Raw genomic sequence first — 230686 nt, 5'->3', positions numbered from 1 at the left:
GAAGTAGCTTGGGCGCAAACGGCTTTTTGCATCTGGACCAAACATTGCAACAGCAAGGCGATCAAGAACACCCTTTAAATCAGCCATGCTCAAATGTTTATCTACTGCCAAAGCTTCGCACTGGTGGAAGACTGGAGTATGCGTTGCATCAAGCTCATCCGTGCGGAATACTCGGCCTGGGGACGCAATATACAGAGGTACTCCTCGCTCAATTAACGCACGAACCTGATCGGAAGAAGTTTGCGTACGCAAAACCATGTTAGATCCAACAAATCCTGCAGCATCCTTTGCCTGATTACCTTGCACATAAAAAGTATCTTGCATTTGACGAGCAGGATGATCTGGACCAAAATTCAACGCGTCAAAATCGAACCACTCTGTTTCTACCTCTGGTCCTGCAGAAATCTGCCAACCCATAGACACAAAGAAGTCTTCAAAGTCTTCAATAATACGCGCAATCGGATGGCGAGCGCCAAGCGGCTTACGATTTATTGGCAAGGTCATATCGACTGTTTCTTTTTGAAGCATATTAGCTTCTTCAATAGCCTTAATACGCTCTTGGGCTGCTGCAAATTCACGACCAAAATCAGCGCGTAAAGCCGACATTATCTTGCCAGCTTCTTTCTTTTCTTCTACTTGAAGACTTCCAATAGACTTGCTGGCAAGGGTCATTGCAGACTGAGCTCCTGCATACTTAGTTTTTGCCGCTTTCAACTCTTCCATTGTTTTAGCGGCTTGAACACAAGCTATACCCTCTTTTACTACCTTTGTAATTGCCTTCGAGTCGAACGGCTTACTACTTGCCACAGCACCCTTCCTATCCGTGTTATGTGTACTTTTGTGAAGCATTCAAAAAACGTCTCAAATCTACATTTTTCGCTCATGACTAGACATAGCCAAGCCCATTAGCATTACTGCAGCGCTGGTTGCCAAGTTCATTGATTCTGCTTTTCCGTAAATAGGTATTACCGATATTTCGTCTACTCTATTTAATATTTCTTCTGGCAATCCTCTGGCTTCGTTTCCAAATAATATTGCATTAGATCCTTCGTTATATCCTTTATTTAAATCATCACTTAGTGGTTTTAGAAGATTTGCAAAAGACTTTGGTTTTTTATTTTCCGTTCCATAAATATCAGCTGCAATAACCCTTATTTTTAATGACTTTGTCCAATCAAACCAATCATCCTCACTCATTGTCACTACTGGCAAATGGAATAATGAGCCTGCAGTAGAACGAACAAGCTTTGAATTAAAACGATTCACGCAATCGTCAACAAAAACAACGGCACTACAACCAGCTACATCTGCAACGCGAATAATCGCACCAGCGTTGCCAGGGTCTCTTACCTGCCAGCAGGCTGCAATCAATATAGGATCATAAGCAAAACCAGACTTATATTTGCTTTCTACCCCAATACTATTAAATTCTTTTATAAATTCTTTATCTAAAATAGTAGAATCACAAACGGCAACAATCCCTTGACAATCCGTACTGATCTTATGCATAACTTCTGCTGTTGCAGGGTGCACATAGCACTGATTTTTTAAGGATTCGTCAACAATTTTGCTTATCGTTTCTAAAGATCCATTTTGCAAAATGCCATTTTTAAGATTTTTAAAAGAATTGACATCAATGTAGTCACTATTAACAGCATCTTGCAAAACGTAAATGTCTAAAATCGATTTATGCGCGTACCTTACCGCTTCCCTAACACTTTGCGGACCTTCTACTAAAAAGCGCCCATCCACTCGCGATTTTGCACGACTTATTGCACAAATACGCTTAACGCGATCGCTATGCGCGTTGTCTATTAACTCTTTTAACGGCATAATATCACTCTACTTTACATATAGTTACAACACGCGTAAATGTTGCAATACAAAACTACTCAACGAAACTACTCATGATGTTCCGACGAACTTTGAGTGGTATATCCTTCAGGTTCTAGTTGGAATGTGGTGTGCGAAACAGAAACTGGAAAATGCTCACGCAAACAATCTTGAAGCTGGCTTAAAATATCAGCACACTGATCCATTGTTAAATCGCGCTCTACAACAACATGTGCCATAAAAATAGGCATTCCTGTAGAAACAGTACTTGCATGCAAATCGTGAACAGCAAGAACATGAGGAACGTGTTCAAGATGATCGCGAACTTTTTCTATATCCAATCCTTCTGGCGTTTGCTCAAGCAAAACTTTTACAGCATTTTTAAGCAAATGTAACGCTCTAGGAATCATCAAAATTGCAATAATCCCGCCAGCTAAAGCATCAAATCCATTCCAACTAGTACTCATCATTACTACAGCAGACACTACAACAGCAACAGATCCCAAAGCATCGTTCATTACTTCTAAAAAGGCTGCTCGCATATTCATGTTGTCTTTAGATTGAGAAACAAGAATTACAAGAGAAGCAAGATTTGCAAGCAAACCAAGAATACCAAAGAAAAGAAGCTGATTTACATCATGTATTCCATTATGATTTACACCAAAAAGACGCATACAAGATTCCACAATCGCATAAATGCCAACAAAAAGTAGAACAAGAGCACCAGCAGCAGCAGTAATTACCTCTAGCCTAGCCCAACCCCAAGTGCGCTTTGCATTAGGTCTTTTGCGCATCAAAATCGCAGTAACCGTAGATGCAGCTAAAACAGAAATATCTGTTAACATATGTCCTGCGTCAATTAACAAAGAAAGTGAATTTGTTAAAACAGATCCAATTACTTCTGCCAAGAATACAATAGACGTTAAAGCCAAAGTGATAGTTAGCTTATGCTGATGCGCATGACTTGCTTTAATAGCATCTTGCAAAGAAGCGGCATTAGTTCCAGAAGTACTTAAATCATTCTTCTCTAAGATTTCACTGGAAGAGTTTGACAAATGATGATTATTCACACAAATCTCCTATGTTCATACAAATAAGTATCTCGATATCGTTTCTCAATATCATTCCCAATATGCCTTATACGCAATGAACCCCAGCCTAAGCTAGGGTTCACGCATAAACATCTAAAGATTAATTATCTAAAAACTTATTCTATTATTACTATTCGTCAATTAACGCGCCGAGATGATGGGAAGTTGATTCGGCAATCAAATCATCTTTAAAATCGCCATTATCAGCAGCATTAATTATCTTCATTGAGACATCAACCACATCTGGCTGCAAAGCATTAACCCAATGAATACGCGAATCTCTTCCAAACCAACCCATTTGTTTTCTAGCAAGACGTTTAGTTTTCTGAGCAATATCAGCAAAAGCATCATCTTCGCTGCATAAGCCATCTAAATAGTCCATTATTTGCTTGTATCCCAAAGCTCTACTCGCAGTAACACCAAGCCTTGAGCGAATCTCTTTAACTTCGTTTACAAAACCCTGCTCGCGCATCATTTTTGTGCGAAGCTCCACTCGCGCATCCAAATCTTCTCTGTTTAAGTCCAATCCTATTTGCACACAATCAATCAAATACTTGTATTTTGGCAGAGTAGCAGAATACGGCTTTCCTGTTAACTCAATAACTTCTAGAGCGCGAATTGTTCTGCGCGAATTTCTTGGATCCATATTTTTAGCCGCCACAGGGTCCAGTTTTTGTAACTCTTCAAAAAGAGCCATTGCTCCTTGCGACTTTTCACGATCTTCCAAAGCTTTGCGAATATTAGGATCTGTACCTGGAAAAGTTATATCATCTACAGCCGCACGTGCATATAGACCAGAGCCTCCAACAAGAATTGGGCGAATACCTTTTTCTTGCAAATCGCGTATGCATTGCCTAGCAAGCGTTTGAAATTTTGCAACGCTCATGGATTCTTCTGGATCAATAATATCTATTAAATGATGCTTAATCTCGCTTTGCTCTTCTTTAGTGGCTTTTGCTGTACCAATATCCATATAACGGTACATTTGATATGCGTCTGCGTTTATAATCTCCGCTTTTACACCACGTTCAGCAAATTTCTTTGCAATTGCAATACCAAGACTCGTTTTGCCAGATGCTGTTGGACCTACAATCGAAATCACTTTCGGCGGTTTGCACACAATGCGCTCCTAATAATCATATTAAACGAACTAAAATCAACCTTAAAGAAGAATCTTTTCTACAAATTTACACAATCAAACATACATAAAAGTCAATAAAAGTAGTAGGAGATTTTGCTTCGACACCAAAGCAGTAGTTGATTACCACACTGTATTACAATCCCCATTGAGGACGACACGCGCTATTGTTGATGTGTTTTATTTTATATGGTACCGTTTTCGCTAACTTAAAACCGAATGATTTTTATTGTTTACACGTGTTCGTGCATTTTACAACTAAAATTATTCGTTCAACGTGATTTATAAAAGGATTCTATTTGGTTTTACGTTAATCATTTTGTTGTCTTTTCTGCACCGATGGAGAATAGATATGATTACTATTTCTCATGTAGCATATGCGATTTTAAAACGTTATGGGAAAATGAATATTAATCGCTTACAATTACTTTCTTACTATTGCCAAGCTTATAACCTAGCATCCACTAATTCTCCTTTGTTCTATAACAATTTTCAGGCTTGGCGCAACGGTCCAGTATGCCTAGATTTATTTAAGATGCACAGAATTAATGATGTTTTTATAGAATGTAAAGATATTGTTCTAGGACCTTATGAACTTAAAAATCATCTTACTTATTCTAATTTACTCACTATCTATAACGTTTGCGACGCTTTAATTGATTTTAGTATTGAAGAACTAGAAAATCGCGCCCGCAGTGAGATGCCATGGATTGATGCACGCAGAGGGATATTACCAAATAAGGCTAATGAAGTAGAAATATCTAAGAAAATTATTCATGATTATTACGTAAAACATCCAGTAATTAATACGAATTCACGAACAACACGAAGCAAAGAATTTAGAAAAGATGATGAAGAACTACAAAAAGACATACAAGATATAATTTCTGAACAAATTGAAAAATTTAATCAATATAATCAAGATGAAAAAGTTAGAAGAATAAGACGGGCTGAAAAAATTTTAAGAGAAAAATTAAGCATATTGAATGGGCTTAAAAATAATAAAATTTATTTTGATGAAAACATTGTTCGTATTACAGCACGACATTTTGTTGACTACATAAACAATGATATTAATGATAAAAATAAAAATAAATAAGTGGTATAGGTCAAAACATACGGCGCAAATAAGTATGCATAGGAAAATCAAAAAGCTCTAGATCTTATACCTAGAGCTTTTGCTCTGATTATTTCCGTCTGTTGTATGTGCTATATCACATATCGTACATACTTGTGTGCAAGCGGTAAACAACGCCCACTGTTCTATGCTAAAGGCGTTGAAAACATTGGGATTTGCTACAAAAAACGCCACTGTTTGAGCAGTGGCGTTATTGCGTTTGTGGAGCCGCGGGGAATTGAACCCCGGTCCGGAAACCGTACCCTCGGTCTTCTACGTGCGTAGCCTGCTGGCCATTCGGCAGTTTTTCTGCCCCCATGTTATCGCAGACAATTCATGGCGAGCATATCTACAGTAAAAGTCCCTGAACTACCCTGCAGCTCGGCAATTCAAGCAAGTCTTCTAATGACGTTTAGCACCACTCCGAAGACGTGAGTGGGTAAACGGAGCAGCTGCTCACTGGTTAATCCTGGCGCGAAGCTCAGGCAGCAAGAGCGAACTCAGTGCGATTAGATTTAGCACTTATTCTTTTGCGAAAGGACGTTTACGAGTGGACTTTCGCATTCTCGGCACGCTTCCCCGCGGCGAACAGATCACCGTCGAAACCGATCGACCCCTTTTGATTTATCAAACTATCAATTAGATACTGGCATAAAGCCAGAATAATCATTATAAATAAACGTTTTAACAGAGTCAACCTGTTTTAGAATATTGATTTATTTCAGAATCACTTAAAGCTCAACTAAAGCTCACCTAAAGATTTATTCCAGAATCACTTACCTTTAGTCTCACCTGTTTTAACACCATCACTATTGCCTTTGGCAAGCTTCTTCGATTTTTCAACAAATCTTCTATTAACAACAAACGTACAAATTGACGCAACAAACACGCAAATAAATATTGTAACGTTTCTAGCTCTAGCATTTCCAAGACTTTTTACAGCATTAACATGAAGAGCAACAGCAGATTCCGCATCAACAGTGGTCTTTACTTTTCCGCCACTAACGCTCACAGTTTTAGTACAATCTTTAGACTCATAAACATTGCAATATTCACCATCTGGCAAGTCAGTCTTATAACTCACTTTTTGCGGCTCTTCCGTATTATTAATCGCAAGAAAACCCTTGTTTCCTCGGCTAAATGCAACGTTATTATCGTCATCATCTTGCCAATTAGTAACCTTAGTGCCCCTAACGGCGTTGTAGAACCCAATCATTCCGCGAATCGAAGTTAGCCTTTGCGTGCATTGCCACTTAGGATCCTTTGCACAACTCACATCAGGAATTGAAGTTTGCGTAGCTCCAGGTGCTCCCTCATCTCGTTTTGTAAACTCATAACCAGAAAACACATTTGGAGTTCCATATGGATACGCCAACATAAACGCGTTTGCAAGCTCGTATTTTTTACCGTCTTTATACGTCAAAACTCTGCTTGCATTATCTCGCTCAGTATCCCAATTTGTAACGAAAATCGCAGCTTTTTTGCTTGGAATTAACTTATCTGTGATATGTTTAAGATTCTCAATAGACCCATAAAAATAGTTTCTAAGCCTATAAGAGTACTCAAATTCATTCACTTCACCAGTTTGCAAATATTGGTCTGGCTGAATTCTAGGGTCTTGCTCAGAAAACCCTATTGTTTCTTGCATCCACCAAATCTTATCTGGCGTTGTTCCAGCAGCCTCTGCAGCTGCATCTTTTATGCCCTTTACATCTTGCGGAGACATGTGTTTTGCAGCATCAACTCTAAACCCATCAACTCCAAGCTTTAGCATATGCGCAAAGTACTCTCCCAAAGTTTTTTGCACATGAGGATTAGAAGTGTCCAAATCCAATAGTCCAACAAGTCGATGCGTCCAAACGATTTCTGCTTTTCGATACGTGTTGATATTTTCTGTTGACTTATGAAAATCGTCTTTTGTATATCCAGCATCTGGGAACGATTGATTTGCAGCATCATACTTGCTTCCACCAACGCCAACAGTGTCTTTGTTTGCAAAACCAGTTGTGTGGTTTATTACCGCATCTGCAATAATTCCAATACCTGAAGCTTTGCACGTTGTAATCATCTTTTTAAACTCGTCTTCTGTGCCAAGTTTTGAATTTAGCTTATAGCTTACAGGTTGATAGCTTGTCCACCATTGGTCACCTTTAATATGATCTTGCGGAGGTGATACTTGTACGTACTTTACGCCTTCTGGGCCGTACGTTTTTTTGCATTCCTTAGCTATACTTCTCCAATTTTGTTGGAACGCTGTTACGATTACACCTTTTTGTGTAGTTTTTTGAGATGATTTTGCACCCTCATCTGCAATCGCTGGGCTGCTTGCGACTACTGCTCCCGCCAAAATCATAGCGACGCAAGATGTTATAGCCGCAACTCTTGCCAACACAAACTTTAACTTTACAAGCGCCTTTTTATTGAAGCTCGTAAATACTTCTATGCCGTGGATCATCATTGTTCCTTCCTGCAAGAATTGCGGCTTTGCTTTGTTCTTACTTTATTCTTTTTAGAGCTAGATTCTACCTCACTATATTAGAACCATCTATTCCCACTCGATTGTGGCAGGCGGCTTAGATGTAACGTCTAACACAACGCGATTAATCTGGCGACATTCGTTTGTGATTCGAGTAGAAATCTTTGCCAATACATCGTAAGGAACTCGCGACCAATCAGCAGTCATAGCATCCTCAGAACTTACTGGTCGAAGCACGATTGGAGATCCATATGTGCGCTCGTCTCCTTGAACTCCAACAGAGTGAACATCTGCCAAAAGAACAACTGGGCATTGCCAAATATCGCGATCTAATCCAGCTGCCGAAAGCTCTTCGCGCGCAATCGCATCTGCTTCTCTAAGAACAGCTAAACGCTCGCGAGTAATCTCGCCAACAATGCGAATTCCCAATCCTGGGCCTGGGAACGGCTGGCGCCACACAATAGCGTCTGGAAGCCCAAGCTCCGTACCAATTGCGCGAACTTCATCCTTAAACAAAGTGCGTAAAGGCTCAATAAGCTTAAACTTTAAGTCCTTTGGCAAGCCGCCAACATTGTGATGCGACTTAATGTTTGCAGCACCGTCTCCGCCACCAGATTCCACAACATCTGGGTAAAGTGTGCCTTGTACAAGGAACTTAACTTCTGCTCCAGATTTTCCAGCTTCTTCAATAACTTGACGTTGCGCTTTTTCAAATGTGCGAATAAACTTTTCGCCAATAATCTTGCGCTTGCGCTCTGGCTCGCTCACGCCTTTAAGCGCATCTAAAAAGTCATCTTCTGCATCCACTGCAATAAGCTTGATTCCAGTGGCCTCAACAAAATCGTGCTTCACTTGCTCAACTTCGCCTTTACGGAGAAGGCCATGGTCTACAAAAACGCAAGTGAGCTGATCTCCGATTGCTTTATGTACCAGTGCTGCTGCAACTGCGGAATCGACTCCTCCAGAAAGTCCGCAAATAACTTGTGCATCTCCAACTTCAGCGCGAATCTTTGCAACCTGATCTTCTATAATATTCGAAGGATTCCAATCATTTTCCAATCCTGCGCACTCGTGCAAAAATGTGGAAATCAGCTTTTGACCTAAAGGCGTATGCTTGACTTCTGGATGCCATTGCACTCCGTAAAGCTTGCGACTTTTATCTTGCATAGCTGCAACTGGAGCACCTTGAGTGTGAGCAAGCACCTCAAATCCTTCTGGCACGCTCTTAACTGCCACTCCGTGACTCATCCAAGTATTTTGATCTAATGGAGAATTAGCAAGCAATCCTTCTGCTTCATCAATAGTTGCATGCGTTTTTCCATACTCACCCAATGCGGCTTTGTCTACGACTCCGCCAAGCTCATGAGCCATAACTTGGAATCCGTAGCAAATTCCGAGCACTGGAACTCCTGCTTCAAAAATCTTTGTGTCAATTTTTGGCGCTCCTGGTTCATAAACGGAAGCAGGCCCGCCAGAGAGAATTATGGCTTTTGGATCTTTTGCCAGCATTTCTTCTACAGGCATAGAGTGTGGAACAAGCTCCGAATAAACGTTTGCTTCCCTCACTCTTCTAGCGATTAGCTGGGCATATTGGGCACCGAAGTCAACTACAAGTACCGGACCTTTTGCCATGATTCTCCTTATTTACACGCTTCTTATATATTCCTTATTTATCACTTTATTTTTTGCAAATGTTTTAAAGGTGATATTTAAGGCTGATTCATTTTATACTAATGGCGCTTTGCGACGTTGCAGCGCTTCGAAACGCCGTGACTTATCTAGTTTTAAAACCAATCAAGCTTTATATAACAATAAAGTGAACATAAAACATAACATAAATGATAATTTTAAGAAGATTTTTGCGAACACTTTAACACATTTTTTCAACAAAATCGCACGTAGTGAGTAATCAAACGCACAAAAGTCAAAAGCTGTTACTATACTGAGAATGATGGAAAAAGAGGCTAATACATTCGTTTTTCAGCCTCTATAACCAAATGGTAATGATTAAAATTGCACTGAAAAGTGCTTGAGTACAGGAGTACACATGACGAGTCCTGTTATTGGCACCCCTTGGAAGAAGCTAAATGCTCCAGTTTCTGAGGCGGCCATCGAAGGCGTAGACAAGTATTGGCGCGTAGCAAACTATCTCGCAATCGGTCAGATTTATCTTCGCAGCAACCCTCTAATGAAGGAGCCATTTACTCGCGAAGATGTTAAGCATCGTCTGGTAGGTCACTGGGGCACTACTCCAGGCCTTAACTTCCTTATTGGACACATCAACCGCTTTATCGCTGATCACCAGCAGAATACTGTAATCATCATGGGTCCAGGCCACGGCGGCCCAGCTGGTACTGCTCAGTCCTACCTCGACGGCACATACACTGAATATTATCCAAAGATCACTAAGGACGAAGCTGGCTTACAGAAGTTCTTCCGTCAGTTCTCTTACCCAGGCGGTATTCCTTCTCACTTCGCTCCTGAAACACCAGGTTCCATCCACGAAGGTGGTGAGCTTGGTTATGCACTTTCTCACGCTTACGGCGCTGTTATGAACAACCCAAGCTTGTTCGTTCCAGCAATCGTCGGCGATGGCGAAGCTGAAACTGGTCCTTTGGCCACTGGTTGGCAGTCCAACAAGCTTGTGAACCCACGTACCGACGGTATCGTGCTTCCAATCTTGCACTTGAACGGTTATAAGATTGCTAACCCAACTATTCTTTCCCGTATTTCTGACGAAGAGCTTCATGAGTTCTTCCACGGCATGGGTTACGAACCATACGAGTTCGTTGCTGGCTTCGACGATGAGGATCATCTTTCCATCCACCGTCGCTTCGCTGACATGTTCGAAACCATCTTCGATGAGATTTGCGATATTAAGGCTGAAGCTCAGACTAACGATGTAACTCGTCCTTACTACCCAATGATCATCTTCCGCACTCCAAAGGGTTGGACCTGCCCGAAGTTCATCGACGGCAAGAAGACCGAAGGCTCTTGGCGTGCACACCAGGTGCCACTGGCATCTGCTCGCGATACCGAAGCTCACTTCGAGGTTTTGAAGAACTGGATGAAGTCCTACAAGCCTGAAGAGCTCTTCGACGAAAAGGGTGCTGTTAAGGAAGACGTTCTTTCCTTCATGCCAAAGGGCGAACTCCGTATTGGTGAAAATCCAAACGCCAACGGTGGTCGTATTCGTGAAGATTTGAAGCTTCCAAAGCTTGAGGATTACGAAGTCAAGGAAGTTAAGGAATTCGGTCACGGCTGGGGTCAGCTCGAAGCTACCCGTCGTCTTGGCGTTTACACTCGCGACATCATCAAGAACAACCCAGATTCCTTCCGTATCTTTGGCCCAGATGAGACCGCTTCCAACCGTTTGCAGGCTGCTTACGAAGTAACCAACAAGCAGTGGGATGCTGGCTACCTTTCTGGCTTAGTCGATGAGCACATGGCTGTTACCGGCCAGGTCACCGAACAGCTTTCCGAGCATCAGATGGAAGGCTTCCTCGAGGGCTACTTGCTCACTGGTCGTCACGGCATCTGGAGCTCTTATGAGTCCTTCGTACATGTCATCGATTCCATGTTGAACCAGCACGCAAAGTGGCTTGAGGCTACCGTTCGTGAGATCCCATGGCGTAAGCCAATCTCCTCTGTGAACTTGTTGGTATCCTCTCACGTATGGCGTCAGGATCACAACGGCTTCTCGCACCAGGATCCAGGCGTAACCTCCGTGCTCTTGAACAAGACCTTCAACAACGATCACGTAATCGGCATTTACTTCCCAGTAGATTCCAACATGTTGCTTGCTGTTGCTGAAAAGGCTTACAAGTCCACCAACATGATTAACGCTATCTTCGCTGGTAAGCAGCCAGCTGCTACTTGGTTGACTCTCGACGAAGCTCGCGAAGAGCTCGAGAAGGGTGCTGCTGAGTGGAAGTGGGCTTCCAACGCTAAGAACAATGACGAAGTTCAGGTTGTTCTCGCTGGTGTTGGTGATGTTCCACAGCAGGAATTGATGGCAGCTGCCGACAAGTTGAACAAGCTTGGCGTTAAGTTCAAGGTTGTTAACGTTGTTGACTTGCTCAAGTTGCAGTCTGCTAAGGAAAACAACGAAGCTTTGACTGACGAAGAGTTCACTGATCTCTTCACTGCTGACAAGCCAGTCCTCTTCGCTTATCACTCCTACGCACATGACGTTCGCGGCTTGATTTACGATCGTCCAAACCACGACAACTTCAACGTTCATGGCTACAAGGAGCAGGGCTCCACCACCACGCCATACGATATGGTTCGCGTGAACGACATGGATCGTTACGAGCTTACTGCTGAAGCATTGCGCATGGTTGACGCTGCTAAGTATGCCGACGAAATCAAGAAGCTCGAGGACTTCCGCCTCGAAGCCTTCCAGTATGCAGTCGACAAGGGTCTTGATCACCCAGACTACACCGATTGGGTATGGCCAGGCGTTAAGACCGACAAGCCAGGCGCTGTCACCGCTACCGCTGCAACCGCTGGCGATAACGAGTAGTTTTAAGCTATCAATGCTAAAATTGCTTAGTTGATTTTTAGGGAGTCAATCGAAAGGTTGGCTCCCTAAAAAATTAATAAAAAATATGCAAAAAATTAAAAAATCAGCTTGTTGTTCCGCAAATAGCTCTAGAATAACTAGAGGATTCTTCGTTTGATATGTAAATTTTTCAACGTTGAAATACGAAGAATAGTAAAACGAAAATGCAATGCAAAATAGAATAAACACAGACGCATCAAAGGAGAAAAGTCGTGTCGTTAGTTAACGTAACTATTATCAGCGCAGATTGCGCACAAAGTCGCAATGTCGTAGCACTAGGAGTTACAAAAGCTCTTTCAAGTCATTATCCAACAACTGTTTTTAGACCATCCGCAAAGCATGATGACGCGTTTACAAGCGAATTAATAGCATCAAGCAATACAAAACCGACTCTAGAACAAGTGATCGCAGCATGCCCATGCGCAGTTCGTAAAAACAAAGATACACTAAGAGGAGACATTGTAGCTCACTTCAACGAGCTGATTAGCGTGACGAACGCTCAAGGATGCGTTATTGTAGCAAGCGATTCTACTTCTGTATTTGATCCAGATTTATTCCGATTTGATGCAAGTGTGGCAGCCGACTTAGCTTCTCCAGTGTTCCTAAGCATTTGCGCAGAAGGCAGAGATAGCAAGCAAATCTTGCAAACAATCGAAGCACAATGTGCAAGCGTTAGCAAAGAATACACAAAAGTATTAGGCGTATTTGTAACTGATTGCAAAGAAGACTTAGCAAAAGAAGTAAAAGAAAACTACGCTCAAAACAATAATGGCACTCCACTTTGGACTTTGCCTTCTATAAGCGAATCAGAATCAGAATCAGATAAATTCAACGATTATGTAGCAGATGAAGAGATTATTAGCGCTTTGAAACAGCCATTTAATGCACCTACTACCCCGTACGCCTTCCAATACAGCTTGCTTGGAAAAGCTAAAGCAAATAAGAAAACAATTGTGCTTCCAGAAGGAGAAGAAGACCGCATTCTAAAAGCAGCTGACTATTTGCTAGAACGAGACATTGTAAACATTATTATTGTTGGAGAACGCGAATCTATTCTTGCAAGAGGACAAGAGCTTGGATTAAAGTCTCTTAGCAAAGCAAGCTTCCAATCTATGAGCGACGAAGAGGTTCTTAGCAAAATGATTAGCAAGCTTTGCGAATTGCGCGCAAAGAAAGGCATGACCGAAGAGCAAGCTAGAGAACAGCTTAAAGACGCAAGCTACTTTGGCACAATGCTAGTAGTACTTGGATTAGCAGACGGACTTGTTTCTGGCTCTGTTAACTCAACAGCAAATACTGTGCGCCCTGCTCTTCAAGTTATTAAAACTAAGCCTGGATCTAAGCTTGTTTCTGGCGCATTCATTATGTGCTTTAAGGATCATGTAGCAGTATTTGCTGATTGTGCTATTAATCTGAACCCAGACGCTGAACAATTGGCTGACATTGCTCTTCAATCTGCACAAACCGCTAAAGCTTTCGGATTAGATCCTAAAGTTGGAATGCTATCTTATTCCACTCTTGGATCTGGAAAAGGCCCAGACGTTGATTTAGTTGAGGAAGCTACAAGGCTTGTAAAAGAAAAAGACCCAGATTTGAAAGTTGTTGGATCTATTCAATTTGACGCTGCATGGTCTGAAACTGTTGCTGCGTCCAAAGCTAAAGGAAATGATGTAGCAGGTCACGTAAATGTGTTTGTGTTCCCAGATTTATGCGCTGGAAACATTGGATATAAGGCTGTTCAGCGTTCTAGCGGCGCTTTAGCTGTTGGACCAATCCTACAAGGATTAAACAAGCCTGTTAACGACTTGTCTAGAGGAGCGTTGGTTCAAGATATTATTAACACTGTTGCTCTTACAGCATTGGAAGCACAATTCTAACAATAAATAACAAATTTAATAAATAGGTAAGTTCCTGCAGAGATTCTGACTAATAAAACCTACTCATTGTAGGAACTTACCTGTACACTTAAACGTGGCAATTTACTAGCCTTATCAACACTTTATGGAGGATTCCCTCATGGCAAAAACCGTTCTTGTTATCAATTCTGGTTCTAGTTCGATTAAATACCAGCTCGTCGATTTGGAAAGCGGCGAAGGTATTGCATCTGGTATTGTAGAAAAAATTGGCGAGCCAGTTGACGGACACTACAAGCACGTATTCAATGGCGAAAAGCATGAGTTTGACGAGCCAGTGCATGATCACGAGCAAGGCTTAAAGCGCGTACTCGGCTTCTTCGAGGAATATGGTCCAAATCTTTCCAAGTCTGGAATCGTAGCTGTTGGACACCGCGTTGTTCAGGGTGGCTTAACATTCCCTAAGCCTGCATTAGTAAACAAAAAGACCATTAATAAGGTGAAGGATTTGGCTGTTTTGGCTCCACTTCACAACGGTCCTGAGGCTGTTGGCGCTGAAGTCATGACTGAACTTTTGCCAGATGTTCCACAAATTATGGTGTTCGATTCTTCGTTCTTCCACGATTTGCCACAAGTTGCTGCAACTTACGCATTAAACAAAGATATTGCAAACCAGTACCGCATTCGTCGCTATGGCGCTCACGGCACTTCCCACGAATACATTGGCTCTGTAGTTCCAAGCGTTGTTGGAAAGCCTGCAGAAGGCTTAAAGCAGATTGTTTTGCACATTGGAAATGGCGCTTCTGCTTCCGCTCAGATTTCTGGCAAGCCAGTTGAAACTTCTATGGGCTTGACTCCTCTCGAAGGTTTAATGATGGGCGGCCGCACTGGAGATATTGACCCAGCCGTAGTGTTCCACCTTATTCGCAACGCTCACATGAACGTAGACGAGCTTGATACGCTCTTCAACAAGCGTTCTGGCATGATGGGTATGACTGGCCACGGCGATTTGCGAGACATTCACAATCTAATTGCAGAAGGCGACGAAGACGCTAAGCTTGCTCTCGGCGTGTACGTTCACCGCATTGTTGGCTATATTGGCAACTACACTGCTCAAATGGGCGGCGTGGACGTAATCACATTCACCGCTGGCGTTGGCGAAAACGACGAGATTGTTCGCGCTCTTGTGTGCGAAAAGCTTGCTCCATTCGGCGTTAAGCTCGATAAAGAGAAGAACTTGGTTCGTTCTAAGGAGCCACGCATTATTTCCACTCCAGATAGCTCTGTAATTATTGCTGTAATCCCAACTAACGAAGAGTTGGCAATCGCTCGAAAGTCTGCACAAATTGCAGAAGATGGAGTCGATTCTTACGGCAACAAGTTTGAACGCTAAATCGTAGTGTAAAACAACGTAACGTAAAAACGTAACACATAAATAATCCCGGGTTAAAAAAACTCGGGATTATTTGTTATTTAAGCATATTATTTAAGCTCACTATTTAGGCTCACTCTTTAAGCATGTTATTCCACATTGTTGGAAAATCAGGAAGCGTTTTGCGCGTAGTGGCAATATTTTTTACGCTTATATTAGATATACGAAGCCCTAACATTGCCGCAAAAGTTGCCATGCGATGATCCGCATAAGTCTCCATCACTTCCCCATGCATATTTTTGCTAGGAATAATACGAATTCCATCATCTAGCTCTTCTGCGCCTATTCCAACGCGATTTAGTTCCGTAACTATTGCACTCAAGCGGTTTGTTTCGTGGCCTCTTAGATGCGCAATACCGCGTAACTCGCTTACACTGTCTGCAAACGCAAGAATCGCAGCAATACTTGGCGCAACCTCGCCAGCAGCAGCCAAATCAAGCGACTTAATAGCACGAATTTTTCCGCTACCAGTTACGCACAATGTTGAAGAATCTGATCTAGAATGCTCAAAAACAATTTTTGCGCCCATTTGCTCAAGAATCCCAGGCAACAACCCCCCAGGCTGAGTTGTTTTAAGCGGCCAATTAGGGATTTTAACGCATCCGCCAGCAATCAACGCTGCTCCAATAAAAGGCGCCGCGTTAGAAAGATCTGGCTCTACAACAACTTCATGCGGCAAAGTCAAATCATGCTCTTTAACACGCCATACTCCACTTTCTGGCATATCTACCACTCCGCCAGCTTTGCGCACATCTTCCATTGTCATTTGAATATGCGGCATACTAGGCAATTTGCTTCCAATATGCTCGATTTGTAGCCCTCCTGGAACACGAGATGCAATTAGCAGAAGTGCAGATATAAATTGAGACGATGACGAAGAGTCGATACGAATAACGCGATTATTGCAAGAATTTTGCGCGTCATTTATACCATATGATTCAAGATTTTTAGGCGGAATAACGCTAAATGGTAAGAATCCGACTTTTCCGTGATATACGATTTTTGCGCCCAATTGTTCCAATCCATCTAGAACAGGCTTCATTGGACGAGCATATGCTTGCTCATCTCCATCAAATTTCACACAATTATTTGCAAACAGCGCTAAAGCCGTTACAAAACGCATAACCGTTCCAGCTAAGCCGCAATTAACAACCGCACAATCATCTACACTAAAAACGCCATTTTTGGGCGGAATAACGCAAATTGTTGTACCATCGCAGCTTAGCGAATCGCATTTAACTCCAAATACGCTTAGCGCGTTAATCATAAGTTCCGTATCTCTTGACCGCAACAATCCCTTTAGAACAACTGGTTTTTTACCAAGAGCTGCTAAAATCAAATAACGATTAGACAATGATTTGCTTCCAGGAATATTCACTGTTGCATTCAAAGGCATATTGCACGATGGAGCTTGCCAAACATCATCATGATTATAAGGATTCATTATTTCGCTCATATTATGAATACTATCTATAAATATGTACGCATTGTAATTTTCACAATGCTTTACATATGAATAAACGCATTATGCCAATATCCTGTTTGTATTGAAGCATATAAAGCAATAGCAGGAACAGCAATGCAAATTACATAAAATATCCAATCGTATGCTGTTAACTTCGATTTTCGTGCTGGAACACGTTTAATACTACTTCCAAAAGCCCTAGCTTCCATAGCTGTAGCAAGTTTCGTACCTCTGCGAATAGATAACACGAGCAAACCAAAAGATTGCGAAAGCATGCGCTGTAACGCTTTACCATCCGATATACCACGAGACCTGCGAGCTAAACCAAAAGCACGCCAATCATTTTGCAATAGACTAAACATTCTCAATCCAGCTAATGCTCCGTACACAAATCGTGGAGAAAAATGCAAAATCTGCACTAAGCCGTCTGCTAAATCAGTTGGATCTAATCCAATGGCTAATATAACGCCTGGAACTGCTACAGATGCAACACGAACAAACGTACAAATTGCCAAATACAATGATCCTTGGCTTATATGCATCCAGCCAAACTTAAATATATCATCTCCAGAACTTTGGCCATATAAAAGCACAGATATAAAGCTACCAGAAGCAGCAATCCAAACTGGCCAAGTATGGCGTAAAACATACCAAGGAGTTACTCCAGCAATTGCAAATAACAGTATATCTAAACCAAATGCAATAGAAGCAGAAACAATATCTAATGTAACGAACATAGGCAAGCAAAGTAATAACGCTCCAATAAAACGACTTATTGGATTAAGCTTACGAATAAACCAAGAAGGCGAAACTAGTCGTTCACTTTCTAAACGTTTAGAAGACGCTGTTACATCAATATGCGAAACTTTTAATAAACTTTCAAAGTCTTTAACTTTAATACTAGACGATTCTTCTGCACTACTAGTTTTATTCACTTCTACTCATTCCCTTCGCTATAGTTATGAGCGGACTCTACGATTTTTTCGTACTCAACTCTTATTACTCTTGCCTCTAAAGACTTTACAAGCTCATCATCGTGAGTAACCATAATCACCGCTGAGCCACTATCGCGGATTTGCGCAATAAGTTTTACCATTGCTGTCCAAGTTTTAAAATCTTGTCCAAAAGTAGGCTCATCCATAATAACAACACGCGGAGCAGCAGCTAAAAGCGTAGCTACAGAAAGTCTACGTTTTTCTCCTCCAGATAATGTGTAAGGATTAGCAAGAGCAAAACGCTTCAAATCCATACGTTCAAGCATGCTATCGGCAATATCGTAAGATTCCTTTTCGCTTTTTCCTTGCTTTTTAGGTCCTACAGCAACTTCATCTCTTACAGAAGATGTTATGAATTGATGTTCTGGCTCCTGAAACACCATGCCAACTCGCCCTAATAATTCTTGACTTTTCCAAGTAAAAAGATTATTTTTACGTCGTTTTGGCACATACTTTTCCATCATGCACACACTGCCAGCAATTGGTTTTAACAAGCCTGCAAGCGTTAACGCTAGCGTAGTTTTACCAGCACCATTAGGTCCCATTAAAGCCGTTACTTCACCAAAACGAAAAGCTACATTAACATGTTCCGCTAGTGGCAAAGTTCTTCCAAAAGAGCAATCATTAGTATAGAGCGCAACAGATTCTTCCGTATCTTTGATCTCGTCTTTGATCTCATCATCGCAATGTTTAGGAGCAAAAGATTTAACTGTTCTTCCTGGAACCCAAGCACCACCTTTTGCAAGCATATCGCCATATTTTTCAAAAACATCCTCAGGCTTACCGTCTGCAATAACGCATCCTACATTTGCATCATTATTATTTTCATTTTTTCCAATAACAATAACTCTATCAATCAAATCCAGCCACACATCAATATGATGTTCAACTACAATCATTGTAGAACCTGTTTTTTTAAGAATATTCGCTACAGCATCATGCACTTGCTGAACACCTTCAGGATCAAGATTAGCTGTAGGCTCATCCAACAGCAGCAATCCAGGATGCATTGCAAGCACTCCTGCTAAAGCAAGACGTTGCCTTTGGCCTCCAGATAAAGATTGTGTTGAGCGTCTAAGACCCTGACTTCCTTGAGTAATATTGTCTAAACCAACAGCTTTTAACGAAAGCTTTACGCGATTCCAAGTCTCTTCGCTATCAACTCCAAGATTCTCACTTCCAAAAGCTACATCGTCGCCTACTCTTTCAAGAATGATTTGTGAATCTGGATCTTGCATAACAAGTCCAACTTTTCCACGAGCATCCCTAGCATGAACACCACCGACTAGAAGGCTACCTTCTTCCATGCCTTCTGTTTCATCGCCTAAAACACCTGCTAAACCAGCCATAAATGTGCTTTTTCCAGCGCCAGAAGCACCTAAAAGCAACACATGTTCACCAGGCTTAATATCAATATTTACATTCCTCAACACAAAATCTTTGCGAGTAGCGTGTCTCCAACCCCAGTTTTTAGCAACTACGCTAGCTGGAGTCCATTCAGTTTTATTCACAAATTGCATACAAACAAACTTTCATTGCATAGCAAAATTTTCATTGCATAGCAAAATCTAAAATATAAAAATTGCATAACACAATTTCAAAAATATAAAGTAAAACAAATACAAAATATAAGCGTCATACGAGTAAACTACCGTGTTTTGTACTTTTTACACAAAACACGATAGTTTACAAGCTGCAATGAGTATTTAGATATAACTCACACTAATGCTTGAGGACGGCCTGATTCAAAACGATCAAGCACGCCCGTTGCAGCTAATGCCTTTTGAACAAACCACACTACAACGCCTGCAACAATAAAACCAGAAATAATAGAAGTAACTAGATTTGCAACAATATACTGAGTACTCCAGCCTTGACCGCCGCTAACCCAATTATAAATAAAGCAAGCTACGCCTGCTAACGATCCAGATATTGCAGTGGAAAGCAAATTCCATGTTTTATACATAAAGAAAATGAATGCAAGTTCAGCGCCAACACCTTGAATAATGCCGACGATTAACGATCCGCCAACACCCCATTGATTTCCTAACATAAGTTCCACAAAAGCAGCAAGAGTTTCAGCAAACAATGCAGCACCAGGCTTACGCACGATTATTGCAGCTAAAGGTCCAGCAAAAAGCCAAAAACCATTAGATAAACCTTCAGCACCAGGCAACAGGCTTGCAAAAAGATTAGTAGGAGCTGCGCACACAATATCCCAAGCCCAGAATAATACGCCAGATGCAACAGCGATAATAGCAGCTATGACGATATCAAGAATACGCCAGCGATTAGAATGTTCCATTGAAACATTAGTCATAATAAGTGCCTTTCTTCAATATTGAAAGATTTGGGCACGGGAAAAGAGCGACATCCGTTGCTAACATTACTTAGCACACGTTCAATCGGTCGAAGCTTTCGCTTCCTCTCAGCCAGAAACGGCTCCCGAGTCAAATATTTATAATCACAATGTAAGAATCCAACGCAAATAATGCATCAAAAACTCACCTTTACAAGAATACACATAGAGTACTTTTTTGTATAGTAAGTGTTGAAAATGCAAATACGCAATTTTATATAAGCACATTTATATAAGTACACAACTACGTACACAGTTTAATTAAAAATTACACAAAAACAAGTAAATACAAGCAAATACAAAAAAGTCGGGGTGACAGGATTCGAACCTGCGACATCCTGCTCCCAAAGCAGGCGCGCTACCAAACTGCGCTACACCCCGAGGCTTCCAAGCTGACTACCAGCTCCAAGCACAATCAACTACAATAGCGCACATCGCAGACAAACGCAAATTTGCAACACGCGCGATAGAATATAAATAGCATTGAAAATAGGCGATAGATTTTAGAGGTTAGCATGGGGCGTTTTCAGCGTGCAGAAGCGGCTGGATTAATAGCTTTTTTAGCTTGTGCAATATTCAGCATAGTCGTAATGTCTGTATACATGAAAACTATGCCAGCGATTTGGCAAGTTACGCAACGATTATTTACGGTAGCATCTGGAATAGTGGCTATTTGCAGCATGTGTACTTTTGTAGTCGGATATTTAAGAACACACAAAGAAATACTTAAAAAGAATTGGCTACAAATTGCAAAACATGCTTTTGAAATAATCGCATTATCTACGATTTATGGCGCAACAATGCTGCTTATGTCTTTCGCTCTGCTTTCTATAATCAATAGCATTATTGGAAGAAGCGCAGTAAACAGTTATCTTCCTGTACTTTGTTGTGCTTTAAGTGGAATTGTTGGATACGCAACTCTGGTTCAAGCGGAACTCTTAGAGGCGAAAACCGTTGCATCACTGCTACCACTATTTGTGATTTCTGGTGCAGCAACAGCTGGATTGACATCCGACGACCCGTATTGGTACAACAATAACTTCTCTCAACTAGGAGATAAAACAACATTTGCTGCAAGCATGTTTAATGCTACGCTGATTTTATCTGGAATATGCATTATTATTACAAGCTACTTTGCTATAACAGAGTTCGTTGCCACTCAGAAAGAAATTTTGCAACATAAAGACACTAATATTACAAAACACTTTAAAACTAGAACCACCATTATGGCTACATTACTAATTTTGGGGGGAATTGCGTTTATTGGCATAGGAACATTTAGATACACTCCTCACCCAGTTATACATGATTTATGTGCAAGAGGTGTTACTGGTCTTATTTGCACTATGCTTATTTGCCTTCCTTGGCTTGCTCCTAGACTTTCTAAAACATTCTACGTAGCTTCAGATTTAGCAGTAGTCCTTACCGCATGGGTTGGAAATCAATGGGTGCAGGGTCATAACACATTAACTAATGTAGAAGCATTATCTTGTTTACTCTTTTTAGGATGGATAATAGTATTTTCAAGACAGGTCGCTGCAATGCAAAGCGACCGTTTGCAAATTAAAATAAATGAACATTCTAAAAACAATATTCAATATGATATAGGTTAATCAATAAAAAAGTTGAGGCTTAGAATCTAGTTTTTAGAATCTAAGCCTCAATTAGTTTTATATATGAATATTTTTATGCTAGATTATTTTCTTCTTGATTTTCACTCATAAGCAGAAGGAAACTTCGCGATTGAGCAACAATATTGAATCCTGATTCATAATGCAATTGCGGTCCTTTTGGATTATGAGTGTCCACAACAAGAGTCCACTTTTCACCATAATTCTTATCTGGCAAAGTAAATGTTATAGGCTCATAATGCGCATTGAAAATAAGAAGGAAGTCATTATCTACCATTCTGCTTCCATACCAATCGGTTTCTGGAATATCTGAACCATTCAAATAAATCATTACCGAAAGAGCATGAGTATTACTCCATGCCTCCATATCCATAACAGAACCAGTATGATCAAACCATTCTACTTGTGGAATCTCTGAAACATCATCCCCTGGTTCTCGACCAGTAAAGAATCTACGCCTGTGAAGAACAGGATGATCTAGTCTTAAATGAATAAGCTTAGAAACAAAATCAAACATATCTTTTTGTGTGGAATTAAAATCCCAATTAATCCAAGAAATAGTATTATCTTGGCAATATGCGTTGTTGTTTCCATTTTGAGTACGCATAATCTCGTCACCAGCGCAAATCATAGGAATGCCCTGGCTCATCAACAAAGTTGAGAACAGGTTTCGCATTTGACGTTGACGAAGTTCGTTAACATCGTGAATATTAGTAGGACCTTCTACTCCACAATTCCACGAACGATTATCGTTAGCACCGTCGTTATTACCTTCTTTATTCGCTTCATTATGCTTTTCGTTATAGCTCACCAAATCGTTCATAGTAAAACCATCGTGAGCGGTAATAAAGTTTACAGAAGCTACAGGCTTACGTCCATTTTGCTCATATAAATCCGAGCTTCCCATAAGTCGGCTTGCAAATTCAGGCAAAGTCGAAGGCTGCGAGCGCCAAAAATCGCGTACGCAATCGCGGTAGCGACCATTCCACTCGGACCAACTTGGAGGGAATCCTCCAACTTGATATCCTCCTACGCCAATATCCCAAGGCTCTGCAATAAGTTTTACGCTAGAAATAATAGGGTCTTGCTCAATAATGTCGAAGAATGCAGAAAGCTTATCTACTTCTTGGAATTGACGAGCAAGCGTTGCCGCCAAGTCAAATCGGAATCCGTCTACGTGCATTTCAGTTACCCAATAGCGCAAGCTGTCTGTGATTAGTCGCAATGCTTTAGGAGAACGCATAAGAAGCGAATTTCCAGTACCAGTAGTATCGAAGTAATGTCTCTGATCGTTATCTACAAGACGATAGTATGCGCGATTGTCGATTCCGCGGAAGCTTAAGGTTGGACCTCTATCGTTTCCTTCAGCGGTATGATTATAAACAACGTCTAGAATAACTTCCATTCCTGCAGCATGGTACGCCTTAACCATTGCCTTGAATTCGTTAACTTGCTCGCCGCGTTGTCCAGAACTCGAGTACGAATTCTGAGGAGCAAAGAATCCAATGGTATTATATCCCCAATAATTGCTTAATCCCTTATTTTGCAAGAAAGAATCATTTACAAACTGGTGGATAGGCATAAGTTCAATAGCAGTAATACCAAGCTTTTTTAAGTAAGATATTACACTTGGATGAGCTAAACCTGCGTATGTTCCACGAATTTCTGGAGGAACATTACGATTTAAATTCGTCATTCCTCTAACATGAGCCTCGTAAATCACGCTATCGTGGTACGGAATCATTGGATGCTGGTCGTTACCCCAATCAAAATATGGGTTAATAACAGCTGCTTTCATAGTGTGATCTGCAGAATCCAAAGTGTTCATTGCGGCTAAATCATCTGGATTAGCAAACCAATACGAAAATAGGCTTTCGTCACCGTCAATATTGCCTTCTATTGCCTTTGCATAAGGGTCCAAAAGAAGTTTGTTTGGATTACACCATAATCCATGATTTGGATCATACGGTCCATGCACACGATAACCGTATCTCTGCCCTGGCTGTATTCCAGATATGTAAGTATGCCAAACGTAAGAATTCTGCTCAGTCATATCGATGCGAGTCTCATTATCTTGCTCATCGAACAAGCATAGCTCAACATGCTTTGCCACCTCAGAGAACAATGCGAAGTTCACGCCTGCACCGTCGTAGGTAGCACCAAGCGGATACATAGAACCTGGTCTAATTTGCATAATTCAAGTATTGCATATATTTATATAGTTTTCATTAATACTGTAGGCGATTCTTTATAAAAGATGAAAAAGATTTGAAAATAATCATAATTAACGCATAATAAAAAAAAAATATGAATTGTATTTATGTGCTAATTCCCCTTTAAAACCAACGCAACACGCCAAAAACATCCTTTAACCACATTGATTGAAAAATCTGGTAATTCGTTTTTAGTGTTGATGAAATAGCAATATGACATATAAGCAAAACGAATATTGCACGGATGGCGTGGGATTAAAAGAAGAAATTTTAAATCGCATAGCAGAAATTGAAGTAGAACTATGCGATTTTTCAATCCCTAATAAAACAATAGGAAATCTTGGAGAAGAATATGTATCTCTAAAACTAATTCTTAAAAATTGGATTCTATTAGACAGAAATTGGCATAGTCGTTTTGGAGAGCTTGATGTTGTGATGATGGATCCGTTTGGAAGAATTGTATTCATAGAAGTAAAAACGAGACGAAGCGTAAGATTTGGAACTCCACTAGAAGCGGTAACAAACGAAAAATGCTTAAAAACACATAAAGCTGGATTTAAGTGGTTAGACGAGCATAACTTTTTTAAACATAGAAAAATACGATTCGACGTTGTATCAATACTAATTTCAAAAGATAAAAATATTCAACTACATCACATTTTAGGAGCATTCTAATGGTTATTGGAAACGCATTATCTGTAGGATTACTGGGTTTGAAAGCCTTTACAATACAATTACAGGCATTCATATCTAGTGGATTGCCAGGATTCTCTATTATTGGTCTTCCTGACACCTCTTTAAGCGAGGCGAGAGAACGAGTTAAATCAGCATATACGTCTTTACGCTGCGAATGGCCAGAAACAAGGTTAACAGTGAATCTTTCACCTGCGTCTATGCCAAAAAGTGGAGCATCTTACGATCTTGCAATTGCAGCAAGCATACTTAGTGCTAGAGGAATTATTCCACTTAACGAGCTAGAAAATACGATTATTTTAGGAGAACTTAACTTAGATGGGTCAGTTCTACCAATTCAAGGCATGCTACCAATTTGTTTATATGCCAAGCAAAAAAATATTACAAAAATGATTATTCCCTACGAAAATCTTTCAGAAGCCAAGCTGATAAATGGAATTGAAGTAATTGGGATTAAACACATTTTAGATTTGGTAGACGAACTAAACGGGAAATTAGAAAACAAGGCTAGACCGATTGCCGAAAAGAACAGAGAACGAGCATTAAAAGCAATTAACCCTTATGATCATCTTCATATTAAAGAAATCGATAATACAAGACTCTATTCCAAATCAGCACTTAACGATAATACGACTTCAAACATGAATAATACGGATAATGTTGATCCAATAAAAAGCGCCAATCCGCTAGGAGAAATCGGTGATATGTCGGAAGTATTAGGGCAAGAACACACAAAGTGGGCATTGCAAGTAGCTGCAGCTGGCGGACACCACGTTATGATGATTGGACCTCCAGGATCTGGTAAAACTATGCTGGCATCTAGAATGCCAAGCATCATGTGCCCACTAAACGAACAAGAACAGCTTGAAGTGGCATCTATTAGGTCACTTTGCGGAACACTACCATACTATGGAATAACAGATGTTCCGCCTTTTGAGGCACCTCATCATACATCTTCTGCAGCATCTCTTATAGGAGGAGGCGCAGGTCTAGCCAAGCCTGGAATAATAACTCGTGCACATTGTGGAGTTTTGTTTATGGATGAAGCTCCAGAATTCTCACCAAGAGTTTTGCAAACTCTTAGAGAACCATTGGAATCTGGTCATATAGCTGTTTCAAGATCTAAAGGAACAACATTATATCCTGCTAAATTCCAACTTGTTATCGCAGCAAATCCATGCCCATGCGGATACGCCTATGGCAATGGCGAACGATGCACATGCAAAGAGAAGGAACGAATACGTTATTTTTCTAGACTTTCTGGACCAATTCTAGACAGGATTGATATTCAAATGGATGTTCCTCCTGTAGAAAAAATTATTACTTCAAAAGCGCAATCAGAACATGGATCTAGTCAAATGTCAGAAAAAATTCTAACTAGTGCAATGATGCGAGAAAACGTAAAAAACGCAAGGCTGGTTGCTCAAAATCGTTTTAGAAAACTCGGATGGAGTTGTAACGCTCAAGCGTCTGGAACATGGCTTAGAAAATACACATCTAAATACGCTATTGAGTTGATTAATAAATCACTTGAAAACCACAAGTTGAGTTTACGCGGAGCAGATCGAGCTTTAAGGCTTGCATGGACTTTAGCTGATCTTTATGGGCACACTTCTCCAGATTTAACTGACATGGCTCAGGCAATTAGTTTAAGGACCAGAATATGAACAATATTAGTAGCATAAATGGCAACAACAATACTTACAGAATAGATAACGATACTTTATCGCGCGCAATACTCACATTTTGTATTGATGGCGCAGATGCAATAATGTACACACTTGTAATAGGGTCAGTAAACACTGGCAGTATTGTGGAAGCACTTCACCTTATTTGCGAATCTATAAGTGAATCTATTGGTAAAACAAAAAACAAGCAGCTAGAATTAAATCTGCAAAATGGCTGCTGTCAAGATGATTTTTACATAGACGGATCTTTAGAAAACCAGACTAAATCGAATTTAGATGATTTAGAAAATAATGGAAAAATTCTTAACATTATAAAAAATCACTCAAAAGTTTCTGTTTTAGAAGAATATTTTCTGAAAGGTCTTAAAATATGGGGAAGCAATAATGCTGACAATAAAATTGCTATTAACAATTTTGATATATTACACAGATCCATTAAAAAATGGTGTTTAAGACTAAAACAATTGCCTTCTTGGGATTCAAATCAACTTAAAAGATGGTTTAGTTCTAACGGAACGCAATGGATTATTTCACCAAACAGTAAATATTGGCCAAAACAGCTACAAGATTTAGCAACCCAATGCCAAGTAGCTCCCCCATTGTGTTTGTGGGGAATTGGAGATCCCAACGCGCTTATTCAATGTAATCAGCCACTTGCGATTGTTGGCTCTAGAGGTTGCAATGACTACGGATACGAGCTTAGCTTTACATTCGCTAAATCGTGCGCTAAAAAGGGGCACACAGTTATTTCTGGCGGAGCTTATGGTATTGACGCTGCAGCTCATTGGGGAACCTTGGATGCTTTAGACTCTCATGTAGCAAATGTTAATCCTGTTGGCAAAACAATTGTTGTTTTTGCTGGAGGTTTGAACAAAATGGGACCTTCAAGCAATGCTCAACTTTTTGATGCGATTCTTTCTAGCGGCGGAGCATGTATTAGTGAACTATGTCCAGACACTACTCCTGTTGCACGTAGATTCTTACTCAGAAATCGCCTTATTGCGGCTATTGCTAGCAAGGTAATAGTATCTCAAGCACGATTACGATCTGGAGCTTTAAACACAGCAAACTGGGCGAATAGCTTAAATCGCGAGATTTATTCTGTTCCAGGAGATGTAACATCACCGAGTAATGCTGGATGCAATATGCTTATTCACGATGGAAAAGCTATGATGATATGTTCACAAAATGATATAGATAGTATCTATCCTAATTCCCACCATTATTTGCCACACTCTTTAAGCAATAACAATATTATTCCAGATACATGTAATGATTTTCAAAAAATTGTATTGAAAGCAATTCAAGAGTGTAAGAGCAAAAAAATATGCGCAAACATTGACAATATACATGCAATCATGCTTCATACAAACTCAAATAATGATTTTTCAATATCTAAGATTTCTGGAGAAATAGCAATTCTTGAATTAAATGGAATAGTCAAAAACCAAAATGGTGTTTTTAGTTTAAATAGGAAAAATCTTAAATAAAAAGCAGAAAATATGAGAAAATAAATGTTATGCAGTCAAACTTGAGTCAGCAAAAAGAAAATACTACTACAGTTAAAGAAAAAACTGTGCAAATACAAGTAGAGCAATCATCATACGATGTTGTGATTATCGGCGCAGGAGCAGCAGGACTTTCTTCAGCACTGGGATTAGTGAAATCTGAAGAATATAAAACGCTAAGATCTCAAGGAAAACAGCCTAAAATATTAGTGATTTGCAAGCTTCAAGCGTTAAGGTCTCATACAGGTTCTGCAGAAGGTGGAATCGCAGCATCATTAGGAAACATAGAAAAAGATTGCTGGCAATGGCACTATTACGACACCGTTCACGGTGGAGACTGGTTAAGCGATCAAGACGCAGCAAAAATGCTAGCAAAAGAAGCTAGAGATACAGTTATTGAACTAGAACACTTTGGAGTTGCCTTTTCTAGAACAGAAGATGGTCATATTAATCAAAGATTTTTTGGTGGGCATACTGCCGACTTCGGTCAGCAGCCAATTAGACGAGCTGCGTACGCTGCAGACAGAATTGGACACCAAATTCTATACAGCCTATGGCAAAAATGCATAGAGGAAAATATTAAAATCGAAGAAGATATTTATGTAACAGACCTTGCTATAAACCACAAATCTAATAGCGTAGAGGGCATAATCGCGCTAAACGAAAAAAGTGGAAAAGTAGAAAAAATATGTGCAAGAAATGTTCTTATAGCAACTGGTGGAGCTGGAAGACTATTTTCAACAACATCTAATTCCTGGGATTTAACTGGGGACGGAATGTCTTTAGCACTAAACGCAGGATTGCAACTAGAAGACATAGAGTTCATACAATTCCATCCGACTGGTCTAGCTCATACTGGAATATTGCTTTCGGAAGCAGCTCGAGGAGAAGGCGGAGTTCTTAGGAATTGCAAGAATGAAGCATTTATGAAAAACTACGACGACACGCATGCGGATTTAGCTCCAAGAGATGTAGTAAGCAGGTCGATTGTATCAGAAATAGATGCTTTAAGAGGCGTTGAAGATACTACTAGCAGCATTGATAGAAAAGATTGCGTATGGCTAGATATGACTCATATCGAAAAGCAACATATGCTGAGTGCTCTTCCACAGGTTGTAGAAACTATTGAAAAATATGCGCATTTAGATCCTTCAAAAGATCTTATACCTATTAGACCTACAGCGCATTACACGATGGGGGGAATACCCATATCGCTTAACGGGCAAGTTTATAAACTGGTTAATAATAAAAAACAGAGAATAATAGGATTATATGCCGCAGGAGAATGCGCATGCTCGGGAGTACATGGAGCCAATCGCCTTGGCGGAAACTCTCTTCTTGATGCATGCCTGTTCGGAAAACTATCTGGTAAGTCTATTGCAAAAGAATTAAAAGAACAAAGTCAGGAAAAAAGTCAGGAAAAACACGAAGAGCATATAGTAGATACATCAAAAAATGTGTACGATAGCACTCCTAATACTTTTGAAAATCTAGACAAATTATCAGAAAATCGTGTACAAGAGATAATCGGTCTTATTCAAAATACAAGCACATCTAGCAACACAACAAACCCATATAATCTACTAGAAAAACTAGGAAATATTATGGAAAATGCTGCAGCGGTTAGGTGTAGCGAAAATACCCTTAAAGATGCTTTGCAAAAAATCGATACGATTATTATTCCGCAAGCTAAAATTCTTGTTTTACATTCACAAAATCTTGTTTTTAATCAAGAGCTAATCACTATTTGGGAATTACAAAACATGATTACGCTTGCAAAATCGGTTCTGCAAGCATCACTTGCAAGACATGAATCTCGTGGAGCATTCACAAGATTGGACTATCCAAAACGTAATAACAATCAAAATCCACAACATTCTATAGTGGATTCAAGCGGCGAAGTGCAAAATATTCCAGTAATAATTGTCGATTTTGACCCAAACAAGCCTATTAATCATCAAAATAAGGATGAAATTAACAAAATTATGACAAAAATAGATTAATTTTCAACACGCCGAAGCAAAGAGTTAAAAAAGATGTTATAATTCTATCTGTTGTCTAAAACACCCGTCCGGGTGGCGGAATGGTAGACGCGCTAGCTTGAGGTGCTAGTGCCTATTTGTACAGGCGTGCGGGTTCAAGTCCCGCTCCGGACACGGAATGAAGTCTTGCTGAGAAATCAGCAAGACTTTTCTGTTTTTTTCATATTCATATCCGCTAATCGCGCTGATCAATCACTCTAATTAATCACATAATTCCAAGGGTCAAAAGCTCTACCAATCCAAGAAACATCCAACGATTCACCAAAATTCTTGTATATAGAATCATGAACATCTTGCACAGCATACTTAAACCACAACGACTCAATGGCACTATGAGGAGTGTTTATAAGCATGGGCTTAATAATATTAGAATTTTCTAATTTTGCTTCATACACAGCCTGCTCGTACGCGTCCGTTGCAGGATGATGCCTTAAATCACTTGTTACATACACATCTGCTCCGCAAGCGCGAACTTCATCAAATAAAGAATCACCTGAACCTGGAAGAACAGCTATTTTGCTAACCATAGCATTAATATCTCCACACACTTGAATGCCTAGATTAGTAGTAGGCAAAGCGTTAAAAACGCGCATAGCAAACTCTTTAAGCGTGATTTTTTGCTCAAGCACTCCAACTCTGCCAAGACCAAGAGAAAGGTCATTATTACTTGCTGGAACAAGAGGATGCAAATCTTTAAGACCAAAAGCATTAGCTGCAGCATCCGCCACTCCCCTAAAAGCCGCGTCCGCATTAGTGTGACCGACCCACAAGCCACAATGATTTTCAATAAGTGTCTGAACTATTTTTCCTCGAACAGAAAAACCAGAAACTTCATGAACTGACCTAAAGAATAAAGGATGATGAGAAACAATCAAATTAGCACCCATTTTGCATGATTCTTCAACAGCTTCTAAAGTTGGATCAGATAAACAAACTATCTTATTCACATTATCCATAGGATTTCCAACAATTAGTCCAGGATTATCCCAAGATTCAGCAAGATTTAGAGGATACAAGTCTTCTAAAACCCTAACAACATCAACTAAAGTTGCCATATTCTACACCTTTACAATAAACCTACAGCGGGCTTTACAATAATTCTCACAGATAAAATCAGTGAGCAGCAAGCTGCCAGTCAGCTCCCAATCCAGTAGACACGTTAAGCGGAACGTCTAACTCAACAGTATGTTCCATAGCGCCTTTAACAATATTTTCTACGATATCTGCTTCGCCATGTGCTATTTCGAGAACAAGTTCATCGTGTATTTGCAAAATCACACGACTTTTTACTTTAGCTTCTCGCAAATCCTTATCTACTTGAATCATTGCAAGCTTCATAATATCTGCAGCACTTCCTTGAATAGGAGCATTTAAAGCTGCTCGCTCTGCAGCTTCACGAGATGCTCTATTCGTGGAATTTAGCTTAGGAAAATACCTTCTACGACCAAACATCGTTTGAGTATATCCAAGCTTTCTAGCTTTATCTACTAAAGACTCCAAATAGTCATGCACGCCACCAAAGGTATCGAAATACTTTTCTTTAAGAACTTCTGCAGCAGCAGGACTAATAGAAAGCTGTTTTGCTAAACCATAAGTACTAAGCCCATATGCCAATCCGTAACTCATTGCTTTAACATGCGATCTCTGATCTGGGCTAACTTGTTCAACTGGAATCTTATAAACCAAGCTTGCTACAAACTTATGAAAATCAACACCAGACTTAAAAGCTTTAATAAGTGTTTCATCTGCAGAAGCATGAGCCATAATTCTAAGCTCTACTTGAGAATAATCACAACTCATAAGCTGATCGTATTGATTTCCTGGAATAAAAGCAGCTCTAATTTCCCTACCGACCACATTCCTATTCGGTATATTTTGCAAATTTGGGTCCGAAGAACTTAAACGCCCAGTAGCTGCAATAGTTTGTTCAAAAGTGGTATGAATCCTGCCATCTTCATATCTTGCAGAATCAATAAGACTCTGTACAATCTGCTTTAACTTGTTTGTCTCACGATGTTTTAGCAAAGCCCCTAAGAATTGACTAGCTTTTTCATCCGGATCAATTTTTGCATATAATTCTTGCAATGCTTCTGCATTAGTAGTATAAGATCCACTTTTCGTTCTTCTTGTAGGCTTTAAACCCATATCCTCAAATAGCAATTGTTGAAGCTGCTTAGGACTTTGCAAATTTATCGGCTTGTTTGCTACGTCCAAAGCCATTTTTTGTGCAAATTGAGCTTCTGCCGCAAAATTATCTCTCATAGATACGAGCCTGTTCATATCTACAGCAGCACCTGCATCTTCCATGCCTCTTAAGACCCTAGAAACAGGCATTTCGACATCGACCATTAATCCTGTTTGTTTACGTTCATCTAGTTTTATAGCATATTGCTTTGCCAACAATCTTATTGTTATAGCAGTTTCCAAAATACGCTTTTCTTGATTTTTACGCTTATCCTCTTCTTGATTTAACTCTTCAGGATTATCACTATCTTCTAAAACAAAATCAAGCTCTCCTTGTGCAGGCTCTTCATTAGATTTTTCATTTTCTACATGAATATTTAGAACATGTTCCGCCATATCTTCAATATTTTCATTGCGAAAATCTGGTTCTATCAAATAAGATGCTAAACGAGTGTCAAGTAATGGATTAAAAGAGTAATTATTATCTACAATTTTCAGCGATTTAAGAAGAGCTATATGTTTTTTGTAGTCATGCAAAACAATTGAAGATTCATACATTTTTATGAAATCTTTTAGCTTGTGGCAGATTTCATTACAATCTTCGCTAGAATCCCCATTAAGAACATCAGAATATACAATTGCAGCATTATTTTGCGATAGCATTACTAGCACATCTGCATAAATACCAAACTGACTGCTATTATTTGGTTTTTGCAATGCATATATAATTAGTTCTTTGTGATCTTTAATAGTTTTTGCACACTCTAAATCATTTCTTATAAGATTTAAAGAAGGTTTTTCTTGAGACTCAAGTAATTCAAACAAATCTACGGTTGCTTTAGATTTATATTCCGTATTCTCTTTAACTAATTCTGACGATCCATTTGACTCACTTTTCTCAATACATGGTGAAACGAGATTAATCCAATTATCTAAATCAGATTCTGAATAAATTTTATGAATATTTATTTTATCTACTATAGTTTTGAAATCCTCTAAATCATCTGAATTATCAGACTCTGTAGAACTAACATCACTGCCAGCATGAGTGCTTCCAGCAGAAATCATCATCTTAATGTTCTCTTCTAAAAGCTCTTTGCTTCCACGCGTAAATTCTTTTAAAATCTTCCTTCTACTGCGAGTACCAAATTCGAGTCTTTCAAACAATTCGCCAACTGACGCGGCATCAACATTTCCAAATTCAAGATCATTAATACCAACACCAAGATCTAAATCTTTAACAAGAGTATTTACTTTCTTATTCAGACGAATCTGATCTATGCTTTCTCGCAAAGACTCACCTTTTTTGCCAGTCACCTGATCCGCGTGTTCTATAATGCCTTCTAATCCACCGAATTGATTAATCCACTTTGCTGCATAACCATCGCCTACGCCAGGAACACCTGGAATATTATCGGAAGTTTCTCCTCTAAGCGCTGCTAAATCTGAATATTGCTTAGGCGTAACATTATATTTTTCAATAATCGCATCAGTATCCATTTGTTTTAAATCTTTAAAATGCCTGCCTGGATACAAAACATTTATATATTCATCAATAAGTTGGAACGCATCACGATCTCCAGAAAGAACAAGAGTCTTATATTTAGCTTTAGCGCCCATTGTGGCTAAGGTTGCAATAATATCGTCGCCTTCATAACCCTGTTTTGTAATATATTTAACACCTAATGCATTGAGCAATTCTTGTATAACAGGAAGTTGAGCTAGAAGCTCTTCTGGTGCAGCTTCTCGAGTTCCTTTATATTGCGGCAAAAGTTTATTCCTAAAAGTTCCGCCTTTAACATCAAAAGCAACAGCAAGCTTATCTGGTTTTTCTTTTTCAATAACCTGAGAAAGCATTGTTGAAAAACCCCATATTGCATTGGTTGCAAAACCAGATTTTGTTGAAAAATTATCCGCAGATATTGCGTAAAAAGCACGAAACGCAAGTGAGTGGCCATCTACCACCAACAACGTTCCATTTTCATCCTCATTATTCAAAGAATCCTCGTTTGCAACGATGCTGGCATTCACTTAACTACCCACCTGCGTTCTCGTAAAATAAATTTTTTATGAAATTATTTACCATAGCTGTCACAACCATTAATTGTAACAACTACAAAATATTGTTTTTAAATAATGCTTTGAAATACTGTTTACGCTTCTGCAGATGGTTTTTCTTCACCATACTTAGCAATAATAGCCAAAGCAAGACGCTTCTTTGGAATACGCTGATCCATAGAAGTTTTTTGAATCCAGCGGAAAGCACCCTGTTCCGAGAATCCAGCCTTGTCCATAAGCAAACCTTTTGCCCTGTCTACAAGCTTACGCTCTTCAAGAGTATCTTCAGCCTTCCTAAGCTTCTCTTCTGCTTTACGAAGCTGATCTTGCGCATCCTGTAGCTTATTTTCAGTACGCTCAACACTATCTAATAAATCGTTAATTTCACTAAACCTACCCATAGCTACTTCTAGAGCAGGTAAAAGTTTTGACTCCTCATACGGCTTTGTAACATAAGCCATAGCACCAGCGCCAGTAGCTCTCTTAACTAAATCAGATTGAGAAAAAGCAGTGAGCATAACAACTGGAGCAATATTCTCGTCACAAATAGTGGCAGCCGCTTGAATACCATCTACTACTGGCATCTTAACGTCCATGCAAACAACATCTGGATGGAATTGACGAGTAAGATTAACCGCTTCTTCTCCATTAGCTGCTTGTCCTACAACCTTGTAGCCATTATCTTCCAACATTGCTACAAGATCCATACGGTTCACTGCCTCGTCTTCTGCAACTACAACAGTTTTTTCAGCATTTTCTTTTTTGCTTTCACTGTTATCATCGTCTTTTTTAGGAGTAGACAACTCAGCCGCATCTCGCAACTCATCATCGGTAAGCACAACTGGCGACTTCCCCATCTCTTCATCGCTGGTTACAGCAGACATTTTACAACCTCATTTCCTTACCCTAAAACACAAGGCAACAGCGCTATGTATTCCACCAACACACATTTTGCACACTCTAATACACGCCAGCTTTGCGGTCATTGCGTGAACCAGCATCATGCATATTCATTGCACAAACACTAAAAGCACACCGTGCGCGTTGCCATACGATTTTACTAGTACGCATGTATAAAATACATTATAAACCGCTTTTTAATGCGGTAAAGCTAGCATGCAAATATTGACAATACAAAAGTCAAAGCACCAAGCATTGCTAAAGATACGCATATTGGAAAAGCATTAGCATAATTCCCACATATAACCGCATATGCTAGCGAATACGCTTTTTTAATAAACATGTAGGTAAGCAATAATAACAAAATGCAGCAAACAATAAACACACCCTGATTAAACAAGAAGCAATTTATTCTGAAAGCATTTTTATTCAATCTGGCTACATTCCAAATTATTGTCATAAACTTAGCAAAAAATATATTAAGAAAAACATAAACACACTGCAGAAGTGTAAACATAATTACAACAGAAACGAATATAATTCGCCCTATATTCTCCCCAACAATTGACATTGCTGTAAATTTTGCGTGTTTTGTATCACTTTCTATATCCCTCAAATTGTTAATCATCATAAGACAAGCAGAGAACCCGCCTGGAATGATGGACAATAACACACAAAACACAATTTGTGGAACGCTTGCCGTTGTTATTGATTCTTTAGGAAAACCACTTCCAAAACTAAGAGCACACAATGTTCCTAGAAAAGCAACAGGTCCAAAGAACAAAAACGCACTAAATTCTCCCCAACCACGGTAACCGTAAGGATGCGATCCTCCCGCATAAAACCACGCTCCCATAAGACAAACTAGTCCAAGAAGAATAAATATCCAAATTCCACTTCTAACAGTAATGATTAACCCAAAAACACATGATACTAAGGCAGATATGCAAACAGCATACAAAACTGATTTTGGTTTAATACCAGCGTCTGCAAGTCTCCAAGACACATCACACAATGTTTTATCGCCTAAATCTCTATTAGATCTTTGATCATCTAATCCGCGCAAACCATCACAATAATCATTCGCATAGTTCACTGAAATCTGCATAAAAGCAGCAACACCTATACACAATAGTGATTGAATAACAAAATTTTCAATATTATAAGGTTTTACAAGTATTTGACCACTGAATAAATATCTTGCAAAAATCGAAATCGCCATAATAACTGGCACTATTCCGATTGGAAGAGTATAAAGTCTTGCACCTTTAAGCCAAACCTTTAAATTATTCATCAAAAATCGCCTAGATTCTAGAATTTTTTAACTTATTCTAGATTAGTTTAAACTATTTTAAATAATTTGTGGAGCTAATATAGACACAACTATAGGCAAAGCAATCATAATCGCAGATATTACAATAAGAACAAGCCCACGCCATCCAAAAGTGTACTTTTTATAAGATGACTTACGAGTGCGCAAATAGAATCCACGTTCTTCCGCAGCCAAAGCACAACTATCGGCTTTACGAACAGACAAAACCAAAAGAGGCACAATCAAAGGCATCATCAGCTTAATCTTTTTAAAAGGATTCTTAGTATCGAACTCAACTCCTCTTGCCATTTGAGCTTCCGTAATCTGAGACATTTCGTACGCAAAAATAGGAACAAAACGCACAGCTGTAGTAATAGTAAAAACATAACAGTAAGGAACATGTAGATATTGAACAACAGCATTAGCTAAATCGTTCAATTTTGTAATGCTAAGAACGCTAACAAGAGGCAAAGCAAAACAGAATAGTCTCAAAGATGCTCTTACAGCAACAGAAATTCCTCTTGATGTAAACCACAAGAACATATAATTTCCACCCTGAGCAATAATCGTTTGCAAAAAGAACATTACAACGCCGAGAATAAGCATTGCGCGCACAAGAGGAAACAGAGTTTTAAGAATCCCAGCCATAGCCATAGCAACAAGAATCAATACTGCAATAGTTACAAGAACGCTAAATTGTTGAGCTATAAAAGCAGACACAACAACGCTTATAGCTAATATAAGTTTTGCAATAGGATTTGCCTTGTGCAAGAAAGTTGAACCAGCATTATAAGTAAGAATCTTAGTTTGCATAAAAATCACCCATTTGTTTTACAAATTGCAACTCTTTTTAAGAGCATTAACCAACATATCTCTCTTATACAATCCTTTACACTTAGCAAAACCATTTTTAACTAAGCCCTGAGATACAGCGCACAAAAGAGGAGCACATAAAGCAGCTTCATCGCAAATACTCTTATTCTCAAACACATGGCTTATGCTTCCGTCTTCAAGAATATGTCCATCATTTACTACGATTAAACGCGTTGCAAAATCAAGAACCACTTCCATATCGTGGCAAACCATTATCACGCAACAACCATGGTCTCTAAGGTCTTCTACAACTTGCATGATTCTCAAGCATTCCATGTAATCCAGTCCGCAAGTAGGCTCATCTAACACAAGAATCTTAGGTTTAGTTACAACAGTTGCAGCCAAAGCAACCATCTGACGCTGACCTCTAGAAAGCATAAAAGGGCTAGCATTAGGATCTAAATTAAGCTTTTCAATCACTTGCATAGCATGATCATTAGCTTCTTTAACAGACTCACCTAAAAGAATACAACTAAACGCTACTTCTTCTAAAATAGTATCTTTACAAAGCTGACGATCTGGATTCTGGAAAAGAGTCGAAACATAGTGGGCAATTTGGCTTATTTTCATGTTGCTAGTATTTTTGCCATCAATAAAAATACTTCCACTATTTGGCTTAAGCAAACCGTTTATTATCTTAGTAACAGTTGTTTTTCCAGCACCATTTCTTCCAACAAGAGTTACAAGCTCCCCAGGATAAGCGTCAAAAGACACGTTTTCTAAAGCACTAACACCACTCGGATATGAAAAACTAACATTTTGCAAAGAAAGACATGGTGAAGAATTTTGTGCTAAGTTTTGCGATGCATTGGAAAAGTCGAAAGCAGCCGCACATTTATCTTCATCACATTCACTATGTGAATCATCATGTGAAACTAAAGAATTTCCACTATTAATCGTATTAACAATAGTATTTACTGTATCTTCTACAGACACAGGCAAATCGCTTTTAGAGCAAACACTCTCACGCTGTAAATCATTAACCAAATGTGTAGTGCGCGGATAATTTATTCCAATAGAATAAAGCAAATCCATATTTTTTAGCGCTTGTCCAACAGGCAAATCCAGTGATAAAGTGCCATTAGAAAGCACAACCAAACGCTTGCAATACTCGCTTAAAAGCGCCACTTTCTGCTCAATTACAACAACCGTTATTCCAAAATTCTTATTCAAATCTTTAAGAATCGAAAAAATCATTTTAGAAGAAACAGGGTCTAAAGCGCACGTAGGCTCATCTAACACCATAACTTTAGGTTTTAGCGCAAGAATAGCAGCAATCGCAACTTTCTGCTTTTGACCTCCAGAAAGAGTGTCTAAATCGCGGTTGCGCAAATCACTAATGCCAACAATTTGTAAAGCTTCATCGATTCGATTCGGTATTTCATTGTGTGCAACACCAAAGTTTTCTAGACCAAAAAGAATCTCATCTTCTACGTTTGCAGCCACCATTTGCGCATCAATATCTTGGATAACTGATCCAATTAAGCAGGCTATATTAGTTAAAGCAAGATTTTTAGTTTCTTGACCTGCAATCTTAACGATTCCAGAAAGTTCTCCAGAATAATGATGAGGAATAGCACCAGAGAAAATAGAGGCAAGAGTTGTTTTACCAGATCCAGATGGTCCAATAATTCCAACAAATTCGCCAGCTTCAATACTAAGGCTTATATTGTTCAAGGCAAAAGTGGAATCTTGTGCCTTTGCAGAGTCTAAAGAATCATCCTTATTATGATTCAAATATTTAAAAGATACTTCCCTAAGCTCAAGCAAAGACACAACAATTCCTAACTCTTAAAAACCCAACAATACTATGAACATTACTTATTGATTACTCTCTGACGATTATATGACTTACTGAATATCATCTAAAATAAATTCAAATACTTACTTGTGTAGAACGAGTCGAATTGGAGTGTAAAGAACTTCAACAACAACAGCATTAAACACAGCAGTTCCCAAAATGATTGGAAGCATAACAAGAATCGTCTTAGGAGAATGAAGAACAAAGAAAGATGCAGTAGATGCAAATATTAAACCAGAAACAACTGTGGTTATAAAAGTTGCTATAAGTGGGAAAATACTGAACTTTCTAGCAGCATCCTTAGGGAAAACGCGGACATAAGCCATAATCATCAAAGTCATAACAATTGCTGCTGGAATATCGCAAACATAATTAAGACCAGGAATAGATGCGTTAAATTGCATTAAAGTTGCAGCCAAAGCACCAATAATCGCACCCTGAATAACATTTGGACGAACCAACAAAATCGCAAGGCAGAATGATGCGATTAAGAAGTTTGGTTTAATATTTCCAATTGAAAGCGCTTTTGCAACTGTAAAGTCAAGAATGCATCCTGCTGCAAAAAGAACAGCCACCAACACTAAAGAAGTAATATCTAAAGCGTGCTTTTTAATACTTACAGCATTAAGCATATTACCTTCATGTTCGTTAATTTCCTGATTCATAATCTTCTCCTTTAAGTTGCGATAATCAAGTTTTAATTATCGACTTTTGTTATTTATATATGTTTTGATATTTATTTATATTGATTTAAATTAATTTGTTTAATTATTTTTCAATTCTGATTTACTTGTGTAGAACGAGTCGAATTGGAGTGTAAAGAACTTCAACAACAACAGCATTAAACACAGCAGTACCCAAAATGATTGGAAGCATAACAAGAACAGTGTTTGGAGAGTGAAGAATAAAGAAAGATGCGATTGTTGCAAAAATCATTCCAGAAATAACAGTTGCAATAAAGGAAGAAATTAATGGGAAAATACTGAACTTTCTAGCAGCATCCTTAGGAAAAGCCTTTAAATAACCCATCAACATCAAAGTCATAATAATTGCTGCTGGAATATCGCAAGCGTATTCAAGACCAGGAATTGAAGTGTTAAATTGAATTAAAGTCGCAGCCAAAGCACCAATAATCGCACCCTGAATAACATTTGGACGAACCAACAAAATCGCAAGGCAGAACGATGCAATTACAAACTCTGGCTGAATATTTCCAATCGAAAGCGCTTTTGCAACTGTAAAGTCAAGAATACATCCTGCTGCAAAAAGAACAGCCACCAACACCAAAGACGTAATATCTAAAGCATGCTTTTTAACATTTACACCTTTAAGTAAATCCGAAGCCTGATTAACACTAGATTCAGCAGAAGTAAATGAGGTTTCCTGCTTAGTTTCATTAATTTCCTGAGCCATGATTTTCTCCTTTTATGTAGATTTTTATGTTGATTGTTTTAAACAATTTTTTAATTGTTTTTTATGTTTATAGATTTGTTTTAGACGTAAAATTAATCCAAATAGATTTGGCTTTCTGGAGATATAAAAAAGACCTCCAGGTTTACCCTAGAGGTCTTTTACAAGCCTAAACAAGCAGCTTCTAAAGCTTTAGAGTAAACTACGCCAAAGAGAAGTCTGCCACCACCACATACGAGCAGCATCAAAAGTATCGCGAGCTTGAGCATTCATGTTACGCATGATAGCCGCCTCCTTAATACTTAGCTGCAAAGCTAAACGCTTAATGTGGTCAATCACAAATCCAAAATCGTAAATCGTAAAATTTACGATATCCGTTTGTGTTGTGTTTGATGCTAACACTATAAAAGTACAAATGCAAACAAAAATAAAAAATTAATGGAAAAATTTTATAAAATCCAAAACAATAATCTTCAATCATCCCCGAAATTTCAAGCGAAACAACGCAAAACGCGCGAAATAAAATATTACATAGCCAAACGTCATACACAAACGATATAGTCAAAGTCGGTTCGGGGTGCGTAAAAACGCTGAGATTACACCCGTTAAACCTGATCTAGGTAGTGCTAGCGAAGGGAAAATCATGGAAGAATTAAACGAATCAAATGCAAATATAGATACAAATATAGATACAAGTTTTAGCGTTCGCGCAAGAAGACGAATGTTTCTAAATGACGTTAGATCATGCATAGAAAGAGTGAGAGCAAAGAAGCCACTAACTCATTGCATAACAAACAATATTGTTCAAGAAATAACAGCAAATGTACTACTTTCCGCAGGAGCTACGCCAATAATGGTATGCGACCCAGATGAAGCAGCAGGCATTGCAAAAATAGCGTCAGGCGTTCTAGTAAATGTTGGAACATTCGAAGAGATAAAAGGCAAAGCCATACGCAAAGCAATAGAAACTTGCGAAGAAACACAAACTCCTTGGGTACTAGATCCAGTTGGAGTTGGAGTAGACGAATTAACCACTAGAACAAAATTTGTAAGAGAAATAGTAAAACGAAACCCAACAGTAATACGAGCGAACGCAAGCGAAATATTAGCTTTAGTTGGGCAAAACAGTCAGATGAAAGGCGTAGATGCGCAAGATCCAGTAAACTCCGCGCTAGAAGCAGCCAAAAAACTGGCAAAAGAATACGGATCTGTAATATCAATATCTGGAGAAAAAGACGCGGTATACGGTCACGGATGCCTAGTGCGAATAACTGGCGGACACAAGGCTATGACAAAAGTTGTAGGAACTGGGTGCGCTCTTGGATCATTAGTGGCGGCATATGTGGGTGCAAACCCAGAGCGCCCAGTGGCAGCAACAGTGGCTGCACACGTGCACGCTGCAGCAGCTGGAACGTTTGCAGCAAGACAAACAACTGCACCAGGAACATTCAAAACACTGTGGATCGACGCATTGCAAACATTAAGTGTAAACAACATGTTTGAACTAACAAACATTGAATTTAGCATAGAACCAACAGATTGGACGCTTTACCTAGTCACAGATCCACGAATGGGAAACCGTAGCGAAGAACAAGTTGCAGTAGAATCCATAGATGGCGGAGTGACAATAGTTCAATTGCGAGATAAATACTCCAACGATACTGAAATATCAGAAAAAGCCATAAAGTTACGCAAAACACTTATAAAAGCAAAACATGGAGATATACCGATTTTCATAGACGATCACGTTGACACCGCAGCAAAACTGGGATTCAACCTGCATATTGGTCAAAAAGACACGCCTTTCGTTACAGCACGTAAATCCATGCCAGCCGAATGGATGATTGGACTTTCTTGCGCAAGAGTAGACCTAATGGAAAAAGCATATAAAGAGTGCAAAGAGAACGATACTCCACTTCCTGATGTTATAGGAATCGGAGCTGCATTTGCCACAAATACTAAGGCGCATGATGTTCCTCCTCTTGGAATTGAAGGCGTAAATGAAGTAGCAAAAGTAGCACACAGCATGGGTGTAAAAACTCTAGCGATTGGTGGAATACACGAAAACACCGTTTTCCCAATCAAAGACCTAAGTATTGACGGAGTATGCACTGTATCTGCGCTCATGTGCGCTGAAGATCCTAAAAAAGTAGCAAGCGACCTTAAAAGCGTAATAACTCGCTAAAGTATGCATTAAAGTCACAAAAATTGGCTAATAGCGTATACTTTCAATCCCTAGCAACGTGTATACTTTCACAAGTTGCGGGCTTGTAGCTCAGTGGATAGAGCGTCTGCCTCCGGAGCAGAAGGTCGTGGGTTCGAATCCCATTAAGCCCACATTGTATGTTAGTATTAATTTCCTCCAAGAAGAGCAAAAGTACCGTAATATACAGCAGCGATTAAAGCGATAGCAGGAATAATTAAGCACCCAATCATAAACACATAATCGCGTTTATTCACATGGCTTATACGTGCATTAGATCTTGGGTTTTCTCCGCCAAATCCACGAGCTTCCATAGCCGTAGCCAAAGTTGTAGATCTTCGAATAGACAGCACCAAAAGAGCAAAAGCTTGAGGCATAAAAGCCTTAATCTTACTATCATCGCCAAGTCCGCGAGAACGCCTAGATGCACTGAGAGCAGCCCAATCATCTTGAAGGACACTAAACAATCGCATACCAGCTAATCCACCGTAAACAAACCTATCTGGCAATTTCATAACTTGACTAAAGGCATCAGCTAAATCAGTTGCATCAATGCCAATAACAGTAACAATAGCTGGAACACCGATAGCTAAAATTCTGATGAATGTTGCAATTGCAAGAGTTGTGGAATGATCACTTACATGAATAATTCCCCAATCAAACCATGTTGCTCCACCTGATTTACCATACAACCACACTGCTAATGCAGATCCAGGAGCACCAACCCATACAGGCCAAGAAAGTTTAATAACTCGCAAAGGGTTCATTTTAACAACCCAAAGAATCACAAACTCCAAAACCAGAGCTATTGTTGCAGAAAGCCAGTCGAGAGTAAACAAAAGCGGAACCGAAAGTAGGAAAGCTCCAAGCATCCTATACACAGGATTCAAAGATGCCAAGAATGGAGAATAACTTGATGCGCGAGCTGCCTCATCACGATGGTTCACATCGCTAACTTCTATTCGAGATATATTCGTTGCATCTGTTGACGAAGATAATGCTAAATATTCTTGTGAATTATCTACATTTTCAGACTCATAAGATTCGTTATTAGTGGAATCCACATTAGTTTTAAGTTCCACTAAACGCGCTCCAAGCGCATCTACTAACTCTCTATCATGAGTAACAACAATAACACTAACGCCATCTGCGCGAAGGCTTGCAATGAGTTTTATAATTTGTAACCAAGTTTTACGATCCTGTCCAAAAGTCGGTTCATCTAAAATTAAAACTCTTGGAGCTGCAGCCAAAGATGCAGCAACAGTAAGTCTACGCTTTTCACCTCCAGATAAAGTGTATGGGTTTGCGTTAGAATATCTAGATAGGCGGAATCTATCTAATAAAGACTCTGCTTTAGTTTTAGCGTATTCTTCACTCATTCCAGTTCTAATAGGACCCAGCATAACTTCTTCAAGAACAGTTCCACACGCAAACTGATGTTCTGGATTCTGGAAAACGTATGAAATTCTTTTAGCAAGATCAGTAGACTTCCATTTCATAGGATCGGTGCCACCAGCGCCTTCGCAAAGATCCTCACTAGCTACAACCTGACCTTCTAAAGCTGGAATTAATCCTGCCAAAGTTAGAGATAAAGTGGATTTTCCAGCACCGTTTGCTCCAACTAATGCTGTGATTTGTCCAGAATTAAATTTCAAATTTATATTTTTTGCTATTGGAGTACTCGTATGACTAATCGCAAGGTTTTCTGTTGATAGAACTACTCTTCCATCACCTTTTGCTGGATCGCAATCTGGTTCACATTCAACATAAATCCTACCAATTCTGCGATCTTGCGGATCTTTATACTTGTCAGGAAGCCAAATCCCAAGGTTTTCAAAATCAAGATCGCTTCTACTGAACACTTCGTCTGGAGTTCCATCTGCAACAATAACTGTTTGCGCAAACTCGTCTCGCGCAATATCATCATCGTGAACATAATTATTCTCTTCAGTATTGTTCACAGAATTATCAAGACCAAGAACCACTACTCTATCAATCAAATCAATCCAAGGCTGCGCATGATGTTCTACAAGAACCATTGTTGCATTGGTATCGTCTAAAACTTTACCAACAGCTTTTACAATCTGATTAACACCATCTGGATCTAGATTCGCAGTAGGCTCATCTAAAAGAAGCACACTTGGCTTCATAGCCAATGCTCCAGCCAATGCCAGACGCTGCATTTGACCACCACTTAAATGGGCGGTAGAACGGTGTAACTGTAATCCTTCTAAACCTACTTCTTCAAGACTTTTATTAACAAGATCCCATATTTCTTTACGAGGAACATTCATATTTTCAGGACCGAAGGCGACGTTATCCCCTAAACGCTGAAAAATAGCTTGAGCCTCTGGATCTTGTAACACTAATCCTACTCGCCCACGCGCTTTATGAACTGGTAAATCATCTACGAATACTGAGCCTTCGCTTACACCGCCATCTTCATCTTCTACTAAAACATTCTTCTTCGAATCAGGCTTTGAATTATTTGAGCTAGATTTAACAATATCACTACCAATCAGCCCAGCAGCACCTTCAAGAATTGTGGATTTGCCTATGCCCGATGCACCAAGCAACAAAACTCTTTGCCCTGCTTCAATTGTTAGGTTCAACCCGCGTACAGCAAAATGTTTGCGAGAAGCATGACGATAACCCCAATTATCAAAACGTAGCTGAGCATTGCAGCTAGCCGATGGAAGGAATGTTTCGGCATCCTGCGTATTAGTTTTGTTCAAAACTGGCGTTTCAAATGCATCGGGCATAGCAAAATCCTTTATGGCAATGATTTTTATTTAATTATTTTCTATCTATTTTTTAATTTTTTCTTTTAGAATCATTTAGATCTGCTACGGACTTTTTAACGACCTAAAAATCCTAAAATGTCTTTATTACAAACACGTTTTTGACTTATCCTAATAACAAAACGTCATATCAGTGATTTACATCGCTGATTGCATTGCAATAAGACATTTTCTTTCGACATAGATATGTGCCTTACTGTTCTTTCACTACGACTTATGCGTTGGCTTAAATCGTAGGTCACCATTAAGGCACGGGAAAAACAGATCTCCGTGCGCCAGCATTACCTGGATCCACGTTCAAGCGGTTTCTCTCAGCTTTACAAATTAATGCAAAGCACCCGTGTCGTGTGAAGATTTTACGTCATTGCGTAGACTCGTATACAAACGCTAAAATTTTATATAGCGATTGTATACGAGTTGTTAAGTTTACTTAGTTAGACGATCTAAAAGCAAAGCTTCAGTTACGATATTCGATTTCAAGCCAGAAAGAGAAATCGACTCGTTAGGACTATGCGCATTAGACTTTGGATCTTCAGGTCCAGTCACCAAAACCTGAGCTTTAGGGAAAATTCGTTGCAATTCTGGAATAAATGGAATCGAACCACCTTCGCCCTTGTTAATAGGATCCACGCCAAAAGCATCCTTCATAGAAGCTAAAGCGTCCTTAGTTGCTACAGCATCAGGATCCATAGCCCAACCCATACCATTGTCAACTGGCTCTACAGTAACTTGCGCACCGAATGGGGCGTTTGCGGCCAAAAAGTCGCTCAAAGCTTTTTGCGCTTCTTCTGGACGCTGGCAAGGCGCAGTTCTAAGCGAAAGTCGCAAACGCGTTTCGTGAGCAATCACATTAAAGCTTTCCTCTACTGGATGAGCATCCATACCAATAACAGTCAAGCTAGGCTTAGTCCACATACGAGCAGCAAGGGAACCAGTACCAGCAAGCTTGTAAGAATCCACTACTGAAGAATCTGCGCGAACTTGAGCCTCATCCAAATCACGTTGCAAACCGCCAACAGGCTCTTGCGATTCAATTCCAGGAACGGCCAAATCACCTTCCTTGTTATAAAGAGAAGCAATAAGCATTGAAGCAAGCGTGTATGCGTCTAAAATTGGTCCGCCAAACTGTCCAGAATGAACCTGATGTCCAAGAACTTTCACTTTAACGTCTACAGTAGTGTTTCCGCGCAAACTAGTCGTAAGACTTGGAACATCCGCAGACCAATTTCCAGAGTCGGCAACAATAATAACGTCTGATTCAAACTCATCTTTATGAGCTTCGATGAATGGAATGAAACTTGGAGAGCCCATTTCCTCTTCACCTTCAATAAATACCTTAATATTTACGCCTAAATCTTCGCTTAAAGCGCGCAAAGCACCGTAGTGAATTGCAATTCCGCCGCCATCATCAGCACTACCGCGGCCATACAAGCGACCATCTACTTCAGTTCCTTTGAAAGGATCAGTATTCCATTCGCTTGCATCTGGAACAGGCTGAACATCGTGATGAGCGTAAAGCAAAACAGTTGGAGCGCTAGGATCCACAATACGAGATCCAACTACTTCAAAAGCTCCAGGAGTACCATCCGGATTCTGAGACTGCTCAACGCGAGCATCTACACCCACTTCGCGCAAAACTTCAGCCACATACTCAGCCGAAGCACGCATATGATCTCCAGTAATGCCTTTAGCAGAAACAGCTCCTAAAGAGATCTTCTTATTTAATACGCTAATAACGTCTTCCCAAGCGTTTTGCACGCGCGAACGCACATCAGCAACCTCTAAACTAGCCATAAGTCCTCCAAAAAACAGTAGATTAGTAAAAACATTAGTTGAATTACTACTATCAGACTATTCATAACCAACGAAATTGCTCATAACGCGTCTAGTCTGTTGGGTAATCTGCAAACATGACATGGAATCCATTCGTAAAAAAATCTGCTGATAATGGTGCACAAAATGGCAATCAATCAGCGACTAATGAAAATAGTGAAAATAAAATAGAAGATAAGGCAAAGACTCGCACAAAAAACGCTCCAACGCCGAAGCAAAGCGAAGCTACAGCGCAGAATCTTAGACCGTTAGTTCCAACGGATAGAAAAGCAAGCGCAAAGGCTGCGCGAGCCAGATTGCGCGAAAAAGAAAATGCTCAATACGATGCGATGAAAAATGGAGACTTAGCTCATATGCCAAAGTCAGAGCAGCTTCCATGGAGAGTTTATATTAGAGATTATGTAGATGCGCGTTTCAATATTGGCGAATTTTTTGTGCCGTTTGCAATCGTTATTATGCTCTGCATATTCTTAACTCAAAACTTCTTATCCACTAAGTATATTGCTCTATATTTTGCTCTTGCGATTGTTCTTTACGCATATCTTTTTGCTGCAATTATTGACGTTATAATAATGTGGCGCAAGCTTCGTAAAGAGCTTGTTAAGCGATACGGCGAAGTTTCTGTTGGCAAAAGCTCTAGATCTGCTATGTATGCTTGCAGTCGAGCAATACAAATGCGCAGATGGAGACTCCCAAAGCCAAGTACACCAAAGCGCGGTAATTGGCCTAAATAAATCGCTAGTATACTAACAAAGCTATGATTTATAGCATAAGCGTGTTTAGGGTATGATTACTAAGCAATAAAGCAACAAAATACAAAGCAATAAAACGCTAATATTATGTATTAGGGGATAAACGCAAATGGCAAACGATAAACCAAAAGGCATTAAGAAGCCAGGCATGATTTCACAAATTATGCGTATCTACAAGTACACGCATACAGACGATAAGCAGCTTCCACTTTGGCTTGGCTTAGCTTTTGTAGCTCCTGTTGTGCTGTGCATTGTAGCTGGTGTTATTCTTAGATGGTCCATTTTGACTTGGATTATGATGGTAATAACAGCACTTATGCTGGGTCTTTTACTGTTTACTGTTGTTCTCACTAAACGCGCAGATAAGGTTGGCTATGCAAGACTAGAAGGAAAGCCTGGAGCTGCGGCTGGCATTGTATCTGCTATTAACAAAGGCGGATTTACTTTCCCTCAACAACCTGTGTGGGTTGATCCTCGCACAAAAGATGCTATTTGGAGAGGAACTGGTTTTAACGGAATCTTCCTTGTTGGCGAAGGTAACTATGAGCGTTTAAGCCAAGCTATGAATCGCCAAGAGCACGCGATTAAAAGTGTTACAGCAGGATCTAATATTCCTGTTTACCGCATTTGCGTCGGTAATGGTGAAAATCAAGTTAAACTTAGGGATCTAAGAAGTAAGGTTTTAAAAGCTAAAACTTTAATGCCTACAAATCACAAGTTTGCTTTGTTTAAGATGATTCACCCTAATCGTCGCTTCTTCCTCACTAAAACTGAGCTTGCAATTTTGAATGATCGTTTGCGTACGCTACAGGGCAAATCTGGGTTCGGTATTCCAAAAGGAATTGACCCAACTCATGCTCCTCGAGTAAGTCGCAGAGCTTTAAGAGGAAAATAAATCGTAGGTTTTATTTAAATAAAAGGCATAAAAATAAACCAGACGTTCCAATTGGTTCGTCTGGTTTTAATATATTTTAAGCGACTTTATATGACTTTACGCAATTATTATTCGCGCGTTATCTGCGACTCTACCCAATCCACAATGTAAGGAGCACACTCCTCCACTTGATCCATTGCAATCTCAAACTCTTTAGGACCTCCGTACCATGGGTCCGCCAAATCCAAAACAGCTTCGCGACCAACTTGTGGCTTTTCTAAAGACGGATCAAAAGACCTATACATGTGAACAAGACTACGCTTTTGTGGCGGAATAATCCTGAGCAAAGATTGCATATGCGAAGCAGTCATTGGAAGAAAAAGATTCGTCTCTTCTATTTCATCTCGCTCAATCCTATGCGCAAAATGGCTTAACGGCAAAGAATAACCCCTACTTTTAAGCTCTCTTTGCGCACGTCTATCAATCGGATTTCCGTATTCTTCGTCACTTACGCCACATGATTTTACAGCAACAACATCGCTTAATCCTCTAAGCTTAAACTCGTTACGCAAAACAATTTCTGCCATTGGCGATCTGCAAATATTCCCTGTACAAACCGTCATAACAACATACGGATGCTTAGCATCTACGTGAATTTTGTTTAAAGATTCCATACATATCCTTAATCTAGCTTATTTTTTAGCTTTAATTGGCTTATATACCATAAACTTGTATTTTGCGTCGAATTGTTTTGCACCAACTTTTATAGGCGATTCCTGCCAATCACCATCACGTGCAACTTTCCACAATCCATCATCTATAAGTTTCTGAATGTTAGGAGCAAACGTATCAGCTTCTACTCTAGTGTCAATTTGAGTTACATATGCAGCGTCAACAATTTGCGACTCAATCACTTCTCTAAAAATTGCTCCGCCACCAATAATCCAAACTGCGCTACCATCTTTAGGCAAATCTGAAGAATCTACATGCTCAATAGGATTATCTTCAATCCATTTTTTTGCGTAACATATTGCTTCTTCAATGCTTGTAAAACTTTTTGCACCATCTGAATTAAAATCTGGATTCCTAGAAACAACGATATTTTCTCGCCCAGGAAGAGGACGGAACTTTTCTGGCATAGAATCCCAAGTTCCCCTACCCATTATTACTGGGCAAGAAATTGTCATGGCTTTAAAATAGCGCAAATCTGGGGAAAGTCTCCATGGCATACCACCATTTACACCCATTGCGCCTACGCGGCCTTCCAAATCGTATGCTTGCCCCCAAATTAAACGCACAGGAATATCGTTTGCCATAAAACTCCTAGTCAAAAACTCAAACTAATAAGCAACTAATAAATAAGATCACACAGCTACAGGAGCTTTAATCGTAGGATGATGCTTATAATCAACAACCTTAAAATCACTATAGTCGTAGCTAAAAATTGAATCAGCTTTACGAATCTCAAGCTGCGGATACGGGTACGGCTCACGCGAAAGCTGCTCAAGCACTTGCTCTACGTGATTATCGTAAATATGGCAATCGCCACCTGTCCACACGAACTCTCCTGGTTCCAATCTTGCTTGCTGAGCCATCATCATTGTTAAAAGCGAGTAAGAAGCAATGTTGAATGGCACGCCAAGGAACATATCGCAAGAACGCTGGTAAAGCTGGCAAGAAAGCTTGCCGTCAGCAACATAGAACTGGAAAAGCGAGTGACAAGGCGGCAAAGCCATATTCTCTACTTCTGCAGGATTCCAAGCACTGACAATCATTCGACGAGAATCTGGATGATTTTTAATAAGCTCCATAACGTTTGCAATCTGGTCGATTGTTCGATTAGGATTTTCTTGCGTAGGCGCTGGCCAACTACGCCACTGAACGCCGTAAACAGGACCTAAATCGCCATTTTCATCTGCCCACTCATCCCAAATATGCACACCGTTTTCTTGCAACCAGCGCACATTACTAGAACCTTTAAGGAACCAAAGAAGCTCATATGCAAGTCCCTTAAAGAACACTGTTTTTGTGGTTATAAGCGGAAAACTCTTGCTTAAGTCAAATCGAATTTGTTGACCAAAAAGAGATATTGTTCCAGTACCAGTGCGATCCGATTTTAAAGTACCTTCCATAAGTATTTTTCTAACCAAATCCTCATAAGGTGTAGGAATATCGGAAGTAGGTTTCTGTGGTACGCGAGAGCGGATATCCGCAAGTTCTTCTTGAGTTAAAGCCATGAGATTATTTTATCATTAGCTAAATTCAACACCACCAAAAGTAAATATAAGAAATATAAGAACAAGAATCAAACTGAAATCAAAGCATGCTAGTTATAATAGGTTTGTCTTAAAAAATAAAAGTTAAAAACAAATAGACATAAGCACAAACATAATCACAATGTGTTAATGTATAAAAATGCAAAGGAGCAAAAATGACTAGAAGAATATGGGTTGAACGTTTAGAAGACGGGTCTTGGCAAGCACAAAGTGATGATGGTGCAACACTAAAATTTGGTAAAGGAGAAGGACAATTTTCACCTGTGGAACTAATGCAAATAGCTCTAGCTGGTTGCACAGCTTTAAGCAGCCAATACGCTGTTGAACATGCGCTCGGAGAAGGAAAAGGCGCTCGAGTTCTTGTAAATGGAACTTATGATCCAGAAGAAGGAACTTACTTAAGATTCCAAGAGGATGTAACAGTTGATGCTACAAGCGCAAAACCTGCTTTAAACGATGAAAATGCAAAAGAACTAAAAGAACGCATGGAAAGACATATCAACAAGGGTTGCACAGTTAAGCACACTCTTGAACGCGGTGCGCAAGTGCGTGTAACAGTAAATGTAAGACACTAAAAACGCTAAAAATCACAATTTGTGGCGCAATAACTTACACAATGCTACACTTTTAACGTTGTTAGAGCTATTTATGTAACTGGAGGAAACTTTGAAAATCGCGATTTTTACAGAAACATATCCACCATACATAAATGGCGTAGCAACACAATCCTACATGCTTAAAAAAATGTACGAGGAACTTGGACACGAGGTTCTTGTTGTTACGGTTGGATCTGAAAGACAGCGAAAAACTAAGCTTGTAGACGGAGTTGTATACGTTCCAGGAATACTTCTTAAAAAGCTATACAAGTATAGAGTTGCAATTCCGATTGGAAACATGCGCAAAAAATTCCCTATCAACTTTAAACCAGATGTTATTCATATACAAAATGAGTTTGGTATTGGTGAAATAGGTCTAGAAGTTGCTAAAAAAGAACATGTTCCTGTTATTTATACTCTTCATACAGAGTACGATAAGTTCCTGTTTTATATTGGTCTAAAGCATTTTACAGAGTTTTCTAGGAATATTTCAGCAAAATATTTTACGCGATTTTCTAAAAATGCAACAATTATCACTAGTATGTCCGCTAAGGCTCAAGCTTATATTGATCGTCAAAAAGTCGATAAAAAAGTTGTTGTTCTTAGCAATGCAGTTGAATATAAAAAGTTCTTGCCTACACCAGAGCGAATTGCTTTTAGAAAAGAATTCCGTAAAAAATACGGTATTGCTGATTCCACGAAACTCTTCGTTTTTGTTGGAAGAATCGGAGCAGAAAAGAATATCTCTGAGCTTATTGACAACTTTATGTATTGCGATTTTCCACGCGAATTAGCTAGACTCGTTGTTATTGGCGGAGGACCTGATTTAGAAGACTTGCGTAAGAAAGTAGCTAGCAAAGGATTTGAAGATAGAATCTACCTACTTGGCCCTATTGAACACACGCAGATCCCTAAGTATTTGCACGCTATGGACTACTACACTACCGCTTCCCTATCGGAAATGCATTCACTTTCTATGCTTGAAGCCATGGCATCTGGATTATTTGCTCTCGTAAAGCACGATATCCCTAATGAGAATCAGATTATTAGTGGCAAAAATGGTTATCAGTGGGATTCTAAAGAAGACTTTAAGCAAGTGTTTAGTCACGTTCTTAACATGAGTGAAGAAGAGCAAGCACAACTAAAAGCAAATGTTCTCGAATACTCAAAGAACAATGACTTTAAAAAGCAAGCTCAAGAGCTAATTAAAATTTATAAACTTGCTATTGAAATGAACAATAACGAACTTGCTAAAAAACGCGCTGCTCGCGAAAAAAGACGCGCACGATTTTTACTTAAAAACAAGTAAAAATCAAACTTAAACAAATAAAAAGCACATAGTACATGCCTGGGCTAGCTTTGCAACAAAATAGCGTCCAAAACACTGTTTTAGTGCTTTGGACGCTATTTTCTACTACAAGCTACTTCTCTACTACAAACTACTAGTGAAGCGGATCAATAGTTTGCTCGATTTCTTTAGCAGCTTCCACACCAGCTTTTGGAACATCAACTGTATGAACGCCACTTATAGAATCAATAGCACTAGTATCATTACTTACCTTAGACTGCTGTGCTACTTGAGCAGCGCTTAACTCCACATACTTACGTGGAACCACATACACCGGTCTAGAAGAATGCTGCAACAAACCTTGGCTAATAGAACCAAGAAGCAATCCTGTAAAACCACCACGTCCTCGTGAACCCACAACAACCAAATCATTGTTTAAGCTCGCTTGAGTCAAAGCGTTTACAGCAGAACCTGGAACTACAGAACGATGAATCTTTAGATTTGGCAAACGCTGCAAAATAGGCTTTACTCTCTCATCAAGATCTTCCATATAAGATCCCATAACAGCAGTGTCACCTTCTGCACCCTGAACGCTAGGAACAGCAGAAATCACATCTAATTGTGCATTCCAACTATCAGCCAAATCTGCAGCAATCTCAAGAGCTTTTAATCCCCACTTAGACTCGTCGGAGCCAACAGCAATCTTAGAAATCTTATTATTCAAGTGGATTCGCTGACCATCATCATCCGTATATGGAACAACAACGATTGGGCAATAAGCGTAGGCTGGAAGCGAAGAACTTGTTGTGCCAAGCAAACGCTCAGCCAATCCACCTTTACCTCGGTTACCAATAACAATAAGCTGATAGTTCCTAGAAAGCTCTACAAACACAGAAGAAGGATCGCCAGTAACGATTAACGTTGTTGCATCCACACCCTGTTCTAAAGCTACAGCTTTTGCTTTAGAAAGAATCTCCTGTGCATCTTGATGAGCAACATTATCATCGCCAATCGCAGTATAAGTCGCATCAAAAGATACAGCTGCATAACTAGGTAAAGAATATGCACAAACTATTTGAAGCTGTAATCCAGCATGCTTAGCATAATTAGATGCCCACCATACAGCCTTATAGCTCGCATGAGAACCATCAACACCTACAAGAACAGCTTTTTCTTGTGTAATAACACCTTGTGCCATCTAGATCCTCCTAGCATCGCGCGATTTTTTATTTTCTTAAATACTTTAAATACTAGAATAGCGCGTTTAAGGTAGTCGCGTCTATCGCGACACAACAAACCTAAGGATTAATGGCAAAATTAATTAAAAATAGCCTAAAAACGTATCAAAACTACTAACAAAACTAAAAGTGGTATCCATAAAATCATGAATACCACTCAAAATCAAATTGTCAGAAGATTCTACGAATAGAATAAGATCCCGAAAAAACGTATCTAATAGGATCATACTGAGTTCCAGCGTACTGAGAATTAATAACCATTCCATTGCCAACATAAATAGATGCATGAGCACCATTGGCAATTATGTCACCAGGCTGAGCCTGAGCTAAACTCGGAACAGCCGTACCTACAGTGGCCTGAGCTCCAGAAGTTCTAGGTAAAGAAATACCCATATTGGCAAAAACGTACTGCACAAAACCAGAGCAATCCCAGCCAGCAGGACTTGTACCACCAGAACGATAAGGCACTTTACCTAAAAACTGAGCCGCAAAATTAAGCATCGCCGAAACAGACTGATTATCTGGAGGAGCAACAAAGTACGTCATAGGTCCAACGCCATTACGCGCTCCAGAACGACTTGCAGCATCGTCGAAGCCATCAGCAGAATTATTCTGTGCCTGTTGTTGCTGGCGAGCCTGTTCAAGCGCAAGTTCAGCAGCACTTTTAGTCTGCGGAACATCCAAAGACTCAATACTGCCCCAATGAGAATTAGCATCAACATCGGTAGAAGTGGATTCTGTAAACAAATCACGCTTAACATCAGTAATCTTAGGGAAAGAACGTGTAGATGTAACTGCTGATTCTTCAGCAGAAGCGGAAGCACAAGCAAGCGGAATCATAGCAGCAACCAGCGCTGCAGATACAAAACCTGCAAATACAGAAGAAAAAATCTTATCTCGCTTAATCATCACTAGCGATGTTAGCATGTTAATACTACAAACTAAGACCACAAACAAAATTTGCACGCACTATTTACAGCACAACAATGCACGCCTACACGCATAACAGCCAGAATAGACTAGAAAACCGCAAAACGCAGTAACAGATATCAATATTAAAATGTCAAAATATTAAAATGCAAAATAATCTAGTAATGGATAAATTCAAAAGCTGAAGTTTCATTCGGATTTACAACCCTAGAGAAGGTCCTACCATGAAGCTCCGCACTAGACTCAGATGTTTCAATAGAACCATCAGGATTAATTTTTTCAACAACAGCAACATGACCATAAGTACGATTAACGCCAGCCTGACCGCGACCAAACACCATAATATCGCCAACGTGACGAGGCGTACGATCTACCCAATATCCAAGTTTTCGAGCAGTCAAAGCCCACATCCAGCCGTCTCCCATATTAGAACCAACAGGAAGACCAAGCTGATGCCTACGAATATAAACCCACCAAGTGCACTGGCTAAACTCATATGCATTCCCAGAATCACCAGAACTATGATTTGGATTAAATCCAGCAGGCAAAGAATTAACGTCTGAATCCATTAAAATAGCAACCTGCGGATTATTCGCAGAAGACTTAGACATTTCAGAAACTTTAAAATCTGAATTAGAACCTAAATCCCACTTAGACTCATGAGACGATCTAGTAGAGAAAGCGTTTAAATCAGCTTCGAGACCAGCAACAGCACTGTTGAACTTCAAATATTTATCAGCACGATCTAACTTTTCACGCTGACTAGAACGAGAAGCAGCTTGATCATTAGAATCATTGGAAAAACTAATCTCAGAAGCATATTGCTTTGAAGCAAAAGAACCAAAACCATTAGTCTTGCTCAAAGCCATAGACGTCAATGCAGCACCAACTATAGCTACTAAAGACGTAGAAACAATAATACAATTCTTACGTTCTCTAGATTCGCGAGCTAAACGAATCTCGCGACGAGTACGAGGAGCAGAAGACATTTGCAAACTCTGAGCCACAGATTCGCTCAAACCCACAACTGCACCATTATTCGCACAAACCGCTTCGGTAGAACGCTCAGAAGTAGCACTGGAAATATGAGAAGACGAAAAAAGCATAAAAGGCGAAACGAAACGCCCCTTTGCTTTCTTAGCACCATGTGCACCATGTCTCATAAAAAACCACTCCCGAATTGTTAAAGTATCACGTCAAAACGGCACCTACAAAGCTCAAGACTACAACGTGGTACGGATGTGATAAAAATAGTGTCGAAAAAGAAAATAGCAAAATTTAAACGTATATCATAAACGTATATCATCAAAAAAATATAACCAAAAATTGATATTAGACATCACTAGATGTATGGTTAATCATATGAAGCTAGCACCGATTATTAACCCAGATGCACGCAAAGAGGCACCAAAGCCATTGCGCGTAGACCTGTGCAAAGCATTTATGGCTGGAACAGTTTTATGGCTTATAGCATCAATAATCACTGTTGTGCTCGCAATCTTGCACTTTCTACTATGGTTTTTTGCTATAGTTTGCCTTAGCGGATTCGTAATAGGTATTTTGCTTTTAATCTGGGAACACTTTGACCGTTGGGATTATAGAAGACTAGGAAAGTAAAACGCTTAATACGATTAAGCGAACTATTTTGCATCCGATCTTGAAAGCGGAATCGCAAAATTAACCGTAGTACCTTGCCCTGGTCTACTCCACAATGTAATGCTACCGTGATGAGTAAGAGCCACGTGCTTAGCAATAGCAAGACCTAAACCAACACCATCCTGACTGCCGTCATTCTGGTTATCCGAACGATAAAAACGCTCGAAAATGCGAGGCTGATCACGCAACGCAATACCAGAGCCACAATCAACAACACGAATCACTGCAAACTGAGAGTCATCAGACTTTAACGCTGAAATCGCCACACTGCTATTTGCTGAAGAATAGATAATAGCATTCTCAACAAGTTTACGCACGGCAGCGCTGATTTGTGAAAAACTGCCTAGAACACTAAGCGAAGAATCAGACTTAACGCAAAGACGCACATTTCGGCTCAAAGCAAGATCTGAAACCTGATTCTGAACATCTTTTAACACGTTCAAGACGTTCACAGCACTCGCCTTAGACACATCTATAGGCTTCTGAGCACTCATAAGAAGCAGAAGATCTTCCAACATATGTTCCAAGCGTTTAGAAGACCTCTGAGCTTTTAAAGACACTTCCTTAACACGATTAAGAGCAACATTATTATCCTGCAAAAGTTCTATAAGACTAGAGATCATTCGAGTAGAGCTAATAAGTTGTTGAGAAACATTACTTATAAAATCATCTCTAGTCTGCTCAAAACGATGCGCAGCACTCGTATCATTTAAAATAACAACAACCTTGCCTGCTCCAACACTTCCAACAGTAACATTAAGCCAATTAGGTCTAGAAACTGTAGACGCATCAGACGATTTATCAGTTTTATTCGAGGAAAAGTCGCCAGCAACCGTAGCTGATTTTAATAACACAGCACTGTCACCATCAAAATTACCATTAAAATCAGAGTCTTTACCAATAGTTATATACCGCTCAGGAGTAAAAGTAACTAAATCAAAACTCTCAAAACCGCCAGACTCGCGCACACGATTTACAGAATCCAGAACTCGCGGTTGAACAATAGAATCATCAACAACAACACCAAGCGTATAACTATCAGAACTAGCTCGTAAAACATCATTATCAGCATCGATAACAATAGTCGCAGCAGACAGCATGGATAAAATCGCACACGCATCTGAACTTATATCATCTGAATTATTATCAACTGAATCTTCATCATCTTCATCATCACCAAAATTACGTTTACCTAAAATTTTTAAGATCTTCTTAAAGCTACTACGAAAAATCCTACGCAAACCACCTGCTATAGGATTTACAACAGAACTAAAAAACGGTCTAAAAATACTACGAAATATTGGGAAAAGAGAATCAACAACAAACATAACAACAACAATTGCAACACAAAGCGCAATCAAAGCAAACACTACAAATACAACCAATGGCGAAGATGTAGAATCCTGAAACATACTCTTAAAGAATACTACAATGCTCTCACATTTTAATATTCGACTAACATTCTACAAAAACACAACTAAGCATACGCTTATACGTGCTTTGAATAGTCTATACTTGATTAGGGTTTAGTTTAAAACAAAATAATTTTAAAACAAAAAACGTCAATACACGTTGGCAATATACAACTGCAATATAAGTCAACACAGGCACCAAAAAAGAAAGGACACACCATGCGAGTGATTTTCAACGAAGAAATGAAAGCAGTTGCATCAAACATCGAACGCATGGCTGAGCTTGTTGCAAAAGCAATGAACGATGCTGGAAATGCTTTATTAAATGCTGATTTAGAATCTGCACAAACAGTTATAGACAATGATGCTCAACTAGATTCACTAGAAGCTAGCGTTATAGATCAATGCTTAACATTGCTAGCTAGACAAAATCCTGTTGCAACAGACTTGCGAGAAGTAGTGGCAACCATGCGTTTGGCTGCGACTTTTGAACGCATGGGCGATTTAACAAGTCACGTTGCACAAATCACAAGACGCACATGGCCTGATTCCGCAATACCAAGCCAAGCAAAAGAAACAGTTGAGGCGATGGTTAGCTTCCTTCGTGTTCTTTCTGTGCAACTAACTGACATGCTTTCAAAGCGAGATGTTCAAGTAGCCGATGCAATTATTCACGGCGACGATAAGATGGATAAGCTACATGAAGACATTTTTGCTCTTGTAGAAGGCGAAAATTGGAACGGCACTAGAAAACAGTTGATTGACTTAGTGCTTCTAAGCAGATTCATGGAACGCATAGGCGATCATTCAGTTGCTGCAGCAAGACAAGTAGTATTTATTGTTTCAGGATTTGACCCAACTAAAAAACCAGAACCAGATAAAGACACAGTTGTGGCATAAAAATACAGTTTTTGAATAGAAATTCAAAACAAAAGTATGCTTGTAAAACAAAAGTAGGTCTGCAGATTTAGTTGCAGACCTACTTTTTTAATTTAAACTAATCAGAATCTCACTTCTGACCCTGAGCAGCCACAGCGGCAGCACCAGCAGCAGCAGCTTCTGGATCCAAATACTCACCACGAGGCTTGATTGGCTTAAAGTTCTCATCCAACTCGTAAAGCAGAGGAATAGCGGTTGGAATATTCACCTTGGAAATCTCTTCCTCGCTCAAGTTGTCAAGCATCTTAACGATTGCGCGCAAGCTGTTGCCGTGAGCAGCAATCATCACAGTCTTGCCAGACTTAAGCTCTGGAATAATATCGGACTCCCAGTAAGGAGTTACACGAGTCACAACGTTTGCCAAAGCTTCAGTTTCTGGAACCGGATCGCCTGCGTAACGAGGATCATTCGTCTGAGAATACTCATCGTTTGGATCAATCTCAGGAGGTGGAGTTGCGTAAGAACGACGCCAAATCATGAACTTCTCATCGCCATATTCCTGACGAATCTCAGACTTATTCTTACCTTGCAAAGCACCGTAATGACGCTCGTTCAAACGCCAGCTGCGACGAACTGGAATCCACAGGCGGTCGGCTGCATCAAGCGCGTAATTCGCGGTATTGATAGCGCGACGAAGCAAAGAAGTGAACACGATGTCTGGGAGAACGTTCTTCTCTTTAAGAAGCTCGCCACCATGCTTAGCTTCCTCGACACCCTGCTCAGTCAGCGGTACATCAACCCAACCAGTGAACTGATTGGTCTTATTCCATGCGCTCTGACCATGTCGGAGCAATACTAATTTATATGTCATAGTTACCCAGTCTATTCGTTTCGTAAGACTACTTGCATAAAAGTAAACAAACACGAAAAATTTAATAGAAAAGCCGATGAATGTTTAAACGACATCCAACGGCTTTACAATCTACTAAAATCTATCAATTAGCGAAGAGGCTTAACGAGTGGGAACGTAATCGTCTCGCGAATAGTTGCGCCCGTAAGCGCAATCAGCAAGCGATCAATACCCATTCCCATGCCGCCAGCAGGAGGCATACCGACGCCGAGAGCCTCAATAAAGTCCTCGTCAATATCCATTGCCTCAACATCGCCAGCCAAAGCATCCTTAGCTTGAGCAACAAAGCGCTCGCGCTGCACAACAGGATCGTTAAGCTCGGAGTAGCCGGTTGCAAGCTCAAAGCCACGCACATACAAATCCCACTTTTCAACCATTCCTGGCTTAGTACGGTGACCCTTAACAAGTGGGCTGGTTTCCACTGGGAAGTCGCGCACAAACGTTGGCTCATAAAGCTTATCCTCGTAGAAGTGCTCCCACAAGTGCTCAACCAACTTGCCGTGATTCTCCACTTCGTCGCGCTCAACGCCAAGCTTGTCTGCAATCGCACCCAAATGCTCAACAGAAGTTTCCGGCGTAATCTCCTCGCCCAAAGCCTCAGAAAGCGAGCCGTACATGGTAATCTGCTTCCACTCGCCGCCAAAATCGTACTCTTCGCCGTTAAGCAAAGTCACCTTAGTGGAGCCGAAAGCGTCGACAGCAGCCTTTTGAATCAGCTCTTTAGTAAGAGCTCCAATCGTATCGTAAGTGCCATAAGCTTGGTAAGCTTCGAGCATTGTAAACTCTGGAGCGTGAGTTGCGTCTACGCCTTCGTTTCTAAAATCACGGTTGATTTCAAACACGCGGTCAATGCCACCAACCAAGCAGCGCTTCAAGAAAAGCTCTGGCGCAATACGCAAATAAAGATCAATGTCGAAAGCATTCATGTGAGTTGTGAACGGACGAGCAGCAGCACCGCCGTGAACCGTTTGCAACATTGGTGTTTCGACTTCCAAGAAGTCGTGGCTGTCGAAAGTGCGGCGAAGAGAAGCCACGGCATGCGAACGCCTGCGAACCATATCGCGAATCTTCTCGTCCGCAATCATGCCAATATAAGGCTTGCGCGTACGAGTATCGTCGCTTAATTCCTTATGCAAAGCCGGAAGTGGCTGCAAAGCCTTAGCTGCAATTGCCCACTCAGTTGCGAATACGGAAAGCTCGCCAGTTTTAGAAGAAATAACGCGACCGCGAACATACAAATGGTCGCCCAAATCAACCATCTGCTTGAAGCTCTTAATAGATTCTTCGCCAATTTCCTTCTTGGAAACCATCGCCTGAATCGTAGTGCCGTCACCAGCAGCAAGCTTAACGAAGCACAAGCCACCAGCATTACGCAAGAAAAGCACGCGACCTGCAATACCAACCTCGGTATCAGTTTCTTCGCCAGCTTCAAGCTTGCCATCAAAATCAGCACGAACCTTTTCGATAGTATCCGTAACATTAAGATGCACTGGGTATGGCTGCACACCCTCCTTAAGCATCATCGCGCGCTTAGCAACACGCATCTGCACCTGCTCTGGGTGCGCAAGTGGACCAAACTCTTTATTGCTTGGATCAATTGCTTCGTCAAGAGTAGCACCATCATTTACGCGCTTAGCAATAGCCTCATCTTGAGCGAGCAGCATCTCAGCATGCTCAACGGTGTCAATTTCATTGGCGTTATCTGTTACGTCATTTTCTGCGGCGTTTTGTGCGGCAGACATTGCAGTATTCGTGTCAGTCATAAACGCCAATTGTAGCTACTAGGGAATACAGGTAAGCGAGTCGCAAATGCATTTTATTGTGTTACTAGATCGATTGCGCTAATCATTTTTGCAACAAATATACATTTTTATAGAAATATTTATATTTTTCTGTTTTCGAAAGAAAAATACATTTACAGTAAAACTTTTTATTATTTTATTAAGATATACAAAATTATTTACGAAAAGTTACATCATTTTGCAAATATTGCGGAGACCATGCAGCTGCAAAAGAATACAAGTGAATTTTTAATAAAATTTTAAAAGAATTTATTTGACAACGACACACACTGTTAATTTGTAGCAAGTTCACGCTATTATAACCACGTTGTCGGAGTGTTGCATGCGCAATTACAACATGTAGCTGCGTCATGTATTCATAAGATGGATTCACGATGTGCAATCTCTATTGAGTTCGCACAATCGACATCGGGCTGTAGCGCAGTTTGGTAGCGCGCTTCGTTCGGGACGAAGAGGCCGCGGGTTCAAATCCCACCAGCCCGACTTTTGATTTTTTGCACAATCGCGCATATTACAACACTCGTATAAACAAATAATTCGCTATGATTGAGTAGTGAGCAAAACGGAATTTAATCGCAAGAAGCAAGGTGGCTTAAATGTTAAGCGTTTCGCAATTTTATAAAGAATTAGACAATATGTTTGCAAGCCACACAAGCGCGCAAGAAATCGAAAAATACCTGCTAAATGCGCTCAACCAATCGCAAGCAAAAGCAAACCAAGAAGCAACAAACCACGCAGAAGCAAACGCTCAAGCATTGCAACTATCTGTGTTAAACGAGTTGATGGGATTTTATAGGTCTAGAGGAGAACACGCAAAAAACAAGCCAATAATTGATAATGCGCTAGATTTGTCAAAAAAGATGGATTTAGCAGGCAGCGAAGCTGGCACAACCACGCTTATAAACGCTGCTACTAGCCTACGAGCCGCGGGCAGCTATGAGCGCGCAGCAGAAATATATTCTCAAGCTATTAAAGAATCATCGAAAACACTAAAACCAAACGATAGAAAGCTCGCAGCTCTGCACAACAATCTTTCAATGCTTTACAGCGAAACAGGCAACACGAGCGAAGCAATTAATGAACTTAATATTGCGCTTGAAATATTGCAAAAATCGAGTGTCAATCCTTCAACAGACATAGATATAGCAGCAACTCACACCAATATTGCGCTTGCGATTTTGCAAGAGTGCTCGCAGCCTAACGCAAGCACTAACAGCAAATCTGCAACTCTTAACTCTGCTTTTGAACACGCACAAATGAGTTTAAAAATATACAAAAATGGAAATAACCAAAATCAACCGCATTATGCATCTGCTTTAGCTGGATATGCGCAAGTTCAATACGCACGAAAAGAGTATTCCGACGCTGTAAAAGCGTACAGTGAAGCTCTAGATTTAATAGCACAATGTTACGGAAAAGATAGCGAGTCATATGCTATAACGTTGGAGAATCTGCAGCAAGCACAGGATGCAGAAGAAAAATTTACGGCGAAAAGCGCGACGGATACGATTCAATACGATTCGGAAAAATCGCCAGCAACCGCCCAATTGCAGCCAGAGTCAAATAAAACCATAAAATCAATCAAAACTGTAAAAACAGAAGATAATCCAAAAATAAAAAACGGCATGCAACTTGCAAAATCATATTGGCAAACTTATGGAAAACCACTGCTTGAACTTGAACAATTTAAAGACTACAAAAACCGCATAGCTGCAGGATTAGTTGGTCACGGATCGGAATGCTACGGATTTGACGACGAGATTTCGCGCGATCACGATTTTGGCCCAGGATTCTGCATGTGGCTTACAGATGAAGACTATGCGAAAATTGGCGATAATTTGCAAGCAGCTTACGATTCTCTTCCGCAAGAATACGCTGGATTTGGCTCTCGCGAAGAAACTCCACGCGCTAAATCATGCGAAGGAAGCAAGCGAGTTGGAGTATTTAGCATAAGCGAATTTTTTGAAAACATAACGGGATTTTCTACTGCACCAAGTCAAAACGAGCCGCATTTATGGCTTTCGTTAAGCGAGCCAACGCTTGCTGCAGCTACGAACGGCCAAATTTTTGCAGACCCACTTGGAGAATTTAGCAAAGCGCGTCAAAGTTTTAAGCTTATGCCAGACGATGTGCGAATCTCGCTAATCTCTAGAAGGCTTGGCATGATGGCTCAAGCAGGTCAATACAATGTTCAACGAATGCTAGCGCGAAAAGACGGAGCTGCAGCGTGGCTTTCTATAAACGAGTTTGTGAGCGCAACCGCTTCAATCGTATTTTTGCTAAATAACCCAATAAGTGCAGGATATTTGCCATATTATAAGTGGCAATTTGCAGCTTTACGCAAGCTAAGCGCGCGAATGGCGTCTAGGCTTTCTGGCGTAGCAAATCAACTTGAATCGCTTATGCGACTAAGTAGTGCGGCGTGCTTTGGCGGAATCGGATTTGGCGAAGGCACAAAAGGCAGCAGCGAAGCTGAATCTAAAATAAACGAGATTATTCAAAACGTGTGCAACGAAGTAGTGAAAGAGCTTAAATATCAAGGTTTGAGCGATTGCAATGAAACGTTTTTAGAATGGCAACGCCCGTATGTTGAAGCGCATATTAATTCGCGCGCAACGTGCTTAAGGAGCTTATGATGTGCGATTCATTATCAAATCCAAAAACGCAAAATCCAAAAACGCAAAATCTTGCAGAAGAAATTACAAAACTAGAATGGCAGCAATTCCAGCTTACGCAAAACGAAGGCGGACGCGCGAATTGCCAGGAAGATTGGCAAACTTTCCGCATTATGCGCATGAGTCAATTTTTAACTTGGCCTCTGGATTTGCAAGAGTCTTATAAGAAAGATCTTGAGCGCGCTGACAGCAATGGCAGAAATTTGATAACAGAAAAATATGCACGAATGATGGAGTCTACTGCGCCAGAAATTTTTGAGCGCACAATTAAGCCTTATATTAAGCCGATTTTAGAACCCATAAAAAGTGCGCAGGAGCAGATTATTTTAACGCAAGTTAAATGGGCGGATGATTTTCGCGATCGATACACTCATTTAGGTCTTGCGATGCGCGTTCTAAAAACAAGCGAAGATACAGAAGAAAATACATCTTTTGAAACGTATTTACGAGGAGAATTAAGCACGTATTCCGCCGAAACTTTTGCTAAATATAAGGCTTTTATAGAAGATTTAACAGCGAAAAATCTAAATCTAACGCAAATGATTATTACAAATACTGTGCGCATGTATGGCTACGATTCACTCGAAGCAGCCGACAAATGTTGAGTCAACTATAGCGTGAATAGTTTTATTACAGTGTGAATAGTTTTGCAAATGCACACTCAATTCTTTGTGCAGTTTTTAAACTACGCAAATCAGATTCAACAAAAACAGTAGAAGATGCGCTCAAACCATTTTTGCTCAAAAAATCTCTATAAATCATAATATTCGGCTTGCGCAAATGATATTCATAAGATGCGCTAACGCCATTTATCTCGCCAAGTATTGGGCAAGTTGTGCGCGCGCAATCAACCCACTCTTGTGAAGCATTTCCCAGCGCCCAAACGCGCACACCTTTTGCAGTTAAATCGCGAGCAACAGCCGCAAAACGCGCTCGCTCCCCTAAAAATCCGTGTAAAAAATTCTCAAAATACAAGCGATAAAGCCAAGTTACGGCAGGACCATGATGCTCACTAAACGATTCAAGCGCACGCTCAATGCTCCATCCTGATTCACGCAAAGCCTCGTGAAACTCAAAACCCCATTCTGGCTCATAGCTAAACAGCACCTCGCCAATATAATCTGGGTAATACGATTCCAACGTGCGACGCGCATCCCAATCAACAAGAAGATGCAAGTCAAAAACAACATCTGTTATGCCGTTTTCAATAATTTTTTGCGCGCATAAATCGCAATAATCACAACTATTCTTGCAATCATTGCGATTAGGCGAAACATCTTCTGTGCAAATCATTACAAATCCTAAATTATTCAGTTGGCGAAATTCCTCCGGCATAGGACGACATTCCAGCACCAACACCAATTCCAGCACCAAAGCTAGCAGGCAAATTGTTCAAATTATAGCCAAGCGCCTCAAGCTGCGCGCGCCCATCTTCCGTAATATTTTCAACACTCCAACGCGGTTTCCAAGTCCAATCAATACGAAATTCATCAACTAATCCAACAAGCGCACTCGCGCATTCGTCTTCAATCAAATCTGTAAGAGGACAAGCAGGCGTTGTAAGCGTCATCGTAATAATCGCGCGTCCAAGCTCATCAATTTCAATCCCGTAAACTAAACCTAAATCCACTACGTCAATTCCAAGCTCTGGGTCTACAACATCATGCAAAGCATCCTGAATGTCTTCCTCAGTTACGCGACCGATGCTATTCACGTTGATCTGAGATTGAGCTTGATTTTCTGCCATAATATTCCTTATTTTTAGTGTTACACTGCGATTTTATAAAGCCACATAAGATTTTATAAAGCCTCAATAGCCTTTGCAATACCGTCTTTTAAGCCTTCCCATGCAAGCAACGCGCACTTGATTCGCATTGGATATTTAGAAACGCCTTGAAAAACCATTGCATCTTCCAACTCATCTTCGTCTTGCTCGTTTTCTAATCCCGCTCCCCTAGATTCCATAAGCTTGTGGAAAAGCGCAGCCAATCGCAAGGCATCCGCAACAGTTTTTCCCTCAACCAAATCAACCATAATCGAAAGACTCGCTTGCGAAATTGAGCAACCATGGCCATCCCACTTAATACTTTTAACAAACGCATTGCTTGAATTGTCAGCATTTTTAGCTAGTTCCACATGCATCGTAACCTCATCTCCACAAGTTGGGTTAAATTGATGAGATTTTCCTAATGCATAATCTTTATTAGCTTCTACAGCACAATTTTCATGATGATTTGTAATTGTTATATTAGAATCGTTTTTAAACTCATCGGTTGCTGGCGACTTATCCGAAGCCTCCTCAACTTTCTCTTCCTGCTCTTCTGCTTTAGAAAGACTTTCTGTGTTTGAAAAATGTGTTTTTCCGTGCGGATTTCTAGCAGCATCTAAAATCACTTCTTGATACATGCTTTCTAAGCCACTACCGTCGTCAACACTCATATCAAACATATGCTCTCCTTATTTGTTATTAAACAGTATTTTATTTGAATTCTATTTGAATTTTATTTGACAATACTATGCGCCAAAGTATGCGCGAACATGGGAAACAGCTTCCACAAGCGCGCGAGCTTCTTCGATTGTGTTATAAACTCCAACAGATGCACGATTTGAAGCATACAAGCCAAAATGACGATGAATCGGCTGAGCGCAATGATGTCCAACGCGAATCGCAATTCCTTGCGCATCCAGAAACTGTCCAACGTCATGCGGATGCACGCCTTCGACCTCAAAAGAAACCGTTGCAATACGGTTGCTTAAATCAAGCGGCCCAAGCACGCGAACGCCTGGAACATCCTGTAATTTCAACAATTCTGCAGCAAGTTCCTTCTCATGCTCTGCAACTCGGTTCATGCCCAACGCGCGCAGCCAATCCGCTGCAACTCCTGCAGCAACCATTTGTGCAACTGGCTGAGTTCCTGCCTCAAAACGATAAGGTGCATCCATGTATTGCGCCGGCTTGTTAAGCCACGCAAGCTCCACCATTGAACCGCCAAAATTGGCTGGTGGAAGACTGTTCAAAAGATTGCGGCGTCCATACAAGAACCCAACGCCCGTAGGACCATACATTTTATGCGCGCTAAATGCTGCAAAATCAACATCTAGCGCATGAAAATCAACTGGAATATGCGGAACAGACTGGCATGCGTCAAGAACAAAAATTGCACCAACCTCATGCGCACGCTTACAAATCGGCGAAACATCCGTGATTGCGCCAGTAACATTGCTAATATGCGTAACTGCAACTATTTTCGTGCGCTCGTCAACAATCGTGCTCAAATAATCCGCGTCCGCCCGCACTCGACCATCTTCACTTACATCAATCCATCGAAGCTCCGCGCCAGAGCGAATCGCAAGCTCTTGGAATGGCAATAAAACGGAATGATGGTCTGCGCGAGAAACAACAATATTATCTCCCTCATTAATCACAAAATGCTGGCGCAAAGTTAAGTTATCTTCCGCAAAACCAGTGCGATTTAATCTAGCGTTAATCGTAGCGTTTCCAATAGAAGTGGCAAGAAGATTCAGCGCTCCTGTAGCGCCAGGCGTAACAATAATCTCTTCGTTTCCTTCTTCACTACAAGCACCAACGAGTTTTGCAACTTTTGCACGCGCTTCTTCAAAGGCAACTGTCGAAAGCGCCGCCAGCTCGTGCGCCCCCCTATGCACGCCAGCATTAATAGTCTTATAGAATTCGCTCTCTGCATCGATTACAACCTGCGGCTTTTGAGAAGTAGCTGCAGAATCTAAGTAAATCAAGGGTTTTGAATGTACTTTGCGACTTAAAATTGGAAATTGAGATCTCAAATCTTCAAACTTGTGCATTAACACAGTATCTGTCTCAAGATTTTTATGATTAAACATTCAAAATCCCCTTTTAAGCAAATTTATACAACCTATACAATCAAATTTTATAAATCTTATTCATAATTTAAAAGTCGCTCCCCCAAAACAAAGATTGAAGGAACGACTTTCAAAATTTAAATTTTAATAATTAGCGTTTTATGAACGGCTAATATTAATTAGAATCCAAACTCTGCAGCAGCCTGACGAAGAGTTTCCGCAGAACGCTTCAAAGCAGCAAGCTCGCGATCTGAAACTGGAGTGTTCAAGCGAGAGTTTACGCCATTACGGTTCAACAAAGTTGGAACGGACATGCAGACGTCTGAGATTCCATGGAAATCGTCAAGAAGAGAAGATACTGGCAAAATGCGGTTAGTATCGCGAAGAACGGCTTCAACAATATCAACACCAGACATAGCGATAGCGTAGTTTGTAGCGCCCTTACCGTTAATAATCTTGTAAGCAGCGTTCTTAACTTCCTGATGAATCTCTTCACGCTTAGCTTCATCCAATGGCTCATGACCTGGAAGAGCATTCCATTCGCACATTGGAACGCCACCAATAGTTGCAGAAGCCCAAAGAGGAACTTCGGAATCGCCATGCTCGCCAGCAATATAAGCGTGAACATTCTTAACATTCACACCAGTTTGCTGAGCAATAAGGAAGCGCAAACGTGCAGAATCAAGGTTTGTACCAGATCCAAACATTTGATTAGCAGGAAGACCAGAAAGCTTCATAGAAACATGCGTAACAACATCCACAGGATTTGTAATAAGCATGTAGATAGCGTTTGGAGCGACCTTCACAACATTAGGAATAATCGACTTCATAATGTTGATGGTTGCACCTGCAAGCTCCAAGCGAGTCTGACCAGGCTTTTGACGAGCACCAGCAGTAATAACAACCATGTCTGCGTCACGGCAGATTTCAACGTCATCTGAGCCATCAATAGAAACAGCTGGATAGAAGCTAGAACCATGCTGCATATCGAGCACTTCCGCTTCAACACGTTCCTTAGCGATATCCTCAAGCACAATTTCACGAGCAACACCGCGCTGAGCTGCAGCAAACGCAAGCGTGGAACCTACTGCACCAGCACCAATAATCGCAAGCTTAGTTGGCTTAACCTGAGAACTCACCATTAGAAAAACCCCTTTTCCACAAACCGAGTCGACCCTTATAACTTATAAATAGAAAAATACAAGGGCTGCTCTCACATTAAGAGCTATATGTGTATAAACAGCTTTTACTTTAATCACACCACCGGAATTTTGTTTAAAGTGCAATTTGCATAAGTTTTGCAGCCAAAGAATCGCCAACAAAAGCATCTAATTCTACGCCAGAATCCTTATATTCCGCCGATTTTACAATGCCATTTTCCCTAACTCTAGATAGCAAAGATCCAGAATAATCGCTATAAGGCAATGTAACTTTAACATGAACATGTGGTGAAGGTAACAAATTTTCTATACGCGTTCTTAAACGGTCAATATTTGTTCCACTTGCAGCAGACACAATTAAAGAATCAGGATACAACGATTGCAAGCGTAAACGCATTGGTTCTTGCATAACATCCGACTTATTAAAAGCAATAATTTGCGCTATATCTTCCACACCGTCAATTTGAGCTAAAACCTCGTTAACTGCCTCAATTTGAGAAACAGGGTCTGGGTGAGAACCGTCAACTACGTGCAAAATTACATCTGCATTACCAACTTCTTCCAAAGTTGATTTAAACGCTTCTACTAGCTGAGTAGGCAGCCTTCTAACGAAGCCAACAGTGTCTACAAGTGTATAAGCGCGACCATCTTTAGTTAAAGATTTTCGAACAGCAGTATCCAAAGTTGCAAAAAGCGCGTTTTCTACAAGTTCTTTAGATCCTGTAAGTCTGTTTATAATCGAAGATTTTCCAGCATTTGTATACCCTACTACTGCAACAGTTGGAATATCTTGACGACGCCTAGATCCGCGCTTTGTCTCGCGAGTTGGTGCCATTAGTGCAATGTCGTGACGCAATTTTGAAATTCGATTCCTAATTGCGCGCCTATCCATTTCGATTTTTGTTTCTCCAGGGCCTCTAGAGCCTATTCCTGCATCTCCTGCAGCGCGACCACCAGCCTGCCTAGAAAGAGCAGCACCCCAACCTCTAAGTCGCGGAAGCATGTATTGAAGCTGAGCAAGCTCGACTTGTGCCTTTCCTTCCCTACTTGTTGCATGCTGAGCGAAAATGTCTAGAATAACAGCCGTTCTGTCTACAACCTTGACTTTAGTGGCATCTTCCAAAGCTCTTCTTTGGCTTGGTGGAAGATCGTCGTCTACCACAATCGTATCCGCATCATTTTGCGCCACAACCGCTGCAAGTTCACGCGCTTTTCCAGAACCAACATACGTTGCTGCATCTGGTCTGTATCTTTGCTGCAACATGCCGTCGCATACTACTGCACCAGCTGTTTTAGCAAGCGCCGCCAACTCTCTAAGAGACTCTTCTGCTTGGCTTAAAGTTCCGCGAGCGCTAGACCATACGCCTACTAAAACAACGCGTTCTAGTCTTAGTTTTCTGTATTCTACTTCGGTTACGTCTTGTAATTCTCCAAGACCCGCAACTCGTTTTAAGGCGTTTCTTGATTCGCGCTCTTGCCAAGCTTCATCGTTACTTTCTAGGCTTGATCCAGTGTTTGTGGAATCTAGTAGTACTTCGGAATGTCCTGAAAGAACGTCTTTATGCTCATTTTTATGCTCAGGCATATTATTATCACCACTCGCCAAATTGCTGTTTGCTAAAGTATCTACCAAAACTATGCCCTTTGCTATTTTGCTTTAACTACTAACGCTAAATCCCCTGTTAATACACGATTTACAACGTTTGTTTTATTATTGTGAATCTAGAAGACATAATTTTTAACGCAACACTAAAATGGCTATTAACACTTTTAATAAAACTAAAAAGACGAGCAGCATTAATGCTACTAAAACAAACAAAAATACTAAAGAAGCTAAAACTGGCGGCGAACAGTATTTTTCCGCTAATCCAAACTCTTTAGACTTAAGACGAACTTTGCATGTTGATTTGCGCGGTCACGAGGTTAGCGTGCAGGTTTCTAATGGAGTTTTTAGCTCCTCTAAGCTTGATTTAGGCACTGCAGTTCTACTTAAACACGCTCCACAGCCTCCAGAAAATGGGCGATTTTTCGACATCGGTTGCGGCTGGGGTGCTATTAGTTTGGCTTTAGGTTTTGAATCCCCTAATGCGCAAATTTATGCTGTAGATGTTAATGAACGTGCTCTAGATCTTACTGATATTAATGCCAAGAATGCTGGATTAAACAACATTCACACTTATCTTGTAGAAGATGCATTAAAAGAAGATGCGCTAAAAGACATTGATCTTATTTGGTCTAATCCTCCAATCCGCGTTGGAAAAGACGTTTTGCACAATATTTTGATCACCTGGCTTCCTCGCCTAAAAGTTGGTGGAGCTGCTTATTTAGTTGTTCAAAAAAATCTTGGCTCCGATTCCTTAATCACTTGGCTTTCTAAAACTCTTGGGGAAGATTTTAGCGTTGAAAAATACGCAAGCTCTAAGGGATACAGGATTATAGAAGTTTTAAGAAAATAAGATTTAGCAAAATTTAACAGGATTGAATATGAACTTTGACTATCCTAGTGAACTGCCGATTTGTGCTGCACACGACCAGATTATTGAAGCCATTAAAGAGTCGCAGGTTATAATCGTATCTGGTCAAACTGGTTCTGGCAAAACCACTCAAATCCCAAAAATGGCTTTGGAACTTGGCAGAGGTGGTCGCGGAAAGCAAATTGTTCACACACAACCTCGACGACTTGCTGCGCGCACAGTTGCCGAACGAATCGCAAGCGAAATGGGTGTTAAGCTTGGCGAAGAAATCGGCTATCAGGTACGTTTTAACGACGAAAGCTCATCTAAAACAAAGCTTCGGATAGTTACGGATGGTATTCTACTCGCTCAAATTCAACGCGATCCACTTCTTACGCGCTATGACACTATTATCATTGATGAAGCTCACGAGCGTAGCCTAAATATTGATTTTTTGCTTGGATATTTAACAACTCTTTTGCCAAAGCGCAAAGACTTAAAACTTATTATCACTTCTGCAACAATAGATTCTGCAAAATTTAAAGACCATTTTGAGCAAGCGCTGCACATTAAGGTGCCTGTTATAGAGGTTTCGGGTCGAACATACCCCGTGCGCGTACTTTACGAGCCGCTTGGAAGCGCGCCTTCACTTATGAGGCACGTTCCAGGTTTTGCCGATATTGCTATGGATGATGAAAGCGTTGCGCAAAGCCAAAGTCTTTCGGAAAGCGGCGATATTTGCGACGAAGACATTGCTTCTGCTGTAACTCGCGCATGCGCGCAACTTGTGATTCATTCAAACCACACTCAAGGCGCGCGCGATATTATGGTTTTTGCTTCTGGCGAGCGCGATATTCGAGAATTTGAAGCATCGTTGCGTTCTTATTTCGGTGCGCGTGCAAGCGACATGAATCGTAGTGACGCCATTGAGATTGTTCCACTTTTTGCACGTCTTTCTTCTAAAGACCAGCATCGCGTTTTTGAACACCACACGCATCAGCGCATTGTAATCGCCACTAATGTTGCAGAAACTTCTCTTACAGTGCCTTCGATTCGCTACGTTGTAGACCCTGGTTTTGCTAGAATTTCTAGATATTCTAAGTCTGCTAAAGTTCAGCGTCTTCCTATAGAACCTATTTCTCAAGCAAGTGCAGATCAGCGCTCTGGTCGTTGTGGGCGAATTGCAGATGGCATTGCTATTCGCTTGTATTCTAGGGAAGATTACGAAACTCGCCCGCGCTTTACCGACCCCGAGATTTTACGCACTTCACTCGGCGCTGTTGTTTTACACATGCTCTCTGTTGGTGTTGCTAAAACTGGCGAAGATATAACGAATTTTGGATTCATTGATCCTCCAGATATTAAGGCTGTAAGCGACGGCTTTAACGAGCTTAGTGAACTTGGTGCAATAAGCAGAAAATCAGGCTTCATCACTTTAACTCATATTGGACGCGAGCTTTCTAAACTACCGATTGACATTCGTTTAGGACGCATGATTATTGAAGCTGCGCGTAAAACCACTCCTAATACTCTTGCTGCTGTGCTGGTAATTGTGGCGTTTTTGAGTTTGCAAGATCCGCGCGAACGTCCGGAAGATAAACGCGATGAAGCAGATAGATTACACAATCGTTATGCAGACGAGTTAAGTGACTTTTTAACGGCATTGAATATTTGGGATCGCATATTCCAAGCGGATGGCGAAATAAGCAATAACGCGCTAAGGCGACTTTGCAAAGAGGAATTTTTCCACTTTTTACGCCTAAAACAGTGGAAAGATTTAGTTAATCAGCTTAAAGATTTATGCAAAGAACTTCATTATAATGTTGGCGAAGCATTACCACTTAAACGCGCACCTTTGCAAATCCGCCAATTACCAAATAATCAGCAAGCTGCTCACAGTCTTTGCTGCACTTGGGATTACCAAGGAATCCACGCTTCTATGCTTTCTGGCTTGCTTTCTATGATTGGCATGCAAGTTATTCGCGAGCCTAAGGCTTCGGATTTTGCAGGTCTTCGCGGAACAGCCAAAATTCGCGCTATTAAGCGCGCTCAAAAAATGGCAAAAAACGATTATCAGGGTGCTAGAAGCACAAGGTTTGCAATCTTTCCAGCTTCATCTGTTTCTAAAACAACTCCTTCTTGGATTATGTGTACGGAATTAGTTGAAACTTCTAGACTTTGGGCAAGGTATTGCGCGCAAATCGACCCTGCTTGGGCAGAGTCTTTAGCTAAGAATCTTACTCGCGTAACATATTCAGATGCTCATTGGAGCGCAAGCAAAGGTGCAGCAATCGCCCAATCGAAGGTGCTTTTGTACGGCTTGCCTATTGTGCAAAATCGCACTGTTCAATGGTCTAAAATCAACCCTTACGAATCTCGAATGTTAATGATTCGTCAAGGCTTAGTCGAAGGAAATGTTCAGCAGCGTTTTCCATTCAACGATTTTATCTCCTCAAATATTAACGTTTTGAACGATGCCGATAATCAAACAAATCGCACTAGGCAGGCAAGTGAAACTGTAAACGACGAGGATTTGTTTACTTTTTACGATAATAAACTTCCTCAAGAAGCTACTACTATTGCAGATTTAGCTAAATGGTGGAAAAATTACAGGCTCCAAGACCCGCATTTTCTTGATTTTAACCCAGATTGTGTTGAGCGCTTGCAATACACAAATGACACTGATTTGGCAGATTACCCAGATACTTGGCATACGATTGGAACAGACGGTCAGAAAATCAACTTGCGTTTAAGCTACATTTATGATCCGCATGATCCTTTAGATGGTGTAACTGTGCACGTTCCACTTCATGCGCTTTTGCGACTTAAACCTCAAGAGTTTACTTGGAATGTGCCAGGCTTATTAGACGAGCTTATTATTGGCATGATTAAGTCTCTTCCTAAGACTTTGCGAGTACAATTCGTTCCAGCTCCAGATACTGCTCGTAAAATCCGTGAGTGGATAGATGACAATTATGACTATCTTCCAGGAATAAACGAAAATCCACAAGAAGATTTTATTTGGCAAGATTTTAGCGAAGTCTTTACTAAAGCTGCGATTAGTGTTGTTGGAGCACAAATCCACCCAGAAGTTTTAAGCGATGAACAGTTGCAACGGCTATCTCCTTATTTGCGCATAACTTTTAGCGTTGAGCAAAAGAAAGCTAATCAAAATAAATCAAACAATTCACATAATCAGAACAACAGGCGTATTAAGCCTACTGTTTTAGGAACAGATAAATCGCTGATAAGTCTTCAGCATCGCTTTGCAAAATCAGCTCAAGAGTGTGCATTAAATGTTGTTAACAGCAAGGCGATTAAAGCTGCACAAGCTGGAAATGTTGTTGAGAGAGCAGATTTGTTACACAAGTCTGGTGCAACTAATCTTTCTAGATCTCAAATGGTTTGGCAGGGCGCGCTCAATATGCTTATTTTAGATGATAAACGTATTACATCTAGATGGCTCGGAAGTGAGGCTCTGATACTTGCTTCTGCACCTTATAAGTCTTCTAAAGATTTGGCCCAAGATTTGCAAATGGCAGCTATTAAGCGACTTATACCAGATACACAAAAAATTACTAACGATGTTGAGCTTAAGGAAGTTGTTGGAAATATTGCCGAAGTATACGAAGATACAGTTTATGGTATTGCGCACGATGTGATTGCTATTTTGAAGCGTTTTGCTAAAGTTAGCACTGCTGTTGGCGGCAAAGCCGACTTGCCGATGCTTAGCGTTCTTCAATCGATTAGAGAACACGCAGCCTCACTTGTTTTTCCTGGATTTATTGCAAAAGCAGATTCTAGCGCACTTAGTTCAATAGAACGCTACTTGCATGCTGATTTAATTAGACTTGATAAAGCTAAAACAAATAAGGATAGAGATGTACGATGGGCTTGGCAAGCAGATGAAGCTCATAAGCTTGTGCTAGAAGCTCAAAATAGAGCAGAAAGCTTGCCTGCTGGACCTAATAGAGATGAGGCTCAAGAAAAAGCTCAAAAACTAAAGTGGATGTGCGAAGAATTCTATGTTTCTCTTTGGGCACAAGAACTTGGAACAGCATACCCGATTAGTATTCAGCGTATGAAAAAACTATGTTAGCGTAAAAATGCGCGGCATAAGACTACAAAAAGTGGCCACTATCCACGCAGCCAAAGATGACTGCAAGATAGTGACCACTAATATATTGGGTAAAGATTAATTACTCTTTAACCATAACGCTACGAACTATGTAAACCACCAAACCTATGAAGGCTACAATAGCGCCCATCATAAGCAAGTTTGAGTATCCTGCAGCTAATCCTTGAATATTCGCAAAGGAGAATCCTTTGAACAGATTTCCAGCAAAGAATCCGCTGAAAATAGAAATACCAATAGAAGCTGTAACGTTCATAACCAAATCGTTCATACCGCAGCCACGACCAGACTCTTCAACAGGCAATGCGCTAAGAACAGTAGAAACGATTGGCGAATACATAAGTCCGCACCCAGCGTAGTAAACGCATGCGCACAGTGTTAATGTAAGGAACCCAGAATTGATGAATACAGCAGCACCAACCCATCCAAGAATCATAAGAACAGCAGCTGTAATAATACCAGCTTTACGTCCAATGAAACCGATGATTGTTCCAGAACAAGTGCCAAACACTGCTGCTACGACGAATGCCCATACAAGGTAAGAAGAAACCTGAGAAGTATCCATCTTGTATAAAGCACCGCCAATTACATTGTAAATTGGAGGCATGCAATAGTTAGTAAAGTAGAAGATGAATATCAAAACAATGCCCGAAAGCCAACGCTTATTCTTAAAGAATGCAGGAGTCACAAACGGGTTCTTTGCCTTCATAATGTATCCAGCGAACACAACAAACAGGACGATGGATCCAAGTAACAATCCCCAAACTTTGTAAGAGAAGAACAAAGTCAACAATGTCACAGCAATACCGAATATGGTAAAGCCGAGTTTATCAATCTTTCCACCAATACCATTCTTAGTCGGTAAGCATTTAACGAGTACTGGCAAGAACAGAATGGTTATCGCAGGAATAAGGAACAAATATTGCCAAGCAATAGAGCTAAGAGCACCAGCAGCAAATACGCCGATAGAAGCAGAAAGCTGATATGCGGCAGTAAAGAGTCCAAAGAAAATAACTTTCAAATCATTGCGCAAATACTTAGTTGCAATAACAAGGAAGGAAGAACCTGCTACCTGTTCACCAGCAGTTTGCATAATGCGAGCAATAATAACAGTCCACAAATTTGGAGTAAAGAAGAAGTTTGCAATAAAACCAAACAAGGAACCAACGAACAGTGTTACAAGACCGATTGTTATAAGTCTGCGAAGAGAAACAAAGTCACCTAGAGAACCGTATATAAAGCACACGATACCTAGAACAATAATTGGCAAGCTTGTAATAAGCGAAGCTTGATCAGGGGCACCAACAGCCTTGCCAATCTGGTCGAATACAAGATTAAATCCCTGCAAACATAATGTTCCAAGAATAAAGGTTATAAGCAACAAAATCAGCGAGTAAATCGCCACTTTGTCGCGGGTTTTTGGATCCTCGTATGGATCTACCGCAGTAGATTTTGCAATTTCAGTCATAATAATCCGATCAATAAATATTTTTAATTTTTACATTTACGCATAAAGCATGTTGTGCAACAAGAAGCGTAGAAGGTCGCAAAATGTTGCGCAACACAAACAATATGATCTCAGCCAGCGATTTTTGCCAAACCAGAAATACGCGTCATAAACTCGTTCAAGAATCGTGGAACGTCTACGCCAACAGCAACTTGCATTGTCTTAACAGGGTCATTCAAGCGCGTAACATCACCGATGGTACGACCGCGAGTTGGACCTTCCACATCAACCTGCATGTTAATTGGAAGCGTTGTAACAAGCGTTGGATCAACTGCAACAGCAACAGCCAAAGGATCATGCAAACCACATCCACCAAGGTGCGGAGCAGTGGTTTCATAAGCTTTGATGTAAAAATCAGTCATATCTGCAAGGAACTTGCCAGCCTTGGTGTTAAGATCACGCCATTGCTTTGTCTCCTTGTAAGTAAGCAAAGTCTGTAAGGTAACATCCAAACCAATCATTGTCACTGGAGCACCAGAACGGAATAGAATATCTGCAGCATCTGGATCTTGGGAAATATTCGCCTCAGTCCAAGCGTTTACGTTTCCATGAATGGTGAGCGCTCCACCCATCAAAACAATCTTTCCGATTTCGTCTTTGATTTCTGGAGCTTTCTTCAATGCAGCAGCAATATTGGTCATTGGACCGGTTGGAACATACACTAAGTCCTTGCCATATTTCTTTACGGAATCAATAATGAAATCAACAGCGGATTCATCTTCTGCTTTGCGAGGAGAATCTGGAATTTCAACATCGCCAATTCCATTGTCACCATGAATAAAAGCAGATATTGGAAGCACTTCAAACGAATCTTTTGTGCTTGCGTGTGAAAGACCTTTATAAACTTTTACTTCTGGATGCCCAAGTAAATCTGTGATTGCAAGCGCGTTACGAACACCTTGCTCCATTAAAACATTACCGTATGTGCCAGTTATGCCAATAAGCTCCATTTCGGGGCTTCCAAGAGCATAAGATATAGCGAGAGTATCGTCAACACCAGTATCAAGATCAAGAATCAGCTTCTTCACTTGAGTTACCTTCCTTCTTATATTTAGGCATGGCTTACAGTCGTTGTAAATCATGGGTGTAATTGAATATCTAACTTGATATTTAAGTATCACCAATTTAAAAATTTTATTATTATAATCTCGAAAAGCAATGGCATATTTAAATAGAAGCAAGAAGACATAATGTTGCTTTAATTGTTAATATTCACGAATTTTGTTATAAAATGTTATAATTTTCAACAAACGTTAATATATATAAACATATGTTTAGATTATAGCTGTGAGCTCAGCCATAAATTAAACATATGAATACAAAAAATTAAAACGCGTGTCAACAATCACAAATAATAACATTTGAAAAATATCCAAAAATATCCAAAAATTTAGATTTGACACGCGCGAAAGCAATACAAAAGAAAACTAAAGTCTAGGCAAATACTTCTGCAATTCAAAAGGAGTGACCTGACGACGATACTCTTCCCATTCCTGATGCTTATTACGCAAGAAATACTCAAAAGCATGCTCACCAAGTACGCTAGCCACAAAATCAGACTTCTCCATAATCTTCAAAGCCTCATCCAAAGACTCAGGAAGTGGCTGAATACCCATAGCCTGACGTTCAGCATCCGTAAGCTCCCAAACGTCATCGCTCGTAGGCTCACATAAAATCATCTGCTTTTCAATACCATCTAAACCAGCAGCCAACAAAACAGAGTATGCAAGATACGGATTCGCCACAGGATCCAAAGCACGAAACTCCATACGGCAAGAATTACCTTTGCCTGGCTTATATTGAGGCACACGCAAAAGCGCAGAACGGTTACTATGACCCCAGCAAACATAGCTAGGCGCTTCCGCTCCACCCCACAAGCGCTTATAAGAGTTCACATACTGATCGGTAACAGCGCAAATTTCCGCAGCATGATGCAAAATACCAGCCGCAAATTGGCGCGCAATAAGCGACATATTAAACTCTTGCCCAGCCTCGTAGAAAGCGTTGGAATCTCCTTCAAACAAGCTTAAATGCGTGTGCATACCAGAACCAGGCTGATCCGTTAAAGGCTTAGGCATAAAGCTCGCATACATTCCGCGCTCAAGAGAAATCTCCTTAACAACAGTGCGGAAAGTCATAATGTTATCTGCAGTAGTAAGAGCGTCTGCATATCTTAAGTCAATCTCGTTTTGACCAGGACCGCCTTCGTGGTGAGAATACTCAACAGAAATACCCATCTGTTCAAGCATGCTCACAGCACTACGACGAAAGTCCATTGCCGAACTTCTTGGAACATGGTCAAAATACCCACCTTCATCAATAGGAACAGGTGCTTTAGACCAATCGTCTTGCGTTTCAAATAAGTAAAACTCAATTTCTGGATGAACGTAAAAAGTAAAGCCTTTTTCTTTAGCTTTTACGAGCGCAGTCTTAAGAACATGACGAGGGTCTCCAAGAGACGGCTCCCCGTCTGGTGTTAAAACGTCACAAAACATGCGTGCCGTACCCTCTGGGCCGCCATGCCATGGCAAAAGTTGGAAAGTCGAAGGATCTGGCTTAACAATCATGTCGTCTTCTAAAACGCGAGTCATGCCTTCAATCGCAGACCCATCAAAGCCAATACCCTCTTCAAACGCAGCTTCAAGCTCTGCTGGAGCAATAGCAACCGATTTAAGAGTTCCAAGAACATCCGTGAACCATAGTCTAATAAAACGGACATCACGCTCTTCAACCGTACGCAAAGCGAACTCTTGTTGTCTATCCATATCTACAGTCCAATCAGTATTCAAGTCTTATATTTTTCAACATGTTTTTAGAGCAAAACGCAATGACTATATTATCTCTTATATTTAGTTTTTATTTAGAAATATAGCAATGAATTTACTTACTTTTAATTTAGCGTATTTGCAAGATTAGGCTCACATTTTTTTGCCATATTTATAAAAAATCTCTTTAGCTTGCTCATCACTTAAATCATCCGTATAAGTAACCTCAATCCCAGACTCTTTAAGATCTTCAACTGTCGCATAACAAATCATAAGATCTTCCACACATCTAGCAGACATGGTAAGAACCATGGGAGGAATAGCATCCTGTACTTCTTTTTTATATTCGTAGACTTTTGCATCAATTTTATTAGCTCGATTCACCATTAAAATCGCTGGAATACCGCGAAAATACTCTGTGAATCGTTTAACAGATTTTTCTGGATTATCCTCGTCTAAATCGCATAAAACGGCGACTCCACCGTTCTCGTCACTAAAACATTTAGCTCTAATACCAGCCATTTTACAAAAAGCAGCAAGAAGCTCCCCTGGTTCCATAACAGTTAGAAACAGAGCACACTTGGCTTTTTTACCCAGCAAACCTTCCAAATCTTCTTCAAAGTTTGCTTGCTCAATTTTGTTTACAACATCATCGACAGAATCATGTTTTTGTTCATCGCTAAATTCTTTTTCAAATCCAAGTAACGCATCTTCAAGCTCTTTATCAGTAAAAGATGTGCGAACTTCCTTCGACTCTTTGGAATTAGAAGAATTATTGGAATTTTTCCCATTATTCGCAAAGTTTTTGTCACTACTATCTTCACTCAAACCTTCATGATCTGCACACATTTTGTACCCCTAACTTATTAAACAGCTAGTTAACGCCACTTAAAAATACTTTAAGCATAATCTACGCGCTTGGCAAACAATTAGGACCAAACAATATTTTGATCTCTGCAAAAAGTGACGTATCTCGCTTAACTCTAAATCTATCTCCAAACGATAACACTTTTGCGCATCCTCTAGAATCAATCAAAGCAAGATTCATTTCGCAACATCCAGGATGCCTTGTAACAATATTTTCAAGCTCTTTTATACGTGACTTTTCTAATGCTTGCAAAGGAAGAACAATTGTAACAGGCTGAGCATCTTCCGCCTCTAAGCTTGGAACTTCAAACTCAGTTGCTCTTAAAGACACTGTTTCGTCTCGAACCTCTACCTGTCCCCTAATTCTCACAACTTGATCAATCGCAAGTTCTGCAGCAGATGACTCATAGACCTTACCAAAGAACATGCATTGTATTGAACTTTCCATGTCTTCAATAGTTACAATCGCCCAAGCATTACCTTTTTTAGATACTCGCCTGTCTACGCTAGTCACAAGGCCTGCAAGAGTTACCTGCTGATTTTCGCCCATAGTTTTAGCGCGATTTAAAAGCTGAGCAATCGACATTTCCCTAAGACCAGCCAACACAGCAGAAAGACCACTCAAAGGATGATCCGAAACGTAAAGCCCAAGCATTTCTCGCTCAAAGTTTAGCTTCGTTTTTTTATCCCATTCTTCAACATCTGGAATGTTGATTTGAGCATCTCCAAGATCACTATCGGAATCATCAAGATCAGCAAAAAGATCAAACTGACCACCTGCCTGTCTGCGCTTAATAGAAATAACAGAGTCAATTAGTGGTTCACAAATTTCAAAAATAGCTCTTCTACAAGGATTAATTGAATCGAAAGCACCAGATTTAATAAGAGATTCAACAAGTCTACGATTCAAAGCGGCAAAAGATACACGGTTTACAAAATCCTTAAAATCAATAAACTTTCCGCGCTCGCTTTCCCTTTCGCTAATAATATCGTTAACGGCTTTATCACCAACATTCCTAACAGCTCCAAGTCCAAAACGAACTACATCTCCAACTGCAGAATATTCAAGAACAGACTCGTTAATATCTGGCTGCAAAACACGAATACCCATGCGTCTAGCTTCACCCAAATAGAGCGCTGTCTTATCCTTATTCGTGCGCTCGTTTTGAAGCAATGCAGCCATAAACTCCACAGGATAATGCGTTTTCAAATACGCAGTCCAATAAGAAATCAAACCGTATGCGGCTGAATGAGCCTTGTTAAACGCGTAACCAGAAAAAGGAACCAGAACATCCCAAACAGCTTGTGCAGCTTCTTCTGAATAACCATGTTCTTTCATGCCTTTAAAGAACGGGATTTTTTCTTTAGCCAACACTTCTGGCTTCTTTTTACCCATTGCTCGACGCAAAACATCTGCTTTACCAAGGCTATATCCAGCTAAAATACGCGCAGCTGACTGCACCTGCTCCTGGTAAACAATCAAACCATATGTTTCGCCAAGAACATCTTTTAGCGGCTCAGCAACTTCAGGATGGATAGGTGTGATCTCTTGTAAACCATTCTTACGCTTGGCGTAGTTAGTGTGAGAATCCATATCCATAGGGCCTGGTCTATAAAGTGCAATCAAAGCCGATATATCGTTAAAGTTATCTGGCTTAAGTGTGCGCAGAAGGGCACGCATACCGTCGGAATCAAGCTGGAAGACTCCTAAAGTGTCTCCCCTAGCAAGAAGCTGATATGTTTCCTTATCGTCAAGCGGAATTTTAGTGTAATCAATAGGCTCTTTACCATTATGCTCAACATTTTTAAGCGTATCCCTAATAACTGTTAAGTTGGAAAGACCCAAAAAGTCCATTTTCACTAAGCCCAACGTTTCGCAAGTATGATACTCGAACGTTGTTGTTATTGTTCCATCAGTACGCTCCAAAAGAGGCGAAGTATCAGTAATCGGCTCCGAGCCCATGATTGTTGCGCAAGCATGAACACCAGTTTGGCGAATCAAACCTTCAATACCTTTTGCTTCTTCAGTAATTCGCTTCGTATCTGGATCAGTGTCATACATTTCACGAAACTCGCGCGCCTCCGCGTATCTCTTTGATTTTTCATCAAAAATATCGTGGAAACTCATATCTTTTCCGTTTTTTGGAGGAGGCAGAATTTTTGTAATTTTTTCTCCAACGGAAAACTCGTAGCCCATTATTCGAGCTGAATCCTTCAATGCTTGCTTTGTTTTAATCGTTCCATAAATCACGCATTGAGCTACTTTATCTCTTCCATATTTTTCACCGACGTATTCCAAAACTTTGGCTCTACCATCTGGGTCAAAGTCAACATCAATATCTGGTAAAGATACTCGCTCTGGGTTTAGGAATCGTTCAAAAATCAGACCATGCTTCATTGGGTCAAGCTCAGTAATTCCCATAGCATACGCAACCATTGCGCCTGCTGCAGAACCACGTCCAGGACCAACCATAACACCATGTGCTTTTGCCCAATTTATGTAGTCCGCAACAACTAGGAAGTATCCGCAGAACTGCATTTGACATATAACACCACACTCGTAGTCTGCTTGTTTTAAGACTTCCATAGGAACATTGTTGTTATATCTACGCTCTAATCCTTCTTCAACTTTTTTAAGGAATAGCGAAGTCTCATCCCAACCTTCAGGGCAATCAAATTGCGGCATAAAAGCGCCATCTTCACCATCGTCGAACATAACGTTACAACGACGGGCAATTTCTAGCGTATTGTCACAAGCCTCTGGAAACTCTTTAAACAATTCACGCATCTGCTCGGCAGATTTTAAATAGTATCCAGAGCCATCAAACTTAAAACGGTCTGGATCATCCAAGCGCGATCCTGAATTAATGCATAGCATTGCATCTTGCGCTTCGCGATCTTCTTCGTGCACGTAATGCAAATCGTTTGTAGCAAGAAGAGGCGCATTAAGACGCTTAGCAATCTCAAGCAAATCTTTAGTAACGCGCGTTTCGATAGAAAGCCCATGATTCATTAATTCTATAAAGAAATTATCGCGCCCAAAAATATCCTGAAACTCGCCTGCAGCGCGTAAAGCCTCATCAAATTGACCTAAACGAAGACGCGTTTGGATAATACCAGATGGGCATCCAGAAGACGCTATAACCCCTTTAGAATACCTTGATAACACATCTTTATCCATTCGAGGGTATCGCATTACGCGACCTTCTAAATTAGCTATAGAAGACGCTTTGAGTAGATTTGTTAAGCCTTCATCATTTTCAGCCCACATTGTCATGTGCGTAATCAAACCGCCGCCAGAAACATCGTCGCTTCTTTGCGCTTCAGTTCCCCAATGCACTCTGCTCTTGTCTTGTCTGGCTGTTTCAGGGGTCACATAAGCTTCGATTCCAATAATCGGCTTAATTCCAGCTTTTACAGCAGTACTCCACATTTCGTATGCACCATGCATATTTCCGTGATCTGTAATAGCCACAGCTGGCATACCTAATTCTTTTGCACGTGCAACTAGGTCTGGTATCTTCGAAGCACCATCCAAAAGCGAATAATGCGTGTGATTATGTAAGTGTACGAAGTTTGTTTCCAACCTAGCCATAGTGGCTATTCTATAGATGCAATATGACCTGTTTTACTAAATAACTCTACTTTTACAATTCTTGTATGGCGTGTAAAGCGTGTTGCAAATCTAACGGATACTTCGATTCAACTTTAATAAGTTCTCCCGTTCGAGGATGCTTAAATTTTAGACTCATTGCATGAAGCCACTGTCTAGAAAGCCCTAATTTTTCACTTAATTGAGGATTTGCGCCATACATAGGATCGCCCACTACCGGATGTCCTATTGACGAAAAATGCACACGAATTTGGTGTGTTCTGCCAGTTTCCAGATTGACTTTCACTAAAGTCGCTCCCTTAAAACGCTCTATAACATCCCAATGCGTAATTGCAGGCTTACCTGATTTAGTTATTGTAAAACGAAAATCTGAAACTTTTGCTCGCCCAATTGGTGCATCAATTGTAGCTTTATTTTGTTTAAGATTTCCTTGGACTAAAGCGTGATATATTTTCTTCACACTATGATTTGCGAACTGTTTTTTCATTTCTTCATACGCAAAATCTGTTTTGCAAACCAGCATTAATCCGCTTGTTCCAACGTCTAATCGGCTTACGATTCCTTTTCGTAATTCATCGCACACGGTTGTTTTTATTTCAACACCGCTTGCTTCTAGACATTCTGGCACTGTTGGACCATCCCAGCCTTTTGCTGAATGCGCTGCAACCCCAACAGGCTTATCTACTACAACAATATCTTCATCGTTATAAACTATTGGAATATCGCATATAGTGGATTTGCTAGTTGATTTTTCTTTTTGATCCTCAACTTCCTCTTGATTTATAACAATCACATCCCCATCTTGTAAAGTGGAGGATTTTTGTGATTTTCTATCTAAGATTTTTGCTTTGCCACTATCGATTAGCGATATTGCGTTTGCACGCGATACTCCCATAAGTTTCGACAAACATACGTCGAACCTGCATCCAGCAAATTGACTCGTAACTATAAAACGAATATCACTCATCAGCGCGCTCTATAAGAGGAATCCCAATCAAAATAAGGCATATAACTGCAATTCCTGCAAACATAAGCTCAATATCTGCAACATTCCCAACGGACCATCCGTAGTTTATAAAATCTACGACTTTTCCGTTCAAAAAGCCTTGAGCATATTGCGCTCTATCAATAAGATTTCCAAAAGCTCCAGCAAAAGCTAAAGCAAGCGCAATAGTCCAATATAAAGATTTTGTGTGCTTAACAACCGCAATCATAGCAGCGCATGCAACGCAAGCTAACACGCTAATAACCCAAGTAAAAGAAGAGCCTAAGCCAAAAGATGCTCCAGGATTCCTAACAAGAGTAAAAGAGAGCAAATGTGGAAGAATATCAATGCTTTTTCCTCCACTAAGCGCTGCTAATGCCCAAACTTTGGTTATGCGGTCTAAAACCACTCCAATAAAAGCAATCAGTGCAAAAACGGCTGCGCGATTACGCAGCCGTTCTACACGCATATCACAATGCGTCAATGTATTTTTCCAATCTAACTGGATTTAGTATAACTACTTTTGATCCTGTTGATCCTGATTTTCCATAGAACTGTAAGTGTTCTCATCGGAAACTTGAGCAACAAGCTGACCAAGGAAGTCAGTCAAGCGAGTACGATACTCAGTTTCAAACTGCTTGAGGCTTTGAATGTTTCCTTCAATAACCTTAGTCTGCTTTTCAAGATTCTCACGCACCTGGCGAGCGTAAGCATCTGCAGCAGTACGAGTAGTGGAATCATAATCCGCAGCTCTATGCTGAACTTCAGACTCATATTGATCAGCCTGATCGTGAGTTTGCTTAGAATAATCATCAGCAGCCTGACGAACCTTACCAGAATAAGCATCTGCCTCGTTGTGAGCGCGAGCAGCATAAGCGTCTGCATCGCTACGAGTACGAACAGAGTAATCATCCGCATCTCCACGAGTCTGCTTATTGTATTCATCAGCCTCGCTACGAGTACGATTAGAATAATCGTCTGCCTTAGTAACGATCTCGTTATATCGAGCTTGGCTTTCTTCTACTATCTGATTTGCCTTAGCCTTACCCTTATCTACATACTGATCGTGCAATTGCATTGCAAGAGTCAACATTGCTGTAGCGCGTTCTGGCTCAGAACCGCCCACTTCTGCACCAGCACCTGCAATCTTCTGCAAGCTACCTGTTTCCGTGCTTGGCTCCATCTTAGCAACCTGCTCACGAAGCTGCTCTTCACGTTTATGAGATTCTTCAAGTTGACGAGACAAATCCTGAACCTTTGCATTTTCCTGCTGTGTTACAACAAGCTGTTGACGGACTTCTTCCAATTCGCGACCCAAATTCTCGCTACTTGCTCTAAAGTCATCGCGTTCGCGAGTAACGTTTTCAAGCTCTTCATGAACTTTCTTATCAGCGTCTGCCTTAGCATTATCAGCATTTGCAGCCTGTGCTGTGAGCTGATCTACCTGAGCACCTAAACCATCCAGCTGCTCTTTAAGCTGCTGATTCTGCTCGCTCAATGCACGATTATTTTCTTCAGCTTCCTTAAGCTTTGCTGCAAGATCATTGTCATTCTTGTTCGCGCTGCTGGATGCTTCACGTAAATCATTATTTTCTTTTGTTAAAGATTCAACTTGCTTTGTCAAATCAGAAATCTTATTGTTCAAGCTAGCAACATCGGCGCCAAGAGACTGCGTGGAAGCTCCAAGCCCCTGCACTGCCTGCTGACCAAGCGCTTCTATTGTTTCTGTAACCTGATCCAAAAAGTCATCAACTTCGTCAACATCATAGCCTCCCTTGAATCGAACGATTTGGAAGGTATGCTCGCGAATGTCTTTAGGCGTTAACAGAGCCATAATGCATTACACCTCACTTTTGGGCGCGCAGCCCTTTTGATATATCTATTCGATGCTATCACGTCTATAGAAAAAATTGTGTAAAAAGCGATTATTTTTTTACGAAATCTACCAAATTTTTCTAAATTAATAACTAACGTGTCGCTTCATTAAAAATCGTGATTAATAAGCATCAGTAAAGCATGTTCAAAAACATTTGCAAAACTAGTAACAAAAAGTACACTACCATAAAACTCACGTCTAAACTTATGCTACCTAATCTTGCTGGTGGTATAAATTTTCGCGCAAATCTTAAAAGTGGTTCTGTCATAAAATATATGATTTGAGTGAATTTTTGCAAAATCGCATTTGGTTTAAAAGAACGAAATATAAACGGAATCCAATCTAAAACTGCGCGAATAAACAGTATTACTAGATAAGCGTTTATAAAAATATTCAAAATTAGTATTAAGCGTATTACAAAATTCATTAAGATTTTCCTTTAAACTATTTTCAATAATTTTACACAATAGCTAAGTTAATCGTAAACCAAAATATAAGTACAGAATAAGTATAAATTTAAGGCAGATACCTAAAAGATATCTGCCTTAAATACAAGTTAAGCGTAGCAATCGAATGTTCGGTTGCTTGCGACTAGTCTCATGCTATTTAGCTTTAGGAGAATAAGTCGCGAGCAGATCCGCCATTAGGAGCATCTTCAACTTTTATATTTACTTGAGAAGGGCTTAAAAGAAACACTCTAGGAGTTACTCTTTCGATAGATCCGCGAACACCAAACACAACGCCAGCAGAAAAATCAACTATGCGATATGCAACGGATTCACTAACACCCGTAAGATTCAAGACAACTGGTGTTCCATCCCTTAAAGCTCTTCCAACTAATTGCGCATCCTCATAAGATTTTGGATGAATCGTAGTAATGCGACTCATACGACCTGCATTAGATCGAGTAGAAGCACCATTACCAGATTGTGCAGCATCACCATTATGAAGGCTCATAGGAGCAACGCTGTGGTCGTTGTCAAACGAAGTATCTTGTGTCTGAGAATCAGCGAAATCATCATCGTCCTGAACATCACTCATGCCTACATAAGACATCATGTTCTTCATAAAACCAGCCATTAAGATGCCCTCCCCTAGTTATGCTTAACGCAGAAAATCAGGAATATCCAGCTCGTCTGGTTCGTCTTGAGGCTTCACTTGAGTAGCCTGTGTTTGATATTGATTAACTGGATCAACAGAATCAAACATAGAAGAAACAGGTTCAGCGGTTTTAACAGTTTCCACAGGCTTAGAAGGAGCAGCAGTAGTGGAATGAGCTGGAGCCACAGGATCGACTCCTGCCTGCATATCTACGAAAGCACCTGCTTTGCTGTCTTCAGACTTAGGATGAGAGTCGAAACCTGCTGCAATAACAGTAACACGAACCTCGTCTCCATAAGAATCGTCCAAAGAAAGACCCCAAATAATTTGCGCTTCTGGATGTATTGCCTTACGAACAAGCTCTGTTGCTGCACTTGCTTCTTGAAGCTTCAAATCACTTGGACCAGCAATATTGATCAAAGCACCATGAGCACCTTCAATGCTTTCTTCAAGCAATGGAGAGCTAATAGCAATTTCTGCAGCTTGCGTAGCTCGATCTTCACCCTTCGCTGCACCAATACCAAATAGCGCAGTTCCTGCACCGCGAAGAACAGCGGTAACATCAGAGAAATCAACATGAATATAAGAATTCATGGTAATCAAATCTGTAATACCCTGAACGCCTGCAAGCAATGCGGTATCTGCAGTCTTAAAAGCTTCAATAATTCCGATGGTTCGATCTGAAATTTCCAACAAACGATCGTTTGGAATCACAATCAAAGCGTCGACTTCTTTACGAAGATTCTCAATACCAAGTTTTGCTGATGCAGCACGCTGAGGTCCTTCAAAACCGAATGGACGCGTAACTACTGCGATTGTCAAAGCACCTTGCTGGTGTGCGGCGCGCGCAACAATAGGGCTTGCACCCGTACCAGTTCCACCGCCTTCTCCGCAAGTTACGAACACCATATCGGCGCCCTTTAATGCTTCTTCAATGTCAGATTGATGATCTTGAGCAGCTTTAGCGCCTTTTTCTGGATCAGCACCTGCTCCTAATCCTCGACTCGAAGCGTCAGATAATGAAATCTTCACGTCAGCATCAGAACGCAACAAATCCTTGGCATCAGTGTTAATAGCCACAAATTCTACGTTCTGCAAACCCTCGGTGATCATTCGGTTGACGGCGTTACCACCGGCTCCACCGACGCCGACTACCTTGATTATGGTTTTGTCGTTGAAATTGTCAGTCTGGGCAATCTCGCTCACCGTTGTCTCCTGTCACTCACACGCACGTTTACGCATTACTTTAGCGCAAAACGCTCGATAATGGCGACGTTTTATGAATAAAAACTGAAAAAATGTCACCGATTCGATAATACACCGTGCTATACGCAAATCATTAATGCGTTTTATTAACAAAAGTTTAAAATATTAAGCAGTAGTTTATATTATGTTTTATATACTCAAAAACCCTAGAAAACACTAGTAAAACCTAGTAACTTGCATCCATTGGATCATCGCCAAACAACTCCTCACGCTCACTATGAGATGTTATTCGAGAATCCAACCACCCATATGGCAAATGAACTTTTTTCGCAAAACGAACTCGCCCACGCGGCGTGTCTAAAACTTGCTCGGGGAGCTTTAGTGAAGAATCTAACGCATCAACATTACGCTGAACATCCTCAATAGACTCACATTCCATAAAATTCTTACGAGTTCCCCCTCCAACAGGGAAACCCTTCAAATACCAAGCAATATGCTTACGCAAGTCATGAACAGCCATTCGCTCGTCGCCATCATAAAACTCGACTAAAAGCTCAAGATGCCTTAAAATCACCTTGCAAACTTCACCAAGACTTGGATTAACGCGATTATCGCTACCATTGCAAGCAGAACGAATATCTGCAAAAATCCAAGGACGCCCCTGGCATCCGCGGCCAATCGCAACGCCTGCACATCCTGTTTCTTTAAACATTGCTAGAGCGTCATCCGCACCCCAAATATCGCCATTACCAAAAACAGGAATATCAAGAGCATCTACAAGCTCAGCAATACGGCTCCAATCAGAATGGCCACCATAATATTCTGCAGTGGTACGCGCGTGCAAAGTTACAGCAGCACATCCCTCTTCTTGAGCAATACGACCAGCTTGCATAAAAGTCTCGTGGTTTTCGTCAATTCCAACGCGGAATTTAGCCGTAACTGGGATTCCCGCTGGATCACACACGCTTACAACACGATGCAAAATCTCTTGAAGCAAATCCGTTTTCCAAGGAAGAGCAGATCCACCACCGCGTCTTGTAACTTTAGGCACTGGGCAGCCAAAGTTTAAATCAACGTGATCTGCCATATTCTCATCGACAACAATTCGAGCAGCTTGCTCAACAATAGAAGGATTAACACCATAAAGTTGCAAGGAGCGCACTTTTTCACTAGGCGCAAAACGGCATAAACGCAAGGCCTTAGGATTTCTTGCCACCAATGCACGAGCAGTAATCATTTCCGCTACATAAAGCCCGTCTGGACCATATTCGCGGCAAATCACACGAAAAGGCCAGTTAGTAATACCAGCCATTGGAGATAAAACAACAGGAGTTGCAATATGAATTTTCCCTAAATCTACTGGTTTAATAGAAAAATCCATATTGCTTTAACTCCATTCACTTTAATATATTTTGTTTATTAGCGATTTTACGCGACTTTTATTAGCGATTTTACTAGCGATTTTTCACTATACGAGTATTAATACAAGCCGCCAGCCTGAGCAATCTTTACAGGCTGCGATTCGTCAACACCGTTTTCTTTAGAAACATCCACACCACCGTCTGCAGCGCGAGTACCAACAATCTCTACAGGACCTTGCGGATACTTAACGCGCTTTTCGTTAATGCGGCTTGCTACGTAATCTGCAACCTTGTCTAAGGAAACGCGCTCTTGTTGCATAGTGTCGCGCTCGCGGATTGTGACAGCATGATCTTCCAAAGTATCAAAATCAACTGTTACACACAAAGGAGTACCAATCTCATCCTCGCGGCGATAGCGGCGACCAATAGCACCAGCCTCATCGTAATCGATAACCCAATCGTGCTGACGCAAATCTGCAGCCAAATCCTGAGCAACGGATTGCAATTCAGGCTTCTTGCTCAATGGCAAAACTGCAGCTTTAACAGGAGCCAAGCGAGGGTCAAGTCTAAGAACAGTACGCTTATCCACTCCACCCTTAGTGTTTGGAGCTTCGTCAACGTCGTAAGCATCAACCAAGAATGCCATAAGCGAACGCGTAAGACCAGCCGCAGGCTCAATAACGTAAGGCACATACTTTTCGCCAGTAGCCTGATTAAAGTAGCTCAAATCCTCGCCAGAATTCTTAGCGTGAGCAGACAAATCGTAGTCAGTACGGTTTGCAATACCTTCAAGCTCTCCCCAGTCAGATCCTTGGAAGCCGAATTTGTATTCAATATCTACAGTGCGCTTGGAATAATGGCTTAACTTCTCTTTAGGATGCTCATACATACGCAAATTTTCAGGCTTTACGCCCAAATCAACATACCAATTTACGCGAGTATCAATCCAATATTGATGCCAAGCTTCGTCTGTTCCAGGCTCTACGAAGAACTCCATTTCCATTTGCTCAAACTCGCGAGTGCGGAAGATGAAGTTTCCAGGAGTGATTTCATTACGGAAAGACTTACCAATATTCGCAATGCCAAATGGTGGCTTTTGGCGTGTAGCAGTCATAACGTTCTTAAAGTCAACAAAAATGCCTTGAGCTGTTTCTGGGCGCAAGTAGTGCAAGCTGTTTTCGTCTTCAACTGGTCCTAAATGCGTGCGAAGCATCATGTTGAAATCGCGAGGCTCCGTCCAGTTTCCGCGAGTGCCGCAATCTGGGCAAGCAATGTCTTTCAAGCCATTTTCTGGCATTTTGTCGCCGTGCTTTTCGGCATAGGATTCTTCGAGCTTATCTGCACGATGACGCTTATGGCAATTCAAGCACTCAATCAAAGGATCATTGAACACAGAAACGTGACCAGACGCAACCCAAACTTGGGAAGGCAAAATAACAGAAGTATCCACTCCAACAACATCGCCACGCGTAGTGACCATATAACGCCACCATTCGCGCTTAATATTGTCTTTTAACGCAACGCCCAAAGGACCATAATCCCAAGCAGAACGCGTACCACCATAAATCTCGCCAGCTGGGAACACAAATCCTCGACGCTTAGCCAAGGATACGACTTCATCAAGCTTTGAAACAGCCACAATACACCTTTTTCGTAAATCTAGAAAATTTGGGTGAAAACGGTGTTTATTATAGAAAAACCCTGTGACGCTAAAGCAACATATATAAGTATCATATATAAGCTAAACGAATACAATAAAGTATAAGCATAATTTTGCAACACATATTTTTCACTTTGAGAGGATTTAAAATGAGCGAAAACACTGATAACAATACTTGCGATACTTGCAATAACAAGAATTGCCACAAAACTAATACAGTTGCAGCATTATGCATTGCTCCTAGCGGAGTTGGCGAAGAACTTAGCGAATACGTAGCAGATTGCGTTAAAGTGATTCGTGATTCTGGCTTAAAAAACGAAACAAACGCAATGTTTACAAACATCGAAGGCGAATTTGACGACGTTATGCGCGTTGTAAAAGACGCAACTATGGTTCTTGTTGAAAAAGGCTATCGCACAGGCGTTATTTTAAAACTAGACATTCGCCCTGGTTTTAGCGATCAAATCGACGCAAAAGCTGCTCTTGTAGACAAGATTCTTGAAGAACGAAATAAAGAAAAATAAAACTAAAATCAAATAATCTCAAAACTCAACAAAGTTATAATAAAACAAAAGAAAGCAGGAATTTATGCTGCAACTTACGGCAGTTCAGAAAATATTATCCGATTTAGATGAAACCCAAGCAGAACGAGAAAGACAATACAAATACTTTCATCAACATCCTGAACTGTCAATGAAAGAAGATCATACAGCTCAAACAATTATTGATATTCTTAGCAAAGCTGGGATTGAAACAAAGCGAGTTGGAAAAACAGGCGTTGTGGCAGAGATTAAAAACGGCGAAGGTCCTGTTGTCGCTATGAGAGCGGATATCGATGCGCTTACAATTAAAGAAAATTCAGGAAAAGATTACGCTTCAACAGTTACGACACAAGATGAAAATGGCAAAACGGTTGGAGTTTCACACGCTTGCGGTCACGATTTTCATATTTCCAGCCTACTTGGAGCCTTGAAGGCTTTTAACAAGCATAAAGATGCTTGGAGAGGAACGTACATTGGCGTTTTTCAGCCTGGAGAAGAAACAGCTCAAGGCGCAAAATACTTGGTGGAAAATGGCATTACGAGCATGATTGCAAAGCCTGACGTTTACCTTGGCCAGCATGTGTTGGGTGCTATTCCTGCAGGAACAGTCGGTATTCGTTCGGGCGCGTTCTTAACTACTGCAGCTTCGATTCGCGTGCACATTTTTGGTAAAGGTTCACATGGTTCTATGCCTGAGTTGAGTGTTGACCCAGTGGTTGTTGCTTCGTCAATTGTGCTTAAATTGCAGACGATTGTTTCTCGCGAACTTGCAGCTAAAGATTACGCAATTGTTACAGTTGGTGCGCTTAATGCAGGAAGTAAGTCGAATATTATTCCTGATGATGCCGAGCTTTTAATTAACACAAGAACTTATAGCGAAGATACTCAAAAATTTGTACACAATGCTATTGAACGAATTGTGCGTGGAGAGTGCGAGCTTGCAAGATGTCCTAAGAAACCAGAATTTACATACTATGACCGCTATCCGCTTACGAATAATGATAAGAATGCGTCTTTGCGCGTGCGTAAAGCTTTTGATGAATACTTTGGAGAAGACTCTGTAAATATTTCGCGCGCTTCTGCTTCGGAAGATTTTTCTATAGTCGCGAACGCTTTTAATACACCTTACGCATACTGGGGATTAGGTGGATTTGAAGACATGAAAAATGCTCCTGGAAATCACAATCCAGCTTTTGCTCCAGATTTACAACCAACTCTAAATCGTGGACTTGAATCAGCTGTTGTAGCAGCTTGCGCTTGGCTAGCTTGCGACTAATAAATTAATTCTACTAACAGATAAGTTTAAGCGTTTTTTACGCCACCAAATCTGCGGTCGCGATGCGCATAACGGTCAATTGACCTCCACAGCGCTTCGCGACCATAATCTGGGAAAAGTTCTGGCACAAAATCAAGCTCAGCATAAGACGCTTGCCAAGGCAGAAAGTTGCTAGTGCGCTGCTCTCCCGAAGTGCGAATCACAAGATCGCAATCTGGAATATCTGGGTTATACAAGTGTTCCGCAATCATCTTCTCACTAATGCGATCACCCTTAATTTTGCCGCTTTTAACTTCCCTAGCAATTGCCGCGCAAGCGTCTGCGATTTCCGCGCGACCACCATAGTTTAAGCAAAAAACAACGTCAATCGTAGTGTTATTTTTCGTTATCTCTTGAGCTTTTTCCAACTCGTCAATAACAGACTTCCACAATTTTGGCCGTCTTCCGGCCCAGCGCACGCGCACTCCCCACTCGTTCATTTGCGCAACTCTGCGGTGAATAATATCTCTAGAAAATCCCATCAAAAAATGCACTTCTTGAGGAGATCTTTTCCAATTTTCCGTAGAAAACGTGTACAAGCTCAAATAGCGAACACCTGCTTCTATGGCTCCTGCAATAGTGTCGAAAACCACTGGCTCCGCCGCTTTATGCCCTTCGGTGCGAATCATTCCGCGCTCTTTAGCCCAACGCCCATTGCCGTCCATAATCACGCCTACATGTCGAGGAACTTTACCTTTAGGAAAATCTGGCACGCGGCTAGGATCACTAAATGGAGCTGCTGGAATATTTAACGAAGTGTAGTCAACGTTTTCAAAACTCATAGTTAAAATCTAACAACCCCATTGAACGAATACTTAAACCCGTTTTGCAAAGCTTAATAAAAGCCAGCTAAATCAGATAAAAAATCCGCCAAAATCCTCTATATTTATATTTCTCGCAAAATCTCTATTAAAGCGTTTAAATATTGCTCTCCGTAACTAGATTTATACCATCTAGCGTGCTCTAAGAACCCAGTATCGTAGCCCCAAATTTTAAAGTCGTAAGATCCATTTGACTTTAAATAATAGTCTACAAATTCTACGCATTGCTCAATTTGACTTACGCTAAGAATAAGCGGAAGCAACTCTTTTTCAACATCTGTTAATGGTCGAACGATAGCATATCCTTGCAAAATTGACTTAACTAAGTCTGTTCTAAATGAATCTTTTTTGCCATTCGCAATATCTACCCACTGAATTGTGTTGCGTTCCAAAGTCATTGCTAAATCGTAGATTGCTGTGTTTCTATACGCCATTCCAAAGTCAAATACTGCGCTTGGAGCACTACCTTCCCACATAAAATTAGATATATGCGGATCTCCATGAGTCCACTGCTTTCTTAGATTCGCGTACCCCAAATCGTAAATTTTTTTGCATGTTGGAGCAAATTCGCTTAAATCTTTTACAAAATCACGATTCTGTTCTTTTAAGAATTTCGCTAAATCGGGCCTATTTTTTAACCAAACTTCGGCATCACTTTGCACGTCTTCGCTTGCACAAAGACTAAATCTTGATTGAAAAGCGTTGATTTCCTTAGGATTTGGCTCGTCAAAACTTTGTGAAGCTAAGGCGATTTTTGCCATCATCGCTCCAAGATTTTTGGCTTCTTCGCACGTTTTAGGCGGATCCCAAGTGTACGCGTCTTTGTATCGGTCTTCTCCACTAGCTTTTAAAGTAACTTCGTAAGCGCAATCGCCTATTACAAGAAGAGTTCCGTCTACGCAAATATCGCCAGAAGTATTCTTTTCTAAACCTAAAGACTCGCTATTTTTATTAAAATACAAGTACTTTGGTGTGCTTATTTTGTTTTGTAAAAGATGCTCAGCAAAACGATGATACGGTCTAATTGTGCTAGCTTGCCTCACTTTTGTGCTGCATCTTTTAATATAAACGTCCAAACTTTTAGATTGCTTTGATGCATTATCTTTGTAATGCGCGCGAAGCAATGAACCTGCAGCCATCGGGCGCAAACTATGGCTTAAAACGCAATCTACTTCTAGCGACTCCTCTAAAAGCGAGCACACAGTATTTGCCTCATCTAAATCAACATTTGCCCATCTTTGAGCAACAATATCTAGTTGAGGGTCGTTGCTTTCGTTTTCCATATTCGCTCCAATTTACAGATATTTGGCTACAGGCTCATTGATTTTCGCGCATTTTTTTGCAGAATTATTTGACGCCAACTAGCTCATGTGCGGCTGCTGGCGACTTTGCTTATGCAAAACTAACTATTGCAAAACTAACGACTATTCTGGCAAATACTCGTTTGTTACGCACCCGTTTTCTAAACTTTTTAGCGCGCAATCAAGAGGCACGCTTAAGTGGCCATTTTCACCCATCCAACGAGTGTAGTTTTCCACCAAAGCCATGTCTGCCGTGCCCCAACGACCATTCTTGTCGTACCAAGACGGAATCACTTCGTCTAGCGAGGCACGCAAAGCCTCTGGGCTAATATGGCAAAGCGCATTCTGCAAAGCATCAACACCAGCCTGAGGGTCTTTTCCTGCCATCTCATAGCCCTTAACTGTTGCGCTTGCAAAGTTACGTATTAATTGCGGATTTCGCTCAATCATCTCTTGGCGAGCGCAAACATAGTAAGAATGATGCGGCGCTACGCCAATAGAATCGAATGGAAGAACAACAACTTGATCAAATGGAAGCGAACCCTGGTATGGCTCCCACCAAGCTACGTTAATAAAAGCATCGCACATTCCGCGTTCTACTGCTCTAATGTCTGGCTCCCATGGGCCTGGGTCAATTGTAATCAGCTTGCTAAAATCGCCGCCGTCGGCAGCAACCGCCTGCTGAAGCTCCGTGTATAGGCGCTTAACGCCCATAGGAATTACTACGCGCTTTCCTTCTAGATCTTTAAATCGCATAATGCCCGTGTTTTTATTTGTTATGATTCCACCAATTTGCGATTGATTCATTACAGCAAACGACGTTAGCCTGTTTGCACCATTTTGATGAGCCAAAAGTTGATTTAAACGAACAAGAGCTATATCTACTTCTCCACGCTCCAAACATGCTGGAACATCGCCGCGCTCTGTATCTGTGCTTGTAAACTCTACATCTAATCCGTATTGTGCATACAATCCGCGCTTTCTTGCAAGATACATACCTGCGTGATTCGTCCATGGATGCACATATTCAAGACGTACTCTTAGCATATTAACTCCTTTGTTTTATAGTGATTTGTGATTTTATTATTTGTGATTTTATTTTGACTTTTATTTGCAACTTAACTTGCGATTTAACTTGCGACTTTACAAAAATGGGCGAGGTAATTAATCCCCGCCCACAAATCAAATTTATAAGTTGATTTTACTTGTAATCTTACCCGTAAAATCAGGCGCGCACTTCTTTGCCAGAAGCAAAGCGGCTCAATGCGCCAGTGGCAGCAATACCCTTATACAAGTACCACATCAAAACGCCACCGATTACAGCACCAGAAATCATGCTGCAAATAGTGTGAATCACCATGAATGAACCAAAGATTGGAACACCTGCATAGTAGAACGGGTAGGTTGAAACGATTCCACCCAAACCAGCTAATGCGCCAGAAAGTGCGCTTAAGCCAACATTCCACTTGCGATACATGAAGAACAAGAATGCAAATTCAGCGAACAAGCCCTGAACAAATCCAGGAAGAACGGTACCGATACCACCCCAGTGGCTTCCAACAGTCAACTCAACCATTGCAGCAATAAACTCACCGAACAATGCTGCACCTGGCTTGCGAACCATAATAGCAGCCAAAGGACCAGCAAAATAGAACAAACCGTAGTACAATGCGCTGACTCCTGGAACTGGAATAAGCTTAAGAGCAGCAGAAATAGGCTCGCTAATCAAACCGATACCCCAGAAGATAATACCAGAAGCTACAGCTACAACAACCGTGAGCGTAATATCAGCTACATTCCATCGCAAAGATGGACGCACGGTTTCTTCTTCAACAGATGCACCCATTAGGGTCTCCTTTCATTATCAGTTATCAAACAAAGGCGACCCTGCAGAAAACTCCGTACGTCGGCATTAACCGAATCACGTTAAACGGTTAGACAGTAATCTTCTCAGCTCTTTGAAAGAGCACCCGTGTCTGATATCAATCATTATTGCATCAGACAGCGAGGACAATTATTATAAAATTCAAACAAAAAATTAACAAAAACGCTCACTAAAACGTTCACAAAAACGTTAAATAAGACGCTAAAAAAGCTATATTAAATCACATATTATTTTCTAATAAATGCATTGATTTAATTGGACGCTCAAGATAATATTCACACCACTGCTCAACGCATCTATACGTTAAATAATCAATATCTGTTCCGTCTATATTCTTCCAATCGCCATTAATCAAAGAAATCATTTGAAAACGTGCTAAATCATTACACTTAATTGACTGCAAATCATGATCTTTAGAACACATAACTCCTCCAGAACAAGAGGAAAAATATGATAAATCATCTTTAGTTGCACAAACTACGCATTCATTAAGCATAGGAGACCAGCCGGCTAGTTTTAACGCTCTTAAAACATATGAGAATCCAATTGAATCAGCACTATGCAATCCCCTAGAAAGAGCAGATAAGGCTGCAACTAGCAGATTGTATTGCATACAAGAATCCTGATACTGTGCAGAAGACGAAACCAAATCATCTGCGATTTCAGCAATCATGCTAGCACGACTATACAAATCATAATCAGCACAAATGCTCTCAGCATAAGCAGAAACTAAAACTGCTTGAGAAACAACATCAAAAGTTCTTCCAGTAGCAAAAAGTGCATTCACACGCATAAAAGGTTCTAAACGCGCCCCAAAACGAGATTTTATTTTCCTAACACCTTTTGCAACAGCACGAATCTTACCATGCTTTTTAGTAAGCATAACTACAATTCTATCCGCTTCTCCTAAAGGAAAAGTCTTAAGAACTACAGCCTCATCGTTATACAACGGCATGAAAATCAAAAACTCTTAATCTGCTAATCCAAAGTATTTTTATAGATCAGTTGTGGCTTGGATTCACAAAACCACCGAAATTAGATTCGCCAGTATCATCCAAATCATCTGAATCATTATTGCCAGCATTGTTAGCATTAAAATCTTCAGAAGAAGCATTAAAATGATTCATAACTGGGAATGAAAGATCTGGAATATCTAGATTGAGACTTTGCGACGGCTCAAATTTAGGAGATGCAAGAAGAGACAAATTCAAATCACCAACAGGGTTTGAAGCACTATTCTTTGAATCATTCTTATCATCATCTTTAGTATTAACAGCATTAGCATTAGCAGCATTAACATGATTCTGACTATAAGAATCTTGGCTAGGTGCAGCTGGAATAGCACTGTCTCTTGTATAAGTCTGCGAATAGGAATCTTTCGGAGCATACGATGGTGGGAACGTAGGAGGCATAACAGTAGAAGCCTGAGACATCTCGTCATCAGTATCATCATTAGGCTCTACATTAGCAGAATGAGGCGTAAAAATAGCCCTATCCCCATGGTGCAAATCGTTAAGAGAAGCACCACTATTGTTATCAACACTGTTGTCTACAGGTGCGAAAATGCTTTGCCTATCTTGAGGCATATCTTCAATATGCTGTGCAGAACTATTATCACTACCTGCCACATGCTCAACGACTGGCACACTATCTGCACTAATATGATGCGAATCTACTTCATCAACTGTAGTTCTAGAAAAAATATCATTTGCAACAGGATTATCTGCTTCAACAGTATTTTGAACAGGATTTACTACAAACGAATCCGCATTATGCTCAACGGGAACAGATGGAGGCATAGGATTTGCAGATTGCACAGGCTGTGGCGTCGTCTGACTATATGCTGCGTTAACAGAAGATGCGGCAGCACCATTAGAATCAAAATCTAGGTACTTAGAAACACGATCGTAAGATTCAAGCCTACTAAGCAATCGTATGCAAGCGTTCAAATAATAATCCACTTGACGCTCATCATATCCATGTTTACCAGAACGCTGTGTAAACAACACGTTAGAAACAAACATTGCGTCAATGCCATCAAGATCGCTTGAACTATTACCCCACGTTGGCTTATATCCAAGAAGAATAGAAATCTTATCTAAGGTCTTATTAACAACATTATCGACCTGTTTTTTATCATACGAAGGCTTGCGAGATTGACCAGAATCAAAACGCATCTTGTAATCACGCTGAGAATGATTAAGCAAAACACGGTATTCACTATCGGCTTGTGCTTTCCAAACGATTCTACCGCGATGAGAAATTTCGTATTCGGTTGTTTTATCTACAACAGCACGTTCCAACCTAGAAAGAGCCGCATCAACTTGAGGTATAGCGTATCCTTCATCTTCTAAATCGAAGGACACGTCTTGAATATCTTTTTGTGTAAGACGAATGTCGTCGGACTCATACAAAGAATGGGCACGCTCAAGAAAATCATTAACTTGCTCTACGCTGTAACCCTTCTTGCGCTTACCTACGCGCTCAATACCAGAAGAATTACGCGCAGTATCGGGTTTACTTGCCATAAACAATAGACCTCCTGAACATATCATTATTGAATATACTCTACGCGATTGTTAAGACGCTTCAAAACGCAAAACACAAACTCTGAAAGACACACGCAAATCGCGAATCACGCATCTAGTACACACCATACTGTATCTTGTTTCAAGCGGGCGATTAGCTCAGCTGGCTAGAGCGCCACCTTTACACGGTGGATGTCGGGGGTTCGAGTCCCTCATCGCCCACTTTCCGCTTTTCTTGGTTAGCGTATCGCTCCCCGTGTTTGTTTATTTTTTCCACGTGTTTGTTCCCAAAACCACCAAATACGTAAACAATCTCGGGAAAATCGTTCGCGCGTTACGCTTTAAGCGCGAAGGCAGGTCTCGCGCAGTATGTGCTTGCCGCGCAAATCTGATTTATTCTTACGCTTTTGCAAGTATCCAGTTACCATGATTGAAATTATCAACAGCGAAAGAATCATAGCAGCTACAAACAGCGTCATCCAAAGCGGCCACTGAAGATGATCTTCTGGAGCGTGCGCTGGGTCCGGCAGCACGCGATACCCCGTAATCAGTAGCCTATGCGAGTTCACACCATACGGCGTGCATGTAAGCAAAGTCGCCAAATCGCGCCCAGGCTCACGCTGCAGCAAACTGATATCCTGCGGGTCTACAACACTAATGCGAAACACCCTGTAGCGCATCGTGTCGCCCTGTACATCAATGTAGAAGTAGTCTCCACGCTTCATGTCGATTAAACCGTCAAACATGGTTGCTGTAGGCAATCCAGTATGCGCTGTAATAACGGTATGCCTGTTTTTGCCGCCCACAGGTAAATCTGTGCCATACAAATGCCCTGCTCCGCGAGCTAGAACATCGCGCGAAGTACCATGGTAAATCGGTAGTTTTACACCAATTTTCGGGATTTTTATGATTCCCATAATTCCCATTGGTTCGTCTAGTTGTTTGATATATGACTTATAGTCTGCTGTTTTTTTGTAATTGTCACTGCCGTCATACGGGTCGGCTGTAAAGAATTTTTTTCTGCGCGCATTGTATTTTCGCGCACTTCTTAGAATAGATTCTCGCACGCCAGCGGCCTGATTGTAGCTTACTTTGTCGTAATCTATGGAAATTTGTTTAGACACGTGGTTGTTCCACAGTGTTGACGCCACTGGGTAGCTGAAGAACAATACGCCTGCTAGCACTAACGCAATCGGCTCAATTATGCGATGTATAAAAGTTTTCTGTGTTTTTAAGTTTTTCTGTGTTTTTTGGTTTATTTTTTTGCTTGAGTTGGATCGTGGAATTTGCTCTTCGGTTGCTAGCGACTTATCCGCTAGCAAACCACTCGCACCAGCCACACTGCTCGTGCCAGCCACACTGCTCGTGCTAGCCACACTGGAGGTACGCTTCGCCTTATTCTTAAACAATTTAGCAACAGCGCGCTCGCTCAACAAGCGGCACCAATTGCTAATATCGGCTAGCTTCATAACTCCTCCAAGCTAAAGCTATTTAATGAAAGATAATATTTGGTTTGATTTTGCTACAAACGCAGTGGGATTTTGTGCTTTTTGTTGCTCAAAACGGCAAAATTAACAACAAAATCGGGAAAAACTTACCGAAAATGTTGCTTAAAACCACAAAATCAACAACAAAAAGCGGAAAAACGACGGGTTTTGTTGCTTTAACAGTCCACATAGGATTGAGTCTAGGGTTTTTGCCCTAGACTCAATCGTTATAGACTCAATCGTTTATGATTTGCTAATCAAACTGAGCAAATCAGGAAGCCTGTTCTTCTTCCTTCTTGCGATTGTTGCGCATGTACATGAATGTACCAGCGCCAACCAAGCCCAAACCGATGATGGCGAATATAATCACGCCGTAAGCACCAGTCTTAGGAAGCTTGAACCAGTGGTCGATGTTATTGCTCGTTGGAACATCCTTGAACGAGTAAATAAACGTCTGCGATTGAGTATCATACTTAGCATCTTTTGTATACTCCGTAGGAATATTAACTTCTTCAACCTTTGGAGCCAAAACATAGTTGTCTGGAGCCTTAGTTTCCACAACGTAGAACGTTTGTCCAACCTTTGCCTTAAACCCATCTGCTGTCAAACCAGTCTTATCAGCAGTTTCAGTATCAGCAAAGCCCTTAGAAGACTTACTCTTGCACTTATCATCTGCACGAGAAACATCAGCCGCACAAGCGTCAGCATCATTTTTCTTTGCAAACACAGCAAACTTAGCACCCCTAAGACCTTCAGTTGCGTTAGTACTGCTTACCTTCTTAATCTTGAATTTAACAAGAGTTACCTTGGAATCTGAACCTGGATTTGGATTAACAGGCTTTGGCTTTTCATTTTCAGGAGTACCTTTCTTATAGCCTGGCTGGTAACCATACTTGTTAACGAGTTCGCCAGCATCAACTCCTTCTTTAAGAGTGAATTTAAGCTCAACAGTTAACTTTGCATTTGCATTTGTTTTAAGTGCAGTTGCAATTTCGCCAAGACCTGCATCTGTAAACGATACGGTAATACGCTTACGACTATTATCATCAGGCGTTGCAGTAACCGCTACATTATACTTATCCTCTTTACCAGTAGAATTCGTAATTTCAGAGTCACCAATCTTAACTTTCTGCACAACTTGCTTATTGGCATCATACGCTTTAATCAACGCATCATCCCACACAGCAAAGCCCTGATAATCGCCATCCGTACGATCCTTAACAGGAGTTCCGCTAGTTGTAACTACAGAAGTTGAAATGGTATATGGCAAATCATCCTTTGTACCAACCATTCCTGTAGTGTCAACAGTCTTCTTAATAGCATCCTTAGTATAAGCGTTCTTAGGATCAACCTTCACATCATAAGTGTATGTTGTATTACCAGATCTATCATTGGTGATTTGTGGAATAGTCATAAAGAATGGCTGCGGAAGCTTTTCGTATCCATCTGGAACACTTGTTTCTTCAACCTTGTATAAGCCGATACCCAATTGATCAAACTTTGCTTCACCAGTAGATATAGTAGGCTTTTCAGTTCCACTATCAAAGTTTAAACCAGCAGAAGAATCATTTGGATTAGCATTAAGAGTTGGAACTTTAGCAGCAACATTAAGCCACTGATCATATTTTGTTAAATCAAAATTGGTTACTTTGTAAACCTTAAACTTTGCACCACTAACAGGAGTTGTCTTTGTCTGCACACCTTGTTCATTGGTTTCATCCTTGTACTTGGTAATCGTAATGGAACCTTTTTTATCTTTATTAGCTGTATTCCAAGGTGCATCAGCATCAGCAGCTGCTTGAGTCGTACTAGTAGCAAATGCTACGTTATTTGCCACCACGGCACCAGCAACGCACAGCGTGCCAGCCATTGCGAGCGAGGCGATTGCCGCCACGCATTGCTTAGTTATCTTGTTCATAATTTCTCCTTTTTTATTGCTCTTTCGAGCAGGTTTAAGAGATAAGTTTTCTGTTTTGTGTTGCGCACGGTCGGCGGAGCCATTGCAAGCTGCATGAACTCTGCTGTCGGCGTATAAGATTTGCGCCGCGCGCAGCAAGATTAAATCCGAACCATATTTCGGCATAATTGTCGTTACTATGTAACGTCGCTATGTAACTCAACTACGTAACGCCATTGCCGACATATGGAACGTTGACACTGCAGTTTTTGCGCTGCAGACTTTCTTTCATCAGCATCGCCACCTTTCAATGCGCCATTTTCTAGCGGTTTTGCGGATAAAAACTTTAATAATATTGATAATCTCAGCGATGAGCGCACGCCCCCACTTGCTTTGATCAAGCAGCAACGCAATAAACATCAGAGAAGTGCCAACAAACACAACACCACTAAGAAGCATGTTCCAGTTCATGCCGCCCGTCTTTGGCAACGCGAATTTAGGCGGATCGATCACGTTCACATCAACAGCAATTCTGTTCCAGTCTTTTCCAATGGCTACGCCTTCAAACCAAGTATTTTTCATATCCGTAGACGAATACTTTTTATCATCACTAAGCCCAGCATTAACCGTGTTATTAAACACCGTCAGTGCATTCGGCTTCAACGCAAACACAGCGCACGTGTAATTTCCAGCCTTTTTAGGTACGCCAACAATATCGTCTTCACTGCGAGACACAGCGCTTTCTATGCTGTCCTGCTTACCATTCTTCGTGAAGCCATACAGCAAGTTAGCCACACAAGTCTTACCGTCTTGACTGCAAGACTTTCGCTGCTCAGCACTTGCAAAAGCCCACGGCTGCACCTTTTCGCCGTAATTCTGGTTCAGGTGCATATTGAGCGTATTGTCAAGCCCGCGACTCCACTTTTTCTCGCCTTGCTTAGTGCACATCATACGCAATGAAATATTGCTACGATCTTTCAAGCTCCACGCGCGCACATACGGGTTCTTAGTAAGAATCGTGCCGCTCATAACAGTAAGAGAATTACCGCCACCAAGCGTGTCAACAGGATCAGCGTCTTGGGATCTTAGCAATATCATCTTAAGATCCTTGTCAGCTCCACTGAGACTTCCAACCGTAACTTTCGCATACACAGGCTTGCCGTTGTTTCCAGAATCCGGGTCGTCCGAAGTGGAGCCATCCGGGTAATGGATGACAATCTCTTTCAAGTACGCTTTAGGCGCAACAGATTGATCCGGGTGGAATGTCACTTTGCCGTAACGAGTGCCGTCACCCTTTGCATTGTGCTTGCCATTCTTTTGTTTGGTATCATCAGGCTTATTGCTCTGATCACCTGAATTATCTGCGGCGTTACCAGCCCAATACGACCAGTCTAAAGACACCTTGTTCCCAACAGTGCTGTCAGCCTTTACCTCAAAGCCGTGAGTAGCATCCTTAAACTCAAACCAAGTTCCGTCCGGAAGCGCGCCATCCTTCACAGCATCCTGGTATTTATCCGCACCGTTAGCGCTCTTAACGCTTTTCGGCACAACATTCTCAACCTTTTGACCAGCCTTAACGCTCACAGCAGCGTACTCCGGGTTGTAGAAGTGGTTATCTCTATGAATATGCACAGAGAATGCGCCAATTTTGTAGTCTTCGCCTTCTTTGCCATATGGATTACCTCTAGCGTTAAGAACGCTTGTAACTGGGTCTTCGTTCTTCTTAGATTTGATATTAGCCTCAACAGCATTCTTAAACGCATCCGACTTCTTCTGATCACCCTTTATAACGTAGACTTTGCACACATAGTCGCCAGTCTTTTGCGCCACGCCACCAAAAGATCCGTGCGTGCGCTCAAAAGTGTTATAGCTTTTATCGCTATCAACCCAATCATCGTATAAGTAAGTATCAGACTTGCACTTTTTGCCATTAGTATTGCACTCAAACTGATCCTTAAGTGATGAATGCTTCCAAATCGTCTGCGGTTCCAAAAGTCGCAATCCGTCTTTTTCGCTATCTTTCTGCGACTTCTCATTATTAACATGACCAGGAAGAATGCCATACGTGTAATCGGTTTGCTTACCATTCTTGTCTTGCTTTGAGCAAATCATATGCTGATGAAGATTGCCAATCGCGTTTGTTAAGTAAGAATCAAACATAGGGCGATCGTTACCAGCGAGTAAATCTCCTGGATGAAGGTTTATGCCATTTTCAACGCTGATAGTTCTGTATTGAGAATCCGTTGTATACCTAAACAAATTAAGACCAAATGTATTATTGCCAGGCTTAGCAGTAACATTCACCTTCGCATACACAGGATGCTTCTCGTTCACAGAGCCTTCGCCGTCAGAAACCGAGCCGTCTGGGTAGTGAACTCTAACTTCCGCCCAATATTCGCCAGCAGACTGCCACTTATCTGGACGGAAGGTGACGGCACCGTATTCGCGACTAGACTGATCTAAAGTAACTACTTTGCCGTTTTTATCTTTAACAGGCTTGTTGTCAGCGCCGCGCTTAACGTTGTCTTCAAAATCTTCAAACCTAGACCACTGCACACTTTCCTTAGGGCAGTCTTTAGGATCTTTCTTATCAACCTTCTTGATCAGATTCTTAATCTCAAACCACGTGCCATCAGGAAGGTCACCAACAAGAATGCTAGCTCGATCATCCTCCGAAACATCATTTCCATCTTTAGTGCTCTTTGGCTGATCAGTGCTGATATTGTCTTTTGTTGGACTGCTATACCTACCATCCTTAATTGACTTGCCAGCTTGAATAGTTGGCATCTTTACATAAGTCGGGTTGTACTTTTGGTTGTCTTTGAGCTTGATTTTAAAGTAGAAACTACCAGCAACCCACTCTGAGCCTTTTGCGTCTTTTTTAGCAGTCTCATAGTTAGTAAAAAGTGATTGAAGCGCAATAGAATCACCTGATGACGCATTTTCAAATGCTGTAAGCGATGCACTATAATCTTTACTGTCTTTATCACCAGGCTTTTGGTGGAAAGCGAACACTTTACACTCATACGATCCGCCTTCCTTAGGCGTGCCACCAATCAGCGCACGCGAACGCTCCATAGTGTCTCTGTTGTATTCGCTAGAGTGAAGGTAGTAGTTAGAATCCTTACAATCCTTACCTTTGCAACGATTGTCGTTATCTCGAATCCACTGGCGGAAATCCTCAAAATGCAAGCCGTTAATCTCGCCGCTAGCTTTCGCGCCCCCCTCGGCAGGCTTAAGTAACGCGAACGGAGAATTAGGAACATCCGTCCTATGGCATATCACGCGGAAAGTAATAGGACCTTTACCATGGTTCGCCCAAGAATCGAATACAATACCATTATTAGGGTTAGGGTTATCTTTATCTTTCGCACCTATTTTCTTGCCCTTATCAATCTCGTGCGGATTACTTTTATGCCCAAAGGAAAAACCGCTAAACGCGTTATTATCTATGCTCTTGCCATTGTATAAACCAAGATTCAAGTCACTACCTGAAATTGGCAAATCACCCACTGTAACAGGAGCGTACACAGGATCACCACTATTACCAGAGTCCTTATCTTTAGACGTAGAACCATCCGGGTACGTTACAACAACAGGAGTCTTAGTGTTTGCACCAGCTTCAGCATTAGACGGAGTAAACGTCACTTTGCCGTTTCCTACATTTTTTGCATCAATCTTAGACCAATCAAGCACTGGAAGACTGTATTGAGTGTACTGCTCTAGCTTAAAAGTAGAACCGTTAGGCAGACTACCTACCCTAACCCACGGCTTTTTGTTAGCTCGTACGCTTTTAGGCTCTTCGCTGGTAGCAGAATTAAACTTATTCGTAGATTTATTGTAGTCAACAGTAGTTTCCTTGTACTGCGGGTTGTACAACATGGCATTAGGAACAACCTTAATTTTTATAGGAACATTTTCCTGAACCATCGGTGTCGTATACTTACAGTTGTATTTGTAAGCACTAGGAGTTGGGTGCGTAATCCTTACCTTAAAAGTAATACCATCAGAGTTACGATCCAACTTTCCTGGATTATAAGTAATATAACCAGTTTTACTATCTATACTCACACAACCTTTATCAGAATTAGTCGGTCCAGTACTACAACGACTAGATTGTGTAACACCATTAGGCACAGAAGTAAGCTCATACTTCATGCTAGAGCCGTTAGGAAAATCCGTCGGAATATTAGTAGTAGTATCAGTATCTTTTCCTGCAACATAGCGACCGCCATAATGGTTTTGCAGAGAATACTGACCATCCCAGTCGCCTAAATCCCATCCCTGCCAAGAACCAGTATTAACGTAAGGCTTAATTGTTACAGGCGCACCATACGTAGTAACAGGCACATTCTCCACGCCACCATAAGTAGTGTCCGAGCTTAAATTCTGATTATTTAACTTCTTTACATAATCACTCAACATGCTAGACGCATATTGAGGATACTTGATTTCAGTCTTACCGTTTGGATCAGTAATATTATTCAAAACAGTATGCGGCTGATCACTATTACTAAAATCAGGCAAAGCGTCAGGATTCTTATGGTCATAGCCTTCCATAGAATCTGGAATACCATCGCCATCACTATCGAAAGGTCCAATAAAAGTCCACTTACTTCTAACTTCTACAACACCATTTTTCTTCGTTTCTAAATCTCCAAAATCGCTTTCGGAATATGTACCTTTGCCAGAGTTCCATCCAGCTGAGAACGGAAGATTCTTCAATACTAAATCTGAGCGATTTTCCATACTTTCATCAACAAACGCAGTGATATTCCACTGAAAAGCCGTATTACCTGAAACTTCCCAGTCAGCAAGAACCGTAGAGAAATCATTCTTCCAGTTTCTAATTTCGCACATGTCATGCTTATCTCGCGAATCGCAATACGATGTAAGTCTGGAAGTACCTAAAGCATTATCCCAATAAGAGTTAAATAGCTGTTGATCTTTACCAGCACCCTCTTTACCAGCTTTACCTTCATACAAATTACCATCGAACGAATGAGCCCATCTAGAACTACTGTTAACAAACTCATCTAATGTTTTATTAATTGTAACAATAGGCTCTTGATACTGGATTGCTCTACATCCACGACCGTTATCAGTTTTATCAAACTGTTTATCTTTTGAAAACGCGCTATACCACTTGTCTGTTTCAGGCCAGCAGCCATAGTTACGGTAACCAGCTCTATTACCAGACTTCCTTCTACTAATTCTTATACTCTTTCTATCAATACCTTTTGGAAGCCAAGCCATAAGAAGAGGTCTTTTACCACCAAACGCTTTATCTTCTTGCTTACCGCTATAAGGTTCACCTGTTACAATGCTCTCGTACATTTGAGAATAAGTATTGAAAAACACTTCCCATTTAATCTGAGTTCTATTTCTACCAGTAGAAGAATCATAAACATTGCGAACAACTTCAACGTTAGAAGCAATCTGACTAGGAGCATCCCCTATTCCAAAGCCAGAACCAGACACAAAGCCTGTACCAAAACTATTCCACCAAGCGTGAATCGGTGCTTTACCATCTGCATAACCCTTAGCTTCTTGTACTGGCGGCACGATGAGCATGGTTACTATGGTGGCGACGGCAACGAGCATTGCTAAAAGCGCGCGGAAAACGTAACGCTTTGAGAGAGTACGGCTGCAACTATTTGAAGAGGAAGCATTAAGCATTCTAAACTGCTTACGCAAGTTCAATAAGCCATGAAGCCGTGACATTCTAACGCCTCGATTTCTTAAAATCTAAAAGCTGCTCGAATACTCATGCTTGTTGGTTTTATAAGCCAACAAGCATTGCCCGGGGTGCAGAACACTGCATTGCAAGCAAAAAAGCGCGCAATCAAGTTACGTAAATAAACGTAAGCCGACTCGAAACTACTGATGAAAACTATTGTGCAAGCGTTAAATAAACGTAAGCATACCTAGCTTCCCCAAAACCAGTAGTTAAATTCGCTCCAAACGCTCAAATGCAAAATAATACAGTGCACTACTGCAAAGCACGTATACAGTTGTACCCCCCCCCCATAGGAAAATTCAAGGAAAATCTACACATTTTTTAACATTCGTAAAAATTCCTAGATTCTATAAAGATCACCATAAAATACGTTAAAAATATATTGGAAACTTTATATTTTTCGCTTTTAGCATCGAAATTATCACACTCGGCGTGTCTTAAAACACAATATGCAGCACTTTGCATAATAAAACATACTAAATATAGGATTTTCGATAATAGAAATAAAGAGTTAAAGAGATAAAGAGTTAAAAATGAAGCAACACCTTCTACACCTTCTACATCTTCGCATTACACGTTTTAAAAGACTTTATACTTTTACCAGCCTTAATTTTCTCCAACGCTTTATACGCATCATCTAAAGTCTTAACGCTTACTACGTTTAAACCTTGCGGAATATTGCCAACCACCTCATCGCAATTGCTATTTGGCGCTAGAAACCATCTTGCACCATCTCTTTTAGCAGATATCATCTTTAAACGAATTCCGCCGATTGCCCCAACTTTCCCATTATTATCAATGGTTCCCGTGCCTGCTATTGTTTTGCCGCCAGCCAAATCTACGCCAGTTAGCTTGTTTAAAATACCCAAAGCATACATCATTCCTGCAGAAGGACCGCCAATATCGTCTATATGCATCTTAACTTTTACGTTTTTTACATTCACATTAAGATGTTTCTTCGCATAATCCAAAGCCGCCACTTGCGCAGAAGATTGCGAGGAAGTCATCTGCTTATTTGTTTCTTTTTTATAATCACTTGCATTTTGATTTACAGGTACTAACACCTCACGCGGCAAAATCTGCTTTTTTGAATCAAACCAAGATAAAACAGCGTAAATATTTGGAATCTCATACCCTGGCACTCCAGATGTATTTACTGTGACTAAAAGCAATTTGCCACTTTTTGAATGCGATTTTAAACCCGAAGCAGCTGAAGCAGCTTTTTTATTAGGATTATTAGGATTATCTACGTTTATCACATATTTTCCAGAAGATTTTCCTAAAACGTCTTGAGTTGGCCCTGGCTCTTCAACAACATATGCGCTAGGAAGAAAAAGCACAATAATCGCAAGAACACCAATGATCAGTCCAATAAAATACTGCACGGATTTTGAAGAAAAATATTTAACAAAATAATTAAAAACTCTACTCGTAAAACTTATAACAGTCATACATACATTATTAAAAACAGCAAATATCTTATTAGTCATAAGAAATAATTCTATACTCAAGCCATACGCATAACGGAATTAGGATTCATTTAAAATATTAAATTAAAAAAGTTACTTAAATTATTGATTTATTGAATGAAAATTGCCGTATATCAGGTAGAATCTGTAATAAGCTGCAAAAAGTCACACTAATAAATGAATGCGAAATAACGTAGAAAATATTAGATGACTTTTAACTAAGACTGTAAGGACTTAACTATGAGCGAAGAAGAAATTCACCAGTGGCTCGTCGACTGCTTTGGTTCTGAACAAGGCGAAAAAGCATGGCACAACTTTGAGAACCTCCCTTTTGACATACGCGAACACATCAAGGAAAGGTGTGGAATTGGAGGACTTCCGACACCAGGCGAAGTTCACGCCATGATGCAAGCTTTTTCTACAGGAGGATTAAACAATCCTCTTGAAATGAGAGTGACTCTCGAAGACGGTCCAATAAATAAAAAGCTTGCACAATCTATCGCTATTCAAAGATCAACAAGCGATGGAGGAACCGTAAACGCTGAAGTTGCGGACTGTGCTAGAAGAGCACTTAGCCAAGCAAACTTGTGGCTAGACACAAGTTGCAACTTAAATCCTGCGCCAGGAACACCTGATATTCTTTCTAGATCTGATTGGATTGAAGGAACAATAGATTCGTGGGTTAAATTCGCGAACCCTGTTGCAAAATCTGTGTGCGAGGCGTTTACAAGCGTAATATCCGCAAGATTCGGCGATTCACAAGATACAGAAGTGGATGGCATATACGATGGAATTATGCCAATCCCTATGCCAGATGAGGTAAAACAACCTGACCAGTTTATGAGATTGCTCGGAAATACATCTTTTGCTATGCAACTAGGATACGCTGCTGGAGCATTATCTCACGAGGTTCATGGAAGCTTCGATCAAGGTATAGCACTACTTAACAATCCAGCTGGAGGTCTTATTCCATACAATTGCATAGATTATGCAAAAACCTGGGGATTAGACGTAACAGAAGTTATGAATTATCTTGCCTTACGCGAACTTGCACACGCTCGCTTGTTTGCGTCTGTACCATGGCTTATGCCACGTTTTGAAGCTCTGATTATAAAGTATGCAGATGGTATTTCTATTGACTTAGATGCTGTAGAAGACCAGCTTAGAGATATTCAAGAAATGGATCCAGAAGCTGTTTCTGGAGCGGTGGATATTTCTAAAGTTGCAGATACAGAAACAGAGGGTCAAAAACAGGCTCTTAAAGGACTGGAAACACTTCTTGCTCTTACAGAAGGCTGGGTTGATTGCGTTATTTGGCGTGCTGGAATGGCACATATTCCACACATCGATCAACTTAGAGAGATGATGAGACGCGAGCGCGCTGCAGGTGGACCTTCGGAAATAACTTTTGAATCTCTTATCGGATTGAGATTAAGACCGCGCAGAATGCGAGAAGCTGCAGCATTATGGGATTCAATCACAAACGAAAAAGGCATTGAGGAGCGAGACTCTATGTGGAATCATCCTGATCTTTTGCCTGATTTACCAGAGTCTCAGGATGAGGCAAACGCAAGTGATAAAAAAACGAATACTACAGATGAAAATAGCACAGATAATAATAAGCAAATAGATTCTGCAGATTCTACAAACAAAGATGAGGCAAGCAAATCCTATGAGGCTGATTCTACAGATAATGAAGAGTCGTCAGCTTCTAAGATTGATAACGACGAGTCTGAACATGAAAATTCTTATGAAAATAAGAAAAATGATAATGTTGAGACTAATGCTGAAATTAATGCTGAGTCTAATTCTGAATCGGAAACTGAAACAAATAAAGAGTCAAAAGAATCAAGCATGAATATGCCTAATTTGGAAGACTTCAAGAATAGTGAAGATTTAGAAAAGAAACTCAAAGATGTGAATTGGGACGATGAATTAAGCAAACTGTTAGCATCTAATGACACGTCTGACGACGAATCTGATGACGCAAACAACAATGCTGACGAAGATTCAGATAACGGTGAAACTGATTCTGATTCAAATCCCGATTCAGATATAAATAAATAATAAGTGAATAATAAATAAATAAATAATAAATAACAATAAATAAATAACAAATGAATAATAAATGAATAGAAATAATAAAACAGAGCGGAAAAACTTGCGATTTTCTTAGAATTATTTTAAACAAATTATTCTAAGAAATGACTTACAGTTCTTTGCATACCACTTCCATAATCCTTGCAAAGAGCGTAAGAAATATGCAAGGTTTTTTCCGCTCTTGTTATTGCAACATACATAAGTCTGCGTTCTTCTTCATCCTCATCTTCACTTCTACTAACAGAAGATCCAAAAGGAAGAAGACCTTCAGAACAGCCAACCAAAAAAACGTGTTTAAATTCCAAACCTTTAGACGCGTGAATTGTAGATATAGTTACAGGAAGTAAAGATTTTTTAATTAAATCAACATGCTTCTTTTCGGAAACATTATCTACAAACTTATTATCTGTATCAGCAAAGGATAAGTCGCCAGCAACCGATGAATTGGAATTGCTTACTTCTGTATTATCTATATTATTATCGAGCACATCAGGTTGAAGACCAGCATCTTTTTTAACAGAAAAATGTAAGCCCAAGCTACCTAATGTTCTACAAAACATATTCTGCTGAACATTAGTGCGCGTAAGAATAGCAAAATCCGTAGGAAGCGCATCCCCCGATTTAACAGCTTTAGAAATCTGCTGAGCAACAGAAAGAGCCTCATCGTAATCAGTATTATAAATACTTTTGGAAACGCGAGCGCCACCCTTAATATTTGATTTTAATTTTAAATAATCACGCCTACACGCAGATTGTGAAAGAACACGATTAGCAAGACCAACAATACGTTCTGTAGACCTGTAATCCGTATTCAAACTAATATCCGCGTAGATTGGTGCAAATTCTTTTGGAAACTCAAGTAAATCGTAGCTACTAGCACCAGCGAAAGAATAGATGGTTTGGGCAGGATCTCCAACAACGCAAATATTGCGGTTATCGCCCAACCATAGTACAAGAAGCTCATGTTGCAACGGCGAAACATCCTGATACTCATCAACAGTAACCCAACCTATTAAACTACGAATCTGTTTAGCAGCATTAGGGAAAGATCTTAAAATATGACAGGTTAAAAGGAGCAAATCGTTAAAATCAATAAGATTACGCGTATTTTTTTCAATCTCGTACGCTTTATAAACTTCTACGAATTGTTTAACATCTAAGCCCGCAGGGAGTTCTCTATGAACACAAGCATATGCTTTCGCATAATCATCTGGTGCAATAAGCGAAACTTTCGCCCAATCAATTTCTGAAATAATATCTCTTATTTGCACAGACGTCATATTTGCAAGATCTGTGTAATGAATCAATGCTTGCTCTGTAACTTCTTTAGGATCATCCATTATTCTTGGAAAAGGAGCTGAGCACACTGAATCCCATACCTTACGTAAATGTTTTAATGCTGCAGAATGAAAAGTTGCAACAGTCGCATTATTAACACCTAATTTTTTAAGACGTTCTTGCATTTCTTTAGCAGCCTTTACAGAGAAAGTTACCGCCAAAACGCGATTTTCATCCCATTCTCCTTTAGCACACGCATACGCTATTCTGCGTGTAATAGTGCGAGTTTTACCAGCACCAGCGCACGCCACAATGCGAACAGGACCATTTAACGCCATGGCTGCTGCACGCTGTGAATCATCTAAATCATTCAATAATGACTCTGGAGAAGAAATCATATTTCTATTGTTACAGCAAACAAAGAAAAAATAAAAGATTAAAACACAAATGTGGTTAAAGGTTATTTGACTATATCTCGCTGCTTTGTATTACTGTTGAACTGTGACACAGATAAGCAGATTCAAGTTGGTAGCGCTGGCCTCATCGGTCATGCCAGAAGTACAATTCGCCGGAACCCGCCAAAGTGAGCAGGCAAACGCCACCGATGCCGCTGCGGGAATATCTCATGCCGTTATTCAAGACGTTTCTGGTAACCTTTATGACATTTTTGTAAGCTCCGAGAAAAAAGGGCAAAAACGCTTACACGACAGAGCTAGAGCAGCATGGGTGCTGCAAAAAACCAAAGGACTTGCAGCTCTTGGATTTGCACACGAAGAAATGCTTAAGTTTGTTCCTGGCTCCCTTTCAAACCAGAACAATCAAAATACGCAAAATACAAAAGCTGCGCAATCTACACAATCTACACAAGAAGATAACCAATCTGATTCAAACAGCTTATATGGCGAAAGACTTGGACAGGCAGATTTTAATAATCCAACAGTATTGATTTGCCCACATTTAAACGGAAGCGCTAGAGAATTAAGCCTTCTTACAACAGACGATTGCGTAAACGCTGGCACAGCCATGGGCGCAATTCACCGACTAAGCCCAGCATTTTTAACAAAAGGCGGCTACCCTACTTTTACTACTGGTCAGATTCGAGCACAATTAACATCTTGGATTAAAAGGCTACGTCAAGCTGGTCACATTCCTACTGAAATCACCGATAACTGGTCCAGAGTGCTTGAAACCGATGGATTGTGGGCATTTGACACTTGCCCTGTTCACGGCGGTTTTAAAGATGGAGATTTTCTATTTTCTGGATCTACGATTACTGCAATAACCAATTGGCAGAGCATGCAAATCAACGATCCTGCGCGAGATTTAGCGTGGATTTTTGCAAAACTTAATGAACAGCATAGGAATGCACTTCTTAGCGCTTACGGAAGAATGCTAGGAGCCAGATTAGACAGCATGATTATGCTTCGCGCAAACCTATGGCTTCAAATGGAGCAGGTTGGCGACTTTGTTCAAGCTTTGCAGCGTGCGGATACAACTGGGATCATGCGCTTTAAAGCACAAGTAGAACGTCTTGCTCACGAGCTTACGCGTATAAACAATTCTAGAAACGCAAATGCTAATCAAAACAACAATTCAAGCGCAAATCCTGCGTCTTCTCTAACTGTAGGAGATATAGTTAAAGACGATACTATTGAATCTTCTGATGCCACAAATGAGAGCAATATAAGTGCTAAAAGTCAGACAATTGCTTTAAACAGCAATAACGACAGCACGAGTGAAAACCCTACAAAAGTGAACTATTCAAATTCACAAGCGCAAGAAGATTCTTACAAAGAGTCTGATAATACGAATGCTACTAAAACTACATCTGTTGCTGATAATCTAGAAACACAAGTTATAAATAGCATTATCAATAACGCCGATAATAGTAACAAGAATAGTGACGGAAGCATCGAAAGCAAGATTGAGAGCAATAACAGCATCGAAAGCAAAGATAACAATGTAGAAAATACTGGCAAAAATAACAATGAAGATTTAGATAAGCCAGCAACTATTATTATCCCAATGCTAAAAGATGCAGATCAAGCTATTAAAGATGCTAAAGACAAACTGAGTAATTCGTAAATGCTAAATATTAGATGCTAAATATTAAGTAAAATCAAAGAAACCAATTATTAAAAGTATCAAAAGTATTAAAGGAAACAAAATGAAGGTAACAATCGGAGTTAAACACGTAAACGACACTATCAGCTTTGAATCAGAACAAAGCGAAGAAGACGTGCAGAATATTATAACCAATGCAATCAAAGACGAAAAATTAATCACCATTACAGATAAAAATAACAGGAAAATTGTTGTACCTAGCAACTCTTTTGCCTATGCAATAATCGGAGATACCCCAACACACACTGTTGGTTTCAACGCATTGTAATTACAAAACTAGCGATTTAGGATTTTACTCACTACTTCGTCGCTAGTTGTTTCTTCACCAAGACTATTTGGTTTCCCGCTTCCGTGCCAATCAGAGCCGCCAGTAACAAGCAAATCCAAGTCTTTTGCTAATCCAAATAGTCTTTGTCTTTGCGTTAAAGAATTACCACGATGATACACTTCTAAACCATCGAGACCTAAACTAGCGTAATAAGCAATTTGAGAGTCTGAAAGAATAACAGGATTCCTACTATAATCCGCAGGATGTGCAATAACACTCACTCCCCCAGCATGTTTAATAACTTTAATAACTTCATCAACGCTGGGAGAAGGCGTAGGAATGTAATAAGGTCCATGAGGCGCTACTGGCCCTGCAAAAGCCTGAGATCTTGTTTCAAAAACACCTGCAGAAACCAATGCATCTGCAATATGTGGTCTGCCAATCGTAGTCAGATTCCCTTTACCTGCTTGATTAAGAACATCTTGCCAAGTAATCGGAAAATCGTGCGACATAAGCTCCACCATTTTACGCGTACGATTTAAACGACGTTTCCTTGTTAAATCAAACATTTCAATAATGCACTCGTCGTTTGGATTATAACGATAAGCAAGCATATGAACAGATATATTACCTTCTACAGATGTGATTTCGGATCCAAAAATAACTGGAAAATCCGCAATATTAGCAGCTTCTTTAAAATCACTCCAACCAGCAGTAGTATCGTGATCTGTAATAGCCACACCTTTAAGACCAATAGTTTTAGCTTCATTTACCAAATCTTCTGGCGACTTTGTACCATCGGAATAAAAGGTATGACAATGCAAATCCCAACCAGAATTATTCTCATCAGGGTTTGCAAAAAAATCAATATCAGCGCTAGTGCTAGTTACAGTCATACAATTATCGTAAACTGTGGCATGTAACGTTTATCTTATAAACGATTAATCCCTACATTATTAGCGTTTACAGGAGTACTTATGGATAGCTGTAATTCACAAACAGAACTCACAAATATAAATGAGCTATCTAAAACGGAAAACAATGTAGACGAAAAAACACTTTACGAAACAAACTCATTAAAAGGCTGGAGACATTCTGCTACTTGGGTTTACGCTATTATGCTAGTTACTTCTGCAATAGCCCTTCTAACATCTCTAATATTATCTTCTGAGACTTTAGCTCTTGCGCGCACACCGCACAAAGCGCTTGGATGCGATATAAACACTCTCGTATCATGCTCTAAAGTAGCTCAAACATGGCAAGCAGAATTCATACGATTTGGCGAACTAAGCTTCCCTAACGCCTTCTTTGGAATAGCAGCCGAAAGCGTATTTGTAACACTTGCTGTAGTCGGAATAGCAAAAGTAAAACTTCCAAAATGGCTAGCGATATTTAGTTGGATAGGCGGATTATGCGCACTCTTGTACGCGTATTGGCTGTTTTCTCAATCAATGTTCGTAATACAAGTTCTTTGCCCATGGTGCTTAGTACTAATGTTTTGCACTACTATACAATTCATGTCACTTAGCCACGCAACAGTTAGCGCGCAAGGAATTGGATTAAAAAATAAAATTCTAAACGCGTATTACAGAATTAACTACGATTTAATCGTAGACTCACTATGGATATTCGTAATCGTGCTATTAATTTTAAGCAAATACGGTCATGCTATATTTAGTTGAATCAAAAGCTTATACAACTAAATTCATCACATATTTCATCACATATTTATAAGCTGCAATTTAAATTAAAGTTATAATCAGCAGTCACTATTAAGCAGAGATTGCGATAGCTTAGCAATACGATCGCTTGAATCGGAGTTAGTGAGCAAAACACTCCCCTCGTCATCTTTATCCGCAAGAAGATTCATTGAATCTAAGACGCTTTTAAGATGATGAATAGTGCCAGCATTACCATCTACAATCTTCACGCAATCAGGCAAAAACTCGCGAAAATAACTTTTATAAAACACAAAATGAGTACAGCCTAAAACAACTGAATCAATATTGTTTAAATCATAAGAATCAAAATACTTATGCAAAGCACTCATAACAATATTTTTATTGCCTAAATCACCATTTTCCACAATTTCTACCAAATCTGGACACGGTCTAGAAAAAATTTGGTGATCTTGCGTAAAACGATTCATAAGTTCCGCAAACTTGCGCTCTTTAAGCGTTAAAGGAGTAGCAGCAACAATCACGCGCTGAGGCTTGCCGCCACCTAAATCGCAAGCAAGCTTAAGAGCAGGTTCCATGCCAATAATCGGCATACTATAGTGCTCACGCAAATCTTTAACAGCAGCAGAAGTGGCAGTATTGCAAGCAATAACAATAGCTTTAACATTAAGACTTGCAAAATGCTCAACAATCTTAAAACTAAGCTCACGCACTTCTTGCGGAGTTTTTATGCCATATGGAGCATTAGCAGAATCCCCAAAGTATATAATGCGCTCATTTGGCATTGCTTCTCGAAGCTCACGAACTACAGAAATACCACCTAACCCAGAGTCAAATACACCTATTGGAGCGCACGAAGACATAAAAACCTCCTAATAAACTCTTACAATGGTACTTTTTAGCACAAACATAATCATTGCAAAACAGCATCAATAAGACTGCGCGTGTATGGATTTTTAGGTAAACGCAATACATCTTTAACGCTTCCCTGCTCAACAATCCTTCCGCCTTTTATAACACTAACTTGGCTAGCAATGCGGCTTACTAAAGCCAAATCATGCGTTATAAACAAGCACGAAAAGTTGTACTGCTTTTGCAAGCTACTTAAAAGATTTAGGATTTTTAGGCAATGATTTGCATCTAACGCCGAAGTTGGCTCATCTGCAATAATCAAAGAAGGACGATTTATTAACGCTCGCGCAATGCCAACTCGCTGTTTTTGACCGCCAGAAAGCTCGTGCGGGAACCTGTTTATTAAGCTTAATGGCAAATGCACTTGATTAAGAACAAGCTCCACGCGCTTTTTGCGCTCTTCTTCGCTAAGACTTTTATTGACAATAAGAGGCTCGGCAATGCTCCAACCTACAGTTTTTAAAGGATTTAGCGCCGAGCCAGAATCTTGGAAAATGAACCCAATATTGCTTAAAATCTTGCGATTTGCGCGTTTTTTGCAATCGGAGTATAAATTAAGACCCTCTATGCTTATGCTGCCAGATTCTGGCTTAAGCTGACCAGAAATAAGCTTTGCAATCGTTGTTTTTCCAGCACCAGATTCGCCAACCAGCGCATGCGTTTTCCCCCTTAAAATATTAAGGTTCAAATCACTTATTGCGTACTTAGAAGGGTTGAAAATTTTAGAATACTTAGCATATTTAGCAGAAACATTTTGAATGTTTACGCAAAAATCGCCAGCCTCCGAACTAGTTGATTCGCTAGCTAAATTACTAATATCAAAATCAACAATAGAGTCTAAAAGAGATCGCGTATAGCTGTTTTTAGGATTAGAAAACACATCTTTAACTAGCCCACTTTCAACAATACTGCCACTGTTCATAACATAAACTGTGTTTGCAACAGCCTTAACAACGCTCATATTATGCGTAATAATCAAAACCGCAATATTATGCTTTTTAGCTAAATCTCGCAAAAGCTGCAAAATCTTACGCTGAGTTGTAACATCCAAAGCTGTTGTAGGCTCGTCTGCAATAAGCAAAGAAGGTTGATTAATAATTGCCATTGCAATCATTGCACGCTGAAGCTGCCCTCCAGAAAGTTCGTGCGGATAAGACCTATAAACGCGATTTACATCCTTTAGGCCAACCTCGCTAAGGGAATCAAGAACTCGCGATTTTTTAGCGCGAGCGCTCGTCTTGCCAAACTTTTCGGGATGATATTTTAATGACTCTTCAATTTGCTTGCCAATGCGCATAACTGGATTAAATGCGGTAGATGGCTCTTGGAATACCATTGAAATAAGCCCCGAACGAATATAAGAATACGGAGCATTATTGCTTAGTAAATCCAAACTGTCATTAGCGCTTGTATTAATAACCGCTTTGCCAGAAACACTAAAATCGCCTGGAAGAAGACCCATTAACGCCAACGAAGTTAAGGACTTTCCCGAACCAGATTCGCCAACCAGCGCACTAATTTTGCCCGCATATAAGTTTAAATATACGTTATGCGTAATCTGATTTTTGCCAATCGCAATAGACAAGTTACTAACGCTGAGCACTGGGTTTTCGCGATTTTCCAACATTTTCTTAAATCCTTTTCTAGTTTCTAAGCGAAACTCGCGCATAGTTTGGATAAGCCGGGAAAGACCCAACAAAGAAGTTTTCCACATTGCTTCCGTGAATATAAGTGTTCTTAGAGTAAATAAGCGGAACGATTGGAGAATCGCGCATAATCTCTTTATCAACATGCTGCCAAAGCAAATCTGCACGCGACTTATCTATAACGCCAACAGCTTGACGAATCAAGGAATCCACTTTTGGATTCGAGTAGCGAGATATATTCCAATTGCCGCCGCCTATTTGCGAAGAGTCAAAAAGCGGACCAATATTTGCATACGCAGAAGGAAAATCAGGCTGCCATTTAGACAAAGCTAAATCGTAGTCGCCAGAATCGCCAGTAATCATATCGGTAAAAATCTGCGAATCCACAGTTCGTATAGAAACATCAATTCCAACGCGCTTTAAGCTTGCTTGAATAGAAGATGCCACTTGCGCCTGATCTGGGCGAGCAATAAGACTAAACTTTAGTTTAGATTTACCCGATTCCTTTAATAATTGTTTAGCCTTTTCTACGTCCCCACGCGGATTTGCAGAATAGAGATTATAGACTTTGCGCTCGCTTACGCCTGGAGTAATAAGCGTTGTTGCAAAACCGCCAGCAACCGCACCGCCCTTTGCTCGCTGATACGACTGCTTATCTACAGCGTACTGAATCGCCTTTCGGATCTTAACATCTTTAATACGGCGATTGTTCATGGCCAAATATTCCAACGCTCCGTCACCGCTTGTAACTAAAAGATTGCTCGACTTGTAGCTTGCTTTAGCTTGTGCGCGTTGAGCTGGAGGCACAAAATCTGCAAGAATAGCATTGTCTGCGCCAGAATTGCCTTGAATCATAGATTGGGCAGCAACAGAAGGATCAACACCAAGCTTCCAAATTATCTTGTCTAGGTAATTAGCTCGAATTGAATCCGCGCTGGAATCCCAATTAGTGTTTCTAACCATCACAATTTGCTTGCCAACTTCGTTTTCAACAATTTTGTACGGTCCAGAAGCAACTGGGCTTTTACCATAATCCTGCGCATTCCCAGAATTTAACGGAACGGGAGCAAAGGCCGCCAAAGACGCAACCCAAGGCCAATTAGCAAAAGCAGCATTTAGTTTAAAAATGATTGTTTGATTGTCTGGAGTTTCAATCGAATCCAAAGATTTGCCACTAAACGGACCGGCATAGTCTTTAGCGCCTTCCAAAAGCGCTTTGTGGTAACCGAATCCGCCTGTAAGCGAGTTTGCAAAAGAACGCTCAAGACCATATTTAATATCTTTAGACGTTATTGGGCTTCCATCCTGGTATTTAATGCCTTTTTTAAGAGTGTACTTCCAAGTTTTTCCGCCGTCTAAAGCAGTTCCCGTATCTGTTGCTAAATCGGCAACAACACGCGTTTTGCCACTTGGCGTTACTTTCCACGTTGTTAAAGCGCGGAAAACTAGGCTATTAGAAGTTATTGGCAAACCCTGACTTCTTGCAGGATCAAAATCCATTTTTGATTCAGAGCTTAGAATCGTAAGCGTTCCGCCCTTTTTTGGATTGCTATTAAGCACAGAAGCATTTGGTAGTCTTTTTTGTAGGTTTTGACCACTTTGCACAGCACTTCCGCAAGCAGAAAATGCATAAACCAGCGAAAACACTAGAATTACAGCAATTGCTCTTAATATATTTAGAGCAAAACCGCGATTAAATTTTTTGATGATTTGATAATAATTTTGTATATTTTGTGTATTTTGCATGATTTTTCCTTAATTTTTTATAAAGTTATAAAGTTATTAAAAATTTTTATTATTGTGATTTAAAGAAGACTTTAGTAGCGACTTTAGTTGCAACCTTAATGGCGATTTTGCTGGCGATTTTAATCGCTCACTAATCACCACTTTAAAGGGCGACTTTAGCCGCTCTAGGATCAAGCAAACAATAACAGACGTCAACAATAAGATTTGCAATTATTACAAGAGCGGCCGAAAACAGCGTAACTCCAACCAAAACTTGCAAATCAAAAGTCTTAACAGCGTCTAAAAGAAGCGAACCCAACCCGTGCATAGAGAACACACGCTCAGTTATAACCGCTCCACCAAGAAGACCGCCAAGATCTAAACCAAACATTGTAAATATTGGTAAAATCGCATTTCGCAAAGCATGATTTACTACAACATGTGAATCGGGCATGCCCTTTGCTATTGCAGTTCGCACATAATCTTTACCAAATTCCCTAATCATTGTAGAACGAGTAATGCGCGCATAAAAAGCGCCATTTATCAACGCTAAAACAATCCAAGCGAGTAGCAGATGCCAAGCCCAGTCAAAAGGATTAGCAAAGAAGCTAACATATCCACCCGTAGGAAAAACGGGAATGTAAACCGCAAAAGCAATAATCGCCAGCAAACCAATTAAGTAGGTAGGAGACGAAATACCAATCGAAGATATTGCTACAATTAAGCGGTCAATCCACGAATCACGCTTAACAGCTTGCAAAACGCCTGCAAATACGCCAATTATCATCCACAAAACAGCAGCGCCAATGGCGATTGATGCTGTAACTGGAAAACGACTAAAAATCAAACCAGTAACAGGCTCATTAAGCGCAAAAGACCATCCTAAGCAAGGAGCCGCGCAAACAATTGCGCTGGCAGATGCAGAATCGCCAAAAGTACGGCCAACAAAAATACCCTGCAAATAGTTAAAAAGCTGACTATACCAAGGCAAATCAGTTCCCATAAACGCAGAAACTTGTGCTAAACGCTCAGGCGTGCAAGGTTTGCCGCACATAAGCTGAGCAGGATTTGTTGGAGTCATAAAGAAAATCAAAAACATTGCCATTGCAATAACAGCAATAACAGCCAAAGCGCTTGCAACGCGCCTAATAATGTAAATAAAAACGCTCATGCTGCTATCTCCATTTTTGAAGAAAGCCAATCGCCCAGCATATTAAACCCGAGCGCAAGCAGGGACAAAGATAAACCTGGGAATATTAAATACCACGGGTCTACCAATGCCCACTGCACTGCGTCGGATATTGAGCGTCCCCACGAAGGCGAAGGCGGATTCATGCCAACGCCAAGAAATGAAAGTGCCGCTTCAAGTGCAATACGGCCTGGTATAGAAAGTGTTGTATTAACAATGATTATTGGAAGCATGTTTGGCAAAATCTGATTGCGCAAAACATGAAAAGCACTAGCGCCCATAACTCTAGAAGCCACAGCAAAATGGCGATTTTTAAGGCTAAGTGTTTCGCCGCGAACCAATCGCGCCATACTAGACCAACCAAAAAAGCCGATTATAAGAGTTAAAAGAAGCGGACGCGGGAAAGTTTGAGGCACAATCGCAGAAAGCGCAATCGCAAAGATTAGGAACGGAAACCCAAAGAACACGTCCATAATGCGAGAAATTGCAAAATCAACAAAACCACCAAAATAACCAGCAATAACGCCAATTACAACGCCTAAAACAACGGAGATTGCAGTAGAAGCTAAGCCAATTCCAAGAGAGATCCGTGCGCCGTGAGAGATGATTGCAAATAAGTCAATTCCGCGCAATGGCGTTACGCCAAACCAATGTTTTGAGCTTATTCCGCCTATGCCTATAGGCAACGAAGAATCCGACAAAACATCGGGATTTTCGCTATATGGATCATTACCTGTAATAAGAGTAAAAAGGTCGGCAAAAATCGCCAATAAAACAAACAGTGATATTATTGCAATTCCAACAATTGCGGTAACACTTGATAAGTCGCGCTTACTACGCGAATAAAATACACCGCCCCTTTTCATCGCCACTCATTTCGTTACCTGCACTTTCGTATTGCAATTTTTCTATAAAACTAACAAATACAAACATGAATAAATTTGTATTGTTGTCATAACGAATTTATATGAAGGTATGGAAGTGTAGAAAATCAGAGTGTCGCATTGCTTCACTTTTCGCTTAGAGCGTATCGCGACCCCGATTTCGCCTACACTTATGCGAAATCCGAAGACAAACAAAACGTGCCGACGTATGAATCATACAACGGCACGTTTTTTGTTTAGTTAATTAGCTGTTAGTTGTGTTTTTTACGCGCGCTTAAGACTTACGCTAAGCTCAGTTGCGCTAGAATCAGCCTCAGTAACTTCTAAGCTTGTAGCAAGAGTTTCGTTAGCAATCAAATCACGGAACTGCTCAACTTTAGCAACGTCCACGCTAGGCACATTCAAAGTCAAAGCGATTCGGTCTGTAACATCCAAACCGTTCTCCTTACGAGCATCCTGAACAGCGCGAATAGCGTCGCGAGCGTAACCTTCAGCAAGCAAATCGCTAGTCAAAGCAGTGTCGAGCATAACGAAACCGCCAGTTGGCATTGCAGAAGAAGCCGTATTCGCAGCCGCTTGAGCATCCGAAGACTCAACGCGATTTATAAGCTCATACTCGCCTTGTTCAAGCGCAACTTCGCCGTTTGGAGTCATAACAACAGGAGCGCCAGACTCGTCAACACGCCAATCGCCACTCTTAGAAGCCTTAATAGCAAACTGCACTTGCTTACCCAAACGAGGGCCAGCCGCGCGAGCGTTAACCTTAAGCTCGTGAACAATCTTCAAACCGTGTTCGCTTGCATCTTGCAAAGTGCAGAATGTGACATTCTTCACGTTAAGCTCGCGCTCAAGCACCTGCTCGTAAGGCTCTACAGCAGCAGTATTTTCTGCAACAACAGTCAAGTTTGCCAACGGCTGGCGCACACGCAACTGTTCCGCCTTGCGCAAAGAAAGCGTAGAAGACACAACCTCGCGAACCTTATCCATAGCAGCAACCAAAGCATCGTCGTGCGCAAGAACAGCACCAAGCTCAGTGACTTCGCCAGCCTTAGGGTTCTTCTCGCCATCTGAAAGCATTTGCGGCTCAACCAAATAAGGCCAATCAGCCAAATGCACGGATTCGCCGCCAGTAAGACCACGCCACACAGCCTCTGCTTCCATAGGAGCAAGAGGAGCAATCGTGCGCATAAACACTTCCAACACAGTGTAAAGCGTGTTGAAAGCAGTCTCGTCTTCATTCCAGAATCGGTCGCGGCTGCCGCGAATATACCAATTCGTAAGCACGTCAATAAAATCGCTTACTGCCGCGCAAGCATCGCTAATTGCAAACTCGTTCAAGCATTTTTCTACGCGCTCAACAAGCAAACGCGTGCGAGCAAGCAAATAACGATCCATGTTGCAAAGTCCTGCAACCTCGTCCGCGCGAAGCCTGCGAGCATCGTAACCCTTACCACCGTTTGCAGCGTTCGCATACAAAGTGAAGAAGTAATATGAGCTCCAAACTGGAAGCATAACCTGACGAACAGTATCCCTAATTCCGTCTGCAGTAACAATCAAATTGCCACCGCGCAAAATTGGCGAAGACATAAGGAACCAGCGCATTGCGTCCGAACCGTACTCGTTGAAAACACCGTTCACATCTGGGTAATTACGCAAATGCTTACTCATCTTCTGACCGTCGGAACCAAGCACAATGCCGTGGCAAATCACATTCTTAAAAGCTGGTCGGTCGAACAGAGCCGTGGCCATAATGTGAAGCGTGTAGAACCATCCACGAGTCTGGCCAATATATTCAACGATGTAATCGCATGGGAAGTGCTCTTCGAAGAAGTCCTTATTTTCAAAAGGATAATGGAACTGCGCGAAAGGCATAGAACCAGACTCAAACCAGCAATCGAGAACATCCGTAATACGGTGCATTTGCGACTTTCCAGTAGGATCGTCTGGATTTGGACGAGTAAGGCGATCGATATACGGGCGGTGCATATTCACATTGCCGTCGTCATCGCGAGGATAGTCGCCAAAATCAGCCTTAAGCTCATCCAACGAACCGTAAACGTCTACGCGAGGATACTTTGGATCGTCACTCACCCACACTGGAATTGGCGAGCCCCAGAAGCGATTACGGCTAATAGACCAGTCGCGCGCGTTAGAAAGCCACTTACCAAACTGGCCGTCCTTAACATTTCCAGGAATCCAATTAATCTCCTGATTAAGCTCAAGCAAGCGCTTCTTAATCTTCGTAACAGATACAAACCAGCTAGAAACAGGCTTATAAATAAGCGGAGTTGCGCAACGCCAGCAGTGAGGATAGCTGTGCACGTAGCTTTTTTCTTGGAATAGCAACGCGCGCTGATCTTCCGGCATTTGAGCAAGCGGGCCGTCTCCTGCACGCAAGTTGCGCAAAATTGGCAAGTTGGCGTCAAAAACGTACAAGCCTTCGTAATCTGGGCAGTCGCTTGTAAACTTGCAGCCTGCGTCGAGCACGTCAACGCTGCGAATTTCGTGCGCGTTAAGCGTGTTCATATCGTCCTCACCGTAAGGAGCCTGGTGAACGAGGCCAGTACCTTCAGCGGTGTCAACATAATCTGCTGTGAAAATCGTAAAAGCGTTAGGACCAGGAGTGCCACCCTCAGCGAGCGCAGAATCGCTTGCAAAGTAAGGGAATACTGGGTAGTAGCGCCAGCCAGCCATCTCAGCGCCCTTAAGTTCGCGCACAACCTCATAGTTTTCGCCAAGTTCCTTAGTGTAGGAACCAAGCAAAGGCTTACCAATGTAGAACTTTTTGCCAGCAAACTTGCCTTCAGTTGGGCGAACTTCCACGTAATCAATATCTGCACCGACTACGATTGCGAAGTTGGTTGGAACTGTCCAAGGAGTAGTGGTCCAGAATACTGCGTAAGCATCGTCTTCGTCGCGAAGCTTAACGGCGACGGAAACGGTAGTATCCTGACGATTCTGGTACACGTCCGCGTCCATGCGAAGCTCGTGGGCACTGAGCGGAGTCTGGTCCTTTGGGCAGTACGGAAGCACGCGGTAACCCTTGTAAGCCAAGCCCTTATCGTAAAGCTGCTTAAATGCCCACATTACGGATTCCATGTATGGAATGTTTAGCGTCTTGTAGCCGCGCTCGAAATCAACCCAGCGCGCCTGACGATGTACGTAGTTTTGCCACTCATTTGTATACTTCAAAACGCTAGCACGACAAGCATCGTTGAACTTCGCGATGCCCATTTTTTCTATTTGTTCAACCGACTCAATGCCGAGTTCCTTCTGCGCTTCCAACTCTGCAGGAAGACCGTGAGTATCCCAACCAAAAACGCGGTTTACTTTGCGTCCGCGCATAGTCTGATAGCGCGGAACGACGTCTTTTGCATAGCCTGTAAGAAGGTGACCGTAGTGAGGAAGACCGTTTGCGAATGGAGGGCCATCAAAGAACACGAACTCGTTTTGGCTACCCTTGCCAGACGGGCGATATTCGATTGACTTGCGGAAAGTGTTGTTTGCATCCCAGTACTGGAGAACTGATTCTTCAAGCTTTGGGAAAGAAGGATTCGGTGCAACTTGCGCGCCGGCGTTTTCTTGCGTTGATGCAGTTACATTTGCTTTCGGATATACGTGATTTGCAGACGTATTTGCGCACACGCTAGTTGCTGGATTAGTGGATTCGCTCACTGTGCTCTCCTCGCTCAACAGGGTGAATATTTCCCTGCGAGGACGACAGTTATTGCCGCGGTACCACCTCGCTTGCTACAAGATGCTTACGCAACTCTTGCAGCCTCTCGTGTTTGGCTATACGGGCCAACCCCGTCGGTTCTAATAAGCGAGAATCTTACGAATCCTCGCCGTTCTTCCGAAAACTCCCCGCCGATAACGGATCATCGCTTAAGTTAGAAACAATCTAACACTATCCCCTAACATTGTGAACTTTCAAAATCTCATTTATGCCCATTATGAAATAAATTATTATGAGATCCTATGCGCACAAACCTAATAACAGGAATATTATATCGGTAATTATAAATGAGAATTACATCAAATTTTCCTTCTTGCAAATGCAATTCCCAATATCCGCTATACATCCCACGAGGATGGCTCAATTGGTGAGGATTGTAAGATTCAGGAACTTCTTCAAATTCATAAATACTGTCAATTAAGTCCTCTAATTCGTGTTTAATTGATGGATTCTCTCGAAGCAACTTCCGTAAATCTGCTTGAAATTGAGTATCAAAAATAATTTTCATGACATATTATCCAAAAATGCTTTAGCTTCATTAGCATTGCTAAAAACAATGCCGTCTTCAGAAATTTTGCCATCTATAATTTGATTAGCGTGATTCATAGCTTTAAGCGTTGCTTCGTTGGGAACAGACGTAACGAGCGACGGACTAATAGGTAGAGCTTGTTCACGTACTGCCTGCTTAAGAAACATGTTTAAAGCAGTAGACATATCAAGACCTAAAGCATCAAATAAGACTTCTGCATCTTGCTTAGTTTTCTCATCTGTTCTGAAATTAATTCTTGCGACCGCTGAAACAACCATAAAAAACACCATCCATTGTCATAATTACATACAATATATGTCTATTATACACACGCATGACACTTGCAATAAATAAGAAAAGTGCCCCGGATCAGAATCGAACTGACGACACCCACTTTAGGAGAGTGGTGCTCTATCCACTGAGCTACCGAGGCAACAAATGGCAATTATACACTATAGCGTGGTTTACACGCTATAACATGCTCAAGATTCAAGATTTGATTGCGTTCCAGCGGTTGCAGCCGTAGCAGACTGCTCCGCTTGAGCCGCATCCAACTTAGCGCGAACAGCAGCAAGCAAGCCCTGCGCACGCTTTGCTAGCGCCTCTCCAAGCTCCCATTGATGCATAGACTGATCCAAAGTCAAACCGCCAGCCTCAAGTGCTTTAACAGCTTGCACAAGCTTTTCGCGCGCCTCTTCATAAGGCATTGCGTTAATCGCAGCTCGCTCTTCGCTACTAAGCGTGCTAATAGCGTCAACTTTTGCACCTGCGTCTTTTGTTTCGTCGCTCATAATTATCCTTTTCTAATTTTTTATTTAAGATTTTTTTATTTAAAATTTTTGCGTTTTTATTTTTAAGACTTTTAGATTTTACGACTTTACAGCTTTAGATTTTACGACTTTACGACTTTTCTACAGAAGTAACGCTAGCTGTAATCAAGCCACTTTTAAGAGTAACAGTTATATCATCGCCAGTTTTTACACGACTAGAATCATCGAGTACTTTCCCACCGCTAATTTGCACAACTGCGTAACCTCGATTAAGCGTTGATTGCGGACTAAGAGCCGTAATACTGGCATGTGCCTTTTCAACAGTCAAACTAGCGTCGTCAAGCAGCCGCACCAAACCATGCCTCATTCGTTCAACGGCCTGCTGCACAAACAACTCATGCGGCTCCAGCATAGTGCTCGGTCTAGTAAGGCTAGGACGGTTCGCGTAGCCTTCAACAAGTCGAATCTCATTGTCAACTCGCGCAGAAATCCTCATGCGCGCATGTTGCAAAGCGTTGTCAATCAACTGCCATTGCTCGTTAACATCTGGAACAACGCGCTTTGCTGCGTCTGTAGGCGTAGAAGCTCGCATATCTGCAGCCAAATCAATAAGCGTCCAATCGTCTTCGTGACCAATCGCAGAAACAATCGGAGTTACGCAAGCAGCCGTAGCGCGAACCACGCCCTCGTCCGAAAAACCAATCAAATCTTCAAAACTACCGCCGCCGCGCGCAACAATAATCACATCAACCTCTGGATCGGCATCTAGCTGCTTAATGGCCGCAATAACGTCCGCTGGGCATTGCACACCCTGAACATGCGCGTGAACCACCTTAAAACGCGTTACAGGCCAGCGCAAATTCACGTTTGTAATAACATCGCCCTCGGCGCGAGCTTGAGGCGCACACACTAGACCAATGCACTTTGGGAACTCGGGCAGAGGCACCTTGTTTTCTGCGTCGAACAAGCCTTCGCCTTTAAGCTTTTTGCGCAACTCGTCTATTTGCGCTTTTAAGTCGCCAGCACCAACACGTCTAATTTCGTCTGCAACAAAGCTCAATCGCGTTGCTTTTACCCAAATATCTGCCTTGCCGTGAACAACTACTCTATCGCCCTGCCGCAAATCTTTCGCTTGCTGAACAAACTTGCTAAAGCCCATTATGGAGATTGAAATGTCTTCGTTACTGTCTCTGAGCGTTATGTAGCCAGACGTAGACCTTCTCATATTGATTTCAACAATCTGACCTTCTACCCAAGCTGCAGGCCACTTTTCTACAGCACCATGGAACTTTTGGCTTATAACGCTTACTGGCCAAGGATTTTCGGCAGTCGTGTCACTTGCGCGTAAAGGTAGCGTGCGAGTGGCACTACTATTTCGACTGTCATAGCTATTTTGACTAACTTCATTTTGACTAACGTTGTCATTGTGAGGATAGTCATTGTGAGGATAGCCAGAATCTTGATTGAAAAGCGTCATATTTAACAAAGACATACACTAAGTTTCTTTTAGAAGATGGACAACAAGCGTTTAAAATATGCACAACAAACGCCGAAAAAATACGCAAAACACGACACGCCGTGACTTGCAAATAAAGTGATTCTGAGTATAGTTATTACTCGGCTCAAGAAATGACCAACGCCCCTTTAGCTCAGTTGGTTAGAGCAGCTGACTCTTAATCAGCGTGTCCAGGGTTCGAATCCCTGAGGGGGCACTCTTTGAAAACCCAAGCTTTATGGCTTGGGTTTTTTCGTATTTAGATTTTTCATTATTCACATATGATTTATATACGATTTATCCCAATATTCCAACAAAAGACTGACTCTCAGACACACTTTCGCCATTTACACAATAACATTTAAAAAAAAAACAATGTTGTGATAATTTTTGTGATAACTATAAAAAAGTAAAAATTCAAAACACGCTAAACAACGCCAAACAACACACCAAACAACACAAAACGATCTATGTGTAATTCTTCAACAGAAAATACAAAAAGACCCCACGATTTTCCTCATGGGGTCTTTTCTAAGACTTAACTAATATCTTCAGTTAGAAAAAATACTAGGCAAGAATCTTGGTCACACGACCAGAACCAACGGTACGGCCACCTTCACGAACTGCGAAGGTCAAGCCCTCTTCCATTGCGATAGCCTGGATCAACTCAACAGTGAAGGTTGCGTGATCGCCTGGCTGAACCATTTCGATGCCGTCTGGCAAGGTGATAACGCCAGTAACATCGGTGGTACGGAAGTAGAACTGTGGACGGTAGTTGGAGAAGAATGGCGAGTGACGGCCACCTTCGTCCTTGGTCAAGACGTAAACTTCGCCTTCGAACTTGGTGTGTGGAGTCACAGAACCTGGAGCAGCCACAACCTGACCACGCTCAACGTCGGTACGGTTGATACCGCGGAGAAGAAGACCAGTGTTATCGCCAGCCTCTGCCTCATCCATCTGCTTGTGGAAGGTCTCGATAGAGGTGACGGTGGTGGTCTGGGTATCGCGCAAACCAACGATCTCAACTGGGGTGTTGATTGGGAGCTTACCACGCTCAACACGACCGGTGACAACGGTACCACGACCGGAGATGGTGAACACATCTTCGATTGGCATCAAGAATGGCTTGTCAAGATCGTGAGTTGGGGTTGGGATGTACTCGTCAACAGCCTTCATGAGTTCCTTGACGGTCTCTACCCACTTGTCGTGGTCTGGAGCGTCATCATGCAAAGCGCCGTAAGCGGAAGTACGGATGACTGGGCAATCGCGATCGAAGCCGTTTTCTTCGAGGAGGTCACGAACCTCTTCTTCAACGAGATCGATAAGCTCTTCGTCGTCAACCATATCGCACTTGTTCAAAGCAACAAGAATTTTTGGAACGCCGACCTGCTTAGCAAGCAAGACGTGTTCACGGGTCTGAGCCATTGGACCGTCGGTAGCAGCAACCACGAGGATTGCGCCATCCATCTGAGCGGCACCAGTGATCATGTTCTTAACGTAATCAGCGTGGCCTGGGGCGTCCACGTGAGCATAGTGGCGTGCAGCCGTCTGATACTCGATGTGGGCGATGTTAATGGTAATGCCGCGCTCCTTCTCTTCTGGAGCGGCGTCGATCTGATCGAAGTCATACTGAGGGTTCAGATCTGGATACTCGCCATGCAGCACCTTAGAAATAGCCGCGGTCAAGGTAGTCTTACCGTGATCAACGTGACCGATGGTACCAATGTTAACATGCGGCTTAGTACGCTCGTACTTTTCCTTTGCCATGTGTTTGTCCTCCTGGACGTCTCGTAGTTTGCTTCACAACCTTATGTGAAGCCTCTCGCTACATATTTACTGGGTTTCTGGGTTAGGTGCCACTTCGGTGCCAGAACCCAGTCAACGTACGAAATTCTAGCGTTAACTAGGGACACAAAACACCGAAGTAGCGTGCGCTTTTACTCGCCGCGCTGGGCTTTAATAATCTCGTCCGAAACAGCCTTTGGAACTTCCGCGTAAGAGTCCATCTGCATGGTGAACATTGCACGTCCCTGAGTCTTGGAACGAAGATCACCAATGTAGCCGAACATCTCGCTCAGTGGAACCTTAGCGTCAATAACCTTAACGCCAGTAGCGTCGGTCATAGACTGAATGTTTCCACGACGGGAGTTCAAATCGCCCATAACGTCACCCATGTACTCTTCTGGAGTACGAACTTCCACTGCCATAATTGGCTCGAGGATTACTGGGTGAGCCTTAGGAGCAGCTTCCTTGAAGCACATGGAACCTGCAATCTTGAAGGCCATTTCCGAAGAATCAACGTCGTGAGTCTGACCGTCGGTAACGGTTGCTTTAACGCCAACCACTGGGAAGCCTGCCAAAACGCCAGATTCCATAGCTTCCTGCACACCTGCGTCGATGGAAGGAATGAATTCCTTAGTAATGTGGCCGCCAGTGACCTCGTTAACGAACTGATAGACTTCGCCAGATTCTGGATCGATTGGCTCGAAGTTCATCAAAACCTTTGCGAACTGACCAGAACCACCAGTCTGCTTCTTGTGGGTGTATTCCTGGTTCATAACAGCCTTACGAATGGTTTCACGATAAGCAACCTGTGGCTTACCAACATTCGCTTCGACCTTGAACTCGCGGCGCATACGATCCACAATAATGTCGAGCTGAAGCTCGCCCATACCAGAAATCAAAGTCTGACCAGACTCTTCATCGGTCTTAACCTGGAAGGTAGGATCCTCATCAGAAAGCTTAGCCAAAGCCAAGCTCATCTTTTCCTGATCTGCCTTCGTCTTTGGCTCCACAGCAACCTCGATAACAGGATCTGGGAAGGTCATGGATTCCAAAGAAATTGGGTTCTTTTCGTCGCACAAAGTATCACCAGTGCTGACATTCTTCAAACCGACAAAGGTGTAAATGTTTCCAGCTTCTGCAGAATCTACAGGATTTTCCTTATCTGCGTGCATCTGGAAGATCTTACCAACACGTTCCTTCTTGGACTTGGTGGAATCGTACACAGAATCGCCTGGCTTAACTTCACCAGAATACACGCGCACGAACACAAGCTTTCCATAGAATGGATGGGTTGAAATCTTGAACACCAAAGCTGCAAATGGATCGGTGTTTACTGGCTTACGATCAATTTCAACAGATTCGTCGCTTGGATCAAAGCCCTTAATAGATGGAACATCTTCTGGGCTTGGAAGGAAGTCAACAACAGCATCCAGCATTGGCTGAACGCCCTTATCCTTGAATGCAGAACCGCAAGTTACTGGGAAGGCTTCGCGAGCAATAGTAAGCTTGCGAATACCCGCGCGCATTTCTTCTTCAGAAAGCTCTCCAGATTCGAGGTACTTCTCAAGCAACTCTTCGTCAGCTTCTGCAACCTGATCCATAAGCTCGGCACGATATTCTTCTGCACGCTCCTGCAGGTCTGCAGGAATGTCAACGGTGTCGTAGTGGGCACCCATATCGTCCTTAACGTCATTCCAGACGTAAGCCTTCATACGAATCAAGTCAACAACACCAAGGAAGTCGTTTTCAGCACCGATTGGAAGCTGAATAACGAGAGGCTTAGCACCAAGCTTTTCCTTAATAGTCTTAACAGAATAGTAGAAATCTGCGCCAAGCTTATCCATCTTGTTGATGAAGCAAATACGTGGAACACTATACTTATCAGCCTGACGCCAAACGGTTTCAGACTGAGGCTCCACGCCTTCCTTACCATCGAACACTGCAACAGCACCGTCGAGAACACGCAAAGAACGCTCAACCTCTGCGGTAAAGTCAACGTGTCCTGGTGTATCGATGATGTTGATCTGGTAGCGATCGTCAGTGTCATGAGTCTGACGCTGCCAGAAGCAAGTGGTTGCAGCAGACTGAATAGTAATACCGCGTTCCTGCTCCTGTGCCATGAAGTCCATGGTGGATGCGCCATCGTGAGTTTCACCGATCTTGTAATTCTTACCAGTGTAGTAAAGAATACGCTCGGTGGTAGTAGTCTTACCAGCATCGATGTGCGCCATGATGCCGATGTTACGAACCATATTCAGGTCGTTAAGCACATCTTGTGCCATATTATTATCCTTAGCTCTTTAAGATACCGATTATCTTGTGGATTACCAGCGATAGTGAGCAAAAGCCTTGTTTGCTTCTGCCATCTTGTGGGTATCCTCGCGGCGCTTTACAGAAGCACCCAAGCCATTGGAGGCATCGAGAATTTCGTTAGCCAAACGCTCAGCCATAGTCTTCTCACGACGAAGGCGGGAGAAGTCTGTAAGCCAGCGCAAGGACAAAGTGTTTGCACGAGCAGGCTTAACTTCGACTGGCACCTGGTAGGTTGCACCACCGACGCGGCGGGAACGAACCTCAAGGCTTGGACGAATGTTATCGAGAGCGCGCTTCAAAACAGAAACTGGCTCCTGCTCGGTCTTTGCCTTCACCTGCTCAAGAGCAGTGTAGACGATGTTTTCTGCGATGGACTTCTTGCCATCGAGAAGAATTTTGTTAATCAACTGAGCCACGACGGTCGAGCCGTAGATTGGATCAGGAAGCAGCTGATGCTTTTTTGCAGGTCCTTTACGTGACATGTTTTACTTCGCCTTCTTTGCTCCATACAGGGAACGACCCTGCTTGCGGTCCTTAACACCCTGGGTATCGAGAGCACCACGCACGATGTGGTAACGCACACCTGGGAGATCCTTCACACGGCCACCGCGCACGAGCACAATGGAGTGCTCCTGCAAGTTATGACCTTCGCCTGGAATATAGGCGGTTACTTCAATACCCGAGCTGAGGCGCACACGAGCAACCTTACGAAGCGCAGAGTTTGGCTTCTTAGGAGTGGTGGTGTACACACGAGTGCACACGCCACGACGCAACGGGCTACCTTTCAAGGCCAAAGTCTTTGACTTCTTAGGCTTGGCCTGACGTCCCTTACGGACGAGTTGTTCAATCGTAGGCAACTTAAGTTCTCCGATTCATTGTTATCTTCTATTTGGTGAAAACCGCCACACTGCAGCACACCTTAAACCATGAATCGGTTAAAAGAGTAAAAGCCACAGTCCACCGGCCCGATGGCCCTCGTGCCTCCAGCCACGCATTACTGCGCGCTATCCTTGGCACTTGGGATATCCCAACGAGAACACCTATAACATAAGGCGCACCGTTGGCACACACGAACTACTATTATACATCCTTGCTTGACAATTAAAATACGCTTAAATAAGATCCGCTTAAACGAACTACTTTAAAATAGGTCTCGCGGGAGCAGAAACATCAAGACGTTGCCTGTTTCCAATTTTGCTAGGATCATTGATAATCACGTCTACAATCGCCTTTTTAAGATCTAAATCTGAAGAATCACCCCAAACAATTACACGATGAATTTCTACGTTAGAAACAGTGGAAGAAATCTCAGTTTCAACAGAATCCTGAGTTCTGGCACTGACTCGCATTACATGTGAACGAAAATCTTCAGACAAAGAACTTACAATTTTCAACGCCTCACGTACAGCCTTACTGCTCAAACTCTTGTGAACGTCTGTAACTTCAATAACTGGAATGCCTGTAGTAGGAACATTTTCAACTGCATTAAGAACTCTACCTTTAACGTCAACAGCTGTTAATTTTTCACTACCGTGAGATTTAAGTATCGCAGCAGGCTTTTGCGCTCTAACCGTTATTTGCAATCCTTGAGGGAATTTTTTTGAAACCTTAGCTTCTGTAACACCAGGTATGTTATTAAGTTGCTCAATTATTTCTTGAGATGACACTAAAAACAGCGATTTATTTACCTGATTAGACGCAATAGACGAAATTTTTTGCTCACTAACCCATTCGTTAGAGCCAAAAATACTAATATTTTTAGACTTAAGTCTAAATACAGGAGAAAAGAATAGAACCCAACATAGCAATGTTATAGATGCAATTATCAGAAAACTATAGAGAAATCTCAACAGAATCGTACGTAAACTAGCGAACTTTTTTTCTTTTTCTCTAGCACTGAAATCTATAACTTTAGGCCTAGAAACAATACCTAATGGCCCAGCGGTTGAACGCAAAGTCTGTTTTACAAAATCAACTACAGAAAGTCTCCTAGCATCTACAAAAGTGTTCTTAGAAGCATTATTTTTTGTAGATTCACCCGATACAGAAAACTCTGCAGTTACAGAAGACGCAGAAGATTTAGATGCAGTTGTAGGCACGGAAGATGTAACAAACTCAATAGAACTATCAGATGTAGTTAAATTCGATTTTGCTGTTCTACCTTTTTTGCGCAATGATTTTTTAGAAATCAGGTTACGATTTTCCGCATCGTTTCCAGTCGTACTAGATACAGTACGACCTTCAGACTTGCTAAAAATCACACGCCCCATACACTACCTCTTAAATCAGCTTACGACTTTTATCTGCTTTAAAATTTTATAAACTCTTATAAACTCACAAACTTTTGTAACTCAATGCTTCAAGCATAACAGATGTCATAGCTGTGATACTTCCTGCTCCAACAGTAAACAGAACATCGCCATTTTTTGCTCGACTAGCCAATTTTAGAGCACCTTCACGCATATCTTCCACTGCCTCGATATTAGACGTAATATCATCTTTCCTAGCTACATCAACAATAGTTGACGCGTGAATATCTGGGAAATCTTCCTGTTTTTCTCTAGCTGGGAAAATTCCAGTGACGATCACGTCATCTGCAAGAGATAATGCAGATGCAAATTCGTGCGCAAAAGAGCGAGTTCTAGAAAACAGATGCGGCTGGAAAAGAACACGAATACTAGCATTCGGATATCTTCTTCTTGCAGCGCGCAAAAGAGCATCTATTTCCGTAGGATGATGCGCGTAATCGTCTACAACCGTTACTCCATTAACACACCCACGAATATCGAATCGCCTAGAAGCCCCACGGAAACTAGAAGCACCATCTGCCGCATCTTTAGGGCTCATGCCTAAAAGCATCGCAGCAATAATAGCAGCACATGCGTTCCTAGCATTATGCAATCCTGGAATTATAAGATTAACGTCTATAAAATCGCCATTAAATTCAATAACAAACGATTCACTTCCGCTACCCGTTTTTTCACTTTCATTCTCAATAAAGGCAAATTTTACAAAACTTTTCACTCGATCATTCAGCAAAGAAACATTATCTTTATTACTTGTGTAAACGATTGTTTTTTTAAGAGAATCATCGCTTAAAGCATCTAAAACGGCACGAGCGCCATCATCATCTGCACAAATCACAATATGCCCAAGAGCATGGCTTAAATGTTCAACAAAAGCCGAGCGATAATTTTGCGCATTTCCATAATGATCCAAATGATCCGCTTCAACATTTGTAACAATTGCAATATACGGATTATATTTTTCAAAGCTGCCGTCGGATTCATCCGCCTCCGCAACCATAACGATTCCGCTGCCAGCATGCCCTCCGTCTATTTCACCACCATCTTGTGCTTGAATAGATCCACCAATCGCATAACTCGGGTCTGCTAGATCACCTTTACCACAAACTCGCAAAATATGTGCTAAAAGTGAGCTTGTTGTAGTTTTGCCATGCGCTCCAGCAACAGTTACTCCCCTTTTAGCACTTAAAAGCAGGGATAAGATATCACTTCTGTGTACAAGTTTCACACCATTTTGATAAGCAGCAATAATTTCAGGATTACTCGGCTTAATCGCGCTAGAATACACAAGAATATCGGAATTTTTTACATGACTTGCACTTTGACCTATTTTTACATTTATTCCAAGTTCTTCTAAGCGTCTTGTGTGGTCATTTTCTTGACAATCACATCCACTTACTTCCACCCCTTCTTCGTGTAGCATTTCTGCCAAAACGCTCATTCCAGCTCCGCCTATTCCAATAAAGTGAACAGAGCCTAACGAAGATATAGTCTGGTCTGCTTCAAATGCTGAGCGCATAGGATTCATATTAATATCCATAATTATCTTCTGCTTTCTTTTGCAATATCAAGAATATATTTTGCCATTACACTCGCAGCATCACGAATGCCATATTTCCAAGATTTTTCACGCATTTGTTCAAGACGATTTGTATTGTCAAGCAATTTCAACACATTGTCACGAATCCAATCAACAGTAAAATCAGAATCGCTAACCATAATCGCTCCTCCTGCATCCACAACAGGCTGTGCGTTAAAACGCTGCTCACCATTACCAATCGGCAGCGGAACGTAAATTGCAGGAAGACCAATAGCAGATATTTCTGCAACAGTACCAGCGCCAGACCTACAAATCACCAAGTCTGCACAAGCAAAAGCCCAGTCGATCCTCTCCAAATATTCACAAATATGATAATCACCTAAACCTGCATGCTCTGGCTTAACGTCGTTTATTTGATTAAGACCAGCCACTCGCGCAACATTATCTTTAACTTCTTTAGACTTTCCAGAACCCGTAAGATGAACTATTTGAGCACACTTAAGCAAATCGCCAGCAGCAATAGAAACAGAATCGTTCAAACTTTTAGCACCTAAAGACCCACCTGTAACAAGTACAATAGGTCTACTTGGATCTAATCCAAGCTTTTTAGCACCTTCTATCCTAGCTAAATCAGAATCTTGTGTAATTTGTGCGCATAAATCAGATATCGCTTTTCTAAGAGGCAAACCGACTCGTAACGCTTTTGTGCACGAACCTAATTTTGAGCATAAACCAGTGCCATCATAAACACAACCAATCATGTTAGCCCAACGCGCACCAAGTTTATTTGCCATTCCAGCACGAGCATTCTGCTCATGAATAACAATAGGCAATCTCATGCTGTGAGCTTGCGAATAAACAGGAGCAGAAGCATAACCACCAAAACCAACAACAACATCAGCGCGTCTTTTTTTCAGTATTTCACGAACCTTATTCTTTTCACGAACCCATTTAAAAGGAAACTTAAACATGTATAAATTAGGTTTTCTAGGAAAAGGAACTTTCTCAATGACATCAAGCGATAAACCAGTTTGTGGAACAAGAGTCTTTTCTAATCCAACATTAGTTCCAATAACACTAATTTTTACAGATTCATCTAAATCTTTTAACGCGCTAGCTACAGAAAGAAGAGGATTAACATGACCTGCTGTTCCGCCCCCTGCTAAAACAACATGCAAAGAATCTTCATCGACATTATCGACAGAGGAATCAGAGTTCACATCTTCCATATAAACCACCTACATTCGAGCTAGAGTGAATCTAAAATAAATTTAAATCAATCTAAAACCACTAATTATAATAATTTCTAACCTAATCTAAAACTTTAATCTAAGACTAAACAATTAGACAATAACCAGACTTTAACGTTTATTGTCATCCTCACTAGAAACTGACTTAATACTGCTATTAACACTAGGCTTAATATAAGGGTTACTTCTAATAAAACAGTCCGCAACACCAATACTCAACAAGCACATAACTAAAGACGAACCACCAGCAGAAATAAACGGCATAGGAACACCCATAACAGGAAGAACTTGAACCACAACCAATATGTTTATTAAACCCTGACCTACAATCCATGTAGCAATACTTATAAGAGATATCGAAACAAACTTACTATGAGATTGCAATGCGGAAGTTAACAAACACCATCCAATAACAATATAAAGAAGAATCACACAAGACGCTACAAAAAATCCCATTTCTTCGCCGATAATCGCAAAAATAAAATCATTATGAGCATAAGGTAAATAATTCCATTTTTCTCGAGAATTACCTATGCCAACACCCATAAGACCACCAGAAGCCATAGCATATTGCGCATGAATAGCTTGGAAGCACACGCCTTTTATAGACTTAGCATCACAACCATGGATAGTCGCAAGAATACGCCTCATACGATTTTGACTAGTAACAACCAACAATAAAACAGCTGCAGATGCAGATATAAGAGCGATAACGAGCCACTTTGTAGGGAATCCTCCTATATAAAATGCGACTACGGCTATAAGAAGAATAATCAACGCAGTACCAAGATCTTTACCAGCAACAACAAGAAGCAATGAAACTCCGAGAGCCACTACAGACGGAATGTATGCGCGCATTTGAACACGCTCATAAGCTTTTTTAGCCAGTACAAGAGCCATAGGAAGCCAAATACATATAGCTAACTTGGTTATTTCTGCGGGCTGCATTGTAAAAGGACCTATTTTAATCCAGCTAGCATTACCATTAACCTCATGTCTAATTCCTGGCACAAAAGTCAAAAATTGCATAAAAACAGATATTGCGTAAATAACAATAATCTTACTTTTATAGAAATCGACTGGAAGACGAGAAACAATCAAATAACCAATAAATCCAATAATGCAATAAATCAATTGACTTATTCCAGAACCCCAAGGACCTGCTCCATAAGTAATCATAGTCACTGAGGAACTTGAAAAAACCATAAATAAGCCGAAAACAGAAAGCATTGCAACAGATATTCTTAAACCATACAAACACCATAATGGGTTAAATATGCTACGAATACCAACGTATTGTTTAAAAGCATGACTGTTTTCATTAAAAGTTTCATACGCTCTTGACGATTTAGTAGAACGCTGTTTTTTACTAGAAGAAAACAATCGCAAAGGCTTTTTATTAGCATTGTTAGGATTAGATTTTTTGCTATTCACGTTCATGACTATTAACCCATCGCTCAGATTCTTTAGCAAAACGAGATCCGCGATCCGCATAAGACACAAACTGATCCATTGATGCACACGCTGGAGCCAGCAACACAACATCTCCTTGTTTTGCATAGCGTCCGGCAGCATCAACTGCTGTAGAAATAACTTTTTGACCTAGAGAAGGATCTGGGCTAATAGTCTTATCGTTTTCCACTTTTTTAAGAACAGAATCATCCGCATAATCAAAAGATTCACAACCTGTTCCATCTGGAGAAACAATAGTTACTGGAATATCTTTTCCATTAGCATTAAGAGCTTCTATAATCGGTTTTTGATCTACACCAATCACAACAGCAGCCTTTATAATACTTCTATTATCTTTAACTAGATCTTCAAAACAACCGCCTTTTGCAAGCCCCCCAGCGATCCAAATTACAGATTTTTTACCAAAACTAGAAATAGATGCTGCTGCAGCGTGAGCGTTAGTAGCCTTTGAATCATCTACAAAACGAATCGAGTGTTCAGGAAGATTATCGTCAGCATTTAAAGTTGCAACAGTTTGAATCCTGTGACCTCCTGGAGCAAAGTTACACAAAGCTTTTACAGCATTTTCAACATCTGGATTCAACCCTAATGTAAGAGCTAAAGCAGTCAAAGCATCTGCAAGAAGATGAGGATATACGCTTCCGTCTGGTTCGCATAAATGCTTAAGATCCCTTAGCTCCACTAATTTAACTGGATCTCCAACTTTTCCGCCAGCAACACCACTCTTATCTACAATCCAACCATTTTCAACACCTATTTCTCCAGATTCTGGAGGTTCAAGTGTAAAGCCAATTTTCTTACAACCATCTTCTACTTGAGCGTTAGCTGCAAGTTCACTTACTCTAGAATCCTGAGCATTATAAACAAGAGCCTTTTTAACCCCATTAAAAACTTTAGACTTGTCTTTTGCGTAAGCTTCAATCCCACCGTGCCAATCTAAATGATCCGCAGCAATATTAGTAATAGCTGCACAATCTAATCTCATCGAATTAGTAAAATGAAGCTGGAAAGAGCTTAATTCTACACACAAAACATCATGCTCTGATTCCATAGCAGCGTGAGAAACCGATTTTCCAATATTTCCTACTGCAGGAGCATCAAAACCACAAGCAGTTAGCATTTCGGAAGTCATCTCTGTAGTTGAAGTTTTTCCATTCGTACCAGTGATTCCAACCCAAGGTGCAGGATTATTGGTTTTATCTGAGTTTACACGAACAAGCCAAGCAAGCTCCACTTCACTAATAACTGGAATATTACGCTTCTGCGCTTCTAGAATAAAAGGTGTACGAGGATTAAAAACAGGAGATGTTACAACAGCATCTATATTATCCCAATCAATCTTGGAAAAATCGTGTACCTGAGCCTCTTCCTTACGCTCATCTGCAGTAATCGCTGTAGCACCAACAGATTTAAGCACTTCTACAGCACCAATGCCAGAAACACCAAGACCCGCCACAAGAACATTATTGAATGGGAACTTCTTGTGGAACGACAATTCCCTAAGCAAGCAATCTTCTGCAACGCTGCTCATATTATTTAACCCTCACCAATTACCAAGTAGATACTCAATTACTAAGTCAATGCTAATCGTTAAGTCAGAACTAATCGTTAAATCAGTAACCCAGAATGACCAGCCCAATCCGCATAAAACATCATCAATGCAGAAAGTACAAACATAAGCTCAATCATCCAAAAACGGACAACGACTTTACCTTCTGCCCAGCCAACAAGCTCAAAATGATGGTGTATAGGAGCCATTTTAAACACTCGCTTATGCGTAAGCTTAAAACATCCAACCTGAATTACATCACTACATGCTTCTATAACAAATAGTCCGCCCAAAATAACAGCTAGGAACTCGGTATGAGTAGCTATAGAAAGAGCAGCAAAAAGACCGCCTAATGCCAATGATCCCGTATCTCCCATAAATACCTGAGCAGGATTTGAGTTGTACCATAAGAATCCAAAGCAGGCAACAGCTGCACAAACAGCAATAATAGTCAAATCAAGAGGGTCAGATACTGCGTACGAGAAACCAAAATGACCGCCACCTTTAACGTGGTAACTTTCCCAGAACGCAATCATAGCGTAACCAGCAAAAGCAATCATTGAAGAGCCAGAAGCTAAACCATCTAAACCATCTGTAAGATTTACAGCATTAGACCAAGCCGCCATCAAGAAGTTAACCCAAATAATAAAAACCACAATTCCTACGACTTGCCCAAACATTGAAAAATCAAGGAATGGTTTTTCAATAAAGCTCATACCAGCCTGAGCACTAGCAATACCAGACTGAGTTGGTAGCATTAGAGCCAAAAGTGCGTAAATGCTTGCAAAAATAATTTGACCAACCAGCTTTGCACGAACCGAAAGACCAAGATTCTGTTTTTTACGAACTTTTGCAAAGTCATCAATGAACCCAAGGAAACCCATAGAAAGCATTGCAAAAAGCACAAGAACCGCAGACCAAGATGGAGTACGCCCAACAGAGAAGTATCTGTAAAGAGCAGAAGCAGCCCAACCAACTACAACAGCAAGGTTTATAACAACACCTCCCATTGTAGGAGTTCCACGTTTAACTAAATGAGATTGTGGACCGTCCTGACGAATGTACTGACCGTAATTTAAACGGTGTACTAAGCGGATTAAAAGCGGCGTACCGACAATAGTAACAATCAGCGATACCACAATTCCCACGATAAGCGCAATCACAGGTTAACCTCCGTATGTTCATTAAGACTCTCATTAAGTTTAGACCAGCGTTCAGCTAACACGCTCAAGCCTGAAGCATGAGACCCCTTCAATAACACAACACTACTCGAATGCGCGGCCACAAGGTTCCACACAACGTTATCCGCCTCAGTGCAATCATGAACAAAATATACGCCATTTTCAACATCAAGGCTCTTATTCTGCCAATTATCTTTAGCACCTTTATAAATGCAACCAGCTAGTTCATCTAATTTTTTATCGAACTTAGAACCAACAGCTATTAGCGCATCAATATTATGCTTTGCAACATATTCGCCTATTGATTCATGCATATTATTCTCATTAGAACCAAGCTCTAACATAGATCCAAGAACTGCTATTCTAAAAATATTATTCTTTTTACTTGTTAGATCTTCTTCAGCATTAACGTTTAAATTATGTAAGTCATGATTTTCATAAGAACACAATCCATCAATTCCAGCCTTCATGGAATCAGGGTTTGCATTGAATGAATCGTCAATAAGCGTAAAAACATTATTATTGTTAGAAATTTTAGAAAGCTGCATTCTATGCGGACTAATATGCGAAACTTCATGCAAAACTTTAGCAATACTCTCAAGATTCATTCCAAAATATCTTGCCACATTAGAAGCAGCCATTGCATTCATAACATTATGCTGTCCCTGTATAGCAAGATGGACTCTAACTGAGTTTTTAAACTTATCCTCATTCTTCTCATTAAGAACAAATTCTGCACAACCCATTTCATCTAATGAAATATCACTTGCAGACAATTGGTAATTGCCATTGTTAGATGCGTCAAAATCACCTTCCGTATTGGTGTTTTTACCAAACCAACGCAATTTATCTTGATCAGCTAAAGAACGCATTGCAGATACTCGAAAATCATCAGCATTTAAAATTGCTATTCCGTGTGCAACAAGACCTCTAACAATCTCACTTTTTGCCTGAGCAATTCTTTCTACAGAACCAAACTCACCTAAATGCGCAACACCCACCTTCAATACAACAGCTAAATCAGGAGGAGCTATTGTGGTTAGTTTTGCGATTTCGCCAACATGATTTGCTCCCATTTCTGCAATAAGGAATCTCGTGTTTTCATTTACTTGCAAAGATGTTAACGGCAAACCAATTTCATTATTAAAAGATCCAATTGGTGCAACAGTGTTACCGAGCGTTGAAAGAAGAGCCTTGAGCATATCTTTTGTAGTGGTTTTTCCTACTGAACCAGTTATGCCGATAATACTAAATGGTGTATTTAACGCGCGGCGACGCTCAAGATTGTGTTTTGCTAAAAGTCCAAGAGCTTCAACCGAATTTTCAACAACTATTTGAGCAATTTTACTATTATTAGACTCATCTAACTTTACAAAATGCTCCACTATTGCAATTTTTGCACCAAGTTCTGCAGCTTTTTGAACAAAATCATGACCATCAACACGATCGCCTGGTATTGCTACAAATATGGAAGAATCCACAACTTTACGAGAATCACTTGTTGCATAAATAACAACATCATTATCTGAAATAACAACATCATTATCTGTTATGCAAAATTTCTCAGAAGTAATACTATGGTTTTCTTTTACTAAACAACCACCTATAAAAAGTCTGCCATTAACCGCAGCAGCTACTTCTCTAACACTCATAGGCATCATACGCATATTATTGGTCGTTGTATTATTGCCCAAAGTCTTATTTTGCATCATAACCTCGTTATTTTCCCAACATTGGTTTCATTTGCTTTGCAACAAATCTATTAATCATCAACACGTTTCTGAACACTACTTTAATTAACACTACTTTAATTCATGAGACACTCGTAACGCGCTTTTAATAGTTCCTCTTCTAACTCCAGCTGCAAGAACCATCGCTATTGAAAGAGAAAGATGTTTGTGAACATCCTTGCCACCAATCTGATCTGCTAAAGCAGCTAACTCATCTGATTCACGGGAACGCATAACGCAATAAGATCTTTCATGACTTACAAACCCATAACGTTGTTGAAGAGTATAAAAACTTATTACTGGTCGCGCGGACTTCATACTTTCTTCATCTATAGCGGAATCATCATTTTGATTTTTGATAAAACTATTTTCGTAATGTTTATCAGATTTATTAGCAGAAGTTCTATAAGAAGAAATATCAGATACGCTATCGGATTCACTATGAGATTCACTATCGGAATTAAGTGATTCGACTTTTTGCTGCGATTTTGAATTCTGATTTAATGTAGTATCAGAATCATACTTCTTTTTATTATATGAATGATTATCTGCATTATCATCTGCATGACTTGCATGATTTGCATGACTATCAAATTTTGAAGTATTAGAGTAAGGATCAGAATAAGAAGAGTCGCTTGCATATAAGTCAAGGCTTCCAGCCATTGCTAAAGCATTATTGCTTTCAACTCCAAGGACATCAACGTTAACAGACTGCAATGCATCTTTACTAAGAGTTGCAGAATTTAATGCTATTACAACAGCTGCAGCGCCATCTTCTACACACACAGACAAGTTATGCTGTATATCAATTATTCCCATAGGATACTCTAAATCTAACTCTCTTTGAAGAGAGCTAGACCCAGCTGCACTAATAATACCAACTGGATTGCCGAGCATATGAAGAAAATCAGCCAAACGTATAACATTTGCGTAAATCTCATCATCACTATCTCCTGCAACTGCAAAAGTTGCTATAAAAGATGACGGATCGCAATTAACATCACAAGCTAGCTTACCGAGAGTTATTGGATTATTAGAAGATACCAGCAGAGGAATGCCTACACTCATTGCTTCAGATCTAAACTCTGGAGGAACCATTGCAGCATACGCTCCAGCATCTCTAGCAGCCTCTAATTGTCTCTTATCTACTCGAGATGAAGGAACAAAAAGACAACCTGGTTTAACACTTCTAACATCACAAGCTAATGATGTAATAGTCACACCAGATGCAAAGGAAGGAATTACCTCAAAACCATACTGTTCAGCAGCAAAACCAAGCGTCACTCTGGTTCTGGAAAATTCATCAACAGCATTCATACTCGCACTCGCCCTTATTTGTTGTATATCACCATTCTACAGCAATAGGGTTGCTACGAGGAGTAGAAACTGGAACATCATACTTTTGCATCAAGAATTCTCCAATTGCTTTCAAAAGAGGTGCTGCTGCAACAACGCCGAAAGTTCCCTGAGGATTACTTAATGCCACTGTAATAGCAAATCGTGGATTATCCACAGGAATGACTCCAGCACAATCTGCAACGATAGAACTTAATCCTCCACCGAATCCCGCTACTTCTGCAGTACCACTCTTAGCAGCAACACGGTATCCATTAATTGATATAAAGTTCTTGTAAGATTCCGCTGTGCTTTCCATAGCATTCAACATTTGCGATGCTACATGTTCATCCAAAACGCGAGTTGCCTGAGGTCTCTTGTGCTCTGAAACACGTCCATGAGGATCTATTACAGATTTGATTATTGACTGTTGGAGCCTTACACCCTTGTTCGCAATAGTCGCAATAGCATTAGTAATTTGCAAAGCGTTAGTGGCATAACCCTGACCAAACAAAACAGTGTTTTGCTTACGACCATCCCATGCTTGTACGCTTGGAAGAAGACCAGGAGATTCACCTTGTAAACCTAAACCAGTATATTGCCCAATTCCAAACTTAGACAAAAACTCATAACGCTTGTTATTAGGATATTTTTCGCCAGCTAAAATCATGCCAACATTAGAAGATTCCTTTAAAATTCCAGCTAATGTTAAACGTTCAATACCATGACTGTGAGAATCATGGAAAACCTGACCTTGTTTGTCTATTGTCCCTGGAACTGAGAATTTGTCGCTGAGTTGACGCGCACCAGATTGAACCATTCCAGCCATGGCAAACACTTTGCCTATAGAACCTGGCTCAAAGATCTGGCTAACCGCTTTAGAAACAGATGCTCTAGCAGCTGAAGAACCAGCTTTAATATCGTCAGTATCTTCTAACGCAAGAATCTCACCAGTGCGAATATCCTGAACAACAGCAATTCCCCATCCAGCTTTGTACTGCTTCATTCCGTCAAGAAGAACTTTTTTAACGTACCAATCTACATCGCTGTCAATGGTTAACTTTATGTCATTACCATTTACAGCATCTTTATATTCGCTAACAGTGCCAGGAATTTTCTCATTTCCAACATTGTTTCCCTGATACTTTTGATATCCATCTGTACCAGTTAAAACTTTATCTTGCGAAAGCTCTAATCCAGATTCACCTATTTCGCCTCTTCTACCCTTTGCCTCTGGTCTAGAGCTTTCTTCGGCATCTTTGACAGAACCAATTAGGGCACCCAAAATAGGACCACTTGAATACACTCGTTCACTACTGTTTTCTGCATAAACACAACCAGAAAGGTTGAGTTTGTCAATTGCACGCTTAACAGAAGGCTTCACATTCCTCTTGATAACTGCGTAACGACCCAATCCAGAAATCTTTCCGCCGATTTCAACAGAGCTCATATGAAGAATTGGAGCTAAAAGACGTGCCACCGCCACGGCACCAGTACCTTCAACATCCTTACCATTAATCGAATGACAATTACCAGCAGTTTGTTTTGTGCAAGGAGTAGGTTTAAACGCCTGCGCATTCATAGGATCAGCAATTATATTGTATCTTTCAACACTTTGAGCAAGAACTGAACCGTTTGTATCTAAAATACGACCTCTTCTAGCAAGAATTGGTTTTGTCCTAATACGTTCTGCTTGAGCCGCCTGAGCAGTAGAACGAGCATTAATAAGCTGTATAAAACTAAGTTTTACTATTGCACATGTTGCAACAAACGCAAAAATAATTGCAACAATTACGCACTTCTTTGCAAAAACTGTGCTATTCATCGCAGCAGTCTTATTAGCAGCAGACCGATTATAGGATCCGTAAGCCTCATAAGAATTCGCATTGTATGTGCTGGCCTTTTTAAACCTTGTAAATTGCGATTTTCTTTTAATCAGCTTCAGTAAGCTAAAAACGCGACTAATACCATCTTTTAGAGACTTACTGGTTTTTGAAAATCCACTGGAATTGCTTGTTCTATTAACTTTGTCTTTAATAGAATTAACAACTCCATTAACTTTGCCTGAATATTTGGCGAAACGTTGCTTGATTTGGCGGCTCATCAATGTTTCTCCTTATCCTTTGGTTTTTGTTGTTTAGATTGTTGTTTAGATTGTTGTGAATCATGCGCCTGCTGTTTGGGCTGCGACTTTTGATTCTTAGAACTAGCCTGTGTTTGAGCTTTCTTAGCATCAAGCATTGCTTTTTCAGCTTTCTTTTTATTTGCATAATCGCTTAAATCAACGGTTATTGCACCTTGCTGCGGAACCATTCCCATCGTTTGCGCTTTTGCTGGAAGATCCGCCTCTAAAGTATCTAATTTTGTTTGCGCTGTTTCTACATCTTGACGAAGCCTAGAAATACTCGATTGTGTAGCAGCCTGTTCAAAAGATATTTCTGCCATTTTTGTGCGCAACAATAGAGATGTTGTAGGAGTGATTACTAAGAACAAAACAACGATAATCACATTAAAAAGAGGCGCTTTACGAGTATTGCTCCACTCTATAACCTTATGCAAGCGGTTCATTACTGTGTAAGATCTGCGGTCTGATGCGCTAAATACCAATGGAAGGGATTTTAGAACACGATTTTTCCTTGAATCTCCAACAACTTTTTCTTTTACACGACCTGCAGGAGCTGCTGTTGCAGTAACAGTAGACAATCCAGGAGCACGGTTTTTTAATGGTTTAATCATTAGAACCTACCCCCTTTTTTATGTGCAAATCGTATAGTCGAAGAATTAGATGATTCTTCAATACCTCTAGAAATAGATTCAAATTCCTTAATCCAACGTTCTGGAATATCTCGAATCAGTTCCACTGCACGCAAGCGAACAGACGAAGACCTAGTATTATTTGCTATTTCTTCCTTAGATGCTTTTACAGCTCCTCTAGTTAGCGCCTTAAAGAAAGGCTGTGCATCTGCTGGAACAATAGGCATATTCGCTGGAACATCTACTTCTAAGCCATTGTTCATGAATCTTTTAACCGCAATATCTTCTAGCGAATGATAAGATTCAACAACAATCCTGCCACCTTGATTTAAACGCAGAGCCAACTTTGGTAGTGTCCTAGCAAGTTTGTCTAATTCTCCATTAACCTCAATGCGAAGAGCTTGGAAAACTCTCTTAGCTGGGTTTCCTGGAGCACGATGAAAACGAGGAATGACGTTATCAACTAATTCAACCAGCTGACCAGATGTGGTAATCGGAGTCTCTTCACGAACTTGAACAATTTTGCGAGCTATTGGACCAGAAAAACGCTCTTGACCATATTCTCGGAAAATATTCGCAAGCTTATGCGAATCATAAGTCGCGAGAATAGTCGCAGCTGTTATGCTTTGTGTAGTGTCCATTCTCATATCTAATGCAGTGTTGTGAGAATATGAGAATCCTCTATCTTCTTCGTCTATTTGCAAGCTAGAAAGTCCCAAATCCATAAATGCTGCATCAATATGGTAGATTGCTAAATCTTCAAGAACTTTGTCAACTTCATCAAATGCTGCATGTACTGGAATAAAACGTTCGTCTAATCCTTCTTCACGCATTCTTTTCGTAGCCAGCTCAAGAGCTTCGCCATCTCTGTCTATGCCTACAAGCGTTGCAAGAGGAGCAGCTTTAAGAAAAGCTGTTGCATGACCAGCAAGACCCAGCGTGCAATCCACAACAACAGAATTCTTGTGGTTTAACGCTGGAGATACTAGATTTACACAATCGTCAAGCAATACTGGTGCGTGTATTGTAGATAAGTCCTTCATCGGATCACCTTTCATTGGATCACCGCCGGAAGAACATCATCTGCAATATCTGCATAATCTTGCTCACGATCTGCAAGGTATTTGTTCCAAGCAGACTTATTCCATATTTCTGCGCGAGTGCCAACACCAATTACAACAATCTCGTCTCCAAGATTTGCGTAATCTCTTAACATTGGTGGAACTACTATGCGTCCCTGCTTATCTGGTTCTTGATCTACAGCGCCAGAAAGAAACACTCGCAAATAGTCTCTTGCAGACTTATTGCTCATAGATGTGCGCTGAATCTGCGTTGTAATACGTTGAAACTCTTGCATTGGCAGTACATATACGCAACGTTCCTGACCGCGCGCCATAACAAAACCATTCCCTAATTGAGATCTAAATTTCGCTGGTAAAGCTACACGACCTTTTCCATCAATTTTTGGAGCATATGTGCCAAGAAGAATTGGGGTTTGATTCTGTTGCTGATTCTGATTGCTTATGCCATTACCACGAGAATCTTCATTAGTCGGTAAAGGAGTGGAATTAAAAGCCGAATATGGAGCCTGGTTAATGGATTGAGCAAAAGGAATCTGCTGCATTGGCGGAATCTGCTGTGGCTGATACATCTGTGGCATCACATAATAAGGCTGAGCGTACGCTTGAGGATTTTGCATTGGCATATGCATTCCCTGAGCATTAGCTTGAGCAATATTTTGTGAATCACTGTCAGAGAGATTTTGAGCATGCACAAAGGAGGAATTGGCTTTATTCTGCGCATTATCATCCGCATTATTACGAGCCATAACTCCACCTCCTTTTCAACATGCAATATGCCACTTGCACATCGTTCACCATTTTACCCCATTCCTCACCAAAAATCCCCACTTTTTTATAAAAAAATAATATTTTTTTCATAAAAGTGCCACTTTATGCATTCGTTGCAAAAACTTTCTTAGAAAATACCGTGTATAAGCCTCGAGATATACTTAAACGCCTAGTTTTTAGCTCAACATTTAAGAAGAACGGACACAAATGTCTACGTACTCCTCACAACTTAGCGAAGAACAACAAGCAGTTGATTGCGCTTACGGACGCTTGGATGACTTGCGTTCTACGGTTCGTACAAGACTTGACGCTGTACGAGCTGCAGGATCACACGGTTCTCCTACTCAGCGCACCGAACGTGATTCATTTGCAACAATGTATGAGGATCGGTTAACTCAACTTAGAGCCGTAGAAGACAGACTTGTGTTTGGAAGACTTGATGATCGCGAAGGAACAAGACACTACATAGGTAGGATTGGTCTACTCAGTGAAAATCACGATCCTATTCTTACAGATTGGCGAGCAGAAGCTGCGCGACCATTCTATGAGGCAACGCCACGTCACCATGGAAACATCGTTATGCGTAGGCATATAACTCTTAAATTCCGCGAGGTTGTTGGAGTTGAAGACGAGATTCTTGATATTCATGCAGACGAGGTAAACAAGGCTTCTAAGCAGGGAACTCTAACAGGCGAAGGTGCTTTACTAGCTTCACTAGGTTCTCGCAGAACTGGAAAAATGACGGATATTGTTGCAACTATTCAAGCTGAACAAGACCGCATTATTCGCGCTCCTCTTGACCATACTATTGTTGTACAAGGTGGGCCTGGTACTGGCAAAACCGCAGTAGCATTGCACAGGGCAGCATATCTTCTTTATACACATCGTAGAAAGCTTGAAAAATCAGGCGTTCTGATTGTAGGACCAAGCTCGGCATTCTTAAGATACATAGATCAAGTTTTGCCTTCTTTGGGTGAAACTGGTGTTGTAAGTAGAACAATTTCTGATTTGATCCCAAATGTTCATGCTGTTGCAGAAGATACTCCACATGCGGCAAAGCTTAAGGGAATGTATCGCATGAAAAACGTTATTCAGAACGCTGTTTGTGCAAGAATACGTGTTCCTAAAGATTTACCAACGCTACGCATAAACGGGTTTGCTGTACAACTCAAAAAAGAGGATATTGAGCTTGCACAATCAGATGCTCAACGAACACACCAACCTCATAATCAGGCTCGCAAAACCTTCGTAAAGTCAGTTATAAGTTCACTTAGAAATAGATACCTAGAACAGTTAGATTACACTCCTTCGCAGTCTGAAATATCCGATATTACATCTCAGCTTCGTATGGAAGAGAAACTTAAGATTACTCTGAATCTTGCTTGGCTCCCTATGACTGCCACGTGGCTTATTGACCAGCTGTTTTCTAAACCTGAACAACTTCGCATATATGCTCCTTGGTTAAGTGAAGACGATATTTGTGTATTAACTAGACCAAAAGGTAGTCCTCTAACTCGCTCTGATATACCGCTTCTTGATGAGGCTATGGAGCTTCTAGGTGCAGATCCAAAAGTTGAGGCACAAAATGCTGCAAATGCTCGCAAAAAGCTCGAAGAGCAGCAATACGCTTCTGAAACACTTGCTCAAAATGGCATTGGAAATGGAATCGTCACCGCAGATATGCTCATAGAGAACATTCAAGGTGACGATACAAGCATTGTAGCCAATCTTGCTGCGTCAGATAGAGAGTGGACTTATGGTCATGTGGTTGTAGATGAAGCTCAAGAGCTTACAGCAATGGATTGGCGAATGCTAATCCGTCGCTGCCCTTCTAGATCATTTACAATCGTTGGTGATGTTGCTCAAACATCCGCTTTAGGTGGAACGCATCATTGGCAAAAGAATATGAGCTCACTGTTTGGAGATGCAAACTGGGATCTTTACGAGTTGACCATTAATTATCGTAACCCTAAAGAAGTTTCAGATGCTGCAGGAAAAGTGGCAAACAACTCTGGATTGTACATTTCCACAGTTAATGCTGTACGATCTGTTCCTGATTCTCTTGTTACCCATACACTTAAGCATCAAGATGAACTAGATAGAACACTTTCAAAATATTGCATTGATTTGTTTAAAGAATTCGTATCAGAAGATGGAAGTGGTCGCGTAGCGATAATAGTTCCTAATGAACTATTAGACCATACTGATAAAATCGTTAAAGATACTCTTCGTAAAAATCTTTCCGATAAAGAATACAATCGTATACTTCAACAGAATTCAGACGATAGTCAGATTAGCGTTTGCACGCCTGAATACGTTAAAGGATTAGAATACGATGCCGTAATTCTGATGCAACCTTCTAAAATAGAACAAGAAGCAGCATCTATGCTTACAGCAGCAGCAAATCTGTACGTTGCTATGACAAGACCAACACAGCGATTAGTCATCTTGCGCACACAAGATGACGCTGATTTTTCAAAATAAACACAAAAACACTAAACCCGAATAAACTAGTACATTGTTTGATCTATTGAAATATATGGGTCAAACAAGAAGGGTTATTGCTTACTCTTTTTAAGATCCTCAATGGCTTGTTCAAAATCCTTCAAGCCAGCGAAGTTCTGATATACACTAGCAAAACGAAGATAAGCTACCTCATCCAGTTCTCGCAATGGTTTCAATATTGCTTTTCCAACTTCTTCAGATGTAACTTGCGCTAATCCGCGAGCACGCAAATCAGCTTCAACTTCCATTCCCAACGTCTTTAAAGCTTCAGAGTCTATAGGTCTACCCTGACAAGCTTTTCCTACACCAGCAACCACCTTTGCTCGGTCGAATGGCTCAATTGAACCAGATCGTTTCATAACAAGCAGTTGAGTAGTTTCAACTGTCGTAAAGCGGTTGCCACACATCTGGCATTCACGTCTGCGACGAATCGAATATCCATCTTCACTAATTCGCGTATCGATAACCTTAGTATCGGAATTCTTACAAAAAGGACAATGCATACATCTAGCATACTAAAAATTATTAAAATATGTTATATATGCTTTAATATTTGTTATATAAATAAATCGATTTTTTCATATTTTTGTCCATATTCTTGATAAATTTTACCAATAAATACCTGAATTGATGGATATAAAACCATATCTGCAATTACTCGTACCCTTGTTTCATATATCGACGAAGCCATAAATACAACATTGTTATGATCTTCATCATACGAGTCACATTCGCAAATCCAATCCATATAAACCTCCATATTTTAACTATCGAATAAAATTATCTACATTGATTAATCATATATAAACGGCACTTTTATAGACTGACCTACTTCTAAATCTGCTGAATCTAAATTATTAATTTGCATGAGATAATCTACAGAATCAGAAATATTACTGTCTTTGTTTGTTATAGTTTTTGCATAACTCCATAAAGTATCTCCAGGACGAACAGTGTATGTTACAAAAGATTTTGACACTGCAGAAACTGCTGGCTTTGGAGTAAAAATAATCCATGCAAAACACACTAAAGCAACAAAAACAATAAATCTAATAAAAGATTTACTATACTTATTTCGCTTTAAACAAGTTTTATCTACGCAAGTACCGTTGTTCGCAAACTGACTATATAAAGCACCAGTTGCTTTTGATCTCTTATGCATAATTACCCTTTCTCACAAATTTAAATCAATATAAATCCATATGAACATTTGTTCTATCGAACAGGTGTATCAATCTTGACACATCTGTTCTAAAGATGCAACGGCGTGTCGAACATATGTTTGATTTTTTTGCAAGTTTGTCATAGAATAAAATCATCGAAAGGAGACACCATGAATATCAACACAAACGAGATTAGTGATTCCGCGGCGCACAACACAGAACCGCTAACAGATCGTCAGCGCAAAATCATGGATGCCATACAAAATTGCCTTGAAGAACATGGATTTCCTCCATCATTTAGAGAAATAGGCGAAGCTGTAGGCTTAAGAAGTCCTTCTTCCGTAAAACATCAATTGCGAGCCTTAGAAATGAAAGGACTAATAAGAATAAGCGCCAATAAAGGGCGTGCCATTGAGGTTATTGGAGATTTCTTAAAGAAAAATAAGGAGAAAGCTCATACACTGATTACAAAATCAGCAGTAGATGTAAGCATATACAACAACGACTCATTGATTCACTCACACGACGTACCACTTGTTGGGAGAATTGCAGCTGGAACACCTATAACAGCAGAGCAACACGTTGAAGATGTTATGAGATTGCCAGAAAGACTTACTGGAAGCGGAAATCTATTTATGCTAGAAGTGCATGGAGATTCAATGATCGATGCAGCAATCTGCGATGGAGATTACGTTGTTGTACGAGAACAAAATGAAGCAACCAATGGAGATATAGTTGCCGCACTGCTAGATAATGAGGCTACTGTAAAAACGTTTAGAAAAGACAATGGTCACGTCTGGCTTATGCCACACAATCCAGCGTATTCACCTATAGATGGATCACACGCAAAAATAATGGGTAAAGTTGTTACTATCTTAAGAAAAATTTAACGTTTTAAGCAGAACTAGAACTAAATTTCTAGCAAACGCAAAACATTACAAATACTCTCTCAATATGTAAAACAAACAATAAAAAAAAAATCGCTGTGATTAGCAGCTATAAGAGCTTTAAAATCACAGCGATTAAAAAAAAAATGAACTTTCCTGTCACATAAAATTTATTATGCAAGAGGATGAGAATCCTTGATAGTTACAGAAATCTCACGACCATTTGGAGCAGAATAGCTAACGGTATCACCTGCTTTAGCGCCCATTATTGCAGCACCAATTGGAGATTCTGGACTAATAACATCGTAATCTGTAGCAACAGCAATATCGCGAGAGCCAAGTACATAAGTCATTTCTCGGCCAGCAAGCTCCAAGGTTACAAGAGAGCCATTCCCAACACTGCCAGCTTCTGGAGCTTCGAGAATCTTAGCATTACGAAGCTTAACAATAAGCTCGTTAATACGACCCTCATTTTTGCCCTGCTCCTCACGAGCAGCTTGATAACCACCATTTTCAGACAAATCGCCCTCAGCTCGCGCAGCAGCAATACGTTCAGTAATTTCATCACGATACTCGCCTTCGCGATGAGCCAATTCTTCCTTGAGCTTATCGTAAGCTTCCTTAGTCAACAAAATCGTTTTTTCTTCAGCCATTTTGTAATCTCCTTAATAAAGAACAAAGAATAAAACAGCAAATTAAAAATCAACCACACGCAATATTCATCGCGTAGAAATAATATCAATCACAAACACAAGAGTGTCTGAACCACCAATTCCAGCCTGAGGAACTCCACGAGAACCATAACCATACTCAGGCGGAATAGAAACAAGAAGCCTAGAGCCAACATTATGACCTGGAACAGTACGATCCCACCCCTGAATCACCTGACCAACGCCAATGCCAAAACTTGCTGGCCTATGACGATCAAAGCTAGAATCAAACGGCTTATCCGCACCCCAAACAACACCATGATAATTAACAGTCACAGTATCTCCAGCGCGAACTAAAGGACCATTACCTTCTACTAACTCAACAACCTTAAGCCCCGCTGGCGGCTCAGACGCTGGGAACGTCACCGTTGGCGTAGTACCAAATTCCGCAACTACTTCTGGCATATCCTGTGCCATATTGCCCTCCTTTATAATCTTTTCCAATCCCTTACAGCCATATGTAAATGCTTAAAACATTTGCAAAAATCAACTAATGTTTAATAGCATTATCCAAAAACTTCAAACATTATAACAGTTCTGTAATCTTATAGCGTGATTTAGATTAGCACTCAACCGCTACCTATGCCAATAATATAAAGTTAAATCCTAATCTAAATCCTAATCTAATCCAAAATTTAATTTAGGATTCAATCTAACATTCAACAACGTTTACGGCGAGTCCACCTTTAGATGTTTCCCTGTACTTAGACATCATATCTTGACCAGTTTCCTTCATTGTTTTAATCGCATTATCAAGGCTAACAATATGCGAACCATCACCTAGCAGAGCAATTCTCACAGCATTAATCGCCGTATTAGCAGCCATAGCATTGCGCTCAATGCAAGGAATCTGCACCAAACCGCCAACAGGATCACAAGTCAAACCAAGATGATGCTCAATACCAATTTCCGCAGCATTTTCAACCTGTTCAGGAGTGCCGCCAAGCACCTCACATAATCCAGCAGCAGCCATAGAACACGCGGAACCAACTTCTCCCTGGCATCCAACTTCTGCACCAGAAATCGAAGCATTGCGTTTAAACAGGTATCCAACAGCGCCAGAAGCAAGAAGGAATCTTACAATTCCATCTTCACTAGCACTATCTACAAACCGCCAATAATATTGCAAAACAGCTGGAATAATTCCGGCAGAACCATTAGTAGGAGCCGTAACAATACGACCACCACCAGCATTCTCCTCACTCACAGCAAGTGCAAAAAGATTAACCCACGCAGAATCGGAGCTTTCTAAAGCTGAATCAGCCCTACGATGATTCTGACGAAGCATATCTGAATTAGCAGCAAGACGAGCATACATATTGGGAGCACGCCTAGGAACATCAAGTCCTCCAGGGAGAATCTCCTGTTTAGAATTACAACCATTTTCCACACACTTGCTCATAACCTTCCACACATGTAGCAAATAGGAGCGAACGTAATGCGCATCTCCCTCATGCAAAGCAAGCTCATTTTGCCAAACAATATCACTTATATTCTTATGTTCTTTTTTGCAAATTGAAATAAGCTCTTTACAAGTCGAGAAAGGATAAGGAACAGTTGAATCATTGGAAGAATTTACGGAAGAATCGCCATTTACAGAATTATTTGTCGAGTCAGACTTAGAATCATCAACATTATTCGCATCGTCTAAAACGCGATCATGCAACCCAACCATTGCATCATTCGCGTTACCTTTGCGAATAAAACCACCTCCAATTGAATACCAAACTTGCTCGTCAACAGTATTACCTTGAGAATCAAAAGCCACAAACCTCATGCCATTAGGGTGTGCAACCATGCGCTTCCACTTTTCAAAAATCACGTCTGAATCGTAATCAAATTCAATAGTATGACTATGAGCAAGAGTCAAAGTACCAGTTTTCTTACAATATTCGCGAATAGTCATCATGTGTTCTGTATCAACATCGTCAGGTAAATTACCCTCCAAACCTGCAACAGAAGCACGATCCGTGCCATGACCTAAACCTGTAAGAGACAAAGAACCGTACAATGTAACATGAACTCGCGCAACATTATTAAGCTTTCCACTTTCCTTCAAAGAAGTAACAAAAGCGTTCGCAGCGCGCATAGGACCAACAGTATGAGAAGAACTAGGTCCTACACCAATCGAAAACATTTCTAAAATACTGAACACATATACATTGTAAGCATAATTTCAAAGTCACGACACGCAGCGATTCGATATACGTTGCGTTCAACATAAAAATAAAATGCACTACAAAACCCAAAAACCAACTAAAGTTGATAAAAGCTAATAAAAGCTAATCAGCATCTTCATCCATAGAAATATCTGCAGCAGAAATATCAGAAGAATGACTGTTGTCTAACCAACTTACGATTAGTCTGCTAAATAAGTGTAAAAGCATCCACACAACAAAAGCAAACATTACTGCACAAATCATAACAAACATATCGTTCCCATTAGTTGGAATGTGCAAATCAAAGAAATGAGCGACAAACGGTATAAACACACCCACAACACCAGCCAGCGCAAAGCACAACACCATTATTCCACGCCAAGAAAAAATAGGTTTAGAAACAGTAGCTAAAACCACTACACCAAGCGCAAAAACAACAACCGAACAAATACTACGAGTCACATCCAAAGACTTGGCTGCACCAACAATGAGCTTGGAAGCACTCACACCAGAAGCATCTAAACCACGCACCAACATCATAGGAGCAAAAACAGCCGTAACCAACACAGATATAGCAACAGCCACACCATTAGGAAGAGCAAAACGCACAACACGATGCAAAAACCCTGGAATATAACGTCTTGAATTAGGAGCCAAAGCCAGCAAAAACGCTGGAATACCAATTGTTAACGAGCCAATATAAGTTATGTGACGAGGCAAATACGGGAAGTGAAGACCAAGAAGAACAACACCAGCCGAAATAAGTGCAGAATACACAGTTTTAACAAGGAACAATCCTGCAACACGCTCCATATTTGCCATAACCTGACGACCCCTAGCAACCACGTCTGGAAGATGCGAAAAACACGAATCAACAAGCACAACTTGAGCCACAGCCTTAGCTGCAGGAGCAGCATTCCCCATAGCTACACCCAAATCCGCTTCTTTAAGCGCAAGAGTATCGTTAACACCATCGCCAGTCATAGCAACAACATGACCCTTAGCATGCAGAGCCTGAACAATTGCCTTTTTTTGATCTGGCAAAACACGACCAAGAACATCAACATTCTCAAGCACCTGAGAAAGCTGATTAACATCTTTAGGAAGATTCCTAGCATCCATAGCAACAGGCTTAGAATCGCCGGTTAATCCAACTTTTTCAGCCACTGCAGCAACTGTTATAGGATTATCGCCAGAAATAACACGGCATCTAACTCCCTGTTTCCTAAACCATGCGAGCGTTTGTCTAGCATCCGAACGAATTTTCTCCGAACAGCGAACCAAGGCAACAGGACGCGCATTAGAAGAAATAGTAGGAGAATCAGAAAAAGTAGAATCACATGAATCGCTGTCATCTAAAGCAAGGAGAAGCACACGCTCACCTTTTTGAGCATATTCGTTTACACTATGCAAAATACGATCAAACTGCTCATGCGAGCGCATATTAGAATAGTTAGAATCAGAATTGCCGTCAGAACAATCACGAAACTCACGGATCGCACTAACCAAAACTTCTGGAGCACCCATGTACCAAGTTTCAAAACTACCATCTTTATGCTTGTAATTAATAGCACTCCATTTTCTAGAAGACGAGAACGGAAGACGATTATTTATTACGCAGCCAGAGGATACACCCTGATTTTCAACATTTTTATCATTAAGACCTTTGCTAAAGGTATCTTTGCTACCAAGACCTTCCATAATTGCTATACCAGTAGCATTTGGATTTTCTTCATTAGACAAATCAAATAAAGCTTGATTTACAAAACCGCGCAAACCATCATTCAAGTCGAAAGCATCCGCGCTGCTCTGCTTTGCAACATCACTTAAATTGTCATCAAGCAAATCCACGCCTACAAATGCGATTCCACCATCCGTAATAGTGCCAGTTTTATCCAAATTCAAACAATCCACTCGCGCCAAAGTTTCCACAGATTCTAGCTCTTGTATCAGAGTCTTTTTTCGAGCGAGGCGCATAGCAGCAACAGCAAAATTAAGCGAAGTTAAAAGCACAAGACCTTCTGGAATCATGCCAACAACACCAGCGACAGCAGAAACCACGGCACTACGCCAATTGCCAGTCTGCCACGCAAGCGCAAAACCACCAACCTTACTAATCTGAGACCATACAAGCAAAGCGCAAAGAGGCACAACAACAATCGTCATCCACTTTAAAATCGTGTTAATTCCGCGGCTCAAATCCGAAATTGTTTTAGTGTAAACCTTTGCTTGAGCAGCCAATCTAGCAGCATAACTGTTGCCACCCACAGCCGTAACACGAGTCAAAGCAACACCAGAAACAGCGGTAGAGCCAGAATATACACGATCCTCTGCAGCCTTACGTACAGTTGCAGATTCGCCCGTAAGCATTGACTCATCCATCTCCAGACCCCAAGATTCAAGCACTTGCACGTCTGCAGGAACCTGGTCTCCAGCACGAACCCATAACAAATCACCAAGCACAATATCGCAATGGTTTATAAAAACGTTCTTTCCGCCTCGTCGCACAATCGACCGCGAAGCCACAAGAATCGAAAGCCTATCAAGCGTGTGTTTTGCACGCAACTCAGTAACAACGCCAATACCAGTGTTAATCAAAATAACAAAACCAAAAACGGCATCTTTCCAAGATCCAGTAGCGAGAACAACCACCATTGCTACAAAGATAATCGCGTTAAAAAGTGTAAACACGTTTGCGCGCACAATAGAAAGCACAGACCTAGATGTTCGATTAGTCGTAATGTTAACGTCGCCATTTTCCACAGCATAAGAAACTTCATCTGCATTTAAACCAGATTCGTTAACTTTTGGCAAATCAGGCAAATCAGACATGTCACTTATGTCACGCAAATTATTCAAATCACGCATCTGCAGCCTCCGCGAAGTCTCTGGCAAATCTTTCTTAATTACGCTAGTTCTTGTCATTTATAATCACATCCCTGCTGTGAGGCGTATTATCTATTAAGGATTGAACGATTTTTAGAAGAGATGAATGTTGAATTTTTCCCGATTTATCTACATTCGACTTATTATCCCTATTAAACTCAAACAAAGCTTGATTGTCTAAATCCTTGAAAATATACAATTTTGCAGCATACAAAGTTGAATCCTTTGGAGGATTTTTAGGATTCACAAGAGCTACTGGTATTCCAGCAAAACGAGCATATTTAAGCGCATCAATCCAAGATTCACGAGCCTTTGAATCTACATGCGCTCCACCAGCATTGCTTTTAACCCCTAAATCTGTAGAATCTGAAGCATCAATATTGATGTTGTTAATCAATATCATAGAAACAGGCTGCTCGGAAGCAGACTTAATCGCATCCCTTGCAGCCTCATTAGCGTTCTTAACATCCGACACAGAAGCATAAGCTGCACTCAAACCAGATTTTTCGCATAAATGAAGAAGCTTGGAATCAAGAGATGCGGATTTTGACCCAACTATAAGTAGCTTGATATCTTCTACGTCAATGCCATCGTGAACTATGTCGTCTGCCTTACCAGTATCCCCAACCGCGTGATTATTAGGCTCACACCCACTCAAAGACGCTACCGCCAATAGAGAAATCGACGCAGCTGCGCATAAACATGTCACGCGTTTAAGTTTATTCATAAGCACGTGCTTTGTTTTGCGCATAAGAGACATAATACTTTTATATCACAAATTGCATATGAAATACTTAAAAGGCGTATTACCATGATGTAACAGTCGTTGCTCTCCTATGTATATTAGATGGAGCTACAAGTATCTCACGATTAGTGCGATTAGGAATAATCTTATTTTGTTTAAATTCAGAATGCTGTTGATTGGATTCACTATCTAGTCTCTGAAGTACTAGTTGAATCGCAGTTTTTGCAACTTCTCTTGGAACAGTTGAAATATTAGTAATAGGCGTTGGGAAACTCTCTGCATAATCATCAGAACAATGTACGATAACCGATAAATCTTTCCCAGGCTGAATATTTCGTTCTTTCAAATACCATAACAACCACTGAGCCACACTAGGCTGACGAACAATAATACCAAGTCTATCATCTTTGTACTTCAATAATCTGTCAGCGCATTCAACAAAACCTGTCCAGTCTGGAGATTTTCTTGGGATTATAGAATACGGAATATTAAGCTTTTCACATTCTTGACGTATGGCCATATGGAACTCGTGAATAAAGAACATGTTTTCAGGCTCTTCAAAGTCTATAGAGTACGGGTTACTCACAGGCTCCCCTATTACAGCAATATGATGATGATTTGTCTCATATAGTTCATCAACTGCCATGCGTCCTGCAATACGAGCATCTAAATCTACGACATCCAAGCCCTGCGCATTTCTAGGTCTTCCAATTAGCACTGTTGGCTGAGTCAATTGGCAAACTACTGGTATACGAGGATCATTAGTCTCAATATCCATAAGGATAAAAGCATCACAAAGTGTCTTATTAGCTAATCTTTGTATACTCTTTGAATCATGTGCAGTTGTGTTAAGAATAACATCATATCCATGTTCTTCAGCATAACGAACTATGGTATCTATGTAAGGAGTAGTTTCATTTGCATCTTTATTGCTACGCATCTCTGCAAATAGTGCAATAATGTTCGTCTTAGATGTTCGAAGAATGCGAGCGCCAGCGTTAGGATGATAGTTAAGTGTGCGCATTGCATTGAGTACACGGTTACGTGTTTCAGGAGCAATCCCGTTTTTATCATTAATAACAAACGAAACAGTTGTTTGCGAAACTCCAGCTAAAGTCGCTACATCTTTACTTGTAGGAGCTTTGTAGGCAAATCCGTCTTGTGAAATTCTCATTGCATTACAACCTATCGCTAAGCAATTACAACCTTTGTACTACTTGCCATCAATCCCAAAATATACAGAATATATAGTATATACAAAATATACTCTACATTTTTTTTGTGAATATTGGAATTCGATCCAACGGCGTATCAACAATGATAGTAGTTGGTCCATCAAAAATAATTTTATCATCACTTTCCCAACTTCCATCAGGAATATAAACAGAACGCTGTTTTTGATATTTATGAAGAGCTGGAGCCACTATAATTCTGTCTCCAAGTAAGAATTGATCAATTATATCTTCACAATGATCGTAGTGGTAAGACATTGGTCGTACTATTGGCTCACCAGTATTAGCAGCATTTAATGCAAACTTTTGTATTGTCGGCAAATGTGCTTCTCTTGTTCTTATAGCACAAATTAGAGCTTTCATATGCTCTTTATCTAAAACACGGTGAGGTAAAGTAGAGAATTGCATCATAGGACATAATGCTGCAATCTGTGCATACCGAATAAAGAAATCTTGATCTATACTATTAGCATTTTGCATAGATTCAATTTCGCCTCCACCAATCATATCTGGACATGTGAATGCGTGACCAATAAGACCTTGAGCTATTATTTCTGGAATAAGCGATTGTAGACCTTCAACCCCCCACGATTGTGGCTTATCTCGTAAGCGCTGCGCTAAAGGCTGACCACCCATTTTCCAACATGCTCTAAACTCGTTGTAAGAGTAGCGCAACCCGAATTTCGCCCATCGCTCACAAAATTCTGCAGACGTCATTGATTCGTATGAAATGTCATCGTTATGACACTCATAAAAATCACCACCATCGAATTTAAACCCATCAACACCTATTTGTCTAAGAGCATCAAGCTTCTCTTCTAACCAAGAGATTGCTTTTGGATGCGACAAATCCAAAACAGCACTCAAGCCATTCCACCATCGTCGTATTGCTGTTTCCCCATTTACACTTCTCAATAAAAGATTTTCTTTTTCCAAATAACGGAAATTTTCAGAATCAGGACTAATGAAAGGCACGAGCCAAAGCATTACACGAAAGCCTTGTTCGTGCAATGAGTCAATCATTTTACGAGGTTTTGGAAAACGCGAAATATCAAATGTCCAATCACCATAATCAGGTGACCATTTGTCATCAATCATAATGATTCCAGATGGCATTCCTAATTCAAGAATCTGACGCGCATAATTTTCTACTTTATTTTGCGTTGGAGCATAAGGCATTTCGATCCAAGTATTATATTGCGGCTTATCAATAAGATCTGCAGGTATACTTCTACCGCTTGGTGGAAAATATTTATTGCAAGCATACTTATAAGCATCAGATAATTTATCTCCAACTTTGGTAAACGTTAGAGATGATGAATGTTCTATCGATAGAGTTCTATCTGCGAATGTAAATTTGAAAGGTTCTTTGCACCATACATATCGTCCACACGTAGATATTAGTAGCGGAGAAGATTGATTTGAGGCTTCAGGAACTTCTCTTAGTTTTTGAGTCCATTCAGACAAATCTCTTGTAAATACTTGTTTCCCAAATGGTTCATATATCCCATCAATTACTGTTCCACCCCACCAGCGCTCCCCTTCGAGCAACCTAATTGTGGTTACAAATTTATCGACTACATTTGAAACTACATCTGTTTTTGTTGCGTCTGCTGTGTTTAGCACATCCATTGTGCGACTAATTTCCACGTTCATCTTGCATCCTAAAAAATATTATCTGTATACATTCAATTATTACTAATACGTATTATTACTATAATATTAATAATGGATATTGTCTAATATATATAAAATATTCTTTATCCATACAAGTTTATCCTGCTCATAAATAACGAAATCCCTTAATAAATCACTATTTTTACGCTTGTTATATATCTTTTTAAAAACACATATAACTATATTTAAGTTGCATTTTTATAAGATATGTGTCATACTGTACCTATCAGTACTAATACGTATTGAAAAGATGGTAGAAGATTTGCTATCACAAAGAAAGGAAATCACAATGAGGTGTGGGTTTCGAAATGTAAAGCGCACGGCGGTGGCACTGGTGACACTCGCCACAGTGTTATTACCATTGGGAGCATGTGGCAATGGAAATTCTGCTGGAAAAGTATCTATTTCGTTTTATTCTTACTTCAAGAAAAATCAGATAGGCAATGTAATTTCAGCATTTCAAAAAGCACATCCAAATATTAAGATTGATGCGCAATATGGTCAAAATTCAACGCAATACATCCAAACTCTGCAAACTCGACTAGCTGGCGGCACTCCTCCGACGATTTTCAATTTAACAATGGATAACCGCACTGACATAATGCAATCTGGTCAAGCTCTGGATATTTCAGGATCAAAATTCTTCTCTGGAATTGATGAATCAAACTTCAAGCTATTCCAACACAACGGTAAAACATATGGCATGCCAGTTTCTGCTTGGGTTGGTGCAATGTTTTACAATAAAGATATTTTGAAGCAAGCTGGATACACTGAATTCCCTAAGACATGGGACGACTTTATTACTATGGGCAAGAAGATTAATGATTCTGGTAAAGTCGCATTCTTGGAAGATTTTAACACACAGCCATCTGGCACATTCGAGGCATTATTAGCAAGTAAATATGCTTCTGACAAAAACGATAAGCAAGACGAAGTAATCTGGAACGGATCTTCAACATTTAGTAAAGAGTGGACTCCAGCATTGAGCGAATGGGCTAAAGCTATAGACGCAAAAGTCATTCCTCATAAGAGCATTGGCCTAACAGCAGATCAGGTAAAGCAAGAATTTGTCACTGGAAATCTTGCAGTTATGCGTTCTGGTCCTTGGGATTTGGCAGATGTAAAAGCCTCTGGAATTAATTTTGGTGTTGCTCCTATGCCTTCTTATAAGAATGGAGAGCAGTGGATTAATGGTGGCCCTGACCAAGGATTCGCTATTGCAGCTAAAGCATCTAAAGCTCAGCAAGAAGCAGCAAAAACATTCTTAGCATATTTGAACAGCAAGGATGGTCTTAAGACGTTCACAACAAATGCTGGAACTTTGTCATTATCTGATAAGTATCGCGCAGATCCTCCTGCTGAACTTGCTGGAGTTATTAAAGATTATTTCCAAAATAACAAATTCTACTGGGTGAACTTCTCCAAGTCTCCTAGCGCAATGATGACAGAAATGGCATCTCGTCAACAAGAGCTAGTTCAAGGAAAAATCACTCCAAAAGAATTCACTAAGTTGTTAGACGATAAATGGAATTCGATGAAATAGTATAAGCAGAATGGGTTGCACTCTGAAATTTTAAATCAGTAAAATCTGTTACAGAGTGCAACCCGTTTTCATTGACAAGAGTAATTTGCATCTGTAATCCTGTTAGCAATAGCAGATTTGTAGATCATAGAGGGGGCATTACTATGAGGTGTTCACCAAACAATAACAGCAATTCTGAGCAAATAAGACATAAGTTTTCTGTATCTTCAGCTGCCTTTAAAGATAATTTAACTTCATTTTGGTTCCTATTGCCAATAGTGATTATTTTTATTGTGTTAACTTTAATTCCTTTAATGCAATCAATTTTTTACTCATTTACTGATTTCAATGGCTACGATTTAAATTTTCACTTCATCGGCTTGCAAAAGTATCAACAAGTCTTTTCTGACACATCATTACTTTCAGCATTAATTTTTACATTGATGTATTCATTCATCGTTACCATCGTAGTTACATGTCTGGCAATTCCTCTAGCCGTTGTTTTTAAATCAAGCAATGATTGGTAAGAGTTTTTTGCGATCATTATTCTTCTTCCTAGGAGTACCAGCACAAGCGGTAATTGGTCTAATTTGGCAATACATTTTTTCTCCTTTAGATTCTGGAGTCGCCAATCAAGTTTTACACACATTTGGCTTACCTTCTATTCAATGGCTTTCTCAAGATAACTGGGCACGTTTTTGCGTAATGTTCGTAGCAGTATGGATGCAAGTTGGATGGCATGCTACTTTATACATCGCATGGCTTCAGGCAATTCCAGCAGATCTCTATGAACAAGCGAGAGTAGATGGTGCGAATGGTTTACAGCGATTCGTTCATATAACTTTGCCACAGTTAATTCCAGGAATGGTTGTTTCAACATTTTTATTGATGACAACTGCTTTGAAAATATACGACTTACCATACACATTGACCGCTGGAGGTCCTGGTCATTCCACAAATACCATAACTCAAGCGATAATTATGCGCGGCATGGGACAATCTGACGTTGGTTTAGCATCAGCATTATCTACATTATTCACGATTGCTTGCGTAATTGTTATTGCAATCCAAATGAAGGTATCAAGCACAGTTGCAAGGAGATTCCAATAATGAATAAGCGTCACAAAATCGTATCTCAAACAGTTCGAACTATAGTTGTTTGGACAATTGCTCTAATATGCGCTGTCCCCCTGTACTACGTTGTAATTAGTTCATTCAAAACACCTATCGACATGATTAAACACCCATTGCAGCTACCAACACAATGGTTATGGAATAATTACATAGATGCGTTTGCAGATGGAACAATCATTCAAGCATTTATAAACACAATTACTGTGACTGCTGTTGCTGTTATTTTGCAAGTATTAATCGGATCACTTGCAGCTTATGGTGTAGTACAGAAAAAATCTCTTTTTACTATGATTATTGGGTCAATCCTAATGATTACATTTGCAATACCAGTACAAGCGACTTTATTGCCTTTATACCGTATGGAATCTTCAATAGGTTTAACAGATACTCTTACAGGTCTTGTAGCGCTATATATGGGTAGCTGCGTCTTTTGCTATTTTCTTATTGTTGGCTATATGAAAGCTCTTCCACAAGAATTATTTGAAGCAGCAAAAATTGATGGCGCAGGACCATTCCGAATATATTGGACTATAGTTCTGCCTCTTATACGTCCAATTATTGTAGCCGTAGTTGTTTTCCAAACAATGGGCACTTGGAATGACTTTCTTTTACCAAGCGTGTTCTTATCATCAACAGACAAACAGACTGTTGTCTTACAGGTTTACAATGCTGTACAACAATTCACAACAAACTGGCCTTTGTTCATGGCAACGACTGTATTAGCTTTGATTCCAGTGTTTATTTTCTTCTGCTTCTGCCAGAAGTGGATAGTTTCTGGTCTTTTAGCTGGATCAGTAAAGGGCTAAATATTTATAGCTAAATGTTTTTACATAATTAGGATAATCAATGAAGATAATCAATTTTAATAAAAAGTGCATGTGCATATTTTCTGCTATATGTATAAGTACATGTGTTGTACAAAGTAACTGGTTTTCGGTGGCAAACAGTTTAGAAATCAATTCTAAGCATAGCCGTACATTTGAGAATAGAGACACTGTACTTATTAATATTTGATCCAAATCAAATATTAAAAGATTGATGCGCTTTCGACTATAAGCAAAAACATTTATTACATAAGCGTTACATAATATACGCGAACTATTGCGCACTTTATACCAGATTTGACCTAATTTACGTGCATCCTAAAGGAATATTTTCCCAAGTTTGTTTATCATTTGAGCAAAAACGACTACAAACACGGGCGAAAATACACAAACACAGGCAAAGACGTGAGCGCACTTAAACCGCGCTAACGTCGAAACACACCCTACGCCATATTCACCCCATAGCACGTACAAATACAAGTAAAAAATGACCTGCATAAGTGCATACGGTTATAAACTAGTCAGCCATACAGGTTACGAGAATAAAAAAGTTGCTCAGCTACAAGCAAAAAGCTATAAAACCGAGCAACCAATTTACACTGCTAAAACTGCTTACTTATTTTTGCGCAATCCACCACGACGAGCAGCAAATAGCGCTCCAGCAGCAGCGAGAAGCGATGCCAGCAGCCCAGTAGGAGCAACAACAGAACCAGTATTCATGCCACTGATTTCTCCACGCTTATTACTATCACTACTCATTTCAGCATTCGAATAAGCACGCATACCAGCAGACTTAGAATTCTTAATAACCTGAGCACGAACCTCATCACGAACCTGCGAAGCACGAGACTTAGCAGCAAGCAAAGCCTTACGCGCAGCACTCAGCTTCTCAACAGCAGCATTCACTTGTTCCTGAGTGCTATGAGGATCGGCCGCTACCTTTTTAGCTTCCGCCAAAGCACTATCAACATTAGATTTTGCCTTAGAAACATCAATATCCGCCTGCTTAACAGCTGGAGAATTCTCTACACCAGAATCGATATTTGCATCATGTGATCCATTATCATTGGATGCATTATCTTGCTTAGCAGCAGAACTGCTGGTGACACCATTACCACTATTTGTACTCTTGCTAACATTCCCTGAATTAATAGAATTGCTAGAGTTATCATCCACATTGTTCTGCTGCGAACCATTGGCATTATCGCTAGATTGCAAATCGGATTCAGCACCCTCGATCTGCAAATGCAACTCGCCCTTATCTACAATAGCTGGCGCATTATCATTCACACCAAAACCAGAATCACGAGTTTGCTCTGGAGTTGGAGTTGTATCGGGAGTTGGAACTGGAACAGGCTTTTGCTCAAACTCTGGATTCACAGGAATAACTGGAGACAGAGACTGAGCAGGAGCTACACCAGTCAACGCATTCTTAGCCTGCTGGAGCTTCTTCAAAGCAGAATCAACAAGAGCTTGACGCTCTGATTGAGTCTTAGAAGCAAGATCTTTACCAGTACCAGATATATCAGCCAACTTTGAAACGAGATCTCGCGCATCTTGCAAAGCATCATTATATGCAGTCTGTTTATCCGAAGTGTCATAGAGGTACGCAGAAGACATTCTCACAGTGCCTTCAAGAGCAATCTCTTCCTGCAAAGCACTAATATCAGCACCATTCAACGAAGATGCAGCAGTCTGAAGCTTCTGCAAAGCATTGTCAACAGCACTCTGTTTATCCTCAGGAGACTTCTGAGACTTATTGTTCTTCGCTTCACTCAAAGCATTCTGAGCTTCAATAAGAGCCTGATCAAAAGTAGTCTGCTTATCTTTATCAGCGTTCTTATACTGCGGCTTATCCTTTATATCAGTATCCTTAGTAACTTCAGACTGCAGCTTAGATGTATCAACAACGCCATCCAGCTTGTTCGATGCAATTTCAAGATTATCCTTAGCAGTCTTTATTGCCTGCTCAGTCTTACCATTAGGGTTATTCAAGATTTCTTCAGCAGCTTTCAGAGCCTTATCAAAATTATCTCGCTTATCTTGATTGGCATTCTTGTAAGACACTTTAGACTTCTTAGTATTGGCATTATCAACAGCGTTATGCAAATCAGAAATATCATGACCATCCAAACCATCGATAGCCTTGGTAAGCTTATTGATAGCATCAGAAATTTCCTTCTCTGTTGCACCAGCTTTATTTACGATATTTTCTGCAGAAGCTATAGCGTCATCAAGCGCTTTACTATTGGTATTAGAAGCATTCTTATAAGCAGGAGTATCCTTCTTACCTTTTGCCTCCGTAAGCTTTCCTGTCAACTTAGTCTTATCAACACCATCAAGATTACTAATAGCATCATTAAGTTTATTTAATGCTTCATCAATAGCTTTCTGCTTTTGCTCAGGAGTGTTCTTTGACTTATCATTATTAGCGTCAGCAAGAGCAGACTCAGCGCGATTGAGAGCCGTATCAACAGCTTGCTTCTTTTCTTGAGAAGCATTCTCATACTTAGGGTCGCCATCAGATTTAGGATCAGTTGTTGACTTCTTCATTTTCTTTGCTTTTTCTACAGCAGCTTCCAAATCAGAAGTTTTAACCTTACCATTAAGATTGTTAAGTGCCTTATCCAAGTCGTCTTTTGCTTTACTAATCTCAACATCTGATGCGCCAAGCTTCTTTTCGATTTCCTCAGCATATTTTAACGCTTCATCAAAAGCAGATTTCTTATCTTCTGACGCGTTATTGTAAACAATTTCAGATTTCTTTGAATTTGCTTTCTTTATGGCATCATTCAAATCAGATTTATTATGACCATCAAGAGCATCAATTGCTTTGCTTAACTTAGATTCAGCCTCATTAATAGACACCTGTGAAGCATCTTTTTGGTCATAAACTTTCTTTGCATTAGACAGAGCAGTATCAAAATCATTCTTCTTATCTTTAGAAGCATTCTCATACTTTGGATTCTTCTTTATAGAAGAATCATCTTTACCCTGCTTATTCTTGCCTTGCCATTCATAAGCGGTCTCAATTTCACGCTGAAGCTTTGACTTGTCAACAGTATTACCACCGAGATCCTTAACAGCATTTTCTAATGTGTTCTTAGTCTCATCAACCTTGGCACCATCAGCATTCGTACCCTTAGTTAGATCAACAAGAGTAGATGCATTTGTTAATGCAGTGTCAAAAGCATTCTTCTTAGATGTATCCTTGTAGCCATCAGACTTCTTAAGAGTTTCTTTCTGTTTATTGACCAAATCAACAAGAGTCTTAAGATCACTCATCTTCTTGTCAAGCTCTTTAGCCTTAGCAACAACAGCAGTGATGGCAGTCTTAGCCTGATCAACAGTCTTCAAATTATCGCTGGTAGGATCAGTTTCAACATCATCAATTTTCTGCTTCAAAGCATCCTTTTGAGCTTTGTTAAGATTCGTGAGCTTATCTACATCAGATTTAGCATCACTCTTAGCTTTATTTAACTCAGCTTCCTCAAGAATACCCTCAACTTCTCGCAAATCATTAGCTTTATCAATGCGATTATTTAGATCTGTAGCTTCTTGATCAGTAAGATCACCTTTCTGCTTCAGATCAGCAATCTTCTTCTTAGCTGCAGCTTTAGCATCCTCAAACTCAGCTTTGTTGAGAATCTCTGCAACTTTATCAAGACTATTTGCTTTATCAATATCACCCTGATACTTCTGCTTTTCAGTATCATTAAGATTAGTAAGCTTACCGATAGTATCCTTAGCAGCTTGCTTAGCAGTATCAAGACCATTATTATTACTGTTATCAAAAGCAGTCTGATTCTGAGTAGCCTTTTCCGCAGCCTGTTGCTTTATAGTATTTATATCATTCTCATCAGTTGCCTGCTGAATCTTCTTAATAAACTGCTCTTTGTCCTCAGGCTTAAGTTTGTCGTTCTTGCTAATTTCATCAATAGCAGACTGCTTTTGCTTCTCAAGCTCAGCAGCCTTCTTATCTTTTTCAGCTTGCTGATTAGAAGTATTCTCCTCCTGAGTAGCTTGCTGCTGCTTTTGGTCGACAGTCTTATTATCAGCATTCTGCTGAGTTTGAACAGCCTGCTTTTGCTTTTGATCAGCCTCTTTTTGCTTGTCATCAGACTCAGTCTGCTTCTGCTGATCCTGCTTCTTCTGGAATTCGTTTATCTTCTCACGAATCTTTTCAGGATCAGTTACGCCTTTCAGCTGTTCATCAAGCTCTTTTTTCTGCTTATCATCAAGACCAAGATCCTTCTTAACCTTATCAATCTGCTTTTTATTATCAGATTCTTCTTTCTTCTTATTAACAAGCTCGTCTATTTTCTTAAGAAGCTTATCAACGTCATCTTGTTTTTTAATACCGTTTTTATCCGATAAAACATCTTTATCTTTAGATATTTCATTCTTAAGTTTATTAAGCTCATCTCCAGAGAATCCCTTATCTTTCAGAGCTTTCTCTATTGCATCATCAATCTTTTTCTTTTCGTCTTCTGGATTAAACGCTGGTCCATCAGCATAGAAAAGATCATCTTTGGATAATGTGAAGTACAAATCATCAGTATTCCAAGTACTACTAGCACCTCTAATCTCAATACCACTATTTCCATGCACAATGTTAGTTATACCAAGTGTACCCCAAACATTAATTTTTAATCCGTTAGTGCCACTCTTTGGAGTGAATATACTTGCCTGTTTTTCTAGATCCCATTTATTGTTGCTAGCTATATTACTACCACCAATTGCAAGCGGTTCAGTATGATTAATTTTATTAAATTCTGTTCCTTTATTTGTCCAATCATAATTATCGAACATGAAACGCCGAGCTGCATCAGCCCAATTATTTCCATCGATATTATTAATATTGGTCACCTTAATAGGAGTTATATTGTACGTATACTTTCCAGTAGTAACTTTATGAGTTCCTTGCGCAGTGCTTTTACCTTGCGTATAAACTAGACGCTCGCCGCGAATTTTTACAGTACTATCATCGCTGAACGTTATTGTTGTAGTACCATCTTTTCCTACATTAATAGCATTAGCGTCTTTCTTAAGATTTTGATCGAGATCTTTATTAGCTTTTTTGATATTATCTTTAATTGCATTTTGTTCTGGTGAAGATAAATCTTCAGCATTCTTTACACCAAGTCTGCTTGGCATAGCAATTTTCACTCTCTCAGATAAAGATGGTATCTTATAAACTAATAACGTGTGAGAAATAGTATCTTTTGAAGGGAAGCTATTTTCGTTATCCTTGTAAGTAATTGTTGCATCACCATTAGTTGCAATCGAAATGTTATTTTTATTATTACTTATAGCATCAAGGAATCCATTTACATTTTTATTAGCATCGTATATAGATTCCTGAACTTTTTTGATGTCATCAGGCGAAAGGCTACTTGGATTCTTCACACCAATAGGTAACCCGTATAATGGCGTAAACTTATCCGCAAGTGAACGCTGCTTCTTTACAAGATACTGGCCTTCAATTGTCTTAGTGGAAGGAGTGCCAATTTTATCATCAAACGTGATAGTCGCTTTACCGTTACCATCAACAGTTACACTCTTGATATTTTTATTCTGATTAGCATTCTTAATAGCATTTTCAACTTGCGTCTTCTCTGTTGAATCAAGAGAAGACGCATTCTTCACAGGAGTCAAAGCTGGATACGTAATTTTTGTGCGCTCTGACAATGGCACGTAGCGCTTAGTTAGATTCTCCTTAGAAATAGTATCCTTAGAGTCATCTTTGTACGTAATAGTCGCGCTACCATCATTATTAACTTTTACAGCCTGTTTGAAAGCCGCTTCAGTTTGAGTCTGTTCCATACCTTTAAGCTTTTTCAACACATCGGTATTACTCTTATTAGCATCCCACAGCTTTGTAAGAACATTATCCTTTTCGTCTTTCGTAAGACTCTTGCCATATTTCGCAGAATCAACCTCTACCTTATCATTTGGATAATTAAGCTCTAACTCCTGAGCATACTTTGGTAACGTTGGAGCAATCTCAACTTTGCCAACAGTGTAATGCCAGTTGCCCATCACCTGGTACACACCTGCAGCAAACTTTAAAGGCTCCGTTTTATCTTTCAGTTTGATAACAAAGCTAATCTTAGATTTTCTATTGCCCCTACTCTCCCAGTTAATAATTAGTGCACTCGTATCGTTCATATATGCTGTAGAAGTATTGTAAGTATCACCTGAGTTGTCATAACCGCCGGCTTCACCAGTCATCCTCTTCCAGTTATTCTCAAACTCAGTTTTCTCCGTATTCTTACTAAACCAGAAACGGCTTGCAGACTGATTCCAAGCATCCTTTCCATATGTTGCACCTGTTTGTTTGGAACCGCCATCACCAGTCAACTGTTCATCTTTATGCAAAGTAACTTTATTATCTACAATGTCAACATCCTTAGGCACGCTCGCCCACCAGAATGGTCGACCACCCCACCATTCACCCTGAGAATTAAACTGGTATTCGACCTTGTAATACTGTCCGTAAGTTTCTCTATCAGCCTTATTCTTATCAGTTACCTGATTCTTATCGCAAGGAAGTGCTTTAATATCAACATACCTCTGCGCCTTTGTAGAAGAATCACGATTCGCATACCTATAGCTGCCGTCAGGCATATTCACGCCATTAGCCCATGCATGGTTAGATGGCAATCCTGCTCCACATGCAAGCAAACTTGCTAGCACTGCTGTTAAAGCAATTTTAGGAAGTACAGAGACCCTTCTAGAAGAAGTTGCCTCAAAGTTTGTAGACGTAATCGATTTCGCCATTGAATCGATAACAGAATTATCTAGGTACGAAGATTTTGTGCACTTTTTAGATATGGATATGTGTTTCGCGCTATTTTGTTTACTCGTCATATACTTCACCCTTTTAGGACGTCTATACTTTTCGACTTTTTGCATCACAGGCAAATATTTGTTCATAAAATGTAGAATAACTAACAAAACAAAGCACAGAGATAGCAAATTGCCAATTAGAGTAATCTACCCCCCCCCCCCGTGGAAAAATTCAATAATTTTGAGAGAATTTGTTGAGTGATTTTAATCACAGATTTATATTATTTTTTAAAAAATTACTGATTTTCCTTACTAAACATTAACAAAATAAGGTTTACACAAATTTTCGCTATATATTTTTTATTAATGATATTGATAAGCATAAGCTATACACGACATGCCGTTACACTCGAATACAAGTAAACTAACGCGGGATAAGAAAAACACTACAAGATAATCAAAATCACGTAAGAATATTCCCGCATTTGTTCCCTTTTTGAGCAAAATAGAAACAAACACGGGAGACGCGACCTGCATGAGCTCTTAAAGCGTAGCGCGCGAACGACATGATGTACTTTGCACCAGATTCACCCCAACTCGCGCACTACAGCACTCTAGAAATAGCAAATTTTCTGGCGATCACCTATTAACAAACTTGCTGTATGCATCCTCATCTGCAACGACATCAAGCTCACCAATCCAAATAAACGGATCAGTAGCCTTGCAAAAACCATACTTAAAGAAATAAAGACCATCGCTAACATCAAGTGAGAACACACCACCCATGTTAAAGTACTTCATTCCAAGCTCATGCGCCCACTGAATCAAATCCCATATAGACAAATACCCTGGGCTCACCTTGCCCTGCATGGTCGCAGTAGCACCATACATGTACCATAATTCACCGTTATAAGGCAAACCAATCATGCACGCAATAGTCTTACCCTCATAGTCCGTGCTATAAATTCTCATTTCTGGATAAGCTGCAAGCAATCTCTCAAAATACTCTTTAGGTCTGTATGTAATACCGTGTCTTTTTGCCATAATCTCAGTAAGCTCATAGAACTTGTCAATATCTTCCTGAGAACGACTCCACCTAGATGTAACGCCAGCTTTTAAAGAAGCCCTTATGTGCCTTCTTGTCATCGCACTAAACCCAGCAAGAAGATCATCCGTAGACTTACCCTCAAGGTCTAGCATCATCTCATATCGAGGATTGGAGAAAGAGTGAAGTTTTTCCCCATCGCTCCTAAAAGTAAAACCTTGCTCTCTATACTTCTTAACAAGATCTTGATCGTTTTTAACGCAAGGATCCATTCGTAGCAAAAATGCATTGTACTTTTCAATAAGAGGCTTAGCTTCTTCAATCAGCTTCTTAGTGGTTTCTATATCATAAAAATCACTTACTGGTCCATGAGGAGCATAGAGGAACATTTTATCATCAACAGCTTTTATGCCGAGAACAGACATTGCTGCTGTAATCTTACCGTTTTCTTCTAGATAAACGTATTCACTAATCCAGTTGCTTTTCACATCTGCCCAACGCATATCTTGCATAGCGTTTCCATAAGGCGAATGTTTTATGAATTCCTCATACTCTTGGACTTTAGAAGAATCATTTTTATCAAGTATCGGCATTTGTTCTCCTTTTTAGCTCAATACGTGATTTTAATTCAGTTTTACTCTGATAGCACGAGTTATACGCGATTTAGCGAGTAAGCTTACGATGCAAGCGATGAGGACGAGCAGCTTCTTCACCAAGGCGTGCGATCTTATTTTCTTCGTAAGCTTGGAAGTTACCTTCGAACCAGTACCATTTTGCAGGATTCTCATCGTCGCCTTCCCACGCAAGAATATGCGTGGCAACGCGGTCAAGGAACCAACGATCGTGGCTCACCACTACAGCGCAACCTGGGAAGTCAAGCAAAGCGTTCTCTAAGCTTTCAAGAGTCTCAACATCTAAATCGTTAGTAGGCTCATCAAGCAGCAGCAAGTTGCCGCCCTGCTTAAGAGTTAAAGCCAAATTCAAGCGATTACGCTCGCCGCCAGAAAGCACGCCCGTAAGCTTCTGCTGATCCGAACCTTTAAATCCAAAGCTTGCAACATATGCGCGAGTAGGGATTTCAACGCCTGCAACTTCAATAAAATCAAGTCCGCCTGAAACAGCTTCCCACAAGTTCTTATTAGGATCCAATCCTGCACGATTCTGATCCACGTAAGAAATCTTCACAGTATCTCCAACTGTAAGCTCTCCACCAGAAAGTGGCTCCAAGCCAACAATCGTCTTGAAAAGCGTAGACTTACCAACGCCGTTCGGACCAATCACGCCAACAATGCCGTTACGCGGCAAAGTAAACGACAAATCGTCGATTAACACGCGATCTCCAAAAGCCTTGTGAATATGCTTCGCTTCCAAAACTTGCGATCCCAAGCGTGGACCTGCAGGAATTTGAATCTCCGAAAAATCAAGCTTCTTGGAATTGCGTGCCTCTTGCTCCATTTGGTCGTAGCGCTCCAAACGAGCCTTGTTCTTGGCCTGACGTGCCTTCGGCGAGCTACGCACCCAGTCCAACTCATTCTTTAAGCGCTTAGCAAGCTTGGCATCCTTAGCACCCTGGATTTCCATACGCTTAGCCTTGGTTTCCAAGTAAGTGGTGTAATTGCCCTTGTATGGGTAAAGCTGACCACGATCAACTTCACAAATCCACTCTGCTACGTTATCCATAAAGTAGCGATCATGGGTTACAGCAATAACAGCGCCTTCATACTTGTGTAAGAACTGTTCCAACCAAAGAATAGACTCAGCGTCCAAATGGTTTGTAGGCTCGTCCAGCAGCAGCAAATCTGGGGCTTCAAGAAGAAGCTTGCACAGCGCCACTCTACGCCTTTCTCCACCAGAGCACACAGAAACAGGCGAATCTGGATCTGGGCATTGCAAAGCATCCATCGCCTGCTCAAGCTGAGAATCCAAATCCCAACCATTTGCAGCATCAATCTCTGTTTGCAACTTGCCCATTTCTTCCATCAATGCATCAAAGTCAGCATCTGGATTTGCCATCTCTTCGCCGATTTGGTTAAAACGCGCTACTTTTTGCGCAATCTCACCAAATGCCATCTTAATGTTTTCGCCAACCGTCTTCGTTTCATCTAGAGGTGGCTCCTGCTGCAAAATTCCAACGGTATAACCTGGCGTAATCGAAGCCTCGCCGTTTGATACATTCTCCAAACCAGCCATAATCTTCAGCAACGTTGATTTACCCATGCCGTTAGGCCCTACAACGCCAATCTTTGCGCCTGGTAGGAAGCTTAAGGTAACGTCGTCTAGAATCACGCGATCCCCGTAAGACTTGCGTGCCTTAATCATTTGGTAAATAAATTCAGCCAAAGTAATATACCATCCTTAAAAATTGAATTTAAATTGAATTAAAATTAAATTATTACAGCAGATTTTTAAATTTTAGGTTTGTGTTTATGTTTTGTATTTCGGTTTTATACTTATATTTTTAAATTTTATATTTTAAATAATTTTAAATCGCAGCAGCTGACTGTGCCCTGTCGGAAGTACCACTTGATGCATCCGCACCATCTTCTGGAGGAAGCTGGCACATCCACTCACCCACAATACCAATAATCATGTCTACAAGACATACTATTCCAGCTATAATGCATTCACGAATAATGTTGGAATAGAGCGGAATATTTGCATGCGGCCAACACATGAATAGTTGCCCAGCATACCAGCCAGTTAGAATCGCTCCAGCCATTCCAAGCGCTTTTGCAAGCATAAGAGCTGCAACAGCAAGCTGCATATTTAAATGCTTATGCTCCTCTGGCTTTGCAGTAACATACTGATGCGTCTGCCAAGTAAGAATAAAGGTAACTATTCCACCAATTGTCATAAACGCAAGAACAACCCACGGCGCACCAGAAAGCGATATTGCGCTTGATTCCGTAATAGACACCAGGAATGCGCCGAATACAAATCCAAATAGCACCCCGAGTACAAAGTACCACCAAGGCGTGCGGTAAGCTTTCATCAACACTCTCCCATAATCCAACGTTCTGAATAAATACCGACTCGCGCTGCATCTGGTGCAAACGCAAGTTTGTACGCAAGTGGTTCTCCGTCAATTGAAGCATCTGGCTCAATTTGCATCCATGGCTCCAATTGTGCAGCATTTAGCTGTGAACCAAGCCTATCTGAATCCATAGTCTTTGTGTTTGAACTATCAGATCCGTATTGCCTCGTGCCTAAAATTCTCAATCGCAAATTTTGTTCTTGAGAAATTTGCATTTCTTTGATCTTAAGCGCTAAATCATCTTCTACCATTGTACTAGATACCACTATTATTGCAGAATATTCTTCGCCTTTATCAGAGCTTACCTGATATAACGCCGAAACGCCGTCTAATTGAGTTGAAATAGGTTCTTTCGATTGCTCCAAACTCGTGATTACATCTAGCATGGCGAATTTTGTTGACTCTGATTTTTCTCCCTGCATTGACACTACTGCAGTTGTGATAATTGGATTATAGCCAGATTGGCTATAGACAGAATCTAAAGAAGAATTAGAATCGCTGGTTGCTTGCGACTTATCTTTAGACTCATCTTTCGAAGTCTCATCTTGTAATTTTTCCCTCTGCTCAGCCGCAAAAAGCGACGCGTCCGTAGGATTCGCCAATCCAAAAATCTGCGATGTTTCCACATCGTCTGCAACCCTACGAATCGTAATAGACACGCCATCTGCATTAGGTAAATCATAAGAAGCATCGTTAAAATCAGCTTTAAACTGCGCATTAACAGTAATCTCTGCCTGTTTAACAAGCCAAGATTTCATAGCTGAATCCAGTAGCCTTCCAGCCGTAAGCTCCAAACAAATCGAAGAATTCTTAGCAATATCATCATCTTGAACACACGAGTCCAAAACGCGGCTAAGTCTTTTAGAAATCTGGGCAATATCAACCGTTTGGGTAGAGTCGCCAGCAACCGCTGCCCTCAAATCTAAACTCAAAACAGCATCAACACTAAGGCGAGTATATAAGCCAATAAAAGCATCAGTATCACTAGGTTTAATACCACTTAACTTAATTGTGTCCATAATCGCCTCCCAAAAATATTATACGCGCGATGCTTTGCATAATCGCTAAACACCGCGCGTAAAATTGTTAAATTAAATTATTATTTAAATTAAATTATTATTTTAGACTTTTATCTTCATCTGTAGAATCAGCTGGCGACTTATCCTCAGTATTATCCTCAGCATTATCCTCAGTATTATCCTTAGAAGAATCACCCTCAGAGGCATCATCCTTAATAACACCAATATTTCGCTTCAAGCTTTCTGGAATCTCTACAGGAGGAAGAGGCGAATCTGGACGATCCGAATTAGAAAGCCACAAATCGCGCTCTGGAGCCTTACGAATCTTAGAGAAGATTTGCTCAAGCTCTTTCTCGTTAAGCGTTTCCTTAACAAGAAGCTGACGAACCAACTCATCCAAAACATCACGATTATTATTAATAATCTCCCACGCCTCAGTGTGAGCCGTTTCAATCAACTTGTGAACTTCTTCATCAATCACTTCGGCAGTTTTATTAGAGAACTTACGCGATTGCAAAGAATCCAAAGAACCAGAAGAATCCTGATCAGCGTCCATCCACTTTACGGCACCAAGCTTAGAGGAGAAACCATATTCAACAACCATCTTACGAGCGATTGCTGTAGCTTTTTCAATATCGTTAGAAGCGCCAGTAGTTGGATCGTGGAACACAACCTCTTCCGCAGTACGGCCGCCCATAGCATACGCCATTTGATCAAGCAACTGATTTCGAGACTGAGAATAGCGGTCGCTAGTTGGCATAACAGCCGTGTATCCAAGAGCGCGTCCACGAGGCAAAATCGTAACCTTAGTAACAGGATCCGTGTGATGCAAGGCAGCAGCAACGAGCGCGTGACCACCTTCGTGATAAGCCGTGTTGCGCAACTCATCCAAAGCCATGCCCTTAGACTTCTTTCTAGGGCCAGCTTGAACGCGATCAATCGCCTCGTCAATAGCGCGATTGTCAATAAGCTGAGCGCCAGAACGAGCGCAAAGCAAAGCCGCTTCATTAAGCACATTAGCCAAATCCGCGCCCGTAAAACCAGGAGTTCGAACAGCAACCATATGAAGATCAACGTCTGGCACAAAAGGCTTGCCTTTAGCGTGAACCTTAAGAATCGCCTCGCGACCTTCCAAATCTGGGGCTTCCACAGCAACCTGACGATCAAATCGTCCTGGTCGCAAAAGCGCAGAATCAAGCACATCTGGGCGGTTCGTAGCAGCGATAATAATCAAGTTAGTGTCGTTATCGAAGCCGTCCATCTCTACAAGCAGCTGATTAAGCGTTTGCTCGCGCTCATCGTGACCGCCAGTCATACCACTTCCGCGGCGGCGTCCAACTGCATCAATCTCATCAATAAAGATGATTGCTGGAGCGTTCTTCTTAGCCTCATCAAACAGCTCGCGCACACGAGAAGCACCAAGACCAACAAACATCTCAACAAAGTCCGAACCAGCCATAGCATAGAACGGCACACCAGCTTCGCCTGCAATAGCACGCGCAAGAAGAGTCTTACCAGTTCCTGGAGGGCCATAAAGCAGCACACCGCGCGGAATACGCGCTCCTAAAGCCTTGTAGCGAGAAGGATCCTTAAGGAATTCCTTAATTTCCTCAACTTCTTCTACAGCAGACTGTTCACCTGCAACATCCGCAAACTTAGTCTTAGGTGTTTGACCTTCCAAAAGCTTTCCGCGACCACGGCCGCCACCCATTCCAAGCATTCCGCCGCCAGCGCTTGCCATTCTGCCAAACATGAACCAAACAAGCCCAAGCAGAATCAAAATCGGCAGCATAGATGTGATCAGATAAGAAATTATGCTAGAAGACTGCATGCTAACAGTCCAACCATTAACTGGCTTAGCTTTTTCGATATCCTGAACAACAGTCTTACTCTGAGCAATCGTATAGTAGAATTGCACGTCTTTTCCATAATCGTGCTTCTGCTTATCGCGCTTATCGAGCTTAACATACTTCTTGTCAAGCGTAAGCTTTACAAGCTGTTTGTTGTCAATAACCTCTACATAATTTGCACTACGCTTATGAAGCAACTCCAAGCCATCTTGCGTATCAATTGTCTGTGTACCGTTATGCACAAACATCTGGAATCCTGCTACAGACAATATCACAAGAAGAACAATCCAAGTCCAAGGAGATTTAAAGAACTTACGACGAGAATCAGGATTATTATCATTCTGCGAATCATTACCATTCTGATTCTTATTGCCGTTCTTGTTTTTATTGTTCTTATTATTCCCACTATTCCTATCTGGATTTTTTCCAAAATTAGGCGGAAGGAACGGATTATTACCGTTACCTCCCAAAGGACTTTTCATAGGTCCACCCATAGGTCCGCGAGGCGACATTGGAGAAGCGCCCATATAATCAGGCTCCTTTCAGGATCCTTCTGAAGGCTCCTTACATAGAAATATATGCTTAAAACTAGGATTAAATCCTACTATTTGGTTTCTATTATCCAGTACTTAATTATTCAAGATTACCTAAAATTAATCAAGATTTTTTAAGACTAACCAAAGTTTCTTAAGATTACTACTCAAAATCAATAAAGAATACTTAAGATTCATACACAGATGGCTTAAGAACCGCGATAGAATCAAGATTCCTATACTTTTCGTCGTAATCCATTCCAAAACCAACTACAAAAGCATCTGGAATCTCGAATCCAACGTAAGTAATATCAACTTCAACTTCGCGACGAGCAGGTTTAGTTAGAAGCGCAAACACCTTCACACTCGCAGCGCCTCTGCTCTTAAGCTCTTTAACGAGCCAATCCAAAGTCTTGCCAGAATCAACAATATCTTCAACAATAAGCACGTTTCGTCCGCGAACATCTGTAGTTAAGTCCTCGCGAACCGTAATCTGACCACTGCTTTTAGTGCCACTGCCATAACTGGAAAGACTCATAAAGTCCATCGGCGCGTTAAGACTAAGCTCCTGCGAGAAAACAGCAAGCGTGTTAACAGCACCCTTAAGCGCTGCAACAAGCAAAATATCGCGGTTCTCGTAGTCTTTACTAACTTGAGCCGCAACCTCACGAATACGCTTCATAAGTTCTTCGTGACTGATCAATTCGTAATCAATATCATCTCTTATATCAGCAATCTGCATGCTAACTATGATTGCATAAACGAATGACGGACGTGTTACAACTTACGCATTATGATTTAGACTATAAGCATGGTTTACTCACCTAGTTGGCGTAAAGGAATTGGCGAAGTAAAACGCTGCTTCGATAATCTTGGGCTAGAAGTGCAAGGTCCACAATTCTTGCAGCACGGGCAACATTTGGCTTTACCAAACGCACCAATCGTGCTGGTAGCATGCTCTGGAGGACGCGATTCGCTAGCATTAACAGCACTGGCAGTCAAAGTGTGCGCAAGCAGAGGTATTCGATGTGCAGCGATTATAGTGAACCACAACATGCAAGAAGGATCCGCAAAAGTTGCACAAAACGCTGCTAATACTGTTGCAAGTTTAGGAGTAGACAAATCACTTATATTCGTTGAGTCCGTGCAAGTTAAAGATGGCGAAAAAGGAGAAGAATCTGCAGCAAGAGACGCTAGATACGCTGCTATTATTAACGCGGCTAAGGATTTGGGTGCATCCGCAGTTCTTTTAGCGCACACGGCTGACGACCAAGCAGAAACAGTGATTATAGGTTTACGAGACTCTGCAGGTCTTGAGGCTGTAGCTGGAATGAAAAATATTACGGTTCGAAGTGGAATACGTTTTGCTAGACCGCTAATTAACCTTAGAAGGCTTGAAACAACCAATATTTGCAAAGATTTGGGCATTGAGTGGTGGGATGATCCAACAAACGGCGATTTAACACCAAGCGATGTTGAACTACCAAAGTCATACCCTCTTCGCTCAAGAATAAGACATACTCTAATGCCTTATATTTCACGGTTTTTTGCTACAGATATGACTTTACTACTTGCCAAAGGTGCCAAATTTGCACAAGACGATTTAGATTACATTAATTCTCAAGTTGACATAATAGAAAGAGAGACGATTTTAAAGCAAAATTATGATTCTTGCGCACACGAAGTAAAAATAGCAATATCACCTTTAACAAAACAACACACTTCGATAAGACGCAGAATAATCGCCCGCGCTTTAACCGCCGCTGGAATACGTTTTTCGTCAAATCATATAGAATCAATCGACGAGCTAATTACAAACTGGCACGGTCAAAAACCTGTAGCGCTTCCTGGCGGATATGCGGCAAGCAGAAAATCACAGACTATAACTATTTGCGAACGCTAGCGATTTCCCGATTTTGTTGCTGATTTTTCCATTTTGAACAACATTCTCGGTAAGTCGTTCGCGCGTTACAGCGCGCGAACGACTTCGCCGCACAGAAGCAGTGCTTCTGCATTAAGCGGCTCAGCACTCCGAATTACCTTTTCGCGCTACGCTCTAAGCGAAAAGGCAGGTCGTCGCGCACTAAAGATTAGTCAGCTCGGCCATCATCTTATTAATGCCAACATAAGTGTAGTTAACATCTCCAGGAGGATTAACAACAACCGCAAAGGTTAGCGCGCCTCCCGACTTTCTAGAAACATTGCCAACCATAGATGACACATCACCCAGAAAACCAGTTTTAACACGCAGCAAGCCAGCTGCCGAAGGATCTGACAAACGATGGCGTGCCGAAGTGCACCATACACCAGGTAAAGCTAAGCCTTCTGCTGCTGCAGCACCTTTACCGATTTTAAGATTCTGAGCCTGAACTTGCACAAGAGTCACAGCACGAACAGCGGATTTAGGCGAAAGCCCAGAACAATCAGACATGTGTAATCCGTTTATATCAACGCCTAAATCGCGCAAAACGTCGCGTACAGCATCTGTGGCACCTTCTGGAGAATTACTTTTACGCATAGCGAGCGCAGTAAGACGACCAAATTCTTCCGCAATAGAATTGTCCGAATGCCTTAGCATATATGCCATAATTTCGTTAAGTGGAGCAGAAGAAACGCGGGCTATTTGCTTAAAATCAGAGGAAATCATCGGTTTTCTAGAGCTAACATATATGGATGATAATCCATCAATCTTGGAAGTTTTGCCAATTTTTGCAGAATCAGTGCTCCAAGTTCTCACGTCAATACCAAATTTTTTGAGTAGATTCGCAAAAATTAATCCCGTACTTACAGCTGGATGCCGATCTAAAAGTGGATAATCATCTGGGTCATCAGCATCATTGCCAGCAGCCACCCATGCTGCAAAATTACGATCTCTGCCTTCATCAACAGCTAAAGACGATGTTGGCGCATAAAAACGTCCTTCTTCATCATTTTCATGAATCAAATCAGGATAGCGTTTCTCTCCAAACAAGGAATCATCAACAGCAAGCTCAACAACTTTTACACCTTGTTTTTTAAGCGAATTCACAGTATTGCTAGCAAGGGTTTCAAGACCAGCTCTACCATTTACATGATTTGGATCATTGGTTGCAGCACCCATCAGCATATCGCCGCCGCCATGAAGAACGAGCCTAGCAAAACCATTTTTCACTCCAGATACAGCAGAATCAGCATTTCTAGAGCTTCCAACATAGTTTGCGTAAACTGTTGTAGAAAGAGTCGATCCCATGTCTAGAACATGCGAGGCAGCTAGAGCCGTAAGCGTTTTCATAGTAGACGCCGGCTGCAAAGCAAGATTTTCATTTTTAGCAGCTATAATCTTTCCGTTTGCATCAGCAATAACAGCTGAAGCATTAGGACCAAGACCTGGATATTCAAAAAATTCCTTCAAAATCTTTTCCGCAGATGACTTGTCAACAGGCTTATTCTTATCCACCTGCTTAATCAAGCTAGCATATTTAGCTAATCTCTTAGGTTTGGGGCTAGTTAACTTTTGAAAAATCTTATGATCACGCGCAGCAATTTCAAACTGATTAATAAAACGATTTTGCAAAATATCTTGGCAATCAAACAGAATATAGCCACCCATTAAAGAAATTACGCCAATTACCGATATTAAGCAGACTAGAAAACGGTTTTTTAGCCTAGAGCCATTGGCGTGGTTTTCTACACTAAGTTCGGTTGCTGGCGATTCATCCAATGTTTCGGCTTGCTTTTTTTGCGATACTGTTGGCGAGGATACTTTTTGCGATACTGTTTGCAAACTGGACTTAAAACCAGCTTTTTCCCTAGCCTCTTTCGACGTGAAAGCATCTTCTGGAATCTCGACTATGTTATCTAGATTCTTAAGGTCTTCATCGTCTTGCATGCGCACGCCGCCTATGTGTATGTACTTAAGTTGTATGTGTATGTACTTAAGTTAATTGCAATTCTTTACAACTATACAAACTATACACTTGCATATGCCGAGAGTAAGTTTGTGCGCATAATTTTTAAAGGCGTGCGCAGTAATACTCAAGCAGTAATCGATGCGAATCTGCGCAAGTTTTCTACAATGCGAATTATGCGCTTATCCATCACTTTACCGCCCAAAATAACGCCAACAACCAGAACGATTGCACCGTTTATTACAAACAGTATGCTTGCAATCCACAAAAGATTCATGTTAATAGCCACAAACACAATAGCCAAAGCAATAGACGGAATCATGCATACGAAAGATAGCAGCATAAAACCTATTGGAGCAAAAGATCTAGCGCCAGCAGAGCCTTGCGGCCTAGAAAATGGCTTTTCGATTGATGATACAGGGTACATTGCAATGCACGAAGAGATTAAGCCGATTCCTATGGTAGCAAAAGCTATTCCGATTGGTGAAAGAGTTTGGAACAGAATTGCATTTACACTTTGATGAACATTTAATACGAAGAAAAGAAAAACGTAAACTCCTACTCCAAGAATCGCAAAATACACAGCGCAAATGGCGGACCAAACTATTGCGTGCGCTAAGCGATCGTGCAAGCCTTTTACACCAATAATCGCGTGCATAGTAAAAGCTGTGCCATCGTATGCAATATTGTTTCCAACAACCATGCCCATAAGCGAAGCAGCATAGATAAGCCAGCAAGAAACACCTAAGTCCTGTGCCATAGAAGCAAATCCTTTAGTTTTGAAAGTAGCTCCTCCTGCAACTATCAGCATAAAAAGCGGCGTAAGAAGCAAAAACAGTTGACGCATGTCTCTTCTCATAACGCTAATAATTCGCGCAATAATCGCACCAACTGTGTTGTCTGGAACTGCTGCAAATAAGCCGATTCCTTTAGTTTTAACAACTGTTTTTTGCTCGCCGCGAAGTAGCTTCGGCTCTAATTTTGCGCAAAATACGGATATTGCAAAGCAAACAGCAATCGTTACAACGCAAATAAAGAAGCGAATAACAAGCGCAAGCCAATTGCCATTAATGGCGTCAAGAGGCAAAGCCATAGCCGCACTTAACGGCGTAAAAGCAGACGCAGCGCAGAAACTTGAGCCGAGCACAATTCCGCTTGGATTTTTGTTACCAATATTCACAGTGGCAACAAAAATCATGTACGCTATAAAAATGGCAAAGTAGAAAATGTTTCTTGAATGCTTGTTTATTAAAATAGTATCCAAAAGTTCAATAAGCATTTTGCTTAAAGACACGATTGTTGCAACGTAAAGCGGAGCTGCAATTACGCTGACTAAAACCGGCACAATTCCAAAGCTTCTGTACGCTAAAGACCACAAAGCAAGCGCGATTGTGCAGCTTATTGAAAATGCTCCAAAAAGAGAGCCAAGAAGCATGCCAGCTTGCTGCTTTACGTAAGGAATGCCATAAAGCGCAAAACTGCGCGATTTTAGTGTTGTGTCGCTGCCTAACATAAACAGGTTTATAAACAGCGTAAAAATTGACACAATCGACATAACCATTATTGGAGCAAGTTGGAATTCCTGCCAATTTTTAGCGTCTGCAAGCATTCCTGGATCAATGTACTTGCCAGTTTGCCAGCCGGCAAAACCAAGAGCGCATATAATCGCAAGCCCAAAAACAATGACTATACCAAAGCCAATTTTTTGCCACATTGACTTTCGCATAACAGAAAAAGTAAGCGCCCAGCGAAGGCGAACCATTGTGAAAATCATAGACATTACGGCTCTCCTTTTTTAAGCGTTGAGATCGGTGGAAGATGCAGGAGCATTATCAGATTTACCGCCATTAAGCCAGTCGATGCGTGCAGCAGCGTGACGTCCGCCAACAAGCTCCATAAAGCGATCTTCAAGATCTTTGCCCTGAGCCACCTCTTCAAGAGTGCCAGAAGCTGCAACATGACCTTCGTTAATGATTGCCACGTGCGAGCACATTTTTTCAACCAATTCCATAACGTGCGAAGAAATAATAACCGTACCGCCAGTAGAAACATACTCGGCGAGAATATCCTTCAAATTTGCGCTAGAAACAGGATCCACTGCCTCAAAAGGCTCATCGAGCACAAGCACGCGCGGGCTGTGAATCATAGCTGTTGCAAGGCAAATCTTCTTAGTCATACCAGTTGAATAGTCAGAAACAATAGTATTTGCAGCTTCTGTTAAATCGAAAGCAGAAAGCAAGTCGTTTGCACGCTTTACGGATTCCGCGCGACTCATATCGCGAAGCATGCCAGCGTAAGTTAAAAGCTGAAGACCAGTAATCGTCTTAAAAATCTCATCTGCTTGTGGCATTAAACCGATTGAGCGCTTAGCGCTATTTACGTCGCTCCAAACGTCGTTGCCAAAAATCGAAGCCGAGCCAGCATCTGGCATAAGCAAGCCCGTAAGCATTTTAATCGTAGTGGTTTTGCCAGCACCGTTCGGACCTACCAATCCGTAGAAAGAGCCTGCTGGAATGTCTAAAGAAAGATTATCTACAGCAACTTTTTTTCCAAAAGTCTTAACAAATCCGCGAATAGAAACCGCTGGAACTTCTTCATTAGTAGCGTCGTAAGCGTTTACGCCAAAAACTGGAACACTGCCAGACGCATTTGCAGAAGGAACAGAATCTACCATAAAAACCTCGCAATACACAGATAAACGCACGTATTGCGCCACATTATTGCGCAATCGCACGTTTACATCAAGGCTTCTATTATCTCATATATTGCGTATGAACGCACTACGAGATTGCATAAATTACACCGAGCTAGGTAGAGATTCGAGATTTTTCGCAGCGGATGAAGCGTATCGCTCGCGCGGATTAGCCGCGCTCACGCCTTCGCTTGCGTTGAAAGCACACTGTGCTTTCAACTTTGAGCAAGCTCAGCGAATCGAAGTGCATTCGCGCGCTACGCTTTAAGCGCTCATGCAAGTCGATTCGCAGTCCTCCGATGGTGATTCGCTGAAGCAGCAAGAAAAATCGAGAATCTCAGTGATTAAGCAATACGCAATTGTTCAAGTACGTAGGAGGGCTGGGTGATTCTTGGTCGAACAATATAAGAGCGGCAGCCGATACCAAATAATCCAAATGATCAACCACTACAAACAAACTTCAACCAAAAAACAAAATCAAAACCAAATCGGAACAACCGCAACTCTAGACTACACGTAATAGGCGGAGCGTTGTGCGAATCGACGACTTCGAGCTGCATAGCGCGCGAGAAGTCACCTCGATTCGCTGAGCCGCTTAAATGTAAAGTCCAGTGGACTTTACATGCGGCGAAGGCGTAAGCGCGGCTAATCCGCGCGAGCGTAGAAACACCCAGCCCTCCTACACACCAAACAGGAAGTAGCGCAACACCAAACAGAGAATTTCGCGCGCTCGCTCCGATTTACCGACCCGTGTGATGAATCGGCTTCCACTCGCTCTTAGAGAACACAGCTTGGAACGCAATCGGCACGTACGAAAGCATAAAAATAGGGAAGCTTAGTGCGTACGCAAAAAGCTCTTTGTTAGTGGCTCCAAGCTTATCGTGTTCTACAAGAATGGTAAGCGAAACAAACACCATCATACCTAAAACGCTTGTGACAGTAGTGGTTATAAAGTTAAGCGTCGAGTCAATCTGGCTTGTCCAAGTGACGAATCCAAACGCGGCAAAAATAAATCCGAGTATGAGTCGCACAATCGCAAGCACCATAAACGGGCATAGCATAAGCGTAAAATCAACTGACGAAAAATCGCGCTCGCGGATTCCGTGACGTATAAGAGCTGCTCCGTAATAGCGGAACACTTGCAAGAATCCTTTACTCCAGCGCAACCTCTGTCTCCAGCTTTGCCTAAACGATACTGGCTGCTCGTCGTAGAGAACCGCCGATCCGCAATAACCCACTTTGTCGCCGTGCAAAATCGAGTCCATTGTAAACTCAAGGTCTTCTGTAAGCAGATGGAATTTCCACCCGCGATTTCTGTGCATGATTTCGCGCGAAAACATGAATCCTGTTCCGCCTGCATGGCAGCTAGACCCAAAAAGCATGCGCGAATTGTTGGTAAATCGCGATTCGCGTATAAACCACAATGCCGACCCAGAAGACACCCAATTATCCGATAAATTCACTGAGTTTCGGTAGCTTGTTAGAATCTGGTATCCTGCATGGAATCCTTTGTTCATCTCTTCAAAATAGTGCAAATCCAGCTTATTATCGGCATCGAAAACAAAGTACGCGTCGTAATCTTTGTCTTTTCCAAGCTCCATTATGTGATCCAGCAGGTAGCTTAAAGCGTAGCCTTTGCCAATATGCTGCTTGTCGAATCGCTCTATAACATTGCACCCGTACTCTCTTCCAACTTGCGCCGTGCTGTCGGTGCAATTGTCGGCGACTAGCCAAATGTCGATTAATTTTTGATCGTAAGTTTGGGATTGTATGCATTTTATGAGGTTTCCTATTACAGCTTCCTCATTGCGCGCGGATATTAGAACGGCGTAATGCTTGTCCATTGGTGCTTGCGGAAACACAATAGGCTTTGCTACAAGCGATGCGACTGCGCAAACACCTTGATATACAACGCTACTTACGCCAATTATGATTACTAAAACGTCGAAAATAGACAAAAGAATCATTTATTCCACCCACTTCGTGGATTACTATTTGAGTTTGTTGCTTTTTTATTTTCTTTTTTATTTTCGTTTGGAATTGTACCAAATTTATTTGTTTTTGACTTTAGTTCTTCCTTATCTTGATCGGTTGCTTGCGACTTATCCGAATCTGAATTTTCTGCGCGCTTTTTAGCAATATCCTTATTTACAGCGTCTAAAATATCGCGTGAAATTGCCATAGTTTCAACATACCCAGAATCGTCAACTGAATTTTCATTTTCAATAGTTTCGTCTGAAGAATTATAGGCTTGCTTATACCAATACATAATGTCTTCGTTAATAGATACTCGAGATGAAGATCCTTTCATAACTCTAAGCACACTATCTTTAACAGGTTTAACAAAACTGTTTCTTATAGTTTCAACACTCGTAACCATAATTGATTTACGATTAGGCTTTGGATCGTCCATTAAAGGTGAAGAAACTAGATTGTATTGTTTTGTACAAACTTTGAGAATTGCCTGCAAACTAGCGGTTACTGGAAGTGCTAAGAATGCACCGAGAGCACCAAACACAGCACCCATAATCAACACCGATAAAAAGGCTACGGCAGGATTTAAGTCCATGGTTTTTTCGGAAATCTTAGGGGAAATCACCATGTTTTCAATCTGCTGATAAATTGTCACAAAAATCAAAACTGCTATAGCTGATCCAAAACCATTAGATCCCCACGCAAATAAAATTGGCAGTGCTCCACCTAAATATGTTCCTATTGTCGGAACAAATTGCGAAACGATTCCACAAAACAGTGAAAGCGGAAGCCAATATGGAACATTCATGAATATTAGGAAAATCGCAGTACCCGTTGCGTTAATAGCTGCCAAAATTGTGCGCGAAAATAGGAAGCTTGATATCTGCTCCTGTACAACGGACCAGATAAATAAAAATCGCCTCTGAGACTTAGGATTCAACAGCCTACACACACTTCTGCGCATAGAAGGACCAGCTGCAGAAATGTAATAGGTCACCATAAGAATAGTGAGTAAATCAAGCAAAACCGCCAATAATCCCCACGTTGTATTAATTGCTTGTCCAGCAAAATCTACAACCCAAGAGGTTTGAACGTGTTTAAGAATTTCCATGCCGAGTTGCTCAATGTTTGGCATTTTGAAACCAGTGGAATTTAGTACAAAATGGGCAAACTGGTTGTATAAATCAGGTAGACCTAAAACCATGGAAACTGCTTGTTGCACAAAAAGATTACCAAAAAGCACAAGAAGCAAAATAACTATTACAAGCAGCCCAAACAAGCTTGCCAAAGATGCAAAAGCTCTACTCCACCCGTGTTTTATGAGCCGCACAACAAGAGGTTCAATTGCCAACGCTATAAAAATGGATACTACAACATCGAAGACTATAAAGGCGATATTTCCCCAAGCAAACCATACAAAAATCGCTACGAACGCTGCAATAACAGCATACATAAGCGCGCGGCTAAGCCAATCTGGCGGGCGCCTATCATCCCCTTTGGCTGGGAAAATCGCGGATAAATCAAGCTTTGCACTTGTGCTGTGATTATCTATACTGCCTTCATGTTGTTCTTTATTATTCATAAAATACATTGTACTTTATAACGTGGGAGCACGAGCCGCTTGCATGTTTTGTGCATATAAACACAAATAAGTAGCGTGTAACACAATCGTAACCAGATAGTCGAGTCGCTGAAATCCAAAATCTTATGCAACAATCTAAACTATTTACTGAGATTTTTACGAAAGGATTGTGCATGACCACTTTACAAACTAAAGAAGATGCCGAAGCTTTGATTAAGCAAGAAGGCATTGAATACGTATCAGTTCGATTTACCGATTTGATTGGCGTTCAGCAGCATTTTACTGTGCCTGCAAGCGAGTTCTTAAACAGCGCTTTTACAGATGGGATGGCTTTCGACGGCTCTTCTATGCAAGGATTCCAAGCTATTAACGAGTCCGATATGAAGCTGATTCCAGACGTAGACACCGCATACATTGACCCATTCCGCAAGCATAAGACTTTGAATGTTGCTTTTTCGATTGTGGATCCTGTAACAGACGAGCCTTATTCTAGGGACCCTCGCCAAGTGGCAATTAAAGCCGAAGCCTACTTAAAGGCAACTGGCATTGCCGATACCGCAAGCTTTGCTCCAGAAGCCGAGTTCTTCATTTTTGACAAGGTGCGTTTTGCAAACGACATGCAACGCTCCTTCTACGAGGTGGATTCCAACGAAGCTCCATGGAATTCTGGCATTGATACTGAAGATGATGGCAGCAACAACATTGGTTTTAAGAATCGCGTAAAGCACGGCTACTTCCCTGTTCCACCTGTTGATCATAATCAAGACTTGCGCGACGACATGGTTTACAACCTTCAAAAGGTTGGCTTGATTCTTGAGCGTTCTCACCATGAGGTTGGCGGCGCAGGTCAGCAGGAAATCAACTACCGTTACAATACGCTTGTTCATGCTGGCGACGACTTAATGAAATACAAGTACGTTGTTCACGAGACTGCTGCTTTGGCTGGTAAGGCTGCAACATTTATGCCAAAGCCAATTGCTGGAGATAACGGCACTGGCATGCACTGCCATCAGTCGCTTTGGAAGGATGGTAAGCCATTGTTCTATGCGGAAACTGGTTATGCTCAGCTTTCCGATATTGCGCGTTGGTACATTGGCGGCTTAATTAAGCACGCGTCTTCTGTGCTCGCTTTTACAAATCCTTCACTTAACTCTTACCACCGCCTTGTTCCAGGATACGAAGCCCCAGTCAACTTGGTTTACTCTGCTCGTAACCGTTCTGCAGCTATTCGTATTCCTCTTGCTGGTGAGGCTCCTTCTGCTAAGCGTATTGAGTTCCGCGCTCCGGATCCTTCCTGCAATCCATTCTTAGCGTTCTCTGCTCAGCTTATGGCTGGCTTAGACGGCATTATGAACCACATTGAGCCTCCTGCTCCTGTTGATAAAGATCTCTACGAGCTTCCTCCAGAAGAGCATGACGGCATTAAGCAAGTTCCTTCTTCGCTTGGTGAAGCTTTGCAAGCTTTGGAAGAAGATCACGACTTCCTTATGCAAGGAGATGTGTTTACTAGCGACTTGATTGAAACTTGGCTTAATCTAAAGCATGAAGAGATGGATATGGCTCGTTTGGCTCCAACGCCACTCGAGTATGAGCTTTACTTCCATATCTGATATTTGTGATTAATAAAATCCCCCGCAAGAAAACTTGTGGGGGATTTTATTTTGCATTCGTCTTTTACTTTAAATCGCAAAACCGAGTGTTCTAGCAGCAGTTACAGGAACAGCCTCATCAGACCAATAATCCTCAAGATTTTCATCTGTAGAAAGCGAGCGCATCTCAGCACGATCAATATAAAGCTCTCCGCGTAAATGATCTGTTTCATGCTGGAAGATTCGCGCTGGCCAACCATGTAAACGTTCAGAATGCTGCTTACCATCTTCATCTTGCCATGTAGCTTGAATATCTAACCAACGCTGACGAACCGCCTGATATCCTGCAACACTCAAGCATCCTTCGTAAAAACTGCGTGTTTGTGTTCCAATTGGTTCATAGTGGGGATTTATGATCGCCCTAAATGGCAATTCTGCAATATCCCTAGGATCATCTGCATCGTCTCGAACATGGTCTTCTACAACAGCAATTGCAAGACCTAAACCAATTTGCGGAGCAGCTAAGCCAACTCCTGGTGCATCTAACATAGTGCTGTGCATAAGCGAAATAAGCTTATTAAGAGTAGCACGCGTTAGCTGACCATCGTAAGCCACTGTTCGTTGTCTTAACACAGGCTCTCCTGCTTGAACTATAGATAGCACGCCATCGTCTGTAGCGGAATCTAAAAGGCGCTCCACCGCGCGGCTAAGCTTAGTATCAACACTTGCGTGATGCGTAAACATAGGGCTCCTTTACCAAGGCTAATTCTACAAAACTTCTAAAGTAATTTACAAAGCCAACTTTGATTATTGTTGCTAAATCACATACGCTCAAACAACAATACCAAAAGGATTAGTATATCAAGGTTATCTGCTTTTTGTAGTCATGATCAGCGTGTCGAGCTACAAAAAGCTGAAAAGTTAATCATGTCGTTCGCGCGGATTAGCCGCGCGAACGTCTTCGCTTGCGTTGAAAGCACACCGTGCTTTCAACCTTAAGCAAGCTCAGCGCTCCGAATTACCTTTTCGCGCTACGCTCTAAGCGAAAAGGTAGGTCGTCGCGCGAGCGCTACAGCTTAAGATTATCAGTTACAACTTGCGCAAGTCGTGCACAAACCTCATCTGCTTGCTCTTGCGTTGCAGCTTCACACATAACGCGCACAAGTGGTTCTGTTCCGCTTGGTCGAAGAAGAACGCGCCCCGTATCTCCCAAAAGCGCGCTTTCTTTTTCTACCGCTTTAAGAACAGCAGCATTAGTTTTAGCTGCCATCTTATCTACATTCGGCACATTGACTAAGCATTGCGGAAGCTGAGGGAAGTCGGCAGCCATTTGCGAAAGCTTCTTGCCTTCGCGCACAACCTCGCGACACAGCGTAAGTGCTGTAAGTGTGCCATCTCCCGTGGTTGCAAACTCGCGATTAATCACATGACCCGACTGTTCACCGCCAAGAGAATAATCGCCTCTAAGCATCTCTTCTAGAACGTAGCGGTCTCCGACGCTTGTTTGAACAGTGGAAATACCCATGTCTTTTAGCGCAAGCTTTAATCCAAGATTGCTCATTACTGTAACAACAAGAGTATTGTGATTCAGCTTTCCTTCGGCTTTCTTAGAACGCGCAAGAATGCCCATAATTTGGTCGCCATTAACCATGTTTCCATTTTCGTCTACAGCTAGGCAACGGTCTGCATCACCATCGAAAGCTACTCCTAAATCGGCGTTAGACGCCTTAACCATAGCTTGCAATTGTTCTGGATGTGTGGAACCTGCGTGATCGTTAATATTGTATCCATCTGGAGAAGCGTTAATTACTATTACTTCTGCGCCTGCTCTGCGCAATGCTTCTGGTGCTACTACAGACGTTGCACCATTTGCGCAGTCTGCCACAACTCTTAATCCCGAAAGAGGTTTTGGACGTGTTGATGTTTCGCTGTTTAATGGAGCAACAGAAGAAACGAGGTGATCGATGTAAAGGTTTGTTGCGGTAATAGTGTCATGGCTGATTCGTCCAACGCCGCTGCCTGTAGGACGCTGCCATTCTTTGCCTAAAACAGCCTCAATCTCGTCTTCTTTGCTATCTGGAAGTTTGAAGCCTCCGCGTGCAAAGAACTTAATGCCGTTATCTGGCATTGGGTTATGCGAAGCAGAGATCACAGCTCCCATTTCTACATTGAGCACAGAAGTTAGAAAAGCCACGCCAGGAGTTGGTATTATGCCAGCATCGATCACATCAAAACCGCCCGCACTCATTCCAGCAGCCAAAGCCGATGCTAAAAAGTCTCCAGAAACTCTAGTATCTCGCCCAACCAACGCTCTGCGTCGAGCATGCATTTTCTTCCCTGCATCTTCGTTATGCGACTCGCTACTATGCGTTGCTTCACCTAAAACACGTACTGCAGCATCTCCTAAATCCAACGCAAGCTGCGCGGTTAAATCTCGATTGGCTAATCCCCTAACACCATCTGTTCCGAACATATTTGGCATAACCAGCCTCTTTCGTCTAACTAATAGTCATTGCTATTTACACATTTTGTATATTATCTACAAATAATCTTGTAAACACACGCTGTTCATTATTTTACCCTGCATGCCACTAAACGCGCCACTGACCACTGACATAATCTTATTTCTTATTTGCAATTAACTTTGGTTGAATTACGGGTAATCGGGGTAATCGCTACCCTGAAATCACTACTTGCAACAATACATTGATAATCAAAAAGCCACTTAGCAAACTAAGTGGCTTAGAATTTGTACCCCCTAAGAGAGTCGAACTCTTGTTGTCAGATTGAAAGTCTGGTGTCCTAACCGTTAGACGAAGGGGGCTTTAACCAAACCATATGATATTAACACTCATAAACTCACATAGCAAATTGCGGCGTGTTGAATCATTTTGTCACTCATTTAGCAACATAAGTCAAATCGTGAATTTTTCTACCTGCTTCTAATCCTTTACGCTCAAAATTCGTCAAAACCCTACCTTCAAATCTTACAGATTCCGCGAAATCAGCATGAGGTAAATCTTTAGCATCTTGAGCATTGCCCTTACCAACATGCTCAATCGGCAAACTTACTTGTAACTTTCCAGTATTTTCAAAATCTTCTCGTTCATCCATAACTTCATGAACATGTAGTGCATAATCCTCAATATCCGTAGCAATTCTCCAAACGCCTTTATCAATAAGTGCGTTATGCACCGCATCTGCCAAAGACGGCTGCACAATCCTACGCTTGTGATGTCTCATTTTAGGCCATGGATCTGGGAAGAAAGTCCAAACTTCTTTCAAAACACCATTAGAGCATGAAGCTAGAAAATCAGGTGCATTAACTTGCGCTATTCTAAGATTTTCTACACACTGTTTTCCAGCTAATAGCATTGTGTGTGCCACTCCTGGATCATAAACTTCTAGTGCAAGAAAATTAATATTTGGATTTGATTCGGCTGCGGCTACAATATTTTCGCCCTGACCAGATCCTATTTCTACAATAAGAGGATTCGAATTACCCCAATTTTTAGCAACCCAGTTGGAGTCTGCCAGCAAATCGCTTTTTACACGTAAAGACCCTAAACTATCTTCAACATTTAATAAATATTGGCTTGAATATCGCTCTTTTGCTCGCTCAAGACGCGCGTCCAAACGAGCAGACCTTCTTACAAAAGAAAGAATTACTCTAGCAGAACCATTGTCTTTATCATCTTTATTGTTTTTATGCTTATTCATACAATTCAATTCATCAGATTCCAAAATATTGGATTCTAATTCGTCAGATTGCAAATTTACTATTTGAGATTCTTCCACTTTATTCCACTTCTATTCACATAAAATTGTTAAACTACGACTCATAATATCAACTCATCGTATGGTATCAAAGCAGCAAAACAGGGTGAGGATGGATAATGTAGGTAAGACGCAAAAACAAAAAGCGCTAGAAGCAATCAAACACTTCTAACGCTTATTTTGACAGTGGCTCCGAGCGGGATCGATCCGCTGACCTAACGATTTTCAGTCGTTCGCTCTACCAACTGAGCTACAGAGCCATGATGAATAAAAAACCCGGCGAACCGGGTATTCTATTAATCGCGACCCCGGCCGGACTTGAACCGGTGACCTCCGCCGTGACAGGGCGGCGCTCTAACCAACTGAGCTACGGGGCCGTGGCTTTGTTCTCTCGAACAGCCGAGTCACTATCTTACAGAATCCTTAGCAAAATGCAAGTGCCGCGCGTGTTCGGCGTGTTGCAGCACAAAATCAAGCTATTATTCAAGCTCAGCAGCTCCAGTGCAAAGCTGATAATACTCCCCACGTTTTGCCAATAATTCCTCATGCGAACCGCGTTCAATAATGCGACCGTGATCCAGCACCATAATCACATCAGAATTGCGCACTGTGGACAGTCTGTGAGCGATTACAAATACAGTGCGCCCTTCCATCAAAGAATCCATTCCACGCTGAACTAATTCTTCAGTATGCGTGTCAATCGATGAAGTTGCTTCATCGAGAATCAACACAGGCGGATTTTCTACTGCAGCACGAGCAATAGAAATAAGCTGCTTCTGACCTTGAGAAAGCCCTTCACCGCCATTGTTAAGCTGCGTATTGTATCCGTCAGGAAGATGAGAAATAAACGCGTCAGCATGAGCCAATTTTGCAGCTTGAATACAATCTTCGTCGCTAGCATCAAGATTTCCATAACGAATATTGTCCATTATTGTGCCAGTAAATAAATTCACATCTTGCAAAACAGTGCCAATAGCGTGACGCAAATCCGTTTTGCAAATATCGCGCACGTCAATGCCATCATACAAAATTTGCCCATCATCAATGTCGTAAAAACGCGTAAGAAGGTTAGCAATAGTAGTTTTTCCAGCACCTGTAGCTCCAACAAGAGCAACTTTTTGACCAGGTTTTGCAAACCACGTAATATCGTGCAAAACTGGATGATCTTCTTTGTAGCCAAACACAACATCCGTAAAACGCACGTCGCCTCGAAGCAAAGTATAGCGGCCATCCTTAGAAGTGCGAGCATCTCGCTTTGCATGGCACACAATCTCTTGAGCCATTTCACTTAAGTTTTGAGCGCACTTTTTAGCTTTAGTGCCATTATCTTGCTTTGACCTTTTCCAAGCCCAATAAATATTGTTTCCTTCAGATTGTTCGTCTACTTCTTCAAGCACATCAAATGCTGATTTTTCTCCAAGATCTTCAGCAGACTGAAGTACACGCACTTTAACTAATTGCACACTGCCAGAATCAAGTTCTGGCTTTTCATCAAGTAACTCAAAAATACGAGAAGCTCCTGCAAGAGCCATCATAAGTGCGTTAGCTTGCATTGTAATTTCGCCAATAGGGTTAATAAATGCGCGCGAAAGTGCCAGCAAAGATATAAGCGTACCTAATGTAAGAGTACTAGATCCAGATAATCCCAGCGTTGGCAAACCAGCTGAAGCAGCCCACGCACCAAGTAAAGCAATTAATACATAAAGCAAATAGCTTGCATTACTAATAACAGGCATTACATTATTCGCATAAGAATTGGCACTTGCAGAAATTTTTTGCACTTTTTCTATGCAATTATCTAATTTTTCAATAGAATCTGTCTCATGATTAAAAATTTTAATCACTTTGCTGCCTGTTGCAGATTCTTCAACAAACTCATTTAACTCGCCTAATGCATGCTGGAATTGCTCAAATAAACTGCCAGATTTCTTTAGCATAAAACGCACTAAATAAAGCAACATTGCAGTAAATATAGCTACAAAAACTGCAACCGGAAGCGATAGACACATAATAGATATAAACGCTGCCAAAATCGACATTAGTGCAGAAAAAGAGTCCGGAAATGCCCACGAAATTGCCTCACGAAGAACCTCAGTATCGTTTGTGTAACGGCTCATAATATCGCCGTAACCTTGAGAATCTAAGTAACGCAATGAAAGCTTCTGCTGATGCTTAAACATAGAATCTCGTAAATCACGCATAACACTTTCAGATATATTCGCAACAAGCCTGCTCCAAAGCCAAGAACAAAACACACCAACAGCGTAAACACTTGCCATCAGAATAATCATGCGAACAAGAGGCGTCCAATCCTGATTATGCTTACCGACAAGCGGAAGAATATACGAGTCAACAAGAGATTGCAAAAACATTGCGCTTGCAGCTTGCACGATTGCGCTAACTATTATTGATGCAATAATTACGCAAATTTTAACTCGATACACAAGCACATAAGAGGCAAGTCTGCTAAGAGTTTTCCAACTAATAGCTGAATCATTTTTAGAAGAGTGAGCCGTTTTATTATTAGCCATTGTTATTTAGCTCCTTCTTCTTTAGTTGCGCTAGTTATTCGACTTTTTTCTTGAGAAACCGCCATATTTCTGTAAATTTCACAAGATTTAAATAATTCATCATGCGAACCGTTAGCAACAACACGACCATCTTTAAGAACAACAATAATATCCGCATGTTCGATTGAAGATATGCGCTGAGCAACGATAATTTGCGTAGAATCAGGCATAAACTTTTTCAAGCCATCGCGAATTTTACTATCCGTTTTCATATCAACCGCACTCATCGAGTCGTCGAGGATTAAAATTTTCGGCTTCCTCAAAAGTGCGCGCGCAATGCACAAACGCTGTCGCTGACCACCGGAAACATTCTTACCACCCTGGTCAATATGCGTATTGTAGCCGTCTGGTAAATCTTTAATAAACTCATCAGCACAAGCAATTTCGCAAGCTTGACGCAAATCATTATCGCTTGCTTCCGCCCTACCCCAGCGAAGATTTTCTGCAATTGTGCCACTAAACAAAATATTTTTTTGTAGAACAACACCAACTTCTTCACGCAAACTAGAAGAATCATAATCGCGAATATCTTTTCCGCCTACAAAAAGAGCACCAGAAGTTACGTCATAAAGTCTTGCAATTAATTGCACTAAACTTGATTTTCCAGATCCCGTTGCACCAACAACGCCAACAGTTGCTCCAGAAGGAATAGATATATTTATATCATGTAAAATTTCCTGTTCTGCTGGAGTGGATTCATCTGTATTATCTGATTGAGGATAGCGTAACGAAACATTTTCAAAACGCACAGAAGCGTCAGAAAGCTTTGTAAGTGGATGCTTGGAAACAACTTCAGTATTTCGAGATTGCAAAACATGTGAAATACGATGCATCGAAGCTCGAGCTGTTAACGACATTACAAAAACTGCAACTAAATTCGCTAAAGCAAACAAAATTTGCAAAGCATACACTACTAATGCAGCAAGATTTCCCGTTGTTAAACCAAAAGCAGGATTATTTCCTGAAGCCACAATTTCGTGCGAAGCCAACCACGCAATAAGTAGCATGCCAGAATAAAAACATAAGTTAAACAAAGGAATACTACAATTTAACACATACTCAGCTTTAATAAAATAATCATAGATTTTATGTGAAATACGCGTAAAACGACTTATTTCATAATCAGAACGCACATAAGACTTTACGACGCGAATATTATGCAAATTCTCGCCAACTCTATTATTCATCTCGTCAATCATTCGATAAATTCGAGAAAATGCTGGAGCAACTATACTAGCTCCAACAGCGCCAATTGCACCAATAATAGGCACAAATGAAAGAAAAACCCACGAGATAGCAGGGCTAATTGAAAAAGTAAACCACCAAGCAGTGATGATAATCATAACGCTGCGAATACCAGAGCGAATAATCATTTGGTAAGCAAATTGCACATTTGACACATCACTAGTCATACGCGTAACAACAGTACCGCTAGAAAACTTATCTAAATCAGAAAAACTTAAACTTTGTAAGCGTGAAAACATGTTGTGACGTAAATTTTTACCAAAACCAGCACTAGAATGAGCGCAACAAATACCAGAAACAACGCCTGCAATCATTGCAATTGCAGCAAAAATAAGCAATTGCAAACCATAATATTGCACAGCTTCTTGAGAACGTGACATAATACCAAAATCAATAAGATTTGACATTACTGTAGGGATCTCAATTTGCATAGCAGCTTCAACGAGAATAGTAACAGCTGTTAAAACGCCAAGAAAACGGTACTTTTTTAAAGATGATAGAATCGTACGCAATGCACAAGGAGGATTATTTTTAATTTTTCGCGAATTGTCCTTCAAATTCCCCGCCATTGTGCTCCTCCCCATATATAACGTAATGTGTAGGTTTAATAATATCACTTCTCAAATTTTAACTATTGCGCATGGCGCATTTCCGTATTGAGTTACTTCATTACCAAATGCATAAATAGATGAATCTTTGACATAGTAGTATACAGACAAATCACATACGAAAAAGTGCTTCTACACATTCAAATTATAAACAACGATTGATTTCATCTTATAAAAAATTATATAATGAAAGAATGTATATTCGCATGTATAAAGAGGTACTGTCATGAATATAAAAATCTATTAATAGAATACTTACTTGCTCAGTAGCATTATCCATGTCTTTTTTACTACCATTGCAAGTTCAAGCCAACACCCAAGAAGAAACTTATGAGTAACACAAAGATAGTTGGCGCTGTAGCACAGCAGAAAGGCATTCGTGTCGACTTGCAGTGAGAATTTCCACATTAATATCAACAATTATGTGAGGAACAATATGAACAGCAAACACGTAGTTCTACTGCCAATAACGCTGCTTTGTTATATTTCGTCAGCTATTTATTTCTTTAAACAATTAAAGGACTTAAAAGACGATAACACTTGTATTAATACTGTTAGTCTCACCATTCAAGCATTCGTCCTATTAATATTACTAATCTATCTTTTATATTTATGCAAAGAAAAAACATACCCAACTGTATATCGTTTAGTTACAGTATTTATGAGCATAGTTAGCATAATTCTTTTGACAGTTTGCAATACAGATGTTACTAGGTTAATTATATTTAGCTTAACATGTGTATATGTATGCATTCTTATAATCGTCCGCAAACATTGTTAAATATATCGTATGAGTGGCGCATTCAATAGGATTACGAAGCGTCACCTTCGCCTTGCGCACGATCCTTGCCGTAGATTGATGGAATAAAACGCTCTTGATCGTGAAGCTTTTCCCAGATTACAGGCGGATTTTGTGGATTTTCCAGCGACTTTGGCACGTCGATAATTCGCTGATTACTAGAGCCACGGAATTGCAATAGCGAATCGTGAAGATTCTTCATATATCGCCCGTCAACAAGAATGTCAATGTACCGCAATAACTCAAGCTTGTCAGGAGTCTCGCCCGGTCGCATAAGCTCTTCCCAGGTGTAACCAGTCCAACTCCAAATATCTTTTGTATTGCCAAATTCGCTTCTAATACGCTCACATAGTGGAATCAATATGCCAGTGTTAAGCAGCGGCTCACCGCCAAGAAGCGTCAATCCTTGTACATATGGTTGCGCTAAATCTTCCATAATTTGGTCTTCGAGCTTTTGAGTATAAGGGTGACCAGCGCGAAAATCCCAAATTGACTCGTTATAGCATTCAACGCAATGGAATGGGCAGCCAGAAACGTAAAGCGAGCAGCGAATTCCCTCGCCGTCTGTCATAAGAAATCGCTTATAATCAGCCACCATTCCCTTGCTCATGCGCTCACTGGACCACTGCCCTGCGCGAGGATTGTTAGAAAGAGAGGTTGGAATCCACGGTCCACGGTTAACATCTGATGGAGCAAAATCATGTAAACTTATGCGAGCCATAGTCAACCTCCTCTAGCTTTAAATATTTTATTAAATAATCTTAAATAAACTTTTGTTAGATTGTATTAACTTTTGTTAAATAAAATAAAATCCAGCCGTCAAAAAATGCGATCAACATTTTCTAACGGCTAGATATATTACATATCACCAAATAATAAACACAAACTAAAACGTTATTTCACGCTATTCCGCTACTACTTGGTCTCCTCGTACCATTCACGAGACTCACCGTTGTTAAGAACAACATGACCAGTTTCTCCAGACATGTGCTTAACGCGATGAGCGATTTCCTCGTGACGTCCGTGAACCATTGGACGCTGAACAGGATTACCCAAGTAGCCACAAGTGCGCTTAGTAACATTGCACTTATCTGGGTCACTGTTTCCGCACTCTGGGCAGCGGAAGCCTTCTTTAGTCGGTTCAAAATCGCCCTGGAATCCGCAAACGAAGCAATGGTCAATCGGAGTGTTCGTACCCAAGTAGCCAATACCAATCTTGTAAGCATAATCCCAAACAGCCTCCAAAGCTTTAGGATTTGCCTGCAAGCATGGGAACTCGCAATAGTTAATAAAGCCGCCAGAAGCAAGATACGGGAAGTCAACCTCGTAGCGGAGCTTCTCCATAGGAGTTGGCTGCAGCCAAACCGGATAGTGGAAGGAATTGGTGTAGAAGTCGTGATCGGTAACGCCTTCAATACGACCAAACTTCTGACGATCCATGCGGTTAAAGCGATCCGTCAAAGACTCAGCAGGAGTTGAGTAAACGGAATAATGGTAGCCTTCAGCCTTTGACCACTGCTGGCAAAGCTGATTCATTCGGCGAACCATAGAAAGCGCAAATTGCTTGCCATCTTCGTTCCAACTGTGATCTTGCATCCAATCCTTGCCAAAGAACACGGATGTAGCCTCATACAAGCCAATGTAGCCCAAAGACACCGTTGCACGCTCGTTGCGGAACAGCTGATCCACGCTTTCGTTAGCTTCCAAACGACCAAAAGCACCGTAGCGGAACAGCGTTGGAGCATTCACAGGGGTTGCCTGCTTGCAACGCATAATGCGGAATCGCAGAGCCTGATGAGCCACTTCCATACGCTCGTTAAAAAGCTTCCAGAATCGGTTCACGTCTCCATGAGACTCCAGCGCAATACGCGGCACGTTAACTGTCACAACGCCAAGATTCATACGACCGTCTTCCACGTCTTTGCCAGTCTTTGGATCAATCCAACCCTGAAGGAAGGATCGGCAGCCCATAGGAGCCTTAAAGGAGCCAGTAATCTTAATAATATTCTCGTAGAACACAACATCTGGATACATGCGCTTAGTAGAGCACTCAAGCGCAAGCTGCTTCAAATCGTAGTTCGGATCGCCAGCATCTGCGTTTACACCATGCTTAATAGTAAACACAAGCTTAGGGAAGATTGCAGTATGACGATCTTTGCCGAGTCCACGAATACGGTTAAGTAAGATAGCGCGCTGAATTTCGCGAGCAAACCAAGAAGTACCCAAACCAAATCCAACAGTTACGAACGGAGTCTGACCGTTAGAAACGCGGTTGGAATTAATCTGATATTCCATTGTTTGCATAGCATCGTAAATCGCCTTGCGCGTCATAATCTTTGCGTAAATTTCACGAATCTGATCAAGCTCACTCAAGTTTTCATCAAAAGGAGTATCAGCAGGAAGCGGATCCCTATCCGAACAATGAAGATTCTTAGGCTCCTGAGCTTTCAAACCGTCAATCATATCTTTGGCAACTTCGATCGGCGTAGAATCAGGAATCATGGCATGAGCCATAGCAAGATTCTTATCATAATCGCACTTAGCATAAGGCTCAAGCATCTCGTCTGCACGATTAACTGTTTGACCGCCGTACTGTGCGCCTGCAATATCCTTAATAATCTGCGTAACCTGAGTTGCAGCAGTGCCAATAGACTTTGGGCTATCCATCATTGCGTTACCAAGAGCAAATCCCTTAGCGAGCATATCACCAAAATCTGGGAGAGAGCAGTTGCTCATGCAAGTAAATGGCGAATAATCAGCATCATGGAAGTGAATATCACCCTTCATATGGGCGTTAGAAACTGCATGAGGAAGCATAGAAAACGCGGAAGCCTTGGAAACAGCGCCTGCAAGAAGATCGCGCTGAGTGGCGTAAACATTGGAATCCTTGTTGGCGTTTTCGCGAACAAGCGACTCATCTCGGTTTACAAGACGATTTACTGCTTCGTTAATATCGGTTGCCTTAGCGCGGTCAATATCTCGGTTTAGACGATAGCTTGTGTAGCAACGCGCAACTTCGTAAAGGTGATTTTCAATAAGACCATGCTCGACAAGAGTCTGAATATCTTCAATCTTTGCAGGTCCATTGTAACGATCCTGAATTTCAGCTTCTATATGGTCCGTAATATCGCGAATCATCTGCTCTTCTTGAGGACCGACTTCTTTGCGCAAGTCCTTAAAAGCGGCTTTAATTGCCATAATAATGTTCATTTGATCAAAATCGACAACGCGACCATCACGCTTTTCGACCTGCACACGAGACTTCTTAGAAGAATCACTATCCGAGATAGAATCAGCCATTTCTACATCAACATCGCTTAGCTGCGATTCTAAAGTCATGTCTTCTAAAGTCGTACCAGAGACCTGCATCCTACAGACCTTTCTTACATCTACAGTTTATTTATCCTGTTATCCATCCTGTTTTGAATAATGACCATTATTCAAAACAACTTGCTCAACTATAACCCAACCTCTGCACAATATCTAGGGAACTTTATTCAAAAAACAAACTATATATAGTGATTTTGGATATTTTCGCGATTTTTGAGGCGTGTCTCGATGCAACCGGAATATATATGCATTCCGTTATCAAGAAACACGCACTAAACTTAAAAATCGCACAAATTCGTGGCACTTTGATATATTGAGTCACGTGGAACAGACAGCTTTTCAACATGCAGAAGAATTTGGCTTCCAACCTGGAGATATCGTACAGCAGTGGCTGTGGGACGATGACGTTGACGATGCAATCTGCGACAATATCGAAAATCTTACTGGAGAAGATCTGGTAGATGAAGATTACGACTCATCTGTTGACGGCGTCATTATTTGGTGGCGCGATGGCGACGATGAGGATGAGTTGGCAGACACGATTATGGATGCCACAAACATGTTAGACGACGAAGCTCCAATGTGGGTTCTAACACCTAAGCCTGGTCGCGAAGGCTCTCCAAGCTCCAGCACAGTGCAATCCGCTGCTAAAACAGCTGGCATGAATGCTGCAACTCCTTTAACCGTAAGCGAAGATTGGAACGGAATCCGCTTGCGCGCATTCGGCAAGGGTCAGAGCAAATAGCGCAAATAGTCGTCGCTTAGTTAGTTAGCCTACGCGCTTTTTGTAGTGCTTCAGCGCTTCAGCGATTCATAGCACATTATTGACTTAATATTTATGTAGTGCGATTGTATAGCGACACGCCGTAAATCAGGTACAAACGCACTACAGGAATACACCAAATGAAGTAGAGATTCGAGATTTTTCGCACTGAATGAGATGAACCTCAGCATGAAATGGTGATTCGTCGAATGAAGAAGAAAAATCGAGAATCTCAGAGATGAAAGCTACGCAATTGTTCAGACTCGTAAGAGGGCTGGGTGATTCTTGGTCGAACAGTATAAGAGCGGCAGCCGATACCAAATAATCCAATGAGTCACCACTACAAACAAACATCAACACAAAAAACAAAATCAAAGCCAAATCGGAACAACCGCAACACAAGACAACACGTAATAGGCGGAGCGTTGTGAGACAAGAATCACCCAGCCCTCGCGCAACAGTAAACAAAGAAAACCGCTCGCGCGTTACAGCGCGCTCACGTCTTCGCTTGCGTTGAAAGCACACCGTGCTTTCAACTTTGAGCAAGCTCAGCGCTCCGAATTACCTTCGCGCGCTACGCTTAAAGCGCGAAGGTAGGTCGTCGCGCCTGCGGCTTCTTCCTCTGCCTCTGCGCTTTGGCTGCTCTGGCTCTGGCATACTCCAGCCCTCTTGCAAATCCGCCAAATCCCCAACAATTTCTTGCAAAACAGGCGAATCTGGCTTAACGTCTTCTGCCTTAGCATGAATTCCAGCGCGTCGAAGCATAGTGTTCGCCATGCGCTTTTGATTCGGCAACACAAGAGTTACAACATCGCCAGACTCCCCAGCGCGCGCAGTACGCCCAGATCTATGCAAGAACGATTTTGGATCCTCTGGAGGCTCGGTTTGCACCACAAGCGCCACATCGCTAATATCAATGCCTCGAGCCGCAACATCTGTAGCAACTAGAACGCGCACTAGCCCATCAGAAAACACAGCCAAGTGCCTATCTCTCTGATTCTGAGACAAATTTCCTTGCAAATCGACGGCTGGAATACCCTGACTAATGAACTTTTTAGCCATGTTCTTAGCTTGGTATTTTGTGCGAGTAAAGAATATAGAGCGTTTTTTACCAGACGCTAATTTACGTAGAACCTCATACTTATCTCCTGCAGACACTCCAAACACATGATGAGTCATTGTATCTACCTGAGAATCCGCATCATCCACAGCGTGCACAACAGCATTCGGCAAGAAGCGATTTACTATAGCAGCAACTTGCTTATCCAAAGTTGCAGAAAACAGCATTCTTTGACCATTAGGATTTGTCTGCTCTAAAAGCCTTGTTACAGCTGGCAAGAACCCCATATCAGCCATTTCGTCAGCCTCATCTAAAACACTGACTTCTATGTTTTCAAGCGTTAATGCGCCTTGTTTTAGTAAATCTTCTAATCGCCCTGGGCACGCTACTATAATCTGAGCACCTTGCTTTAACGGAGCAATTTGTCTCTGATATCTTACTCCGCCGTAAATAGTAACAGTATGCATCCCATATGCTGCTGCAAGAGGAGCAATCACCTCATCAATCTGATGCACAAGTTCTCGCGTCGGAGCCAAAATCATCGCATGAGGTGCTGGAATATTACTATCTTCGCGATTTTTGTTTTTTCTAGAAGTACGACCAGAATTTATTAAATCAACAAAGTTTTCAGCTAATCTTGCTACAAGAGGAATCGAGAATGCTAAAGTTTTACCACTTCCTGTACGCCCTCTACCAAGTATGTTTGCACCCTGTAAAGAGTCTGGCAGAGTAGCCTGCTGAATTGGGAAAGCCGTGTTTTTGCCGTCTGCACGCAAAACGTTAACCAATGGTTCTGGAACGCCAAGCTGTGCAAAAGTAACATCATCACTATAGTTTTCTCGAGATTCCACAGCTGTATCTGGAATCATTACGGAATTTTTTGTAATTTCTAGATTTTTCTTTATTGAAGACTCAGTATCAATAGTCGTCGGTTGCTGGCGACTTGTCTGGTGTCTATTGTGGCGACTATCTCTACTCTTCTTCATATTGCGATTGTCAAAATCAAAATCGCGCTTTTTTAAATCGCGTTTGCCAAAATCTTGTTCAGCTTCTTGAATTGCAATCTCTTCATATTGCAAAGCCTTTTCACGAGCACGACTTCTAGCTTTGTCTGCCTTGCGATTACGTGCTTTACGCGCATTAAATTCGTTATTCTTACGATTTCCCTGATATTCAAATGGGTTTCTATTAGACTTATAGCCTTTTTTAGAAAAATTCTTATTAGCTCCCTGACTTACAGCAGATTTTTTACCAGCAGATTTCTTAGCACCTTGCGTTTTAGCAGACGCAGCATAATGAGTATGTGGCACAATAGCCTTTCGTAAATTACTTCAACATAGTTGACATATAATGTTGACAATGCGTAATTACGAACATTCAAAGGCGCAATTACAAATGTAATTGCACAAAATTAATCTACAGACTGCAAAGCAGCAAAAGTGCGCAAAACAAGCAAACCGTGAATCGCAAGCATAAGCCGCGCAACTTTAATGTGTAATCACTACAAAGTCATGAACTAACTGAGCCTAACACAAGCCCCACACAATACGCAATAAGTAATGCAATACTGATCTACAAGCTACTCTTCTTCCAAAGAATCTATTGTAGGAGCAAGAACCAAATTTTTAACAAGCTCACGCGTACGAAGCTGAGAATCCGCATCCAGACAATCATCTGTAATAACAGTATCCACTTGGTCGAAGCGAGCAAACAGTGAAAGCGATGTGCAAGTCCATTTAGTGTGATCTGTTAAAATAATCGTACGATCCGCAATATCCATCAAAGCCATATCTGTAGCAGCTTCAAGAGAATTAGGCATTAGGAATCCACGAGGTAGGCTCACGGAATGAGTGCCCAAAAACACGGTGTTTACGCGCAAAGACGAAACAACCTTATCCGCAATAGGACCAACCAGAGAATTAGATCTAGTAATAACTCCGCCAGTAACAATAACTTCAATATCTTTAGACTCAAGCGCCTGAACAAGCTCTGCAACAGGAATCGAATTGGTTAAAATCGTAATACCAGAAGCTCTGCGAGACTCAAGTAGATGCTGAGCAAATACATAAGCAGTGGTGCCACCACCAATAGCTATAACATCTCCAGGCTGAACATAATCCACAGCTTTGCTGGCGATTGCGTCCTTTAAGCCCATATCCATCTGCGACTTTACCGAAAACAGAGGCTCAGAAAGAAGAGTGTTAGTTGTAACAGCACCACCATGAACTCTTTTTAAAAGACCTTTGTCTGAAAGCTCGGCGATATCCCTACGAATAGTCATTGCCGAAACACTTAGCTCTTTAGAAAGAGCAGTAATACGCACAGCCCCTCTAGTGCGAAGACGGCTTAAAATCAACTGCTGACGCTGAGAAGAAATCATGTGAACATTATCGCACAACTAAACGCAAAAAACAAACTCAAATGAGCGTTTCTATGTGAAAAACGTTAGGTAGTTAACAAAATTCATAAGAAAATTTTGCAAAATTCAACAAAACGAACAAATGATTATGCAAAATTTACCAATACCAAGTTAGGTAGAGATTCTTGATTTTTCGCACTGAATGAGATGTATCGCTCGCGCGTTACAGCGCGCTCACGTCTTCGCTTGCGTTGAAAGCACACTGTGCTTTCAACTTTGAGCAAGCTCAGCGAATCGAAGTGCATTCGCGCGCTACGCTATTCCTCACGGCTATTAGTAGCCGTTCGGCTGATTTGGCGCATAAAGTCCACTGGACTTTATGCATTAAGCCAAATCACGCTTTGAAGGAGCTTGAAATGCGTTATGCAATTTCAAGCTCAGTCAAAGCGCTCATGCAAGTCGATTCGCAGTCCTCCGATGGTGATTCATCGAATGAAGAAGAAAAATCGAGAATCTCAGTGATTAAGATATACGCAATTGTTCAAGTACGTAGGAGGGCTGGGTGATTCTTGGTCGAACAATATAAGAGCGGCAGCCGATACCAAATAATCCAAATGATCAACCACTACAAACAAACTTCAACCAAAAAACAAAATCAAAGACAAAACGGAACAACCGCAACAACAACCAACACGCAAGAGGCAGAGCGTTGTGAGACAAGAATTAGCCAGCCCTCTAGCAACAGTAAACAGAGAATGTCGTTCTCGCGTTACAGCGCGCTCACGTCTTCGCTTGCGTTGAAAGCACACCGTGCTTTCAACCTGAGCAAGCTCAGCGCTCCGAATTGCCTTTTCGCGCTACGCTTTAAGCGAAAAGTCAGGTCGTCGCGCCTGCGAGGAGAGAAATACTCAAACTTCGCGCAATACCAAGTAAAGAATAATGCGCTATAACAAGCGAGCATAGAAACACCCAGCCCTCCTACAACACCAAACAAGGAAGATGCACAATACCAAACAAGAAAGCGCGCAACAGCAAACAAGTCAAAGAGCGTGCAATATATCAGTATTGATGATGCGTGTGATCGTGCATAACGTCTTTATGCTCCGACGCATGAGGAATATGCAAAACGCGCATACGATCAATCGCCTTACGCGCAAGCTGATGAGCAGAACCAGCCCCATCACCTTTAACCCCAAAAATCACAATTAAAGCCATAACAGCCGTAATAATCGCACTAATTCTCAAAGTCCATTGAACACCAAAAATGCTGGCTGCCAAATTATCTGCAGAACCAACTCCAGTAAGCATATGATACCACTGAGTAAAAGTAGCCATAGTAACAACAAGTACTGGAGCACCAATAGCACCCCAAAGCTGTCTCATTGTATTAGTGACTGCAGAACCATCGCCCAACTCACTAGGTTGCAAGCAATTTAAAGACCATGTTGTAACAGGCATAAGCAAAAATCCCATGCCGATTTGTCGCGTAAACTGCCAGATTGAAATCCACCAAATCCATGTGTCTTTATCGATAAGGCTCATCATAACTGTGCCAAAAAGCAAAATAAGAGAGCCTGCCATTGCTACAGGTCGCACACCAAAACGATCGAGCATACGCCCACCAAAATATTGCGAAATTGCCATTCCAAACGCGCCAGGCAACAATACCAGACCACTCATAGTAGCTGAAAAACCACGATCTGATTGAATATACAGCGGAATAACCACCATAATTGAGCTAAACGCAAAGAATGTTAAACATGCGCAAGCGGTGCCAATCGTAAAATAGCGATTCTTCAACACGCTTATTCCAAGCAACGGCTGCTTTCCTTTAACTCGCGCACGCAATTGTCTAATCACAAACCACGTTATTCCACATGCTCCAACAACCATAGGTGACCACGAAAGCGGATTTGAAATACCATAAGACTCAATGTTTGTGAAACCAAACATAACTCCACCAAAGCCAACAATTGAAAGTCCAACGGAGAAAAAATCCGCCTTAGCAGAGCGATCATGTTCACCGAAATTATGTAAGAAAAGTATGGAAAGAATAATAGAAATTACGCCGATAATTGTAAGAGATAAGAATATAGAACGCCAACCATTAAAATCAGTTTGCATACCACCAACTGTTGGTCCAATTGCTGGAGCAATGCTCATTGCCATACCAACGCTACCCATAGCCATTCCTCTACGAGTAACTGGGTATACAGAAAACACAGTAATCTGTAGAACAGGCCACATAACTCCAGTGCCAATAGCCTCTAGAGTTCGCCCAGCTAACGCCATAATAAAATCATTACTCAGCCACGCCATAACTGAGCCTAGAGTAAAAAGAATCATGGAAGTAATAACAATTTGACGAGTAGAAAATCGTCTAGTCAAAAATGCTGTTAGCGGCACCATAATAGCCATAATCAGCTGAAAAATAGACGTAAGCCACTGTCCCGTAGTAACACTTATGTTAAACTCACGCACAATAGTAGGTAATGCAGCAGTGAGCTGCAATTGCGCAAAATTGCCAATAAAAGTTATAAAAGTTAGAATCGCCAGAGAAACCAAGGCTGCACGCGTGAGACGATTGTTTTTATACGCTTCTTCACCAACAAGAGCATGACTAAGTTTAGACAAGTTCACGAAAGACTTGCAGCTAGCATGCTCACTAGCAAATTCATCACCCTTATTAAACCATGATTTTCTAGGCAATATTGTCACTTAAATTTCCTTCCATATTCACACAACACGCATAAAATAATCAGCGATTATCGTAAAACCAAGAAACATACTTGACTCTACGATAATCGCCTTAAAACAAATCTATAAGTACACACTATGAGTCTGTGCGTCTATAAATCTATAATCCTCACAAACTTACAATTGCCGCAAAATTCATAATAGTAGCAAGTATAATACAAATCAGTAGCTTCTATGAGACAACCAATGCCTGTAGGCACCCTGAATGGAACCGTAACGACCATTGCAATAATTCCAGAACCAACGAAGCTGAGTCTGATAATTAGTCGCCCAGTCAGCACCCATAGAAGACATCTTTCTTCCAGGCAGAGCCTGAGGCAAACCGTATGCTCCAGAAGGATTCATAGCATTTACGCGCCAACCTGATTCATGTGAAATAATAAACACTGTAGCAGTAAAATCAGCTTCACTGTAACCGTTAGAAAGAAGCCAAGAATGCGCCCACTCCTGCATTTCACCAGCAGGAACTGTAGTACCAATAGAAGATGCAAAATCTGAATCTACGCTAGCTCCACCTGTGCCAACAAGAATGACCTTATCTTTTGGAGCCTGCTTAACAAACGATACAAAAACGTTAGACGAAACAACTTTATCACCTGCGCGAGTAACAATCTTACTTGTTGCCATCACGCCAAGAGCACCCTGATCCTTAACCTTTTCCGTGCCCTTTGGAAGAGCTGCAGTTTCCTTCTTAACCGTGTTAAAAGCAATCGGTTCATCAGAAGTTTCAAGCTTTGCGCCTGCACGCTTAATGTTGATAACTGTCGATTCAGTTACCTTGGAATCAAGTGCAGGCTCTACAACATCATTAGGCCCAAGAGTAATATCTCCAGCTTCTAGAACAGACTTAACGTTTGTAAAATCCGTGCCAAGAACAGTACGATGACTCCCATTGATATTCACAGTTATGTAAGAAGTAGCGCCTTTTTTAACACTTTTAAGCGAATTACGATACATACCACGCGAAACCTGATTAGAGGAATCTGTAGCAGAATAAGCAGTTATGTAAGGCTTCGCAGAATGATTCTTTGATGCCGAATAAAAGTTCCTAGACGCAATACCAAGAGTTACTACAGACACAAAACCAACAAAAATCGCTACAATTCTTGCCCACTGACGAACACTCAATGAGGTAAGTGTAACAGTTTTCCTTCGGTGACTTGTCATAACTCTCCTTGGTAGAAGTTAATGCACAAAGCGTAAATCTAAAAATAAATAATCCTCATACAGCTTTTTGCACAAAGTATGTATAATTGTAGACTCATGCAAAGAGAATGGCTTAAAATCAAGGTTCTTACTACTATTCCCCATCATTTTCAGATTCACTTGATTCGCTTACAGAATTACCTTCATCATCTTTACTAGGATCGTAAGCCTTAGCTTGATTGACTAAATCTTCTAAATCGGCTGGCAACAAAGCACCAGCCTGACGATAAATAACATCTCCACGTTTGATAACCATAACCGTTGGAACCGCTTTAATCGCCGCAGCACTTGCCAAATCAGGAGACTGGTCTATGTCTACCTTAACGAATGGAACATCGTCAAACTTTTCGCTAACTTGTTCAAAAATAGGACCAAAAGCTCGGCATGGTCCGCACCAAGTTGCCCAAAAATCAACAACAACTATTTCATTAGTACCAGCAATTTTCTCAAAATTATCTTGCGTAGCATGAATAACCGCCATTTTTACCCCTTTTAGTGCAATCACTTATTCATGCCATTATATATGTATCTGTCGCCTTGCGGCACTAGGCTAGAAAACATGCTTGATATCCAATTTATTCGTGAACATGCCGACGTAGTTAAGGAATCGCAGCGCAAGCGTGGCGAGTCCGTTGAGCTCGTCGATGAGGTGCTTCGTGCAGACGACTTGCGCCGCAACAGTTTAAAGGCTTTTGAAGCAGCCAGAGCAGAGCAAAAAGCAATAGGAAAAAAGGTTGCAGCTGCTCAAGATAGCGAGAAAGCCACACTTATTGCTCAGACTAAAGAACTTGCTCAAAAGGTTGCAGAATACAAGGCTGAATCTGAGCAGGCTACTGCCGACTACACTACAGCAATGTGGAAGCTTTCTAACATCGTTGAAGATGAAGCGCCAGAAGGCGGAGAAGACGACTATGTTGTAGTTAAGAAAGTTGGCACACCTCGCGACTTTGCTGCAGAAGGCTTTGAGCCAAAGGATCATTTGACTCTTGGAACTGGCGTTGCTGGAATTGATATGCGCAGAGGCGTAAAGGTTGCAGGCTCTCGCTTCTACTTCTTGCGCGGTGCTGTGGCTAGATTGCAAATCGCAATGCTTACTATGGCTGTAGATCAAGCCGAAGAGCACGGTTTTACGCTTGCGATTACTCCAACGCTTGTGCGTCCAGAAGTAATGCGCGGAACTGGCTTCTTGAATTCTCACGCGGACGAGATTTATCGTCTTCGTGAGCCAGATGATCAGTATTTGGTTGGCACATCCGAGGTTGCGCTCGCTGGTATGCACGAGGATGAGATTCTTGACTTAAGCAATGGTGCTTTGCGTTATTGCGGTTGGTCGAGCTGCTACCGTCGTGAAGCTGGTGCTGCTGGAAAGGATACTTCTGGTATCATTCGCGTGCATCAGTTCGATAAGGTAGAAATGTTCGTTTATTGCAAGCAGGAAGATTCTCGCGTTGAGCATCAGAAGTTACTTGGTATGGAGCAGGAAATGCTTGCTAAGGTGGAAGTGCCTTACCGCATTATTGATACTGCTGCTGGTGACCTTGGTTCTTCTGCCGCTCGTAAGTTTGATTGCGAAGCTTGGGTTCCAACTCAGGGTCGTTACCGTGAGCTTACTTCTACTTCTAACTGCACTGAGTATCAGGCTCGCCGCTTGAATGTTCGCGAACGCATGGAAGATGGCGGAACTCGCCCAGTTAGCACGCTTAATGGCACTTTGGCTACTACTCGCTGGCTTGTGGCTATTTTGGAAAATCATCAGCATGAAGATGGTTCGATTGATATTCCAAAGGCTATGCAGGCTTATATGGGTGGCAAAGAAGTTATTGAGCCTACTAAGTGGGAAGCGTGACTTTACTATAGTTTGAGTCTAAATTTTGTATCTTGACACGCGAGATCATTTAGTTTAGTATCAAATAATCTTCTCCTTTTGGGTTATATGTCAAAAAGTGTATAAAACTGTTCTGATGTATGTTCTTGAAATAGAATTTAGTCAGTTTAGTTTCATACACTTTTTGATGTATAGCTCTTTATTTTTATTTATTTTTATTAATTTATATTTTGTATTTAGTGAGCAATAAGTGGCGCTACTTGCGATTCGTAAGCACGCAAAGCCATATCAATCACGTTGTGCATATCGTAATAGCTGTAAGTGCCCAAACGTCCACCGAAAACAGTGTTAGACTGCGCTTCAGCAAGCTCTGCATAGCGCGCATACAATGCCTTATCTTCCTCCGTATTCACTGGATAGTAAGGTTCATCTTCGCGAGTTGCAGCGCGAGAATACTCCTGCCACACAACAGTTTCCCCAGCTTTAACGCTTTTGCCTGGCACAAAATCAGCATCGCAGCTAGCTTCCCCGCCAACCTCCTCGCGCTCTGGATTAAAGTTCTTAAACTCAATTGCGCGCGTAAACGGAACATCTGCATCCGAATAGTTCATAACTGGGCAGCCAAAGTGGTCGCTCTCCTGGTAACGCACTTCCTTAAAGTCCACAGTGCGCCACTTCAACTCGCCGAGCGCATAGTCAAAATACCTATCAACCGGACCGGTATAAACAACCGGCACTCCAGCCTCCGCCAACGCGTGCTTATTAAACGGCTGCGATTCGTCGAAAAAGTCCACGCCAAGCGAAATGTGAATACGCGGATCGTCAATCATGCGCTGCATCCAAGCTGTGTAGCCGTCCGTTGGCAATCCTTCCCAAGTGTCTTTAAAGTAGCGATTATTGTAGTTAAATCGCACAGGCAAGCGCTTGATAATTCCAGCAGGCAGCTTAGAAGGATCCGTTTGCCACTGCTTTGCCGTGTAATTCTTAATAAACGCTTCATAAAGCGGGCGCCCGATTAAACTAATGCCTTTATCGTTCAAATTCTGCGGATCTTTGCCAGCAAACTCCCCCGCTTGGCTTGCAATCAAAGCCTTAGCTTCTTCTGGCGTATAATGCGCGTGGAAGAATTGGTTAATTGTACCTAAGTTGATTGGCAACGAATACACTTCGCCGTCGTGAGTTGCGTAAACGCGATGCACGTAGTTAGTAAACGTTGTAAAGCGGTTCACGTAATCCCACACGTGCTTGTTGCTTGTGTGAAAAAGATGTGCGCCATACTTGTGAATTTCAATTCCCGTTCGCTCGTCAAAATACGAGTAAGCATTTCCGCCAATGTGACTACGCACGTCAATAATTTCAACGCTTGCGCCAGCGCGTTCTGCAGCCTGCTGAGCTACAGTTAAGCCAAACAATCCTGCTCCAACAACTACTAAATCTGGGTATTCGCTCATTTTCCCACTCATTTCTTGCTTTCTGATTTGCACTTACTCTTCGATTTTTAATTGCATTACTTCATATTTTTGATTTTGTAATCGTAGATTATTTTTTCAAGATTTCTCACACACGCCATAGTAAAACATTGCGCGCGCTGCAAAATCGTAAGCTTTTTAACAGCTGATTTAGCAAATTCTACGTCTTTAGCATAATTTTTTTCGTATATTTTTTGGATTTCTGCGTCGCTATTTTTTCCGCCATTAAGCGTATTTTCCCCACTTTTCAGCGCGCATCGCTCATACCTTAAGTTTCCAACCATTGTGTAGTAGCTTCTTGCTGGCACAACGTTGTGTTCTAAGCACAAATCCCAATTTGCTCGCACAGCGTCAATATGATCGTGATAAAAGCCCGCGTCTCGCATTTTATGCGTTACGGAATCCGCGCGTTGCAGCCAGTAATACAGCACTGCGTCCACATGTGCCACGTAATTCATGCGAGAGTACAGCACGCTTGCCATCGCAGTATCTTGCGCAAACTTTCCTTCTGGGAATCGCACTCCTTCCCAAACCTCTCGCTTGTACAGCCTGCACCAATTCGCTTCATTAAAGTAGCGCGCTTCGCTGTTTTTGCCCAGCTTGTTTCCGATTATTCTAAATATTTTGCAAAATACAGTTTGATACGCTTTTAGCGGATTTTTTACGATTTTTATTTGAGGCAAGTTTTCTAAACGCGCGGTTGCTTGCGACTTATCCGCGCTCAAACCACGTGCACCCAAACCAGCTTCTTTTTTAATCTGCTCTAAGCTACTTAGCCCAAATTGACGCCATTTTGCTTTGCTCATACTAGCTCCGCTTTGCAAAATAGCGTTTAACAAAATCTCAATATTTTTGCAATCTAGAATATCGTCATTGTCTGCAAACGCTATAAATTCGCCACTTGCCGCATCAAGCCCTGCGTTTTGTGCGCGAGATATTCCGCCGTTTTGTTGGTGTATTACTTTAACTCGCGAATCTTTTGATGCGTAGGAATCGCAAATTTTGCCAGAGTCGTCTTTGGATCCGTCGTCTACTAAAATCAGCTCTATGTTTTTGTAAGTTTGCGCAAGAATCGAGTCCACGCATCCGCTCAAATATTTTGCAGAATTGTAAACTGGCACGATTATAGAAACTAGCGGATTTTCGTTTTTAGCGTAATTTTCCATTGCTATCCTTTCAAACCGCGTTCTGCTCTGCTTTGCGCATTTGACGAATCTTTTGCTGCCCATCCTTAAATCCGCGTACCATCGCGCGAATTTTCGCAAACTTATTCTTTTCCCACAGCGCAACGAAAATCATATCTCGCACAACTGCACGCAACGACTTAGCATACGAGTATGTTCCCATTTTGTAGTCCACTACTTGCATATTTCGCGCTATGTAGTACTTGCGATTTGCATTGTGATTCCACACGATTGGGTGTTTTATAATCAAGTTTATTGAGCGCGCTTTGCCGATTTGGTGTTCCATTATAACGTTTTGGCACTCTACGATTTGCCAGCCAGCACGCGCAAGTCGCCTTGAAAAGTCGAAGTCTACTCCGTCGATTTCTAGCCATTCGTCAAATCCGCCGATTTTCTGCCACGCTTCTACGCTTGTTAAGCTTCCAGACGTTATGCATTCGTCTTCGTGGCATTTGCTGTGTAAAATCGTGCCGTCTAAACGGTTTTTTAGCAAAGAGCATACAATTGCGATTTTGGAATTTTTTGAATTTTTTTGATTTACAAGACTTCCCTGATTTTCCAGGATTTTCTTGTATTCGCTAATCATGTTGCTTGGCACAACAGAATCGTCGTTAAGCGTTAGAACCCAGTTGAAACCTTGCGATTTTGCCCATTCAAACACTTGCGTTAATGCTTTTGCAAAACCAATATTTTGACTGTTTTTAACTAAAGTCACGTTTGCGTATTTGCTTACAACTTCTTGCAAACTTTTAACATTTTTAGACGCATTGTCTACGATTATTACACGCTCTACTTGATTGCATAGCGCTTCTAAACACGTGCTTACGTCTGTTAAAGTTGGATTATAGGTGATTATTCCAGAACAAATACGCATGTTAGTCCAAACTGCGATTCTTGCTGCCGATTTTCACCCAACATTTGCTCACAAAACCAACAATCAAGTTTGTAAAACGCTTGAGTATTACAGAAAGCACAAGAATCACCGCAAACTCTGCGATTAGCAATCCGTATGCTTGCCAGCGATTAAGCCACACTGGATATATTACTGTAAACACTTGCATTATTAACACATGGTGTACCAAAAAAATCGGGTACGAATATGCGGATATAAATTTTGTACACGCGCTTAATGGCTTAAAACTTTTAACAAGTTCACCAATATAAGAAAGCAGCAAAAATGCTAATATTCCTACAATCGTAACGGCAATATTTCCTTGTAAAACATGCGTTAATTGTTGCAATGCAAGAATCACAAAAGATACTGCAGCAAGCCAACAAGGCACTTTTTTAATAAACTTTACAAAAATCATGCCAAATACTAATTCTGGCAATCTTGTTGTTAAAAGAATATCAGACGGTACTCGCGGAATCTGGTAAAAAGTAAAGAACACAACTGTTGCAGCGTATAGAGCCAACACAACGCACACAGTTGTTATTGGCATTTTATTTACGCCAACTCTTAAAAGTGGAAACACTATGTAAAACAGTATTATGAACCCTAAGAACCATTCGCCTAGAACATAAAAAGTACCTACGCCGAATGCAGAAGCATAACCATCCATTCCAAAAAGCGAAAAAATTGCTGTTATTTTATGCCTTGGTACAAAAATATATCCATTATTGCGAATAAACAATAAAATATTCGCCACTATGAATGCTACCCAAAACATTGGGTATAGTGTTTTTGCGCGCTTTGTGTAGAATGTGCGCAAATCCAGGCTTTCTCTATCGCCATAGTTGTACATAAGAGCAGCGCCAGAAATAATCAAAAATAGCGATACTCCTAATCCACCAATGTAGATTCCAAACGGTCTATTTACGAAGAACCGCATTGGCTCCAAATATGGATTGTTAAAATGAGTTACAACAATCAAAATCGCAGCTATTGCGCGAATCCAATCCAAGTAGAAAAGTCGCGGTTTTTTTGCGCGCGTAAGTTTTGTCGCAGCTGTATTTACGCTTATATCACTCATCTTCTTTACCTTTACGACCAATGTGCACAATTCTTTGACCTATGTACAGTGTTTTATAGAAAACTCGCTTTGCAATACTCTTTAATACTCTTAAAGCAGCGTAACGGAATCGCTTTCCGCGCATTACTTCTCTACAAGTTTCTTCCAAATTGCGTTTAATCCATGGCGTGCTCACAGATTTTGATAGTTCTCGAACATCGAATTCTAGGTTAGTCATTTCTATTCGCGCAAAGTGATCCGAGAATATGTATGCGTCATAATATCCGTTGGATTGCGGCACATACCCGTATGCTCGCTCTATAAAGTGCAACAACGTTCCGTCTATTTTTAGCGGTTCTGCTGGAAAATCTTCGTAAGTCCACTTTCTATCCAATAGCCCACGCATAGCTTTTGTACGGAACCAAAACATTGTGCCAAGCGGAGCTATAGCGTCTTTGTTTTCGTCTAACGGAACGCTAATTCCTAACGTTTTTTCTAGGAATTTCTTTGTGCCTTCAAAGTTTGGACCCCAAGTGTATGTAAATCCTGGGAAATAGTCCGCATGATTTGGCGGCGTTGGCATTGCCATTCCAAGTCGCGGATGCGTTTCAAACAGATTTATAACGTTTTGCACATACTCTTTACTTGCAAGAATATTTTCAAAACACTTGTAAGCAAATCCGTCGCCTATGCTTCGAGGCGATAATTGCGTGACTTTTTTATCGTGAGCAAAGCATACGTAATCGTACTTCATAAGATCTGCGCCGCCGCCCACTAAGAATGCGCTCACATCTCTACCGCGATTTTCAATCAACCGTACGTCTACGTTATATGGAAGATGTTCCACACGCTGTTTCACAATTTGCTGGTTTTCTTTCGATCCTACAGTTAAAATAACGTCACATCCTTGCGGCATAGACTGAATATAGTGCAAACTTTTATCTAGCAAATCCATGTAATACAAGTGCATACACAACGCGACTTTTGGCTTAGATGCAGGCTTAGCAGTTGCAGTAGATGTTGATGTAGCTGTTGATGAGTTTTCTACAACATGATTTTGCGGCAAAATGTATCGCAAATGAAGATTCTTCATCAAATCTGCCATATTCATGCTTCGCAAAGCATTTTCCCAAATCAAATCCGTGTTGTAATCTGTGTGGTCTTTCAAATACTCGTATAAGTCTAATGCTTGGTTTCCAACAGATTGCGTAGAAACGTCGGAGTAGTCGTGGAAGAAAGACCTGCGCTTAAAAATCGGGCATCGCTTGTATTCCACAATCTGCCTTGCAGCATACGTTATTGGGCCATAAGAATAGCCTTCTAAATCACTCGTATCAACGTATACAGACCACTTGTATCCCTTATCTGCAAATCGCTTTGTAAATACTGATTCATGCAATCCAACAGACTCAAAGTAGCTGTTGATTGGTGGAAGATTGTTCCAATAATCCTGAAAATCTTTGGATTGAACAAAGCTTTTCCTGTATGCGTGAAAATGCGATTGAATATGCTCTGGCAAATATCCGTACGGACTGTATCCAAACGGATCTCCATTAACTTTATGGAACTTTGTTATTCCCCAAAAATCAAGGTCTTTTGCGTTCATAGCGTTAAACATTTCGCTAAACGGATAAACTGGACCCATAATCGTAGCGTTAAATAGCACTACTTCGTCAAACTTTTCCAACTCTGCCCAACCGTAAGAGTCCATTGCAGTTTTGTACGCCCACACGTCAAAACCCTTGTTCTCGCGCAAAATAAACTTGTTCGCGTAACCTTTAAGCATCGCTTTGCTTGACTCGTCGATTTTGCCATTAACTACAATCGCAAGCTCGTTAAAGAATGGTTTGAATCCGTCAAGCAGCGTAGACACATAATGGTCTGCGTGACCTTGCGCATCGTAGAAGAAGAAAATGCCCAAGCGCTTTGGATTTTCCAAAATCATGTTATCTCCTGATTTACCCTTAATTATCCTTGATTATTCTATTGTGTAATTTTGTATTTTGTTTAATCTCAAATTTATTTTTTAGACTTTATTTATCATTCTTTGATTTAGTTAAGTTTTTAACCATATTTTTTATCTTTTTTGCAAAACGCTTATACACTGGCATTGCATCGTAACGTTTTTGCGCTTCAATTTGCAAACGTTTCTGTTCTTCTTCATATTTTTGCTGATGAACCTGCATAATATGCAAAGACATTAAGTCTACTTGCTTATCGTAAGTTGTGTTTTGTTTGTCTTTAAAACTATCTGGTTTAATATTTCTATAAACGTTAAGAAGAACATCACACACTGAACCGTGTTTTATTATGCAATCGCCTTCTACAACTTGATTCATAAGGTCTACAAGCTCTTCGAGCACAATCAAGCACGCGCGCTCTAATCCCCATGCTTCAATAACAGCGTTTATGGCTTCTTGAAAATCCTCGACTTTTAGTCTTGTCAAGAACTCATCTTTTACTATTTTTAATCCACGATTATCAAACCAGCGTGAGGCTTCTTCAATGGTTTGCTTGCGACTTTTCATCGAAGGCTCTTTAGCAAAATCATTAGCAAAATCGTAAACAGCGCTTACAACATCTTTAACACTTCGTTGTTCTACAGTAAATTTTTCAACGCTTATCTTAGATCTTCCAGAAATTCCTCTGCCAATATGGTATTTAAGCGCGCGAAACGCTGTTAAGTCTTTTAAAGTTTGAGCAAAGGCTGCAATAGCGAAATATTCGTAAGCATCTTCTGCTTTAGAAAGTCGTGTTGAAACTGTTTTTTTAAACGCATCTCGAACTAAGTCACCTTTAAAAAGCGCTGTTATAACATTCCAAGGTGTCCAATGCGGAAAATCACTAGAAAACGTTGATTTAATAATATTATCGCCAGTTTGATCACCATTATTTTGCGCATACATTTGATCGTAGCTGTATGCAAAATCTTCATCTGATTTGCCTTCTGGGTGAATAGAAACACCAAAATGCAATATATCTGCAGGATTATTAGTAACGTATGAGTAGAGAACTTCGCAAGCTTTAAGATCAATCTCATCATCTGCGTCAACAAAAAGAACGTAATCACCGCTAGTCGACTGAACACCAGTTTTACGCGCAACATGCCTACCGCAATTATGATCTTTAGCAATAATTTTTACTCTAGAATCTTTATGCTCATAATCGCGCAAAATTTGCAAAGTATTATCTGTACTAGCGTCGTCAACAACAATAATCTCAATGTTTTTAAAAGTTTGATTAACAAGTGAATCCATGCACTGCTTAATATACGTCTCCTTGTTGTACGCAGGAACCACCACGGAAATTGCAGGATTCATAAATCGTCTCCATTGCACACTAATCGGTAAAATAGCACAAATCATATCTATTGTACTACTAGACACAATCAGTTTTTAGATTGTTGTCACGCATTAAAATCTTATAGTATATTTTTTAGTGACAAGTAGCACATGCATGTTAAACGCATAGAAGGGTATAGCATGAATCAAACGGAGTCTAGTGGTATTAAAACGTTAAATACTAATCAACTGAACGATTCAGCTGCGCTCGCAAAAAACGTAAGAAAAAGAAGCGTAAGTAACACAATTGGTGTTGTTGCAGAAAAAACGTATTCCTTTAAAGACTTCATTGATTTTTGCAAATCTAATGTTGCAGAACTTGCAATAAGCGCGATTTTTTTGATTATTGCATACGGTCAAAAAGCTTTTTCTAACACTTTTTCTATAGACACAGAAGAAATGATCTCTAGATCTAAGGCTCTTTACAATTCTTGGATTCGCCTAGAACGCTTTGGATTGCTAGCTTTTAAGTACGTTACAGGAAGATACTGGTATAACAATTCATTAGCTGGAATCTTAATGATTCTTGCGCTTTTTGCTTCCGCAACAACATGGGCATACTTGTTTAGCAAAGCGCACAATTTGGGCGCAAAATTCCACCCAGCTTTATTTATGATTCCTTTTATAAGCGCTCCTATTCTTGCAGAAATGCTTGGATTCTTGCTTATGGGAGATGACGTAGCTTGTGCGCTAATGTTTGTTAGCATATCGCTTATGTGTGCGCATAACGCGTACCAAAATCGTAAAGAACTTAAAACTCTTTTAGCATACGCATTAATGGCACTTATTTTTGCAATTTTTGGTTTTACTCTCTACTTAGCAATGACTACTGTTTTTATTGCTGGAACAGCCATGATTGCACTAATAATTAAGGGCGACTATGCGTACAAATTTAAGAACATAGTAAGCTACATTTTTACGTATATTTGCGTGTTTATAGCAAGCTATGCATGCTATGTGATTTTGAATAAAATTGTTATCGCTACCAACCACACCTTCACAGATCCGTACATTAAAAAACAAATGCGTTGGGGTAAAGACCCTATAGCAAAAATCATTCATACTATATTTTTGCATGCAAAAAACATGTATCTAGGAAGAACAATATTCCATAGCGTATTTATAACAATTGCATTAATCGCTTTAGTGTTATTAACTATTGTTCAAGTGATTCGTAAAGAGCTTAACGCTTTTACTATTATTTTTGCTATTGCTATAGTTGCAAGCCCTATGATGATGAGCGTAATACTCGGCACAGCAGGCACGGCTAGAACGGAACTAACATACCCGCTTGCTGGCGCTTTTTCATGCATGTATTTGTTGCATTACATTATGCAATTTAGCAAAAAGACTTTAACAACGATTATTGCATGCATTCTTCTTGCAATTATTGGATTAAGTCAGTCGTTTACAGTAAATCGCTTGTATTACACGGAATACATGACTTATAACCAAGACTATTACATTGCTCAAGATGTTGCTAGAAGAATAGAAGTACTACAAGCAAATCATAAAAATCCTCTTAAAGTAATATTCGTTGGCAATCACATAGCAGACTACAATCCTAGTGAATTTAAGTCAAATCAGCTTGAACTTATTGGACGATCAATGTTTGAGATTGGATTCTCAACTCTTCACGGCACATGGGTAAAAACTGGTTTCATACGCTCAACTACTGGATTTAAAATGAAAAATCCTGTATTAGAATCCGTTTATATAAACGCAGAAAAGGCCGCACAAAATCTGCCTTCTTGGCCTTCGGATAAATGCACTACTGTTTTAGATAACAAGTATATAGTCGTAAAATTCTCTGAACCAATGCAAAATAAGCACTAAATAGTAGTTAAGAATTTAGATACCTAAATATATAAATATCTAAATAGTAGTTTCAATCTCGTAACGTGGGCGATGCTTAGATTCCATGTAAATCTTTCCAATATATTCGCCCACAATGCCGATTGAAAGCATAATCAATCCACCAATAAACCACATTGAGAACATAACAGAGCCCCAGCCAGCAACTGCTTTTCCTTGCACAACAGAAGCTATTACATAAACAAATACGCATAGTGAAACTAAAATAGACGCGAATCCTGCAAATGTTACAAAACTCAAAGGCTTAGTAGAAAAAGATGTAATGCCATCTATAGCAAACGAAATCATCTTTTTAAGCGGATACTTAGACACACCAGCTTTGCGCTTACCACGCACATACTCAACTTTTGTTGACTTAAAGCCAATAGATGGCACTATACCACGCAAGAAAAGATTAACTTCTTTATATTCCAAAAGAGCCTTCAACGCATTCTTGCCCATAAGTCTATAATCGGCATGATTCGGAACTGTTTCTGCGCCCATCCATCTGAAAACACTGTAAAAAGCTAATGCAGTGTTGCGCTTAAACCACGTGTCTGTTTCTCTAGACGAGCGAACGCCATACACAACCTCGTAGCCTTCCACATATTTTGCAATAAATTGATCAACAACATCAACATCGTCTTGCAAATCGGCGTCCATGGAAATTGCAGCATCGCAACCCGATTTATATGCTGTAGTTAAGCCAGCAAGCAAAGCATTTTGATGACCACGATTATGCGCAAGCTTTACACCGCCAAAAAGCGAAGGATTCGACTGGTGCAAATCGCAAATAATATTCCAAGTCGAATCTCTAGAACCATCATCCACAAAAAGAATACGGCTATAATCCGAAATAATCTTATTTTCAATAAGAAAAGTAACTTTGCTTAAAATAATACTAGAAGTCTGCGAAAGAACAGGCTCCTCGTTGTAGCAAGGAAGAACAAAATATATGCATGGGCACTTGCTGTTTTGCAATGTTTCACGCAATGTTAATCCTTTCTAAAAACCATAATTTAGCATTAAAAATCCAGAAAAGTTACGATTTGCAATAACTATTTTAGAAAATCACTCATAATCTTTTGGATTTTGCTATTATCTCCCCAAACTGCTGGAGAATCGTAAGGCCTATCTGGGAATGCGCCATACTCAAGCGAAATATCAAGATTATTCTCGCGAATGTAACGTTCAACGCGGTCTGCAAGCGAAACAGGCTCCCCCGTGCAGCAATTAATTACGCCATTTACTTTATCTTGTAAAACGGTTGCAGCAATTTGCTTAGCTAACACGTCTACATTAATAAAGTCGTATTTGTTTTTGCCAGTAGTAAACGGAAAAGTCTTCTTTCCTTCTTGAGCAGCTTGAAGAAGCTTAGAGAAAATAGAGTTTCCACGAGCGTCGTCGCCAACAATGTAGTATGCGCGAATCCATTGAACAGTTGCATCATACTCTTTACCCAAAAGCAAA

At 40.9% G+C, this 230686-nt stretch carries 166 protein-coding genes, 10 tRNA genes, 1 other RNA gene, 1 pseudogene and 2 riboswitches (2 of these 180 only partly in view); of the genes and pseudogenes, 43 read left to right on the top strand and 135 right to left on the bottom strand.

The genetic code is table 11. The features are described 5' to 3' along the window. The 4 genes from pheS to miaA form a co-directional block, all read right to left on the bottom strand. Nucleotides 1-807: the 5' portion of a phenylalanine--tRNA ligase subunit alpha gene (gene pheS, locus HXT60_RS01965; RefSeq protein WP_004112530.1), read on the bottom strand. 261 nt of this gene lie to the left of the window's left edge; 807 of the gene's 1068 nt are visible here — the first part of the coding sequence; its start codon is at nt 805-807; its stop codon lies off the left edge, out of view. Nucleotides 808-867: 60 nt separating this feature from the next. Further along, nucleotides 868-1833, bottom strand: a complete 966-nt coding sequence (locus HXT60_RS01960; RefSeq protein ID WP_004115517.1) for a TrmH family RNA methyltransferase — start codon at nt 1831-1833, stop codon at nt 868-870. A 68-nt stretch (nt 1834-1901) separates the two neighbouring features. Continuing rightward, a complete protein-coding gene (locus HXT60_RS01955; protein WP_004115518.1) occupies nt 1902-2903 on the bottom strand; it encodes a cation diffusion facilitator family transporter in 1002 nt (333 codons plus the stop codon). Between the two features lie 151 nt (nt 2904-3054). Continuing rightward, on the bottom strand, nt 3055-4044 hold the full coding sequence (gene miaA / locus HXT60_RS01950) for a tRNA (adenosine(37)-N6)-dimethylallyltransferase MiaA (RefSeq protein ID WP_004115519.1): 990 nt from the start codon (nt 4042-4044) through the stop codon (nt 3055-3057). Between the two features lie 370 nt (nt 4045-4414). Between miaA and HXT60_RS01945 the strand changes: the two genes are divergently transcribed. Beyond that, nucleotides 4415-5161, top strand: a complete 747-nt coding sequence (locus tag HXT60_RS01945; RefSeq protein WP_004112525.1) for a Panacea domain-containing protein — start codon at nt 4415-4417, stop codon at nt 5159-5161. A 238-nt stretch (nt 5162-5399) separates the two neighbouring features. On the opposite strand, the gene ssrA is transcribed toward HXT60_RS01945, so the two are convergent. The 3 genes from ssrA to guaA form a co-directional block, all read right to left on the bottom strand. Beyond that, nucleotides 5400-5796: a transfer-messenger RNA gene (ssrA, locus tag HXT60_RS01940) on the bottom strand. A gap of 155 nt (nt 5797-5951) precedes the next feature. Beyond that, the gene (locus HXT60_RS01935) at nt 5952-7634 is read right to left on the bottom strand and encodes an alpha-amylase (protein WP_421791409.1); all 1683 of its coding nucleotides are present in this window, start codon (nt 7632-7634) and stop codon (nt 5952-5954) included. A 90-nt stretch (nt 7635-7724) separates the two neighbouring features. Further along, complete coding sequence (gene guaA, locus HXT60_RS01930; protein WP_013399520.1) at nt 7725-9287, bottom strand: glutamine-hydrolyzing GMP synthase; 1563 nt, start codon at nt 9285-9287, stop codon at nt 7725-7727. Nucleotides 9288-9702: 415 nt separating this feature from the next. Between guaA and HXT60_RS01925 the strand changes: the two genes are divergently transcribed. The 3 genes from HXT60_RS01925 (at nt 9703) to HXT60_RS01915 (ending at nt 15465) form a co-directional block, all read left to right on the top strand. After that, nucleotides 9703-12180, top strand: a complete 2478-nt coding sequence (locus tag HXT60_RS01925; RefSeq protein ID WP_004112522.1) for a phosphoketolase — start codon at nt 9703-9705, stop codon at nt 12178-12180. A gap of 251 nt (nt 12181-12431) precedes the next feature. Further along, nucleotides 12432-14096, top strand: coding sequence for a phosphate acetyltransferase (gene pta, locus HXT60_RS01920; protein ID WP_004112521.1), 1665 nt, complete (start codon nt 12432-12434; stop codon nt 14094-14096). Between the two features lie 139 nt (nt 14097-14235). Next, nucleotides 14236-15465: an acetate/propionate family kinase gene (locus HXT60_RS01915; protein WP_421791269.1), complete on the top strand. Its 1230-nt coding sequence runs from the start codon at nt 14236-14238 to the stop codon at nt 15463-15465. A 112-nt stretch (nt 15466-15577) separates the two neighbouring features. On the opposite strand, the gene aroA is transcribed toward HXT60_RS01915, so the two are convergent. The 5 genes from aroA to HXT60_RS01890 all read right to left on the bottom strand — a co-directional run bounded on the left by aroA (nt 15578) and on the right by HXT60_RS01890 (nt 20704). Beyond that, the gene (gene aroA, locus HXT60_RS01910; protein WP_174191109.1) at nt 15578-16948 is read right to left on the bottom strand and encodes a 3-phosphoshikimate 1-carboxyvinyltransferase; all 1371 of its coding nucleotides are present in this window, start codon (nt 16946-16948) and stop codon (nt 15578-15580) included. 62 nt (nt 16949-17010) lie between these two features. Beyond that, nucleotides 17011-17904: an energy-coupling factor transporter transmembrane component T family protein gene (locus HXT60_RS01905; protein ID WP_004112518.1), complete on the bottom strand. Its 894-nt coding sequence runs from the start codon at nt 17902-17904 to the stop codon at nt 17011-17013. Nucleotides 17905-17906: 2 nt separating this feature from the next. Beyond that, complete coding sequence (locus tag HXT60_RS01900) at nt 17907-19484, bottom strand: ABC transporter ATP-binding protein (RefSeq protein ID WP_075038541.1); 1578 nt, start codon at nt 19482-19484, stop codon at nt 17907-17909. A gap of 197 nt (nt 19485-19681) precedes the next feature. Further along, a complete protein-coding gene (locus tag HXT60_RS01895; protein ID WP_014554685.1) occupies nt 19682-20284 on the bottom strand; it encodes an ECF transporter S component in 603 nt (200 codons plus the stop codon). Nucleotides 20285-20630: 346 nt separating this feature from the next. Next, nucleotides 20631-20704 (bottom strand) — tRNA-Pro (locus HXT60_RS01890). A 134-nt stretch (nt 20705-20838) separates the two neighbouring features. On the opposite strand from HXT60_RS01890, the gene HXT60_RS01885 reads away from it, so the two are divergent. Then, on the top strand, nt 20839-21936 hold the full coding sequence (locus tag HXT60_RS01885; RefSeq protein WP_004118270.1) for a hypothetical protein: 1098 nt from the start codon (nt 20839-20841) through the stop codon (nt 21934-21936). A gap of 73 nt (nt 21937-22009) precedes the next feature. Here the strand turns inward: HXT60_RS01885 and glgX are convergent, their stop codons facing one another. Beyond that, nucleotides 22010-24148 (bottom strand): glycogen debranching protein GlgX, encoded by a 2139-nt coding sequence (glgX, locus tag HXT60_RS01880; RefSeq protein ID WP_415682107.1) that lies wholly within the window; start codon nt 24146-24148, stop codon nt 22010-22012. A gap of 232 nt (nt 24149-24380) precedes the next feature. Between glgX and HXT60_RS01875 the strand changes: the two genes are divergently transcribed. The 5 genes from HXT60_RS01875 to HXT60_RS01855 all read left to right on the top strand — a co-directional run bounded on the left by HXT60_RS01875 (nt 24381) and on the right by HXT60_RS01855 (nt 30212). After that, nucleotides 24381-24842, top strand: coding sequence for a YraN family protein (locus HXT60_RS01875; protein ID WP_415682109.1), 462 nt, complete (start codon nt 24381-24383; stop codon nt 24840-24842). After that, nucleotides 24842-26527, top strand: a complete 1686-nt coding sequence (locus HXT60_RS01870; protein ID WP_004574938.1) for a YifB family Mg chelatase-like AAA ATPase — start codon at nt 24842-24844, stop codon at nt 26525-26527. Before HXT60_RS01875 ends, HXT60_RS01870 begins: the two co-directional genes overlap by 1 nt. Beyond that, on the top strand, nt 26524-28038 hold the full coding sequence (dprA, locus tag HXT60_RS01865) for a DNA-processing protein DprA (protein ID WP_014554687.1): 1515 nt from the start codon (nt 26524-26526) through the stop codon (nt 28036-28038). The genes HXT60_RS01870 and dprA overlap by 4 nt, the downstream gene beginning before the upstream one ends. A 29-nt stretch (nt 28039-28067) precedes the next feature. Beyond that, a complete protein-coding gene (locus HXT60_RS01860; protein ID WP_248898672.1) occupies nt 28068-30059 on the top strand; it encodes an FAD-binding protein in 1992 nt (663 codons plus the stop codon). 66 nt (nt 30060-30125) lie between these two features. Then, nucleotides 30126-30212: transfer RNA gene (locus HXT60_RS01855), tRNA-Leu, on the top strand. An 83-nt stretch (nt 30213-30295) separates the two neighbouring features. On the opposite strand, the gene HXT60_RS01850 is transcribed toward HXT60_RS01855, so the two are convergent. The 8 genes from HXT60_RS01850 to HXT60_RS01815 form a co-directional block, all read right to left on the bottom strand. Beyond that, on the bottom strand, nt 30296-31153 hold the full coding sequence (locus HXT60_RS01850) for a Nif3-like dinuclear metal center hexameric protein (protein WP_421791266.1): 858 nt from the start codon (nt 31151-31153) through the stop codon (nt 30296-30298). Between the two features lie 58 nt (nt 31154-31211). Then, a complete protein-coding gene (polA, locus tag HXT60_RS01845; protein ID WP_421791264.1) occupies nt 31212-34313 on the bottom strand; it encodes a DNA polymerase I in 3102 nt (1033 codons plus the stop codon). Between the two features lie 122 nt (nt 34314-34435). Continuing rightward, nucleotides 34436-35224 (bottom strand): ANTAR domain-containing response regulator, encoded by a 789-nt coding sequence (locus HXT60_RS01840; protein ID WP_004112506.1) that lies wholly within the window; start codon nt 35222-35224, stop codon nt 34436-34438. Nucleotides 35225-35451: 227 nt separating this feature from the next. Beyond that, nucleotides 35452-36534 carry a 1,4-dihydroxy-2-naphthoate octaprenyltransferase gene (gene menA, locus HXT60_RS01835; protein ID WP_004115559.1) on the bottom strand — a complete coding sequence of 361 codons (1083 nt, stop codon included), beginning with the start codon at nt 36532-36534 and terminating at the stop codon, nt 35452-35454. Nucleotides 36535-36591: 57 nt separating this feature from the next. Then, nucleotides 36592-37365 (bottom strand): energy-coupling factor transporter transmembrane component T family protein, encoded by a 774-nt coding sequence (locus HXT60_RS01830; protein ID WP_246979105.1) that lies wholly within the window; start codon nt 37363-37365, stop codon nt 36592-36594. An 18-nt stretch (nt 37366-37383) separates the two neighbouring features. Continuing rightward, nucleotides 37384-39201: an ABC transporter ATP-binding protein gene (locus HXT60_RS01825; protein ID WP_020760174.1), complete on the bottom strand. Its 1818-nt coding sequence runs from the start codon at nt 39199-39201 to the stop codon at nt 37384-37386. A 108-nt stretch (nt 39202-39309) separates the two neighbouring features. Continuing rightward, entirely contained in the window at nt 39310-39891 is a 582-nt protein-coding gene (locus HXT60_RS01820; protein WP_004115564.1) for a tryptophan transporter, read from the bottom strand. A gap of 121 nt (nt 39892-40012) precedes the next feature. Further along, nucleotides 40013-40639: a hypothetical protein gene (locus tag HXT60_RS01815; RefSeq protein WP_103013111.1), complete on the bottom strand. Its 627-nt coding sequence runs from the start codon at nt 40637-40639 to the stop codon at nt 40013-40015. A 560-nt stretch (nt 40640-41199) separates the two neighbouring features. Continuing rightward, a riboswitch (TPP riboswitch) is annotated at nt 41200-41292 on the top strand. Here HXT60_RS01815 and thiM point away from each other — a divergent pair. Together thiM and HXT60_RS01805 are read left to right on the top strand one after the other, a co-directional pair. Continuing rightward, nucleotides 41280-42821, top strand: a complete 1542-nt coding sequence (thiM, locus tag HXT60_RS01810; RefSeq protein WP_075038535.1) for a hydroxyethylthiazole kinase — start codon at nt 41280-41282, stop codon at nt 42819-42821. It overlaps the preceding riboswitch by 13 nt. Nucleotides 42822-42900: 79 nt before the next feature. Next, nucleotides 42901-42973, top strand: a tRNA-Arg gene (locus tag HXT60_RS01805). 15 nt (nt 42974-42988) lie between these two features. Here HXT60_RS01805 and HXT60_RS01800 read toward each other — a convergent pair. Continuing rightward, complete coding sequence (locus tag HXT60_RS01800; RefSeq protein ID WP_421791260.1) at nt 42989-45601, bottom strand: ATP-binding cassette domain-containing protein; 2613 nt, start codon at nt 45599-45601, stop codon at nt 42989-42991. 465 nt (nt 45602-46066) lie between these two features. After that, nucleotides 46067-47434, bottom strand: a complete 1368-nt coding sequence (locus HXT60_RS01795) for a dipeptidase (protein ID WP_004574952.1) — start codon at nt 47432-47434, stop codon at nt 46067-46069. 206 nt (nt 47435-47640) lie between these two features. On the opposite strand from HXT60_RS01795, the gene HXT60_RS01790 reads away from it, so the two are divergent. Further along, complete coding sequence (locus HXT60_RS01790) at nt 47641-48207, top strand: DUF3043 domain-containing protein (RefSeq protein WP_373271523.1); 567 nt, start codon at nt 47641-47643, stop codon at nt 48205-48207. Nucleotides 48208-48334: 127 nt separating this feature from the next. Next, nucleotides 48335-49120: a DUF4191 domain-containing protein gene (locus tag HXT60_RS01785; protein ID WP_101891869.1), complete on the top strand. Its 786-nt coding sequence runs from the start codon at nt 48335-48337 to the stop codon at nt 49118-49120. Nucleotides 49121-49227: 107 nt separating this feature from the next. Here the strand turns inward: HXT60_RS01785 and HXT60_RS01780 are convergent, their stop codons facing one another. The 3 genes from HXT60_RS01780 to HXT60_RS01770 are packed head-to-tail and all read right to left on the bottom strand — an operon-like array spanning nt 49228 to nt 51336. Continuing rightward, nucleotides 49228-49773, bottom strand: a complete 546-nt coding sequence (locus HXT60_RS01780) for a low molecular weight protein-tyrosine-phosphatase (protein ID WP_004112487.1) — start codon at nt 49771-49773, stop codon at nt 49228-49230. An 18-nt stretch (nt 49774-49791) separates the two neighbouring features. Further along, a complete protein-coding gene (locus HXT60_RS01775) occupies nt 49792-50415 on the bottom strand; it encodes a dihydrofolate reductase (protein ID WP_421791258.1) in 624 nt (207 codons plus the stop codon). A 48-nt stretch (nt 50416-50463) separates the two neighbouring features. Continuing rightward, nucleotides 50464-51336 carry a thymidylate synthase gene (locus tag HXT60_RS01770; protein ID WP_102720633.1) on the bottom strand — a complete coding sequence of 291 codons (873 nt, stop codon included), beginning with the start codon at nt 51334-51336 and terminating at the stop codon, nt 50464-50466. Between the two features lie 194 nt (nt 51337-51530). Between HXT60_RS01770 and HXT60_RS01765 the strand changes: the two genes are divergently transcribed. Both HXT60_RS01765 and HXT60_RS01760 read left to right on the top strand, forming a co-directional pair. Next, a complete protein-coding gene (locus HXT60_RS01765) occupies nt 51531-51950 on the top strand; it encodes an OsmC family protein (RefSeq protein ID WP_004116790.1) in 420 nt (139 codons plus the stop codon). A gap of 91 nt (nt 51951-52041) precedes the next feature. Then, the gene (locus HXT60_RS01760; protein WP_421791256.1) at nt 52042-53280 is read left to right on the top strand and encodes a glycosyltransferase; all 1239 of its coding nucleotides are present in this window, start codon (nt 52042-52044) and stop codon (nt 53278-53280) included. Nucleotides 53281-53413: 133 nt separating this feature from the next. Here HXT60_RS01760 and HXT60_RS01755 read toward each other — a convergent pair whose 3' ends face one another. From HXT60_RS01755 to HXT60_RS01745, 3 genes are all read right to left on the bottom strand, one after another. Further along, on the bottom strand, nt 53414-54457 hold the full coding sequence (locus tag HXT60_RS01755) for a universal stress protein (protein ID WP_004115580.1): 1044 nt from the start codon (nt 54455-54457) through the stop codon (nt 53414-53416). A 211-nt stretch (nt 54458-54668) separates the two neighbouring features. Continuing rightward, nucleotides 54669-55424, bottom strand: a complete 756-nt coding sequence (locus tag HXT60_RS01750; protein ID WP_004116797.1) for a C40 family peptidase — start codon at nt 55422-55424, stop codon at nt 54669-54671. Between the two features lie 161 nt (nt 55425-55585). Next, on the bottom strand, nt 55586-56590 hold the full coding sequence (locus HXT60_RS01745; protein WP_119675862.1) for a CHAP domain-containing protein: 1005 nt from the start codon (nt 56588-56590) through the stop codon (nt 55586-55588). Between the two features lie 199 nt (nt 56591-56789). On the opposite strand from HXT60_RS01745, the gene HXT60_RS01740 reads away from it, so the two are divergent. Next, nucleotides 56790-57044, top strand: a complete 255-nt coding sequence (locus HXT60_RS01740; RefSeq protein ID WP_032841421.1) for a hypothetical protein — start codon at nt 56790-56792, stop codon at nt 57042-57044. Nucleotides 57045-57067: 23 nt separating this feature from the next. Here the strand turns inward: HXT60_RS01740 and HXT60_RS01735 are convergent, their stop codons facing one another. Continuing rightward, a complete protein-coding gene (locus HXT60_RS01735) occupies nt 57068-58495 on the bottom strand; it encodes a sensor histidine kinase (RefSeq protein ID WP_415698928.1) in 1428 nt (475 codons plus the stop codon). A 219-nt stretch (nt 58496-58714) separates the two neighbouring features. On the opposite strand from HXT60_RS01735, the gene phoU reads away from it, so the two are divergent. Next, complete coding sequence (gene phoU, locus HXT60_RS01730) at nt 58715-59395, top strand: phosphate signaling complex protein PhoU (RefSeq protein WP_004112469.1); 681 nt, start codon at nt 58715-58717, stop codon at nt 59393-59395. A gap of 109 nt (nt 59396-59504) precedes the next feature. On the opposite strand, the gene HXT60_RS01725 is transcribed toward phoU, so the two are convergent. After that, nucleotides 59505-60245 carry a phosphoglyceromutase gene (locus HXT60_RS01725; protein WP_004112459.1) on the bottom strand — a complete coding sequence of 247 codons (741 nt, stop codon included), beginning with the start codon at nt 60243-60245 and terminating at the stop codon, nt 59505-59507. 128 nt (nt 60246-60373) lie between these two features. Beyond that, on the bottom strand, nt 60374-62047 hold the full coding sequence (gene lysS, locus HXT60_RS01720; RefSeq protein WP_004115592.1) for a lysine--tRNA ligase: 1674 nt from the start codon (nt 62045-62047) through the stop codon (nt 60374-60376). Nucleotides 62048-62495: 448 nt separating this feature from the next. On the opposite strand from lysS, the gene HXT60_RS01715 reads away from it, so the two are divergent. The 3 genes from HXT60_RS01715 (at nt 62496) to HXT60_RS01705 (ending at nt 65366) form a co-directional block, all read left to right on the top strand. Further along, nucleotides 62496-62569, top strand: a tRNA-Pro gene (locus tag HXT60_RS01715). Between the two features lie 113 nt (nt 62570-62682). Then, entirely contained in the window at nt 62683-64722 is a 2040-nt protein-coding gene (locus HXT60_RS01710; protein ID WP_421791252.1) for a DUF4037 domain-containing protein, read from the top strand. Next, the gene (locus HXT60_RS01705; RefSeq protein ID WP_421791250.1) at nt 64722-65366 is read left to right on the top strand and encodes a DUF4125 family protein; all 645 of its coding nucleotides are present in this window, start codon (nt 64722-64724) and stop codon (nt 65364-65366) included. Before HXT60_RS01710 ends, HXT60_RS01705 begins: the two co-directional genes overlap by 1 nt. A 25-nt stretch (nt 65367-65391) precedes the next feature. Here the strand turns inward: HXT60_RS01705 and HXT60_RS01700 are convergent, their stop codons facing one another. The 6 genes from HXT60_RS01700 to hflX form a co-directional block, all read right to left on the bottom strand. Then, nucleotides 65392-66054, bottom strand: coding sequence for an HAD family hydrolase (locus tag HXT60_RS01700; protein WP_162860857.1), 663 nt, complete (start codon nt 66052-66054; stop codon nt 65392-65394). A gap of 13 nt (nt 66055-66067) precedes the next feature. Next, a complete protein-coding gene (locus tag HXT60_RS01695) occupies nt 66068-66508 on the bottom strand; it encodes a metal-sulfur cluster assembly factor (RefSeq protein WP_004137942.1) in 441 nt (146 codons plus the stop codon). A 53-nt stretch (nt 66509-66561) separates the two neighbouring features. Continuing rightward, the gene (gene sufU / locus HXT60_RS01690) at nt 66562-67209 is read right to left on the bottom strand and encodes a Fe-S cluster assembly sulfur transfer protein SufU (protein ID WP_009994829.1); all 648 of its coding nucleotides are present in this window, start codon (nt 67207-67209) and stop codon (nt 66562-66564) included. Between the two features lie 66 nt (nt 67210-67275). Continuing rightward, on the bottom strand, nt 67276-68622 hold the full coding sequence (locus HXT60_RS01685) for a SufS family cysteine desulfurase (RefSeq protein ID WP_116437206.1): 1347 nt from the start codon (nt 68620-68622) through the stop codon (nt 67276-67278). Between the two features lie 158 nt (nt 68623-68780). Beyond that, nucleotides 68781-69743, bottom strand: coding sequence for an L-lactate dehydrogenase (locus HXT60_RS01680; protein WP_004112440.1), 963 nt, complete (start codon nt 69741-69743; stop codon nt 68781-68783). 133 nt (nt 69744-69876) lie between these two features. After that, nucleotides 69877-71346 carry a GTPase HflX gene (gene hflX, locus HXT60_RS01675; protein WP_013399502.1) on the bottom strand — a complete coding sequence of 490 codons (1470 nt, stop codon included), beginning with the start codon at nt 71344-71346 and terminating at the stop codon, nt 69877-69879. Between the two features lie 169 nt (nt 71347-71515). On the opposite strand from hflX, the gene HXT60_RS01670 reads away from it, so the two are divergent. Together HXT60_RS01670 and hrpA are read left to right on the top strand one after the other, a co-directional pair. After that, the gene (locus HXT60_RS01670; protein WP_004116812.1) at nt 71516-72217 is read left to right on the top strand and encodes a class I SAM-dependent methyltransferase; all 702 of its coding nucleotides are present in this window, start codon (nt 71516-71518) and stop codon (nt 72215-72217) included. A gap of 28 nt (nt 72218-72245) precedes the next feature. After that, on the top strand, nt 72246-76313 hold the full coding sequence (hrpA, locus tag HXT60_RS01665) for an ATP-dependent RNA helicase HrpA (protein ID WP_421791246.1): 4068 nt from the start codon (nt 72246-72248) through the stop codon (nt 76311-76313). A gap of 100 nt (nt 76314-76413) precedes the next feature. On the opposite strand, the gene HXT60_RS01660 is transcribed toward hrpA, so the two are convergent. The 13 genes from HXT60_RS01660 to HXT60_RS01600 all read right to left on the bottom strand — a co-directional run bounded on the left by HXT60_RS01660 (nt 76414) and on the right by HXT60_RS01600 (nt 93269). After that, nucleotides 76414-77817: an MFS transporter gene (locus tag HXT60_RS01660; protein ID WP_004112416.1), complete on the bottom strand. Its 1404-nt coding sequence runs from the start codon at nt 77815-77817 to the stop codon at nt 76414-76416. A 110-nt stretch (nt 77818-77927) separates the two neighbouring features. Next, the gene (locus HXT60_RS01655; RefSeq protein ID WP_004112414.1) at nt 77928-78884 is read right to left on the bottom strand and encodes a nucleoside hydrolase; all 957 of its coding nucleotides are present in this window, start codon (nt 78882-78884) and stop codon (nt 77928-77930) included. A gap of 399 nt (nt 78885-79283) precedes the next feature. Beyond that, a complete protein-coding gene (gene glnA, locus HXT60_RS01650) occupies nt 79284-80621 on the bottom strand; it encodes a type I glutamate--ammonia ligase (RefSeq protein WP_421791244.1) in 1338 nt (445 codons plus the stop codon). A gap of 153 nt (nt 80622-80774) precedes the next feature. Then, nucleotides 80775-81470 carry a hypothetical protein gene (locus tag HXT60_RS01645; RefSeq protein ID WP_119675873.1) on the bottom strand — a complete coding sequence of 232 codons (696 nt, stop codon included), beginning with the start codon at nt 81468-81470 and terminating at the stop codon, nt 80775-80777. A 61-nt stretch (nt 81471-81531) separates the two neighbouring features. Next, a complete protein-coding gene (gene dnaE / locus HXT60_RS01640) occupies nt 81532-85083 on the bottom strand; it encodes a DNA polymerase III subunit alpha (protein ID WP_004137938.1) in 3552 nt (1183 codons plus the stop codon). A gap of 52 nt (nt 85084-85135) precedes the next feature. Beyond that, nucleotides 85136-86068 (bottom strand): RluA family pseudouridine synthase, encoded by a 933-nt coding sequence (locus tag HXT60_RS01635; protein ID WP_421791241.1) that lies wholly within the window; start codon nt 86066-86068, stop codon nt 85136-85138. Beyond that, complete coding sequence (locus tag HXT60_RS01630) at nt 86061-86555, bottom strand: signal peptidase II (protein ID WP_410312288.1); 495 nt, start codon at nt 86553-86555, stop codon at nt 86061-86063. The genes HXT60_RS01635 and HXT60_RS01630 overlap by 8 nt, the downstream gene beginning before the upstream one ends. A 48-nt stretch (nt 86556-86603) precedes the next feature. Then, complete coding sequence (locus HXT60_RS01625) at nt 86604-87920, bottom strand: DivIVA domain-containing protein (protein WP_004116826.1); 1317 nt, start codon at nt 87918-87920, stop codon at nt 86604-86606. 172 nt (nt 87921-88092) lie between these two features. Further along, entirely contained in the window at nt 88093-88389 is a 297-nt protein-coding gene (locus tag HXT60_RS01620) for a YggT family protein (RefSeq protein ID WP_004112397.1), read from the bottom strand. A gap of 185 nt (nt 88390-88574) precedes the next feature. Then, nucleotides 88575-89042 (bottom strand): cell division protein SepF, encoded by a 468-nt coding sequence (locus HXT60_RS01615; protein ID WP_004122172.1) that lies wholly within the window; start codon nt 89040-89042, stop codon nt 88575-88577. 24 nt (nt 89043-89066) lie between these two features. Then, entirely contained in the window at nt 89067-90269 is a 1203-nt protein-coding gene (gene ftsZ, locus HXT60_RS01610) for a cell division protein FtsZ (RefSeq protein ID WP_285067396.1), read from the bottom strand. Nucleotides 90270-90495: 226 nt separating this feature from the next. Further along, nucleotides 90496-91650 carry a tRNA dihydrouridine synthase DusB gene (gene dusB / locus HXT60_RS01605; RefSeq protein ID WP_285067395.1) on the bottom strand — a complete coding sequence of 385 codons (1155 nt, stop codon included), beginning with the start codon at nt 91648-91650 and terminating at the stop codon, nt 90496-90498. Nucleotides 91651-91748: 98 nt separating this feature from the next. Further along, nucleotides 91749-93269 carry a glycine--tRNA ligase gene (locus tag HXT60_RS01600; RefSeq protein ID WP_285067393.1) on the bottom strand — a complete coding sequence of 507 codons (1521 nt, stop codon included), beginning with the start codon at nt 93267-93269 and terminating at the stop codon, nt 91749-91751. A 170-nt stretch (nt 93270-93439) separates the two neighbouring features. Between HXT60_RS01600 and HXT60_RS01595 the strand changes: the two genes are divergently transcribed. Continuing rightward, nucleotides 93440-93814: an MTH1187 family thiamine-binding protein gene (locus HXT60_RS01595; RefSeq protein ID WP_004112383.1), complete on the top strand. Its 375-nt coding sequence runs from the start codon at nt 93440-93442 to the stop codon at nt 93812-93814. A gap of 64 nt (nt 93815-93878) precedes the next feature. After that, nucleotides 93879-95108, top strand: a complete 1230-nt coding sequence (locus HXT60_RS01590) for a M20 family metallopeptidase (protein WP_020759884.1) — start codon at nt 93879-93881, stop codon at nt 95106-95108. A gap of 26 nt (nt 95109-95134) precedes the next feature. On the opposite strand, the gene HXT60_RS01585 is transcribed toward HXT60_RS01590, so the two are convergent. The 6 genes from HXT60_RS01585 to HXT60_RS01560 form a co-directional block, all read right to left on the bottom strand. Next, a complete protein-coding gene (locus HXT60_RS01585; protein ID WP_004112377.1) occupies nt 95135-95929 on the bottom strand; it encodes an isoprenyl transferase in 795 nt (264 codons plus the stop codon). A gap of 104 nt (nt 95930-96033) precedes the next feature. After that, nucleotides 96034-97251 (bottom strand): phosphotransferase enzyme family protein, encoded by a 1218-nt coding sequence (locus HXT60_RS01580; RefSeq protein WP_248898659.1) that lies wholly within the window; start codon nt 97249-97251, stop codon nt 96034-96036. 141 nt (nt 97252-97392) lie between these two features. Beyond that, a complete protein-coding gene (locus tag HXT60_RS01575) occupies nt 97393-98316 on the bottom strand; it encodes an ABC transporter substrate-binding protein (RefSeq protein ID WP_421791236.1) in 924 nt (307 codons plus the stop codon). Between the two features lie 178 nt (nt 98317-98494). Further along, nucleotides 98495-99115 carry an ECF transporter S component gene (locus HXT60_RS01570; RefSeq protein WP_004112368.1) on the bottom strand — a complete coding sequence of 207 codons (621 nt, stop codon included), beginning with the start codon at nt 99113-99115 and terminating at the stop codon, nt 98495-98497. 35 nt (nt 99116-99150) lie between these two features. Then, nucleotides 99151-99253, bottom strand: a riboswitch (TPP riboswitch). A 121-nt stretch (nt 99254-99374) separates the two neighbouring features. Next, complete coding sequence (recO, locus tag HXT60_RS01565; protein WP_004115648.1) at nt 99375-100109, bottom strand: DNA repair protein RecO; 735 nt, start codon at nt 100107-100109, stop codon at nt 99375-99377. A gap of 46 nt (nt 100110-100155) precedes the next feature. Beyond that, complete coding sequence (locus HXT60_RS01560; protein ID WP_014554714.1) at nt 100156-101682, bottom strand: DivIVA domain-containing protein; 1527 nt, start codon at nt 101680-101682, stop codon at nt 100156-100158. Between the two features lie 148 nt (nt 101683-101830). On the opposite strand from HXT60_RS01560, the gene HXT60_RS01555 reads away from it, so the two are divergent. Beyond that, nucleotides 101831-101904 (top strand) — tRNA-Val (locus tag HXT60_RS01555). A 119-nt stretch (nt 101905-102023) separates the two neighbouring features. Here HXT60_RS01555 and HXT60_RS01550 read toward each other — a convergent pair. After that, nucleotides 102024-103151 carry a class C sortase gene (locus HXT60_RS01550; protein ID WP_421791233.1) on the bottom strand — a complete coding sequence of 376 codons (1128 nt, stop codon included), beginning with the start codon at nt 103149-103151 and terminating at the stop codon, nt 102024-102026. A 44-nt stretch (nt 103152-103195) separates the two neighbouring features. On the opposite strand from HXT60_RS01550, the gene HXT60_RS01545 reads away from it, so the two are divergent. After that, on the top strand, nt 103196-103387 hold the full coding sequence (locus HXT60_RS01545) for a hypothetical protein (protein ID WP_180979780.1): 192 nt from the start codon (nt 103196-103198) through the stop codon (nt 103385-103387). A 53-nt stretch (nt 103388-103440) separates the two neighbouring features. On the opposite strand, the gene HXT60_RS01540 is transcribed toward HXT60_RS01545, so the two are convergent. The 3 genes from HXT60_RS01540 to HXT60_RS01530 form a co-directional block, all read right to left on the bottom strand. Continuing rightward, nucleotides 103441-105087, bottom strand: coding sequence for a SpaH/EbpB family LPXTG-anchored major pilin (locus HXT60_RS01540; RefSeq protein ID WP_421791231.1), 1647 nt, complete (start codon nt 105085-105087; stop codon nt 103441-103443). A gap of 270 nt (nt 105088-105357) precedes the next feature. Continuing rightward, nucleotides 105358-110745: a Rib/alpha-like domain-containing protein gene (locus tag HXT60_RS01535; RefSeq protein ID WP_421791407.1), complete on the bottom strand. Its 5388-nt coding sequence runs from the start codon at nt 110743-110745 to the stop codon at nt 105358-105360. 618 nt (nt 110746-111363) lie between these two features. Then, a complete protein-coding gene (locus HXT60_RS01530) occupies nt 111364-112296 on the bottom strand; it encodes a YlbL family protein (protein ID WP_004112354.1) in 933 nt (310 codons plus the stop codon). Nucleotides 112297-112515: 219 nt separating this feature from the next. Between HXT60_RS01530 and HXT60_RS01525 the strand changes: the two genes are divergently transcribed. Next, a complete protein-coding gene (locus tag HXT60_RS01525; protein WP_020760564.1) occupies nt 112516-114342 on the top strand; it encodes a zinc-dependent metalloprotease in 1827 nt (608 codons plus the stop codon). Nucleotides 114343-114467: 125 nt separating this feature from the next. On the opposite strand, the gene HXT60_RS01520 is transcribed toward HXT60_RS01525, so the two are convergent. Then, nucleotides 114468-116051: an ATP-dependent helicase gene (locus HXT60_RS01520; protein WP_004575085.1), complete on the bottom strand. Its 1584-nt coding sequence runs from the start codon at nt 116049-116051 to the stop codon at nt 114468-114470. Between the two features lie 151 nt (nt 116052-116202). On the opposite strand from HXT60_RS01520, the gene HXT60_RS01515 reads away from it, so the two are divergent. Both HXT60_RS01515 and HXT60_RS01510 read left to right on the top strand, forming a co-directional pair. Next, nucleotides 116203-117738 (top strand): phosphotransferase, encoded by a 1536-nt coding sequence (locus HXT60_RS01515; RefSeq protein WP_004575051.1) that lies wholly within the window; start codon nt 116203-116205, stop codon nt 117736-117738. 82 nt (nt 117739-117820) lie between these two features. Next, on the top strand, nt 117821-118045 hold the full coding sequence (locus HXT60_RS01510; RefSeq protein ID WP_004112344.1) for a DUF3107 domain-containing protein: 225 nt from the start codon (nt 117821-117823) through the stop codon (nt 118043-118045). Between the two features lie 8 nt (nt 118046-118053). Here the strand turns inward: HXT60_RS01510 and HXT60_RS01505 are convergent, their stop codons facing one another. Then, the gene (locus tag HXT60_RS01505) at nt 118054-118941 is read right to left on the bottom strand and encodes a PHP domain-containing protein (protein WP_004137925.1); all 888 of its coding nucleotides are present in this window, start codon (nt 118939-118941) and stop codon (nt 118054-118056) included. Between the two features lie 81 nt (nt 118942-119022). Between HXT60_RS01505 and HXT60_RS01500 the strand changes: the two genes are divergently transcribed. Beyond that, on the top strand, nt 119023-119727 hold the full coding sequence (locus HXT60_RS01500) for a vitamin K epoxide reductase family protein (protein ID WP_004116863.1): 705 nt from the start codon (nt 119023-119025) through the stop codon (nt 119725-119727). Between the two features lie 77 nt (nt 119728-119804). Here HXT60_RS01500 and murI read toward each other — a convergent pair whose 3' ends face one another. The 11 genes from murI to xseA all read right to left on the bottom strand — a co-directional run bounded on the left by murI (nt 119805) and on the right by xseA (nt 132607). Further along, nucleotides 119805-120587, bottom strand: a complete 783-nt coding sequence (gene murI / locus HXT60_RS01495; RefSeq protein ID WP_004115668.1) for a glutamate racemase — start codon at nt 120585-120587, stop codon at nt 119805-119807. Between the two features lie 50 nt (nt 120588-120637). Then, a complete protein-coding gene (locus HXT60_RS01490; RefSeq protein ID WP_014554721.1) occupies nt 120638-122263 on the bottom strand; it encodes an ATP-binding cassette domain-containing protein in 1626 nt (541 codons plus the stop codon). A 16-nt stretch (nt 122264-122279) separates the two neighbouring features. Continuing rightward, complete coding sequence (locus tag HXT60_RS01485) at nt 122280-124028, bottom strand: ABC transporter substrate-binding protein (RefSeq protein WP_421791228.1); 1749 nt, start codon at nt 124026-124028, stop codon at nt 122280-122282. 142 nt (nt 124029-124170) lie between these two features. After that, on the bottom strand, nt 124171-125178 hold the full coding sequence (locus HXT60_RS01480) for an ABC transporter permease (protein WP_410310626.1): 1008 nt from the start codon (nt 125176-125178) through the stop codon (nt 124171-124173). Further along, nucleotides 125175-126062: an ABC transporter permease gene (locus HXT60_RS01475; RefSeq protein ID WP_410310627.1), complete on the bottom strand. Its 888-nt coding sequence runs from the start codon at nt 126060-126062 to the stop codon at nt 125175-125177. Before HXT60_RS01475 ends, HXT60_RS01480 begins: the two co-directional genes overlap by 4 nt. A 282-nt stretch (nt 126063-126344) precedes the next feature. After that, nucleotides 126345-129755 (bottom strand): mupirocin-resistant isoleucine--tRNA ligase, encoded by a 3411-nt coding sequence (ileS, locus tag HXT60_RS01470; RefSeq protein WP_410310628.1) that lies wholly within the window; start codon nt 129753-129755, stop codon nt 126345-126347. A 263-nt stretch (nt 129756-130018) separates the two neighbouring features. Then, the gene (locus HXT60_RS01465) at nt 130019-130324 is read right to left on the bottom strand and encodes a type II toxin-antitoxin system YafQ family toxin (RefSeq protein WP_004124725.1); all 306 of its coding nucleotides are present in this window, start codon (nt 130322-130324) and stop codon (nt 130019-130021) included. Continuing rightward, nucleotides 130321-130623, bottom strand: a complete 303-nt coding sequence (locus HXT60_RS01460) for a type II toxin-antitoxin system RelB/DinJ family antitoxin (protein WP_004124722.1) — start codon at nt 130621-130623, stop codon at nt 130321-130323. The genes HXT60_RS01465 and HXT60_RS01460 overlap by 4 nt, the downstream gene beginning before the upstream one ends. Nucleotides 130624-130705: 82 nt before the next feature. Further along, a tRNA-Arg gene (locus HXT60_RS01455) sits at nt 130706-130778 on the bottom strand. Nucleotides 130779-130827: 49 nt separating this feature from the next. Continuing rightward, nucleotides 130828-131136: an exodeoxyribonuclease VII small subunit gene (locus HXT60_RS01450; protein WP_192381779.1), complete on the bottom strand. Its 309-nt coding sequence runs from the start codon at nt 131134-131136 to the stop codon at nt 130828-130830. 109 nt (nt 131137-131245) lie between these two features. Further along, nucleotides 131246-132607, bottom strand: coding sequence for an exodeoxyribonuclease VII large subunit (gene xseA / locus HXT60_RS01445; protein ID WP_421791224.1), 1362 nt, complete (start codon nt 132605-132607; stop codon nt 131246-131248). Between the two features lie 146 nt (nt 132608-132753). Between xseA and HXT60_RS01440 the strand changes: the two genes are divergently transcribed. Further along, a tRNA-Lys gene (locus HXT60_RS01440) sits at nt 132754-132827 on the top strand. Between the two features lie 350 nt (nt 132828-133177). Here the strand turns inward: HXT60_RS01440 and tuf are convergent. From tuf to mraZ, 16 genes are all read right to left on the bottom strand, one after another. Then, nucleotides 133178-134377 carry an elongation factor Tu gene (tuf, locus tag HXT60_RS01435; RefSeq protein ID WP_004112314.1) on the bottom strand — a complete coding sequence of 400 codons (1200 nt, stop codon included), beginning with the start codon at nt 134375-134377 and terminating at the stop codon, nt 133178-133180. A gap of 170 nt (nt 134378-134547) precedes the next feature. Next, nucleotides 134548-136677 carry an elongation factor G gene (gene fusA / locus HXT60_RS01430; RefSeq protein ID WP_004112311.1) on the bottom strand — a complete coding sequence of 710 codons (2130 nt, stop codon included), beginning with the start codon at nt 136675-136677 and terminating at the stop codon, nt 134548-134550. Nucleotides 136678-136719: 42 nt separating this feature from the next. Then, nucleotides 136720-137190: a 30S ribosomal protein S7 gene (gene rpsG / locus HXT60_RS01425; protein ID WP_004112309.1), complete on the bottom strand. Its 471-nt coding sequence runs from the start codon at nt 137188-137190 to the stop codon at nt 136720-136722. A 3-nt stretch (nt 137191-137193) separates the two neighbouring features. Beyond that, nucleotides 137194-137565, bottom strand: coding sequence for a 30S ribosomal protein S12 (gene rpsL / locus HXT60_RS01420; RefSeq protein ID WP_003813881.1), 372 nt, complete (start codon nt 137563-137565; stop codon nt 137194-137196). 279 nt (nt 137566-137844) lie between these two features. Next, the gene (locus HXT60_RS01415; protein ID WP_004575091.1) at nt 137845-138978 is read right to left on the bottom strand and encodes a cell division protein FtsQ/DivIB; all 1134 of its coding nucleotides are present in this window, start codon (nt 138976-138978) and stop codon (nt 137845-137847) included. Between the two features lie 64 nt (nt 138979-139042). Then, complete coding sequence (murC, locus tag HXT60_RS01410; protein ID WP_101886356.1) at nt 139043-140554, bottom strand: UDP-N-acetylmuramate--L-alanine ligase; 1512 nt, start codon at nt 140552-140554, stop codon at nt 139043-139045. Between the two features lie 2 nt (nt 140555-140556). After that, a complete protein-coding gene (locus HXT60_RS01405; RefSeq protein WP_004112292.1) occupies nt 140557-141783 on the bottom strand; it encodes a UDP-N-acetylglucosamine--N-acetylmuramyl-(pentapeptide) pyrophosphoryl-undecaprenol N-acetylglucosamine transferase in 1227 nt (408 codons plus the stop codon). 132 nt (nt 141784-141915) lie between these two features. Further along, nucleotides 141916-143244: an FtsW/RodA/SpoVE family cell cycle protein gene (locus HXT60_RS01400; RefSeq protein WP_009994541.1), complete on the bottom strand. Its 1329-nt coding sequence runs from the start codon at nt 143242-143244 to the stop codon at nt 141916-141918. Further along, on the bottom strand, nt 143231-144808 hold the full coding sequence (murD, locus tag HXT60_RS01395; protein WP_009994543.1) for a UDP-N-acetylmuramoyl-L-alanine--D-glutamate ligase: 1578 nt from the start codon (nt 144806-144808) through the stop codon (nt 143231-143233). The genes HXT60_RS01400 and murD overlap by 14 nt, the downstream gene beginning before the upstream one ends. Before the next feature lie 77 nt (nt 144809-144885). Continuing rightward, a complete protein-coding gene (mraY, locus tag HXT60_RS01390; RefSeq protein ID WP_004116897.1) occupies nt 144886-145989 on the bottom strand; it encodes a phospho-N-acetylmuramoyl-pentapeptide-transferase in 1104 nt (367 codons plus the stop codon). Next, nucleotides 145986-147716: a UDP-N-acetylmuramoyl-tripeptide--D-alanyl-D-alanine ligase gene (locus tag HXT60_RS01385; protein WP_004122305.1), complete on the bottom strand. Its 1731-nt coding sequence runs from the start codon at nt 147714-147716 to the stop codon at nt 145986-145988. Before HXT60_RS01385 ends, mraY begins: the two co-directional genes overlap by 4 nt. Nucleotides 147717-147809: 93 nt before the next feature. After that, nucleotides 147810-149054, bottom strand: a complete 1245-nt coding sequence (locus HXT60_RS01380) for a hypothetical protein (protein ID WP_004112287.1) — start codon at nt 149052-149054, stop codon at nt 147810-147812. A 28-nt stretch (nt 149055-149082) separates the two neighbouring features. Then, the gene (locus HXT60_RS01375; protein ID WP_004112286.1) at nt 149083-151176 is read right to left on the bottom strand and encodes a peptidoglycan D,D-transpeptidase FtsI family protein; all 2094 of its coding nucleotides are present in this window, start codon (nt 151174-151176) and stop codon (nt 149083-149085) included. Continuing rightward, nucleotides 151176-151808, bottom strand: a complete 633-nt coding sequence (locus tag HXT60_RS01370; protein WP_004112281.1) for a hypothetical protein — start codon at nt 151806-151808, stop codon at nt 151176-151178. The genes HXT60_RS01375 and HXT60_RS01370 overlap by 1 nt, the downstream gene beginning before the upstream one ends. After that, nucleotides 151808-152869, bottom strand: a complete 1062-nt coding sequence (gene rsmH, locus HXT60_RS01365; RefSeq protein ID WP_004112279.1) for a 16S rRNA (cytosine(1402)-N(4))-methyltransferase RsmH — start codon at nt 152867-152869, stop codon at nt 151808-151810. The genes HXT60_RS01370 and rsmH overlap by 1 nt, the downstream gene beginning before the upstream one ends. A gap of 11 nt (nt 152870-152880) precedes the next feature. After that, a complete protein-coding gene (mraZ, locus tag HXT60_RS01360; RefSeq protein WP_004112277.1) occupies nt 152881-153654 on the bottom strand; it encodes a division/cell wall cluster transcriptional repressor MraZ in 774 nt (257 codons plus the stop codon). A gap of 229 nt (nt 153655-153883) precedes the next feature. On the opposite strand from mraZ, the gene HXT60_RS01355 reads away from it, so the two are divergent. Continuing rightward, nucleotides 153884-156160, top strand: coding sequence for a HelD family protein (locus tag HXT60_RS01355; RefSeq protein WP_004112275.1), 2277 nt, complete (start codon nt 153884-153886; stop codon nt 156158-156160). Between the two features lie 74 nt (nt 156161-156234). Here HXT60_RS01355 and nrdR read toward each other — a convergent pair whose 3' ends face one another. Genes nrdR through HXT60_RS01340 form a run of 3 tightly spaced genes read right to left on the bottom strand, consistent with a single transcriptional unit; the run spans nt 156235 to nt 157343 of the window. Then, nucleotides 156235-156684, bottom strand: coding sequence for a transcriptional regulator NrdR (nrdR, locus tag HXT60_RS01350; protein WP_004116911.1), 450 nt, complete (start codon nt 156682-156684; stop codon nt 156235-156237). 53 nt (nt 156685-156737) lie between these two features. Continuing rightward, nucleotides 156738-156929, bottom strand: a complete 192-nt coding sequence (locus tag HXT60_RS01345) for a hypothetical protein (protein ID WP_004112270.1) — start codon at nt 156927-156929, stop codon at nt 156738-156740. 45 nt (nt 156930-156974) lie between these two features. Beyond that, a complete protein-coding gene (locus HXT60_RS01340; RefSeq protein ID WP_004112269.1) occupies nt 156975-157343 on the bottom strand; it encodes a LysM peptidoglycan-binding domain-containing protein in 369 nt (122 codons plus the stop codon). 171 nt (nt 157344-157514) lie between these two features. Between HXT60_RS01340 and lexA the strand changes: the two genes are divergently transcribed. Further along, entirely contained in the window at nt 157515-158234 is a 720-nt protein-coding gene (lexA, locus tag HXT60_RS01335) for a transcriptional repressor LexA (protein ID WP_004112267.1), read from the top strand. A gap of 170 nt (nt 158235-158404) precedes the next feature. Here the strand turns inward: lexA and HXT60_RS01330 are convergent, their stop codons facing one another. From HXT60_RS01330 to HXT60_RS01300, 7 genes are all read right to left on the bottom strand, one after another. After that, nucleotides 158405-158884, bottom strand: coding sequence for a GreA/GreB family elongation factor (locus tag HXT60_RS01330; RefSeq protein ID WP_004112265.1), 480 nt, complete (start codon nt 158882-158884; stop codon nt 158405-158407). A 66-nt stretch (nt 158885-158950) separates the two neighbouring features. Beyond that, the gene (locus tag HXT60_RS01325; RefSeq protein ID WP_004112263.1) at nt 158951-159358 is read right to left on the bottom strand and encodes an FKBP-type peptidyl-prolyl cis-trans isomerase; all 408 of its coding nucleotides are present in this window, start codon (nt 159356-159358) and stop codon (nt 158951-158953) included. Between the two features lie 235 nt (nt 159359-159593). Next, nucleotides 159594-161078: an L-serine ammonia-lyase gene (locus HXT60_RS01320; protein ID WP_004112260.1), complete on the bottom strand. Its 1485-nt coding sequence runs from the start codon at nt 161076-161078 to the stop codon at nt 159594-159596. A gap of 145 nt (nt 161079-161223) precedes the next feature. Continuing rightward, nucleotides 161224-164025: an HAD-IC family P-type ATPase gene (locus HXT60_RS01315; protein ID WP_421791220.1), complete on the bottom strand. Its 2802-nt coding sequence runs from the start codon at nt 164023-164025 to the stop codon at nt 161224-161226. Beyond that, nucleotides 164012-164746 (bottom strand): hypothetical protein, encoded by a 735-nt coding sequence (locus tag HXT60_RS01310; protein WP_004115711.1) that lies wholly within the window; start codon nt 164744-164746, stop codon nt 164012-164014. The genes HXT60_RS01315 and HXT60_RS01310 overlap by 14 nt, the downstream gene beginning before the upstream one ends. Before the next feature lie 46 nt (nt 164747-164792). Then, nucleotides 164793-165905 carry a LacI family DNA-binding transcriptional regulator gene (locus HXT60_RS01305; RefSeq protein WP_004112255.1) on the bottom strand — a complete coding sequence of 371 codons (1113 nt, stop codon included), beginning with the start codon at nt 165903-165905 and terminating at the stop codon, nt 164793-164795. Between the two features lie 94 nt (nt 165906-165999). After that, complete coding sequence (locus HXT60_RS01300; protein ID WP_004112254.1) at nt 166000-167619, bottom strand: glycoside hydrolase family 31 protein; 1620 nt, start codon at nt 167617-167619, stop codon at nt 166000-166002. A gap of 310 nt (nt 167620-167929) precedes the next feature. Here HXT60_RS01300 and HXT60_RS01295 point away from each other — a divergent pair, with 310 nt between their 5' ends. The 3 genes and pseudogenes from HXT60_RS01295 (at nt 167930) to HXT60_RS01285 (ending at nt 171102) form a co-directional block, all read left to right on the top strand. Continuing rightward, nucleotides 167930-169183: an ABC transporter substrate-binding protein gene (locus HXT60_RS01295; RefSeq protein ID WP_004112252.1), complete on the top strand. Its 1254-nt coding sequence runs from the start codon at nt 167930-167932 to the stop codon at nt 169181-169183. 143 nt (nt 169184-169326) lie between these two features. Next, a pseudogene (locus tag HXT60_RS01290) lies at nt 169327-170272 on the top strand (carbohydrate ABC transporter permease). After that, nucleotides 170272-171102 carry a carbohydrate ABC transporter permease gene (locus tag HXT60_RS01285; protein ID WP_004112249.1) on the top strand — a complete coding sequence of 277 codons (831 nt, stop codon included), beginning with the start codon at nt 170272-170274 and terminating at the stop codon, nt 171100-171102. The pseudogene HXT60_RS01290 and the gene HXT60_RS01285 overlap by 1 nt, the downstream one beginning before the upstream one ends. 630 nt (nt 171103-171732) lie before the next feature. Here HXT60_RS01285 and HXT60_RS01280 read toward each other — a convergent pair. The 7 genes from HXT60_RS01280 to hpt all read right to left on the bottom strand — a co-directional run bounded on the left by HXT60_RS01280 (nt 171733) and on the right by hpt (nt 186135). Then, on the bottom strand, nt 171733-177993 hold the full coding sequence (locus tag HXT60_RS01280) for a sugar-binding protein (protein ID WP_421791217.1): 6261 nt from the start codon (nt 177991-177993) through the stop codon (nt 171733-171735). A 558-nt stretch (nt 177994-178551) separates the two neighbouring features. Next, nucleotides 178552-179550 carry a lipid II:glycine glycyltransferase FemX gene (locus tag HXT60_RS01275; RefSeq protein WP_004112243.1) on the bottom strand — a complete coding sequence of 333 codons (999 nt, stop codon included), beginning with the start codon at nt 179548-179550 and terminating at the stop codon, nt 178552-178554. A 70-nt stretch (nt 179551-179620) separates the two neighbouring features. Next, a complete protein-coding gene (ettA, locus tag HXT60_RS01270) occupies nt 179621-181297 on the bottom strand; it encodes an energy-dependent translational throttle protein EttA (RefSeq protein ID WP_004122991.1) in 1677 nt (558 codons plus the stop codon). 142 nt (nt 181298-181439) lie between these two features. After that, the gene (locus HXT60_RS01265) at nt 181440-181949 is read right to left on the bottom strand and encodes a DUF3180 domain-containing protein (protein ID WP_004112239.1); all 510 of its coding nucleotides are present in this window, start codon (nt 181947-181949) and stop codon (nt 181440-181442) included. Beyond that, nucleotides 181949-183010 carry a dihydroneopterin aldolase gene (locus tag HXT60_RS01260; RefSeq protein WP_004112237.1) on the bottom strand — a complete coding sequence of 354 codons (1062 nt, stop codon included), beginning with the start codon at nt 183008-183010 and terminating at the stop codon, nt 181949-181951. Before HXT60_RS01260 ends, HXT60_RS01265 begins: the two co-directional genes overlap by 1 nt. 97 nt (nt 183011-183107) lie before the next feature. Then, entirely contained in the window at nt 183108-185387 is a 2280-nt protein-coding gene (gene ftsH, locus HXT60_RS01255; protein ID WP_421791215.1) for an ATP-dependent zinc metalloprotease FtsH, read from the bottom strand. A 193-nt stretch (nt 185388-185580) separates the two neighbouring features. Beyond that, on the bottom strand, nt 185581-186135 hold the full coding sequence (hpt, locus tag HXT60_RS01250) for a hypoxanthine phosphoribosyltransferase (protein ID WP_004112234.1): 555 nt from the start codon (nt 186133-186135) through the stop codon (nt 185581-185583). Nucleotides 186136-186204: 69 nt separating this feature from the next. Between hpt and tilS the strand changes: the two genes are divergently transcribed. Next, a complete protein-coding gene (gene tilS / locus HXT60_RS01245; RefSeq protein WP_004112231.1) occupies nt 186205-187296 on the top strand; it encodes a tRNA lysidine(34) synthetase TilS in 1092 nt (363 codons plus the stop codon). Between the two features lie 180 nt (nt 187297-187476). Here the strand turns inward: tilS and HXT60_RS01240 are convergent, their stop codons facing one another. The 3 genes from HXT60_RS01240 to HXT60_RS01230 form a co-directional block, all read right to left on the bottom strand. Further along, nucleotides 187477-189261 carry a D-alanyl-D-alanine carboxypeptidase/D-alanyl-D-alanine-endopeptidase gene (locus tag HXT60_RS01240; protein WP_004112229.1) on the bottom strand — a complete coding sequence of 595 codons (1785 nt, stop codon included), beginning with the start codon at nt 189259-189261 and terminating at the stop codon, nt 187477-187479. Between the two features lie 146 nt (nt 189262-189407). Next, entirely contained in the window at nt 189408-191060 is a 1653-nt protein-coding gene (locus HXT60_RS01235; protein WP_014554748.1) for a hypothetical protein, read from the bottom strand. A gap of 15 nt (nt 191061-191075) precedes the next feature. After that, a complete protein-coding gene (locus HXT60_RS01230) occupies nt 191076-191954 on the bottom strand; it encodes an ABC transporter ATP-binding protein (RefSeq protein WP_004115766.1) in 879 nt (292 codons plus the stop codon). A 97-nt stretch (nt 191955-192051) separates the two neighbouring features. Between HXT60_RS01230 and HXT60_RS01225 the strand changes: the two genes are divergently transcribed. Beyond that, entirely contained in the window at nt 192052-192240 is a 189-nt protein-coding gene (locus HXT60_RS01225) for a hypothetical protein (protein ID WP_032837316.1), read from the top strand. Between the two features lie 472 nt (nt 192241-192712). Here the strand turns inward: HXT60_RS01225 and HXT60_RS01220 are convergent, their stop codons facing one another. Then, entirely contained in the window at nt 192713-193939 is a 1227-nt protein-coding gene (locus HXT60_RS01220) for a glycosyltransferase family 2 protein (RefSeq protein WP_004115768.1), read from the bottom strand. Further along, the gene (locus HXT60_RS01215; RefSeq protein WP_004116951.1) at nt 193936-195528 is read right to left on the bottom strand and encodes an AI-2E family transporter; all 1593 of its coding nucleotides are present in this window, start codon (nt 195526-195528) and stop codon (nt 193936-193938) included. Before HXT60_RS01215 ends, HXT60_RS01220 begins: the two co-directional genes overlap by 4 nt. 173 nt (nt 195529-195701) lie before the next feature. On the opposite strand from HXT60_RS01215, the gene glnA (HXT60_RS01210) reads away from it, so the two are divergent. Continuing rightward, nucleotides 195702-197138: a type I glutamate--ammonia ligase gene (glnA, locus tag HXT60_RS01210; RefSeq protein WP_004112221.1), complete on the top strand. Its 1437-nt coding sequence runs from the start codon at nt 195702-195704 to the stop codon at nt 197136-197138. Between the two features lie 69 nt (nt 197139-197207). On the opposite strand, the gene HXT60_RS01205 is transcribed toward glnA (HXT60_RS01210), so the two are convergent. From HXT60_RS01205 to nrdD, 10 genes are all read right to left on the bottom strand, one after another. Beyond that, nucleotides 197208-197861, bottom strand: a complete 654-nt coding sequence (locus HXT60_RS01205; RefSeq protein WP_004115770.1) for a peptide deformylase — start codon at nt 197859-197861, stop codon at nt 197208-197210. Nucleotides 197862-198186: 325 nt separating this feature from the next. Then, nucleotides 198187-199599, bottom strand: a complete 1413-nt coding sequence (gene glmM, locus HXT60_RS01200) for a phosphoglucosamine mutase (protein ID WP_004574382.1) — start codon at nt 199597-199599, stop codon at nt 198187-198189. A gap of 270 nt (nt 199600-199869) precedes the next feature. Further along, nucleotides 199870-199941: transfer RNA gene (locus tag HXT60_RS01195), tRNA-Glu, on the bottom strand. A gap of 74 nt (nt 199942-200015) precedes the next feature. Beyond that, complete coding sequence (trmB, locus tag HXT60_RS01190; protein WP_004574381.1) at nt 200016-200915, bottom strand: tRNA (guanosine(46)-N7)-methyltransferase TrmB; 900 nt, start codon at nt 200913-200915, stop codon at nt 200016-200018. Between the two features lie 166 nt (nt 200916-201081). Beyond that, nucleotides 201082-201154 (bottom strand) — tRNA-Phe (locus HXT60_RS01185). Between the two features lie 43 nt (nt 201155-201197). Further along, nucleotides 201198-201271 (bottom strand) — tRNA-Asp (locus HXT60_RS01180). Between the two features lie 102 nt (nt 201272-201373). Continuing rightward, a complete protein-coding gene (locus HXT60_RS01175) occupies nt 201374-203425 on the bottom strand; it encodes an ABC transporter ATP-binding protein (protein WP_004115774.1) in 2052 nt (683 codons plus the stop codon). 2 nt (nt 203426-203427) lie between these two features. Continuing rightward, the gene (locus tag HXT60_RS01170) at nt 203428-205278 is read right to left on the bottom strand and encodes an ABC transporter ATP-binding protein (RefSeq protein WP_004116953.1); all 1851 of its coding nucleotides are present in this window, start codon (nt 205276-205278) and stop codon (nt 203428-203430) included. Between the two features lie 851 nt (nt 205279-206129). Further along, entirely contained in the window at nt 206130-206837 is a 708-nt protein-coding gene (gene nrdG / locus HXT60_RS01165; RefSeq protein WP_004112206.1) for an anaerobic ribonucleoside-triphosphate reductase activating protein, read from the bottom strand. 194 nt (nt 206838-207031) lie between these two features. Then, a complete protein-coding gene (gene nrdD / locus HXT60_RS01160) occupies nt 207032-209485 on the bottom strand; it encodes an anaerobic ribonucleoside-triphosphate reductase (RefSeq protein ID WP_004112200.1) in 2454 nt (817 codons plus the stop codon). Nucleotides 209486-209768: 283 nt separating this feature from the next. Here nrdD and HXT60_RS01155 point away from each other — a divergent pair, with 283 nt between their 5' ends. Beyond that, nucleotides 209769-210191 carry a DUF3052 domain-containing protein gene (locus HXT60_RS01155; protein WP_004112197.1) on the top strand — a complete coding sequence of 141 codons (423 nt, stop codon included), beginning with the start codon at nt 209769-209771 and terminating at the stop codon, nt 210189-210191. Nucleotides 210192-210770: 579 nt separating this feature from the next. Here the strand turns inward: HXT60_RS01155 and HXT60_RS01150 are convergent. The 5 genes from HXT60_RS01150 to trxA all read right to left on the bottom strand — a co-directional run bounded on the left by HXT60_RS01150 (nt 210771) and on the right by trxA (nt 218072). Continuing rightward, nucleotides 210771-212579 (bottom strand): DEAD/DEAH box helicase, encoded by a 1809-nt coding sequence (locus HXT60_RS01150; protein WP_192381913.1) that lies wholly within the window; start codon nt 212577-212579, stop codon nt 210771-210773. Nucleotides 212580-212848: 269 nt separating this feature from the next. Next, nucleotides 212849-213649 carry a DeoR/GlpR family DNA-binding transcription regulator gene (locus HXT60_RS01145; protein WP_004112186.1) on the bottom strand — a complete coding sequence of 267 codons (801 nt, stop codon included), beginning with the start codon at nt 213647-213649 and terminating at the stop codon, nt 212849-212851. A gap of 1038 nt (nt 213650-214687) precedes the next feature. Next, nucleotides 214688-216346: an MDR family MFS transporter gene (locus HXT60_RS01140; protein ID WP_004116956.1), complete on the bottom strand. Its 1659-nt coding sequence runs from the start codon at nt 216344-216346 to the stop codon at nt 214688-214690. Between the two features lie 201 nt (nt 216347-216547). Next, entirely contained in the window at nt 216548-217552 is a 1005-nt protein-coding gene (locus HXT60_RS01135; RefSeq protein WP_421791211.1) for a G5 domain-containing protein, read from the bottom strand. A gap of 133 nt (nt 217553-217685) precedes the next feature. Then, nucleotides 217686-218072, bottom strand: a complete 387-nt coding sequence (gene trxA / locus HXT60_RS01130) for a thioredoxin (RefSeq protein WP_004112182.1) — start codon at nt 218070-218072, stop codon at nt 217686-217688. A gap of 78 nt (nt 218073-218150) precedes the next feature. Between trxA and serS the strand changes: the two genes are divergently transcribed. Beyond that, the gene (gene serS / locus HXT60_RS01125) at nt 218151-219437 is read left to right on the top strand and encodes a serine--tRNA ligase (RefSeq protein WP_103013076.1); all 1287 of its coding nucleotides are present in this window, start codon (nt 218151-218153) and stop codon (nt 219435-219437) included. A 215-nt stretch (nt 219438-219652) separates the two neighbouring features. Here serS and glf read toward each other — a convergent pair whose 3' ends face one another. The 6 genes from glf to HXT60_RS01095 all read right to left on the bottom strand — a co-directional run bounded on the left by glf (nt 219653) and on the right by HXT60_RS01095 (nt 227341). Next, entirely contained in the window at nt 219653-220867 is a 1215-nt protein-coding gene (gene glf, locus HXT60_RS01120) for a UDP-galactopyranose mutase (RefSeq protein WP_421791404.1), read from the bottom strand. A 56-nt stretch (nt 220868-220923) separates the two neighbouring features. After that, on the bottom strand, nt 220924-222051 hold the full coding sequence (locus HXT60_RS01115; protein ID WP_421791209.1) for a glycosyltransferase family 2 protein: 1128 nt from the start codon (nt 222049-222051) through the stop codon (nt 220924-220926). A 10-nt stretch (nt 222052-222061) separates the two neighbouring features. Next, nucleotides 222062-222943: a glycosyltransferase gene (locus HXT60_RS01110; protein ID WP_421791207.1), complete on the bottom strand. Its 882-nt coding sequence runs from the start codon at nt 222941-222943 to the stop codon at nt 222062-222064. 1 nt (nt 222944) lies between these two features. Then, on the bottom strand, nt 222945-224042 hold the full coding sequence (locus HXT60_RS01105; RefSeq protein ID WP_004575007.1) for an acyltransferase family protein: 1098 nt from the start codon (nt 224040-224042) through the stop codon (nt 222945-222947). Further along, nucleotides 224035-225966 carry a rhamnan synthesis F family protein gene (locus tag HXT60_RS01100; protein WP_101887901.1) on the bottom strand — a complete coding sequence of 644 codons (1932 nt, stop codon included), beginning with the start codon at nt 225964-225966 and terminating at the stop codon, nt 224035-224037. Before HXT60_RS01100 ends, HXT60_RS01105 begins: the two co-directional genes overlap by 8 nt. Before the next feature lie 88 nt (nt 225967-226054). Further along, nucleotides 226055-227341, bottom strand: a complete 1287-nt coding sequence (locus HXT60_RS01095) for a glycosyltransferase family 2 protein (protein WP_101887902.1) — start codon at nt 227339-227341, stop codon at nt 226055-226057. Nucleotides 227342-227503: 162 nt separating this feature from the next. Here HXT60_RS01095 and HXT60_RS01090 point away from each other — a divergent pair, with 162 nt between their 5' ends. Then, nucleotides 227504-229198: a glucosyltransferase domain-containing protein gene (locus HXT60_RS01090; protein WP_101887903.1), complete on the top strand. Its 1695-nt coding sequence runs from the start codon at nt 227504-227506 to the stop codon at nt 229196-229198. 39 nt (nt 229199-229237) lie between these two features. Here HXT60_RS01090 and HXT60_RS01085 read toward each other — a convergent pair whose 3' ends face one another. Continuing rightward, a complete protein-coding gene (locus HXT60_RS01085; protein WP_004112145.1) occupies nt 229238-230209 on the bottom strand; it encodes a glycosyltransferase family 2 protein in 972 nt (323 codons plus the stop codon). 65 nt (nt 230210-230274) lie between these two features. Continuing rightward, nucleotides 230275-230686: the final stretch of an NAD-dependent epimerase/dehydratase family protein gene (locus HXT60_RS01080; protein ID WP_004112142.1), read on the bottom strand. It continues 431 nt past the right edge of the window; only the last 412 of its 843 coding nucleotides appear in the window; the start codon falls outside the window, past its right edge; its stop codon occupies nt 230275-230277.

This window comes from Gardnerella sp. KA01002 (assembly GCF_049244015.1).
Lineage (GTDB): Bacteria > Actinomycetota > Actinomycetes > Actinomycetales > Bifidobacteriaceae > Bifidobacterium > Bifidobacterium vaginale.
Note: the sequence above shows the minus strand (reverse complement) of the source record. Positions and strands in the feature narration are given on the sequence as shown.

What these genes read in the sequence shown, in the direction of transcription:
- HXT60_RS01960 (WP_004115517.1), bottom strand. Translation starts at nt 1,833, where the DNA reads ATGCCGTTAAAAGAGTTAATAGACAACGCGCATAGCGATCGCGTTAAG.
- HXT60_RS01945 (WP_004112525.1), top strand. Translation starts at nt 4,415, where the DNA reads ATGATTACTATTTCTCATGTAGCATATGCGATTTTAAAACGTTATGGG.
- HXT60_RS01935 (WP_421791409.1), bottom strand. Translation starts at nt 7,634, where the DNA reads ATGATCCACGGCATAGAAGTATTTACGAGCTTCAATAAAAAGGCGCTT.
- guaA (WP_013399520.1), bottom strand. Translation starts at nt 9,287, where the DNA reads ATGGCAAAAGGTCCGGTACTTGTAGTTGACTTCGGTGCCCAATATGCC.
- HXT60_RS01925 (WP_004112522.1), top strand. Translation starts at nt 9,703, where the DNA reads ATGACGAGTCCTGTTATTGGCACCCCTTGGAAGAAGCTAAATGCTCCA.
- HXT60_RS01915 (WP_421791269.1), top strand. Translation starts at nt 14,236, where the DNA reads ATGGCAAAAACCGTTCTTGTTATCAATTCTGGTTCTAGTTCGATTAAA.
- aroA (WP_174191109.1), bottom strand. Translation starts at nt 16,948, where the DNA reads ATGAATCCTTATAATCATGATGATGTTTGGCAAGCTCCATCGTGCAAT.
- HXT60_RS01900 (WP_075038541.1), bottom strand. Translation starts at nt 19,484, where the DNA reads ATGCAATTTGTGAATAAAACTGAATGGACTCCAGCTAGCGTAGTTGCT.
- HXT60_RS01895 (WP_014554685.1), bottom strand. Translation starts at nt 20,284, where the DNA reads ATGACTAATGTTTCAATGGAACATTCTAATCGCTGGCGTATTCTTGAT.
- HXT60_RS01885 (WP_004118270.1), top strand. Translation starts at nt 20,839, where the DNA reads ATGGGGCGTTTTCAGCGTGCAGAAGCGGCTGGATTAATAGCTTTTTTA.
- glgX (WP_415682107.1), bottom strand. Translation starts at nt 24,148, where the DNA reads ATGCAAATTAGACCAGGTTCTATGTATCCGCTTGGTGCTACCTACGAC.
- HXT60_RS01875 (WP_415682109.1), top strand. Translation starts at nt 24,381, where the DNA reads ATGACATATAAGCAAAACGAATATTGCACGGATGGCGTGGGATTAAAA.
- HXT60_RS01870 (WP_004574938.1), top strand. Translation starts at nt 24,842, where the DNA reads ATGGTTATTGGAAACGCATTATCTGTAGGATTACTGGGTTTGAAAGCC.
- dprA (WP_014554687.1), top strand. Translation starts at nt 26,524, where the DNA reads ATGAACAATATTAGTAGCATAAATGGCAACAACAATACTTACAGAATA.
- HXT60_RS01860 (WP_248898672.1), top strand. Translation starts at nt 28,068, where the DNA reads ATGCAGTCAAACTTGAGTCAGCAAAAAGAAAATACTACTACAGTTAAA.
- HXT60_RS01850 (WP_421791266.1), bottom strand. Translation starts at nt 31,153, where the DNA reads ATGGCAACTTTAGTTGATGTTGTTAGGGTTTTAGAAGACTTGTATCCT.
- HXT60_RS01840 (WP_004112506.1), bottom strand. Translation starts at nt 35,224, where the DNA reads ATGTCTGCTGTAACCAGCGATGAAGAGATGGGGAAGTCGCCAGTTGTG.
- menA (WP_004115559.1), bottom strand. Translation starts at nt 36,534, where the DNA reads ATGAATAATTTAAAGGTTTGGCTTAAAGGTGCAAGACTTTATACTCTT.
- HXT60_RS01830 (WP_246979105.1), bottom strand. Translation starts at nt 37,365, where the DNA reads ATGCAAACTAAGATTCTTACTTATAATGCTGGTTCAACTTTCTTGCAC.
- HXT60_RS01820 (WP_004115564.1), bottom strand. Translation starts at nt 39,891, where the DNA reads ATGAATCAGGAAATTAACGAACATGAAGGTAATATGCTTAATGCTGTA.
- HXT60_RS01815 (WP_103013111.1), bottom strand. Translation starts at nt 40,639, where the DNA reads ATGGCTCAGGAAATTAATGAAACTAAGCAGGAAACCTCATTTACTTCT.
- thiM (WP_075038535.1), top strand. Translation starts at nt 41,280, where the DNA reads ATGGAAGAATTAAACGAATCAAATGCAAATATAGATACAAATATAGAT.
- HXT60_RS01800 (WP_421791260.1), bottom strand. Translation starts at nt 45,601, where the DNA reads ATGCCCGATGCATTTGAAACGCCAGTTTTGAACAAAACTAATACGCAG.
- HXT60_RS01795 (WP_004574952.1), bottom strand. Translation starts at nt 47,434, where the DNA reads ATGGCTAGTTTAGAGGTTGCTGATGTGCGTTCGCGCGTGCAAAACGCT.
- HXT60_RS01785 (WP_101891869.1), top strand. Translation starts at nt 48,335, where the DNA reads ATGGCAAACGATAAACCAAAAGGCATTAAGAAGCCAGGCATGATTTCA.
- HXT60_RS01780 (WP_004112487.1), bottom strand. Translation starts at nt 49,773, where the DNA reads ATGGAATCTTTAAACAAAATTCACGTAGATGCTAAGCATCCGTATGTT.
- HXT60_RS01775 (WP_421791258.1), bottom strand. Translation starts at nt 50,415, where the DNA reads ATGGCAAACGATATTCCTGTGCGTTTAATTTGGGGGCAAGCATACGAT.
- HXT60_RS01770 (WP_102720633.1), bottom strand. Translation starts at nt 51,336, where the DNA reads ATGGCTTTAACTCAAGAAGAACTTGCGGATATCCGCTCTCGCGTACCA.
- HXT60_RS01765 (WP_004116790.1), top strand. Translation starts at nt 51,531, where the DNA reads ATGACTAGAAGAATATGGGTTGAACGTTTAGAAGACGGGTCTTGGCAA.
- HXT60_RS01755 (WP_004115580.1), bottom strand. Translation starts at nt 54,457, where the DNA reads ATGGCACAAGGTGTTATTACACAAGAAAAAGCTGTTCTTGTAGGTGTT.
- HXT60_RS01750 (WP_004116797.1), bottom strand. Translation starts at nt 55,424, where the DNA reads ATGCTAACATCGCTAGTGATGATTAAGCGAGATAAGATTTTTTCTTCT.
- HXT60_RS01745 (WP_119675862.1), bottom strand. Translation starts at nt 56,590, where the DNA reads ATGAGACATGGTGCACATGGTGCTAAGAAAGCAAAGGGGCGTTTCGTT.
- HXT60_RS01740 (WP_032841421.1), top strand. Translation starts at nt 56,790, where the DNA reads ATGAAGCTAGCACCGATTATTAACCCAGATGCACGCAAAGAGGCACCA.
- HXT60_RS01735 (WP_415698928.1), bottom strand. Translation starts at nt 58,495, where the DNA reads ATGTTTCAGGATTCTACATCTTCGCCATTGGTTGTATTTGTAGTGTTT.
- phoU (WP_004112469.1), top strand. Translation starts at nt 58,715, where the DNA reads ATGCGAGTGATTTTCAACGAAGAAATGAAAGCAGTTGCATCAAACATC.
- HXT60_RS01725 (WP_004112459.1), bottom strand. Translation starts at nt 60,245, where the DNA reads ATGACATATAAATTAGTATTGCTCCGACATGGTCAGAGCGCATGGAAT.
- lysS (WP_004115592.1), bottom strand. Translation starts at nt 62,047, where the DNA reads ATGACTGACACGAATACTGCAATGTCTGCCGCACAAAACGCCGCAGAA.
- HXT60_RS01710 (WP_421791252.1), top strand. Translation starts at nt 62,683, where the DNA reads ATGTTAAGCGTTTCGCAATTTTATAAAGAATTAGACAATATGTTTGCA.
- HXT60_RS01705 (WP_421791250.1), top strand. Translation starts at nt 64,722, where the DNA reads ATGTGCGATTCATTATCAAATCCAAAAACGCAAAATCCAAAAACGCAA.
- HXT60_RS01700 (WP_162860857.1), bottom strand. Translation starts at nt 66,054, where the DNA reads ATGATTTGCACAGAAGATGTTTCGCCTAATCGCAATGATTGCAAGAAT.
- HXT60_RS01695 (WP_004137942.1), bottom strand. Translation starts at nt 66,508, where the DNA reads ATGGCAGAAAATCAAGCTCAATCTCAGATCAACGTGAATAGCATCGGT.
- sufU (WP_009994829.1), bottom strand. Translation starts at nt 67,209, where the DNA reads ATGTTTGATATGAGTGTTGACGACGGTAGTGGCTTAGAAAGCATGTAT.
- HXT60_RS01685 (WP_116437206.1), bottom strand. Translation starts at nt 68,622, where the DNA reads ATGTTTAATCATAAAAATCTTGAGACAGATACTGTGTTAATGCACAAG.
- HXT60_RS01680 (WP_004112440.1), bottom strand. Translation starts at nt 69,743, where the DNA reads ATGGTGAGTTCTCAGGTTAAGCCAACTAAGCTTGCGATTATTGGTGCT.
- hflX (WP_013399502.1), bottom strand. Translation starts at nt 71,346, where the DNA reads ATGCCTGAGCATAAAAATGAGCATAAAGACGTTCTTTCAGGACATTCC.
- HXT60_RS01670 (WP_004116812.1), top strand. Translation starts at nt 71,516, where the DNA reads ATGGCTATTAACACTTTTAATAAAACTAAAAAGACGAGCAGCATTAAT.
- hrpA (WP_421791246.1), top strand. Translation starts at nt 72,246, where the DNA reads ATGAACTTTGACTATCCTAGTGAACTGCCGATTTGTGCTGCACACGAC.
- HXT60_RS01660 (WP_004112416.1), bottom strand. Translation starts at nt 77,817, where the DNA reads ATGACTGAAATTGCAAAATCTACTGCGGTAGATCCATACGAGGATCCA.
- glnA (WP_421791244.1), bottom strand. Translation starts at nt 80,621, where the DNA reads ATGGATAGACAACAAGAGTTCGCTTTGCGTACGGTTGAAGAGCGTGAT.
- HXT60_RS01645 (WP_119675873.1), bottom strand. Translation starts at nt 81,470, where the DNA reads ATGTGTGCAGATCATGAAGGTTTGAGTGAAGATAGTAGTGACAAAAAC.
- dnaE (WP_004137938.1), bottom strand. Translation starts at nt 85,083, where the DNA reads ATGGCTAGGTTGGAAACAAACTTCGTACACTTACATAATCACACGCAT.
- HXT60_RS01635 (WP_421791241.1), bottom strand. Translation starts at nt 86,068, where the DNA reads ATGAGTGATATTCGTTTTATAGTTACGAGTCAATTTGCTGGATGCAGG.
- HXT60_RS01630 (WP_410312288.1), bottom strand. Translation starts at nt 86,555, where the DNA reads ATGCGTGTAGAACGGCTGCGTAATCGCGCAGCCGTTTTTGCACTGATT.
- HXT60_RS01625 (WP_004116826.1), bottom strand. Translation starts at nt 87,920, where the DNA reads ATGGCTCTGTTAACGCCTAAAGACATTCGCGAGCATACCTTCCAAATC.
- HXT60_RS01620 (WP_004112397.1), bottom strand. Translation starts at nt 88,389, where the DNA reads ATGAATTTTGTAATACGCTTAATACTAATTTTGAATATTTTTATAAAC.
- HXT60_RS01615 (WP_004122172.1), bottom strand. Translation starts at nt 89,042, where the DNA reads ATGGCTGGTTTTATGAAGAACATGATGTCTTATGTAGGCATGAGTGAT.
- dusB (WP_285067395.1), bottom strand. Translation starts at nt 91,650, where the DNA reads ATGGATTTTTCTATTAAACCAGTAGATTTAGGGAAAATTCATATTGCA.
- HXT60_RS01595 (WP_004112383.1), top strand. Translation starts at nt 93,440, where the DNA reads ATGAGCGAAAACACTGATAACAATACTTGCGATACTTGCAATAACAAG.
- HXT60_RS01590 (WP_020759884.1), top strand. Translation starts at nt 93,879, where the DNA reads ATGCTGCAACTTACGGCAGTTCAGAAAATATTATCCGATTTAGATGAA.
- HXT60_RS01585 (WP_004112377.1), bottom strand. Translation starts at nt 95,929, where the DNA reads ATGAGTTTTGAAAACGTTGACTACACTTCGTTAAATATTCCAGCAGCT.
- HXT60_RS01580 (WP_248898659.1), bottom strand. Translation starts at nt 97,251, where the DNA reads ATGGAAAACGAAAGCAACGACCCTCAACTAGATATTGTTGCTCAAAGA.
- HXT60_RS01575 (WP_421791236.1), bottom strand. Translation starts at nt 98,316, where the DNA reads ATGCTAAGAGTACGTCTTGAATATGTGCATCCATGGACGAATCACGCA.
- HXT60_RS01570 (WP_004112368.1), bottom strand. Translation starts at nt 99,115, where the DNA reads ATGGGTGCATCTGTTGAAGAAGAAACCGTGCGTCCATCTTTGCGATGG.
- recO (WP_004115648.1), bottom strand. Translation starts at nt 100,109, where the DNA reads ATGCCGTTGTATAACGATGAGGCTGTAGTTCTTAAGACTTTTCCTTTA.
- HXT60_RS01560 (WP_014554714.1), bottom strand. Translation starts at nt 101,682, where the DNA reads ATGGCAAGTAAACCCGATACTGCGCGTAATTCTTCTGGTATTGAGCGC.
- HXT60_RS01550 (WP_421791233.1), bottom strand. Translation starts at nt 103,151, where the DNA reads ATGAAGCTAGCCGATATTAGCAATTGGTGCCGCTTGTTGAGCGAGCGC.
- HXT60_RS01540 (WP_421791231.1), bottom strand. Translation starts at nt 105,087, where the DNA reads ATGAACAAGATAACTAAGCAATGCGTGGCGGCAATCGCCTCGCTCGCA.
- HXT60_RS01535 (WP_421791407.1), bottom strand. Translation starts at nt 110,745, where the DNA reads ATGCTTAATGCTTCCTCTTCAAATAGTTGCAGCCGTACTCTCTCAAAG.
- HXT60_RS01530 (WP_004112354.1), bottom strand. Translation starts at nt 112,296, where the DNA reads ATGACTAATAAGATATTTGCTGTTTTTAATAATGTATGTATGACTGTT.
- HXT60_RS01525 (WP_020760564.1), top strand. Translation starts at nt 112,516, where the DNA reads ATGAGCGAAGAAGAAATTCACCAGTGGCTCGTCGACTGCTTTGGTTCT.
- HXT60_RS01520 (WP_004575085.1), bottom strand. Translation starts at nt 116,051, where the DNA reads ATGATTTCTTCTCCAGAGTCATTATTGAATGATTTAGATGATTCACAG.
- HXT60_RS01515 (WP_004575051.1), top strand. Translation starts at nt 116,203, where the DNA reads ATGCCAGAAGTACAATTCGCCGGAACCCGCCAAAGTGAGCAGGCAAAC.
- HXT60_RS01510 (WP_004112344.1), top strand. Translation starts at nt 117,821, where the DNA reads ATGAAGGTAACAATCGGAGTTAAACACGTAAACGACACTATCAGCTTT.
- HXT60_RS01505 (WP_004137925.1), bottom strand. Translation starts at nt 118,941, where the DNA reads ATGACTGTAACTAGCACTAGCGCTGATATTGATTTTTTTGCAAACCCT.
- HXT60_RS01500 (WP_004116863.1), top strand. Translation starts at nt 119,023, where the DNA reads ATGGATAGCTGTAATTCACAAACAGAACTCACAAATATAAATGAGCTA.
- murI (WP_004115668.1), bottom strand. Translation starts at nt 120,587, where the DNA reads ATGTCTTCGTGCGCTCCAATAGGTGTATTTGACTCTGGGTTAGGTGGT.
- HXT60_RS01490 (WP_014554721.1), bottom strand. Translation starts at nt 122,263, where the DNA reads ATGTTGGAAAATCGCGAAAACCCAGTGCTCAGCGTTAGTAACTTGTCT.
- HXT60_RS01485 (WP_421791228.1), bottom strand. Translation starts at nt 124,028, where the DNA reads ATGCAAAATACACAAAATATACAAAATTATTATCAAATCATCAAAAAA.
- HXT60_RS01480 (WP_410310626.1), bottom strand. Translation starts at nt 125,178, where the DNA reads ATGAGCGTTTTTATTTACATTATTAGGCGCGTTGCAAGCGCTTTGGCT.
- HXT60_RS01475 (WP_410310627.1), bottom strand. Translation starts at nt 126,062, where the DNA reads ATGAAAAGGGGCGGTGTATTTTATTCGCGTAGTAAGCGCGACTTATCA.
- HXT60_RS01465 (WP_004124725.1), bottom strand. Translation starts at nt 130,324, where the DNA reads ATGAAAATTATTTTTGATACTCAATTTCAAGCAGATTTACGGAAGTTG.
- HXT60_RS01460 (WP_004124722.1), bottom strand. Translation starts at nt 130,623, where the DNA reads ATGGTTGTTTCAGCGGTCGCAAGAATTAATTTCAGAACAGATGAGAAA.
- HXT60_RS01450 (WP_192381779.1), bottom strand. Translation starts at nt 131,136, where the DNA reads ATGAGCGACGAAACAAAAGACGCAGGTGCAAAAGTTGACGCTATTAGC.
- xseA (WP_421791224.1), bottom strand. Translation starts at nt 132,607, where the DNA reads ATGTCTTTGTTAAATATGACGCTTTTCAATCAAGATTCTGGCTATCCT.
- tuf (WP_004112314.1), bottom strand. Translation starts at nt 134,377, where the DNA reads ATGGCAAAGGAAAAGTACGAGCGTACTAAGCCGCATGTTAACATTGGT.
- fusA (WP_004112311.1), bottom strand. Translation starts at nt 136,677, where the DNA reads ATGGCACAAGATGTGCTTAACGACCTGAATATGGTTCGTAACATCGGC.
- rpsG (WP_004112309.1), bottom strand. Translation starts at nt 137,190, where the DNA reads ATGTCACGTAAAGGACCTGCAAAAAAGCATCAGCTGCTTCCTGATCCA.
- HXT60_RS01415 (WP_004575091.1), bottom strand. Translation starts at nt 138,978, where the DNA reads ATGGGGCGTGTGATTTTTAGCAAGTCTGAAGGTCGTACTGTATCTAGT.
- murC (WP_101886356.1), bottom strand. Translation starts at nt 140,554, where the DNA reads ATGGATATTAATATGAATCCTATGCGCTCAGCATTTGAAGCAGACCAG.
- HXT60_RS01405 (WP_004112292.1), bottom strand. Translation starts at nt 141,783, where the DNA reads ATGGAAGATGTGAACTCTGATTCCTCTGTCGATAATGTCGATGAAGAT.
- HXT60_RS01400 (WP_009994541.1), bottom strand. Translation starts at nt 143,244, where the DNA reads ATGAACGTGAATAGCAAAAAATCTAATCCTAACAATGCTAATAAAAAG.
- murD (WP_009994543.1), bottom strand. Translation starts at nt 144,808, where the DNA reads ATGAGCAGCGTTGCAGAAGATTGCTTGCTTAGGGAATTGTCGTTCCAC.
- HXT60_RS01385 (WP_004122305.1), bottom strand. Translation starts at nt 147,716, where the DNA reads ATGCAAAATAAGACTTTGGGCAATAATACAACGACCAATAATATGCGT.
- HXT60_RS01380 (WP_004112287.1), bottom strand. Translation starts at nt 149,054, where the DNA reads ATGAATGCTGTTGATGAATTTTCCAGAACCAGAGTGACGCTTGGTTTT.
- HXT60_RS01375 (WP_004112286.1), bottom strand. Translation starts at nt 151,176, where the DNA reads ATGAGCCGCCAAATCAAGCAACGTTTCGCCAAATATTCAGGCAAAGTT.
- HXT60_RS01370 (WP_004112281.1), bottom strand. Translation starts at nt 151,808, where the DNA reads ATGATTAAACCATTAAAAAACCGTGCTCCTGGATTGTCTACTGTTACT.
- rsmH (WP_004112279.1), bottom strand. Translation starts at nt 152,869, where the DNA reads ATGAAGGACTTATCTACAATACACGCACCAGTATTGCTTGACGATTGT.
- mraZ (WP_004112277.1), bottom strand. Translation starts at nt 153,654, where the DNA reads ATGGCTCGTAATAATGCGGATGATAATGCGCAGAATAAAGCCAATTCC.
- HXT60_RS01355 (WP_004112275.1), top strand. Translation starts at nt 153,884, where the DNA reads ATGTCTACGTACTCCTCACAACTTAGCGAAGAACAACAAGCAGTTGAT.
- nrdR (WP_004116911.1), bottom strand. Translation starts at nt 156,684, where the DNA reads ATGCATTGTCCTTTTTGTAAGAATTCCGATACTAAGGTTATCGATACG.
- HXT60_RS01345 (WP_004112270.1), bottom strand. Translation starts at nt 156,929, where the DNA reads ATGGATTGGATTTGCGAATGTGACTCGTATGATGAAGATCATAACAAT.
- HXT60_RS01340 (WP_004112269.1), bottom strand. Translation starts at nt 157,343, where the DNA reads ATGCATAAGAGATCAAAAGCAACTGGTGCTTTATATAGTCAGTTTGCG.
- lexA (WP_004112267.1), top strand. Translation starts at nt 157,515, where the DNA reads ATGAATATCAACACAAACGAGATTAGTGATTCCGCGGCGCACAACACA.
- HXT60_RS01330 (WP_004112265.1), bottom strand. Translation starts at nt 158,884, where the DNA reads ATGGCTGAAGAAAAAACGATTTTGTTGACTAAGGAAGCTTACGATAAG.
- HXT60_RS01325 (WP_004112263.1), bottom strand. Translation starts at nt 159,358, where the DNA reads ATGGCACAGGATATGCCAGAAGTAGTTGCGGAATTTGGTACTACGCCA.
- HXT60_RS01320 (WP_004112260.1), bottom strand. Translation starts at nt 161,078, where the DNA reads ATGTTTTCGATTGGTGTAGGACCTAGTTCTTCTCATACTGTTGGTCCT.
- HXT60_RS01315 (WP_421791220.1), bottom strand. Translation starts at nt 164,025, where the DNA reads ATGACAAGAACTAGCGTAATTAAGAAAGATTTGCCAGAGACTTCGCGG.
- HXT60_RS01310 (WP_004115711.1), bottom strand. Translation starts at nt 164,746, where the DNA reads ATGTCTCTTATGCGCAAAACAAAGCACGTGCTTATGAATAAACTTAAA.
- HXT60_RS01305 (WP_004112255.1), bottom strand. Translation starts at nt 165,905, where the DNA reads ATGAGAATTTCACAAGACGGATTTGCCTACAAAGCTCCTACAAGTAAA.
- HXT60_RS01300 (WP_004112254.1), bottom strand. Translation starts at nt 167,619, where the DNA reads ATGAACGTGGAAATTAGTCGCACAATGGATGTGCTAAACACAGCAGAC.
- HXT60_RS01295 (WP_004112252.1), top strand. Translation starts at nt 167,930, where the DNA reads ATGAGGTGTGGGTTTCGAAATGTAAAGCGCACGGCGGTGGCACTGGTG.
- HXT60_RS01285 (WP_004112249.1), top strand. Translation starts at nt 170,272, where the DNA reads ATGAATAAGCGTCACAAAATCGTATCTCAAACAGTTCGAACTATAGTT.
- HXT60_RS01280 (WP_421791217.1), bottom strand. Translation starts at nt 177,993, where the DNA reads ATGACGAGTAAACAAAATAGCGCGAAACACATATCCATATCTAAAAAG.
- HXT60_RS01275 (WP_004112243.1), bottom strand. Translation starts at nt 179,550, where the DNA reads ATGCCGATACTTGATAAAAATGATTCTTCTAAAGTCCAAGAGTATGAG.
- HXT60_RS01265 (WP_004112239.1), bottom strand. Translation starts at nt 181,949, where the DNA reads ATGAAAGCTTACCGCACGCCTTGGTGGTACTTTGTACTCGGGGTGCTA.
- HXT60_RS01260 (WP_004112237.1), bottom strand. Translation starts at nt 183,010, where the DNA reads ATGGACACAATTAAGTTAAGTGGTATTAAACCTAGTGATACTGATGCT.
- ftsH (WP_421791215.1), bottom strand. Translation starts at nt 185,387, where the DNA reads ATGGGCGCTTCTCCAATGTCGCCTCGCGGACCTATGGGTGGACCTATG.
- hpt (WP_004112234.1), bottom strand. Translation starts at nt 186,135, where the DNA reads ATGCAGATTGCTGATATAAGAGATGATATTGATTACGAATTGATCAGT.
- tilS (WP_004112231.1), top strand. Translation starts at nt 186,205, where the DNA reads ATGGTTTACTCACCTAGTTGGCGTAAAGGAATTGGCGAAGTAAAACGC.
- HXT60_RS01240 (WP_004112229.1), bottom strand. Translation starts at nt 189,261, where the DNA reads ATGCAAGACGATGAAGACCTTAAGAATCTAGATAACATAGTCGAGATT.
- HXT60_RS01235 (WP_014554748.1), bottom strand. Translation starts at nt 191,060, where the DNA reads ATGTCTATGATTTTCACAATGGTTCGCCTTCGCTGGGCGCTTACTTTT.
- HXT60_RS01230 (WP_004115766.1), bottom strand. Translation starts at nt 191,954, where the DNA reads ATGGTAGATTCTGTTCCTTCTGCAAATGCGTCTGGCAGTGTTCCAGTT.
- HXT60_RS01225 (WP_032837316.1), top strand. Translation starts at nt 192,052, where the DNA reads ATGAACGCACTACGAGATTGCATAAATTACACCGAGCTAGGTAGAGAT.
- HXT60_RS01220 (WP_004115768.1), bottom strand. Translation starts at nt 193,939, where the DNA reads ATGATTCTTTTGTCTATTTTCGACGTTTTAGTAATCATAATTGGCGTA.
- HXT60_RS01215 (WP_004116951.1), bottom strand. Translation starts at nt 195,528, where the DNA reads ATGAATAATAAAGAACAACATGAAGGCAGTATAGATAATCACAGCACA.
- glnA (WP_004112221.1), top strand. Translation starts at nt 195,702, where the DNA reads ATGACCACTTTACAAACTAAAGAAGATGCCGAAGCTTTGATTAAGCAA.
- HXT60_RS01205 (WP_004115770.1), bottom strand. Translation starts at nt 197,861, where the DNA reads ATGTTTACGCATCACGCAAGTGTTGATACTAAGCTTAGCCGCGCGGTG.
- glmM (WP_004574382.1), bottom strand. Translation starts at nt 199,599, where the DNA reads ATGCCAAATATGTTCGGAACAGATGGTGTTAGGGGATTAGCCAATCGA.
- HXT60_RS01175 (WP_004115774.1), bottom strand. Translation starts at nt 203,425, where the DNA reads ATGGCTAATAATAAAACGGCTCACTCTTCTAAAAATGATTCAGCTATT.
- HXT60_RS01170 (WP_004116953.1), bottom strand. Translation starts at nt 205,278, where the DNA reads ATGGCGGGGAATTTGAAGGACAATTCGCGAAAAATTAAAAATAATCCT.
- nrdG (WP_004112206.1), bottom strand. Translation starts at nt 206,837, where the DNA reads ATGGCTCGCATAAGTTTACATGATTTTGCTCCATCAGATGTTAACCGT.
- nrdD (WP_004112200.1), bottom strand. Translation starts at nt 209,485, where the DNA reads ATGCAGGTCTCTGGTACGACTTTAGAAGACATGACTTTAGAATCGCAG.
- HXT60_RS01145 (WP_004112186.1), bottom strand. Translation starts at nt 213,649, where the DNA reads ATGATTTCTTCTCAGCGTCAGCAGTTGATTTTAAGCCGTCTTCGCACT.
- HXT60_RS01135 (WP_421791211.1), bottom strand. Translation starts at nt 217,552, where the DNA reads ATGACAAGTCACCGAAGGAAAACTGTTACACTTACCTCATTGAGTGTT.
- trxA (WP_004112182.1), bottom strand. Translation starts at nt 218,072, where the DNA reads ATGGCGGTTATTCATGCTACGCAAGATAATTTTGAGAAAATTGCTGGT.
- serS (WP_103013076.1), top strand. Translation starts at nt 218,151, where the DNA reads ATGCTTGATATCCAATTTATTCGTGAACATGCCGACGTAGTTAAGGAA.
- glf (WP_421791404.1), bottom strand. Translation starts at nt 220,867, where the DNA reads ATGAGCGAATACCCAGATTTAGTAGTTGTTGGAGCAGGATTGTTTGGC.
- HXT60_RS01115 (WP_421791209.1), bottom strand. Translation starts at nt 222,051, where the DNA reads ATGGAAAATTACGCTAAAAACGAAAATCCGCTAGTTTCTATAATCGTG.
- HXT60_RS01110 (WP_421791207.1), bottom strand. Translation starts at nt 222,943, where the DNA reads ATGCGTATTTGTTCTGGAATAATCACCTATAATCCAACTTTAACAGAC.
- HXT60_RS01105 (WP_004575007.1), bottom strand. Translation starts at nt 224,042, where the DNA reads ATGAGTGATATAAGCGTAAATACAGCTGCGACAAAACTTACGCGCGCA.
- HXT60_RS01100 (WP_101887901.1), bottom strand. Translation starts at nt 225,966, where the DNA reads ATGATTTTGGAAAATCCAAAGCGCTTGGGCATTTTCTTCTTCTACGAT.
- HXT60_RS01095 (WP_101887902.1), bottom strand. Translation starts at nt 227,341, where the DNA reads ATGAATCCTGCAATTTCCGTGGTGGTTCCTGCGTACAACAAGGAGACG.
- HXT60_RS01090 (WP_101887903.1), top strand. Translation starts at nt 227,504, where the DNA reads ATGAATCAAACGGAGTCTAGTGGTATTAAAACGTTAAATACTAATCAA.